The organism is Halosimplex halobium (assembly GCF_051414055.1).
Lineage (GTDB): Archaea > Halobacteriota > Halobacteria > Halobacteriales > Haloarculaceae > Halosimplex > Halosimplex halobium.
Map to the genome: position 1 here is coordinate 166,277 of NZ_JBLKNX010000004.1, position 197,432 is coordinate 363,708.

The 197,432-nt window shown below is 70.9% G+C and carries 185 protein-coding genes, 3 tRNA genes and 4 pseudogenes; 123 read left to right on the top strand and 69 right to left on the bottom strand.

Annotation, left to right across the window (positions count from 1 at the left end; all coding sequences use genetic code 11):
- Positions 1 to 22 precede the first annotated feature (22 nt).
- Together ACMGFG_RS05580 and ACMGFG_RS05585 are read right to left on the bottom strand one after the other, a co-directional pair.
- On the bottom strand, positions 23 to 1,579 hold the full coding sequence (locus ACMGFG_RS05580; protein WP_436929365.1) for a polysaccharide deacetylase family protein: 1,557 nt from the start codon (positions 1,577 to 1,579) through the stop codon (positions 23 to 25).
- A gap of 5 nt (positions 1,580 to 1,584) precedes the next feature.
- Entirely contained in the window at positions 1,585 to 1,932 is a 348-nt protein-coding gene (locus tag ACMGFG_RS05585) for a hypothetical protein (RefSeq protein WP_436929366.1), read from the bottom strand.
- 220 nt (positions 1,933 to 2,152) lie between these two features.
- On the opposite strand from ACMGFG_RS05585, the gene ACMGFG_RS05590 reads away from it, so the two are divergent.
- The 3 genes and pseudogenes from ACMGFG_RS05590 to ACMGFG_RS05600 all read left to right on the top strand — a co-directional run.
- The gene (locus tag ACMGFG_RS05590; protein WP_436929367.1) at positions 2,153 to 2,326 is read left to right on the top strand and encodes a protein translocase SEC61 complex subunit gamma; all 174 of its coding nucleotides are present in this window, start codon (positions 2,153 to 2,155) and stop codon (positions 2,324 to 2,326) included.
- Position 2,327: 1 nt separating this feature from the next.
- Positions 2,328 to 2,765 (top strand): transcription elongation factor Spt5, encoded by a 438-nt coding sequence (locus ACMGFG_RS05595; protein ID WP_436929368.1) that lies wholly within the window; start codon positions 2,328 to 2,330, stop codon positions 2,763 to 2,765.
- Between the two features lie 140 nt (positions 2,766 to 2,905).
- Positions 2,906 to 2,971, top strand: a pseudogene (locus ACMGFG_RS05600) (transcription elongation factor Spt5); the annotation flags it as partial.
- Positions 2,972 to 3,119: 148 nt separating this feature from the next.
- Here the strand turns inward: ACMGFG_RS05600 and ACMGFG_RS05605 are convergent.
- Positions 3,120 to 3,965, bottom strand: coding sequence for a phosphatase PAP2 family protein (locus tag ACMGFG_RS05605; RefSeq protein ID WP_436929369.1), 846 nt, complete (start codon positions 3,963 to 3,965; stop codon positions 3,120 to 3,122).
- Positions 3,965 to 5,833, bottom strand: coding sequence for an ABC transporter substrate-binding protein (locus tag ACMGFG_RS05610; protein ID WP_436929370.1), 1,869 nt, complete (start codon positions 5,831 to 5,833; stop codon positions 3,965 to 3,967). Before ACMGFG_RS05610 ends, ACMGFG_RS05605 begins: the two co-directional genes overlap by 1 nt.
- A gap of 226 nt (positions 5,834 to 6,059) precedes the next feature.
- On the opposite strand from ACMGFG_RS05610, the gene ACMGFG_RS05615 reads away from it, so the two are divergent.
- The 5 genes from ACMGFG_RS05615 to ACMGFG_RS05635 all read left to right on the top strand — a co-directional run bounded on the left by ACMGFG_RS05615 (position 6,060) and on the right by ACMGFG_RS05635 (position 11,542).
- The gene (locus ACMGFG_RS05615) at positions 6,060 to 7,445 is read left to right on the top strand and encodes an arylsulfotransferase (asst) (RefSeq protein WP_436929371.1); all 1,386 of its coding nucleotides are present in this window, start codon (positions 6,060 to 6,062) and stop codon (positions 7,443 to 7,445) included.
- Positions 7,442 to 9,034, top strand: a complete 1,593-nt coding sequence (locus ACMGFG_RS05620; protein ID WP_436929372.1) for a putative glycosyltransferase family protein — start codon at positions 7,442 to 7,444, stop codon at positions 9,032 to 9,034. The genes ACMGFG_RS05615 and ACMGFG_RS05620 overlap by 4 nt, the downstream gene beginning before the upstream one ends.
- Positions 9,035 to 9,120: 86 nt before the next feature.
- Complete coding sequence (locus ACMGFG_RS05625) at positions 9,121 to 10,086, top strand: ABC transporter ATP-binding protein (RefSeq protein WP_436929373.1); 966 nt, start codon at positions 9,121 to 9,123, stop codon at positions 10,084 to 10,086.
- A complete protein-coding gene (locus ACMGFG_RS05630) occupies positions 10,083 to 10,964 on the top strand; it encodes an ABC transporter permease subunit (RefSeq protein ID WP_436929374.1) in 882 nt (293 codons plus the stop codon). The genes ACMGFG_RS05625 and ACMGFG_RS05630 overlap by 4 nt, the downstream gene beginning before the upstream one ends.
- On the top strand, positions 10,961 to 11,542 hold the full coding sequence (locus ACMGFG_RS05635) for a hypothetical protein (protein ID WP_436929375.1): 582 nt from the start codon (positions 10,961 to 10,963) through the stop codon (positions 11,540 to 11,542). Before ACMGFG_RS05630 ends, ACMGFG_RS05635 begins: the two co-directional genes overlap by 4 nt.
- A gap of 75 nt (positions 11,543 to 11,617) precedes the next feature.
- Here the strand turns inward: ACMGFG_RS05635 and ACMGFG_RS05640 are convergent, their stop codons facing one another.
- The 5 genes from ACMGFG_RS05640 to ACMGFG_RS05660 form a co-directional block, all read right to left on the bottom strand.
- The gene (locus ACMGFG_RS05640) at positions 11,618 to 11,923 is read right to left on the bottom strand and encodes a DUF7565 family protein (RefSeq protein WP_436929376.1); all 306 of its coding nucleotides are present in this window, start codon (positions 11,921 to 11,923) and stop codon (positions 11,618 to 11,620) included.
- 484 nt (positions 11,924 to 12,407) lie between these two features.
- On the bottom strand, positions 12,408 to 12,887 hold the full coding sequence (locus tag ACMGFG_RS05645) for a metal-dependent hydrolase (RefSeq protein WP_436907030.1): 480 nt from the start codon (positions 12,885 to 12,887) through the stop codon (positions 12,408 to 12,410).
- Positions 12,888 to 13,030: 143 nt separating this feature from the next.
- Entirely contained in the window at positions 13,031 to 13,549 is a 519-nt protein-coding gene (locus tag ACMGFG_RS05650; RefSeq protein ID WP_436929377.1) for a CinA family protein, read from the bottom strand.
- A 68-nt stretch (positions 13,550 to 13,617) separates the two neighbouring features.
- Entirely contained in the window at positions 13,618 to 14,703 is a 1,086-nt protein-coding gene (locus tag ACMGFG_RS05655; RefSeq protein ID WP_436929378.1) for a winged helix-turn-helix domain-containing protein, read from the bottom strand.
- Positions 14,704 to 14,802: 99 nt separating this feature from the next.
- On the bottom strand, positions 14,803 to 15,174 hold the full coding sequence (locus ACMGFG_RS05660) for an Hsp20/alpha crystallin family protein (RefSeq protein WP_436929379.1): 372 nt from the start codon (positions 15,172 to 15,174) through the stop codon (positions 14,803 to 14,805).
- Between the two features lie 121 nt (positions 15,175 to 15,295).
- Between ACMGFG_RS05660 and ACMGFG_RS05665 the strand changes: the two genes are divergently transcribed.
- Together ACMGFG_RS05665 and ACMGFG_RS05670 are read left to right on the top strand one after the other, a co-directional pair.
- Positions 15,296 to 15,790 carry a P-loop nucleotide/nucleoside kinase family protein gene (locus ACMGFG_RS05665; protein WP_436929380.1) on the top strand — a complete coding sequence of 165 codons (495 nt, stop codon included), beginning with the start codon at positions 15,296 to 15,298 and terminating at the stop codon, positions 15,788 to 15,790.
- Positions 15,791 to 15,849: 59 nt separating this feature from the next.
- Positions 15,850 to 16,968 (top strand): pyridoxal phosphate-dependent aminotransferase, encoded by a 1,119-nt coding sequence (locus ACMGFG_RS05670; RefSeq protein WP_436929381.1) that lies wholly within the window; start codon positions 15,850 to 15,852, stop codon positions 16,966 to 16,968.
- Between the two features lie 94 nt (positions 16,969 to 17,062).
- Here ACMGFG_RS05670 and ACMGFG_RS05675 read toward each other — a convergent pair whose 3' ends face one another.
- Positions 17,063 to 19,501 (bottom strand): PAS domain S-box protein, encoded by a 2,439-nt coding sequence (locus ACMGFG_RS05675; RefSeq protein WP_436929382.1) that lies wholly within the window; start codon positions 19,499 to 19,501, stop codon positions 17,063 to 17,065.
- Positions 19,502 to 19,780: 279 nt separating this feature from the next.
- Between ACMGFG_RS05675 and ACMGFG_RS05680 the strand changes: the two genes are divergently transcribed.
- From ACMGFG_RS05680 to ACMGFG_RS05690, 3 genes are all read left to right on the top strand, one after another.
- On the top strand, positions 19,781 to 22,399 hold the full coding sequence (locus ACMGFG_RS05680; RefSeq protein ID WP_436929383.1) for an ATP-dependent DNA helicase: 2,619 nt from the start codon (positions 19,781 to 19,783) through the stop codon (positions 22,397 to 22,399).
- A gap of 194 nt (positions 22,400 to 22,593) precedes the next feature.
- Entirely contained in the window at positions 22,594 to 22,749 is a 156-nt protein-coding gene (locus ACMGFG_RS05685; RefSeq protein ID WP_425484368.1) for a DUF7563 family protein, read from the top strand.
- Between the two features lie 718 nt (positions 22,750 to 23,467).
- Positions 23,468 to 24,538 carry an ArsA family ATPase gene (locus tag ACMGFG_RS05690; RefSeq protein ID WP_436929384.1) on the top strand — a complete coding sequence of 357 codons (1,071 nt, stop codon included), beginning with the start codon at positions 23,468 to 23,470 and terminating at the stop codon, positions 24,536 to 24,538.
- Positions 24,539 to 24,548: 10 nt separating this feature from the next.
- On the opposite strand, the gene ACMGFG_RS05695 is transcribed toward ACMGFG_RS05690, so the two are convergent.
- The gene (locus ACMGFG_RS05695; RefSeq protein ID WP_436929385.1) at positions 24,549 to 25,373 is read right to left on the bottom strand and encodes an SDR family oxidoreductase; all 825 of its coding nucleotides are present in this window, start codon (positions 25,371 to 25,373) and stop codon (positions 24,549 to 24,551) included.
- Positions 25,374 to 25,936: 563 nt separating this feature from the next.
- Positions 25,937 to 26,584, bottom strand: a complete 648-nt coding sequence (locus tag ACMGFG_RS05700) for a RodZ family helix-turn-helix domain-containing protein (RefSeq protein WP_436929386.1) — start codon at positions 26,582 to 26,584, stop codon at positions 25,937 to 25,939.
- Between the two features lie 113 nt (positions 26,585 to 26,697).
- Between ACMGFG_RS05700 and ACMGFG_RS05705 the strand changes: the two genes are divergently transcribed.
- A tRNA-Arg gene (locus ACMGFG_RS05705) sits at positions 26,698 to 26,770 on the top strand.
- Between the two features lie 105 nt (positions 26,771 to 26,875).
- Here ACMGFG_RS05705 and ACMGFG_RS05710 read toward each other — a convergent pair.
- Complete coding sequence (locus ACMGFG_RS05710) at positions 26,876 to 27,595, bottom strand: hypothetical protein (protein WP_436929387.1); 720 nt, start codon at positions 27,593 to 27,595, stop codon at positions 26,876 to 26,878.
- A gap of 172 nt (positions 27,596 to 27,767) precedes the next feature.
- Here ACMGFG_RS05710 and ACMGFG_RS05715 point away from each other — a divergent pair, with 172 nt between their 5' ends.
- The 8 genes from ACMGFG_RS05715 (at position 27,768) to ACMGFG_RS05750 (ending at position 31,596) form a co-directional block, all read left to right on the top strand.
- Positions 27,768 to 28,115 (top strand): cupin domain-containing protein, encoded by a 348-nt coding sequence (locus ACMGFG_RS05715; RefSeq protein ID WP_135366375.1) that lies wholly within the window; start codon positions 27,768 to 27,770, stop codon positions 28,113 to 28,115.
- A 66-nt stretch (positions 28,116 to 28,181) separates the two neighbouring features.
- The gene (locus ACMGFG_RS05720; protein ID WP_436929388.1) at positions 28,182 to 28,556 is read left to right on the top strand and encodes a VOC family protein; all 375 of its coding nucleotides are present in this window, start codon (positions 28,182 to 28,184) and stop codon (positions 28,554 to 28,556) included.
- A gap of 46 nt (positions 28,557 to 28,602) precedes the next feature.
- Complete coding sequence (locus ACMGFG_RS05725) at positions 28,603 to 28,980, top strand: DUF6653 family protein (RefSeq protein WP_436929389.1); 378 nt, start codon at positions 28,603 to 28,605, stop codon at positions 28,978 to 28,980.
- Positions 28,981 to 29,146: 166 nt separating this feature from the next.
- Positions 29,147 to 29,674: a DUF6653 family protein gene (locus ACMGFG_RS05730; protein WP_436929390.1), complete on the top strand. Its 528-nt coding sequence runs from the start codon at positions 29,147 to 29,149 to the stop codon at positions 29,672 to 29,674.
- Positions 29,675 to 29,706: 32 nt separating this feature from the next.
- Complete coding sequence (locus ACMGFG_RS05735) at positions 29,707 to 30,327, top strand: DUF309 domain-containing protein (protein ID WP_436929391.1); 621 nt, start codon at positions 29,707 to 29,709, stop codon at positions 30,325 to 30,327.
- An 86-nt stretch (positions 30,328 to 30,413) separates the two neighbouring features.
- Positions 30,414 to 31,133, top strand: coding sequence for an HVO_2922 family protein (locus ACMGFG_RS05740; RefSeq protein WP_436929392.1), 720 nt, complete (start codon positions 30,414 to 30,416; stop codon positions 31,131 to 31,133).
- A gap of 71 nt (positions 31,134 to 31,204) precedes the next feature.
- The gene (locus tag ACMGFG_RS05745; RefSeq protein ID WP_436929393.1) at positions 31,205 to 31,408 is read left to right on the top strand and encodes a YgaP-like transmembrane domain; all 204 of its coding nucleotides are present in this window, start codon (positions 31,205 to 31,207) and stop codon (positions 31,406 to 31,408) included.
- A gap of 41 nt (positions 31,409 to 31,449) precedes the next feature.
- Positions 31,450 to 31,596, top strand: a complete 147-nt coding sequence (locus tag ACMGFG_RS05750) for a DUF7563 family protein (RefSeq protein WP_167837492.1) — start codon at positions 31,450 to 31,452, stop codon at positions 31,594 to 31,596.
- Positions 31,597 to 31,716: 120 nt separating this feature from the next.
- Here ACMGFG_RS05750 and ACMGFG_RS05755 read toward each other — a convergent pair whose 3' ends face one another.
- The 4 genes from ACMGFG_RS05755 to ACMGFG_RS05770 all read right to left on the bottom strand — a co-directional run bounded on the left by ACMGFG_RS05755 (position 31,717) and on the right by ACMGFG_RS05770 (position 35,519).
- Positions 31,717 to 32,646 carry a hypothetical protein gene (locus ACMGFG_RS05755; protein ID WP_436929394.1) on the bottom strand — a complete coding sequence of 310 codons (930 nt, stop codon included), beginning with the start codon at positions 32,644 to 32,646 and terminating at the stop codon, positions 31,717 to 31,719.
- A gap of 135 nt (positions 32,647 to 32,781) precedes the next feature.
- On the bottom strand, positions 32,782 to 33,561 hold the full coding sequence (gene azf / locus ACMGFG_RS05760) for an NAD-dependent glucose-6-phosphate dehydrogenase Azf (protein ID WP_436929395.1): 780 nt from the start codon (positions 33,559 to 33,561) through the stop codon (positions 32,782 to 32,784).
- A 126-nt stretch (positions 33,562 to 33,687) separates the two neighbouring features.
- The gene (locus ACMGFG_RS05765) at positions 33,688 to 33,861 is read right to left on the bottom strand and encodes a hypothetical protein (RefSeq protein ID WP_436929396.1); all 174 of its coding nucleotides are present in this window, start codon (positions 33,859 to 33,861) and stop codon (positions 33,688 to 33,690) included.
- Positions 33,861 to 35,519: an Hsp70 family protein gene (locus tag ACMGFG_RS05770; RefSeq protein WP_436929397.1), complete on the bottom strand. Its 1,659-nt coding sequence runs from the start codon at positions 35,517 to 35,519 to the stop codon at positions 33,861 to 33,863. The genes ACMGFG_RS05765 and ACMGFG_RS05770 overlap by 1 nt, the downstream gene beginning before the upstream one ends.
- Before the next feature lie 37 nt (positions 35,520 to 35,556).
- Between ACMGFG_RS05770 and ACMGFG_RS05775 the strand changes: the two genes are divergently transcribed.
- The 3 genes from ACMGFG_RS05775 to ACMGFG_RS05785 all read left to right on the top strand — a co-directional run bounded on the left by ACMGFG_RS05775 (position 35,557) and on the right by ACMGFG_RS05785 (position 37,793).
- Positions 35,557 to 35,910, top strand: coding sequence for a dihydroneopterin aldolase family protein (locus ACMGFG_RS05775; RefSeq protein WP_436929398.1), 354 nt, complete (start codon positions 35,557 to 35,559; stop codon positions 35,908 to 35,910).
- Between the two features lie 87 nt (positions 35,911 to 35,997).
- Entirely contained in the window at positions 35,998 to 37,182 is a 1,185-nt protein-coding gene (locus ACMGFG_RS05780; RefSeq protein WP_436929399.1) for a DUF7544 domain-containing protein, read from the top strand.
- A 143-nt stretch (positions 37,183 to 37,325) separates the two neighbouring features.
- Positions 37,326 to 37,793 (top strand): DUF5790 family protein, encoded by a 468-nt coding sequence (locus ACMGFG_RS05785; RefSeq protein WP_436929400.1) that lies wholly within the window; start codon positions 37,326 to 37,328, stop codon positions 37,791 to 37,793.
- 110 nt (positions 37,794 to 37,903) lie between these two features.
- On the opposite strand, the gene ACMGFG_RS05790 is transcribed toward ACMGFG_RS05785, so the two are convergent.
- Complete coding sequence (locus ACMGFG_RS05790) at positions 37,904 to 38,686, bottom strand: creatininase family protein (RefSeq protein WP_436929401.1); 783 nt, start codon at positions 38,684 to 38,686, stop codon at positions 37,904 to 37,906.
- Positions 38,687 to 39,672: 986 nt separating this feature from the next.
- On the opposite strand from ACMGFG_RS05790, the gene ACMGFG_RS05795 reads away from it, so the two are divergent.
- The 5 genes from ACMGFG_RS05795 to ACMGFG_RS05815 all read left to right on the top strand — a co-directional run bounded on the left by ACMGFG_RS05795 (position 39,673) and on the right by ACMGFG_RS05815 (position 46,013).
- Positions 39,673 to 41,673, top strand: a complete 2,001-nt coding sequence (locus tag ACMGFG_RS05795; protein ID WP_436929402.1) for a hypothetical protein — start codon at positions 39,673 to 39,675, stop codon at positions 41,671 to 41,673.
- A gap of 75 nt (positions 41,674 to 41,748) precedes the next feature.
- The gene (locus tag ACMGFG_RS05800; protein ID WP_436929403.1) at positions 41,749 to 42,840 is read left to right on the top strand and encodes an archaeosine biosynthesis radical SAM protein RaSEA; all 1,092 of its coding nucleotides are present in this window, start codon (positions 41,749 to 41,751) and stop codon (positions 42,838 to 42,840) included.
- A gap of 991 nt (positions 42,841 to 43,831) precedes the next feature.
- On the top strand, positions 43,832 to 44,050 hold the full coding sequence (locus ACMGFG_RS05805; RefSeq protein ID WP_436929404.1) for a DUF8007 family protein: 219 nt from the start codon (positions 43,832 to 43,834) through the stop codon (positions 44,048 to 44,050).
- Positions 44,050 to 44,751, top strand: coding sequence for a DUF5828 family protein (locus ACMGFG_RS05810; RefSeq protein WP_436929405.1), 702 nt, complete (start codon positions 44,050 to 44,052; stop codon positions 44,749 to 44,751). Before ACMGFG_RS05805 ends, ACMGFG_RS05810 begins: the two co-directional genes overlap by 1 nt.
- Before the next feature lie 89 nt (positions 44,752 to 44,840).
- Positions 44,841 to 46,013, top strand: coding sequence for an inorganic phosphate transporter (locus ACMGFG_RS05815; RefSeq protein WP_436929406.1), 1,173 nt, complete (start codon positions 44,841 to 44,843; stop codon positions 46,011 to 46,013).
- Between the two features lie 194 nt (positions 46,014 to 46,207).
- Here ACMGFG_RS05815 and ACMGFG_RS05820 read toward each other — a convergent pair whose 3' ends face one another.
- The 6 genes from ACMGFG_RS05820 to ACMGFG_RS05845 form a co-directional block, all read right to left on the bottom strand.
- The gene (locus ACMGFG_RS05820; RefSeq protein ID WP_436929407.1) at positions 46,208 to 46,594 is read right to left on the bottom strand and encodes a 30S ribosomal protein S6e; all 387 of its coding nucleotides are present in this window, start codon (positions 46,592 to 46,594) and stop codon (positions 46,208 to 46,210) included.
- A gap of 91 nt (positions 46,595 to 46,685) precedes the next feature.
- The gene (locus tag ACMGFG_RS05825; protein WP_436929408.1) at positions 46,686 to 47,195 is read right to left on the bottom strand and encodes a GNAT family N-acetyltransferase; all 510 of its coding nucleotides are present in this window, start codon (positions 47,193 to 47,195) and stop codon (positions 46,686 to 46,688) included.
- 59 nt (positions 47,196 to 47,254) lie between these two features.
- Positions 47,255 to 47,686, bottom strand: coding sequence for a dCTP deaminase/dUTPase family protein (locus tag ACMGFG_RS05830; protein WP_436929409.1), 432 nt, complete (start codon positions 47,684 to 47,686; stop codon positions 47,255 to 47,257).
- 108 nt (positions 47,687 to 47,794) lie between these two features.
- Positions 47,795 to 47,923 (bottom strand): hypothetical protein, encoded by a 129-nt coding sequence (locus ACMGFG_RS05835; protein ID WP_436929410.1) that lies wholly within the window; start codon positions 47,921 to 47,923, stop codon positions 47,795 to 47,797.
- A 359-nt stretch (positions 47,924 to 48,282) separates the two neighbouring features.
- Positions 48,283 to 50,079, bottom strand: a complete 1,797-nt coding sequence (arcS, locus tag ACMGFG_RS05840; RefSeq protein WP_436929411.1) for an archaeosine synthase subunit alpha — start codon at positions 50,077 to 50,079, stop codon at positions 48,283 to 48,285.
- A 72-nt stretch (positions 50,080 to 50,151) separates the two neighbouring features.
- Positions 50,152 to 50,469: a hypothetical protein gene (locus ACMGFG_RS05845; protein WP_436929412.1), complete on the bottom strand. Its 318-nt coding sequence runs from the start codon at positions 50,467 to 50,469 to the stop codon at positions 50,152 to 50,154.
- Positions 50,470 to 50,590: 121 nt separating this feature from the next.
- On the opposite strand from ACMGFG_RS05845, the gene tmk reads away from it, so the two are divergent.
- A complete protein-coding gene (gene tmk, locus ACMGFG_RS05850; protein ID WP_436929413.1) occupies positions 50,591 to 51,196 on the top strand; it encodes a dTMP kinase in 606 nt (201 codons plus the stop codon).
- Positions 51,197 to 51,217: 21 nt separating this feature from the next.
- On the opposite strand, the gene ACMGFG_RS05855 is transcribed toward tmk, so the two are convergent.
- Positions 51,218 to 51,571, bottom strand: a complete 354-nt coding sequence (locus ACMGFG_RS05855; protein WP_436929414.1) for a DUF7991 family protein — start codon at positions 51,569 to 51,571, stop codon at positions 51,218 to 51,220.
- 92 nt (positions 51,572 to 51,663) lie between these two features.
- Between ACMGFG_RS05855 and ACMGFG_RS05860 the strand changes: the two genes are divergently transcribed.
- On the top strand, positions 51,664 to 52,716 hold the full coding sequence (locus tag ACMGFG_RS05860) for a thiamine pyrophosphate-dependent enzyme (protein WP_436929415.1): 1,053 nt from the start codon (positions 51,664 to 51,666) through the stop codon (positions 52,714 to 52,716).
- 117 nt (positions 52,717 to 52,833) lie between these two features.
- On the opposite strand, the gene ACMGFG_RS05865 is transcribed toward ACMGFG_RS05860, so the two are convergent.
- Positions 52,834 to 53,064: an Lrp/AsnC family transcriptional regulator gene (locus tag ACMGFG_RS05865; protein ID WP_436911139.1), complete on the bottom strand. Its 231-nt coding sequence runs from the start codon at positions 53,062 to 53,064 to the stop codon at positions 52,834 to 52,836.
- 183 nt (positions 53,065 to 53,247) lie between these two features.
- Here ACMGFG_RS05865 and ACMGFG_RS05870 point away from each other — a divergent pair, with 183 nt between their 5' ends.
- Together ACMGFG_RS05870 and ACMGFG_RS05875 are read left to right on the top strand one after the other, a co-directional pair.
- Positions 53,248 to 53,928 (top strand): potassium channel family protein, encoded by a 681-nt coding sequence (locus tag ACMGFG_RS05870; protein ID WP_436929416.1) that lies wholly within the window; start codon positions 53,248 to 53,250, stop codon positions 53,926 to 53,928.
- Position 53,929: 1 nt separating this feature from the next.
- The gene (locus tag ACMGFG_RS05875; RefSeq protein WP_436929417.1) at positions 53,930 to 54,160 is read left to right on the top strand and encodes an Lrp/AsnC family transcriptional regulator; all 231 of its coding nucleotides are present in this window, start codon (positions 53,930 to 53,932) and stop codon (positions 54,158 to 54,160) included.
- Positions 54,161 to 54,201: 41 nt separating this feature from the next.
- Here the strand turns inward: ACMGFG_RS05875 and upp are convergent, their stop codons facing one another.
- From upp to ACMGFG_RS05900, 5 genes are all read right to left on the bottom strand, one after another.
- Positions 54,202 to 54,882 (bottom strand): uracil phosphoribosyltransferase, encoded by a 681-nt coding sequence (upp, locus tag ACMGFG_RS05880; RefSeq protein WP_436929418.1) that lies wholly within the window; start codon positions 54,880 to 54,882, stop codon positions 54,202 to 54,204.
- Positions 54,883 to 55,350: 468 nt separating this feature from the next.
- On the bottom strand, positions 55,351 to 56,826 hold the full coding sequence (tgtA, locus tag ACMGFG_RS05885; RefSeq protein WP_436929419.1) for a tRNA guanosine(15) transglycosylase TgtA: 1,476 nt from the start codon (positions 56,824 to 56,826) through the stop codon (positions 55,351 to 55,353).
- A 45-nt stretch (positions 56,827 to 56,871) separates the two neighbouring features.
- Complete coding sequence (locus ACMGFG_RS05890; RefSeq protein WP_436929420.1) at positions 56,872 to 57,306, bottom strand: type II toxin-antitoxin system VapC family toxin; 435 nt, start codon at positions 57,304 to 57,306, stop codon at positions 56,872 to 56,874.
- Positions 57,303 to 57,578 carry a hypothetical protein gene (locus tag ACMGFG_RS05895; protein WP_436929421.1) on the bottom strand — a complete coding sequence of 92 codons (276 nt, stop codon included), beginning with the start codon at positions 57,576 to 57,578 and terminating at the stop codon, positions 57,303 to 57,305. Before ACMGFG_RS05895 ends, ACMGFG_RS05890 begins: the two co-directional genes overlap by 4 nt.
- A 43-nt stretch (positions 57,579 to 57,621) precedes the next feature.
- Positions 57,622 to 58,170, bottom strand: a complete 549-nt coding sequence (locus tag ACMGFG_RS05900; protein ID WP_436929422.1) for an NUDIX hydrolase — start codon at positions 58,168 to 58,170, stop codon at positions 57,622 to 57,624.
- A 142-nt stretch (positions 58,171 to 58,312) separates the two neighbouring features.
- On the opposite strand from ACMGFG_RS05900, the gene ACMGFG_RS05905 reads away from it, so the two are divergent.
- Positions 58,313 to 58,777, top strand: coding sequence for an NUDIX domain-containing protein (locus tag ACMGFG_RS05905; protein WP_436929423.1), 465 nt, complete (start codon positions 58,313 to 58,315; stop codon positions 58,775 to 58,777).
- A 32-nt stretch (positions 58,778 to 58,809) separates the two neighbouring features.
- Here ACMGFG_RS05905 and ACMGFG_RS05910 read toward each other — a convergent pair whose 3' ends face one another.
- Complete coding sequence (locus ACMGFG_RS05910; protein ID WP_436929424.1) at positions 58,810 to 60,111, bottom strand: outer membrane protein assembly factor BamB family protein; 1,302 nt, start codon at positions 60,109 to 60,111, stop codon at positions 58,810 to 58,812.
- Positions 60,112 to 60,270: 159 nt separating this feature from the next.
- Between ACMGFG_RS05910 and ACMGFG_RS05915 the strand changes: the two genes are divergently transcribed.
- The 4 genes and pseudogenes from ACMGFG_RS05915 to ACMGFG_RS05930 form a co-directional block, all read left to right on the top strand.
- Complete coding sequence (locus tag ACMGFG_RS05915) at positions 60,271 to 60,465, top strand: DUF8107 family protein (RefSeq protein ID WP_436929425.1); 195 nt, start codon at positions 60,271 to 60,273, stop codon at positions 60,463 to 60,465.
- A gap of 100 nt (positions 60,466 to 60,565) precedes the next feature.
- Positions 60,566 to 61,264, top strand: coding sequence for a type 1 glutamine amidotransferase domain-containing protein (locus ACMGFG_RS05920; RefSeq protein ID WP_436929426.1), 699 nt, complete (start codon positions 60,566 to 60,568; stop codon positions 61,262 to 61,264).
- Between the two features lie 344 nt (positions 61,265 to 61,608).
- Positions 61,609 to 63,816: pseudogene (locus ACMGFG_RS05925) on the top strand (nucleotide sugar dehydrogenase); the annotation flags it as partial.
- 3 nt (positions 63,817 to 63,819) lie between these two features.
- Positions 63,820 to 64,320, top strand: a pseudogene (locus ACMGFG_RS05930) (UDP binding domain-containing protein); the annotation flags it as partial.
- Between the two features lie 34 nt (positions 64,321 to 64,354).
- On the opposite strand, the gene ACMGFG_RS05935 reads toward ACMGFG_RS05930, so the two are convergent.
- The 3 genes from ACMGFG_RS05935 to ACMGFG_RS05945 are packed head-to-tail and all read right to left on the bottom strand — an operon-like array spanning position 64,355 to position 67,898.
- Entirely contained in the window at positions 64,355 to 66,796 is a 2,442-nt protein-coding gene (locus tag ACMGFG_RS05935; RefSeq protein WP_436929427.1) for an STT3 domain-containing protein, read from the bottom strand.
- A 39-nt stretch (positions 66,797 to 66,835) separates the two neighbouring features.
- Positions 66,836 to 67,402 carry a metal-dependent hydrolase gene (locus ACMGFG_RS05940; RefSeq protein ID WP_436929428.1) on the bottom strand — a complete coding sequence of 189 codons (567 nt, stop codon included), beginning with the start codon at positions 67,400 to 67,402 and terminating at the stop codon, positions 66,836 to 66,838.
- On the bottom strand, positions 67,395 to 67,898 hold the full coding sequence (locus ACMGFG_RS05945) for an OB-like fold-containing membrane protein (protein WP_436929429.1): 504 nt from the start codon (positions 67,896 to 67,898) through the stop codon (positions 67,395 to 67,397). Before ACMGFG_RS05945 ends, ACMGFG_RS05940 begins: the two co-directional genes overlap by 8 nt.
- Positions 67,899 to 68,043: 145 nt before the next feature.
- Here ACMGFG_RS05945 and trmY point away from each other — a divergent pair, with 145 nt between their 5' ends.
- The 12 genes from trmY to ACMGFG_RS06005 all read left to right on the top strand — a co-directional run bounded on the left by trmY (position 68,044) and on the right by ACMGFG_RS06005 (position 78,511).
- Positions 68,044 to 68,640, top strand: a complete 597-nt coding sequence (trmY, locus tag ACMGFG_RS05950) for a tRNA (pseudouridine(54)-N(1))-methyltransferase TrmY (protein WP_436929430.1) — start codon at positions 68,044 to 68,046, stop codon at positions 68,638 to 68,640.
- Positions 68,641 to 68,740: 100 nt separating this feature from the next.
- Positions 68,741 to 68,813, top strand: a tRNA-Pro gene (locus ACMGFG_RS05955).
- 109 nt (positions 68,814 to 68,922) lie between these two features.
- Positions 68,923 to 69,228 carry a putative quinol monooxygenase gene (locus tag ACMGFG_RS05960; RefSeq protein WP_436929431.1) on the top strand — a complete coding sequence of 102 codons (306 nt, stop codon included), beginning with the start codon at positions 68,923 to 68,925 and terminating at the stop codon, positions 69,226 to 69,228.
- A 133-nt stretch (positions 69,229 to 69,361) separates the two neighbouring features.
- Positions 69,362 to 70,318, top strand: a complete 957-nt coding sequence (locus tag ACMGFG_RS05965; protein WP_436929432.1) for a complex I NDUFA9 subunit family protein — start codon at positions 69,362 to 69,364, stop codon at positions 70,316 to 70,318.
- A gap of 440 nt (positions 70,319 to 70,758) precedes the next feature.
- Positions 70,759 to 71,943 carry a tubulin/FtsZ family protein gene (locus ACMGFG_RS05970; RefSeq protein WP_436929433.1) on the top strand — a complete coding sequence of 395 codons (1,185 nt, stop codon included), beginning with the start codon at positions 70,759 to 70,761 and terminating at the stop codon, positions 71,941 to 71,943.
- Positions 71,912 to 72,691: a hypothetical protein gene (locus tag ACMGFG_RS05975; protein WP_436929434.1), complete on the top strand. Its 780-nt coding sequence runs from the start codon at positions 71,912 to 71,914 to the stop codon at positions 72,689 to 72,691. Before ACMGFG_RS05970 ends, ACMGFG_RS05975 begins: the two co-directional genes overlap by 32 nt.
- Positions 72,692 to 73,333: a 2-phospho-L-lactate guanylyltransferase gene (gene cofC / locus ACMGFG_RS05980; protein WP_436929435.1), complete on the top strand. Its 642-nt coding sequence runs from the start codon at positions 72,692 to 72,694 to the stop codon at positions 73,331 to 73,333.
- A gap of 322 nt (positions 73,334 to 73,655) precedes the next feature.
- Positions 73,656 to 74,804, top strand: coding sequence for a 7,8-didemethyl-8-hydroxy-5-deazariboflavin synthase subunit CofG (gene cofG, locus ACMGFG_RS05985; RefSeq protein ID WP_436929436.1), 1,149 nt, complete (start codon positions 73,656 to 73,658; stop codon positions 74,802 to 74,804).
- Between the two features lie 722 nt (positions 74,805 to 75,526).
- Positions 75,527 to 75,877 carry a winged helix-turn-helix domain-containing protein gene (locus tag ACMGFG_RS05990; protein WP_135366341.1) on the top strand — a complete coding sequence of 117 codons (351 nt, stop codon included), beginning with the start codon at positions 75,527 to 75,529 and terminating at the stop codon, positions 75,875 to 75,877.
- 118 nt (positions 75,878 to 75,995) lie between these two features.
- On the top strand, positions 75,996 to 76,295 hold the full coding sequence (locus tag ACMGFG_RS05995) for a DUF7521 family protein (protein ID WP_436929437.1): 300 nt from the start codon (positions 75,996 to 75,998) through the stop codon (positions 76,293 to 76,295).
- A gap of 106 nt (positions 76,296 to 76,401) precedes the next feature.
- A complete protein-coding gene (locus tag ACMGFG_RS06000; RefSeq protein WP_436929438.1) occupies positions 76,402 to 78,258 on the top strand; it encodes a UvrD-helicase domain-containing protein in 1,857 nt (618 codons plus the stop codon).
- A 79-nt stretch (positions 78,259 to 78,337) separates the two neighbouring features.
- Positions 78,338 to 78,511 carry a hypothetical protein gene (locus ACMGFG_RS06005; protein WP_436929439.1) on the top strand — a complete coding sequence of 58 codons (174 nt, stop codon included), beginning with the start codon at positions 78,338 to 78,340 and terminating at the stop codon, positions 78,509 to 78,511.
- A 54-nt stretch (positions 78,512 to 78,565) separates the two neighbouring features.
- On the opposite strand, the gene ACMGFG_RS06010 is transcribed toward ACMGFG_RS06005, so the two are convergent.
- Complete coding sequence (locus ACMGFG_RS06010) at positions 78,566 to 79,711, bottom strand: RNA ligase (RefSeq protein WP_436929537.1); 1,146 nt, start codon at positions 79,709 to 79,711, stop codon at positions 78,566 to 78,568.
- A 205-nt stretch (positions 79,712 to 79,916) separates the two neighbouring features.
- On the opposite strand from ACMGFG_RS06010, the gene ACMGFG_RS06015 reads away from it, so the two are divergent.
- On the top strand, positions 79,917 to 80,471 hold the full coding sequence (locus ACMGFG_RS06015; RefSeq protein ID WP_135366344.1) for a CBS domain-containing protein: 555 nt from the start codon (positions 79,917 to 79,919) through the stop codon (positions 80,469 to 80,471).
- Positions 80,472 to 80,609: 138 nt separating this feature from the next.
- On the opposite strand, the gene ACMGFG_RS06020 is transcribed toward ACMGFG_RS06015, so the two are convergent.
- Both ACMGFG_RS06020 and ACMGFG_RS06025 read right to left on the bottom strand, forming a co-directional pair.
- A complete protein-coding gene (locus ACMGFG_RS06020; protein ID WP_436929440.1) occupies positions 80,610 to 81,248 on the bottom strand; it encodes a DUF502 domain-containing protein in 639 nt (212 codons plus the stop codon).
- Positions 81,249 to 81,343: 95 nt separating this feature from the next.
- The gene (locus ACMGFG_RS06025) at positions 81,344 to 82,246 is read right to left on the bottom strand and encodes a proline dehydrogenase family protein (RefSeq protein WP_436929441.1); all 903 of its coding nucleotides are present in this window, start codon (positions 82,244 to 82,246) and stop codon (positions 81,344 to 81,346) included.
- A 158-nt stretch (positions 82,247 to 82,404) separates the two neighbouring features.
- On the opposite strand from ACMGFG_RS06025, the gene ACMGFG_RS06030 reads away from it, so the two are divergent.
- The 11 genes from ACMGFG_RS06030 (at position 82,405) to ACMGFG_RS06080 (ending at position 89,616) form a co-directional block, all read left to right on the top strand.
- Positions 82,405 to 82,950 carry a CDP-2,3-bis-(O-geranylgeranyl)-sn-glycerol synthase gene (locus tag ACMGFG_RS06030; RefSeq protein WP_436929442.1) on the top strand — a complete coding sequence of 182 codons (546 nt, stop codon included), beginning with the start codon at positions 82,405 to 82,407 and terminating at the stop codon, positions 82,948 to 82,950.
- 83 nt (positions 82,951 to 83,033) lie between these two features.
- Entirely contained in the window at positions 83,034 to 83,375 is a 342-nt protein-coding gene (locus ACMGFG_RS06035) for a hypothetical protein (RefSeq protein ID WP_436929443.1), read from the top strand.
- A gap of 48 nt (positions 83,376 to 83,423) precedes the next feature.
- Positions 83,424 to 84,152: a tetratricopeptide repeat protein gene (locus ACMGFG_RS06040; RefSeq protein WP_436929444.1), complete on the top strand. Its 729-nt coding sequence runs from the start codon at positions 83,424 to 83,426 to the stop codon at positions 84,150 to 84,152.
- On the top strand, positions 84,153 to 84,443 hold the full coding sequence (locus tag ACMGFG_RS06045; RefSeq protein ID WP_436929445.1) for a DUF424 domain-containing protein: 291 nt from the start codon (positions 84,153 to 84,155) through the stop codon (positions 84,441 to 84,443).
- Between the two features lie 67 nt (positions 84,444 to 84,510).
- Entirely contained in the window at positions 84,511 to 84,840 is a 330-nt protein-coding gene (locus ACMGFG_RS06050; protein WP_436929446.1) for a hypothetical protein, read from the top strand.
- Positions 84,841 to 84,931: 91 nt separating this feature from the next.
- Positions 84,932 to 86,173 (top strand): aminotransferase class V-fold PLP-dependent enzyme, encoded by a 1,242-nt coding sequence (locus ACMGFG_RS06055; protein ID WP_436929447.1) that lies wholly within the window; start codon positions 84,932 to 84,934, stop codon positions 86,171 to 86,173.
- A gap of 328 nt (positions 86,174 to 86,501) precedes the next feature.
- Positions 86,502 to 86,852 carry a helix-turn-helix domain-containing protein gene (locus tag ACMGFG_RS06060; RefSeq protein WP_436929448.1) on the top strand — a complete coding sequence of 117 codons (351 nt, stop codon included), beginning with the start codon at positions 86,502 to 86,504 and terminating at the stop codon, positions 86,850 to 86,852.
- Entirely contained in the window at positions 86,849 to 87,187 is a 339-nt protein-coding gene (locus ACMGFG_RS06065; RefSeq protein WP_436929449.1) for a hypothetical protein, read from the top strand. The genes ACMGFG_RS06060 and ACMGFG_RS06065 overlap by 4 nt, the downstream gene beginning before the upstream one ends.
- A 390-nt stretch (positions 87,188 to 87,577) precedes the next feature.
- Positions 87,578 to 88,654: a lysylphosphatidylglycerol synthase domain-containing protein gene (locus tag ACMGFG_RS06070; RefSeq protein ID WP_436929450.1), complete on the top strand. Its 1,077-nt coding sequence runs from the start codon at positions 87,578 to 87,580 to the stop codon at positions 88,652 to 88,654.
- A gap of 90 nt (positions 88,655 to 88,744) precedes the next feature.
- Positions 88,745 to 89,035, top strand: a complete 291-nt coding sequence (locus ACMGFG_RS06075) for a DUF211 domain-containing protein (protein ID WP_436929451.1) — start codon at positions 88,745 to 88,747, stop codon at positions 89,033 to 89,035.
- Between the two features lie 2 nt (positions 89,036 to 89,037).
- On the top strand, positions 89,038 to 89,616 hold the full coding sequence (locus ACMGFG_RS06080) for a VIT1/CCC1 transporter family protein (protein WP_436929452.1): 579 nt from the start codon (positions 89,038 to 89,040) through the stop codon (positions 89,614 to 89,616).
- Between the two features lie 21 nt (positions 89,617 to 89,637).
- Here ACMGFG_RS06080 and ACMGFG_RS06085 read toward each other — a convergent pair whose 3' ends face one another.
- Both ACMGFG_RS06085 and ACMGFG_RS06090 read right to left on the bottom strand, forming a co-directional pair.
- Entirely contained in the window at positions 89,638 to 90,093 is a 456-nt protein-coding gene (locus ACMGFG_RS06085; protein WP_436929453.1) for a pyridoxamine 5'-phosphate oxidase family protein, read from the bottom strand.
- A gap of 104 nt (positions 90,094 to 90,197) precedes the next feature.
- A complete protein-coding gene (locus tag ACMGFG_RS06090) occupies positions 90,198 to 92,945 on the bottom strand; it encodes a cation-translocating P-type ATPase (RefSeq protein WP_436929454.1) in 2,748 nt (915 codons plus the stop codon).
- Positions 92,946 to 93,080: 135 nt separating this feature from the next.
- On the opposite strand from ACMGFG_RS06090, the gene ACMGFG_RS06095 reads away from it, so the two are divergent.
- The 10 genes from ACMGFG_RS06095 (at position 93,081) to ACMGFG_RS06140 (ending at position 104,735) form a co-directional block, all read left to right on the top strand.
- Entirely contained in the window at positions 93,081 to 93,866 is a 786-nt protein-coding gene (locus ACMGFG_RS06095; RefSeq protein ID WP_436929455.1) for a glucose 1-dehydrogenase, read from the top strand.
- A 375-nt stretch (positions 93,867 to 94,241) separates the two neighbouring features.
- Positions 94,242 to 95,495: a hypothetical protein gene (locus ACMGFG_RS06100; RefSeq protein WP_436929456.1), complete on the top strand. Its 1,254-nt coding sequence runs from the start codon at positions 94,242 to 94,244 to the stop codon at positions 95,493 to 95,495.
- 357 nt (positions 95,496 to 95,852) lie between these two features.
- The gene (locus ACMGFG_RS06105; RefSeq protein WP_436929457.1) at positions 95,853 to 96,320 is read left to right on the top strand and encodes a hypothetical protein; all 468 of its coding nucleotides are present in this window, start codon (positions 95,853 to 95,855) and stop codon (positions 96,318 to 96,320) included.
- Between the two features lie 857 nt (positions 96,321 to 97,177).
- Positions 97,178 to 98,557, top strand: a complete 1,380-nt coding sequence (locus ACMGFG_RS06110; protein ID WP_436929538.1) for an MFS transporter — start codon at positions 97,178 to 97,180, stop codon at positions 98,555 to 98,557.
- A 62-nt stretch (positions 98,558 to 98,619) separates the two neighbouring features.
- Positions 98,620 to 99,036, top strand: coding sequence for a DUF2267 domain-containing protein (locus ACMGFG_RS06115; RefSeq protein ID WP_436929458.1), 417 nt, complete (start codon positions 98,620 to 98,622; stop codon positions 99,034 to 99,036).
- 144 nt (positions 99,037 to 99,180) lie between these two features.
- Complete coding sequence (locus tag ACMGFG_RS06120; RefSeq protein ID WP_436929459.1) at positions 99,181 to 99,477, top strand: DUF7562 family protein; 297 nt, start codon at positions 99,181 to 99,183, stop codon at positions 99,475 to 99,477.
- Between the two features lie 102 nt (positions 99,478 to 99,579).
- The gene (locus ACMGFG_RS06125) at positions 99,580 to 100,896 is read left to right on the top strand and encodes an RNB domain-containing ribonuclease (RefSeq protein WP_436929460.1); all 1,317 of its coding nucleotides are present in this window, start codon (positions 99,580 to 99,582) and stop codon (positions 100,894 to 100,896) included.
- A gap of 124 nt (positions 100,897 to 101,020) precedes the next feature.
- The gene (locus tag ACMGFG_RS06130; RefSeq protein ID WP_436929461.1) at positions 101,021 to 103,066 is read left to right on the top strand and encodes a serine hydrolase domain-containing protein; all 2,046 of its coding nucleotides are present in this window, start codon (positions 101,021 to 101,023) and stop codon (positions 103,064 to 103,066) included.
- A gap of 222 nt (positions 103,067 to 103,288) precedes the next feature.
- Positions 103,289 to 103,519 carry a DUF8015 family protein gene (locus tag ACMGFG_RS06135; RefSeq protein ID WP_436929462.1) on the top strand — a complete coding sequence of 77 codons (231 nt, stop codon included), beginning with the start codon at positions 103,289 to 103,291 and terminating at the stop codon, positions 103,517 to 103,519.
- A gap of 229 nt (positions 103,520 to 103,748) precedes the next feature.
- Complete coding sequence (locus ACMGFG_RS06140) at positions 103,749 to 104,735, top strand: phytoene/squalene synthase family protein (RefSeq protein ID WP_436929463.1); 987 nt, start codon at positions 103,749 to 103,751, stop codon at positions 104,733 to 104,735.
- Between the two features lie 115 nt (positions 104,736 to 104,850).
- Here ACMGFG_RS06140 and ACMGFG_RS06145 read toward each other — a convergent pair whose 3' ends face one another.
- Positions 104,851 to 105,441, bottom strand: a complete 591-nt coding sequence (locus tag ACMGFG_RS06145) for a 50S ribosomal protein L15e (RefSeq protein ID WP_135364605.1) — start codon at positions 105,439 to 105,441, stop codon at positions 104,851 to 104,853.
- A 225-nt stretch (positions 105,442 to 105,666) separates the two neighbouring features.
- Here ACMGFG_RS06145 and ACMGFG_RS06150 point away from each other — a divergent pair, with 225 nt between their 5' ends.
- The 11 genes from ACMGFG_RS06150 to ACMGFG_RS06200 all read left to right on the top strand — a co-directional run bounded on the left by ACMGFG_RS06150 (position 105,667) and on the right by ACMGFG_RS06200 (position 125,592).
- Positions 105,667 to 106,737 carry a TrmB family transcriptional regulator gene (locus ACMGFG_RS06150; RefSeq protein WP_436929464.1) on the top strand — a complete coding sequence of 357 codons (1,071 nt, stop codon included), beginning with the start codon at positions 105,667 to 105,669 and terminating at the stop codon, positions 106,735 to 106,737.
- Between the two features lie 435 nt (positions 106,738 to 107,172).
- Positions 107,173 to 109,122: a glycoside hydrolase family 5 protein gene (locus ACMGFG_RS06155; protein WP_436929465.1), complete on the top strand. Its 1,950-nt coding sequence runs from the start codon at positions 107,173 to 107,175 to the stop codon at positions 109,120 to 109,122.
- 34 nt (positions 109,123 to 109,156) lie between these two features.
- Complete coding sequence (locus ACMGFG_RS06160) at positions 109,157 to 111,178, top strand: glycoside hydrolase family 5 protein (protein WP_436929466.1); 2,022 nt, start codon at positions 109,157 to 109,159, stop codon at positions 111,176 to 111,178.
- Between the two features lie 81 nt (positions 111,179 to 111,259).
- Positions 111,260 to 111,739 (top strand): fibronectin type III domain-containing protein, encoded by a 480-nt coding sequence (locus ACMGFG_RS06165; protein WP_436929467.1) that lies wholly within the window; start codon positions 111,260 to 111,262, stop codon positions 111,737 to 111,739.
- 36 nt (positions 111,740 to 111,775) lie between these two features.
- On the top strand, positions 111,776 to 113,245 hold the full coding sequence (locus ACMGFG_RS06170) for a GH12 family glycosyl hydrolase domain-containing protein (RefSeq protein WP_436929468.1): 1,470 nt from the start codon (positions 111,776 to 111,778) through the stop codon (positions 113,243 to 113,245).
- 6 nt (positions 113,246 to 113,251) lie between these two features.
- A complete protein-coding gene (locus ACMGFG_RS06175) occupies positions 113,252 to 116,281 on the top strand; it encodes a fibronectin type III domain-containing protein (protein WP_436929469.1) in 3,030 nt (1,009 codons plus the stop codon).
- Positions 116,282 to 116,309: 28 nt separating this feature from the next.
- Positions 116,310 to 118,991, top strand: coding sequence for an endo-1,4-beta-xylanase (locus ACMGFG_RS06180; RefSeq protein WP_436929470.1), 2,682 nt, complete (start codon positions 116,310 to 116,312; stop codon positions 118,989 to 118,991).
- Between the two features lie 112 nt (positions 118,992 to 119,103).
- The gene (locus tag ACMGFG_RS06185; protein WP_436929471.1) at positions 119,104 to 120,720 is read left to right on the top strand and encodes a cellulase family glycosylhydrolase; all 1,617 of its coding nucleotides are present in this window, start codon (positions 119,104 to 119,106) and stop codon (positions 120,718 to 120,720) included.
- Positions 120,721 to 120,915: 195 nt separating this feature from the next.
- A complete protein-coding gene (locus ACMGFG_RS06190; RefSeq protein WP_436929472.1) occupies positions 120,916 to 122,778 on the top strand; it encodes a hypothetical protein in 1,863 nt (620 codons plus the stop codon).
- 130 nt (positions 122,779 to 122,908) lie between these two features.
- Positions 122,909 to 124,792 (top strand): glycoside hydrolase family 5 protein, encoded by a 1,884-nt coding sequence (locus tag ACMGFG_RS06195; protein WP_436929473.1) that lies wholly within the window; start codon positions 122,909 to 122,911, stop codon positions 124,790 to 124,792.
- Between the two features lie 236 nt (positions 124,793 to 125,028).
- Complete coding sequence (locus ACMGFG_RS06200) at positions 125,029 to 125,592, top strand: DoxX family protein (RefSeq protein WP_436929474.1); 564 nt, start codon at positions 125,029 to 125,031, stop codon at positions 125,590 to 125,592.
- 187 nt (positions 125,593 to 125,779) lie between these two features.
- Here the strand turns inward: ACMGFG_RS06200 and ACMGFG_RS06205 are convergent, their stop codons facing one another.
- Positions 125,780 to 126,688, bottom strand: a complete 909-nt coding sequence (locus ACMGFG_RS06205; RefSeq protein ID WP_436929475.1) for an RIO1 family regulatory kinase/ATPase domain-containing protein — start codon at positions 126,686 to 126,688, stop codon at positions 125,780 to 125,782.
- 296 nt (positions 126,689 to 126,984) lie between these two features.
- Here ACMGFG_RS06205 and ACMGFG_RS06210 point away from each other — a divergent pair, with 296 nt between their 5' ends.
- Positions 126,985 to 129,147, top strand: coding sequence for an ABC transporter substrate-binding protein (locus ACMGFG_RS06210; RefSeq protein ID WP_436929476.1), 2,163 nt, complete (start codon positions 126,985 to 126,987; stop codon positions 129,145 to 129,147).
- A 183-nt stretch (positions 129,148 to 129,330) separates the two neighbouring features.
- Entirely contained in the window at positions 129,331 to 130,380 is a 1,050-nt protein-coding gene (locus ACMGFG_RS06215) for a TrmB family transcriptional regulator (protein WP_436929477.1), read from the top strand.
- 33 nt (positions 130,381 to 130,413) lie between these two features.
- Here ACMGFG_RS06215 and ACMGFG_RS06220 read toward each other — a convergent pair whose 3' ends face one another.
- Positions 130,414 to 130,797, bottom strand: coding sequence for a winged helix-turn-helix transcriptional regulator (locus ACMGFG_RS06220; RefSeq protein WP_135364590.1), 384 nt, complete (start codon positions 130,795 to 130,797; stop codon positions 130,414 to 130,416).
- Between the two features lie 301 nt (positions 130,798 to 131,098).
- On the opposite strand from ACMGFG_RS06220, the gene ACMGFG_RS06225 reads away from it, so the two are divergent.
- Positions 131,099 to 131,518 (top strand): DoxX family membrane protein, encoded by a 420-nt coding sequence (locus ACMGFG_RS06225; RefSeq protein ID WP_436929478.1) that lies wholly within the window; start codon positions 131,099 to 131,101, stop codon positions 131,516 to 131,518.
- 90 nt (positions 131,519 to 131,608) lie between these two features.
- Here the strand turns inward: ACMGFG_RS06225 and ACMGFG_RS06230 are convergent, their stop codons facing one another.
- Complete coding sequence (locus ACMGFG_RS06230; protein WP_436929479.1) at positions 131,609 to 133,291, bottom strand: NADH-quinone oxidoreductase subunit D; 1,683 nt, start codon at positions 133,289 to 133,291, stop codon at positions 131,609 to 131,611.
- Positions 133,292 to 133,376: 85 nt separating this feature from the next.
- On the opposite strand from ACMGFG_RS06230, the gene ACMGFG_RS06235 reads away from it, so the two are divergent.
- Genes ACMGFG_RS06235 through ACMGFG_RS06245 form a run of 3 tightly spaced genes read left to right on the top strand, consistent with a single transcriptional unit; the run spans position 133,377 to position 135,265 of the window.
- On the top strand, positions 133,377 to 134,042 hold the full coding sequence (locus ACMGFG_RS06235) for a helix-turn-helix domain-containing protein (RefSeq protein WP_436929480.1): 666 nt from the start codon (positions 133,377 to 133,379) through the stop codon (positions 134,040 to 134,042).
- A 43-nt stretch (positions 134,043 to 134,085) separates the two neighbouring features.
- A complete protein-coding gene (locus tag ACMGFG_RS06240; RefSeq protein WP_436929481.1) occupies positions 134,086 to 134,415 on the top strand; it encodes a hypothetical protein in 330 nt (109 codons plus the stop codon).
- 40 nt (positions 134,416 to 134,455) lie between these two features.
- Complete coding sequence (locus tag ACMGFG_RS06245) at positions 134,456 to 135,265, top strand: lipoate--protein ligase family protein (protein ID WP_436929482.1); 810 nt, start codon at positions 134,456 to 134,458, stop codon at positions 135,263 to 135,265.
- 25 nt (positions 135,266 to 135,290) lie between these two features.
- Here the strand turns inward: ACMGFG_RS06245 and ACMGFG_RS06250 are convergent, their stop codons facing one another.
- A complete protein-coding gene (locus ACMGFG_RS06250) occupies positions 135,291 to 136,391 on the bottom strand; it encodes an aminopeptidase (RefSeq protein WP_436929483.1) in 1,101 nt (366 codons plus the stop codon).
- Positions 136,392 to 136,535: 144 nt separating this feature from the next.
- Between ACMGFG_RS06250 and cysK the strand changes: the two genes are divergently transcribed.
- Positions 136,536 to 137,498, top strand: a complete 963-nt coding sequence (gene cysK / locus ACMGFG_RS06255) for a cysteine synthase A (protein WP_436929484.1) — start codon at positions 136,536 to 136,538, stop codon at positions 137,496 to 137,498.
- A 447-nt stretch (positions 137,499 to 137,945) separates the two neighbouring features.
- Here the strand turns inward: cysK and ACMGFG_RS06260 are convergent, their stop codons facing one another.
- Together ACMGFG_RS06260 and ACMGFG_RS06265 are read right to left on the bottom strand one after the other, a co-directional pair.
- Positions 137,946 to 138,740 (bottom strand): class I SAM-dependent methyltransferase, encoded by a 795-nt coding sequence (locus ACMGFG_RS06260; RefSeq protein ID WP_436929485.1) that lies wholly within the window; start codon positions 138,738 to 138,740, stop codon positions 137,946 to 137,948.
- Positions 138,741 to 139,365: 625 nt separating this feature from the next.
- Complete coding sequence (locus tag ACMGFG_RS06265) at positions 139,366 to 140,643, bottom strand: DUF6498-containing protein (RefSeq protein ID WP_436929486.1); 1,278 nt, start codon at positions 140,641 to 140,643, stop codon at positions 139,366 to 139,368.
- Positions 140,644 to 140,842: 199 nt separating this feature from the next.
- Between ACMGFG_RS06265 and ACMGFG_RS06270 the strand changes: the two genes are divergently transcribed.
- Positions 140,843 to 141,073 carry a DUF433 domain-containing protein gene (locus ACMGFG_RS06270; RefSeq protein WP_436929487.1) on the top strand — a complete coding sequence of 77 codons (231 nt, stop codon included), beginning with the start codon at positions 140,843 to 140,845 and terminating at the stop codon, positions 141,071 to 141,073.
- A 74-nt stretch (positions 141,074 to 141,147) separates the two neighbouring features.
- A complete protein-coding gene (locus ACMGFG_RS06275; RefSeq protein WP_436929488.1) occupies positions 141,148 to 142,551 on the top strand; it encodes a hypothetical protein in 1,404 nt (467 codons plus the stop codon).
- A 37-nt stretch (positions 142,552 to 142,588) separates the two neighbouring features.
- Here the strand turns inward: ACMGFG_RS06275 and ACMGFG_RS06280 are convergent, their stop codons facing one another.
- The 4 genes from ACMGFG_RS06280 to ACMGFG_RS06295 all read right to left on the bottom strand — a co-directional run bounded on the left by ACMGFG_RS06280 (position 142,589) and on the right by ACMGFG_RS06295 (position 147,506).
- Positions 142,589 to 143,167 (bottom strand): hypothetical protein, encoded by a 579-nt coding sequence (locus tag ACMGFG_RS06280; protein WP_436929489.1) that lies wholly within the window; start codon positions 143,165 to 143,167, stop codon positions 142,589 to 142,591.
- Complete coding sequence (locus tag ACMGFG_RS06285) at positions 143,167 to 145,557, bottom strand: outer membrane protein assembly factor BamB family protein (RefSeq protein ID WP_436929490.1); 2,391 nt, start codon at positions 145,555 to 145,557, stop codon at positions 143,167 to 143,169. The genes ACMGFG_RS06280 and ACMGFG_RS06285 overlap by 1 nt, the downstream gene beginning before the upstream one ends.
- A gap of 108 nt (positions 145,558 to 145,665) precedes the next feature.
- Positions 145,666 to 146,502: a deoxyribonuclease IV gene (locus tag ACMGFG_RS06290; RefSeq protein WP_436929491.1), complete on the bottom strand. Its 837-nt coding sequence runs from the start codon at positions 146,500 to 146,502 to the stop codon at positions 145,666 to 145,668.
- Positions 146,503 to 146,852: 350 nt separating this feature from the next.
- Positions 146,853 to 147,506, bottom strand: coding sequence for a DUF7095 family protein (locus ACMGFG_RS06295; RefSeq protein WP_436929492.1), 654 nt, complete (start codon positions 147,504 to 147,506; stop codon positions 146,853 to 146,855).
- A gap of 122 nt (positions 147,507 to 147,628) precedes the next feature.
- On the opposite strand from ACMGFG_RS06295, the gene ACMGFG_RS06300 reads away from it, so the two are divergent.
- Together ACMGFG_RS06300 and ncsA are read left to right on the top strand one after the other, a co-directional pair.
- Entirely contained in the window at positions 147,629 to 149,287 is a 1,659-nt protein-coding gene (locus ACMGFG_RS06300) for a sensor histidine kinase (RefSeq protein ID WP_436929493.1), read from the top strand.
- Between the two features lie 89 nt (positions 149,288 to 149,376).
- Positions 149,377 to 150,396, top strand: coding sequence for a tRNA 2-thiolation protein NcsA (gene ncsA / locus ACMGFG_RS06305; protein WP_436929494.1), 1,020 nt, complete (start codon positions 149,377 to 149,379; stop codon positions 150,394 to 150,396).
- Positions 150,397 to 150,630: 234 nt separating this feature from the next.
- Here ncsA and ftsZ read toward each other — a convergent pair whose 3' ends face one another.
- The 3 genes from ftsZ to ACMGFG_RS06320 form a co-directional block, all read right to left on the bottom strand.
- Positions 150,631 to 151,890 carry a cell division protein FtsZ gene (ftsZ, locus tag ACMGFG_RS06310; protein WP_436929495.1) on the bottom strand — a complete coding sequence of 420 codons (1,260 nt, stop codon included), beginning with the start codon at positions 151,888 to 151,890 and terminating at the stop codon, positions 150,631 to 150,633.
- A 3-nt stretch (positions 151,891 to 151,893) separates the two neighbouring features.
- Entirely contained in the window at positions 151,894 to 152,082 is a 189-nt protein-coding gene (gene cdrS / locus ACMGFG_RS06315; protein ID WP_006881776.1) for a transcriptional regulator CdrS, read from the bottom strand.
- Positions 152,083 to 152,334: 252 nt separating this feature from the next.
- Positions 152,335 to 152,934 (bottom strand): double zinc ribbon domain-containing protein, encoded by a 600-nt coding sequence (locus ACMGFG_RS06320; protein ID WP_436929496.1) that lies wholly within the window; start codon positions 152,932 to 152,934, stop codon positions 152,335 to 152,337.
- Positions 152,935 to 153,100: 166 nt separating this feature from the next.
- Here ACMGFG_RS06320 and ACMGFG_RS06325 point away from each other — a divergent pair.
- The 3 genes from ACMGFG_RS06325 (at position 153,101) to ACMGFG_RS06335 (ending at position 153,923) form a co-directional block, all read left to right on the top strand.
- Positions 153,101 to 153,174: transfer RNA gene (locus ACMGFG_RS06325), tRNA-Tyr, on the top strand.
- Positions 153,175 to 153,488: 314 nt separating this feature from the next.
- The gene (locus tag ACMGFG_RS06330) at positions 153,489 to 153,632 is read left to right on the top strand and encodes a hypothetical protein (RefSeq protein WP_436929497.1); all 144 of its coding nucleotides are present in this window, start codon (positions 153,489 to 153,491) and stop codon (positions 153,630 to 153,632) included.
- A 9-nt stretch (positions 153,633 to 153,641) separates the two neighbouring features.
- Entirely contained in the window at positions 153,642 to 153,923 is a 282-nt protein-coding gene (locus ACMGFG_RS06335; RefSeq protein WP_436929539.1) for an SPW repeat domain-containing protein, read from the top strand.
- 185 nt (positions 153,924 to 154,108) lie between these two features.
- Here ACMGFG_RS06335 and ACMGFG_RS06340 read toward each other — a convergent pair whose 3' ends face one another.
- Positions 154,109 to 154,894 carry a formate/nitrite transporter family protein gene (locus ACMGFG_RS06340; RefSeq protein ID WP_436929498.1) on the bottom strand — a complete coding sequence of 262 codons (786 nt, stop codon included), beginning with the start codon at positions 154,892 to 154,894 and terminating at the stop codon, positions 154,109 to 154,111.
- Between the two features lie 160 nt (positions 154,895 to 155,054).
- On the opposite strand from ACMGFG_RS06340, the gene ACMGFG_RS06345 reads away from it, so the two are divergent.
- From ACMGFG_RS06345 to ACMGFG_RS06390, 10 genes are all read left to right on the top strand, one after another.
- Entirely contained in the window at positions 155,055 to 155,441 is a 387-nt protein-coding gene (locus tag ACMGFG_RS06345) for a hypothetical protein (RefSeq protein ID WP_436929499.1), read from the top strand.
- 241 nt (positions 155,442 to 155,682) lie between these two features.
- The gene (locus ACMGFG_RS06350; protein WP_167837378.1) at positions 155,683 to 155,856 is read left to right on the top strand and encodes a hydrogenase maturation nickel metallochaperone HypA; all 174 of its coding nucleotides are present in this window, start codon (positions 155,683 to 155,685) and stop codon (positions 155,854 to 155,856) included.
- A gap of 253 nt (positions 155,857 to 156,109) precedes the next feature.
- The gene (locus tag ACMGFG_RS06355; protein WP_436929500.1) at positions 156,110 to 156,739 is read left to right on the top strand and encodes an HAD family hydrolase; all 630 of its coding nucleotides are present in this window, start codon (positions 156,110 to 156,112) and stop codon (positions 156,737 to 156,739) included.
- A complete protein-coding gene (locus ACMGFG_RS06360) occupies positions 156,730 to 157,722 on the top strand; it encodes a CobD/CbiB family cobalamin biosynthesis protein (protein WP_436929501.1) in 993 nt (330 codons plus the stop codon). The genes ACMGFG_RS06355 and ACMGFG_RS06360 overlap by 10 nt, the downstream gene beginning before the upstream one ends.
- Entirely contained in the window at positions 157,713 to 158,549 is an 837-nt protein-coding gene (gene cobS / locus ACMGFG_RS06365; protein ID WP_436929502.1) for an adenosylcobinamide-GDP ribazoletransferase, read from the top strand. The genes ACMGFG_RS06360 and cobS overlap by 10 nt, the downstream gene beginning before the upstream one ends.
- Positions 158,549 to 159,091, top strand: a complete 543-nt coding sequence (locus ACMGFG_RS06370; protein WP_436929540.1) for an NTP transferase domain-containing protein — start codon at positions 158,549 to 158,551, stop codon at positions 159,089 to 159,091. Before cobS ends, ACMGFG_RS06370 begins: the two co-directional genes overlap by 1 nt.
- Before the next feature lie 81 nt (positions 159,092 to 159,172).
- Complete coding sequence (locus ACMGFG_RS06375; protein ID WP_436929503.1) at positions 159,173 to 159,625, top strand: DUF7992 family protein; 453 nt, start codon at positions 159,173 to 159,175, stop codon at positions 159,623 to 159,625.
- A gap of 118 nt (positions 159,626 to 159,743) precedes the next feature.
- The gene (locus tag ACMGFG_RS06380) at positions 159,744 to 160,793 is read left to right on the top strand and encodes an aminotransferase class I/II-fold pyridoxal phosphate-dependent enzyme (protein ID WP_436929504.1); all 1,050 of its coding nucleotides are present in this window, start codon (positions 159,744 to 159,746) and stop codon (positions 160,791 to 160,793) included.
- Positions 160,780 to 161,517, top strand: a complete 738-nt coding sequence (locus ACMGFG_RS06385) for an adenosylcobinamide amidohydrolase (protein WP_436929505.1) — start codon at positions 160,780 to 160,782, stop codon at positions 161,515 to 161,517. Before ACMGFG_RS06380 ends, ACMGFG_RS06385 begins: the two co-directional genes overlap by 14 nt.
- 63 nt (positions 161,518 to 161,580) lie before the next feature.
- Entirely contained in the window at positions 161,581 to 162,255 is a 675-nt protein-coding gene (locus ACMGFG_RS06390) for a cob(I)yrinic acid a,c-diamide adenosyltransferase (protein WP_436929506.1), read from the top strand.
- Between the two features lie 65 nt (positions 162,256 to 162,320).
- Here the strand turns inward: ACMGFG_RS06390 and ACMGFG_RS06395 are convergent, their stop codons facing one another.
- The 7 genes from ACMGFG_RS06395 to ACMGFG_RS06425 all read right to left on the bottom strand — a co-directional run bounded on the left by ACMGFG_RS06395 (position 162,321) and on the right by ACMGFG_RS06425 (position 173,738).
- Positions 162,321 to 164,042: a hypothetical protein gene (locus ACMGFG_RS06395; protein ID WP_436929507.1), complete on the bottom strand. Its 1,722-nt coding sequence runs from the start codon at positions 164,040 to 164,042 to the stop codon at positions 162,321 to 162,323.
- Complete coding sequence (locus ACMGFG_RS06400) at positions 164,039 to 164,875, bottom strand: ABC transporter ATP-binding protein (RefSeq protein WP_436929508.1); 837 nt, start codon at positions 164,873 to 164,875, stop codon at positions 164,039 to 164,041. Before ACMGFG_RS06400 ends, ACMGFG_RS06395 begins: the two co-directional genes overlap by 4 nt.
- 603 nt (positions 164,876 to 165,478) lie before the next feature.
- Positions 165,479 to 166,282 carry a class I SAM-dependent methyltransferase gene (locus ACMGFG_RS06405; protein WP_436929509.1) on the bottom strand — a complete coding sequence of 268 codons (804 nt, stop codon included), beginning with the start codon at positions 166,280 to 166,282 and terminating at the stop codon, positions 165,479 to 165,481.
- A gap of 77 nt (positions 166,283 to 166,359) precedes the next feature.
- Entirely contained in the window at positions 166,360 to 168,063 is a 1,704-nt protein-coding gene (locus ACMGFG_RS06410) for a hypothetical protein (RefSeq protein ID WP_436929510.1), read from the bottom strand.
- A gap of 296 nt (positions 168,064 to 168,359) precedes the next feature.
- A complete protein-coding gene (locus ACMGFG_RS06415) occupies positions 168,360 to 170,621 on the bottom strand; it encodes an FG-GAP repeat protein (RefSeq protein WP_436929511.1) in 2,262 nt (753 codons plus the stop codon).
- Positions 170,618 to 171,070: a hypothetical protein gene (locus tag ACMGFG_RS06420; RefSeq protein ID WP_436929512.1), complete on the bottom strand. Its 453-nt coding sequence runs from the start codon at positions 171,068 to 171,070 to the stop codon at positions 170,618 to 170,620. The genes ACMGFG_RS06415 and ACMGFG_RS06420 overlap by 4 nt, the downstream gene beginning before the upstream one ends.
- 268 nt (positions 171,071 to 171,338) lie before the next feature.
- A complete protein-coding gene (locus ACMGFG_RS06425; protein WP_436929513.1) occupies positions 171,339 to 173,738 on the bottom strand; it encodes a histidine kinase N-terminal 7TM domain-containing protein in 2,400 nt (799 codons plus the stop codon).
- A 263-nt stretch (positions 173,739 to 174,001) separates the two neighbouring features.
- Here ACMGFG_RS06425 and ACMGFG_RS06430 point away from each other — a divergent pair, with 263 nt between their 5' ends.
- The 4 genes from ACMGFG_RS06430 (at position 174,002) to ACMGFG_RS06445 (ending at position 179,752) form a co-directional block, all read left to right on the top strand.
- Complete coding sequence (locus tag ACMGFG_RS06430; protein ID WP_436929514.1) at positions 174,002 to 175,624, top strand: bacterio-opsin activator domain-containing protein; 1,623 nt, start codon at positions 174,002 to 174,004, stop codon at positions 175,622 to 175,624.
- 148 nt (positions 175,625 to 175,772) lie between these two features.
- Positions 175,773 to 177,365 (top strand): cobyric acid synthase, encoded by a 1,593-nt coding sequence (locus ACMGFG_RS06435; RefSeq protein ID WP_436929515.1) that lies wholly within the window; start codon positions 175,773 to 175,775, stop codon positions 177,363 to 177,365.
- 30 nt (positions 177,366 to 177,395) lie between these two features.
- Positions 177,396 to 178,283 (top strand): alpha/beta fold hydrolase, encoded by an 888-nt coding sequence (locus ACMGFG_RS06440; protein WP_436929516.1) that lies wholly within the window; start codon positions 177,396 to 177,398, stop codon positions 178,281 to 178,283.
- A 155-nt stretch (positions 178,284 to 178,438) separates the two neighbouring features.
- Entirely contained in the window at positions 178,439 to 179,752 is a 1,314-nt protein-coding gene (locus tag ACMGFG_RS06445) for an MFS transporter (protein WP_436929517.1), read from the top strand.
- A 51-nt stretch (positions 179,753 to 179,803) separates the two neighbouring features.
- Here the strand turns inward: ACMGFG_RS06445 and ACMGFG_RS06450 are convergent, their stop codons facing one another.
- Together ACMGFG_RS06450 and ACMGFG_RS06455 are read right to left on the bottom strand one after the other, a co-directional pair.
- Positions 179,804 to 181,465, bottom strand: coding sequence for a PKD domain-containing protein (locus ACMGFG_RS06450; RefSeq protein WP_436929518.1), 1,662 nt, complete (start codon positions 181,463 to 181,465; stop codon positions 179,804 to 179,806).
- A 107-nt stretch (positions 181,466 to 181,572) separates the two neighbouring features.
- A complete protein-coding gene (locus ACMGFG_RS06455) occupies positions 181,573 to 182,388 on the bottom strand; it encodes a TrmB family transcriptional regulator (RefSeq protein ID WP_436929519.1) in 816 nt (271 codons plus the stop codon).
- 366 nt (positions 182,389 to 182,754) lie between these two features.
- Here ACMGFG_RS06455 and ACMGFG_RS06460 point away from each other — a divergent pair, with 366 nt between their 5' ends.
- On the top strand, positions 182,755 to 183,549 hold the full coding sequence (locus ACMGFG_RS06460; protein ID WP_436929520.1) for a TrmB family transcriptional regulator: 795 nt from the start codon (positions 182,755 to 182,757) through the stop codon (positions 183,547 to 183,549).
- A gap of 247 nt (positions 183,550 to 183,796) precedes the next feature.
- A pseudogene (locus ACMGFG_RS06465) lies at positions 183,797 to 183,985 on the top strand (HalOD1 output domain-containing protein); the annotation flags it as partial.
- A 24-nt stretch (positions 183,986 to 184,009) separates the two neighbouring features.
- Here the strand turns inward: ACMGFG_RS06465 and ACMGFG_RS06470 are convergent.
- Positions 184,010 to 184,348 (bottom strand): ArsR/SmtB family transcription factor, encoded by a 339-nt coding sequence (locus tag ACMGFG_RS06470; RefSeq protein WP_436929521.1) that lies wholly within the window; start codon positions 184,346 to 184,348, stop codon positions 184,010 to 184,012.
- Between the two features lie 193 nt (positions 184,349 to 184,541).
- Between ACMGFG_RS06470 and ACMGFG_RS06475 the strand changes: the two genes are divergently transcribed.
- A complete protein-coding gene (locus tag ACMGFG_RS06475; RefSeq protein WP_436929522.1) occupies positions 184,542 to 185,312 on the top strand; it encodes a nucleotide-binding protein in 771 nt (256 codons plus the stop codon).
- The gene (locus ACMGFG_RS06480; RefSeq protein WP_436929523.1) at positions 185,309 to 185,902 is read left to right on the top strand and encodes a DUF8054 family protein; all 594 of its coding nucleotides are present in this window, start codon (positions 185,309 to 185,311) and stop codon (positions 185,900 to 185,902) included. Before ACMGFG_RS06475 ends, ACMGFG_RS06480 begins: the two co-directional genes overlap by 4 nt.
- A gap of 87 nt (positions 185,903 to 185,989) precedes the next feature.
- Here ACMGFG_RS06480 and ACMGFG_RS06485 read toward each other — a convergent pair whose 3' ends face one another.
- On the bottom strand, positions 185,990 to 187,381 hold the full coding sequence (locus ACMGFG_RS06485; protein ID WP_436929524.1) for a glycosyltransferase family 2 protein: 1,392 nt from the start codon (positions 187,379 to 187,381) through the stop codon (positions 185,990 to 185,992).
- 140 nt (positions 187,382 to 187,521) lie between these two features.
- Here ACMGFG_RS06485 and ACMGFG_RS06490 point away from each other — a divergent pair, with 140 nt between their 5' ends.
- Positions 187,522 to 187,899: a DUF7993 family protein gene (locus ACMGFG_RS06490; protein WP_436929525.1), complete on the top strand. Its 378-nt coding sequence runs from the start codon at positions 187,522 to 187,524 to the stop codon at positions 187,897 to 187,899.
- A gap of 46 nt (positions 187,900 to 187,945) precedes the next feature.
- Here ACMGFG_RS06490 and ACMGFG_RS06495 read toward each other — a convergent pair whose 3' ends face one another.
- Complete coding sequence (locus tag ACMGFG_RS06495; RefSeq protein ID WP_436929526.1) at positions 187,946 to 188,209, bottom strand: DUF8075 family protein; 264 nt, start codon at positions 188,207 to 188,209, stop codon at positions 187,946 to 187,948.
- A 130-nt stretch (positions 188,210 to 188,339) separates the two neighbouring features.
- Between ACMGFG_RS06495 and ACMGFG_RS06500 the strand changes: the two genes are divergently transcribed.
- Complete coding sequence (locus ACMGFG_RS06500; protein WP_436929527.1) at positions 188,340 to 188,942, top strand: sulfite oxidase-like oxidoreductase; 603 nt, start codon at positions 188,340 to 188,342, stop codon at positions 188,940 to 188,942.
- Between the two features lie 38 nt (positions 188,943 to 188,980).
- Here ACMGFG_RS06500 and ACMGFG_RS06505 read toward each other — a convergent pair whose 3' ends face one another.
- The gene (locus ACMGFG_RS06505) at positions 188,981 to 190,021 is read right to left on the bottom strand and encodes a DHH family phosphoesterase (RefSeq protein ID WP_436929528.1); all 1,041 of its coding nucleotides are present in this window, start codon (positions 190,019 to 190,021) and stop codon (positions 188,981 to 188,983) included.
- A gap of 153 nt (positions 190,022 to 190,174) precedes the next feature.
- A complete protein-coding gene (locus tag ACMGFG_RS06510) occupies positions 190,175 to 191,485 on the bottom strand; it encodes a hypothetical protein (RefSeq protein ID WP_436929529.1) in 1,311 nt (436 codons plus the stop codon).
- Between the two features lie 224 nt (positions 191,486 to 191,709).
- On the opposite strand from ACMGFG_RS06510, the gene ACMGFG_RS06515 reads away from it, so the two are divergent.
- From ACMGFG_RS06515 to ACMGFG_RS06535, 5 genes are all read left to right on the top strand, one after another.
- Positions 191,710 to 192,717: an FkbM family methyltransferase gene (locus ACMGFG_RS06515; protein ID WP_436929530.1), complete on the top strand. Its 1,008-nt coding sequence runs from the start codon at positions 191,710 to 191,712 to the stop codon at positions 192,715 to 192,717.
- A 245-nt stretch (positions 192,718 to 192,962) separates the two neighbouring features.
- Complete coding sequence (gene nadE / locus ACMGFG_RS06520; RefSeq protein WP_436929531.1) at positions 192,963 to 193,811, top strand: NAD(+) synthase; 849 nt, start codon at positions 192,963 to 192,965, stop codon at positions 193,809 to 193,811.
- Positions 193,812 to 193,966: 155 nt separating this feature from the next.
- Positions 193,967 to 195,019: a DUF4129 domain-containing protein gene (locus ACMGFG_RS06525; RefSeq protein WP_436929532.1), complete on the top strand. Its 1,053-nt coding sequence runs from the start codon at positions 193,967 to 193,969 to the stop codon at positions 195,017 to 195,019.
- Positions 195,016 to 195,612 carry a DUF7269 family protein gene (locus tag ACMGFG_RS06530; RefSeq protein WP_436929533.1) on the top strand — a complete coding sequence of 199 codons (597 nt, stop codon included), beginning with the start codon at positions 195,016 to 195,018 and terminating at the stop codon, positions 195,610 to 195,612. Before ACMGFG_RS06525 ends, ACMGFG_RS06530 begins: the two co-directional genes overlap by 4 nt.
- Complete coding sequence (locus tag ACMGFG_RS06535) at positions 195,605 to 197,266, top strand: DUF58 domain-containing protein (RefSeq protein ID WP_436929534.1); 1,662 nt, start codon at positions 195,605 to 195,607, stop codon at positions 197,264 to 197,266. The genes ACMGFG_RS06530 and ACMGFG_RS06535 overlap by 8 nt, the downstream gene beginning before the upstream one ends.
- Positions 197,267 to 197,432 lie beyond the last annotated feature (166 nt).

Genomic DNA, 197,432 nt, shown 5'->3' on the forward strand with positions numbered 1-197,432 from the left:
GGAGGGTACGACCCGGGCGCGCTCAGCAGGGATACACCCGGACGTTCTTGAGGTTCATCTCGTCGGCCGTCGTCCAGATGTCCAGTTCCCACTTGGTCTTGACATCGGCCCGGCCCGTGTCGGCGCGCGGGACGCCGACGGGGCAGTACACCGTCTCCCAGTTCGGACCGACGGAGAAGCTCGTCTCCGCGCGCGGGAAGTCGTCGAAGGAGTCGGCGCGGACGGTCACGTCCCTGACGCTGTCGGGGACGCGCGCGTCGAACTGGACCATCATCGTCGTGAACTGCGGGTTCAGCTGGATGTCGCGGGTCCGCAGCCCGCCGAAGACCTCGTCGCCGGTCGACGAGCCGATCGTCCAGAAGGGGTCGGCGCGGGCGTTGTCGACGACGGGTTCGTTCCCCATCGGGAGCCAGAAGCTGTCCGCGAAGTCGTCGAACTTCGGCGAGGACTCCTGGACGATGTCGCCCTCCGGGAGCGTCCACGGGATGAGCAGCCCGCCCGTCGAGGAGGCGACGTGCAACTCCCCCGCCTCCCGTTTCTCGACGAGGTAGTCGAATATCTCCTCGAGGCGCGGCCAGTCGTCGACCTTGTGGCTGTGGAAGAACAGCCGCAGGCGGCCCTTCGGCCGCTTTGTCAGCCGGTCGATCATCGCCTTGGCCTCGTCGGCGGTGTGCTGGTCGGGTCGCTCGATCAGGGCCGAACTCTGGCCGTGTTTGGCGGTCGTCGCGGTCGCGGCGTAGTCGGCGCCGTTGGTCGCCCAGCCGTGGCCCGAGGCGGCGAACAGCGACCGGACGGCGTAGAACTGCGGCTCGTCGAGTTCGCCCATGTTCAGCCCCCGGCCCTGCCTGGGCTGGAGGTGCGCCACCGGGAACCCCAGCGCTTCGAGGCCCCGTTTCTGCTCGCGGACGATCCGCAGCAGGTCGTCCAGCTCCTCGACGCCGTCGCTGTCGTTCCCGGGCTCGGTCAGCCGGCCGCCCTCGTCGACGGTCCCGCTGCCGGTGTAGAGGCCGACCTCGCAGCCGTGCAGCAGCATCTCCTTGAGCTGGTCGGTGCTGACGAGCCCCTCGGCGTCGTCTTTCTCGATGCGCGCCGGGGTCGCGCCCATCATCCAGGGGAGGCCCCGTTCCTGCATCCGCGGGTACAGCTCCTCGTACTCGGCGATGTGGCTCCCCTCGCTGTGTATCATCACGACCGGCGTCTCGCGGGTCGGGTACGTGGCGATGTGACGGGGCATCTCCATCGGCCTGCTCGGCGGCGCCGGGCTCGCGATGCGGCCGGCCGCCCGCTCGTCGAGCGTGCAGCCGTGGACGTACCCCTCGGTGGAGCGGACCTGGTTCGCGTTGATCCGGTCGGCCTCCCGCGTCGCGGGGGTCCAGGCGTCGCCGTCGCCGTCGTACACGGCGCCCGTGTCCGTCGCGACGAACGTGGCCGCCTCGTGGGGCGTGTACTTCGACAGGTTCGCCTCCTCGTCCCTGACGACCAGCCGCTCCTCGATCGTCGCCATGTCGGGGGAGTGCGTCCAGTCGGTCTCGCCCGGCTCGTACCGGTGGAGGTCGTGGTTGGGAGTGCGTTCGACCATCGTGATCACCCCGTCGGACTGCTGTAGGCCGCGGCGCCGTACCCCGACCGGCCGTTCGTTCGCTCGCTCCCCGCCGTGTCGATCGAACCGGTATCCGGGGTCGCGTCGGACCCGTCGGTATCCGGGGTCGCGTCGGACCCGTCGGTATCCGGGGTCGCGCCGGCCCCGTCCGTGTCCAGCCGTGTCCCAACTCCGGTCGGGCTCGTCGGCGTGCCGGCCGGGACGGCACCGTACCCGGTTCCGGCGGACTCCCGGTCGCGTCCGTTCGACCGCAGTTCGCCGATTCCCGTTCCGACGGGGACCCCGATCGCCAGCCCGATCACGTTGCGTCGCGACAGTTGCAAGGTAGTCACCTGCCGAAGCGATCCCGCGGGGTGGCAATTAGTTATCAATCGTATTCGACGGAGTAGGTGCCGTATAACCGCTACTTCGGGCTGCGCCTGGTTCGCCCCCGCGCTCAGCCGTCGACCGGGGCGCCCGACCCGTTCGTCCGCGATCAGCCCCTCGGGCGGGGATGGGATCCGATCGCCGAATATGGATAGATAGAAAAGTCCGCGGGAGCAACTGCCCGATATGAACGTTCCCTACGACCTGAGCTCCTACGTCCGCGTGCTGAAACTGGCCAGCACGCCGTCGTGGGAAGAGTTCTCGCAAGTCGCGAAGATCGCCGGGGCCGGCATCATCCTCGTCGGCATCCTCGGCTTCCTGATCTTCGTGATCATGAACTTCGTGCCGGGGGGGCCCTGAGATGGGTATCTTCGCCGTCAAGACCACGGCCAGCCAGGAGCGCACCGTCGCCGACATGATCATGAACCGCGAGGAGGACTCGATCCACGCCGCGCTCGCGCCGGACTCGCTCACCTCCTACGTCATGGTCGAGGCCGACGACTCCGCCGTCTTCGAGCGCATCTCCGACGAGATCCCCCACATGCGCGGCGTCGTTCCCGGCGAGTCGGGCCTCAGCGAGGTCGAGCACTTCCTCTCGCCCAAGCCCGACGTGGAGGGCATCGCTGAAGGGGACATCGTCGAGCTCATCGCCGGCCCGTTCAAGGGCGAGAAGGCCCAGGTCCAGCGCATCGACGAGGGCAAAGACCAGGTCACCGTCGAGCTGTACGAGGCAACCGTCCCGATCCCCGTCACCGTCCGCGGCGACCAGATCCGCGTGCTGGACTCGGAAGAGCGGTAACGTAGCGTGCGGCGGCGCAGCCGCCGGTTCTCCGCGACGAGCGAAGCGAGTCGCGTTTTTTGCCCCATCTTTTTCGAGGCGGGTACCCGCAGCGAGCGACGCGAGCGAGGATACCCGTCGATGAAAAAGGTGGAGGCCCGACGGTCCCGATCCCCGTCACCGTCCGCGGCGACCAGATCCGCGTGCTGGACTCGGAAGAGCGGTAACGTAGCGTGCGGCGGCGCAGCAGCCGGTTCTCCGCGACGAGCGAAGCGAGTCGCGTTTTTTGCTCCATCTTTTTCGAGGCGGGTACCCGCAGCGAGCGACGCAACGGTGAGCGACGGCGTCCGAGGATCCCCGTCGACCGGCGGGGCGTCACTCCCGGATCCACGCGGTGATCCGGTCGGTCAGGCGGGCGACGGTCCCCTCCTGCGAGTCGGCGGTGACCCGGAGGCCGACAGCGACGGCGACCGCGGCCAGCGCGGCGCCGGCGACCACGTCGGTGGCCCAGTGGATGCCGAGGTACATCGTCGAGACGGCGATGGACGCGGCGAGCGCGGCGGCGACGGGGTACCACCGTGGGTAGACCTCGCGGTAGCGGTAGGCGACGAGCGCGACCGTCACGGACAGCGAGGTGTGCAGCGACGGGAAGACGTTCGTGTTGCGGTTGACCCGGCCGGTCAGCAGTTGCGCCTGGGGCCAGTGGGCGTACAGCAGCGAGTCGACCGCCTCGGGCGTGACGTTCCGGGGCCCGTAGGAGATGAAGAGGACGTAACAGACGAGCCCGAGCGCGTAGTTGACGGCGTAGGCGACCAGCAGCGTCCGGACCGGGCGGTCGCTCCGGCAGGCGAGGTAGGCGACGACGGGGAAGGTCAGCAGGAAGGCGTAGCCGAAGACGTAGACGGCGCTGAAGTAGGTCGTCAGCGGCGGGGCGGCGAACGACTGGACCCAGGCGACGAACCCGCGCTCCAGCGCGTGGATCGCGCCGGTGATGTTGACGCCGATGAGCCAGGAGATCTCGACGCCCACGTCGCGGACGACGCCGTTGACGGCGAGGACGACGACCAGCAGCCCCAGCGTCGGCGCGACCGCGCGGAGGTTCGACCGGACCCGTTCGGTGGCGCCGGCCAGGCCGTCGCGGCCGACGACCGCGGCCAGGCCGAACAGGTGCAGGGCGACGACGCCGGCGGCGACCTGCGCGAGGACGGTTGCGAGCGCCATCAGTCGCGCTCCACGAGGGTCCCGTCGTCGTACTCGTAGCCGGCGTCGCGGAACGCGGCCCGCGCGGCGTCGGCGTCGACCGTGCCACTCGACCCGAAAAAGGGCGTCACCGGGTGTTCGTCCTCGAACCGGAGGTCCGCGGGGGCCAGGTCGGTCCCGGCCAGGAGGGTCGCCGCGGGCCAGCCGTAGCCGTCGAACACGTCGTCGACCAGCGCCCGCTGGTCGACCAGGTGGCCGAGCGTGTTCCGGAACCGGGGGTTCGTCAGCGGCGGCCGGCGGGCGTTGTAGCCGACGACGTACGGCGAGGGCGACCGGCCGACGACCAGGTCGACGCCCTCCGACCGGCCGATCCGGGGGATCGTCCCGGCGCCGACGGCGGTCCCGGTCACGTCCGCGTCGCCGCTCGCGACCATCGAGACGGCCGTCTCGTCGGTGCCGACGACGGTCACGTCCACCCGCTCGAACGGCGGGAGCCCGTCCACGTCGCCGGGGAGCTCGGCCGGCGGGTCCGACGCGAGGAAGTGGTCGTCGAACCGGTCGAGCACGAGGCGGTCGCCGGGGACGTTCCGCTCGAAGGCGAAGGGCCCGCTCCCGACGGGCGGGACGTTGTTGGTCACGAGCGCCTCCGAGGTCGCGCCGAAGTCGACGCCGCCGACCGAGGCCGGTCCCGCCCGGTCGCGCCAGACGTGCTCGGGCAACACCGGGACCGTGAGCGCCCGGGCCGCGACGGTCGCGGTGCAGTCGGTGAACCGGATCTCGACGGTCCGCGGGTCGAGCGCTTCGGCGTCGGCGACGAGGCTGCTCCGGCCGCGGAACCGGGGCGCGGCCACGGCCGCGTCGTCCTCGGTCGCGGTGTCGGTCCCCTCGGTCGTCCGTCCGAGCGTCACGTCCGACAGCAGGGCGTAGGTGAGCGCAACGTCGGCGGCCGTCAGCGGTTCGCCGTCGTGCCAGGTCAGCCCGTCGCGGAGCCGGACGCGCGCCCGCGGCCGCCCGCCGACGGTCTCGAACTCCCAGGTGTCGGCCAGCCAGGGCTCGACCCCGCCGGAGTCGGTCTCGTAGCCCAGCGGGTCGTACAGCAGCCCGGTGAGGACGCCGGTCCACCGGAACTCCGCCGCCAACGGGTTGAGGTTCTCGGTGGGCCGCCGGTCGGTGATCACGGTGCGCAGCGTCGCGGGGTCGTCGGAGGCGGTCGCGGTGGTGGTGGCGGTGGCGCCCTCGCTGACGGCCTCCCGGGACCCCTCGTCGAGCGAGAGGTAGCCCAGCGGCGACTCGAAGTCGATCCCGCCCCACCCCTCGAACCGCCCGTCGCGGACGGCCCGGACCTCGTCGGGGAACGCGACCAGCGAGAACGGCTGTGTGCGGGCGACGCTGCGCTGGACGGCCGCGAGCGCCTCGCTCCGGGCCTCGCCGGTCGCGGTGCGCTGCTCGACCAGCCGGTCGTCGACGTCGAGGTTCGCGTAGCCGAACGGGTTCTGCCAGCCCGGCTCGGAGCCAAAGCGCGAGTGCAACAGCGCGTAGAGGCCGTCGCCGTCCCGCAGGCGAGCGGGGATCCGCCCGACGAACGCGTCGAAGTTGTTCCGGATGAGCACCTGGCGGTACAGCTCTTCGGGGGCGACCGGCGTGACCGACACCTCGAGGCCGGCCGCCCGGAACCACCCGGCGACCGACTGGGCGACCCGCAGCGCGTAGGGGTCGGCGTCGGCCGGGAGCGTCTTGATCCCGACCGACACCGGCGTCACCGACTCCCAGCCGGTGGCAGCGCGCAGCCGGCGCATACAGCCGGCGGTCCCGAGGGTGGCCCCGGCCGCGAGCGAGCCCAGCAACCTGCGCCGTCGGTTCGAGGGCGGCGCGTCCGATCGATCCCCCATCTCTCCGCCAGTTCGGCACCGACGGCATTATCTGTTGGGAAAGACCGCCATCGGGCGAACGCGGGACCCACCGCCGTTCGGTGGCCGCAGTCACCGTCGTTCGGCGGTCGCGACCAGCTTCACGCCGACGAGCGCGGGCGGTGTCTATCGAACGCGGGCGGCGTCCACCGACCACGACGACCGGCGCAACGATCACCCTATGTACCGCGGACCCGATTCACCGACAGTGTCACGCCGAGTGAAGCTCCGTCTGCTGCTGGCCGCGGTCGTCGTCCTCGCGACGGGGACGGTCGCGGTCGGCTACGTCGCCGCCGAGCGGTCGAGCGACCGGGTCACCGGCGACCCGTCGGTCGAACAGGCGCTGCGCTCGGGCGACCGCGGGCCGGTCGTCGACCCCCGCGACGGCCGCACCGTGGTCGCGACCGACTCCAACGCCTTCGTCAGCGACGAGAGCGACGGCCCCCGCGCCCAGGCCGAACTCGTCGCCTTCGACACCGACGGGGGGATCTACTACCACGAGAACGACCACACCCGCTACTGGGACGTCGACCCCGTCGCCGGGACCGAGGCTACCGTCGAGTTCGTCTACGCCGACCACCTCGAACCCGACGAGTGCGACGGCTCGGTCTGCACGCGCAACGGCGTCGAGCGCGTCAACCTCACCACCGGCGAGTCGACCGAGGTGTTCAGCCGCGTCACGCCCGGCAAGCACTCGACACGGTGGCACGACGTCGACCGGATCGACGACCACCGCCTGCTCGTCGCCGACATCGACCGCGACCGCGCCTTCGTCGTCAACACGACCACCGAGCTGATCACCTGGGAATGGGACGCACAGGCCGCTTTCGACGTCGACAGCGGCGGCCCCTTCCCCGAGGACTGGACGCACCTCAACGACGTGGAGCACGTCGAGATAGCGGGCCGCGACGCCGCGATGGTCAGCCTCCGCAACCACGACCAGGTGGCCTTTATCGACTTCGAGCGGGGACTGCTGGAGGAGTGGACGCTCGGGAGCGACGGCGACCACGACACCCTCTACGAGCAGCACAACCCCGACTACATCCCGCCCGAGCGCGGCGGGCCCGCGCTGCTGGTCGCCGACTCCGAGAACGGCCGCGTCGTCGAGTACCAGCGCGAGGGCGGGACGTGGAACCGGTCGTGGACCTGGAGCGACGCGCGCATGCAGTGGCCCCGGGACGCCGACCGCCTGCCGAACGGCCACACGCTGATCACCGATTCGAACGGCGACCGGGTGTTCGAGATCGACCGGGCGGGCGAGGTGGTCTGGACCGCCACCATCGGGTTCCCCTACGAGGCCGAGCGGCTGGGCACCGGCGAGGAGAGCGCCGGCGGCGAGAGCGCGGCCGCGCTCGACCTGCCGAGCCGCGAGCCTGACCCCGCGAACCTGTCGCTATCGGGTCGTGCCATGGCGGCGCTGCCGCCGTCGGTCGCCAACGGGATCGCCTACGTCTTCCCGCGCTGGGTCGGCTCCGTCGAGGCCGTCGCCATCCTCGCGCTCGTCGTCGCCGTCCCGCTCTGGGCGCGCCTGGAGTACCGCTGGTCGGACGTGTCGGTCGGGGTCCGCAACCCCTTCCAGATCGACCGGAAATGACGGCGAGCGGTACCCGCGAGAGCGACCGGTCGCTCGCGCTCGCGGGGCGAATCGGGGACGCGGTCCCCCTCGACGGGCGAGACGCCCGATGGCTTGGCCTGGCCGTCCTCCCCGGCGTCGTCGCCGTCGCCGTCTACCTGGCGACGAACCCGTATCCGGCCTACGGCGGCGGGCTGTACGCGCAGATCGCCGCCGAGATCGCAGCGAACGGCTACGCGCCGCCGGCGACCGTTCCGGGCTACGCCCTCCCCGTCCCCTTCGCGTACCCGCCGCTGCAGTTCTACGTCTTCGCGCTCGCCCTCGACCTGGGGCTCGGTCCCCTGGCGGTCACCCGGCTGTTGCCCGCCGTCGCCGTCGTCGCGGGGCTGGTGCCGGCGTACCTGCTCGGGCGGGACTACACCGGCTCGCGGGCGGCCGGGACCGCGACCGCGGCGCTGATAGCGCTGAACCCGCAGGTGCTGGAGTGGCACGTCTCCGCGGGCGGCGTCGTCCGCGGGTTCGCCTTCCTGTACGCGCTGACCGCGGTCTACGCCGGCTATCACGTCTTCGCCGGCGGCGGTCGGCGGGCGCTGTTCGCGGGCGCCGTCGCGGTCGCGCTGACGGGCCTCACCCATCCCACCTACGCGCTGTTCGTCGTCGCGAGCTACCTCGTGTTCTGGGCCGGGCTCGATCGGTCGGTCCGGGGACTCGCGCGCGGACTGGCCGTCGGCCTGGGGGCGCTCGCGCTCGCGAGCCCCTGGCTCGCGTGGGTCGTGACGACCCACGGCCCCGGCGTCTTCACCGCCGCGGCCGGGACCCACGGTGGGATCGGCGGCGGGCTCGCCCAGCTCGTCGAGGGCCCCTCGGTCTACCGGCTCACGCCGTTCGCGGCGGCCGCGGCGGCGCTCGCCGCCCGCCGCGACGCCGTCGTCGCCGGCTGGACCGTCGCCGCGACGCTGCTTTTTTTCCAGCTCCGGTTCCCCTACGCGGTTGGCGCGCTGGCCCTCACGGTCGCCGGGCTCGGGGTCGCCGAGCGCGTCGCCGCCGGCGGCTGGCCCTCGGGGCTCTCCTCGCCCCGTCGACGGGCGGCGGCCGCGGCGGTTCTCGTCGTCCTCGCGACCACCGTCGGCGGCGCGTCCCTCGCCGCGGAGACGACCTCGACGGCCGACGGCACCACGCCCTCGTTCCTCGACGACGAGTCGGTCGCGGCCGCCGAGTGGGCGGCCGCCGAGACGCCCGCGGACGCCCGGTTCCTCGTGCTCGGCGACGCCGCCGAGTGGTTCCCCGCGCTGTCGGGGCGGTCGATCGCCGTCGGTCCGTGGGGCGTCGAGTGGGCCAGCGCCGGCGCGTACGACCGGCAACTGGCGGCGTTCGAGGACGCCTCGACGTGCAACAGCGCCGCCTGCGTCGAGTCGGCCGCCGCGACCGTCGACGCCGATCCGGACTACGTCCTTGTTCCGAAGGGCCGATACACCGTCCGCGGCACCGGAGTCGTCCAGTTCGGCACGCTCGAACGCTCGTTCGCGGTATCGGACGACTGGACGCGCGTCCACGAGACCGACGGCGTCGTCGTCTACCGGGCCGCCGGGCGCGGAGCCACCGACACGTAACCGTTCGGGCGGGACCGTCCCGTCGGCGCTCGCCCAACGAAAAGACACTTACACTGGCCCCGTGTTCCGGGGGACGAGTACGACAGATGCCCTCCATCCAGACGAACGGACTCACGAAGACCTTCGGCGAGGACGTGGTCGCCGTCGACTCCCTCGATCTCACCATCGAGGAGGGGGAGATCTTCGGGTTCCTCGGCCCCAACGGCGCGGGGAAGTCGACGACGATCAACATGCTGCTCGATTTCATCCGGCCGACCGCGGGGTCGGCGCAGGTGTTCGGCATGGACGCCCAGCACGAGTGTGCGGCCATCCGCGAGCGCATCGGCGTCCTCCCGGAAGGGTACGGCTTCGACGACTACCTCACCGGTCGCGAGTACATGGAGTGGGCCGTCGAGACCAAAGACGCCGGCGACGACCCCGAGCAGCTGCTCGACCTCGTCGGCATCCGCGACGACGCCGACCGCGTCGCCGCGGGCTACTCGAAGGGGATGCAACAGCGCCTCGCGTTCGGCATGGCGCTGGCCGACGACCCCGATCTCCTGATCCTCGACGAGCCCTCGACGGGGCTGGATCCGAACGGCATCCAGCACATGCGGTCGGTCATCCGCGACCGGGCGGAAGACGGGACGACCGTCTTCTTCTCCAGTCACATCCTCTCGGAGGTCGAGGCGGTCTGCGACCGCGTCGGCGTGATGAACGAGGGGGAGCTGGTCGCCGTCGACTCCATCGAGGGGCTGCGCGAGAGCGCGAGCGGCCAGGCGACCATCAAACTGGAGTGTGCGGAACCGCCGCGGGCCGACGGTGTCGCCGACATCCCGGGCGTCTCCGCGGTCGACGTGACCGAGCGGACGCTGGTCGCGGAGTGTTCGGACCCGAGCGCGAAGGTCGACGTGGTCAGGCTGGTCGACGACCGGGCCGAGGTCGTCGACATCCTCGCGGACAACACCTCGCTGGAGGAGCTGTTCAACCAGTTCACCGGCGGCGGCCGCGACGCCGATCGGTCCGTCGGCGAGGAAGGCGAGCTGGACGACTCCCGGGAGGCCTCGGCATGAGCACGGTCACCGTCGCGAAGAAGGACTTCAAGGCCGCGCGCCGGTCGAAACTGCTGTGGGCCGCGGCCATCGTCCTCGGACTGATCGCCGCGTTCGTCGGCTACGTCTCGGGCAACGCGCCCGGTCCGGACGCCGAGCAGGTGCGGGCGCTCTTTCGGGTGTTGACGCTCATCCTCGGGATCCTGTTGCCCATCGTCGCGCTGGTGGCGAGCTACCTCGCCATCGCGGGCGAGCGCGAGGGCGGCGGGATCAAGTTCCTGCTCTCCCTGCCGAACACGCGCCGGAGCGTCTTCGTCGGGAAGCTGCTGAGCCGGAACGGCATCGTCGCCGGCGGCGTCGGGTTCATGTACGTCGCGGCGATCAGCACGGCGCTGACCCGCCACGGCGCGTTCCCCGCCGGCGTGATCTTCGGCACGCTGCTGGTGACGCTGGCCTACGGCAGCGCCTTCGTCAGCGTCGCGCTGGCGATGTCCTCGGCGGCCGCGTCGCGGAGCCGCGCCATCGCGGGCGCGTTCGGGACGTACTTCGTGCTCGTCATCCTGTACGTCTTCCCGGTCGTGTCGGTCGGCGACATCGCCCGCTGGCTCCACACGACGCTGCTGGGCGCCGACCCCAACCCGGACCTCTACAACGCCGTCCAGTACACCAGCCCCTACCTGGCCTACCGGAAAGCGGTGAATCTCGTGCTCCCGGCGGACATGCGCCAGATCGTCTTCATGTCGAGCCTGCCGGACGACATCAGCTACGGCTCGGCCGACACCAACGAGGTGTTGCCGCTGTACCTGCAGGACGAGTTCTCGCTGGTCGTGCTCGCGTTCTGGCTGGTGGTACCGCTGCTGATCGGCTACCTGCTGTTCGAGCGGGCTGATCTGGAATGAACCGGCGCAACACTATCGGCACGGCGCTGGTCGTCCTGGCGGTCGTCCTGTTCACGGTCCCGGCCGTCTTCCCGGTGCAGGCGATGCTCGTCCACGACACCGGGTCGTACGCGACCGGCTCGCCCGAGGAGCTCCGCGACGAGGGCCACGAGATAATCGCCTACGAGAACCTCTCGGAGCGCGGCCAGGAGCTGTACCGGACGACCCTGGAGCACGACGGCGAGTACCGCGTCCCCGTCGGCGAGGGCGCGCCGGAGTTCAGCTACCTCAACCAGACCGAACGGCGACAGGCCTACGAGAACGACAACCTGACCGCGGTCCAGCCGGTCGTCATCGAGCGCCCCGAGGACGGCGGCGACCTCCCGCCGGCGGACGAGCCGGAGTTCGGCCCCCCGCCGGGCGAGGACGCCAGCGAGGAGGCCCAGCAGCGCGCGGAGACGGTCCAGCGCTACGACGCGATGCGGACCGAGACCAGCGAGCCGCCGCTGGGAGCGACCCCGCAGTTGCTCCGACTCGCCTCGGTCCTGCTCGCCGTCCTCTCGATGGGCGTCGGCGGCTACCTGCTCTCCTCGAAGTGAGGGCCGCTCTCGGTGCAGTTCTTTCGGTGGCGGATCCGTGACGCTACCGCTAGAGCGATAGCTGAAAAGACCCCCTCAGATAGCGCCGTTGCCGCCTTCGAGGCGGTCGATGACCTCGCGGATGTCGGCCGCCTCCTCGATGTTCTCCTTGACGTTCTCGCGGCGCCGGACCTCCTTGGCGGTGGCGTCGTAGGCGCGGACGTACTCGGCGCGGCTGTGCTCGTCGAAGGCGTGGCGGATCGCGAAGTAGCCGTCCGGGAGGACGGTCCCGCAGACCTTGCACTCGATGCGCTCGTGTGCCGTCGACTGGTGGACGATCAGGTCCTCGACCCGGTCGAACTGCTCGTCGTCGCCGTCGATCGCACACTCCCAGGAGGCCATATATCCGAGTCATGCCCCCCGCTCTGTAAAAACGTTCCCCCTCCCCCTTCGAGTGACGTCCCGATCCCGCTCGGTAGTTGTCCTGACCGCACTCGACGGCGAGTGCTGAAAGCCCTCGACGCGCTCGCTAGCTGGAGTCAGTACCGCACTCGACGGCGAGTGCTGAAAGCCCTCGACGCGCTCGCGGTCGCTGAGCGACATATCCGCGCTCTCCGCACCGCCCGCGCGGATAGGGGTCGCTCAGGCGACTGTCGGCGCGAGCGCGCCTCGCCCTTTCAGTCCGCCAGGGACAGTACCGCGACCGCACCGCCCCGCACCGCGACCGCAGACGGCCACGAACCTCCCCAGCCGATTCGCGACACGCGAGTCGCGAATCCCTCGCGCGATTCCGTCGCGGCACGGAGGCCGCGACAGCGCGCGCCGACCGCACCGCACAGCACTGCTCACTTCGGTCACACCGGGAGAACGGCGGCGCGAAACCGACTCAGAACGGGAGGGCGACGCCCTCGGGGAGGTAGGCGGGGAGGACGTGGACGAGGCCGGCGGCGACGACGAGTTCGAAGGCGGTGACGGCGAGCATCATGGCGTCGGCGTAGTCGCTGCTGACGGGGACGCCGATGGGGGCGCCGAACTCCTCGTCCCAGAGGGGGTAGAAGAGCGCGAGCCCGCGGGTCGTCCCGAGCGCGTCGAGGACGTAGTGGGTGAGCACGCCGAGCCACACCCAGTGGAGGTTGGCGAAGTAGATAGGGTAGGCGGCGACGATCCCCAGCACCGGGAGGTTGTGCAGCGTCTTGCGGTGTTTCCCGAAGTGGGTGTCCACGTCGGGGAACAGGGCCCCGAGCACCAGCGGGACGAACACCGCGGCGATGGTCCGGAACGTCGCCACGTCCCCGGCCGGTTCGAGGATGAATCCCAGCCCCACCGCGAGAAAGACCGCGTTCAACACGTGTCCGCGCTTGTCCATGGAGCGATGCGATGGACCCGCGGGTCACAAGTGTTGCCCTTCGGCGACCGGCGAGCCCCCATCGGTGAGTCCTCGTCGGCGAACCCGCAGCGGCGACCCCCGAGCGCGGAACCTCTGACCGGCGTCGCGACGCCGGGAACGGGTCAGTCGCGGGAACTGACCGCGGTCTCCAGGTCCCGGAGCGCGCGGCGGGCGAGCCGCTCGCGGACGGCTCCCCGGTCGCCGTCGAACGCGTAGCGGGAGACGCTGGCGGTCGAGTCGCCCGACTCCCAGGGGGCGGCGTGGGCGACGCCGACGAAGCCGGTGCCGACCGGTTTCTCCTCGGTGCCGCCGCCCGGGCCGGCGACGCCGGCCGTGGCGACCCCCCACGTGGCGTCGGCGGTGTCGCGGGCCGCCCGGGCGAGGTCGCGGGTGACCGGTTCGCTGACGGCGCCGTGTTCGTCGAGCGTCTCCCGGGGGACCGCCAGCACGGTCCGGAGCGCGTCGTAGTCGTAGGGGACGACGACGCGGTCGAGGTAGTCGCTCGCGCCGGGGACGCTCGTCAGCAGCGCCCCGACCAGTCCCCCGGTCGCGGTCTCGGCGACGGCGACGGTTTCGGCGCGCTCCCCCAGCAGGTCGCCGACCCGCTCCTCGACCGGCGGGTCGTCGGCGAACTCGCGCATATCGGTGCGACGGGCGGCCGCCGGAAAAACGCGGGGGACGGAACGATCGCGGACGCGGTCCCGGCCATTTACCGCCGCTCGGCGTCGACGACCCGCAGGTCGTCGTCGACCGTCAGCGCGAGTTCGTCGCCGTCGACGGCGAAGGTGAACCGCGCCTCGAAGGGGTCGGTCGACCGGACCGACTCGTCCAAGTCGTTGTACGCGGCCGACAGCGCGGGGAGCGTCTCGTCGGTCGGGGCCAGCGGGTTCAGGCCGTGGTCGAGGAGAAAGGCGAGGAGGGCGGGCGAGTCCGCCAGTCCCACGACGGCCGCGCCGCTCTCCTCGTAGATACAGTTCGAACAATCCAGGTCGACGGCGACGGCGTAGCGGCGGCCGCAGGCGTCACAGAGGCCGCCCTCGGCGCTGGCGTCGGCGCCGTCGGCCCGCCCGTCGCGGGCGTCGCCGTCGTGGGACTCGCAGACGCGACGGCGGCGGTCGAGCGCGGCTGAACAGCGGGGACAGACGCCCGCGGCGGCGGCGAACAGTTCGAGGTGACCCCAGGTCCAGGCCGCGCGGAACACCGCCTCGGGGTCGCGCCCGGCGACGCCGGCCGGCGGGAGCGGGTGGTAGCCGAGGTACCCCTCGGCCGCCGCGCGGTCCGCCCCGCAGTCGTCGCCCGGCCCGTCGCTACCGCGGGTATCGTTCTCGCGGTCGTCGGCATCCCCGTCGTCGCCAGTATCGCCGCCGTCCCTGCCGTCGGCCGGCGAACTCGTCCGGCTGTAGGTGCCCGGACACTCGGTGCAGAACACCTCGACGCGCTCCTCGCGGAAGCGGACGGCGACCGGCGCGCCGCAGAAGTGACAGGGGTGGTCGATCTCGGTCCGTTCGAGGACGGGCGCCGCGGTGACCGCCCCCGAGAGGACCGCCTCGACGACGCGTTCGCCGGCTCTGCGGAGCTCGTACCCGGCCGCGCGCTTGCTGACGAAGTGGCCGGTCAGCCGGTCGAGGTGGTAGTTGAACCGGCCGGAGTCGGCCATCCCGACGCGGTTGCGCAGCGCCGAGAACGACACCGGGTCGTCGGCGCCGCCCAGCGCGCTCAGGATGGCGACCCGGGTCTCGTTCCCGAGGACCTCGAAGGCCTCGTCCGGCGAGAGCGGCCGCGAGTCGTCGGACATACCCGCCGCTACCGGGCGGGGCACGAAAAAACTCGCGTCGCGCGAGCGACGGTACCGACGACGGTCGCGTGCGGAAGCCTGACAGTCTCTCGACCGTCGTCAGGTCTGGACCTCGATCTGCGTGCCGCGAGCGGTGGCGCCCTCGTAGATGGGCAGGCGCACTTCGAGGATGCCGTTGCGGTACTCGGCGGCGATCTCCTCGTCGTCGACATCCTTCGGGAAGCGGAACCGCCGGTGGTAGGTCCGGCGCGTGCCGCGCGTCTCGTCGTCGTGTTCGGCGGCGACGTTGAGCACGCCCTCGTGCCACGTCACGTCGATCTCCGCAGGGTCGAACCCCGGTAGCTCGACGCTCAGTACGAACTCCTCGTCTTCCTCGTAGAGCTCGTAGTCGTTACCGCCGGTCTCGAACAGCCTGTTCGGCAGGTCCATACCCTGGAACCACGAACTGACTGGTCGATCCGGGAGAGCCATGGCTTCTCACCTCGGCTCAGTAGATCGTTGTTCGCGGTTCTATAAAAACCTGTCGGAAGGGGAAACCGGGCGACGGCAGGACACCCACGTTCATGATGCGGGGGGTTCGAGATGGGGGCAGATGGCGCCGCGACTCGTCGTCCAGTGCGGGCTGCCGGGGGTCGGGAAGTCGACGGTGGCGAGGGAAGCCGCCGACCGACTCGATGCCGAACGGATCCGTAGCGACGCGGTCCGGGCGGAACTGTTCGACGACCCCACGTACGATCGCGCGGAGAAGGAGCGAGTGTACACGACGATGCTGGAGCGGGCGCGGGCGGCGCTCGACGCGGGGAAGCCGGCCGTCCTCGACGCGACCTACGAGCGGCGCTACCACCGCGACCAGGTCGCGACGCTGGCAGCGGCGATCGGTGCGGACCTGACGCTCGTCCGCGTGGTCTGCGACGAAGCGGTGGCTCGCCGGCGGATCCGCGAGCGCGAGGACGACCCCAGCGAGGCGGACGTGTCGGTCTACGAGAACGCCCGCGATCGGTTCGAGCCGCTCGAACGCGACCACGCCGTCGTCGACAACTCCGGCGACCTCGCCGCGACCCACCGGCGGGTCGCGGAACTGTTCTGAGGACTGCCAGGCGGGCAACGCCAGGGTTTACGTCGCGGGCGGCCAACCGCCGGTAATCGATGGACTACGAGACGCCGCAGTTCTTCCGGGTGATGCAGTACGCGGCCCGCGCCGACCGCGACGTGGTGGACATGGTGAGCGGCAACCCCGACTGGGAACCGCCCGAACCGCTCCGCGAGGGGCTGCGCGATTACGCCGACGGCGACGTGAGCGAGTTCCAGTACCCGCCGAGCGTCGGCCTCGCGGAGCTCCGGACGGAGATCGCCGAGCGCCGCGGCGTCGACCGCTCGCGCGTGCTCGTCACCAACGGCGCCGGCGAGGCCAACCACCTCGCCACGACCGGCGCGCTGGAGCGGGGCGAGGGGTCGGAACTGGTCATGACCGACCCGGTCTACCCCTACTACGCCGGGCGGGCGAACCTGCTGGACGCCGAGGCGACCTACGTCCCCGCCGACGAGACGGGCCAGCTCGACCCCGCGGACGTGCGGGCGGCCACGAGCGACGAGACGGCCGCCATCGTCGTCAACTCCCCCAACAACCCCACGGGCGCGGTCTACCCGCCGGAGACCGTCGAGGCACTGGTGGGGATCGCCGAGGACTACGACGCCGTGCTGGTCAGCGACGAGGTGTACGACCACTACGACTTCACCGGCGAGTTCGAGAGCGCCCTCGCGACCGGCTCCGACCACGTCGTCGCGACCAACTCCTTCTCGAAGACGCTGGCGATCACGGGCCTGCGGGTCGGCTACGCCGTCTTCCCGCCGGAGGACGGCCCGCTGGGCGATCTGGTCGACCGGGCGCGGACGCGGCACATGATCCAGAACGTGACCGGCAGCCGGCCGGCCCAGGCGGCGGTGTTGCGGGCGCTCCGGGAGACGCCGCCGGAGTACTACGAGCGCAACCGCCAGCGACTCCGCGAGCGCATCGACCGGTTCACCGAGGCGCTCGACCGGGCCGGCGCCGAGTACACCACGCCGGGCGGCTCGTTCTACGTGATGGCCCGCTTCGACGGCTTCCCGGGGACGATGGACAACGTCGAGCGGCTGATCGACGAGGCGGGCGTGGCGGGGATGCCAGGCGAGGCGTTCGGCGAGTCCCGCGCCGAGTGGGTCCGGTTCGCCCTCGTGACGCCGCGGGTCGACGAGGCGGCCGAGCGGCTGGCCGACTACCTGGGCTGAGCGGCTCCCCTCGGGCGAACGGGGGACTGGATCACGGTGGCAGGGACGGCCTCGCGGCGCCGGGCGACGGGGTCGGCGCCGGCCGACGGCGGACTCACTCGATCTCGTCGGGGTCCCCGGCGTCGAGGCGGACGGTGACGGTCGTCCCGTCCGGTCCGGTGTCGAAGTCGAGTTCGCCGCCGGAGCGCTCGACGACCCACGAGACCAGCCAGAGGCCGACGCCGGTGCCGTGTTTCAGCGGCGTCTCCTCGCGGTCGGCGAGCACGTCGAGTTCCGCCTGGGAGATACCGGGGCCGTCGTCGGTGATCCGGAGTTCGACGGTCCCGTCGCCGTCGTCGGTCGCCGTGATCCGCACCGATGGCGTCGCGTCGTCGTGGGTGACGGTGTCCTGCTGAGCCTGCGAACCATGGCCCGTGGAACTGTGTTCCGCGGCGTCTTCGGGGGCATCAGCGCTCGAAGGCTCGACGGTGCTTGCTCCGTCGGCGTCCTGCTGAGCCTGCGAAGCAGGACTCGTCGAACTGTGCTCGACGGCGTCGTCGGCCCCCGGCCGACGGCTCGTGGAACTGTGTTCCACGGCGTTCTCGACGAGGTTCTCGACGGCGTAGGGGAACGCGCGGTGGGCCCGCACCGGTACCTGTTCGGTGATGCGTACGTCGTACTCGGCGTCGCCGTGGGCGGCCGCGACGTTGGCGACACAGCGGTTGACCACCGAGCGGAGGTCGAGCGTGACCCGCCCCTCGTCGCTGTCGATGACCCGCTCGATGGCGCGGGCCTTCTCGGTCGTCTCGACGAGCCCCTCGCTGCGGTCGACGATGGTCTCGGCCATCCGCCGCTGCTCGCCGTCGGTGCGTTCGGCCAGCACCTCCGCCTGGCCGCGGACGACGGTCAGGCCGGTGCGCACGTCGTGTCTGAGCACGCGCGTCAGCACCTGCTTGAGCAGGTCGAGCTCGCTCTCGCGGCGCTCGCGGGCGGTCACCTCGTGGAGGATTCCCACGGAGCCGTCGGCGTCGTCGGCCGCGTCGAGCCCGGCGACGGTGGCCTCGAACTGCCGGACCTCGCCCGCCGCGGTCTCGAGGTCGAACTCGCAGGTCCCGCTCGCGCCGCTCGCGGTCGCGCGGTCGAGCGCGTCGCGGATGCGCTCGGCGGCCGCCCCGGGGAGCAGTTCGGAGAGGGGGGTGCCCTCGAGCGACTCGCGGTCGCCGTCGAACAGGGCCACGAGCGCGTCGTTGCAGATCTCGACGCGGCCGTCGGCGTCGAGGACGTACATCGGGTCGCCGGCGCTCTCGACGAGCCGGCGGTACTGTTCGAGCCGGCGCTCGCGGTCGCGGCGGTCGGTCACGTCGCGGGCGACGTTGACCAGCCCCTCGTAGCCGTCCTCGCCGTCGCGGACCGAGAAGTGGACGGCCAGGGTCCGCTCCTCGCCGTCGGCCGTCTCGAAGGTCATGTCGATGACGGCGCTGTCGCGGTCGTCCTGCCGGAGCTGCTGGAGCGTCCGCTGGCCCGATTCGAGCTCGCCCTCGGTCATGTAGGCCGCCGTGTGCTCGCCGACCATGTCGTCGTAGCCCAGCAGGTCGGCGAACGACTCGTTGTGGTACTCGACGCGGCCGTTGGCGTCGACGACCGAGATGCCGTCCTGGACGTGGCGGTCGAGCAGGTCCAGCAGCTCCAGCCGGGCGTTCGACCGCGCGGTCCAGGTCACGTCCTCGACGACGACCAGCCGGAGCGGCCCGACCGTCTCGGGGAACTCGTGTTCCGTGTAGCGAAAGCGGGCCTCCCCGTCGGCGGTCGGGACGACGAACTCGGTGGGCTCGGCGGGCACGTCGGGCCCGCGGATCGTCCGGATAGCGTCGGGGTCCTGCGAGAGCGCGGCCGTCAACTGTCGGTAGAAGTTCGGCGTCTCCGGGACCGCGGCGGTGACTTCGCGGTGTTCGAAGTACTCGTCCAGCGGCGTCGCCTCCCAGATGACCGTGCCGTCCTCGTAGACGAGAAAGGAGGTCGACGACCGGGCGTCCGGGTCGGTCCGGTCGAACGCGCGGGCGAACCGCGAGGCGGCGTCGGGCGTCCGCGCCGCCCGCAGCAGTTTCTCGACGACGAAGTCCAGCCCCTCCTCGGCGGTCCACTTCTCGACGAGCGTGTCGACCGCGTCGAACACCGCCGGGTCCACGTCGCCCGGGTCGACCCGCGTGTAGAGGGCGACCGCGGCGTCGGCCGCGTCGGCCGCCTCGACGAGGGCCGCCACGTCCGCCGGCGCGTCCGGTTCGACTACGAACACGTCCACGTCGCCGGCCTCGAACCGCCCGCGGACGCGGTCGGGGTCGCTCGTCCCCTCGTAGTCGACCCCGTCGGCGTCGCCCGTCTCCTCGTCCAGCCGCGAGAGCACCGTCTCGTCGGGGTCGAGGTGGGCGATCCGGACGACCGCGTCGTCGGCGTCGCCCGTATCTCCGTCACTTTGCCCAGGGTCGCCGTCGGCTGCGTCCCCGCCGTTCCCGCCGGTGGGATCGTCGTCGCGGTCCCCGCCGCCGGGCACCGTCATCGCTCCGCTCCCCGCGGGCCCCGTCGTCGAGATTCCCTGACAACCAGTGTCATCGACCGTCAGTGACGGACGTGCAGTCTCCACCAACTTAAGTCTCCCGCGGCGGCCGGCGACCGACCGCCGGACGGCGGACGGAAACGCCCGGAAGGACGGTCGGGCCGACCCGCGACCGGTCGCGTCGTCCGTGCGTTCCCCACCGCCCGGTGTGGCGTCGTGCGTTCCTCGCCGCCCGGCGTGGCATCCGTGCGTTCATAGGCGAGGACGACACAGGGATCCACGATGGCCGACGACCGGGCCGCGAGCGACGGCGAGGGGGACGCCGGGACGAGTGTCGACGCCGTGAGCGGGTCCGCCGCCGGGAGCGGCGACGAGTCGGACGCCGGCGACCGCGCCCCGGACAGTGCCGGTCCCGAGGAGTGGTCGACGGGCGACCCCGCCGAGGCCTGGCGCGACGTGTTCGGCTTCGACGAGCCCTACGAGAGCCAGACGGACGCGATCGAGACGGCGATCGAGGTGGGCCAGCGGGGCGGCTACTTCGCGATGGAGGGGCCCTGCGGCACCGGCAAGACGATGGCCGCGCTGACCGCCGGCGCGACGCTGGTCCGGACGACCCGCAAGTACGACCGCGTGCTGGTCGTCACGCCGGTCAAACAGCAGCGCAACCAGTTCGTCGCGGACCTGCGGACGATGAACGCCCGCCTCGCCGCCGACCCCGACCGGCCCGAGCCACTCGACGGCGTCGCCCTCGTCGGGAAACGCGACCTCTGTCCCTACGGCCGGGAGGGCGCGTTCCCCGACGACGCCTCGACCCACGACCGCTGCGAGGACCTCCGCGAGAACACGGCCGACCTCGTGGAGGCCGACCGCCGGTCGGGCGACGAACCGGCCGCCGACGCCGCCTTGGCGTCCGACCCCGACGACGTGTGGTGGGACCCGAGCCTCGCGAGCGATCTGGTCCGCGAGGCCCGGATGGACGCCGACACCTACCGCACGTTCGACAGCGCACTCGAAACGGCGGGCGCCGAGTCGCCGTACCCGCGGAGCCAGCCCAGCGCCCCCGAGTCGATGACCGCCGGCGACGACGACCCCCTCTACTGCCCCTTCGAGGCCGACTGGTTCGCCCGTAACAAGGGCTCGCCCGTCGACTTCTCGGTGGGTGAACATCGGGTGGTGACCGCCGACGACTACCTGCCCGCCAGCGTCGAGCGGGGGACCTGCCCCCACCGGGCGATGGGCGTCATGCTCGAACACGCCGACGTGATAATCGGCAACTACAACCACGTCTTCGACCCCGGGTCGCGGCCGCTCGTCGCCGCGGCGCTCGATTCGTCGACCTTCCTCGTCGTCGACGAGGCCCACCGGCTGGAGGAGCGGGTGCGTGACCTGCTCTCCGACCGGGTGGGCCGGTCGACGATCAAGCGGGCGCGCAACGACTGCAACCACCTCCTCTCGCGGGCGCGGGAGAGCGAGAACCGCAAACAGCAGGTCCGGGACCGCCTCGCGACCCACGACGTACCCCTCTCGGCGCTCGACCGGGCGCGGGAGTTCTACGACGACCTCCTGGGGTGGCTCGACGAGCGGGTCGAGCGCTACCTCGACGAGGAGGTCGAGCGGGACTGGCGCGTCGGCGACCCGACCGAGAGCGTCCCCGAGCGGGACGTGGAGGTGCCGCTGCGGGACCCCGAGGAGCCCGAACCGGACGAGCTGACCCGGTGGGCCGAGCGGCAGGGTTACGACGGCGACCTCTGGCGGACGCTCGCGACCGTCGGCGCCGCCGTCGAGGACGCCATCGACGGCCTCGGGCTGGCGCGCCAGCCGGTCTGTGCCGCCGTCGGCGCCGTGATGGGTCACTGGTGGGAGCGGGGCCACGACCGGTACCTCCGGGAGATCGAACTGGAGTACGCCCCGAAGACCGGTCAGGCCGCCGACGCCGTCGACCGCGAGTACCAGCGCGTCTACACGCCCGGGCTCGTCCTGTTCGACTGCATGCCCGCCGAGTCGCTGCGGGAGATCTTCGACGCGCTCGGCGGCGGGGTGCTGATGAGCGCCACCCTCTCGCCGCTGGACGTGTTCACGGAGGTCTCGGGGCTGGAGTCCCTGCGCGAGGGCGACCCGGACCCCGGTCCGACGCCCGAGGAGGGCGACCACGGCCGACCCGTCGAGGCGAAGAGCTACCCGCTGCGGTTCCCCGAGGAGAACCGCGCGAGCTGGACGGTCGACGCGGAGCCGTTCACCGCCCGAAATCGGGGAAACCCGGCGGAGATGGAGCCGCTGGGCGACGGGTGGAACCGCACCCGCGACGAGTACGCTCACGTCCTCCGGTCGGTCGCCCGCTCGCCGGGGAACGTCCTCGTCGCGATGCCCAACTACCGGGAGGCCGAGTGGGCCGGCGCCTACCTCGACGGCGCCGTCGACAAACCCGTCCTCGTCGACGAGAGTTCGAGCAACGAGGCCACCGAACAGTTGAAGGCCGATTTCTTCCGCGGCGGCGGGAAGGTGCTGGTCACGAGCACCCGCGGGACGCTCACCGAGGGCGTCGACTACGACGGCGAGAAGCTGGCGGCGGCGCTCGTTATCGGCGTCCCGCTCGTCAACGTCGGGTCGCCGCGCGTGCGAGCGGTTCAGCGGGCCTACGCCGACGAGTTCGGCGAGGACAACGCCTTCGCCTACGCGCTGACGGTCCCGGCGGTCCGGCGGGCCCGCCAGGCCATCGGCCGCGTCATCCGCGGGACCGACGAGGTCGGCGTCCGCGTGTTCGCCGACCGCCGGTACACGGCGGGCGCCCCCCGCTCGGTCCACGAGTATCTCTCGCCCGCCGAGCGCGAGGAGTTCGTCCGCATGACCGCTGAGTTCCTCGACGGCCAGCTCGACCGGTTCTGGCAGGGCCGGTCGCAGTGACCCGCGGTCATCGCCACCCCCCGATCCCGTCGGTCCGCCGTCGGACGGTCGCCGCGTTGTATCATTCGGATTACCGGTAGCGCGGTGGTACCCGTCGGAAGCGGTGCTCTGCCGAGTCGGGAGGGGAGTTAATCGGTCTATACCGCCGTCGACGGCCGGAAAGCATATGGCGGATGATTACAGTTACTCAAGGGATGCCAGAGTGTCAGAACTGTGGGTCGTTCGTGACAGAGGCGTACGTACGCGTATTCACGCCCGACGGTCACACCGGCCCCCGCGTCTGTCCGTTCTGCGAAGACAAACTCCGCGACGGTGCCGAGGTGCGCGAGGCTCGGTCGTCGCGGTCATAGGCATCGCGCCTGTCCACCGCTCGTGCCGGCCGTCCGGGGGGACGGTCGACCGATCGCCGTTCGTGGGGTGTGGTCGTCGCCCGACAGCCGCCGCGCTCGTCCGAGTTCCGAGTGTTCGAGTTCTCGGTACCAATATCGGCCCTCCGTGCTCGACGGTGAGCGCTGAACGCCCTCGGCACGCTCGCTAGAGTCGCTACCGCACCTGACTGCAAGCGCTGAACGCCCTCGGCACGCTCGCGGTCGCTGTCACCGGAAATCGAAGGTTTCCGAGATAACGAGAGGGCGAAGCTCTCTCGAACCAAGCGACATATCCGCGCTCTCGGCACCGCCCGCGCGGATAGGGGTCGCTCAGGCGACTGTCGGCGCGAGCGCGCCTCGCCCGTTCAGTCCGCCGGGAGAGCACGCTCTCCCGAGCCCGCGCCCACACGTTCCGCGGACACCAGGGACCGCGACCGCAACAGCACCCGACCGCAACAGCACCCGACCGCAGCAGCACCGCAGAGGGCCTCACACCTCCCCAGCCTCTTGCGCTCCGCGCGCCTGCGGCGTGCGGTGCTCATCCCTCGCGCGGCTACGGTCGCGCGATGAAACGCGCTCCAGCGCGCGCCGACCGCACCGCGACCGCTCACCGAGCGACGACCGTCGCAACCGCAGGGGGGCGTCCGAGCGCGAGCGGCGGTCCGACGGATACATCCGCCCGCCGGCTTCAGGTGGAGGTATGAGCGAGATCGACGTGGAGGCGGTCGAGGACATCGACGACGAGGCGGTCCCGTCCGGAGTGGACGCGCCGGAGTACGTCCTCTACGGGGGCAAGGGCGGCGTCGGGAAGACGACGATGGCGGCCGCGACGGCGCTGGCCAGCGCCCGCGACGGCACCGCGACGCTCGTCGTCTCGACCGACCCGGCCCACTCGCTGTCGGACACACTCGAAACCGAGATCCCCGCCGAGCCGGCCCAGATCCGGGAGGACGTGCCCCTCTACGCGGCGGAGATCGACCCCGAGGCCGCGCTGGAGGACGGCCCCTTCGCCGAGGGCGGCGGCGGGATGGGCGGCGCGGGCGGCGCGCTCGGCGGGCTGGGCGAGATGCTCGGCGGCGCGGGCGAGGAGATGGTCGACCCGCTGGGCGGGTCGATGCCGGGCGCCGACGAGGCCGCCGCCATCAGGCTGCTCATCCGCTACATGGACGACCCGCGGTTCGACCGCGTCGTCGTCGACACCGCACCGACGGGCCACACCCTGCGGCTGCTGGAACTCCCCGACGTGATGGACTCGATGCTCGGGAAGGTGCTCGCCATGCGCGAGCGGATGGGCGGGATGATGGAGAACCTCGGCGGGATGTTCGGCGGCGACGACGAGGACGTGGACCCCGAGGAGGGGCTGGACGACCTGCGTGTCCTCTCCGACCGCATCGAGCAGTTGCGCGACGTGTTGCAGGACCCCAGCCAGACGGACTTCCGCGTCGTGATGGTGCCCGAGGAGCTGTCGGTCCTCGAATCCGAGCGGCTGCTCGGCCGGCTCGACGAGTTCGACGTACCCGTCGGGACGGTCGTCGTCAACCGGGTGATGCAGGACCTGACGGACGTGGCCGACGTGGACGCCGACTGGTTCGTCTCGCCGGACCTCGACGACTGCGAGTTCTGCCAGCGCCGCTGGGACGTGCAACGCGACGCGCTCGCCCGCTCACAGGAAGTCTTCCGGGGCCACGACGTGCGCCGCGTCCCGCTGTTCGCCGAGGAGGTCCAGGGCGAGCGGACGCTCCGGGTCGTCGCCGCGTGCCTGGAGGAGTAGTCGGTCGCCGTCAGGACAGCACCCACCGAACCAGCCGGTAGCCGGCGTCGCGCCACCGGTCGGGGAGGTGTCGCGTCGCGATCGTCGCGGTCGCGAGCGTCCCGACGGGGTAGCGGGCGTCGGGGTCGGAGGCGCAGGCCGCGTCGGCGATCACCGCCGCCACCTCCGACGGGTGGACGCCGAAGTCGCCGCCGCTGGCGAGGACGTCCGTGTCCTCGAAGAGGGCGTACAGGTCGCCGTAGCCCGCCGAGCGGTCGAGGCGGTCGACCTCGTCGTCGGCGCGGTCGCCGAACTCCGTGGTGACGGGGCCGGGTTCGACCAGCACCACGTCGACCCCCTTGTCGTCGACCTCCTGGCGGAGCGCGTCGCTCATCGCCTCCAGGGCGAACTTCGACCCGCTGTAGGCGCCCGCGCCGGCGGTTGCGATCCGCCCCTGGACGCTGGAGACGTTGACGACCGTCCCCGTCCCGCGCTCGCGCATGTTCGGGAGCACGGCCCGCGTGAGTCGCTGGGGCCCGTAGACGTTCACGTCGAACTGGTCGTGCAGGGCGTCGACCGGCACGTCCTCCACCGGGCCGTACTGGGCGTAGCCCGCGTTGTTGACCAGGCAGTCGATGCGCCCCGTCTCCTCGAGGACCCGGTCGACGACCCGCTCGACGTCGGCGTCGCTCGTCACGTCGAGTTCGGCCGTCTCGCAGCCGGCCTCCCCGAGGTCGGCCACGTCGTCGGTGTCCCGGGCCGTCGCGTACACCGTCCACTCCCGCCGCAGGAAGTCGACGGCGGTCGCCCGTCCGATCCCCGACGAGCAACCGGTTATCAGCGCCGTCTTCGTCATGTGCCCGACGACGAACGCCCACCAGTTAAGTCTCGGCGCTCCGACGCGACGGGAACCGGTGCGGACGACACGGCGAGTGCAGTACGGACGACACGACCAGTGCGGTGCGGTCGGCGCGCGCTGGAGCGCGTTTCATCGCGCGACCGTAGCCGCGCGAGGGATGAGCACCGCACGCCGCAGGCGCGCGGAGCGCAAGAGGCTGGGGGGTGTGAGGCCCTCTGCGGTGCTGTTGCGGTCGGGTGCTGCTGCGGTCGGGTGCTGTTGCGGTCGGGTGCTGCTGCGGTCGGGTGCTGTTGCGGTCGGGTGCTGCTGCGGTCGGGTGCTGTTGCGGTCGGGTGCTGTTGCGGTCGCGGTCCCTGGTGTCCGCGGAACGTGTGGGCGCGGGCTCGGGAGAGCGTGCTCTCCCGGCGGATTGAACGGGCGAGGCGCGCTCGCGCTCGTGTAGTCGCCCGAGCGCGCCGAGGGTTTTCAGCGTTCCTCGTCGAGTGCGTTCGAGTCGACTGCTAGCGAGCACTGGGAGAGCCTGCAACACGTGCCGACGGCCACAGCCACACTCCGAGACCCTATCGCGTCGTCGAGGTGACGCGCGTGTCCTCGCCGTCGTGGACGTGGACCACGACAACTTTCCGAGGGAGCGCGCTGTCGAACGCGACCGTCGCCTCGTAGTCGGTCTCGGTGATGCACTGGGCGCACATCGTGTCCGTGCCCGCGTCGGACTCCGAAGCGACGACGACGGTGGCGGTGTCGCCGTCGAGACGCACGTCCGACAGGACGGCCGTATAACACGCGTCCGACCCCCAGATCGTCCCGGTCACCGTGACCGTCCCGTCGAAGTCGACCGAGGCATCGTCGGTCTGAGTGCCACAGCCGCTGTCGGTGACGGCGAGCGACGAGTCCGCCACGCCGCCGGGCGTCGCAGACGGCTCGCTGTCGGGCGTCCCGCTCGCCGTCTCGGCCGGCGAATCGCTCGGGGTGGCACTCGGGTCGTCGGCGCCGCCGGGGTCCGGTTCGGTCACGGTGTCGCCGGTCCGGTCGCTCGGCGTCGCCGTCGGCCGGTCGGTGTCCGTGGAACCGTCGGAGGGCGTGTCGGTCGGAGTATCGGCCGGTTCGTCGGTGTCGGTCGGCTGGCCCCCCGGCCCGTCGGACAGACAGCCGGTCAGGGCGAGCGTGCCCGCGGCGCCGAGGCCGCGGAGGAGGGCGCGTCGCTTCACGACCGGAGAGAGGCCCGTCCTGATAAAGGGCCTTGTCGACGGTCAAGCGACCCTTTGACACTGCCCGGACGGATCGTAACCCCTTTACAATCAACCGCGGTAGATAGGGGTGAGTCCGGGTAGGGTAGTGGACTATCCTCTTGGCTTGCGGAGCCAGGGACCGGAGTTCAAATCTCCGCTCGGACGTTTCCTTTCGGTCGTAACTCGCCCAGCGTCGCGTCCGTCCCGACGGAACGTTTCGGTCGCGACGGATCCTTTCGACGAGTCTCGACCGGGGAGAGCCGCGCCCTCTCAGACGAACTCGTCGACGAGGAAGCCGCCGACGGCGCCCAATCCGGCGTTGACCGCTAGCGTGACCAGTTCGCCGACCGTGACGAACGCGACGAGGGCGACGCCGCCGCCGAGCTGGCCGATCGCGTCGGCTCCCGCGAGGAACCCGCCCGAAACGGCCACGAGCAGCGGGAGCGACAGCGCCCACCCGAGGAACGCGGCCACGGCGCCGATACGCACGCCGCTGCCGGCCTCGTCGTGTAGGTACGCCGCGGCGCCGCCGCCCGCGACCGCCGCGCCGGGGACGAACGAGACCAGCGCCGTCACGGCGGCGCCGTAGACGGCACAGGCCCGGAAGGTCGCGGTCGTGCCGCCCCTGCGGGCGACCCGGCGGCGGGTGCGCCGGCGCGCGACGACGAACGCCGCGGCGGCGACGACCAGCGCGAGGCCGGTCACGGCGATGCCGGCGGCGAGCCAGTCGACGAACGGCACGCCGGCGGTGATCGCTTCCGCGGGCGTGATGCCGTTCACCTCCACCCCCTCGCTGGTGATGGCGTCGGCGATCATCGCTCGGTCGACGCGGACGTACATGCCGACGCCGAGGGCCGCCATGGCGAGCCCGATCACGCCGGCGACGAGGCCGAGCAGCCAGTCGGCGACCGCCGGCACGGGGTCGCGCCCCTCGGTCGGTCCGTCGTTCGAGCGTCTGTCCGTGTCGTGGACGGTATCTACGTCCGTCATACCTACCGATAGAGGCCCAAAGGGGGTATACCCCGCAGCCGCGCTTCACGGTCGGCAGTGGGGCGAATCGTTTAAGTGGTTCGAGCGGACCTCCGGTCCTCCGGCGGGGACCGACGCGGTCGGGCAGGCTGGTCGCCCCCAGAGATATGTCCCGAGCGTCCGACGGCCCGGTATGGAGCGAGTCAGCTTCGACGACGCCGAGACGTACGAGCCCGAGGAGGGGTGGCGCCGCGTCGCGCTGGCGGGCGACGACGACGTGAGCCTGGAGTGGTTCGAGAAGCCGCCCGGTCACAGCTCGCCGACCCACGACCACGAGAACGGGCAGGTCTGTCTCGTCCTCGACGGCGAACTCACCGTCCACACCGACGAGGCCAGCGAGCGCCTCGAACGGTACGATTCGGTGTGGCTTGACCCCTGGGAGTCCCACCGCGTGGCGAACGAGGGCGAGGAGACCGCCGTCGGCCTCGATATCTTCGTCCCCGGTCGGTCGTTCGACTTCTGGACCGACCGCGAGGAGTAGAAGTCGTCGCGCACGCCCCGGCCTGTCGCGGAGCGCTTAACTCGCGGCCCCCCGACGGATCGATCGATGACACTCCGACACACCGCCGTGCGCGTCGAGGACGTCGAGGCGAACGTCGACTTCTACGCGGACCTGCTGGGCTACGAGGTGCTGCGTGAGTTCGAGACCGACGACGGCACCCGGAACGTCTTCGTGGGCGACCCCGCCGACGCGGACACCGACGACCCCGCGGCCATCCAGTTCGTCGAGGCCGACGGGCCCGTCGAGACGGGCGACTTCGAGCACGTCGCGCTCACCGTCGACGACGTGGGCGCCGCGGTCGAATCCCTGGACGACGAGCGAGTCGACGACGGACCGATCACGATGGAGGAGTTCGACTCCCGCGTCGCGTTCGTCACCGGCCCGGAGGGCTGGGGGATCGAACTCGTCGAGGACCTGTAGCCGGCGCGGCCCCGCCCCTTTTCGGGCCCGCCCGCGAACTCTCGGTATGGACGAGTCGATTCGCGGGCGGGCCGAGCGGGCGTTCTGGGAGCGCCACGCCAATCCGGCGAGCGGGTGGTCGCGGACGCTGACGCTGCCGGCGCTGCTGTACGCGGTGTATCACCGCCGGTGGCGGCTGCTCGCCGTGACGGTCGCGTTCGCGCTCGTCAACCCGGTTCTCTTCCCGAGACCCGACGACGCCGACGCCTGGATGACGACGGTCGTCCTCGCGGAGCGGCGCTGGCGGGCGAGCGGCGACGACCTGGGCGCGCTCCAGTTGCTCAACGTCGGGAACGGACTGGCGACACTGTACGCCGTCTACGCCGCCTATCGCCGCGACGTGGGCGGTGCTACCGTCGCGGGGGCGCTGGCGATGACGCTGTAGTTCGCGTTCGTCGACGCGCTGGTCCGGCGCTACGAGGGCGAACTGGACACACTCGCCGCCGAGCGCGGCGACTCGGCCGACCCCGAGGGCGGCGACCGCGACTGACCGCCGCGCCGTCGACACGCCGGACCCCACGCTTATTGCGGTCTGCTACCAAGTCACCCGCGTGTCGACCACAGTGCCATCGGAACGGCTCGCAGAGTTCCTCTGGGAACGGCACGCCAACCCCTGGAGCGGGTGGACGCGCGTGTTCGCGTTCCCGGTGCTGGTGTACGCCATCCTGACGCGGCGCAGGCGCCTGCTGGTCGCTGCGGTCGCGGCCATCGCCGTCAACCCGGTCGTGCTCCCCCAGCCCGACGACGCCCAGGCCTGGACCAGCGACGTGATCCAGGCCGAGCGCTACTGGGTCGACCACGGCAAACACGGCGCCGTCCTCCGGTCGCTCGACGCCGCCACCCTGCCCGTGACCGTCGGCGCCCTGTACGCCGCCTACCGCCGCAAGCCGCGGTCGACCGCCGTCCTGACCGCCCTCTCGATGGCGCTGAAGTTCGCCTTCGTCAACGCCCTCGTCCGCCACTACGAGGCCGAAACCGGGGAGAATAGCCGGCGGGCCGCGATGGAGGGCGTCGACGCCAACGCCGACGGCGCGGACCGCGACGCGGCGGAGGACGCCCCCGACGACGCCGGCCCGTAGGTGTTTTCGCCCCGGCGACCCGATCGATTTCCATGGACGCGCAGCTGCGGGCGGGCGTCGCCGTCTACAACGCCGGCCACTACCACGCCGCTCACGACGCCTGGGAACAGCGGTGGCTCGCCCTCGACGAGGGCGACGACGAGCGGTTCCTCCACGGGCTCATCCAGTTCACCGCCGCCGTCTATCACGCCCGCGAGCGCAACTGGTCGGGGGCCGTCGGCCTCGCCGGGAGCGGCGGCGACTATCTCGCTGACCTCCCCGCGGACTACCGCGGCGTGAACGTCGACCGCGTCCGCGAGTACCTCGCCGCGCTCGCTCGGGACCCCGAACGCATCGAGCGGGCGCCCGCGCCTGCGCTCACCTACGAGAGCGAGGCGCTCGGGCTCGCCGACCTGGGCTTCGACGGGGCGGCCGTCGCGGCCGAGGTGCTCGCCGAGGACCTGGGCTACGACGAGGACGCCGTCGAACGAGCGGTCGAGTACGCCCGCGCGGACCTCGAAGCGGGCGAGGAGGGCAGCCGGTTCGTCACCTTCCTGCTGGACTTCGTCCGCGACCCCGACAGCCGGGCGATCGTCGCCCAGCGGCTCTCCGAGCACGTCGACCGTCGGGAGGGCCGCGAATCGGACGTGGACGGACTGTTCGACGAGCGGTGAGCGGCTGACCCCACCCTACCCCGAGCGACGCCGCCCGCGACCGACCGCGGTCAACTGTTTTCCGCGCGGCTACCCTACCCCGACCCATGTCTGACGACCGCGCGACCGCCGAGGAGTCCGTAGACGAACCGGACGACCCCGAGGAGGCGTTCGAGAGCGAGCGGACAGCAACGCGGGCCGAGGCGGCCGCAGTGCTCCGCGGCCTCGCGGACGGGGTCGACGCCGGCGCGGTGGCGCTCGGCGAGGGCGAGGACGCGCTCGCCGTGGCGGTCCCCGACAGCTTCGAGTTCGAGGTCGAGTACGAGCGCGAGGACGACGAGGTCGAGATCGAGGTCGAACTGGAGTGGGCGCCCGACGACGAGCCCGCGACATCCGAGGCCGTCGCGGGCGGCGACGCCGGCGACACCGACGAGTCGGAGTCCGACCCGGAGGACGGGACGGACGACGACCTGCCGGCAGTGGAGACGGCGACGGTCGCCGCGGCGGAGGTCGAAACCGGAGACGGAGACGAGGTCGATACCGGGGATGAAGACGAGGCGGACACCGGGGACGAGGACGAGGTGGACGAGCCCACGCCTGGCCGCGAGGCGGTCGAGTCGCCCGTCGCGGCCGCGGCGCCGGTGGTGAGCCAGGCGCGGTTCGAGCTGTTCCGCGACCGGGCCGACGAGTGGCGCTGGCGGCTCGTCCACCGCAACGGCAACGTCATCGCCTCCAGCGGCGAAGGCTATACCCGCAAGCACAACGCCGAGAAGGGCATGCGCAGCGTGATGCGCAACGCCCCCGACGCCGATGTCGTCGAGGACTGAGCGGCGCCGCTCTCCGGTCGGGACGAACTCCCGCCGGTGGCTTTGAGACGGTGGCGGTCTAACGGCCGCATATGGAATCCAACGTCGGCGGACGCGACCGCCTCGCCCGCGGGATCGTCGCGGTACTGCTGACCGTCGTCGCGGTGAAGGCGCTCGCGAGCGGCAGGCGCTCGCGTGGCCTCCTGCTGGGCGTCGCCGCGCTCGGGCTGGGGTTCAACGCGGTGACCTGTTTCTGCGGACTGAACCGGGCGCTGGGGATCGACACGACGGAGTGAGCGAAAACAAGCGTTATCAGTCTGTTCGCACTCGTACCGGTGTGCCCACTTGCCGGAACTGCGACGCCGTCGTGACGAAATCGTACGTTCGCGTGTTCGCACCGAACGGGATGGACCAGCCCCGCGTCTGCCCCAACTGCGAGGACAAGACCCGCGACAAGGGCGACGTGCGAACCAAACGGAACTGACCGCCGCTCCGCGGTCGCCGACCGCGGACCCGCGTCGGGAACTCTCCGGTCCGAGTAGTCGGCGGTCTCCCCCTTCGGACGGTCGTCCGTTGCGAACCGGTGAGACGCAGCGCCGGACCGTCAGGACCGCCGCGTGGCCGCGACTGCCGCGAGTGCGAGCGCGGTGACGGCCAGCCCGAGGCCGAAGCCGGCGCCGGACCCGCTGGCCGTCGTATCTATCAGGTCGCTTTTCTCCTGTACGTCGGGGTCGTTCGGCGCGTAGTCCTCCGAGTCGATCACGCCGTCGCCGTCGCTGTCCTGGATGTCGTCGCCGTCACCGGCCGTCGAAGCCTCGGTCGCCTCGCTCGACGAGCCGCCCGGTTCCGACGCCGACTCCGTCGCAGTCGCCGAGCGCGTCTGGACCGGGGTCGGCGTCGCAGTTGCCGTGGGCGTCGCCGTGGCCGTCGGCGTGGGCGTAGCGGTCGGCGTTGGCGTCGGGGTCGGCGTGGGCGTAGCGGTCGGCGTTGGCGTCGGGGTCGGCGTGGGCGTCGAACCGTCCGACGCGGGATACCACTGGTGCTCGTTGTTCTGGCTGATCGTGAAACTCCAGTCGTACTCACCGTAGAACCGGCCGTTCTCGAACATCTCGAGACAGACCGGCCCGTCCGATTCCGCGTAGAACTTGAACGACGCGTTCTCCGACGAGTCGGAGACGGTGAGGTAGTTCAGCCTGTCGTTGTACTCCTCGACGTTCTGCAGTTCGGTCACGGAGGTGTCCAGCGAGAGGTCGAACGTGAGCCGCCGTTCCTCGTCCCCGATGTTCTCGTGGAAGATAGTCACGGCGAAGTAATCGCCGCTGTCCGCCCGAAGCGGCAACGCGTCGGTGTCGTCGGGGGAGTTGATCGCGTCGCCGACCCCCGTGGCGTTCGCGTCGTACCGGTCTTCCAGTTCCTCGATGTTGTACGGCGTGTAGTCGCAGGTGTCCGGAATCTCGTCTTCGTCCGCCTGCACCGCGCCCGGTGCGCAGGCGACTAGCAGTACCAACACGACGACAAGCCCGAGTCGTTTCATCCGCTTCGACCATTCAAATCAGGGATCTAAAGCGTTCCGAAAGGGTCAGTTCTCTCTCGTACTCGCGGCGAAGCCGTGCGTTCGTCCGGTTCGAAGGGACGGAAGCGAACAAGCGTCGTCGAGGGCCGGAAGTCGCTACACTTCGCGCTCGTAGTCGGCGACGTGGTCGTCGCCGTCCCACTCGGCGGAGTTGTCCTGGGGGTCGTAGCCCAGCGCCTCCTTCGCGCGCTCCAGGGAGTAGTACTTGCGGTCGTTGTCGGAGATGCCGTAGACGATCTCGAAGTCGTAGTCGGCCTCCAGGGCGCAGCGGTGGATGCGGGCGCAGTCGGGGTAGGAGAGCCACATGGCCTGGCCGCGCTCGTAGTCGATCGGCGGGTGGCCCCGCGTCAGGTTGCCGATGCGGACGTTGCAGACCGAGATGCCGTGTTCGTCGTGATAGTAGCGGCCGAGGATCTCGCCGGCGGCCTTGGAGACGCCGTAGTGGTTGCCGGGGCGGGGGAACTCGGTGCCGTCGAGGCGGAACTCGTCGTCGCTGCGGTACATGTCGGGGGTGCGCTCGTCGGTCTCGTAGGCGCCGACGGCGTGGTTCGAGGAGGCGAAGACGAACTTTGCGACGCCCTCGGCGACCGCGGCCTCGTACATCTTCTCGGTGCCGTCGATGTTGTTCGCCAGCACCGAGTCCCACGGCGCGCTCGGCCGCGGGTCGCCGGCGAGGTGGATGACGGCCCCGACGCCGTCCATCGCCTCCGCGACGGTCTCCTCGTCGGTCACGTCGCCGACGAGGTACTCGTGGTCGGGCTCCTCGTCCGGCGGGCTGTGGAGGAGCAGCTTCCACTCGTACTCGTCGGCGAGCCCCTCCAGCACCGCCCGCCCGACGCGACCCCCTGCGCCTGTGAGTAAGACCGGCTCGTCCATTCAGATGTACCCTTGCGACCGGCCAGTAAGTAACGTACGGTTCCGTCTCTTTGCCGCTGGGTCTGCCCTGTCACCCACGGCGACCTGCGGAGGACCCGAACGGCAGAACAGGGGTGAACGGGCTCGCTAGCTCCTGTACGACACGCTCACCGTTCCGCTGTCGATCGCCATCGAGCACAGCGGCGACACTGGGTCCCCGGGCGAGGCAGCCGCGAACAGCCCGTCCGTCGCGCCGGCGTCCCGCGTCTGGGCGGGGACCGCGATGCGCTCGATAGCGTCCGCACCGTCCGCCGTCCTCATCAGCGGTCCCGCTCAGTTAGCCACGCCTCCAGTTCCTTCCGTTCCCCGTCCGAGAGCCCGATATCACCCTCGACAGTGACCTCGGTCGCTGTCTCGAGTGCGGTCTCTTCGGCGTCGACGGAGAGCAGTCCGCGCTCGTCGAGATGGAAGGATAGTTCTATGTCCGGGTCGCCGCTCGGCGCCGAAGGGAGACCCGTCACTCGGAACGAGCCGATCAGCTCGTTTTCGGTGACGGCGTCGCGGTTGCCCTGGTACACGTCGAAACGCATGGCCGCGGCGTCGTCGGAGCTGGTCGTGCCCACCACTGTCTCCGAAGCCGGGAACGTCACATCCTGTTCGAGAACCGGCTGGAACGCCTCCTCGCCGGATCTAACGCCGATCGCGGTCCCGTGGGACGGCAGCGCCACGACGTTGTCACACCGGCCACCGTAGACGCCGGCCTGAACTGCAATCCCGCGCGCGACGGCCGTCTCGGGGTCGATCCCGTCAGCCGATTCACTGCCCACGAACTCGGTGACGGTCGACCGGACCTGCGGGAGCCGTGCCGTCTGTCCGGTGAGCACGGCTTCGTCGACCGCCCGGGGCGTGACACCGGCATCACTACACACCTGCCGCAGCTGGTCGGTGAGCCGACCGGTGAGAGACGTGGTCACGCGTTCGAATTTCGCCCGCGTGAGTGTGAGCTGGCGGTTCGACCCGTCGGCCGGAACCGTCACCTCCGTCTGTTCGTGCATAGCGAGGTCACGCTTGGCGCGCTCCGCCCGTTCCCGTAGCCGAGACCGCGCCGATTCGGGGACTGTCTCGATACCGGTTCGGTCGATGGCCCAGTCCACGACCGCTTCGTCCCAGTCGTCCCCGCCGAAATGTAGCTCGCCGGTCGTGGCGAGGACTTCGTACGCACCGCCGTCGATATCGACGAGCGACGTACTGACCGTCCGGGCACCGACATCCATCGCCAGAACGGTTCCGTTCGCTTCGGTCCCGTGTCCGTACGCCATCACGGCCGCTGTCGTCTCGTCGAGAGGGTACATCCGGGAGAACCCCACGAGTTCCGCGACGTCGGCCAGCAGCTTCCGGCGCCGGACGCTCAGTCGGGTCGGTACCGCCACGACGAGGTGGGACATCTCGGTACCGAGTCGCTGTTCGGCGGTCGTCTTGACCCGTCGCAAGACCGTGGCTACCGGGCGTAGCGCCTCCGGCGTTTCGTCCGCCAGATCGGCTTCGACGAGCAGTCGCTTCGCCGAGCGAGCGCGTCGGTCCGACGGAACGGGGTCGGTGTCGGGCTGTCCCGGCTCCAGTTGCCCGTCGTCGGACCGCGCGACGACGGAACTCACGCCGCCGTTCCGGCTACCGGCGGCCACGAGCTCCGGTCGACCGTCGCCGTACACCGCCATTCCGCATCGGCGCGTGCCGAAATCGAGACCGAGAAACTTCCGGTCAGACATACTATCAGTATACGAAACGACAGTAAAAATCACACGGTGTGGCCAGTGTTGACCCGCCCAGCCGGAGTTCCGTCCGGCTCGCCACTCGACGTAGTCCCTATCCGTGAGCTCGCTACCAGGATGTCGAACGGCGCGCGTCGAACATCCGCATCCGCGCACCCCGTTTTTCGAGTCCGGAGAGTCAGTCCGTACGCGACGGGTCGTCGCCAGCACCCGACACCCATTACTCCCGGGCGGCCCAGCGGCCCGTATGGACGCCACCGAGGCCCAGACAGCCTGCTTCGAGGCGGGCATCAAGTTCGGGTCGCTGTACCACCAGTTCGCGGGGACGCCCGTCAGCCCGGCGAGCGCCGACAGCCTCGCCCGCGCGATGGAGGAGGCCATCGAGAACCAGCCGTACTGCGAGTCGGTCACCGTCGACGTGCTGGTCGACGAGCTGGAGACCGAGCTGGCCGACTCGGCGGCCGACTACACGGAGCTGACCGGCCGGTTCGTGGCGGTCGAGATGACGATCGACTACGAGGGCACCGAGGTCCGGACGCGGATGGACATGCAGGACGGCTACCCGCTCATGCGCGTCGTCGACGTGGCCCCAGAGCCCTGACCGTCGGCGACCCGGGAGCGTTCCGGGGGCACCGGGAGGGCGAACCGACCACGAGAGATATGTGACTGGACGGACAACCGGTCCGGTATGTCCCTCGCCGCCCTGAACGACATCGAGGACGCCATCAAGGCGACCAAGCGGTTCCTCACGCCAGTCGACCGCGTGCGATGGTTCCGGCTCGCCGTGGTGATGTTCTTCGTCGGCGGCGCCGGCGTCTCCTTCCCCGGCACGCCGACCACGAACTTCGGCGGCGACACCGACACCCCCGAACCGGGCCCCGGCGCGCCCGACATCGCGCCCGAGTTGACGCCCGAGCTGATCGCGCTGATCGTCGGGATCGCCGTCCTCGGGGTCGTCGCCTTCCTGCTGTACTCGGTCGTCGGCGCGACGATGGAGTTCGCCTTCGTCGCCGCGCTGCGCGACGAGGAGGTGCGGCTGCGCCGGTCGGTCCGGCGGTACTGGCGGCGCGGCCTCCGGCTGTTCGGCTTCCGGTTGACCGTCTGGGTCGCGGCGATCGCGACGGCCGCGGCGATACTGCTCGGGGTCGGCGCGTCGATGGGCGGGTGGCCGCCGACCGCCTGGAGCGACGGGACGATCCTGACCGTCGTGCTCCTCGCGATCCCGGTGCTGGGTGTCGGCGCCCTGGTGCTCGGGATACTGCTGGGGTTCACGACCGTCTTCGTCGTCCCGGTGATGCTCGCGGAGGACCGGGGCGTCCTCTCGGCGTGGCGGCGCTTCTGGGGGACGCTGACCGACGAGCCCCTGGAGTTTCTCGCCTATCTGTTCCTGTCCTTTCTGCTCGGGATCGGCGTTGCGATGGCCGTGGCCTTCCTGCTCGTGTTGCTGCTGATCGCGCTCGCCGTCCCGTTCCTGGTCGTCGGCGCGCCGCTCGGGTTCGCCCTCGCGATGGCTGGCGGCGGAACGGCCGCCGCGGCGGTGATCCTCGTGCTCGTGCTCCTGTACGGCCTGCTCGTGTTCGTCGGCGGGCTGCTGATCCAGGTGCCCTTCCAGACGTTCCTGCGCTACTACGCCCTGTTCGTCCTCGGCGACGTCGAGCCCCACTTCGACGTGATCCCCGACGCCCGCGCGGCCGTCCGGACCGACGGCGGCGACGACGGTGACGGGACGACCGGGACCGCAACGGCCGGTGACGACGGTCCCGGGGCGCCCGACGGACTCGACGACGACAGCGCGGACGCCGGCGCCGACGGGGGCGACGACGGCTGGAACGTCGACCGCGGGGACCGCGACGGGGACGACGACCGGTGGTGACGCCCGCCTGGCCGGGATCGACACCGGCGGACCGTAACTGATCGGCCGGTCCGGCGGTATCGCTCCGGTCGGCGCCGCTACGGTCGAGTTTCACTTTCGGTTCCAGGCGTGTTTTTAAACGGGACGGGGCCGAAGGGGGAGACATGAGTCAAGCGACCTTCGACGACGACGACCTGTTCGAGGACGCGGCCAGCGAGATGCGCGAGGACGTGGAAGCGAGTCTCGACGAAGCCCGGGCGGCGCTGCCGGAGGCCGACGCGATCTGGGAGGTCGACGCCGACAACACGCTGGGCGTGCTCAACGCGCTCCGGTCGGCGCTGGACGTGGAGGACGCCGAGGACCACCTCGTCGACGCCAAGAAGTGGTACACGATGGGCGAACGCGCCGACGCCTTCGAGGACGCCGACGACCTCGCCGAGGAGATCGAGGCCGTCGAGGACCTGATCGACGACGTGACCGCGGCCCACGAGGAGGTCAGCGACCTGGCGAGCACGGTCCCGCAACTCCGCAGCGCGCTCGAGGAGTTCGAGGCCGACGACGAGACCGAGGAGAGCGACGAGGAGGACGCCGACGCCGAAGCCGACGCGGACGCAGAGGAAGCCGAGGCCTGATACGGATTATTGCGAGACATTCCGGGATCGACCGCACGCAGTCGTGCGGTCGACCCGGTAAACGTTTGCAATAATCCGTATGAGCGACGAACCGGGCGAGGACAGCCCGGTCAGCGCCGGTCCGGCCGCGACACGTCACGCGTCGCGACCGCGTCCAGCAGCGTCGCCAGTCGTTCGGCCGCGCGCTCGCGCAGCCACTCGCCGAGCGGCTCGCTCCCGTCGCGGGGGTCGCCCACCGCTCCGTTCTCCGAGAACTCCGCGGAGTCGTAGGCGAGGTTCGTCCCGCTCACCCACTCGCCCCAGCCGTCGGCGGCGCCCGCCGCGGCGTCGTCGAGCTTGTCGTCGCGGACCAGTCCGGGGTTCACCGCGCGCACGAGCGCAGTCTCGACGGGGCCGCCGTGGCCCATCCGGACCGCGTCGAGGTCGACCGGTGGCGCGTCGGGGTCGCCGGTCCAGTCGCGGTCGAGGTCGACGGCGTCGAACCAGGTAAAGGGGACGGCGTAGGCGTCGTCGTGGCGGCTGACCCGCCCGCAGACTTCTCTGAGCGGCCCGACGTTGCCGCCGTGGCCGTTGACGACGACGACGCGGTCCCAGCCGTGGTGGGCGAGGCTCCCCACGGTTTCGCGGACGTAGTCGCGGAAGGTGTCCTCGCTCACCCAGAGCGTCCCCGCGAAGTGGCGGTGCTCCTCGGCGACGCCGACCGGGACCGTCGGTGCGACGACGACCTCGCCGTCGTAGGCCTCGACACCGGCCTCGGCGACGGCCTCGGCGGTCAGCGCGTCCGTGCCGAGCGGGGCGTGCGGGCCGTGCTGTTCGGTGCTGCCGACCGGCAGGACGGCCAGATCCGTCTCGACGGCGTCGGCCTCGGGCCAGGTCGATGCCGAGAGGTGCATACCGGCCGCTCGCGGCGGCGACGGTTAAGCGATACGGCCGCGTCGGAACCGTCGTGGCCAGCCATCCTTTTCCCAGCCGGTTCCTCGGCCGCTACGCTCCCTGCGGGGAACCCGGGTAGCAAAAACGTGGGCGAAAACACCGTCAGAGCTTGCTCTGGCGGAGAACCGGCGCTCTGTGCCGGATGCTACCTGCAGGTGACGGCTGTTGTAGTAAGCCGTTGCGGTGCGGTTGGCGCGCGCTGTCGCGTTTCATCGCGCGACGGTAGCCGCGCGAGGTCTTCGGGAGCCTGCGACCGAAGGCTCGTCGGAGCGTGCTCCGACGGCGGATTCGCGACTCGTGTGTCGCGAATCGGCTGGGGAGGCTCGTGGCCGTCTGCGGTGCTGTGCAGGGCGGGTGCGGTCGCGGTGCTGTCCTGGCGTCCGCGCGAACGTGTGAGCGCGGGGCCCGGGAGAGCGTGCTCTCCCGGTGGACTGAACGGGCGAGGCGCGCTCGCGCCGACAGTCGCCTGAGCGGGCACTATCCGCGCGGTGCGAGGCGCTCGCGCCTCGAAGCGAACGGCTGTGCCGTGAGCGGGCGGTGCGGAGAGCGCGGATATCCCGCCTCAGCGACCGCGAGCGCGTCGAGGGCGTTCGGCGCTCACCGTCGAATGCGGTCGAGTCGACAGCTAGCGAGCGCGGCGAGGGCTTTCATCGCTCACCGTCGAATGCGGTCGAGTCGACAGCTAGCGAGCGCGGCGAGGGCTTTCATCGCTCGCTGTCCCCTGCGGTCGCTCTCGAACAACTTCCTTCCACGACAAACCACCCAGAAACACCCACTCAACGAACAACACGAACAGAACGTCGTCGTTCGAGACAGCGACGCTTATCGCGTGCGATAATCGCCCCCGAATAGTTATTTCGGGGAGCGCGGAACGTGGTGGCAACGTGACGGGACCGAGCGACCGGTCGAGTGATGAACGCCGAGCGATCCGGGGGAGGGGGCGCCGATGAGCGGCGACTCGGCGCGGTACGGGTGGCTCCCTGCCTCGGTCCGGACCGAGCGTGCCGCCACGCTCGCGGCGACGCTGACGCGGGTCCTGTTCGGCGGCCGTCCGGGGCTGGCGCTGTTCTGCGGGGCGCTCGCGCTGTACCTGCTGACCTGGCGGGTCGGCGTCTTCTTCAACGACATCGGGCTGTACACGTGGATGCTCGAACGGCTGGCCGACGGGCGGCTGTCGCTGGGCGTCCCGGGCGAACTCGGGCGGAGCTACCCGGGGATGCACTACCGCGACGGGCGGGTGTGGGGCCGCGGGTACGGCCTCGTCGCCCTCGGCCTGCCGGTCTACTGGGCGGTCGAGGCCATCGACCCGCTGGTCGACCTGCGCTGGCTCGTCGTCGCCGCGTTCAGCGCGCTCGTGGCCGCGACGACCGCGCTCGTCGGCGACCTGGTCGGCCAGCGTCGGCGCGGGCTCGCGGCCGGTGTGGGACTGGGCGCGCTCGCGCTGGCCGGCAACGCGTGGTTCTACAAGCCGCTGCGAGTCGAGCCGTCGACGGTCGCCTTGCAGCTGGCGACGATACTCGCGGGCGCGGTGGTGGTCGTCGCCGTCTACCGGCTGGTGGCGCTCCGGCACGGCCGGACGGTCGGCGCGCTCGCGGGGGCGGCCGTCCTGCTGGGGACGCCCGTCGCCTTCTGGGCGAGCGCGCCCAAGCGACACACGCTGTCGGCGATGTTCGTCCTGCTGGCGGTGTACGCGTTCGCGGCGAGCCGCGAGGACGGCCGCACGCCCCTGGAGAGCGCGGCGCTCCGGGGCGGCGCCTTCGCCTGCGGCGGCCTGCTCGCGTGGGTCCACGCCCCCGAGGGGATCACGCTGCTGGCCGCGCTGGCCGTCGTCGACCTCCCGACGGCGCCCAGGAACGACCGCCGGACGCTGGCCGTCGTCGCCGGGCTGGCCGGCCTCGCGCTCGTCCCCTACCTCGCGACGAACGCCGTCGTCGCGGGCAACCCGCTGCTCCCGCCGCACTTCCTCGACTCCTACCACGGGGCGTCGCTGGCCGAACTCACCGACGGCGGGGCGGCGAGCGCTGGCGGTGACGGCGCCACCGCGTCGAGCGGCGGCGAGGGCGGGCCGAGCGGTGGAGCCGGCACGGCCGGATCGAGCGGTGGCGTCCTCGCGGCGGTCGCGGGTACTCTCGCCACGCTCGCCGGGACGGTCGTCGCGGGGGTCGAGGCCGTCCGGCCGCTGGCCCGGCGGGCGCTGGAGATGTACGTCGGCGGGGCCGTCGCGCTGGTCACCGAGCCCGAACGGGTCTTCCGGACGTTCGTCCGCTGGGGCGAGGCCGACAAGCCCGTCACGAACCTCTTCTTCGACGGGCGGACGAACCTCTCGGTGCTCGAATCGGCGCCGGTCCTCGCGGCGCTGGTCGCGCTCCCGCCGGCGCTGGGCCGCTGGGGCCGACAGATCCGCGACGACGGCCGCCGCCTCCGTGAGGCCGTTGACGCCGTGGACCTGCTCGTCGTCGTGTTCGCGGCGCTGTTCCTCTCGCTGTACATGGGCAACCTCCCGGTGCACGTCCAGGCGACCGTCCGGTACCTCCACCCCCTCTACCCGCTGGCGGTCTACGGCTGCGTCCGGGTCCCGCAGGTCCGGGCGCTGTTCGTCGACCGCACGCGGGCCGTCGCCCTGGGCTACGAGGCGGGGCTGGTGCTCGGGACGCCCGCGGCGTTCGGCGCGCTCCTGTTCGTCGACGCGTCGAAGGGCGGCGTCGTCCAGCCGTTCGGGCTGGCGTCGCTGGCCGCCGCCGCGGTCCTGGCGGCGGCGCTGGTGGCCGCCCGCTACGACGACCGGTTCGAGGGGGTCGCCGCGGGCGCGCTCGGCGTCGCGACCGCGATGGCGACCGTCTACCTCCTGCTCACGTCGTTCGTCCTCTTCCACTACGGCCCCTCGGCGCTGCCGGCGGTCGACGCCCTCAGCGGCGAGTTCCGCTGGCTCGCGCTGACGAACGGCTGACTGGCCGCGGGCGCGGGGCGCTCGGCGCCGCCCGGACCGCGGAGGTTTTACCGCCCGGCCGGATAGACGCCTCCAATGAGCCAGCCGAGCCCCGAGGTCTACGAGCAGGGCAAGGGGATGGACGCCCACAACAAGGTGATGCGCGAGGTGCGCTCGCGCAACGACGCCAGCTACGACCCGCGCGAGCCCACGCGGGTCTGGCTCGACGAGGACAACACCCCCGACGGCTTCGTCGATTCGCTCACCATCATCCTCAACACCGGCGGCTGTCGGTGGGCCCGCGCCGGCGGCTGCACCATGTGCGGCTACGTCGCCGAGTCCGTCGACGGCGGCAGCGTCGCCCACGAGGACCTCATGGCCCAGATCGACGAGTGTCTGGAACACGAGGAAGAACACGCCGACGACCTGCGCGGCGACCGCGCCGACCTGATCAAGATCTACACCTCCGGATCCTTCCTCGACGAGCGGGAGGTGTCCGCCGAGACCCGCCGGGCCATCGCCGACACGTTCGGCGACCGTGACCGCATCGTCGTCGAGTCGCTGCCCGACTTCGTCGACCGCGAGAAGGTCCGCGAGTTCACCGAGCAGGGCATGGACTGCGACGTGGCCATCGGTCTGGAGACCGCCACCGACCGCGTCCGCCGCGACTGCGTCAACAAGTACTTCGAGTTCTCGGACTTCGAAGACGCCTGCGCCGAGGCGAGCGCCGTCGACGGTGGCGGCGTCAAGGCCTACCTCCTGATGAAGCCGCCCTTCCTCTCGGAGGGCGAGGCCGTCGAAGACATGAAACGGTCCGTCCGGCGCTGTCTCGACGTCGAGGGCTGTCACACCGTCTCGATGAACCCCTGTAACGTCCAGCGCTACACGATGGTCGAGGACCTGTACCACGAGGGCGGCTACCGCCCGCCGTGGCTCTGGTCGGTCGCCGAGGTGCTGGAGGCGACCGCCGACGTAAATGGGATCGTCGTCTCCGACCCGGTCGGTCACGGCTCCGACCGCGGCCCGCACAACTGCGGCGACTGCGACGACCGCGTCCAGCGCGCGATCAAGGACTTCGACCAGCGCCAGGACCCCGCCGTCTTCGACCAGGTGTCCTGCGACTGCGAGCGCACCTGGGAGGCGGTCGTCGAGCGCGAGCGCAGCTACTCCCTCCCGCTCGCCCGGTAGCCACACGGTTTCGACACCTCCCGACTCGCCGCCGGCACCCGTTCGACCCGAAACGGTCCCCTCCGGTCGCCGCCGTGAGTCAGTCGTTGACACGGTTCGTGGCGGTACAGTCCGGCGGTTTCACTTCCACTCCGGTTGCCGTGGGTTTTTATGCGTCTACGATCAAGGGCATCGTAGGGGCCCTGGAGACCCCGACTGTCACACGCTCCAGCCCCTACGTTCCCCCATCCTATCCCTGCACTCCCCGTAGTCGCGACGCCGCGTCGTATCCGTGGCTTCGACGGCGAGTCCGGCGATCCCCCTCCCGCTCTGAATCCGGTCTATCGTACTCGACGGCGAGCGGTGGCACGCCCGCGGCGCGCTCGCAGTCGCTGTCTCCGAAAATCGAAGATTTTCGGGATCGGGCGAGAGCACAGCTCTCGCAGCCCTCGCGAATCTCCGATTCGCTCAGTGACGGGGGAGCGAAGCTCTCTCGAACCGAGCGGGATATCCGCGCTCTCGGTACCGCCCGCTCACAACAGAGCCGTCAGCTTCGAGGCGCACAGCGCCTCGCACCGCGCGGATACGTTGCCCGCTCAGGCGACTCTCGGCGCGAGCGCGCCTCGCCCGTTCAGTCCACTGGGAGAGCACGCTCTCCCGAGCCCGCGCTCACACGTTCGCGCCGACACCGGGGACCACAACCGCACGACACCGCAACCGCACAGCACCGGGAGGGCCACGAACCTCCCCAGCCGATCGCGACACGCGAGTCGCGAATCCACCGTCAGAGCACGCTCTGACGGCCCATCGGAATCGCAAGCGATTCCGAGACGACAGCACGCGCCGACCGCACCGTAACCCCTCACCGCAACAGCCCCTGGCTGTAGTGAGTATCCGGCGCGAAGCGCCGGTTCACCGGACGCGAGGGAGCGAAGCGACCGAGGAAACCCGGGTAGCAAAAAGATGGCTGGCAACCTTTAACCGCGGCGAGTGCGAAGAGTCGACCGAATCGATGGCTCCGAAAGACACCGAAGCGTGCGGTCGCTGCAGCATGACGAGCGTCGTCGACGCGGCGAACGAGGGCGACGGGGGCGACCGCGACCTCTTCGGCGACGCCCGCATCGAGATCCCCGAGGACGAGATGCGACGCGTCGCGAAACCGCAGATCCTGCTGGGACGCGCCAAGCGGACGATCGACGAGGTCGCGACGCGACTCACCTACGGGCGATAATGGAGGAGAGCGTCTCCGGCTTCAAGACCCGCGGCGGGTGGGTCGACGCGGTCGAACACGGCGAACGCATCGTCCGCGCGCTGAAGGACCTGCGGGAGGACGGCGAGGACGGCGTGTCGCTGGCCGCCCTCGACGAGTTCGACGAGTGGCGACCCAAGAGCCACGAACGGCTCGACGAGGACGTCAACGCCAAGACCGCCGACCAGGCCAGCGTCCAGGAGGGCGAGGGCGAGAAGGCCGGCAAGGACCCCGACGAGGACCTCCAGACCGCCGGCGAGAAGCTCACGGAGTCCTACGAGAACCTCGAGGACGAGGACACCGACGCGGCCGTCGACAAGTGGGGCGAGTCGCTGGACTACGTGGCGCGGGCGGCCGACTCCGCCGGCCGCAAGGCCGTCCGGAAGGTCGAGGACGCCGTCTACCGCAACGTGATGACCCAGATCGCGCCCTACTACTTCGACAACGAACTCATCAGCGCGAACCTCCAGCGGGTGTCGGGCGACGACCGCCCGGAGTACGTCTTCGAGATCAACGTCAACGACGACGACCTGAAGATCAAGGTGTCGAACAAGCTGGCCGACTACGAGTCGACGGTCGACCGCTGGCACGTCGACACCGAGAAGGCGACCGACGCCGCCGAGGCCGCGGAGGGCGTCGAGGCGCCCGATCCCGACGCCGAGGCCGACGCCGAGACGACCTGAGCGGCCGACTTTCTCCGGACCGACACGTCACCGCCCGAACCCGCCGCAGCCGGCAAGCTATTAAGGCAACGGCCGGTAGCCGTGGCCAGATGGCATCGCTGGGGATACTGCTGGTCGCGGCGGCGGCGAGTCTGTTCATGGCGTGGGCGATCGGCGCGGGTTCCTCGGGGTCGACCCCCTTCGCGCCCGCGGTCGGCGCCAACGCGATCTCGGTGATGCGGGCCGGCTTTATCGTCGGGATCCTCGGGCTCGCCGGCGCGGTCTTCCAGGGTGCCAATGTCACCGAGGCGGTCGGCCAGGAGCTCATCCGGGGGGTCACGCTCTCGCCCGTGGCCGCCGTGGTCGCGCTCACCACGGCGGCGATCCTCGTCGCCGTCGGCGTCTTCGCCGGCTATCCCATCGCCACCGCGTTCACGGTCACCGGCGCCGTCGTCGGCGTCGGCCTCGCGCTGGGCGGCGACCCGGCGTGGGCGAAGTACCGGCAGATCGCCGCGCTGTGGGTCGCGACGCCGTTCCTCGGCGGGGGGATCGCCTACGGGACCGCCCGCCTGCTGCGCAACGAGGGCATACCCGAACGGGTCGCCGTGCCCGCGCTCGCGGGCGTCGTCGGCGCCATCCTCGCCAACGTCCAGTTCGTCTTCCTCGGCCCCGCCGGCGAGCAGGACTCGGTCGTCACCGCGGTCGGGGGCGCCGTCGACGCGCCGCTGCTCGCCGTGCGGGCGGGCGTCTCCCTGGCGTTCGCGGCCGTCGCCGCGCTCGCGCTCTGGGTCGACATCCGCTCGAACGGCGAGCGCGGCCAGCGGCACTTCCTGCTCGTCCTCGGCGGCCTCGTCGCGTTCTCGGCCGGCGGCAGCCAGGTCGGCCTCGCGATCGGGCCGCTGGTCCCGCTGCTCGACCCGTTCGGGCTCCCCATCGTCGCCGTCCTCCTCGGTGGGGGGATCGGCCTCCTGGTCGGCTCGTGGACCGGCGCGCCGCGGATGATCAAGGCCCTCTCGCAGGACTACTCCTCGCTCGGCCCCCGCCGGTCGATCGCCGCGCTCATTCCCTCCTTCGCGATCGCCCAGACCGCCGTCTTCTTCGGCATCCCCGTCTCGTTCAACGAGATCATCGTCTCGGCCATCGTCGGCAGCGGCTACGCCGCCGGCAACAGCGCGGTCAGCAAGGAGAAGATGCTCAAGACCGTCGCCGCCTGGGTCGGCTCGCTGGTGCTGGCGCTCGGCGTCAGCTACGGCGCGTTCGCCGCCGTCGACGCCGTGCTGTGACGGGGTGTGGACGCCGACGCGGAACGCAGAGGGAAGCGCCGCCGCTCGTGGGGTGAGTCACCACGCACCACGCGCAGAGCCGAAAAGTCGCCGCGACGCCTCGACCGGAGGCCGGGGGCTTATACGGATTATTGCAAGCGTTTCCCGGGTCGACCGCACGCGTGCGGTCGATCCCGGACTGTTTTGCAATAGTATTACTCCTCGTCGCCGAGCAGGTCGGCGGGGTCCTCGCCGCCGCGGTCGGTGATCCGGGCGTTGATCTGGCGGGTCGCCTCGCCGACCTCGCGGCCGCGGACGGTGACGCGGCGGCGCTCGCCGTCGCGGTCCGGGTCGTAGCCCGTGCCGCCCTCGAGCATGATCTGCTTGAGTTCGGTGCCGCGCACGTCGCTGCGCATCGGCCGACCGGTCTCGTCGGAGCCGCCGGTGATCTCCAGGGTGAACCCGGAGAGGCCGACGGCGCCGCCGTCGACCTCCTCACCGATCTCGCGGCCGATGAATCGGTTCGCGTCCTGTCCGTCGATCTCGACCTGGTAGGTGTGGCCGTCCTCCGGGTCGGAGACGGCGACCGTGAAATCTGCCATACCCGGTCGAACTCGGCGCGCGTTCAAAAGCCCGTCGGAACGCCCCGTCCGTCGCCGTACCCGCCGAGCCAACCGTTCGCACGGGTCCGCGTCACCGCGACTCCTGTCCCGTCCTATCCCCGCCGTCCGTCGCCTCGCCGTCGTCCGCGTCGTCCCCTTCCCGCAGGTCCAGGGTGAACCCGGTCTTGGCCTCGCGGTCGAACCCGCACGACTCGTAGAACTCGTGTTTCCAGGCCCGGTCGGAGCCGGTCAGCAGCATTACCTTGTAACAGCCGCGCTCGCGCGCCCGGTCGACGGCCGCCTCGACGCACTGGCTGCCGAAGCCCTCGCCACGGTAGGCTTCGTGGGTGACGACGTTCTCGACCAGCGCGAACGGTCGCGCACCCCGCGTCAGGTTCCTCGTCACCGACAGCAGGCAGGTGGCGACGAGCCGACCCTCGTGTTCGACGACCACGACATCGAGCGTCTCGTCGGCGACCATTTCCGCCCAGAGGCCCGACACCTCGTCGGGCGCGAGTTCGGGGTCGTCGGGGTCGAGATGCCGGTAGAGTTCGAGCAGTTCGTCCAGTTCGTCGCGGCGGGCGGATCTGACCGTCGCCATGGGCGTTCGTGCGTGGCTGGGCCGGCACCGACAATGAATCGCGGTGGTCCGGGGCGGCCTCACGCCCGTTCGACGCTCACGACCGTCGAGACGCGGGCGTTCTCCTTCAGGCGGATGCCCGCGCCGCCGACCGACAGCGGCACGCGCCCGAGTTCCGACAGCTCCAGCGTCGGGTGGAAGGCGCCGCGGGCGGCCACGGCGTCGCGCGTCTGCACCCGCGCGACCGAGTCGTCGGGGACCGACAGCGACTCGTTGTACGCGACCAGATACTGGCCCGCGTCGAGGTGCCACCACTGGTAGTCGTCGCCCTCGTTCCGGAACTGGCGGTCGTGCGGTTCGAGGTCCGCGGCTTCGAGTTCGCCGCCCCCGAAGTCCACCCGGCCGGGCTCGGCGACCTCGTAGACCTCCGTGACCGTGAGATCGAGCCCCCGCCCCTCGGTCTGGGTCGGCTCGTGGACGATCCCGTCGACGAACGCCGTCAGGTCCGTCATATCCGTGTCTCCGACCGCGCCGGGCAAAAGCGTGGGGTCGGTCGGGAAGTGTTCCGTTTGAGTTGTTCGTTGAGTAGTGGTTCCTGATTGTTCCGGTGTGGAAGGGAGTTATTCGGGAGCGACCGCAGTCGACAGCAGGCGCTGAACGCCCTCGGCACGCTCGCTCGGAGTTGGATCGACCGCACTCGACAGCGAGTGCTGAAAGCCCTCGGCCCGCTCGCGGTCGCTGAGCGACATATCCGCGCTCTCCGCACCGCCCGCGCGGATAGGGGTCGCTCAGACGACTAAAGTGGACGCGAGCGCGCCTCGCCCTTTCAGTCCGCCAGGGACCGCACAGCACGGCACCGCAACCACCCCGCACAGCACCGCAGACAGCCACGAGCCTCCCCAGCCGATTCGCGACACGCGAGTCGCGAATCCGCCGTCGGAGCACGCTCCGACGAGCCTTCGGTCGCAGGCTCCCGAAGACCTCGCGCGGCTACCGTCGCGCGATGAAACGCGCTCCAGCGCGCGCCGACCGCACCGCAACCGCTCACCGCAACAGCTCCTGGCTGTACTGACCGTGTCCACCGAGCGGGGCGGTCCGACGACCTCACTCAGTCCAGTTCCTCGACGTGGCGGACGTGGGCGGCGATCCCGCGGGTCGAGCGGGCCATCTCGGGGCCGGACATCTCCGCGCGGCCGACGGCGAAGGCGCTGGGGCCCTCGAAGACGACTTCGTCGCCGACGCGGATCGACTCGTCGGCGTCGACGATGCCCGGCGCGAGGACGCTCCCGTGGGGGACGAAGTCGTCGATCTGGACGCGCTTGGTGGGCGCGTCGCTCTCGACCCACCGGCGGGCGCCCGCGAGCGTGAACGCCAGCGTCCCGTAGGGGCGGACGACCACGGCCAGTTGCTCGCCGTCGCCGTCGTGGGCCTGGAGGCCGGGGTGGCTCCCCCGGATCCGGAGGTCGTCGAAGAGGTCGTCGCCCGCGCCGGGACCGAACTGGTAGTCGGCGATCGCTCTGATGGTATTGTGCTGGCGCTCGCGCTTGCCGTACTTCAGTTCGCCTTCGAGCTCGCTGGCGAGGTTGCCCAGGGAGTCGGTCGTGGTCGGGTGGTCCTCGACGGTGTAGGTGAACTCGGTCCCCAGCGACGCCTCGACGCGCTCGCAGATGGGCCGGTAGTCCTCGGGCACGTGGGCGATGACCCGCGGATAGTCGGTGTTCTCCAGGTACCGCTCCAGCACGTTCGCGACGAACTCGACCTCGTTTTCGCTCCAGCGGCCGGTGACGACGGAGTCGTAGTGCTGGGCGGGGTAGGTGAGCTCCAGTTCCTGCGGGACGACGCCGATGGGCGAGGTCATCGACACCTTGTGGGCGCGCCACTGGACGGCGTCGTGGTACTGGCCGTGGCTCTGGGAGTCGCTGTACGGTTTGCGCGCCGAGCAGGGTACGAGCACGAGCGGGTTGCCGAAGCGGTTGCGATAGCGCGAGGTGACTCGCTCGGCGAACCGCTGGATCTCCACCCGGCGGATGGTGTCCTCCGTGGCGGCGGTGATCTCGGCCTGCCGCAGAATGGGGGTTCGCTCCTCCAGATAGCCGTACTGCCCGTCGAGGCGGCGGAAGACGGCGGTGAGCCACTGTTCGTGGCGGGCCTGGCCCTCGATGTAGTCGCGCAGGCGGCCGTCGCGGATCCGCCGGCGGACGGTCTTCAGGGCGGCGGCCAGGGCGTTGACGTTGTGGCGGGCGCAGTCGGCGCGGTCGAACTCCTCGCGGGGCTGCTGGCAGACGGGGCAGGCGCAGGGGAGTTCGTCGAGGTCTTCGAGGAACTGGTGGCCGTCGACGGTGAGATAGCGACCCTGGGTGCCGCGGACGACGGCGCGGTCGGCGTCGACGAGGTCGACGCCCGCGTAGACCAGCGTCGCGACGTTGGCGGGCGTGGCGACCCCCGGCAGGTACAGCGCGGCGTCGTAGGGGATCGCCTCGCGGACCCGGACCATCGCGTCGACGAACTGCTCGGCGTGGCCGGCGATCCCCGGCGCCCCCGAGAGGACGTAGGCGTCGGTCCCCAGGTCCTCGGCGGTGTCGGCCGAGATCACGGCGGCGCTCGGGAAGTCCACGTCGGTGACCTCGGGCCCGAACGCGTCCTGCACTTCGTCGGGTGTGCCGGCGGGGAACCCGCGGGCAGGCAGGACGGTGAGCCGCGCGTCGTCGCCCTCGGGGGCGTCGGGCTCGGTCGCCCACCCGCTGCCCTCGTCGGCGAGGACTGGGTGGGCGGCCCCCACCTCGGGGGCGTCGTCGTCGCGGTCGGCGTCGGTGACTACGGCGGGCGTCGTCACCGGCGAGTCGAGGCGCACCTCGGCGAGACGGGCCGCCCCGTCGCGCTCGTGGACCTCGAAGTGGTCGGTCATGGTTCTCCCGTCGGTGTGTGGTGGGATGAGACTGTCGTCTCGGGGCGGGACCGGGGACCCGCTACCGGTCGCTCACACCACGAGCGGGAGCGCGAGCAACACGATCGCGCCGATACAGGCGAGCGTCGCCAGCAGCAGCCGCTCGAAGCGGTCGCCGACCGGGACGACCTCGCGGTAGGCGGGGTCGAGCGTCCAGACCATCCGGTAGTACAGCCCCGCGGTCGACGCGGCGAACAGCCCCGTCGAGACGACTACCCCGTACCGGATCGGGAGCCCCAGCGCCCGGAAGTACAGCGGGCCGAACGAGTAGACGACCGCGAACGCGATGCCCGCCACCACCAGGAAGGGCACGGGGTCGACCGCCTCCCCTTCCTGGTTCCGGAGCTTCATGCGCGCGCTTGGGGCGCGACGGCCGTATGTCTTGTCCGCCGCCGTCCGCGCCGCCAGGGAGACGTGCCGGCGGTCGTCCCGTCACCGAGTCGTTTAGGTGGGGCCGTCGAGACACGCAGGTATGCTCGTGACGCTGGAGGGGCTCGACGGCAGCGGGAAGTCTTCGGCGGCCGCCCACCTCGCCGACAGCGGCGCCGTCCCAGCCGACGCGGTGTTCACCCGCGAGCCCACCGAGTCGTGGTACGGCGAGGCGGTCGCCCGCTCGATCGGCGACGAGGACGCCGACTCGCTGGCCGAGCTGTTCCTCTACACCGCCGACCACGCCGACCACCTCGACCGGACGATCCGCCCCGCCCTCGCGGACGACCGGCTCGTCGTCTCCGACCGCTACTCCGACTCCCGGTACGCCTACCAGGGCGCGACGCTCGCCGACCACCCCCACCTCGACGTCGACGACCCGCTCGCCTACGTCCGCGACGTGCACCGGCCGTTCACCCGCCGACCCGACGCGACGATCTATCTCGACGTCGACCCCGAGACGGGCGCCCGCCGGGCGGGGGCGACCAACAAGATGGAACAGGTCGCGTTCCTCGAGGCCGTCCGCGAGAACTACGAGCGGCTGATCGACGACGACCCCGGGCGGTTCGTCCGCGTCGACGCCACCCGCCCGCAGGAGGCGGTGTTGGCCGACATGGAGTCGGCGGTGGTCGAGTTGCTCGACGGGTGAGAGGGGCGTTTCAGCGGACTTTCAGCGATTCTCGTAGCGGTTTGGCCGGTCGCCCCGGTCCCAGCGGTCGGGGAGGTCGACCTCGTCGGGGGAGGGCATCCAGAAGTAGTCGAAGGTGATGCCCGCGACCGTCGGCAGGAGGACGATCACCGTCACGACCGCCCCGGCCGAGCCAAGGTCCGGCCCCAGCGGGAGGACGCCGCTGAAAAACAGCGTCGACATGACGAGCGCGAACGGGACGAGCAGGGCGGCGTAGAGGAACCCGCCCCAGCGGGTCGACAGCCGCACCCGGAAGAAGCGCGTCATCAGCGCGGCGACCGCGCTGTGGGCGACGAGGAGGAAGACCAGTTCGAGGGCGTCGACGGCACTGACCATACCGGCCGTAGGGGCCGCGCGCTCTTTGAGGTGTCGACTGCGCGCTCGCGAGTCGGCGCAATCCATTTTTCGGCCCCGCCCCACGGGACGGTATGCACCGCGTCGTCGGCGAGCGGTCGCTGGGCGAGTCGAGCGTCGAACCCGACCTGGCGCGTACGCTGCTCCGGGAGATGGTCTTCGCCCGGGTCTTCGACGAGCGGGCGGTCGCGCTCCAGCGCCGCGGCTGGATGAGCGGCTACCCGCCCTTCGAGGGCCAGGAGGCCTCCCAGGTCGGCGCGGCCCGCGCGCTCGCCGCCGACGACTGGCTCTTCCCGACGTATCGCTCGAACGCCATGCAGCTCGCCCGCGGCCGCTCGCCCGCCGACATCCTCCGCTTTCGCCGCGGGTTCTCCGAGTACGAACCCGTCGACGAGGACGACGCCATCGCTGGCAGGGAGCCGGTCACGTTCACGCAGGCGACGCCGATCGCGACCCAGCTCCCCCACGCCGTCGGGGCGGGGATGGCCGCGGCCCACCGGGGGGCCGACCGCGTCGCGTGCGCCTGTCTCGGCGACGGCGCCACCTCGGAGGGGGACTTCCACGAGGCGCTGAACTTCGCGGGCGTGTTCTCGGCGCCGGTCGTCTTCCTCTGCGAGAACAACGGCTGGGCGATCAGCCTGCCGACCGACCGCCAGACGGCCAGCGAGACCATCGCCGGGAAGGCCGACGCCTACGGTATCGAGGGCGTGCGAGTCGACGGGATGGACCCGCTCGCGGTCTACGAGGTCGTCGCCGAGGCCCGCGAATCGGCCCTGTCGGGCGACCCCGTGCTCGTCGAGAGCCTGACCTACCGCCGGGGGCCGCACACGACCGCCGACGACCCCGACCGCTACCGCGACGCGGCGACCGGGGACCTGCCCGAGTGGCGGACTGCGGACCCGCTGGAGCGGTACACCGACTACCTGCGGGAGGAAGGCGTCGTCGACGAGGGGTTCGTCGCGGCCGCGCGCGAAGCGGCCCGCGAGGAGCTGGACGAGGCCGTCGCCGCCGCCGAGGGGAGCGAACCCGACCCGGACGACGTGTTCGACCACGCCTATGCGGCGCCCCCGCCGCGGCTTCGCGACCAGCGGCGGTCCGTCGTCGAGCGGGACGAACGGCGGGAGTGAGCCGCCGTCGCGGGAGTGAGCCGGCACAGTGGGCCGAGCGGCGGTGGCGCCGCCGGGTCGGTCCGACCGCGGCTGCGGAGCCGGGGCGGCGTGAGGATCCGGTCGCGAGGAGAGCGGTCAGTCCAGACAGATGTAGGTCTTCGTGTCGGCGACGCCGTCGAGGTCGCGGAGTTTCGTCGCGACGCCGTGCATGAGGTCGTACACCTCCTCGCCGACCGCCTCGACGATGATGTCGTACTGGCCGGCGACGATGTGCGCCTCCTCGACCCCGTCGATCCCCCGGATCGAGTCGAGCAACTGTTCGGACTTCCCGGCCGCCGTCTTCACCATAATAAAGGCCCGCACCATCGTAGACAGAACTTCGCTCGGCCGCTCCAAAAACCTTCCCCCGTCCCGCCGAGGACCGGATTAATCGGGTAGCGTGGGATTGACACTCATGATCGGCGTCGGGGGTTCGACCGGGGGGTCGCGGCCGCCGAACGGGGGGCGATCGGAGGTAGCTTTATTCCGCCCCTGGTCGTACGCGTTACCATGCGATTCGTTATCGTGGGTGCCGGTCGTGTCGGGCTGCGAACGGCACGCGCACTCGAAGACAGCGGACACGAGGTGGTCCTCATCGAGCGCGACCCGGCGAAGGTCGACCGCGCGACGGCGGAGGGCTACGAGGTCATCGAGGGCGACGCCAGCGACGAGCAGGTGCTGCTCTCGGCGGATCTGGACGACGCCGACGCCGTCGGCGCGCTGACGGGCGACCTCTCGACGAACTTCGTCGCCTGCATGGTCGCGAAACACCACGGCTGTCGGACCGTCCTCCGCATCGACGAGGAGTACCGCGAGGACATCTACCGCAAGTACGCCTCCGACGTCGACGAGGTCATCTACCCCGAGCGGCTGGGCGCCATCGTCGCCAAGAACGCCCTGCTGGGGGGCAACATCCGCGCCGTCGCCGACATCGCTCAAAATCTCCAGCTGGTCGAACTCACCGTCACGCCCGAGTCGCCCATGCGGGGCTACACCCTGAGCGAACTGGAACTCCCCGCCGACACCGAGCTGCTCGCGTTCGGCAAGCAGGGCGACCCGCTGACGATCCCCGACGAGGACGTGTCGATGGAGGTCGGCGACACGCTCGCCATCCTCGCGGACTTCGGGAAGCTGGACGACGTGCGCCAGCTGGTCGTCGGCGAGGCCGTCGCCGCGACGGGGGGTGCCTGAGATGGTCCGCGCCTACGTCATGGTCAAGGCCCACTCGGGCGACGCCGAACGCCTCAAATCCGAGATCCTCGGCGTGGAGGGGGTCGAGGACGCCTACATCGTCGCCGGCGACGTGGACTTCATCGCCACCGTCAGCGTCGACGAGACCGCCGACGTGAAGGCCGTCGCCGCCACCCACATCCAGAATCTGGAAGGCATCGAGGACACCCAGACCTACGTCGCGATGGATTAGGGCTCTCGCGACCGACTTAGGGTATCGCCGCTCGCCCGTTTTCACTCCGTCGTCCGGAACGCCCGGTCGCCCGCGTCGCCCAGCCCGGGCACGATGTAGCCGTCCTCGTCGAGTTCGTCGTCGATCGCGACGGTGAGCAGTTCGGCCTCGGGGACGGCCTCGCCCACCTGCAGGAGCCCCTCGGGCGCGCTCACCGCCGAGAGGACGAACAGGTTCTCGGGCTCGGGCTGGCCCGCCAGCACCCGCTCCAGGACCGCGCACATCGTCGACCCGGTCGCCAGCATCGGGTCGGCGACGATGACGGTGTCCTCGGGTTCGATGTCCGGGAGCTTGACGTAGTCGACGGAGATGGGGAACTGTCCCTCCTCGTCCATCCCCGCCGTCTCGTCGCGGCTGGCGGAGATGACGCCCTGGCGGGCGCGCGGGAACGCCTTCAGCAGCCCCTCGACGAACGGCGTCGCCGCGCGGAGGACGTTGACGATCACCACGTCGTCCAGCCCCTTGACGCGCTGACCCATCGTCTCCGTGAGGGGAGTCTGGACCGGGACGTACTCGGTCTCCATCGCCCCGTCGATGATCTCGTAGCCGCAGACCCGGCCGAGCTTGACCAGCCCCTTCCGGAACGCCACCTGTTCGGTCTCCACGTCGCGCAGCCGCGTCAGCACGTCCGTGGCGAGCGCGTGGTCGATGAGTTTCGCGTCGCCGCGGTCTTCGATCGCCATACCCGCGAGTGTGTCCGGCCACACCAAATATCCACGGCTACAGGTGTCGGTGGTCCCTCGGCCGTGGGCGGATTCCCTCGACAGGCTCGCTGGCAGTATCGGTGGCTGCAGTCGACAGCAGGCGATGAATCGACAGCAGGCGGTGAAAACCCTCGGCGCGCTCGCTAGCTGGAGTCAGCATCGCAGGAGACCGCAGGCGGTGAAAGCCCTCGGCGCGCTCGCGGTCGCTGAGCGACATATCCGCGCTCTCCGCACCGCCCGCGCGGATAGGGGTCGCTCAGACGACTACACAAGCGCGAGCGCGCCTCGCCCTTTCAGTCCCCCAGGGACCGCACAGCACGGCACCGCAGACCGCACCGCAAAGCACCGCAGACAGCCACGAGCCTCCCCAGCCGATTCGCGACACCCGAGTCGCGAATCCGCCGTCGGAGCGCGCTCCAGCGCGCGCCACGGCGGAGAGCCGGGTATCTACCCGTCGTTCCCCAGGTTCCACAGTTCGACGTGGTCGGGAACGTCCGCGAGCGCGCTCGCGGGCCAGCCGTCGTGGCCGAGCGTGAACGCGGTGTCGGGGTGGGCGTCGACGAGCCGTCGGACCCCCGCGGCGGCGGCCTCGTAGGCAGGGGCGTCGAGCCGCTCGGGCGTCTCGGCGGTCAGGGGGTAGCCGTCGGCGAGTTCCCGCGGGAACGGGCCGAACGGTGGGAGCACGTTCCAGCACTCGTCGAAGCCGTCGGCGTCGTTGCCCTCGGTGAGCAGGACGGAGTCGCCGCGCGGTTCGAGCCTATCGAGCCGCCGGTGGTGGCGGACGACCTCGGGTCGGCGGGCGCTCTCGCCGGAGAGGTGGAAGAAGGTGTCCTTCGAGACGGGGTCGGTGCGTTCGAGTTGCCCGGCGTGGTCCAGCAGGGCGCGGTAACCGTCGAGCATCGCCGGGTGGCTGCGGGCACGGGCCTCGACGAGTTCCATGAGATCGCCCCGCCGGATGGCCTGCTTGATAGTCCGGAGCTCGCCGTAGGAGACGTGGAGGTTGTGCTCGGCGAGCAGCCGCTCGCGCTGGTCGTCGTCCATCTCCCGGAGTTCGGCCGGCGTGTAACTCGTACAGACCGGGCAGGAACAGGGGAAGTATTCGAGGTCTTCGAGGTGTTCGGTCGTGCGGACGGTCATGTAGCGGTCGTCGCGGGCGTAGATAGCGTAGGCCGCCGAGTCGAAGAGATCGCAGCCCAGCGCGACGGCGAGCGCGAACATCATGGGGTGGCCGGCGCCGAACAGGTGGACGGGCGCGCTCTCGGGGAGGCCCCGTTTCGCGGCGGCGACCACGTCCGCCAGGTCGGCGTAGCGGTACTCGTTCATCATCGGCACGACCGCGCCGACCGGGAACACGTCCAGCCCCGACTCGGCGGCGTGGGCACCTGCCTCCTCGCGGAGGTCGGGGTAGGTCGATCCCTGGACGGGCGCGTTGACGAGCATCTCGCCCGTCTCCACGTCGGCCGCCGTGGCGAGTCGCTCCTGGGTGGTCGCGAGTTCGTCCTCCGCCTGCTCGCGCGAGGCGTCGGGCGGCGTCGGGATGTCGACCGGCGTGCCGATGTCCGAGCCGATCCGGCGCTGGAAGTCGAGGATCTCCTCGGTCGTCACGTCGATGTCGCCGTACTCGGCCAGCTGGAACGATCCCGAATCCGTCACGATCGCACCGGAGAAGTCGAGCAGGTCGTGGAGGCCCTGCTGTTCGACGGGCTCGCGGAGGTCCTCGCTGCCGTAGAGGACGTAGGAGTTGGTGATGAGGATCTCCGCGCCGAACTCCGATTCGAGCTGTGCGGGCGTGACCGTCTGGAGGTGGGGATTGATCACGGGCAGCAGCGCGGGCGTCTCGACCGTGACGCCGGCGCGGGGGACCTCCAGTTCGCCCAGCCGCCCGGCGGCGTCGTAGCGGTCGACTTCGAAGACGTCGGTCATTGCCCGCGATATCCGGCCGGCGGGCCTAAGGGTTGTGTTCGGTCGCTATCCGAGGTCCGCGGGATCGATCCGGTCGACGATGCCGTCGAAGTCGTCGTCGAAGCTCAGTACGTAATCGAGGCCCCGCTCCTCGACTACGGCGACCGTCGTAGCGTCTGTAAAGCTGAGCTCCTGGTCGTCGTATCGCTCGAAGACATCGACAGATCGTTGGAAAAGCCCTGCGTCCACGTATTCGAACGAGAACACATCGGCGAATTGCCCGTCCCCGCGGATCCGTTGACCGATCGACCGTGCCGCGTTGAACCGACCGCTACGCTTCAACGTCAGCGTCACCGCCTCGTCGTAGATATAATCGCTTACGAACGGTTGCCCGTGTCTGTCGCGGTAGATCGCATTCATCGCGGCATCGGCGATGTCGTGCCGAGGTGCGCCCTCGTCGTGGTCCGCGTACAGAACACCGGTGTCGACGACGATACTCATCCGTAGAGGATGTCGTCGATGTCTTCTTCGCGAGTTTCAGTACCGGAGTCGAACGTCCCCTCGTTCATCCGCTCGATCTCCGCCTCCGAGAGCGGGACCTTCGTCTCGCGGAACGAGTCGACGAACTCCGATTTCGACTCGTAGGCGTCCTCCAGCAGGTTCGCCATTATCTCCTGCTGTGTGACTTTCTTCCCCGTTCGCAGTTTGATCTCGGCCTGTAGCTCCTCCAGGATCGACTTCGACTCCTCGTCCATCTTGACCGCTGTCGCCATATCTAGCAGTATCGTCTGAAACCTGGTTAACTTTTCTACCGGATTACTCCTCCTCGAACAGCGCGAAGTACAGCACTCCGAGCATCGACCGGCCGTCCCGGAGCTCGTCCTCGCGCGCGGCTTCCACGAGCGCGTCGAAGGTCGTGGCCTCGACGCGGATGTCCTCGTTGTAGTCCAGATCCCGCTCGCCGGTCGGCTCGCAGTCGCGGGCGACGAAGTAGTGGAAGACGGCGTCGGCAAAGCCGTTGGCCGGCTCGACGGTGGTGAGGTGTTCGACCTCGCCCGGCAGGTAGCCCGTCTCCTCTTCGAGTTCGCGGGCGACGCAGGATTCGGGGTCCGTGTCCTCAGACTCCATACTGCCGGCAGGGAGCGCGCGGTTCACGCGGCCGACCGCCTGGCGCCATTCCTCGATGACGACCACGTCGCCGTCGGGAGTGAAGGGGAGGACGACGACGCTCTCGCCCTCCGCGAGGTAGTCGAACTCCGCCTCCGCGCCCGACGGGAACCGGACGGTATCGGTGACGATGTCGAACCCCTCGCAGGAGTAGGAGGTGCGGCTGTCGAGCGTCTCCCAGGCGAGTTCGTCGGTCATGGTGGAGGGGACGGCGCGAGCGAGTTAGCGGTGTCGGCTGACCGCGGCGTGTGGCGCCGGCGGAGCGCGGACGGCCGACGGGTGACCGGCTCCGACGCCCGCGCCTCGAAACGCCGAAGGCCGGGCCGGTCGACGTGGGCCCATGGACGTACGCGACGAGTTCATCCCCGCCGAGGAGTTCGCCACCGTGTTGAACCGCGTGCCGCAGGTCTGTGTCGAGGTCGTGCTGGAGGGCGAGGACGGCGTCCTCCTCGCCCACCGGACGAACGAACCGGCGAGAGGCGAGTGGTTCTGGCCGGGCGGTCGCCTCTACAAGGGCGAACAGCTCGAAGACGCGGCCCGCCGCGTCGCCCGCGAGGAACTCGGCGTCGAGGTGGCTGTCGAGGGGCGAGTGGGCGTCTACGGTCACTTCTGGGACAGCTCCCGGGTCGAGGGCGTCGACTCGCGGCACACGGTCAACGTCGTCTTCCGCGTCTCGCGGGTCGACCCCGACGCCGCGATCGAACTCGACGACCAGCACGACGACTACCGGTTCGTGACCGGCGACGAGGACGGACTCCACGAGTACGTCCGGGAGTATCTGGTCGACATGGGACTGAGAGGGTAGCAGGGGGCGCGACGACCGGAGCGGCGTCCGGGTCAGCTCCCGCCGGCCGAGACGACCCGGTAGAGCCCGCCCGACGCCCCGGGGTCGGGCTCCCGGTCGTCGGCCTTCTTTGCGTCGAGGTACGACTTCGAAGCCCGTTCGGTGAAGTAGACGGCGTCGTCGGTGACCAGCGGCGCGCACGTGACGTTGCCGACGCCCTCGACGCGCCAGGCCTCGTCGCCGGTGTCCTTCTCGACGGCGTAGCAGTAGTCGTCGTAGGCGCCGGCGAGGACGTGCTCGCTGGTGACCGTCGGACAGCCGACGATCCGGCCGCCGGTGTCGAACGACCAGCGCTGGCTCCCGTCGTCGAACTGCAGCGCGTAGAGGTGCGAGTCGTGGCTGCCGACGTAGACGGTCCCCGTCCCGGCCTCGATGGCGGGCCCGGACATCACCAGCCCGTCGGTGTCGAACGACCACTCCTCGGTCCCGTCGGCCAGCGCCACCCGGTAGACGGAGCCGTCCCACGACCCGAAGACCGCGCTCCCGCCGGCGGTGGCGACCGGTCCCTTGATCGGCCGCCCCGTCGGAAACTTCCACAGGTACTCCAGGTCGGGGTAGCTCCAGGCGTAGAGGTAGCCGTCGTTCGAACCGATGACGAGGCGGCCGGCACGGCGGTCGACCGCGGCCGTCGAGTGGGGGTGGTCGGTGACCCGCTGGTCCTCCCAGGTCACGTCGCCGGTGACGGCGTCGACGGCGAACATCGCGCCGCTGGGCTCGTAATACTCGACGCCGATGTAGACGGTGCCGTCGTGGTACCCCGGGCTGGACCCGATGGCGTCGCCGAGTTTCGACCGCCAGTAGCGCTCGCCGGACTCCAGGTCGAACGCGTACAGCGCGCCGTCGTAGGCCCCGATGTAGACGGCGCCGTTGGCGACCGCGGGCGTCCCGTGGATCCCCCGCGAGGTCGGCTCGACCGACGACCGCCAGACCTCCTCGCCGTCGGGTGTCACCCGCCGGATCTCGCCGTTGTCGCCGGGGACGACGATGTCGCCGCCCGGCACTTCGACGGGGCTGGCCTTCGCCGCCGTGTGGTCGCCGGTGTTGACCGCCCGGACCGTCCAGTCGACTTCCGGGTCCGTGGGGACCGTCGCGTCGGGGTAGACGCCGCGGCGCTGGAGGCCGCCGCGGAACTGCGCCTCGGCGGCCTCGCTGAGCGGTTCTCCGTCGGTCTCGATCCGCCTGACGACCTCCGTCCCCCCGGGCGCCGCCACGCAGCCCGCGAGGGCGGTCGCGACGCTGCCGGCGGCCGCGCCGGCCGCCCCCAGAAACGCGCGCCGCGAGTGGGGTTCGTCCATGGCCCGGTAGTCGTCGCCGGGTCGTTTCACTGTTACGGGCCGGGAGCGGGTCGACGGCGGGCCGCCCCCGTCCGGTTGCGCTTCGACTGCACGCTCCTTCTCCGGTTTTCGCCCGCCCCTACCCCCACAGCTAAGGGTTCGGCGGCCGCGCACGCGGACATGGCGACCGACGAGCCCCCCTCGGGCGACATCCGCGTGTTGCTCGTCCTCGACCTCCTCCTCTCGCTCGTGTTCAGCGTCGGCGTCGTCTACGCGCTGGACCTGGTCGGGATCGGCGAGTACACCTGGCGGAACGTCGCCCTCGCGACACTCTTTCTCGCGGTCGCGACGTATTTCGCGGTCCTCCGGGAGTGAGCGCCCCGGAGCGGGTCGACGGCGATCGGCGATCCACGAAGTCGGCAAGCCGTTCGGCCGCCGGATCCGTTACCAGTCTCGCGCCCGTAGCACGCGTGCTATGACAGCCGCACTGTTCGTCGTCAGCGAGGAGGGCTACTGGGGAGAGGAGTGTATCGAGCCGCTCACGACACTGGAGTCGGCGGGCGTCGACGTGACGGTCGCCACGCCGTCGGGCGACCCGCCCGTCGTCGACGAGCGCTCGGTCGACCCCGACGAGGTCGGCGAGGAGACCGCCGAGCGCGTCCGCGAGGTCCACGAGAACCACGCGGAGCTGAACGACCCCGAGCCGGTCGCCCGCGCCGAGGCCGACGGGCACGACGCCGTCGTCTTCCCGGGCGGCCACGGTACCGAGTGGGACGTGAACCAGGACAGCGACGCGCGACGGCTCCTCCGCGACGCCGTCGCCGGCGACGACGGCACGGCGCTCGTGGTGTGTCACGCCGTCGGCATCCTCGCGTTCACCCGCACCGACGACGGGGAGTTCCTCGTCGACGGCCGCGACGTGACCGGGTTCCCCAACGAGTGGGAGGAAGGCATCGTCGACGACGACGACCGGATGCCCGACGGCCGGAAGCTCCCCTACTGGGTCGAGGACGAGGTGAAAACGGCCGGCGGGAACTGGGACGCCGAACTCGACGCAGACGAGTCCGTCACCGTCGACGGCGACCTCGTGACCGCCCGCGGCCCCGGATCCTCGGCGGCCGCCGCGCGCACCCTGCTCGACGAACTCGGCGTCGCAGCCGAAGCCAGCGATTGAGACTGAACTGAACGGCCGCCCGGCGCGCGCTGTCGTCTCGGAATCGCTTGCGATTCCGATGGGCCGTCAGAGCTTGCTCTGACGTTGGCGGCCTCCGTGCCGCGACGGAATCGCGCGAGGTCTGCGGGAGCTGTGCTCTCGCCCGATCCCGAAAAATCGAAGATCTTCGGCGACAGCGGCCGCGGGCGCGCCGATGGCGTTCAGCACTCACCGTCGAGTGCGGCCGCTTTCCATCTCGCGTAGATACGCAACTCGAAACCGCTACCCAACGAGCAACGCGACCGGTTCGTGCTCGCTCGTTCGATCCGAATCCTGAAGACCGGTGGTAGACAATCGATCGGTCAATGCACGTCAGCATCGTGGGCAGCGGCTACGTCGGGACGACCGTCGCCGCCTGTCTCGCCGACCTGGGGCACGAGGTGACGAACGTCGACATCGACGAGGACATCGTCGCCGCCATCAACGACGGGGAGTCGCCGATCCACGAGCCCGGCCTCGACGACCTCGTGGCCGAGCACGCGGGCGAAAACCTGCGGGCGACCACCGACTACGACGCGGTCCGCGAGACGGACGTGACCTTCCTCGCCCTGCCGACCCCCTCCGAGGACGACGGCGCCATCGACCTGGCCTACATGGAGGCCGGCGCCGCCTCGCTGGGCGAGGCGCTGGCCGAGAAAGCGGGCGACCACCTCGTCGTCGTCAAGAGCACCGTCGTCCCCGGCTCGACAGAGGAAGTCATCGCGCCCGCCATCGAGGAGACATCCGGGAAGACCGCCGGCGAGGGCTTCCACGTCGCGATGAACCCCGAGTTCCTCCGGATGGGCACCGCCGTCGCGGACTTCCTCGACCCCCAGAAGATCGTCTTCGGCGCCCGCGAGGCCGCCGCTTACGACACGCTCGGCGACGTGTTCGCGCCGCTGGTCGCGGAGAGCGACGCCGCCGTCGTCGAGACCGGCATCCGCGAGGCCGAGATGATCAAGTACGCCAACAACGGCTTCCTCGCGTCGAAGGTCTCGCTGATCAACGACATCGGGAATATCTGCAAGGAGTTCGACGTCGACGCCTACGAGGTGGCCGACGCGATCGCCTTAGACGACCGGATCGGCGGGAAATTCCTGCGGTCCGGTCTCGGGTGGGGCGGTTCGTGTCTCACCGGCGACCAACGAGTGATGGCGAAAGACGAGGAGGGGACAAAACTCCTGACGCTCGCGGAGTTTTTCGATCGGTACGTCGACGACGGCGGCGTGGCCGACGTGTCCGTTCTCAGCTGTGACGAGCACGGTACGTTCGAATTCAAGTCCGTCCAGGCCGCGACGCGGCGTCCGTACGACGACGACCTCTACACGGTTCGGACGAAGATGAACAAGGAAGTCACCGTCACGAGGGACCACCCGATGGTGACAATCGAGCGGGGGGGCCCGGTCGTCCGCGAGGCCGAGACACTTTCACCCGGGGACAAGATTCCGGTACAGACGAGTCTCCCGGAAGATCCGGTCGGGATGATCGACCTGCTCGAACTCGTCGCCTCGTCGGATCGATTCGACAATTCGAGCGTCTACCTGAAACCGTCGTTCGAACTGGAGACGATCGACGAGGAGTTCCGCGAGGTACTTGCGGAGTACAACAGGCAGTTCAGCTACTCGAAACTTCACGACCTCGTTCGGAGCAACTACCTCCCGCTGGACGTGTTCCTCGAATACGAGGACGAGTTACCGTTCGACCGCCGCGATCTCTCCCTGTACACTACGTGTGGCGGCGGGCAGACGTACGTACCCGCGATAATCGAGGCGGATGAGGAATTCTGGCGGTATATCGGCTACTATCTCAGCGAGGGGCACGTCAACGAAGACAACTCCGCACGGGGCTCAAACGTTCGAAAACGCGTGTTCCTGAGCTTCCACCCGAGCGACGAACCGGAGTACGTCTCGGAGGTCGAATCCTACTACGAACGGCTCGGGATCAGATACCGAACCGAGACACAGGAAACGGCGACCCAGATCGAGGTTTCCAGCCGCGTGTTCGCGTACCTCCTCGAATGGCTGGGGTGTGGCACCGGTTCGTACTCGGCGAGCGTGCCCGACCTCGCATTTCAAGAACCGCCCGAGCACAGGAAGGCGCTCCTGTCGGGGCTGTTCCGCGGCGACGGATACATCGAGTACACGAACCACTCCAACGCGGTGGTCTACGACTACGGGTCGGTGAGCGAGGAACTAATCCAGGGGATGCAGTTCCTCCTGCACAGTCTGGGAATCGTCCCCAGCTACAAGACGTCACAGTCGCGGAAATCCACGCAGCCCGCACACTTCCTCCGGGTGAGTTCCAAACGGCAGATCGCGCTCCTGCAGGAGATGTTTCTACCGGAGGAGCAGGCGAATATTCAGGAGCGACTCGACGCGTACGATAGGGATATCAAACCGACCGGGCACGCCGATGGTGGCACACACACGACGGTTAAGGTCAAAGAGATCTCGGTCGAAGCGTCTTCAGACGAAGTCTATTCACTGGAAGTCGAGGATAACCACACGTTCGTGACGACCGATGGGTTAGTGGTCCACAACTGCTTCCCAAAAGACACCAACGCCATCATCGCGGCCGCGCGGGAGGCGGGCTACGAGCCGCCCGTCCTCGAAGCCGCGGTCGAGGTGAACGACCTCCAGCCCGAGCGGCTACTCTCGCTGCTGGACGAGCGGGCGGACGTGGCCGGCGAGCGGGTCGCCGTCCTCGGTCTCTCGTTCAAACCCGGCACCGACGACGTTCGCAAGACCCGGGCGGTGCCGGTCATCGAGGGCCTCCAGGAGCGGGGCGCCGACGTGGTCGCATACGACCCGGTGGCGACCGAGAGCTTCGACGAGCACTACCCCGACATCGAGGTCGAGTACGCCGACAGCGCGACCGAGGCGCTGGACGGTGCCCGCGCCGCAGTCGCGGTCACCGACTGGGACGAGTTCGCCGCGCTCGATTCGGAGTTCGAGGCGATGGCCGAACCGCTGGTCCTCGACGGCCGCCACATCATCGAGCGCCGCGACGGCATCGAGTACGTCGGCCTGACGTGGTGAGCGGGCGGCCCCGCCCGCCGACGCTGTTCCGCCGCTAGTTCTCGACCGACACTCGCGACCCGTCGACGACGGCCGAGTCGGGCACCCGGACGGACCGGGACTCGTTGCCGGCCGTGAGGTCGTAGGTCCCCGGGTAGGGGACGACCAGCCGGTAGGTCCCGTCGGAGCGGACCGTCGCCTGCTGGCGGTACAGGAACGACGTGTTGGGGATCTCGACGGTCATCCGAGCTTCTACGGTCGCATTGACCGGCGCGGTTCCGGTGACGGTCGCACCGGGAACGAGCGTGAACACCTTCGTCGTCGTACTCGTGGAGGCGTAGACGGCGCGGTAGTGTGAGACGGCGTCGTACCCCTGTTCGGCCCACCGGCTCCCGTAGGTGACGTAGAGGTGTTTCTGGATCGTCCCGTCGCGGCGCGGCAGCGGTTCGACGACGACGAAGCCCGTGTCCTCGTAGAGCCGTTCGTACCAGCGGGCGCTGGCCGCCGAGTCGTCGTAGATGAACGACGTGTAGTTACCCTGGGCCCGCGAGTAGTTCTCCGCGACGCCGCTGGTGAAGTAGTTGTAGACGCGATTGACACTCCACCGGCTGAAGACGTAGCTGTCGGGATAGTCCAGTCCCTGCTCGTCGGCGTAGCCGCCCATCCAGGACGCCGCCCGGTAGGTCTCCTCCTCGACGACGCCGTTCTCCACGTCGGCGGGCAGGTAGACGACCCCGCCGCCGACGACGGCGAGGACGACCAGCGCCGGGACCGCGACGGACCGGGGTGTCAGCGCGGCGCGGTCGAACCCGTCCGGTGCCCCTCCGTCGGCGCCCGTCGCGGTCCGCCACTCCGTCCCGACCGGGCGGCGGACGGGCGCCGGGAGCGCGGCGAGGTCGCGCCGGGCGAGCAGCCAGACGAACGCGACGGCCGCGAACACGGCCAGTATCGGCGCGAAGTGCGCCGCGAACCGTATCTGTAGCGCGCTCAGGAACAGGAGCCACCACGCGTAGCCGCTCAGGGCGAGCCACTGGCGGTCGCCCAGGGCCGCGCGGCGCAGCGCCCACACCATCACCGGCAGCCCCAGCAGAACGACGACGCCGAAAAACTCCAGCCCGAAGGTGTTGCCGGGCGTGAACACCGGATCCTTCTCGGCGACGTTCGACCGCAGGAGCAGGAAGCCGACCCCGCCCAGTAACCGCCCGACAGTCTCCGGCAGGACGACCCAGAGGGTCACGAGTCCGACGACCGGACCCGCGAGTTCCGCGCCGACGAGCGCCCGCACGGACAGCGACCCGCGGTGGACGAACTCGCCAACGCCGACGAGCGCGAGGCCACCGGCCAGCAGTACACCGGGTACCACCGCGACGGCGACCGACTGCCAGCCGAGCGCGGCGTGCGCGCCCAGCGTCAGCGCTGCAGCGACCCCGATACCCGCGAGGACCGGTCCGTTCGCACGCAGCGGCGACCGTTCCTCGACCACGTCCAGCGGGACCGCGGCCGCGAGATACCCCGCGACGGGCACGAGCAGGAGCGGACTCCCCTCCCAGGCGAGGGTCTGCCCGGCGACAGCGACGCCGAGCAGGCCTGCGCCGCCCAGACCCGTCGACTCGAACGCCTCGTCGGCGTCGACGGTGACGACCCGCGCGAGCACCGTCAGGGTCACCGTCGCCCAGACGTAGTCGAAGGCGTGGTGGTCCGCGAACCCCAGCGAGGTCCGGAAGGCGAACGTCGGGACCAGCGCCAGGACGAGGGCCGCTACCAGCCCCACGCGCCGGTCGTCCATCACGCGGGCGCCGAGCAGGTACAGGATCGCGGCCGTCGCGACCGCCGCGACGACGGGATACCACGCCAGGACCGCGCCGGTCGCGACCTGTCCCCCGCCGGCGAGGCCGGCGACCAGCCAGATCACGGCCAGGAACAGCGGCTCCCCCGTCGGCAGGTCCACGAGCGCTCCGGGGTCGAGCGGCCCACCCGCTCCGCTCAGCAGTCGGTCCACCTGGTAGCGATAGAAGTACGGGTCGTTCGCCGTCAGCACCACGTCGCCCCCGCGGAACACGTCCCGGTAAATGTACGCCCGGGTCCACACGAACAGGGCGGCGACCGACAGAACGACGCCGACGGCGGTTCCGCGGGCCGACGCAACCGTGGAGATGTCGCGCTCGTCGATGTCGCGAGCCGACGGGAGGTCGGGCAGAGAGAGGCTCGCGACGACCGCCGCGGCCCCTCCCCCGTCGCTCGACTCGGTTTCGTCTGCGGCCGCCACGTCCGCTTCGAGCGCGGCACGAACCGTCTCGGGGTCGGCGAGTCGATACCCGCCGTCGGCGTCCTCGACGACCCCCTGCTCGACGAGGCGGCCGAACGTCCCGGTGTCGACCGGTACGTCGTCGAACGTCCACGAATCCGTCGCCTTGTCGGCGTCGAGGAGCGCGGCCAGCGCCGCCTCGAACTCCGGGTCCTCGGCGGCTCGCGCCGCGAGGTCGTCCCTGTCCGCCATCTTGGAAGGAACTGTGTCCACGGGGAAAAGACGTTCCGGTTAGCGCACGCGGTCGGCGCCGCCCCCGCCTCGATCGCTCCGGTCGCCGGTGTCGGTCCCGCTCTCGGCCTCGCTCGCGGCGTCGCCGCGGCGCCGGTCGACCGCGAACACGGCACCGGCGACGAGTAACGCCGCGGCGAGCACCCGCGGGTCCGAGGTGACGTAGAGACTCGGCGTCGGCGGCCGCCACCAGGTGACCGGGTAGAGCCACGGACCCGCGCGGCCGTCCGCGAATACCCGGAGGCCGTCCAGCACCAGCGACAGCGACCCACCGGCGACGAGGAATCCGAACGCCCGTCGCCGGTGGCGGGGTCCGAACGCCAGCGCGACGGCGCCCGCCACCAGCCCTACGCCGCCCAGCGTGCTCACTGCGCTCCAGGAGAACGGGACGCCGAGTACGGTCTCGACGGTCGCCGAGTCCAGCAGGAGGTCGACCTTCACGAGGTCGGGGACCGCGGCGCCGCACATCCCCACGGCGACCCACGGGGGCGCGATCCGGTCGGTCCGCCAGCCCGCGACGGTCAGGACGACGTAGACCGCGAGGACGTGGGTCAGCAGGTCAGCCATCCCGGCTCACCTCGCGCTCGTCCGCTCGCACCTCGAACGTCAGCGACTCCCGGTCGACTCGCCAGCGGCGGAAAAAGGCCGCGAGCGCGAGCAACGCGCCGACCGCCGAGACGGCGTACTTGTACCCCTTCGAGGCGCCGGCCGGGTTGACGACCGCCACGGCCGAGGCGTCGATGGCCCGATCCGCCTGGAGAGTGCCGTACACCTGGACGACCCCGCCGGGCCGGACGCGCTCGGCGAAGCCGGTCACGGTCATCTCGAAGGGTCCCTCCGCCGAGTCGACGCGGACCGTCGCCCGGTCGGCGCCGGCGTCGACCCGCCGGACCGTCCCGAACAGCAGCGTCCGCTCGCCGACGTGGGCGTCGTAGCCGGTGGCGAGTTCCTCGGGCTCCGGGTACGGGCTCTGGGTCGGCGCGACGGCGTCGTAGTGGACGCACACCCCCCCGAGGACGCCGAGGAGCGCGACCACGCCGACGAGCCGGACCAGCGGATGCACGCTCCCGTCTCGCGAGGCCGACGAGAAAACGTTTTCGCGCCGTTCGCCGACGCCGGGCGGCCCGTCGACACGCCGGGCCCACTTCGACGGAGGACTCCGAGCGCACTTCGACGGAGGTATACCCCGACCGCGCCTCGGCTCGCCCATGCGCCAGTTCGTCGTCCTCGGCCACGACGCGCCGACGACCCCCGACTTCTCGCTCGACGACATCGCCGGCGGCGCCGGCCGCCTCGACGTGCTCTGTCGCTGCGTCACCTCGGCCTTTTTCCTCTCGCACGACATCCGCGCGGCCGTCCGGGTCCACCTCGTGCTGGCCGACGAGTTCACCGTCACCTTCGACGGCCGCGAGTTGCGCCGGCTCAACCCCGACGAGCGCTCGACGGCCGCGCTCGTCCGCGGTGCACTGGAAGAGCGCGAGGAGGCCATCGGCCACCAGCCCGTCGAGACCTCGCCGGGTGTCTCGCTCACTCGTCGGGGGTTCGAGCCGACCCTCGACGCCGTCGCCAGGGACGGCACCGTCGTCCAGCTCCACGAGGACGGCGACTCCGTCGTCGCCGCCGACCCGCCGAGCGACCCCGTGTTCGTGCTCTCGGACCACCGCGATTTCACCGACCGGGAGGCCGACCTGCTGGCCGACGCCGCCGACCGCCGGGTGCGGCTGGGGCCCGAGCGGCTCCACGCCGACCACGCGATCACCGTCGCCCACAACTACCTCGACACCGACGGCTTCACCGAGTACTGACTCGCTCGTCGGTCGGTTCGAGACGGGCCGCCGTCCCGGGGTGAGCGCGCTTCGGAACTGTTAAAAACGGCCGGTGTCTCCGTACAAGTGCTACCAGCACGGGCCGGTGGGGTAGCTTGGTATCCTTCGGCCTTCGGGTGGCCGTAACCACGATTCAAATTCGTGCCGGCCCACTTTTCCACCGCACTACTCCCGGAGCGGCGGCTCTCCCGGGCGGCCCGCCCCCGAAACTGTCCGGTTCCGTCGTCTACTTCACGCCGGCACTCGGGGATCCGGCGTACAGTGATCGTACTCCACGCGTCGTTCCCGATCGACCCCGAGCACCGCGACGAAGCGCTCAAACTGGCCGACGACCTCGTCGAGCGGTCCAACGAGGAGGCCGGCATGATCGACTACCGGGCGACCGTCGACCTGCAGGACGAGAACGTGATCCGCTTCTTCGAGCAGTACGAGGACGAGGCCGCCTTCGAGGCCCACACCGGGACCGACCACTTCCAGGCGTTCGAGGAGCGCCTGCCGGACCTGCTGGCCGGCGAACCCGAGGTCCGCCGGTTCGAGGTCGAGTCGGCGACGGACCTGGAACTCTGAGGGGCGTCCCGCCGGACGGCGCCGCCCCGTCGTGGCCGCAGTCGCGGGATAGAGTCCCGAAGCGGCCGCCCCGACGCCGTACACGACCAGTTGGGCGGGAACGTTTAGGGGGCTGGCCCCGAATCGTTCTGACATGAACGTACTCGTCGTCGGCGGGAGCGGGTTCGTCGGGACGCACCTCAGCGAGGAACTGGTCGAGCGGGGCCACGACGTGACGGTCCTCTCGCGGAGCCCCGACGGCGAGGGGCTGCCGGCGGCCGCGAGCACGTACGCGGGCGACGTGACCGACTACGACAGCATCGAGGGCGCCTTCGAGGGCAAGGACGCGGTCGTCTACCTCGTGGCGCTGTCGCCGCTGTTCAAGCCCGACGGGGGCGACGAGATGCACGACCGCGTCCACCGCGGCGGGGCGGAGAACTGCCTGCGGGCCGCGGAGGAACACGGCGTCGAGCGGTTCGTCCACCAGAGCGCGCTCGGCGCCGACGCCGACGGGCCGACCCACTACCTGCGGGCGAAGGGCCGCGCCGAGGAACTCGTCCGCGACTCCGACCGCGAGTGGGTGATCTTCCGACCCTCTATCATCTTCGGCGAGGGCGGGGAGTTCGTCGAGTTCACCAAGAAACTGAAGTCGTGGTTCGCGCCGGGCCTGCCGGTGTACCCGCTGCCCGGCGGCGGGAAACAGACGCGGTTCCAGCCGGTCTGGGTCGACGAGTTCGTCCCGATGATGGCCGACGCCGTCGGACCGAGTCCGACGAGCAATCGGAACTCGGGGAGTTCCGATGACGCCGTCGAGGACGACGACCACGTCGGCGAGACCTACGAGATCGGCGGCCCGGACGTGCTGACGCTCCGGGAGGTGACCGAACTCGTCTACGACTCGGAGGGCAAGTCCGTCTCCATCGTCCCGCTGCCGATGGCGATGGCGAACGTCGGGCTCACCGTCCTCGGGAGCGTCGGGTTCCCGATGGGGAAAGACCAGGTCCGGTCGCTGCGGCTGGACAACACGACCGACCGCAACGACGTGGACGCCTTCGGCGTCTCCGAGTCCGACCTGACGACGTTCCGCTCGTATCTCGGCCTCGGCGGGTGACCCTGCGGGCGAGGTTCCCGGTCGATTCCGGTCGATCCCCGACCGGCGTTCGGCGACGCCCGGGCGGTCGCGCGCCGGTCACCGGCGGTCGCCGCACCCGGTCACCGTTCGATCGCCACCACACGGTCACCGTCGGCGTCAGCCACCACCGCGAGAGTATCGGCGGCCTACGTGGCGGTACGGGCGTCCTTCCCGGCGGCGGAACGGGTAGCTTTCCCGGCGGCCGTCCGGGGCCGTCCGTGGTGTGTTCGCACTTCAACCACTGGCTGTGCCTGGCTATCGTTCGACACCCGTTTCAGCGGAGAAGGAACGGCCTATCCGGGCACGGTCGTGCGGTTCCCCGGAAACCAGTTACTACTGTGACTTTTTCACGTTCGATACCCGGACAAAAAGCTTATATCCGCGATGGGACTGTTTCTTTCTCAACGGTAACGGCAGCTATGAAACTGGCGATGATCGGCTTCGGGCAGGCCGGCGGCAAGATCGTTGACAAGTTCCTCGAATACGACGAGGCGACGGGGAGCGGGATCGTCCGCTCCGCGGTCGCGGTCAACACAGCGAAAGCGGACCTGCTCGGGCTAGAACGGATCCCGGAGGAGAACAGAGTACTGATCGGTCAGGCGCGCGTGAAGGGTCACGGCGTCGGGGCCGACAACGAGCTCGGCGCGGAGATCGCCGAGGAAGACATCGACGAGATCCAGGGGGCCATCGACAACATCCCCGTCCACGAGATCGACGCGTTCATGATCGTGGCCGGGCTCGGTGGCGGGACCGGGTCGGGCGGTTCGCCGGTCCTGGCGAAGCACCTCAAGCGCATCTACACCGAGCCGGTGTACGGGCTTGGCGTGCTCCCCGGCGGCGACGAGGGGGGCATCTACACGCTCAACGCCGCCCGCTCGTTCCAGACGTTCGTCCGCGAGGTCGACAACCTGCTCGTGTTCGACAACGACGCCTGGCGCAAGTCCGGCGAGTCGATGGAGGGCGGCTACGAGCAGATCAACGACGAGATCGTCCGACGGTTCGGCGTCCTCTTCGGCGCCGGCGAGGTCGGCGCCGGCGACGAGGTCGCCGAGAGCGTCGTCGACTCCTCGGAGATCATCAACACGCTCTCCGGCGGGGGCGTCTCCACCGTGGGGTACGCCGCCGAGACCGTCGAGGAGCAGGATTCGGGCGGCCTGCTCTCGCGGTTCAAGGGCGACGACGAGGACCTCGACGACAGCGGCATGGACACCGCCAACACCACGAACCGCATCACGTCGCTGGTGCGGAAGGCGGCGCTGGGGCGGCTGACCCTGCCCTGCGAGATCGACGGCGCCGAGCGGGCGCTGCTCGTGATGAGCGGTCCGCCGGACCACCTCAACCGGAAGGGCATCGAGCGCGGGCGCAAGTGGCTCGAGGAGCAGACCGGCTCCATGGAGGTCCGCGGCGGCGACTACCCCGTTCAGGAGAACAACGTCGCCGCGTCGATCCTGCTGTCGGGCGTCCACAACGTCCCGCGGATCAAGGAGCTCCAGCAGGTCGCCATCGAGGCCCAGGACAACATCGACGACATCCGGCAGCAAAGCGAAGAGAACTTAGAGGAGTTGGTGGAAGATGACGAAGATGAGCTGGATCCGCTCTTCTAAGAGCGTCGCGCTGGTCGCATTGCTCGCCCTCTCGCTCGCGGCCGTCGGGACAGCCGGGGCTATCTCGGTCCAGCCCGGCGAGGTCCCCGAGGAGACGCGCGTCGGCGAGACGGTGTCGACGACGGTCACCGTCGAGGACCCGTTCGTCGACATGCCCGACGAGTGGACCCTCCAGGGCAGCACCGAACTGGAGAGCGTCAGCTGGACGGTGACGGTCCGCCAGCAGGGCGAACAGGTGAGCCAGGAGACCTACGGTGACCAGTCGTTCGATCACCCGCTCGAAGCGGCCAACAACGGCGACACCGTGGTCGTCGAACTCACCGGCGACACCCCCGCCGTCGAGAACTACACCTACGAACCGGCCGAGACCTACACGCTCTACGACCTCGAGTCGGTCCAGGGCAACTCGACGAGCGGCCTGAACACCACCGCCGTCCACCACTACACGAACGCCAGCAAGGACGCGCGCCAGTCCATCGACGAGGCCGCCGAGGCGATCAACGCCTCGGGGGCTGACAACGGCCAGGACGACCTGGACCAGGCGATCTCCGCCTACGAGAGCGGGAACTTCGGGAACGCCGAGTCCAACGCGCAGGACGCGCTCGAGGCGGCCGAGCAGGCCGAGCAGTCCGCCCAGCGCAACCGGATGATCCTGATGGCCGTCGGTGCGCTGGTGGTCCTGGGGATCATCGGCGGCGGCGTCTACTACTGGCGCTCCAACCAGGACGAACCGACGAAGCTGCAGTAGATGCGCGTCGTCGTCCCGTTCGCCCCCGAGCGGCCCAAGACCCGCCTCGCGCCGACCCTCGACGAGGCCGAGCGGGCCGCGTTCGCGCGGACGATGCTGGACGACGTCCTCTCCGTTCTTTCGACGCTCGACCGCGAGCGACGGGTCCCGGTCGACCCGCTCGTGCTCTCGACGGCGCCCGTCGACGCAGACGCGCCGGTCGCCGTCGACGACCGGCCGCTCACCGAGGCCGTCGACGACCGCCTGCCCGCGAGCGACGGCGACGACCCGGTCGCGGTCGTCATGGCCGACCTGGCGCTCGCCACGCCCGACGCGCTCGAACGGCTGTTCGAACCCGACGCGGACGTGGTGATCGCGCCCGGCCGCGGCGGCGGGACGAACGCCCTCCTCGCCCGGGACCCGGCGTTTCACGTCGACTACCACGGCGTGTCGGTCCGCGACCACCGCGCGATCGCCGCCGAGGCGGACCTGTCGCTCGCGCACGTCGACTCCTACCGGCTCGCGACGGACGTGGACGAGCCGGCCGACCTCGTCGAGGTGCTGCTCCACGGCGAGGGCGCGGCCGCGGCGTGGCTGCGCGAGGCGGGCTTTTCGGTCGTCGCGGCCGACGGCCGCGTGGATGTCGAACGGAGTTCGGACTGATCCCGAACGAAATTCGGACAACGGTTTTGCCCTGGTGTGCCGACGGTCCACACGCACGGGTCGACCCCGTGCGGACGGGCCGCGTCCCGCGTCGGCACCGCGGCCGCGTCGCCGGGTCCGCTCCCAGTCACCCCACCCGGGACGCGGTCGGCCGTTCCGCGGCCGGCGGTCCCGGGTCCGCCGCCGGCCGTCCATTGTTCGCTTCGGCGGACCCGACCCCCGCTGGCTCCGACCGTTCTCCCCCCGGCTACGCTCCGCTCGCCGCCCGTCCCCCGTCTCCGGGAGCGTCAACGCTTTGCCGGTCGAACGTGGACGGACGAGTGTGATCCCCGGCGCCGACGAGTACGACGTGGCCGTCGAGCCCGACCCCGACGAGGTCGAGCGCCTGCTGTCGGTCACGCCGGCGGACGTGACGGCCGCGGACGAGCTCACCTTCGCCCGCAACGTGTTCGTCCCGCTGACGACCGCCTGCCGGTACACCTGCACCTACTGCACCTACTACGACCCGCCCGGCCAGGCCGAACTCATGTCGCCCGAGGACGTGCGCGAGGTCGTCCGGCGCGGCGCCGACGCCGGCTGCACGGAGGCCCTGTTCACCTTCGGCGACGACCCCGACGACCGCTACACCGCCGTCCACGACCAGCTCGCCGAGTGGGGCCACGACTCCATCCACACCTACCTCCGGGAGGTCTGCGAGATCGCCATCGAGGAGGGGCTGTTACCCCACGCCAACCCCGGCGACCAGACGCGCGAGCAGATGGCGACCGTCGCCGACGTGAACGCCAGCATGGGCGTGATGCTCGAGACGACCGCCGACGTGCAGGCCCACGGCGGCCCCCGCGCCAAGAACCCGGGGCAGCGACTCAACACCATCCGCACCGCGGGCGAACTGGGCGTCCCGTTCACGACGGGCATCCTCGTCGGCATCGGCGAGGACTGGGCGGACCGCGCCGAGAGCCTGCTGGCCATCCGCGAGTTGCACGACCGCTACGACCACGTCCAGGAGGTGATCGTCCAGCCCGTCCGCGAGAACGAGCGCTGGCAGAACGGCTCGCCGGGCGTCGAGACGCTTCGCCGCGCGGTCGCGATGGCCCGCGCGGCGTTGCCCGAGGAAGTGTCCGTACAGGTGCCGCCCAACCTCGCGCCCGTCCGCGACGTAGTGGATTGCGGCGTCGACGACCTCGGCGGCGTCTCCCCGGTCACCGACGACCACGTCAATCCCGACTACAAGTGGCCCGCCCTCCGGGAACTCGAAGACATCGCCGACTACGCGGGCGTCCCCCTCTCCGAGCGCCTCCCCGTCTACGAACGATTCCTCCCCGCGCGGCTCCGGTCGCCGGGAGTCGAGCCGGCCGACCCCCCGGCCGAGGCCGACCGCTGGGTCTCCGCGCGGGTCGCCGACGCCATCGACGCAGACGACGACCCGGGACGGCGCTACCGGGCGGTGCTGTCGGACGGCGCGGCGGACTGACCGTCCCGCGTCCGCGGAACGTGTGAGCGCGGACGCGGGAGCGCGTGCTCTCACTTGATCCCGAAAATCGTCGATTTCCGGCGACAGCGACAGCGAGCGCGCCGAGCGTTTTCAGCGTTTGCTGTCGACTACGGTCGAGTCGGGTGCGGCCGCTGTCGTGCCCGTCTCCACCACACCGGCACGACCGGAACCAGCCGCTCGACTCGCGACACAGACCGGACGGTGCCGGTTGCGGGTCGTGCCGTCGACTCGGGGCGCTGACCGTTCGGTATGAAGGGGGAAAATGGGGGAAAGTAGGGGGGAAGTCCACCGGAAGGCGGGCAACGGAGGCCGGCAGGGGGAGAGCCGGCGGGTCCGAAGACCCGTTCGTTCCCTGGCTGCGTCGGGGGAGACGCGTTGGGGGGGTTAGCGCCGGGAACGACCTCCGGCAGCGCACTCGTGCCGGCGAGGACCGCATGCGGGCCCGGACGACCCGTGCCGGCCCCCGAGGGAGCACCGTGCGCCGGACGGCGCAGTCGGGCTCCCGCCGGGGGTCGGTCGAACCCACACCCCACCACTGGCACACACGGATGCGCACGGTGCGATGGGGCGTCCGGGCTCGCACTTGGTCCGCACTCCACCGTAGTGAGGGGATTCCTATAATGGGGCAGGCGCGTTTTCTGAGCCTGAAAGAGCCGCCCGCTCGAAAGGCCTTTGTAACACCTCAAGAGATCACACTGGTAGTGGACGACGAACGGGCAATCGAGGAGATCCTCGATACCATCGGCGACGAACACGCCCGACGCGTGCTGGCGGCGATCAGCCGCGAGCCCAGGTCGGCGAAGGACCTGAGCGAGGAGTGTGACCTGTCGCTACCGACGGTCTACCGCCGCATCGAGATGCTCAGCCAGTACGACCTCGTCAAGGACCAGACCCTGGTGGCCGACGACGGCAACCACTACAAGGTCTACGAGTCGAACTTCGAGTCGACGGTCATCTCCCTGGAGGACGACGAGTACAAGGTGCGCATCTACCGCGAGGAGAACCTCCCCGACCGGTTCAGCCAGCTCTGGGACGACCTCAACCCAGAGTGAGCGCGGCGACGCGACGGGGACACCACCCTGACGGGGCGCCACGTGAGCGGTCGCTCGACCGACCGCGCGCGGGACCGGCGAAATTATATGTCGGTGCGTCCTGCCGGACAGACGACGAATGGTAGAAGTCGTCGCGGTCATGCGGGGGGTCCTGGCGCTGATGCGGATGGCGGTGTTCGGGCTCTCGCTCGGGATCACGCTGATCAGTTTCCAGGCGTACCGACAGCGCCCGTCCCAGCGGCTGCAGTACGCCTTCATGGGGTTCGCCTTCATCAGCATGGGCGTCGCCAGCACCGTCATCGCACAGATCGGCGTCCGCGAGGCGACCGAGACGGTCCGGCTGTTCCTCCGGATGACCGAATCGATCCCCTTCATCATCGGGTTCACGATGCTGTACATCTCGCTGTACCGGGACTGAGGACCCGACCACGGCGGGGCGCCGCTCGGGCCGCTTCGAGGACGGGTCGGACGGTGACGACTCCAAGCCACGCCGTTTATGACCCACGGGCCCCACTAGTTGCCCAATGACTGAACCGTCCACCCAGGTGACGCGCCTGTTTGGTGGTCCCGGGAGCGGGAAGACGACGGCACTGCTCGACAGGGTCGAGACCCTGCTCGAAGAGAACGACGACCTGGAGTTCCGGGACGTGCTGGTGGTGTCGTACACCCGGGCGGCCGCCGCGGAGATCCGCGAACGCCTCGCGGAGCGACTCGGCGAGTCGCCGCGCGCCTTGAAGGGGAACGTCTGTACGATGCACGCCAAGGCCTACGAACTGCTGGACCTCTCGCGGGGGGACGTGGTCGGCGAGTCCGACAAGGAGGACTTCTGCGAGGAGTACGGCATCGAGTACGAGGACGAGTACGAGGGGTCCCGGCGGCGGACCGCCCGCTCGACGACCATCGGCAACAAGATCATCGCCACGAGCCAGTGGCTCCAGCGCACCCGTCGGGACGTGGCCGACTGGTACGACGTGCCCTTCAAGTGGGACGAGGAGGTCGTCCGCCTCCCGCCGGAGATCGACGACAACGCCCAGACCGGCAACAAGTACACCCCGACGTGGCCGAGCGACGACGACCGCATCAGCGTCCCCGAGACGATCCGCGCCTGGCGCCAGTACAAGGGCGAGAACGACGTTGTCGGCTTCGCCGACATGCTGGAGCGGGTCGCCCAGCGGTCGCTGCTGCCGAACGTCGATTACCTGGTCATCGACGAGTTCCAGGACATCACCACCCTGCAGTACGACGTGTACCAGGAGTGGCGTCCCCACATGGACACGGTGCTGATCGCCGGTGACGACGACCAGGTCGTCTACGCCTGGCAGGGCGCCGACCCCGACCTGCTGCTCGAGGAGGAGGTCACCGACGACAACATCCTCCCCAACTCCTACCGGCTCCCCTCCCGGATCCTGAACGTGGTCAACCGGGAGGTCAGCCACATCGACAAGCGCCAGGAGAAGGACCTCAACCCGCGCAAGGAGGGCGGTCGCGTCGAGGGCGTCCAGAACCCCTCGATGATCGACCTCGTCCGCAACGTCCGCACCACGATCGAGGAGGACGAGGACGGCACCGCGATGATCCTCTTCCGGGCGCGCTACCAGATGTTCCAGTTTATCGACGAGTTCATCGGCGAGGGGATCCCCTTTACCTGCCTGACCGACCAGCGGATGTGGACCGACCGGCTCACCCAGTACGTCCGCGCTATCGAGGCGCTCGACGAGGACGAGCCCGTCACCGGCCTGCAGGCCCGCCGGCTCGCGGACATGCTCGCCGACTCGGCGTTTGGGTCCGGCGAGCGCGACGACCTGTTCGACGAGCTCGACGCGATGGAGGAGGCCGCCGACGTGGAGGACCTCGAAGAGCTGTCGGTCGAACCCGACACCGTCCGCGACTACGCGCCGTTCGCCCCGGATCCGCGGGCCGCCGCGGACATGCTCCGGAAGGTCACCAGCTTCCAGGAGCGCTCCGTCGAGGCGTACTTCGCCGGCGAGTACGAGGGCATGGAGACCGACCGCGTGCGCCTGGGCACCATCCACAGCGCGAAGGGTCGCGAGGCCGACCACGTCTTCGTCGCCACCGACCTCACGGAGAAGGTCGTCGAACAGATGGCCGCGACCGTCGACCAGTCCGACCGGGAGGTCCCCGGCGACGAGGAGTTCACCAAGCGCACCTCGCCGGTGCCCACCCTCACGGACAACGAACGACGGGTCTTCTACGTCGGGATGTCCCGCGCCCGCGAGCGGCTCGTCATCATGGAAAACCTCGTCGACGGCGCTCCCACGCTGCCCATCGACGTGCTCCTGAACAACGAACCGACCGGCGACTCCGTCGAAGACGTGCTCGCCAACGCGCAGGAACTCGGCGACGCCGTCGCCGCCGACTGACCGAGTCGGTCCCGTTTCCACCCTCTGGACCCGCTACTTCGACCTCGGACTCCCGTCCCCGATAGCTTCTTTGCGGTGCGTGACCGATCCACACGACCGAACGACCGTGACCGAGGAGTGTGCGGTCTGCGGCGCGACGGTGCCGTTCGGGGCCAGCGTCCACGTGCTCGTCAACCCGCCGGACGAGGAGACCTTCGACCGGTACGTCTGTCGCTCGTGTTACGAGGCGGAACTGGAGCCGCTCGCGGAGTGAGCGGTCGCCGCGGCTCCCGGGCAGTCGACGGCAAACACGCCCGGGACGTACCCGTCACTCGTCGAGAGTGCCGCCCTCCAGGTAGTGAGCGGTCTTGTCGGCGGTGGCGCCCGCGCGCTTGACGAACTCGACGACCCGCTCGTCGCCCTCGCGGCGGTCATCGCGGACGTGGACGTCGAGGCCCTGGTCACGGAACTGCGCGAGCAGGGCGTCGAGCACGGCGGGGTCGCCGCGGACGCGGTGGTCCTCGCCGACGACCTCGCCGCGGTCGACCGCCTTCACCGTCTCGACCGCCGGGAGGAGGATCGACTCGCCGAGCTTCCGGGCGCGCTCGCGGGTCTCCGCTGGGTCCTCGTCGCGCTCGACCGCCTGGAACACCTCGCGGATCACCCGCGAGAAGACGAAATCACGGCCGTAGTCGAACGGGAGCGCGAAGGCGTGTTCCAGATCGGAGCGGTGGATCGCGGAGGTGGTGTACTTGAGCCGGTCCGCGCCGTCGGCCGACGCGAGGACCACCCCCTCGCGGCCCCGCTCGTCGAGTTCGTCGATGGCATCGGCGACGGCGTCGACGGCTCTGTCGGGCTCGTACGTGCCGAACGAGCGGACCTGCTCGAAGCCGTACCGCTCGCAGAGCGCCCGCCGCTCGTCGACGGGGATCGGGTCGCCGGTCTCCCGGTCGCGGAGGTCGAAGGCGCGGAACGCGACGGAGTCCACGCCGTCGTAGTCGTGGGCGGTGTAGGGGTTCTCCGGGCCGACGAGCTCGCCGCAGACCACGAGGTCGGGGTGGTCGGCGAAGAAGGCGTCGAGGTCGCACCCCTCGCGGACGACCTCGGTCGTGTACCGGCAGACGTGGCCGCTCCGGGTGAACGCGAGTGGACCGACGGGGTCGTCGCGGTCGCCAGCGCCCCACTCGTCGGCGCGCACGTCGGCGACCCGGACGTTGTAGCCGTTGAGTTTCTCCTCGACGGTGACGGGGCCGTCGAAGAACTCGGGGATCCCGGGGTCGAGCACGAGCACCCGCGGGATCGAGGGGAACCCGCGGACGACCGCGTCCCCGAGGACGGCCGTGCCGCGCTCGACGCCGTGACGGGCGTCGGGGAGGTAGCGGTACTCGCGGCCCCGGTAGGCCCCGCGCTCGAAGTGCTCGAACAGGTCCGCTTCGTCGGCGACGCCGAAGACCGCGCCCCAGTCTCGGCCCATGCCCTGTCGTTCGAGCGCCACGCGTTTAGACTCCGCGGCGGGCCCCACCCGGCGGGAACGGCCGACGGGTGCTCGACGCCGCAGCGAGCGGCGCGGGACCGTCCACCGCGGCCCGACCGAAACCGACTGGTCAGCGGCGTATCGCCCCGAACTCCGGGCGCACGTCGGCGGAGGTTTTTTATATTACCCATGGTTATCCGGTGACATGGATTTACCGACGCCGGCGGACCTGCGGGAGCGGCGGAACGAGCTGGGGTTGACCCAGAGCGACCTGGCCGACAGGGCGGACGTATCGCAGCCGCTGATCGCGCGCATCGAGGGCGGGGACGTGGACCCGCGGCTGTCGACGCTGCGGCGGATCGTCAACGCGCTGCAGGAGGCCGAGGGCGCCATCCTGCGCGCGGAGGACCTGATGAACTCGCCGATCGTGAGCGTCGAGCCGGACGACTCCGTCCACGAGACCCAGGAGCTGATGGACGAACACGGGTTCTCGCAGGCCCCGGTCATCCGCGACGGGACGCCGCTGGGGCTGATCAGTCACTCGGACATCCGCCAGCGCTCGGGCGACTCCGAGGCCGACAACGTCGGCGACTACCCCGTCGACGAACTCAAACGGGAGTCCATCGCGACCGTCGAGCCGGGCGCGACCATCGACGAGATCAACGACTACCTCAACCACAACGACGCCGTCCTCGTCGTCGAGGACGGCGAAACCATCGGGATCATCACCGAAGCCGACATCGCCGCCCACATCAGCTGAGACGACCGCTCCCGCCTGTCCGTCACTCCGTCGCTATCGCAGTCCCATCCGCCGTCGTAACCATGGCACTATCCGCCGTCGCTGCCGCGACGCCATCCACCGTCTCCGGGTCCGCGTCCACGTTCGCAGCCGCCGGTGTCACTCGCCGTCCGCGTCGTCCGCGGCGACGTCCACCGGGATCGACGTGTTCTCCGCTTCGCCGAACCCGGCGCTGAGAACCCGCGTCAGCGCCTCTTCGACGCGTTCGTCGGTCTCCTCGTAGGAGTCGGGCTCGACCTCGACGACGTAGCCGGTGGTGATGTTCGGCGCGGTCGGGAGAAAGAGCACGTCGCGGCCGTCCTCGGTCGTCTGTCCGGTCTTGAACGCGGTCATCCGCATGCCCTGCCAGGTCTCGATCTTCACGGGTTCCTGCAGTTCGTCCGCGCCGGAGACGACCGTCTCGACGGCCATCTTCGAGGCGTTGTAGACGACCCGGAGCCCGGGGAGCTGGTTCATCACGCGGTCGATCCCGTCCTCGATGAAGTCGCCAAAGGCGGTCCGCATCAGGTAGCCCAGCGAGAACACCACGAGGACGAAGATGACCAGCGTCAGCGCGACCCGTAGCGGGGCGCTGACGTTGTACACCTCGCCGAGCAGCTCGACGGTCTGGTCCTGGACGGGCAGCGGCACCGCCGCCAGCGCGGAGTAGATCCAGACGATGATGTAGGCGGTCACCAGCAACGGCACGAGGATCACGAGGCCGCTGGCGAAGTCGCGCTTCCACGATGCCGAACTCATCTGCAGGTATCTGGCCGCCGAACCGTAGTAAGCGTGTTCCTTCAGGACGCGAACAGGAACGGTTCCCGGCGAGGACCCGCCACGAGCGGACCCGGTCACCCGCCCACGACGGCCCGCAGCGCGAACGCGAGGTTCTCCTTCCGTTCGAGCACCCGCCGGTAGAAGTAGGAGAGCCACTTCGAGCCGTAGGGGGCGTACTGCCACACCTCCCGGTCGTCGGCCAGGTCGTACTGGGCGTCCTCGCGGACGCCCATCAGCATCTGCACCTCGTAGGGGGTCCCGTGCTCGTCGTGCAACCGCTCGGCCAGCGCGACCATCTCGGGGTCGTGGCTCCCCACGGCCACCCCGTCGTCGAACGCCTCGAACATGTATTCGAGGCAGTCCCGGTAGGCCTCGTTGACCCGCGACTTCTCCCGGTAGGCCACCGCCTCCGGCGGGTCGTAGGCGCCCTTGACCAGCCGGACCTTCCCCGGCAGGTCGGCCAGCCGTTCGAGGTCCTCGCGCGTACGTCTGAGGTTCGCCTGGACGCAGACGCCGACGCCCCCGTCGGTTTCGCGGGTCGCTTCGCTCCCCGCTCGCTCGTTCGGCGGTCCCTCCCGCCCGTCAGTCCCGCCGGTTTCGCGGGCGTGGTGTTCGAATGCGTCGAGCGTCGCGTCGGTGGTCGTGTGGTCCTCCATGTCCAGCCACACGAATACCCCGCGTTCGTCCGCCCGCTCGACGACCCGGGCGAGGTTCTCCCGGAACACGTCCTCGCCCACGTCGAGGCCGAGCTGGGAGGGTTTCACCGAGATGCGGGCCCGCAGGTCCGTCCCCGCGATGTCGTCGACCAGCTCGCAGTAGGCCGCGGCGTCCGCGTCGGCCGGTTCCCGTTCGTGGTAGTGTTCGCCGAGCAGGTTGAGGATCACCCCGACCCCGCGCTCGTTGGTCTCGCGGGCGTGTTCCAGCGCCGCCGGCGCCGTCTCGCCGGCGACGAAGCGACTGGCTATCGGCGGAAGCATACTGGTAAGTATTGCCGCCGGTGTGAAATGGGTACCGGCGTCGCGTCGGGCGTCGAGGGGAAAGAGCAGCAGATGCGGGCGAGGGCCACCCGGACGCGGGCGGGGAGCGCCGACGCGAACCACGGCGACTTAAGAAGCGCCGGGCTGTCGGCGTCGGTATGGACCTGGTCACGGTGGTCGCGACGGCGCTGTGGGCGATGTTGCCCGCGTACGTGCCGAACAACGCGGCGGTGCTGGCCGGCGGCGGCCGGCCCATCGACGGCGGTCGCACCTGGGGCGGCCGGCGCGTCCTCGGCGACGGCAAGACCTGGCGCGGGACCGCCGCCGGCACCGCCGCCGGCGTCGCGCTCGCGCTCGCGCTGAACGCCGGGTCGGGCGCCATCGCGGACCTGCTGGGCGTCCCCGCGGTCGAGTTCCCGCTGGCGGCCGCCGTCGGCCTGGCGCTGGGCGCGATGGTCGGCGACATCGGCGCCTCCTTTATCAAGCGCCGGAGCGGCCGCGAGCGCGGCGCTCCGTTCCCCGGCGTCGACCAGCTGGACTTCGTCGTCGGCGCGCTCGCGCTGGCGGCCGTCCTCGACTTCGGGTGGGTGACCGCGACGTTCACCCCGCCGGTGCTCGTGACGGTGCTGGTCGTCACCCCGCTGTTGCACGTCGTCACCAACGGCATCGCCTACCTCATCGGCGCCAAGGACGAACCCTGGTAGGCCCCTGCGACCGCAGGCACGCCGGGGCCGTTCACGCCGGTGGGACCGTCAGCTTTAGTCGCTCGCGGGTCGCGTCGGCGCGTATGGACGACGCGGCGAGCGCGGCGGACATCGCCGCCCTCCAGCGGACGATCCGCCGGTGTACGGCCCTCCTCGTGGTCGCAGTCGGCGTCCACCTCGCGGTCGTCACACCCGGGTCGAGCGACTGGGGCGCGCTGCTGGCGACCGCGGCCGGGTTCTACCTCTTCGCGAGCGTGATCGACCTGGAGGAGGGCTCGTCCGAAACCGGGGACGGCGAGGCCGACGACGGGCAGGACGGGGACAGAACCGAGGCCGACGCGGACGACGGGGACGAGGCCGATAGCGACGGACGCGACGACGGGCGCGGGGAGGGGTCCGCAGTTCGGTCGGACGCGGGCGGCTGACGGGTCGGTGACGTAGCCCTTAACCGCTCGGCTCGCGTACCCCGGGGTATGACTGACGAGAGGGACGACCACGAGTTCTCCTCCGGGCAGGGCTTCGACGACCCCTACGAGGGGTTCGACATCGACCCGCCCGAGCTACAGGTCGACACGGACAAGGTCGACCCCGTCGACTCGCGGGCGGTCGCGGACCTGCTCGACGACCGCAACCTCGCCGCCGACGAGGTCGACGCGGAGGAGCTGCTGGACGTGGGCCTGAGCTACCTCGGCATCAACCGCTACGAGCAGGCCACCGACGCGCTCGAGCGGACCGCCCGCTTCGCCGACGACGAGCGGGTCGAGCAGGAGGCCTGGACCAACAAGGGCGTCGCCCACGCCGAACTGGAGGAGTGGGACGCCGCCATCGGCGCCTACCGCGAGGCGCTGTCCATCGACGACGACTCCGAGCACGCCGCCACCGCCGAGACGAACCTCGCCTACGCGCTGTGGGAGTCGGGCCGCACCGAGCAGGCGCTGGAACACGCCGAGCGCGCCGTCGAGATCGACCCCCGCTTCGGCGAGGGCTGGTACAACCGCGGCTTCTTCCTGCTGGAGCGGGGCCTCGCCGAGGACGCCCGCAACGCCTTCGACAACGCCATCCGACTGGGCTTCCGCAACGCCGAGATCCTGGAGGAGAAGGCCCGCGCGCTGGAAGAACTCGGCGAGGACGAGCGCGCCGAGGAACTGGCCGACGAGGCCGACGAACTCCGCCAGGACGCCGAGGCGGAGATGCTGGAGTAGATGCTGCTCAACGAGCGCGACACCGACGAGGGGCTGCTCGTCTCGGTCTGCGACCCCGAGGACCTGGGCGAGACCTACGGGAACGGCGCCGTCTCGCTGACCGTCGAACCCGAGTTCTACGACGGCGAGGAGGCCTCCGAGGCGGAGGTCGTCGACAGCCTCCGGCGCTGTACGACCGCCAACCTCGTCGGCGAGGAGAGCGTCGCCCTCGCCGTCGAACACGGCTTCGTCGACGAGGAGAACGTCCTCGACCTCGACGGCACGCGCCACGCGCAACTTCTCTGGATGTGAGCGCGGCCCGGTCGGGGCACCCCGGCCGACCGGAACGTTTCTGTCATCGCGGCGAGTCGACGGCGGTATGAGCGACCGCGACGGCGGAAGCGGCGACTCCGCGGACCCCGACGGCGGGTCCGGTACGGTAGTTTCGGACGGTGGCTCGGCCGCCGACATCGACGAGGAGCGACTCTACGAGATCGTCCACGACGCCGTCGAGGACGCGATCCTCGGCGTCGTCGGCACGCTCCTGTTGCTCGGAGTCGGCGTCGTCCTCCTCTCCTCCGGGGTGACGGCCGTCCTCGGCGCGACCTCGCCCGCGATGTCCGGTCTCGGCGTCGTCGTCTTCCTGTTCGGCCTCGGTGCCGTCTTCGAGGGACTCAGGGGCGTTCTGCCGGTCGGACGGTGGGTCTGAAGCCGGCGGTCATCCGAGGTGTTCGCCGAGCGCGAACTGAGTTTTGGGGAAACCGAAGGAATGTTGCCCGTCCAGCACCTCGTAGCGAGTAATGGGACTGTCAGAACCGGAGTCGCTCGACGTCGAGCGCATCCGCGAGGACTTTCCGATCCTCGACCGGGAGTTCGCGGGGGAGCAGTTGGCGTATCTCGACAACGCGGCGACCAGCCAGACGCCCGACCAGGTCGTCGACGCTATCGCCCACTACTACCGCCACACCAACGCCAACGTCCACCGCGGGCTCCACCAGCTGAGCCAGGAGGCCTCCGTCGCCTACGAGGAGGCCCACGACCGCGTCGCCGACTTTATCGGCGCCGACGGCCGGAAGGAGGTCGTCTTCGGGAAGAACACCACCGAGGCGATGAACACCGTCGCCTACGCGTGGGGCCTCGCGGAACTCGGCCCGGGCGACGAGGTGGTCATGACGGAGATGGAGCACCACGCCGCCCTCGTCACCTGGCAGCAGATCGCCAAGAAGACCGGCGCGACGGTGAAGTACGCCCGCGTCGACGAGGAGGGGTACCTCGACATGGACCACCTCCGGGAACTGGTCACCGAGGACACGGAGATGGTCAGCGCCGTCCACGTCTCGAACACGCTCGGGACGATCAACCCCGTCTCGGAGATCGCGGACGTGGCTCACGACCACGACGCCCTCTGTTTCGTCGACGGCGCCCAGTCGGTCCCGCACATGCCGGTCGACGTGAAGGCGATGGACGCCGACTTTTTCGCCTTCTCGGGTCACAAGATGTGCGGTCCGACCGGGATCGGCGTCCTCTACGGCAAGGAGCACCTGCTTGAGGAGATGCAGCCGTACCTCTACGGCGGGATGATGATCGAGAAGGTCACCTTCGAGGACTCGACGTGGCACGAACTCCCCTGGAAGTTCGAGGCCGGGACGCCCGTCATCGCCCAGGGCATCGCGCTCGCGGAGGCCTGTGACTACCTCGACGACATCGGGATGGCGAACGTGCAACGGCACGGCGAGGCGCTGGCGGAGTATGCCTACGACCGCCTCTCGGAGTTCGAGGACATCGACATCCTGGGCCCGCCGGGCGACGACCGCGCGGCGCTGGTCTCGTTCAACCTCGACGGGGTCCACGCCCACGACGCCTCCGAGATCCTCAACGACTTCGCCGTCGCGGTGCGGGCGGGCGACCACTGCACCCAGCCGCTGCACGACAAGCTCGGCATCTCCTCGTCGACCCGCGCGAGTTTCTACATCTACAACACGGAGGAAGAGGTCGACAAGCTGGTCGAGGCGCTCGACGCCGCCCGAGAGCTGTTCGCGTAGCGGTCTGTGGTAGCATTCGGCGCCGCCGGCGCCGATTCTTCGCGGCGAGTGAACGGAGTGAGCGAGCCGCGCCTTTTTGCCCCATCTTTTTCGAGGAGTGGTGCCCGCAGCGAGCGTAGCGAGCGAGGACACCCGACGAAAAAAAGGTGGTCTCACAACACGGAGGCGGAGGTCGACAAGCTGGTCGAGGCGCTGGACGCGGCGCGGGAACTGTTCGCGTAGCGGTCTGTGGTAGCATTCGGCGCCCCCGGCGCCGGTTTCATCTACGCAGTTCGCGCCTCGCGAACCGCGAGGGACGCTTATAACATCGGACGGGAAAGGGGCAGGTGTGAGCGATGCGCCGCCGCCGGAGGAGACGCTCGCGCTGCTGGGCGACGAGTACGCCCGGGCGATCCTCATCGCCACACGGAACGAACCCATGACAGCCGACGCGCTCGCGGAGGCGCTCGACGCCGCGCCCTCCACCGTCTACGACCGCATCGACGACCTGACAGCCGCGGGGTTCCTCTCGGAGGCGACCCGCACCGACGACCGGGGCAACCACTACGCCGAGTACCGCGCCCGCCTCGAACGGCTGGGGGTCGAGTTGACCGGCGAGGGCTTCGAACTCGCGGTGAGCCACCGCGACCGCGACGAGACCGCCGCGCGGCTCCACGCCCTCTGGAGTGATCTCCGATGACGGCCGCCGGGACGCTCGCGATGGCCACCTCGCTGGTCCAGGGGCTGGTCGTCGTCGGGACGCTCGTCGTCGTCGGCAAGGCCGCCGTCGCCTACCGCCAGCACGACAGCCGCCCGATGGCCCTGCTGGCGGTCGGCCTCTTCCTCGTGCTGGTCGCGCCGCCGGCGTTCGAGACGGCCGTCGGTGCGCTGCTGAACGGCACGCCGCTGACTGGCCCCGTCGGCGGCGACCGGCCGCTGACGGCGGCGACGCTGTGGTGGGCGTTCCTCGCCGAGGAACTCATCCGGCTCGCCGGCGTCGCCGCCCTCCTGGGGTCGCTGTACGTCCGGGCGTGACTGAGGGCGTGTTCTGTTCATTAGGCATACCCACTTTTTCCAGCGGAGAGTTCCTCGCGCGCCAGGGGCGCGCTGCGGGAATCCTCCGCTGCAAAAACGTGGGGAAAAAGGCCGGACGACGCGCTCGCTCCGCTCGCTTGCGTCCGGTGAACCGCCTCGCTCCCGACGGTCGCTCGGCGGATGCTGGCGTGATACCTACACCACCTGTACAGAACGTCGGCGGTCGCAGCTCGCGTCACAGTTATGTCCGTGTGACCCCAAACGCGGGTACGATCTCGACGGGTACGCGGGACGGCGATTCGACATGTACGGGCACGATAACGGACAGGTTCTGGCACGGAGACGAGCGGGTAGCGGCGGGAACGACCGGCGTCGGCGGCGGGTGATACCGTGAGCTCGGCGACCAACCGGTCGCGGCTCCCGACCCGACGGCTGGGACGCAGAGCGCTCGCGCTGGTCGCGACGCTGGCGGCGGTCGCCGGGGCGGTCGCGCTCGTCGGCCCCGACGCGGTCGGGACGGCCCTCGCCGGGGCGGACGGGCGGACGGTCGCGCTCGTCGCGGCCGTCGCGGTCGGGGTGCTGGTCGCCAGGGGCCTCGCGCTGCGCGTCCTGCTGGGGATCCTCGGCCACGACGCGCCGGTGGGTCGGGTGCTCGGCGCGTACGTCGCGACGACGGTCGTCAGCACGGTCGCCCCGGGCGGCCAGGCCGGCGGCGCGCCGGTCAACGGCCTGCTCGTCGCGCGCACCTCCGACGCCGACTACGAGGACGGCGTCGCCGCGGTCGTCGCCGTCAGCGCGCTCACCAACGCCCTCGTCGGCGCGTTCGGCGTCGTCGGCGTCGGCTACCTGCTGGCGACCGCCGGCACCGGAAGCAGTGACGTGACCGCACTGGCGGCGGTCGGGGTCGGCTTCGTCGCGCTGGCCGGGACCGGCGCGGTCGCCCTCTGGCGGGTCCGCGACCGCGCGACCGACGCTCTCGTCCCAGTGGCCGCGCGACTCGCCGCCGCGCTCCGGGTCGTCCCACGGGTCTCGCCACCGAACCGGGCGGCCATCGCCGACCGGGCGGACCGCTTCGGGGCCGCACTCGCGCGGTTGCGCGGGGGCTCGCCCCGCCAGATCGCGACGCTGGTCGGGCTGCTGGCGGTCGCCCACGCGCTGACCGTCGTCGCGCTGTGGCTCTCCTTCCGCGCGGTCGGCGAGTCGGTGTCGGTCGGCGTCCTGCTGGCCGTGATCCCCGCCGCCGTCGCGGCGGCGGTCGTCCCGGCCCCGGGCGGCAGCGGCGTCGACGCCGCGCTGGTCGGCCTGCTCGCCGCCGGCACGAGCGCCGTCGCGCCGGTCGCCGGCGCGGCCGTCCTCGTCTACCGCGTCGCCACCTCCGGCCCCGCGCTGGTCGCCGGCGGCGCCGTCGTCGCCGCGATGGCGTCGCTCGGGTGGTTCCGCGAGCGCGATTCCGGCCCCGGCGACTGATGCCGGCACGTCGACACCTGCGCCGGTGGCGATCGTCCCGGGGACCAGTGGCGACTCGCCTTTTTGTGCGTCGCGGCCCGACGGCCCACCATGGCACCCGTCCGCCGACTCGTCGTCGACGTGTTGAAACCGCACGACCCGCCGCTGCTCGCCTTTACCGAGCACCTGAGCGAACTCGACTCCGTCGAGGGGGCGAGCACGTCGCTGGTCGAACTCGACCAGGAGGTCCAGAACGTCAAGGTCACGCTGGAGGGTGCGGACCTCGACTACGACGCCGTCGAGGCCGCCGTCCAGGAGCTGAGCGGGTCGATCCACTCCGTCGACGAGGTGGCCTGCGGCGACTACGTCGTCGAGGACCGCCCGACGCCCCAGGACGGCTGACCGTGTCCGCGCTCGACCGCGCCCGCCGCCTGCTGGGCAAGGAGGCCGTGCTCTCGATCGCCCGCCGCTATTTCGTCTCGAACGGGTTCGACGGGACGCTCACGGCCATCGGCGTCGTCGTCGGCGCTGTCCTCTCGGGCGTGCCCGACGGCGCGACCGTCATCAAGATCGGCGCCGGCGCGGCCGTCGGCCTGGGGACCTCGGCGGTCTGGAGCGTCTGGGAGATCGAGCGCGCCGAGACGCGTGCGGCGGTCCGCCGCGTCGAGCGGGCGATGCTCACCGACCTGGACGACACGCGCATCCAGCACGAACAGAGCAGCGCCCGCGTCGTCCACGCGGCCGCCAGCGGCCTCGGCCCGCTCATCGGCATCCTGATCACCCTCCTCCCGTTCGCCTTCGAGGGGACCGCCCTCTCGATGGTCGAGGCGGCGCTGGTCTCGGTCGCGCTCGGCGTCGGCGTCCTCGGCGCGTTCGGCGCCTACATGGGCTCGATCTCAGGCCAGCGGTGGTACGTCGCCGCCGCCCGGATGGGCCTGGCGGGGCTGGTCGTGGCCGTCATCAACGTCTTCCTGCCGGGGTAGCGGCGGGGTACCCGGGTTTCGTCAGTCGTTGACGAGCGACTCCCGTCGGCCGGTGAACTCGTCCGGGTCGAGCCGGAAGAAATCGAACGACACCATCCGCAGCGGCTCCTCGAACACGTCGACCAGCGGGATGTCGATCCGCTCCATCTCGGCGAGCGTCTCCGTCGCGATCCCGGCCTCATCGACGTTCTGTAGCCGCCCGCGGGCGATGGCGCTGCACCACCGTTCCTCCTCGCCTCCGGTACCGTAGGCGACGAACGTCACAGGTCTGCCGGCCAGCTCGCCGGGCTCGTCGGCGTGACCGACGGAGATCCGGAAGTAGAACACCCGGTCTTCGGCGTCGTAGCCGTAGGACACCGGAACGGCGTCCGGCGGTTCGTCCCCGGGCGTCGACAGCGAGAGGACCCCCGTCCCCCCGTTCCCCAGGAACCGGTCGACCGCTTCCGCCCCCATCTCGATCTCCTCGGCGTCGCTCATGTACCGCGGTACGCGCGTCGCGCTAATAAGCCCGCGGCCGCACCGCCGACCCGGACGGGGACCGGCGGTCTCGCCCGTTCGATACCGGCTCCGGTCGCGTTCGGTCAGTCCCCTGTCCCCGGGTGCGGATCCGCTCCCGTAGCCGCGTCCGTCCCTCGGAGCCGGCGGACGCCGACGGCCACGAGCAGGTACGCGGGGACGGTGACGGCGACGACGCCGGCGATGATCCCCCAGTCGCCGGGAGCGAGCGCGACGGTATCGAAGTACCGCCGCAGCGGGGTGTACAGCACGGCCAGCTGCAGGGCCAGCGAGCCCGCGACCGCCGCGAACAGCCAGCGGTTCGACAGCGTCGGCGTCTCGCGCAGCCAGCGGACGACGAACAGCTTCCCGAACTCCAGGACGACGAACGCCGTGAACACCATCGTCCGGACGTAGGCGTCGACCTCGCTCGCGCCGTCGAGCAGGAGGGCGATCAACCCCAGCATGACGACGGTCGTCACCGCTCCCGTCCCGCCGATGACGCCGAGCATGGGCCGGTCGACGATGCCCCGGTCTGGCTCGCGCGGCGGTCGCTCCATCACGTCGCCGCTCTCGGGGTCGGCCCCCAGCGCCAGCGCCGGCAGCCCGTCGGTCAGCAGGTTGATCCACAGCAGCTGGACCGCCGGGAGGACGAGATACCCCCACAGCGAGGCGAGGAAGACGATGGCCACCTCGGCGACGTTGGCGCTGAGGAGGTAGGCGACGAACTTCCAGATGTTGTCGAAGATGGCGCGGCCGCGCTCGACCGCCCGCGCGATGGTCGCGTAGTTGTCGTCGAGCAGCACCACGTCGCTGGCCTGCTTGGCCACGTCCGTCCCGCGGACGCCCATCGCGACGCCCACGTCGGCGTTTTTCAGCGCCGGCGCGTCGTTGACCCCGTCGCCCGTCATCGCCACCGTCCGGTCGTTGGTCTGCAGCGCGCGCAACACCCGCACCTTGTGCTCGGGGGCGGCCCGGGCGAACACGTCCACGTCACCGACGCGCTCGCGGAGTTCGTCGTCACTCAGCGCCTCGATCTCCCGGCCCTCGACCACGTCACCGTCCAGTCCGAGGTCCGCGCCGATGGCCGCCGCCGTCCGCACGTTGTCGCCGGTGATCATCTTCACGTCGATGCCCGCCCGGCGCGTCCGCTCGATGGCGTCGGCCACCTCCGCGCGCGGCGGGTCGATCATCCCGACGAGGCCGACGAACACCAGGTCGTCCAGGTCGTCGGCGCCGTCCGTGCCGCCGGCGCCGTCCGCGTCGAAGCCGCGCCCGCCTTCGGTGTAGGCGACCGCGAGCACCCGCAGCGCGTCGTCAGCGAACGCGCGGGTCCGCTCGCGGACCCGCTCGGCGCCCGCCTCGTCCAGCTTGACCGGCCCGTCGTCGGTCAGCACCCGCGAGCACTTCCCGGCGACGACCTCGGGCGCGCCCTTGACGTACGCGCGGTCGCCGTGGACCGTCCCCATCCACTTGCGCTCCGAGGAGAAGGGAATCTCGTCGGTCCGCGGCTGTGCTTCGCGAAGCGCGGCCACGTCGAACCCGCGGTCTTCGGCGGCCGCGACGAGTGCCCGTTCGGTCGGGTCGCCCTCCTCGGCCGTCGCATCGTTGCAGAGCGCGCCCGCCCGCAGGAGCAGGTCGACCCGGTCGGCGGCCGCCGCCCCGCTCTCGACCGTCGCCCCGCCGTTCGCCGCGGGTCGGTCCCCCTCCTCCCCGCGGCCGTCGCCTTCCGATCCGCCGTCCGTCCGGCCCGTCCCGACGGCGCCGTCGGCAGCCACCTCGTCGAAGTCGACGACGCTGTCGGCGACCCACAGCCGGCTGACGGTCATCCGGCCCTCGGTGAGCGTGCCGGTCTTGTCGGTACAGACCACGTCGACGGCGCCCAGCGCCTCGACGGCGGGCAGCCGCCGCACGAGCGCGTTCTCGTCGGCCATCCGCCGAACGCCCAGCGCGAGCGTCAGCGTCACGACCGCTGGCAACCCTTCCGGGACGGCGGCGACCGCGAGCGATACCGCCGTGAGCGCGGTCTGCAGCGGCTCGACCCCGCGGGTCCAGAGCAGGGGCACGACCAGCGCGGCCAGCCCGACGACGCCGAGGCCCAGCGTCCGCCCGAGGTCGTCGAGTTCGGCCTGCAGCGGCGTCTCAGTCTCCTCCGTGTCGGCGAGCTGGCGCGCGATGCTCCCGACCTCCGTCCCCTCGCCGGTCGCGGTCACGACGAAGGCGGCCTTCCCCCGCGTGACCGCCGTGCTCTTGTACACCATCGACGACCGCTCCGCGAGCGGCGCGTCCGGCTCGACCGGTTCGACCGACTTCGAGACGGGGAGGCTCTCGCCGGTCAGCGCCGCCTCGTCGACCTCCAGCCCCGTCGCGTCGACCACTCGCCCGTCCGCCGGCACCACGTCGCCGTCGGAGAGTTCGACCACGTCTCCCGGAACCAGTTCGGTCGCCTCGATCTCCACCGTCTCGCCGTCGCGGCGGACGACGGCGGTGGGCGCCGTCAGCTCGCGGAGCGATTCGAGGCTCCGCTCGGCGCGGTAGTCCTGTGCGAACCCGAAGACGCCGTTGGCGACGACGATGACCGCGATGAGCACCGCGTCGACGGCGTGGCCGGCCCACACCGAGAGAGCGGCCGCCGCGAGCAACACCCAGATGAGCCAGCTGTCGAACTGCGCGAGGAAGATGTCGACCGGCGAGCGGCCCGCGCCCCGGGCGATCTCGTTCGGCCCGTGCTCCGCACGGCGCTCGGCCGCTTCGGCCGACGACAGCCCCGATTCGTCGACCTCCGCGCCCGCGAGCACTTCGTCGGACCCCCGGCTGTGTGGGGTATCTGTCACTGACAGTGCCTTCTCGTCCCGAGCCTATCGGTGTTTGGTCGAGTCGGCGTTCGCGCGACCGTCAGTATCGCGGTCCTGATGGTCGTATCCCGTGAGTCCGGACGCTTAACTGTCCGCACAGCGGACGCCCGCCCGATGACCGACCGCGAGTTTCCGACGCCACAGAGCGAGTACTTCGATTTCGAGGGCCAGGTAGCGTTCGTCTCCGGGGCGGCGGGCGGCATCGGCCGCGCGACGGCGCTGGCGTTCGCCCAGCAGGGGGCCGCCGTCGCCGTCACCGACATCGACGGGGACGGCAACGAGGAGACGGCCGAGCGGATCGAAGCACTGGGGAGCGACGCCCTCGCCGTCACGTGCGACCTGCGCGAGGCCGAAGACGTGGAGGCGGCGATCGAGGCGACGGTTGAGGAGTTCGGCCGACTCGACTACGCCTGCAACAACGCCGGCGTCGAGCAGGATTCGGTGAAGGCGGCGGACCTGGCGGTCGAGGAGTGGGATCGCATCGTCGATACCGACCTGCGCGGCGTCTTCCTCTCGATGAAGTACCAGATCCCGCACGTCCTCGACGCGGGCGGAGCGATCGTCAACGTCTCCTCGGGCGCCGGGGTGAAGGGCTTCCCCGAAGTCGCCTACACCGCAGCGAAACACGGCATCGTCGGCCTCACGAGGTCGGCGGCGCTCGAATACGCCGACACGGACCTCCGCATCAACGCCGTCTGTCCCGGCATCGTCGACACGTCGATGATGGACCGGGTCACCGACAACAGGGAGGGCGGCCGCCAGGCGGTGGTCGACCAGGAGCCGATCGGACGGATGGGTGAACCCGAGGAGATCGCCAACGCCGTCGTCTGGCTGTGCTCGGACGCGGCCTCGTTCGTCCTCGGCCATCCCATGGTCGTCGACGGCGGTCAGACTGTCTGAACGGTTCCGGCCCCGAGGACGGTGAACTCGCGATCCGGGAGGCCCTCCGAGCGTCCGCTGCGCTCGGTCAGTCGCGACTGACTCGGTTTCGCGCGAGCGAACGGCGCGAAAACGACCGAGCCTGCCGATACCGGGCAGCGCTGCCCACGCGACGCCCGTCGTCTCCCAGTATCCCGGTCGTATTTTGTATCGCGGCATGTGGTTTACGGCAGTTATCGTCGAGCACGGATACCGGCCCCATCCGATCGCCGATCGTGGCGACGTCCGGCCGTGAGCGGGGTGACCCGAGCGTCGCGGATCGGCGACGGTCGGACTCGGAGCGAGCGGCCAGCCCCGACACCACTCTTTATGTGCGAGCTCGCCGGTCGGGGTACCATGGCGACGGCGGCCGACGACCTGACGGAACCGCGCGTGCTCGCCCGGGCCAAGCGGCGCCTGTTCCCCGAGGACGGTGCCCAGGCCTACGCGGTCGTCGACACGCAGTTCGCGCAGGAGCGGTGGGTCGACCGGACGACCGTCGACGAGGCGGTCCGCGAGGCGCTGGCGCCGTTCAACCACGTCCGCGTCGGCTCGGGGTACCCCGACCTCGTCGGCGTGCGACCGCTCGACGACGAGTTGCTCGCGGTCGACCGACTGGGCGGCGAGCCGCCGCTGATCGCCGTCGAGGCGAAGGGCTACGCGGGCGGCGGCGTCGACACCGAGCGCGGCATCGTCCAGGCCCGCGACCGCCTGGGCGAGGCCAACGTCGCCTTCCTCGCGGCGCCGGCCGCGGCGATCTCACAGACCGACCGCTCGCTCGCGCGGGAGTGCAACGTCGGCGTCCTCGCTGTCGAGACAGACGGCGACGTTCACGCGGTCGAACGACCGCGCGTCGTCGGCAACCGCACCGCCGACGCGGCGACGACCATTCGGTTCCAGGCCAGCGCGCAGGGCGTCGCCGACAAGAGCTTCGGGCTCAACCACCCGAAGAACTACCTCGCCTACCCCCTCGCCGTGGCCCACGACCGCGACACGGAGGCCGTGCTCGCCGAGCGGGTCGTCGGCGCGACCGACGCCGCCCGCGACGGTGCGGCGTTCCTGAACCTCGTCGCCGTCGAGCCCGACCGGACGGCGCTGACCGCGCTGGGTAAGGAGGTCGTCCGCTTCGCGCTCGCGGAGGCGGGCAGTGTCGACGCCGCGCTCGACGCCTTCGAGGGCTGGAAGGGCTCGCGCGGCCGCTTCTGCGAGGTCGCGCCGCGGTGGGGCCAGCTCGCCCGCCGCGTCGTCTACGCCTACCCGGCGACCGAACTGCTCGTCACCGAACTCCAGTCGCTGCACGACGACGGTGAGCGCGACCCCACGCTCCGGCAGTTCGTCGAGTATCTGCACGAACTCCATCCCACTTTCACCGTCGAACTGTTCCTCCGCGGCGACGAGGGCGTCCGTTCCCGCGCGCTGACCGGGGACGGCGACCTCCGCGGCGAGATGCTGACCGACGGCGACGCCTACCACTCGCCGACCGTCTTCCAGCTGAAGGCGATGCTGTACCACGCCGGGATCGTCACCGAGCGCGGCAGCGAACCCCACCGGCTCGACCCCTGCGAGGACCGCTGGGCGCTCCGCCACGACGTGGCGACGACGAGCGGGTGAGTGCGCGTCGCCCCCGGAACCTCTCGGCGCCGAGGCGTGATTCTACGGAGAGCTCTGCCTCAGCGTGCTAGCGACAGCGACGCCTCCCACTCACAACAACGCTTACTCTCATATCGCCAATCAATATAGTGTCTAATTGTCAAAATATTTTAGTGGTGGAATCGAAGACAATTTTATAGGACTTCCGACGTATGGGATGCCTATTATGTTTCTAGCTTCGATAATAGAGATAAGCGAGATTCTTGTTCAAGTCACATCTGGCTCTGGTGACTGAAATTGGAATATGTGTTTCTATTTAATGATTTGTGAATGTAGTGTCCAATAGATTTAACTGTATCTATCTTTTTTTTTTCTGGTGTGACTCGCAACGAGTCATCCACCGACGCGGATATGAACAGGAGAACAGTGTTACAAACGGTTGGTGCAACTGGTATTGGGATGATCGGTATTGGATCACTCGTAGGGGTAGCAGGCGCAAAAGATGAGGATGACGAGAAGACGACCTGCGCCCCTAACGTCGGCTGCGATTTCAGGATCGGAATCTCTGTTGATATGATAGAAACAGACTACGCTGGAGGGGATAGTCTCTGTGAAGACATAGGGGAGGCTTGTACAATTTATACGGCTGCCAGCCTCGCAGATCCAATACCAGGTGACGTGACCGTCGTTGTGGCATCCTGTGCTATTGGCGGAGGATCATGTTTGATATACGATGAATTTAAAGAAATACACGGTAACCAGAATGCCGATCTTATGCAAGCCCAAGAGTCCGGAGGTGAAATAGAGGAAGGTGACTACATCATGATCCCATCAGATTGGAATTAATGTATATTAATTGTTATGACAAACTGTGATCTGATCGTGCGTAACGAACAATGGTAGACTACAGTTTAGTCCTCTTTCTGGTGATTTTGGTATTTATATGTGGGATTGTGCTACTAGATGCTGAAATCCGGCGAGTGCGTCTTGGACTCAGTTTAATTTTACTGGGCCTCGTAATCGGTATCGGAATAGAGAGTGTCGGCAGTCTGCCTCCTGAGATCACCTTTCCCGCTAGTGTCGTAGCATTCGGTTTCATCCTCGCCGGGTTTCTACTCGTCACTGTCACCAAGATTCGAAGATATCCCGATCACCCAACGTAGCGGCTCCATTTTTCGGGGCCGGATCGGGATCCGGCAGCTGGCCCGGGTCGCTTACCAATTTCGGGGGCGATGCTCTACTGGCCGCGACGCGCGACAGCGTCTCTCTGCGGCACGACGGAGGCACCGCGAGCGACGCGACTAAATTATCAGTAAATATAGGTGAGGGGCCCCACCAGGCTTATAAAATAGGTCGTTCATGCTCGAAACGAGGCGTTCTATGACCCGCCGGATCGTCGGCCGTCCGGTGTTCGACCCGCGCTCGCCGCCCGCGGCGCGAGCGGCCCGATAGCTGCAGCACTCGGGTTCGCTTCGCTACGTTCCGTAGCCGCAGTCTCTCCGTCGAACACACACGCACATGCCGACATCCGCCGAGCCCACGGCCACCGCCCGTGGCTCGTCCACGCACGCTCCGTCTCGCCGACAGTCGCATCGCTCGCGGCCGCCGCGGCCGCTCGAACCGCCGCGTTCGCTCGCGGGAGGTGGTCCCCGATGAGCGCCGACGCGGTCGAACCGCCCGACTCCGCGGAGCCGCCCGAGGGGATGGACGCGACGGCGGCCGCCGACTCGCCGACCGGGACCGGTGAGGCCGAATCGGCCGCCGAGACGACTGCGGAGCGGCCGCTGTGGCGCAACCGCGACTTCCGTCGCTTCTTCGCGGGGCAGTTCGTCACCAACGCCGGCGACAGCCTCTACACGGTCGCGGTCCTGTGGCTCGTCTTCGAACTCAGCGGCTCGACCGTCCTCACGGGGATCGCCAACGCCGTCCTGTTGCTCCCGTGGCTCCTGCAGATTCTCGCCGGCCCGGTCGTCGACCGTCTTCCCCTTCGACCGGTCCTCGTCGGGTCGCAACTGCTCCAGGGCGTGGTCGTCCTCGCGCTGCCGCTCGCGGCGGCGACCGGGAATCTGAGCGTCGGCGTCATCTTCGCGGTCGTCCCCCTCCTGACGCTCGCGACGCTGCTGATGGCGCCGATGCAGGCGACGGTCGTCCCGCGGATCGTCCCCGACGAGCAGCTGTCGCAGGCCAACTCCGCGCTGGCTACCGTCACGCTCGGGCTGGACATGGTGTTCGACGCGCTCGGCGGCGCCTTTATCGCCGTCTTCGGCGCGACGGCGCTGTTCCTGTTCGACGCGGGGACGTTCGCACTCGCCGCGCTGCTGTTCGCCGGAGTCGCAGTCTCGCGGTCCGGCGGTGACACAGGCGCGGACTCCGGTGCCGACCAGTCCGACGGACGGGCGGAGTCCGATACGGACGAGGAGTCGATACTCGGCGCGTACGTCGCGGACCTGCGCGACGGGATCGACGCGTTGCGCGGGACCGTCTTCGTCGAACTGGTGGCGACGACCGCGGTCGCGAACCTCGCGACGGGCGTGACGCTCGCGGTCCTGCCGGCCTACGGCGACGCGCTCGGCGGCCCCGCCGTCTACGGGGCGCTGCTCGGGGCGCTCGGGGTCGGCCGGCTGGTCGGCTCGCTGGTCGCGCCGTACCTGGAGGGGGTCGCCTACGGCCGGTTGCTGCTCGTCGGCAACGCCGCGGGCGCCGCCTGCTGGCTCGGTGCGGTGGCCGCGCCGTCGCCCGCACTCACGGTCACCCTGTTCGGACTCGCGTGGGTGCCCGCGGGCGCCAGCGGCGTGCTCACGGCGACGCTGAACCAGACGGTTTTCCCGGCGGACCTGCTCGGCCGCGTCTCGACGACCAAGGGCACCGCCTCCGGCGCGACGCTCCCACTCGGATCGCTGGCCGGCGGGCTCGTCGCCGAACTGCTGGGGGCGGCGACGACGGTCGGGCTCGCGGCGTTCGGCTTCGGCTTCACGGCGCTGTATCTCGCCGCTCGCCCGCGACTCCGGCGGCTCCCGGCGGTCGCCGACGCCGACCCTGAAGCCTTCGGCGTCAGGGTCGAGTCGGAGTCGGACGGGACGTAGCGACCGCGGACCCCGCAGTTGCCGGTCCGTCGCTTTTGGGCCCGCCCGGTATAGCTGGTATCATGAACTTCGACGAGTTCACCGGAGCGGTCCAGCACCGCCTCGAACTGCCCGGGACGGGGGAGGCCGTCCGCGCGACCCGCGCGACGCTGACGACGCTCGGCGAGCGGATCCAGGAAGGCGAGGCCACCGACCTCGCCGGCCCGCTCCCGATGGAGGTCGACTTCTACCTCACCGGCGCGGTCGCCGAGCACGGCCAGCACTTCGACTGGGACGAGTTTCTCGACCGCGTCGCCGATCGGGAGGGGCAGACGGCGCCGGACGACCGCGCCGACGTGGCCCACCACGCACGGACAGTCGTCGCGGTCGTCGCCGAGGCGGTCCCCGAGGGACAGCTTGACCAGCTCCGCGACCAGCTACCCGCCGACGAGGGGTGGGCGGACCTGTTCGAACTGGTCGACGGCGCGGCGGCCGAGTAACCCGGTCGCAGTCCTGCGGTCGTCGCGAGTGCCTGTTCGCGGGTGACCGTCCGCGGGGCCGGGGCCACTGCGCGGTCACCCGACTTAACGCGGCCTCAGTGATCACCGCCAACTGCTAAGTGGGCGTCGCTCCAAGCGCGACTCATGTGGCGCTCCGGCCAACGGGGTCGCGACGAGGTGACCTGCATCGCCTGCGGCGACTCGGTCGCCCGGTCGTCGGCCCGGGAGTACGACAAGTTCGGCGACCGCTGGGACCGCGAGGGCAAGGAGTTCGAGTACCTCTGCAAGCCGTGCGACCGCGAGCGGTGTCACCAGCCCCGCGGGAACCTCGAGGGCCTGCTCGAAGACGTGGAGGCGGAAGCCGACGACCGCGACCGCGAGACCTTCCTCGCTACGTACCTCGAACTCGCCGAGCGGGCCGACTCCGTCGAGGAGCGGTGACGCGGTCGGCGGTCGGCTCCGCCGACGCAGCCTCGCTGGCTCCACCGTCCGCGACGGGGTCACCACAGAAAGCCTATCTGTACCCTGGTCATAGCCCGCTACATGACTACCGAGGACGCTCAGGCCCATGCCGGCACGGTCGAGGGCCAGGGCCCCGTCGAGATCGACGAGGAGATGGCCCGCCACCTGGCCAACAAGCGCGAGGAGCTGTTCGAGAAGTTCGAGATCCGCGACGAGTTCCCCTCGGAAGTGATCGAGGAGGCCGAGGCGCGCACGGAGGGCGTCCAGGAGGAGATCGCCGACGAGATCGACGAGCGCCGGGACCTGCGCGACATGACGACCTGGACGACCGACCCCATCGACGCCCAGGACTTCGACGACGCCATCTCCGTCGAGAAGCGCGACGACGAGTACGTCCTCTGGGTCCACATCGCCGACGTGACCCACTACGTCAACCCCGGCACCGCGATGTGGGAGGAGGCCGTCGAGCGGGGCAACACCGTCTATCTCCCCGACTACACTATCCACATGCTGCCGCCGATCCTCGCCGAGACGGTCTGTTCGCTGGTCCCCAACGAGGACCGGCTGGCCCACACCGTCGAGATGCACCTCGACCCCGATGACCTCTCCTACGAGGAGATCGACATCTACAAATCCGTCATCGAGTCCGACGCCCGCCTGACCTACTCCGAGTGCGAGGACATCCTCGACGAGCCCGACAGCGCCGACGACCTGCTGGAGGACACCGGCGTGGACCTGGCCGAGAAGACCGAACTCGTCTGGGAACTGGCCGACCGGATGCACGAGCAGCGCAAGGAGGACGGCTCGCTCGTCCTGAACCCGGCCCGCGACCGCGCCCACACCATCATCGAGGAGTGCATGCTCAAGGCCAACAAGGCCGTCACGCACGAACTCATGTGGGACCGCGGCGTCGAGGCGATGTACCGCGTCCACCCCCAGCCCTCCCCCGAGGAGTGGGACGAGGCGCTCCAGGAGATCCAGGACCTCGACGGCGTCTCGATCCCCGGGAGCGCCTGGGACGACCCGCGCAAGGCCGTCAACGCGACGCTCGAAGAGGCTCCGGGTCGCCAGCTCTCGAAGATCCAGCGGGCGGTGATGTTCGTCATGCCCCGGGCGAAGTACATGAGCGACCCCTTCGGCGGCCACCACGCGCTGAACTTCGAGATCTACGGCCACTTCACCTCGCCCATCCGCCGACTCTCTGACCTCATCAACCACTGGATCGTCCACACCAACGACGTGCCCGAGGACCTCCAGGCGCTGTGCAAGCACGCCTCCGACCAGCAGAAAGACGCCGAACAGTGCGAACGCGAGTACAAGCAGTTCCTCGAGGAGGTCGGCCTCGACCCCAGCGCCGTCAACAACCGCGGGGTCGAGGTCGTCGACGACGAGGAGTAGCGTCGCCAGTGGGTGCCGGCGTCGGCCCGCCGGCCCGGACCGCCCGGCCCCCGACCTCTCGGATCGCGGATAGAAATTTCCTGCGCCAAACCTATTTCTCCCGACCGGGTGAACGGTCGTCGCGATGACGGAGTCGCCCACCCGCCGGGGATTCCTCGCCGGGGCCGCGGCCGTCGCGACGGGATCTGCCGCGGTCGCGTCCGCCGAAGGCGCCCCGCTCGATGCCTCGCCCTCCGACGCCGATCCGACTGATCCGTCCCCGTCGGACGCCCAGCGTCGGGCCGCGCTGCAGGACGCCGGCGGGGACACCGACATCGAATCGCTGGTCGACGACCTCGTCGAGTCGAGCCTGGAGGGCCGGACGGCCACGGGCGCGACGGTCGCCGTCGTCGCCGACGGCGAGGTGGCGCTCGCGAAGGGCTACGGCGTCGCCGACCGGGGCGAGGAGCGGCCCGTCGACGCGACCACCCCGTTCCGCGTCGGCTCGGTGTCGAAACCCGTCGTCGCGACGGCGCTGATGGCCCGGATCCAGCGAGGCGAGATCGACCCCGACGAGCCTGTCTCGACGTATCTCGATCCGAGTCTCGACGACGCGGTCGGCTCGGTCACGCTGGCCGACCTCGTGACCCACCGCGCGGGGTACGAGATGTCCAACGAGGGGCTGTGGATCACGGATCCGGACGACCTGCGGCCGCTCCCCGGGGCGCTCCGGCGGTGGCGCCACGCCCGCGTCCGGCCGCCCGGCGAGGCGCCCGCGTACTCGAACTACGGGTACGCCGTCGCCGGCGGTGTCCTCGCGGCGGCCGCCGACGAGCCGTTCCACGAGGCCGTCGATACGGAGTTGCTCGACCCCGCGGGGATGGAGTCGAGTAGCTTCCGCCAGCCGCTCCCCGACTCGCTGGCCGACCGCCACGCGACGGGGTACGGGCCCGGCGCCGCCTACGCCGACGGGGAATTTCCCTACGTCGGCCTCGCGCCGGCGGGCGCGCTGTCGACGACCGCCGACGACATGGCCCGGTTCATGCAACTCCACCTCGACGAGGGTGTCGTCGACGGCGAGCAGGTACTGGCTCCGGAGACCGTCGCGGCCTGCCAGCGCCAGTGGGCGACCGCCCACGAGCGGCTGCCGGGGATGGCCTTCGGGTTCGTCGAGAGCGACTACGGCGGGACCCGGACGCTCCGGCACAACGGCGGGACGCCGACGTTCTACAGCGACCTCCTGCTGGCCCCCGAGCGCGGTCTCGGACTCTTCGTCGCGTACAACGGCGCCGACGGCGGTGCGGCCGCAGGGGAGGTGCTGGAGGGGTTCCGCTCGGAGCTGTTGCCCGACCCGGAGTCCGACTCGGACCCCGGCACCGGCTCGGACTCGGCCGAGGGAGCGTCGCGCTCCCCGGACGGCCAACCGACGCGGGCCGACGACCTCGGCGGCACCTACCGGTCGCTGCGGCGGTCGTGGACCTGGCACGACCGGGTCACGACGACGCTCCAGGCCGACACCGTCGAGGTGAGCGTCGCCGACGACGGCGCGCTGGTCACGACCGCCGGGAGCGCGACGAACCGGTGGGTCGAGGTCGAACCCCTCGTCTTCGAACGGGTCGACGGGCGCGAACGGCTGGCGTTCGACACCGGCGGTGGCGACGACATCGAGTACCTCCACCGCGGGGCGAATCCGACGACGGCGTACGGCCGCGTCGAGGGGACCGACCGACTCTCCCTGCACGCCGCGCTGACCGTCCTGTCGCTGCTCGGCCTGTTCTCGGCGGTGTTCGGGTGGCCGGCAGCCACCGCCGTCCGGTGGTTCCGGTCCGGGGACGACGCCGACGTGGCCGCCGACCCGCGGCGGTGGCGCGACCGGCCCGCGACGCTGGCGCGCGCGGTCGCCGCCGGGGCCGCCGTCGCGATACTCGCCTTCCCGGTCGCGGTGGTCGTCCACCTCGTCGTCGCGCTGTACGCCGTCCTGTCGGCGCCGCCGCCGACGTTCGCGGCGCTGTTCGCCCTGCCGATACTGGGGCTGGCGGGGACCGCGGCGGCCGTCGCGTTCGCCGTCCGCTCGTGGACCGACGGCTACTGGGGACCGCTCGCCCGGGTCCACTACGCGCTGGTCGCCGCGTCGCTCGCGGTCGCCTGCTGGCTGCTGTGGTACTGGAACCTGCTGGTCCCGCCGCTGTGAGAGCGCCCCGGATCGAAGGCCCGAATTCTCAGATCCTCTGAAAACTGCCTAGCGACGCGTACCGGATAGCAACAGCCGTCGCCGGGTCGTCGATAGCTACGAAAATAATACGGAAATATTTCACGGCGGTTCAGAGACTGTTCGAAATGTGTTCGGAGACATGATCTGGCATAACAGTTTAGTGGGATCCGTACGTACGTGTAACTGAGAGGTGACGAACCGATGGCCACCAGCGACAGGACTCGACGCACAGGGGAGCACCGCACAGCAGGCCGCCGGCTCTCCCGGTACGACCTCCTGCTACTGGTGATACCCGCGGCGTTCCTGCTGGCGCTCGTGGGGTCGACCGTGTCGCCGCTTCCCACCCGGGTGTTCGTGGCGGGGGCGTCCGTGGTCGGCGCGCTCGCCGTCGCGGACGGGCTGTTCGTCAACCCGCCCGACGGCGACCGCTGACCGCCGCGGGGGACCCGCGCTCGCACGGTGTTCGACCGGCCGCCGCGTGGCTGCCGCCGGGACGGCCACGGGCGGTTCGCCGGACGTGAAGCCGACCCCCAACCAGTTTGGGTGGTTGCTTATTTAATCTCTCTCGAACATATAGGTACTAACGGTCGGCCGGCGGTGTGGCCCCAGCGGTCCCCGCGGCGTCGCGGGCGCTCCACGACCGGCGACCACCCACCAAACAATGCCAGCGAGCGACCAAGTCGACACGAGCAAGGGGATCCACAGGCGGACGGGGCGGACGTTCTACGTCGCCACGAAGCTCCTGCCCGAGCGGGTGCGGGAGGCGACGTACGTCCTCTACGCCTTCTTCCGGATCGCCGACGAGGTAGTGGACCGGACGGACGACCCAGACCCCGAGGCCCAGCGGCGGCGGCTCGAAGCCATGCGGGCGGCCGCGCTGGGGGAGATCGACCCGGACGCGGGGACCGCGCTCGACGACGAGGAGCGAGCGGTCCTCGACGCGTTCCGGTCGCTCGCCGACCGCAAGGGGATCGACGACCGCGAGGTCGAGGTGTTCGTCGACGCGATGGTCCAGGACATCGAGACGGCCCGCTACCCCGCCTTCGAGGACCTGGAGGCGTACATGCGCGGGTCGTCGGTCGCCGTCGCGAACATGATGATGGACGCCATGGAAGTCTCGCCCGCGGACCGCGAGCAGGCTCAGCCCCACGCGGAGGCGCTGGCCGAGGCGTTCCAGCTGACGAACTTCCTGCGGGACGTGCGCGAGGACATCCGCGACTACGGCCGTGTCTACGTTCCTCAGGAGACGCTGGAGCGGTTCGGCGTCGACGAGGCCGACCTGGCCGAGGCGAACGTCACCGACGGGTTCGTCGCGGCGATGCGCCACGAACTCCAGCGGACCGAGCGGCTCTACCGCGAGGGGGTCGCGGGCATCCGCCTGCTCCCGGAGGACTGCCAGTTCGGCGTCCTGCTCGCCGCCGTCTTCTACGCGGAACACCACCGGCTCATCCGCGCCCGCGACTACGACGTGCTGACCGAGACGCCGGAACTCGGCCGGCTGCGGCGCGGGTACCTGCTCGTCCGGACCTGGGTCCACTGGCGGCGCCACCGCGACCCCGAGGCGACCTTCTACGCGGTCAGCGCCGTCTCACCCGGCGGCGAGGGCGACGGCGTCGAGACCGACGGTGTCACGGGCCACGTCGCGTAGGATCTCCCGTCGCTCGCTGTTTTTCCTGCCGTTCTCGGTGTCCCGCCTCCGCGGTGTCCGACAGCCGGCGCTGTCGGGTCAGCGACTCGAAAAAACGTCGCTGCGACCGCCGAGTCTACCGGCCGCGGTTCTCGTTGCTGGAGAGACTCGGCCGCGTGCGCTCGGTGCCCTTGCCGCGGTTGTTCAGGCCGCGGTTGCGGCGGCCGGCGCTGGTGAGCCCGCGCAGCGCGCGGTCGGTGTGCTGGTCCTCACAGATCCACGAGAGGTCGTCGTCGTTCTCGATCGCGGGGTGCTCGGGGTCGACGAGGATCACCTCGAACCACTTCTGGCTGCCGTCCTGCCCGACGGGGTAGGAGTTGAGCACGCGGAGGTTCGGGTAGACGCGGGTGGTGCGCTCCTCGGCGACGCGCTGGAGGTTCTTCCGGCGGGTGATCCGCGTGACGCCCTGGCGCTTCGACCGGCGACCGGCCGTGAAGCGCTGCTTGCGGGCGCCGCCCTTGCGGATCGACGCGCGGACGACCACGACGCCCTGCTTGGCCTTGTAGCCCAGCGAGCGCGCGCGGTCGAGGCGGGTCGGGCGCTCGATGCGCTCGAGCGCGCCTTCCTCGCGCCACTCCTGTTTGCGCTGCCACTGCAACTCCGCCAGCTTGCCGTCGTCCGGGTCCTTCCAGGCGTCCCGGATGTAGGTGTAGAAGCTCTTTGCCATGGGTGTTCACCGCCGGGCGTTGCGTGGTTCAACCGCCGTCGCCGGCGATCACATCCCGACCTGCACAGGCAGGCGCCCGCTGGTGCCCGACCGCCCAGCGAGTTACCCGCCAGTTCCCCGCTCGCGCCCTTAAGGGATCCGAACTCGCGGCGGCGCGGCTGTCACTGAGGCGACTGGTGTCATGCGAATATTATTGTACTGGTGTATTATATCCGGTTAAACACGATGGAACGGGACGAGATCCTGGGGGGACTGGAGGACGCGGGGTTGACCTCCTACCAGGCCGACGCGTACCTGACGCTGCTGGACATGGGTGTGTCGCCGGCCGTGGACGTGGCGCGGAACTGCTCGGTCCCGGTGCCGCGCATCTACGACGTGCTGACGGAACTGGAGCAGATGGGGTACGTGGAGACGCTCGACCGGGAGACGCTGCACGCCCGTGCGCGTGAGCCGGCCGAGTTCGTCCGGGACCTCCACGACAAGAGCGAGCGGCTCTCGTCGGTCGCCGAGGAGATCGAGGACCGCTGGGAGGCGTCGCCGCTGGGCGACAACAAGATGAACGTGACCAAGCGGGTCGACACGGTCGTCGACCACGCGGAGGGGCTGATCCGCGAGGCCGACTCGACGGTCGACCTGGCGGTGACCGACGAGCAGCTGGTCGCCTACGAGAGCGCCCTGACCGAGGCCTTCGAGGCGGACGTGGTGGTGCGCGCGTCGGTCGCGCCGTCGGGGGAGGTGGGGATCGCGGACCACCCGGTCAGCGACGTGGTGTCGGAGATCCGCGAGCGGCCCCTCCCCGGCCCCTTCTGCGCGCTCGTCGACCGGACGGAGGCGTGTCTCGCGCCGACGACGCGGATGCCCGACCCGTACGGCGTCGTCATCAACGACGATATCATCCCCTTCATCCTCCGGTGGTACTTCCAGACCTGCCTGTGGGCGAACTGGGAGACGGTCTCGCGGTCCCGCGAGGGCCCGCCGGTGTACGTCTGCCTGGAGGAGTTCATCCGGGACGTCTACCCGCTGTGGTGGGACGACGCTATCGTCTCGGTGACCGTCAGCGGCCGCGACCCCGACTCCGGCCGCGACCGGGAGGTCTCGGGCGTCCTCACCGACATCCGGTACTCCGCGACCTCCGCGCGGACCGGACAACGCCCCACGCTGACCGACCTCTCCGGGCGGGCCACGGTCGTCCTCTGGACCCCGGACGGCCGGTGTACGGTCGGCGGCTGGGGCGCGCTCGACGAGGACCTGGAGGTCAAACGCGTCACCGTCGACGGGATCGAGTGGCTCGCCTGACCGACCGACGCCGGGCCCGCCCGCCCACCGCGTGACTCGCCTACCCGACCGTCGCGGGGCCCGCCCTTGCTGAACCGGGACCCGACGCGAATAGTGTCAACCCGTAATATAGTAGTCGGGTGTAAAATATTTGTATTAACTGCTGTATAAACGATAGCCGGGTGGAAAGAACGTCCGGCACTCCCGGGTTTCGCGGCCGAACTCTCCGTCGGCCGATCTAACCATCCTCGTTACCTATCAGATTTTATACTATGACTTACCAGAAAAACTTCATAGTAGATGGAAATCTCTTAACGGCTATATTGTGGGCTCAGGAGGACTGAAAATCGTTATTTCGAATTCGAGTAATTCATTATATCTCGGGCTAGAAAAACGTTTTATACCGGTCGTTCGATGTACGGTTCACACACCACTCGGTGTGTATCGGAGGTCGAGATGACAAACGAACAGCAACCTCCTGACGGGGGACGAGAGGCATCGCATTCCAACGGATCGAGCGCGGACGAGGGGGGACCGTCCCGCCGCACGTTCCTGAAGGGGACGGCGGCGGCCGGTGCGGTCGCGCTCGGCGTCGGCGCGGGCGCCGTCGGGTCGGCGTCGGCCGGGATCCCGACGCCCCGGCTGCACCGCGACGGCAACCTGATCAAGGACCCCGACGGCAACGTCGTGACGCTGCGGGGGGTCAACATCGCCGACCCCAAGCGGATCAACGTCACCTCGCAGGCCCGCGGGAAGGACGCCGTGCAGGTGATCGACACCCTCACCGACGCGAGCAACGGCTGGTACCCGCGGATGATCCGCGTGCCGGTCCAGCCGGTCGACATCGGCGAGTACGAGCCCGGTTCCGGCCCGCCGGTCCCGGCGTTCGACGAGAGCCAGCTGGAGAGCTACCTGACGAACCACCTCGACGAGGTCGTCCAGCGCTGCGCCGAGCGGGGCGTCTACTGCATCATCGACTACCACCGCCACCGCGACGTGCGCTGGGCGGAGGGCCAGTCCGGCCCGGTCAACGCCGAACTCCAGGACGAGGTCGACATGTTCTGGGACGTCGTCGCGCCGCGGTACGCCGACGAGTCGCACGTCCTCTACGAGGTGTACAACGAACCGACCGAGCCCGGGATGTGGGAGGACCCGACGGACACCCAGTGGGTCGCCGACATCTGGCAGCTCTGGCTCGAGATGGCCCAGCCGTGGGTCGACACGATCCGCAGCCACGCGGACAACCTCATCCTGATGGGGTCGCCCTCCTGGACTCAGAGCCCCGAGGGCGCGCTCGTCGAGGAGTTCGACGGCGAGGACATCGCCTACACCTTCCACATCTACCCGGGGCACAACTCCAGCAGACAGCAGAACTGGGAGGACGCTTCGATCAACGGCGAGGGCGTCGAGGGGGTCTACGAACAGGCGCCGCTGTTCGTCACCGAGTTCGGCTGGGAGGAGAACGCCGGCCAGTACATCGGGGGGACCGACGAGTTCGGCGACGCCTTCCACGACTTCCTGGAGAAGAGCCCCGCCATCCACTGGACCGCGTGGTGCGCCGACCCGGTCTGGCGCCCGGTCATGTTCAGCCGGCCCTTCGCCGAGAACGCCAACGACTCCGTCGGCGACCCGTACAACGGCACGGTCCCGGAGGCCTGCTCGGACCTGCCCTGCGAGTGGACGCTCACCACCGGCAGCGGCGGCATGGGCGACGACATCAAGAGCTGGCTCGAACAGTACCGCAACGACGGCATCCCCGGCGAGGGGACGGTGCGGCCGCCGACCGACGAACCCAACACCCCGACCGACGAGCCGGATACGCCCACGGACGAACCGGACACGCCGACCGACGAACCGGACACGCCGACCGACGAACCGGACACGCCGACCGACGAACCGGACACGCCGACCGACGAACCGGACACGCCGACCGACGAACCGGACACCCCGACGGACACGCCGGCGGCCGACGCGCTGGTGGTCGACGACTACGACGGGGACCCGGGGTGGTCGAGCCACCGCAACGACCTGGGGCAGTGGTGTGGCGCCGGCTCCTTCGAGAACGGCGGCGGCGAAGTCGAGGACGGCGCGCTCGTGTTAGAGTACGACAACGGCGGCTGGTTCCAGGAGCAGATCAACCGCGACGTGAGCGACTACGACACGCTGGTCTTCGAGGTCAGCGGCGCGGACGGCGGCGAGGAGTCGGAGGTGCTGTTCGACATGGGCGGCGTCCGCACCATGCTCTCGAACGTCACCGCCGACGCCATCGGCACGAGCACGGGGGAAGTCCACGTCGACATGGAATCGGCGGGGATCGACCGCTCGTCGTCCAGCCTCTCGGTGCGGTTCAACTTCTGGCAAGGGGGAGCCAGCACGCTCGAACTCTCCGAGATCCGACTCGAATAGCCCGACAGACGAACCCACACCCCACCACACACCAATGAGCGACAACGGCACACACGACAGCGCACAGGCATCGAACGACGACGTATCGACCTCCGACTCGACGGGGAGCTTCTCGCGACGGAGCGTCCTGAAGGCGACGGGGGCGGCCGCGGTCACCGCCGGCTTCGCCGACGCCCTGATGGGCTCGGTCGCGGCGGTCGGGATCGACACGCCGCAGCTGCACCGCGACGGCAACAAGCTCAAAGACCCCAGCGGCAACGAGGTCATCCTCCGCGGGGTCAACATCGCCGACCCGGCGCGCCTGGCCCGCAGCTGGCGCGGCAAGGACTCCATGGAGGTGTTCAACAAGGCCACCAGCACGGACGAGGCCGACGAGGGCGGCTGGTACAGCCGGATCATCCGGCTCCCGACCCAGCCCCAGGACATCTCCAGCGCGACGAACGACCTCCAGATGGCCCACGGCGACGACTGGGGGCCACTCCTGCCCGGCCAGTTCGACGAGACGGACATGGAGGAGTACTTCACCACCTACGTCGACCCCATCGTCGACGCCGCCGAGGAGCAGGGGCTGTACGTGATGATCGACTATCACCGTCACTTCCCGATCTTCCACCAGCCCCAGCACGAGGAGGACCTGGGCGAGTACCAGTGTGGCAACGAGTCGTTCCCCAACGACATCGGCTTCTGCGGGGAGCGCGGCGTCCTCTGGAACTCCGAGGAGCAGGCCTCCGAGCTCGACGGCTACGCCGAGGAGTACGCCGCCGAACTCGACCAGGAACTGCACGACTACTGGAACTTCGTCGCGCCCCGCTACAGCGACCGCTCGCACGTCATCTACGACGTGTACAACGAGCCGACCGGTCCCTACGCCGGTGACTGGGGGACACCCACCCGGGTCCCGAACGCCGGCGAGGACGCCGGTCAGGACACCGACGTGATGGCCGAGGAGTCCAAGCGGTACTGGGACATGTGGGTCGACCGCGCCCAGCCGTGGATCGACACGGTCCGCGAGCACGCCGACAACCTCCTGACGATCGGCTCGCCCCGGTGGAGCCAGTACACCTACTGGGCGCCCCAAAACGAGTTCCAGGGCGAGGACATCTGTTACACGGGTCACGTCTACACCCACGACAGCCTCCGCCCGCTCTCGGACTACTACGGGACGCCAGCCGAGGAGGTCCCCGTCTTCTTCAGCGAGTTCGGCTGGGCAGAGGGCGGCGGCAAGGACAACTTCAGCTTCCTCGAAGGCACGGCCGACGAGTACGCCGACGACTTCGAGCAGTTCATCGACGAATACCCGGTCCACCCGATCTGCTGGAACTTCGACCACACCTGGGAGCCCGCCTTCTTCCAGCACGACTCCAGCCAGGACGGCACCTGGGAGATATGGGACTACCAGGCCCGCCCCGGCCAGTGGTGGCAGGACTACCTCGAGGAGCACCGCAACGACGACCTCCCGAACCCCGACGAGGAGGACACCGCGACGACCACGACCACCACGACGACTCAGCCGAGCACGCCGACTCCGACGGACGAACCCAGCACGCCGACGCCGACCGACGAGCCGAGCACGCCGACGCCGACGGACACCCCGACGCCGACGGACGCGCCGGAGGCGCCCAGCGAGGCGCTGGTGGTCGACAACTACGACGGGGACCCGGGGTGGTCGAGCCACCGCAACGACCTGGGGCAGTGGTGCGGCGCCGGCTCCTTCGAGAACGGCGGCGGCGAGGAGTCCGCCGGCGAGCTCGTCCTGGAGTACGACAACGGCGGCTGGTTCCAGGAGCAGATCAACCGCGACGTGAGCGACTACGACACGCTCGTGTTCACGATCCGCGGCGCCGATGGCGGCGAGGAGTCGGAGGTGCTGTTCGACATGGGCGGCGTCCGCACCATGCTCTCGAACGTCACCGACGACTCCATCGGCACCAGCGTGAGCGAGGTCCGCGTCGACATGGAGTCGGCGGGGATCGACCGCTCGTCGCCGTCGGTTCGGTTCAACTTCTGGCAGGGCGGCAGTAGCACGCTCAGGATCAGCGGCATCCACCTGGAGTAACCCGCCGCCGGCGGTCGTCGGCGGCCGGGTCGGTCCGGACGCCGGGGGGCGACCGCCGGGCGCTCGACACGCGGCCCAGCCATGACACGCAACGAGCACGCCGACGGGGACGAGGGGGGCCCGCGCGACCGCGGTACCGGGGGTACTGCGCCGGTCGCGCGGGCCGCACCCGCCGGGCTGTCCGTCGACGGGACCACCGCCGTCACGGCCGCACTCTCGTGGTCGTCGACGGCGCCGGCCCGGACCGACCACTACAACGTCTACGTCGACGGGGCCAAGCGGGCCGAGGCCGGCCGCGAGCGGACGCGCGTCGCGCTCGCCAACCTCGCGCCCGCGACGACCCACCGGGTCGGCGTCACCGCCGTCGACGGCGCGGGCGTCGAGTCCCGCCCCGCGACCGTGCGGCTGACGACCGACTCGCTCGACCCCGCGGCGGACGAGGCCGACGGCGTGCCGGCGACGCGCCGCCCGGACTCGCGCTCGCCGCGGTCGGGCGCTCCCGGCGGGAGGACCGACCAGGCCGACCACGCCGACGGAGCGACTGACGAGGAGCACAGCTGACGGACGACAGCGGGGCAGCGCGGCACACACGGACACATGACACGAGACGACGATACGACCGAATCGAGCGACGACAGCGCGGCGGACGCCGCGGACACGACCAGACGGAGCGTCCTCAAGGCCGGGGCCGCGCTCGGCGCCGGCGGCCTCGCCGTCGGCCTGGGCGACCGGGCCGCGGCGGCGAAAGTCGAGGAGGTCTGCAACTCCGACTACGGCACCATCGAGGTGGCCGACGGCTTCTCGCTGGTGGACAACCAGTGGGGCAACTCGGCGGCCGACCAGTGTATCTGGCTCAACGAGGACGGCAGCTACGGCTACGACTTCGACGCCTCGGGCACCGGCGGGGGGATCAACTACCCGCAGGTGCTCGTCGGCACCAAGCCGTGGGGCTCGGACACCGGCGTCGACGAGTTCCCGGTGCGCCGGCGGGACGTCGACGAACTCGTCATCGACGTCGAGGCCGACTACAGCCAGTCCGGCGGCGAGTGGGACTGGGCCGAGGAGTGGTGGTTGATGGAGCAGCCGGTCAGCGAGCAGACCCAGACCCACCAGTACGAGATCATGCTCCTGCTGGACTGGAACGACCAGCACGACCACGGCGCCGTCGAGGCCGAGGCCGTCTGGACCGACCAGTACGGCAACACGGTCGACCACTGGACGACCTACCCCGGCGGCGGCACCAGCGCCGAGTTCTACATCTTCCGGATCCAGGGCGGCCACGACGGCGGGAAGATCGACCTGCAACCGATCGTCGACTACATGACCGACGAACACGGCGTCAGCGAGGACCTCTGGCTCTCCGGGATCGAACTCGGCAACGAGTACTGGGCGGGCTGTGTCGGCCAGACCACCTACGAGACGTTCGACGTGACCGTCAACGGGACCACCTACGCCAGCGGCTCCGGCGAGTCCGCGGACAACGGCGGCAGCTCCCCGACGCCGACGCCGACCGACACGCCCACGGACACACCGACCGACACGCCCACGGACACACCGACCGACACGCCCACGGACACACCGACCGACACGCCGACCGACACCCCGGCGGACGACCCCGGGGACGGCGGCTCGGGGGACGCCCTCGTCGTCAACGACTACGACGGGGACCCGGCGTGGTCGAGCAACCGGAACGACCTCGGCGAGTGGTGCGGCGCCGGTTCCTTCGAGAACGGCTCCGGCGAGGTCGAGGACGGTGCTCTGGTCCTGGAGTACGACAACGGCGGCTGGTTCCAGAGCCAGATCAACCGGGACGTGAGCGACTACGACGACCTGGTCCTGGAAGTCAGCGGCGCCGACGGGGACGAGGCGTCGGAGGTGCTGTTCGACATGGGCGGCGTGCGGACCATGCTCGCCGGCGTGACCGACGACGCCGTCGGCACGACGACCGGGGAGGTCCGCGTGGACATGGCGTCGGCGGGGATCGACCGCTCGTCGCCGTCGCTGCGGCTGAACTTCTGGCAGGGCGGAGCCAGCACCCTGACGATCGAGGCGATCCGCCTGGAGTAGATCCCCATGAGCGACGACCACACCACGACCGACGAGCATCGACGCGACGGCGTCGGCGACTCCGCGGGGGGCGACTCGCGCGGCGACGACTGCGACGGCCGCGACGGCCGCGACGGCCGCGACGGCGCCGCGACGGCGACCCGGCGGACGGCGCTGAAGACCATCGGCGCGGCGGCGGCCGGCGGGACGCTGCTGTCCGGGCGCGCGAGCGCGGGCGTGCCGACGCCGCGGCTGCACACCGACGGCAAGTGGATCCGCGACCCCGAGGGCAACGAGGTGCAGCTGCGCGGGATGGCCACCGCCGACCCGGCGTTCTACCGGCGGTACCACCCCAAGTCCTTCGAGGCGGTGCTCCGGCGGGCGACCGACACCGAGCGGGGCTGGCACCCCAACGTCGTCCGGCTGCCGTTCACCCAGGACAACGTCGCCCACTTCGGCATCGACACCCTGATCGAGGAGTTCATCCGGCCCTCGGTGGAGATCCTGGCCTCCCGGGACGTGTACGCGCTGGTCGACTTCCACCTCATCCGGCCGTACACCCAGGCGGCGACCGAGACGTACAACGAGGAGAACGAGGACACGCTCGACCCCATCGACGACGTGATGACGAACTTCTGGAGCGCGGTCGCCCCGGAGTTCGCCGACGACGAGCACGTCCTCTTCGAGCTGTTCAACGAGCCGACCCAGCCGACGATGTACGGCGACGACGCCGGGGCGTGGCAGACCTGGCGCGACGCCGCCCAGCCGTGGGTCGACCTCGTGCGCGAGCACGCGCCCGAGACGCCGGTCGTCATCGGGTCGCCCCGGTGGACCTCGGTGACCCACATGGCGCCGGAGTACCCCTTCGAGGGTGACAACCTGATCTACGCGGGGCACATCTACCCGGACAACGGTGCTCCCTCGGAGTTCGACCAGTACTACGGCGAGCCCGCGAACGACGTCCCGGTCGTGATCACGGAGTTCGGCTGGGACCCCGAGGGGGGCAACATCGACCGGGGGACCAACTCGGGGTGGGGCCAGCCCTTCCGCGAGTGGGCGGAGGGCTACGCCAACATGGGCTGGATCTCCTGGTGTTTCGACGACTCCTGGGAACCCGCGTTCTTCGAGTCGCCCGGCGACGGGGCGGCCAGCGACTGGACGCTGAAAGACGGCGACGAACAGATGGGCGGGTTCATCAGGACCTGGCTCGACGAGGAGCGAGACGACAGCGTCCCGGCGAGCACGGTCGACGACGCGACGGCGCCGCCGGCGCTCGGCGACCTCGCGGTCTCGAACGCCACGGAGATCGGCTTCGACCTCTCGTGGGACGCCGTGACCGACGAGGGCGGGGCCGGCCTCTCCCACTACACCGTCTATCTCGACGGCGAACGGGTCCAGGAGGCGCTGCCCGGCGCCACTACGGCGACCGTCTCGGGACTGGAGCCGGCGACGACCTACGAGGTGGCCGTCACCGCGGAGGACGACGCCGGCAACGAGTCCGACCCGGCGACCGCGGTCGCCGAGACGATCGCGCGCGACGCTCAGCAGTCGCCGTACAACGGCCCGCACACCCTGCCCGGCCGCGTCCAGGCCGAGGACTTCGACGAGGGCGGCCAGGGGGTCAGCTACTACGACACCACGCCCGCGAACAGGGGCGGCGCCGACTACCGCGACACCGCCGTCGACATCGGCACGTCGGCCAACACCGGCTACAACGTCGGCTACATCGCGACCGGCGAGTGGCTGGAGTACACCGTCCAGGTCGAGTCGGCGGGGACCCGCACCACGCGTGTCAACGTCGCGGCCGGCAGCGGCGGGGGCGGGGCGCTGCGGGTCTCCGTCGACGGCGAGACGCTGGCGACCCAGGACGTGTGGCAGACCGGCGGCTGGTCGAACTGGCAGACGATCCGCGTCGGCGACCTCGACCTCCCCGAGGGCGAGCACGTCGTCCGGGTCACCGCCGAGTCGGGCGCCTGGAACTTCGACTGGATCGAGTTCGGCGAGTCCGAGGGGAGCGGCGACACGACCGCACCGCCGGCGCCCGCCGAGCTCTCGGTGACCGACACGACCGACACCGCCGTCTCGGTCGACTGGGACGCCGTCACCGACACCGGCGGCAGCGGGCTCGACCACTACACGGTCTCGGTCGACGGCAGCGAGGTCCAGACCGTCCCCGCGGGGACCACCTCGGCGACGGTCGACGGGCTGTCGGCGGAGACGAGCTACACGGTCGCGGTCACGGCGGTCGACGGTGCCGGCAACGAGTCGGCGGCGGCGAGCGTGTCCGCGACGACCGCGCCCGCGGGCGACACGACCGCCCCGCCCGCCCCGGCGAACCTCTCGGTGACCGGGACGACGGGCTCGTCGGTCTCCGTCTCCTGGGACGCGGTGACCGACGAGGGCGGGAGCGGTCTCGAGAGCTACGTCGTCTCCGTCGACGGCGAAGCGGCACGGACCGTCCCCGCAGGGACCACCTCGGCGACGGTCGACGGGCTGTCGGCCGACACCACCTACGAGGTCGCGGTCACGGCGGTCGACGGCGCCGGCAACGAGTCCGCGGCAACGACCGTCACGGCCACGACCGACGCGAGCGACGACGGCGGGAGCGACGAACCCGCCGACGCGCTGGTGGTCGACAACTACGACGGGGACCCGGGGTGGTCGAGCCACCGCAACGACCTGGGGCAGTGGTGTGGCGCCGGCTCCTTCGAGAACGGCGGCGGCGAGGAGACCGGCGGCGCCCTGGTCCTGGAGTACGACAACGGCGGCTGGTTCCAGGAGCAGATCAACCGCGACGTGAGCGACTACGACACGCTCGTGTTCACGATCCGCGGCGCCGATGGCGGCGAGGAATCGGAAGTCCTCTTCGACATGGGCGGCGTCCGCACCATGCTCTCGAACGTCACCGACGACGCCATCGGCACGAGCACGGGGGAAGTCCGTGTCGACCTGGCGTCGGCCGGGATCGACCGGACTTCGTCGTCGCTGTCGCTGCGCCTGAACTTCTGGCAGGGCGAAGCCAGCACCCTGACGATCGAGGAGATACGGCTCGAGTAGCGAACGACGCACGACGACATCTACATCTATGATAGACGACGACACGAACGACACCGAATCGACGACGGCGTCGGTAGACAGCGAGACGGTCGAGACGGACGCCGAGCGTCCGGACCCCTCCCACGACGCCGAGGCGCTGGCGTCGATGGACCGGCGGGACTACCTGAAGGCGTCGCTGGCGGCCGCCGCGATGGCGGGTCTCGGGGGCGCCGGGACGGGGACGGCGGCCGCGGAGACGGCCGACACGTCGAAGACCGTCGACGAGCGCATCCAGGAACACCGGACGGGCGACCTCGAGGTGGTCGTCGAGAACCCCGACGGCTCGACGGTCTCGGGCGCCGAGGTCTCGGTCTCCCAGCGGGAACACCAGTTCGGCTTCGGGACGGCCGTCAACGCCGACAGGCTGATCAACGGCTCCAGCGAGGGGGACAACTACCGCGAGTACGTCCCCGAGCTGTTCAACACGGCGGTCCTCGGCAACCACCACAAGTGGCGGTTCTGGGAGAACAACCGCCAGACCGCCGACGAGGCGACCGACTGGCTACTCGACCGGGGTCTGGACGTGCGTGGGCACGTCTGTCTCTGGGGTCGCGAGGACGTGGCGGCCATCCCCTCGGACATCCAGACGGCCATCGACAACAACGACGCCGAGACGATCCGCGAGCGCTCGATGAACCACATCGAGGAGATCATCACCCACTACGGCGACGACCTGACCGAGTGGGAGGTCGTCAACGAGGCGATGCACGCCTACCAGCTCCAGCTGGGGGTCTACGGCGACCGGATCGACACCGAGGAGCCCTGGACCGGCGAGGTCGTCCCGTGGACCTCCCAGCTGCTGGCCGACTGGTACGACAAGGCCGCGGAAGTCATCGAGGAGAACGGCTACGACCTGGGGGTCGCGGTCAACGACTTCAACCAGTTCCCCTACGCCTACACCGACAACCGCTACGAGTCCGAGATCGACCACATCAATGCCAACGGGGCGCAGCTGGACACCGTCGGGCTGCAGGCCCACGTCGCCGCCCGCCAGGGCGAGTTCAACACGAACAGCGACCCCGACGGCCGCATCGACGCAGACCAGGTGGTCGCCGAGATCAACAAGTGGGCCGACCACGGCGCGCGCGTGAAGATCACGGAGTTCGACACGTACAACGGCGACGACTGGGAGGACGACGAGGAACGCGCCGACGTGACCGAGAACTATCTGCGCGGTGCGTTCTCCCACCCTGGCGTCGACGCCTTCGTCATGTGGGGCTTCTGGGACGGCGACCACTGGAAGGACGAGGCCCCCCTCTTCTACCAGAACTGGTCGCAGAAACCCGCCTACGACGTGTGGACGGGGCTGGTCTACGACGAGTGGTGGACCGACGACAGCGGGACGACCGACGGGTCGGGGGCCTACGCGACGACCGCCTTCCTCGGCGACCACGAGGTCACGGTCAGCACCGACAGCGGGGAGACGACCGAGACGGTTTCGGTCTCGGACGCCTCGGGCACGACGACCGTCACCGTCACCGTCGAGGGCGACGGCGAGGGGAGCGACGACACCCAGCCGCCGTCGGTGCCGGAGAATCTCTCGGTGTCGGCGACGACCGACTCGACGGTCACCGTCACCTGGGACGGCGTCTCCGACAACGGCTCTTCGGGGCTGGACGGGTACGTCGTCTCCGTCGACGGGGGTCGGGACCAGACCGTGGGTGCCGGCATGACCACGGCGACCGTCGAGGGGCTGTCGGCGGAGACGAGCTACACGGTCGGCGTCTCGGCGGTCGACGCCGCCGGCAACGAGTCCGACGCCGCGACGGTCACGGCGACGACCGACGCCGCCGGCGACGGCGAGGACGGCGACGACGGCGAGGACGGGACCGACGAGCCGGCCGGCGACGCGCTGGTCGTCCACGAGTTCGACGGCGGCAACTACCCCGGGTCGAACGACCTGGGCAACTGGGCCGACGGCGGTAGCTTCGCCAACGGCGGCGGCAGCGGCGAAGTGTCGGACGGCGCGCTCCGACTGGAGTACGACAACGCCGGCTGGATGGGGTCGAACGTCGCGCAGTCGGTCGCCGACCGGCCGACGCTGCACCTCCGCGTCCGCGGCGACGCGGGCGGCGAGGAGGACGACTTCACCGTCCAGGTCGGCGGTGCGAGCGACCTGCTCGGCAACCTCACCGACGACACGATCGGCACGGAGTGGTCGACGGTGTCGGTCGACCTCGAGGCGGCCGGCGCGGACCTCGAGAACCCCCAGTCCGTCCGGCTGAACTTCTGGCAGGGCACCTCCGGCGCCGTCGAGATCGACCGCATCGCCTTCGGCGGCTCCGGCGGGGGCGGCGACGGCTCGGACGGCTCCGACGACTCCGGTGACGGGTCGGACGGCTCGGACGGTTCCGACGGGTCCGACGGGTCGGACGGCTCCGACGGCTCCGACGGCTCCGACGGCGGGACGAGCGGCGACCTCGTCGCGGAGATCGACCCGAGCGCGACCTCGGCGTCGGTCGGCGAGCGGGTCAGCTTCCGCGTGACCGACACCACCGACTCGGGCAACTGGATCGACTCGCTGTCGTGGAGCCTGGGCAACGGCGAGTCGGCCAGCGGCTGGTACGCCGAGGCGACCTACGACTCGGCGGGCACCTACACGGTCGAACTGACCGCGACGAACAACGAGGGCGCTTCGACCACCGACACGGTCGAAGTCACCGTCTCCTGACGACCACGACGGCGGGTCCGTCGGCGACACACCGCCGGCGGCCCCGCCGCGGCGTCCGTCCGCCCACACCCACGCGAGACACGACGGCCACACTCCACGCGAGACACGACCCATGGACTCCGACGACCCACCACGACAGGCACAGGACGGCGAACAGCGACGCGACCGTTCGGACGGACGCGGACCGGCCGGCGGTAGCGGCGACGCCTCGAACGACGGCCCGCGGCGTCGGACGGTGCTGCGCGGGCTCGGCGGCGGCGTCGCGCTCGGCGCGGTCGGCACGCTCGGCGCGACCGTCTCGACGGCCGCCGGCGCCGCCTTCGGCGACGGCGTCAACCTGCAGCCGTCGTACTTCTGCGGCGGCGACCAGGACCTGGGCTACGACCTCATGGCGGAGTACCCGGACATCGAGACGGTCCGGATCGAGATCGAGCCGTTCGACTTCGGCGAGGTCGCCACGACGGTCGCAGACGCCAAGCGCTGGATCGACGAGGCCGCGGCCCACGGGCTGGACGTGATCGCCACGTACCACCACTACCCCGACAACGGGTCGGCCAGCGCCGCGGCGCTGCAGGAGGCCGCGGAGTTCTGGGCGGAGCACTACGAGACGCTCTCGGCGGACACCTCGTTCACGGTGAACATGATGAACGAGTGGGGCAACCACCAGGTGACCGCCGGGGAGTACGCCGACGCGTACAACGAGGCGATCGACACCGTCCGCTCGGAGACGAGCTACTCGGGGCCGATCGTCTGCGACGCGCCCGGGTGGGGCCAGGGCACCTACCGCCTGGCCGACGCGGCCGAGCAGATCGACGACGACGACCTGATCCTCTCGGCGCACGTCTATCCCAGCGCGTGGAACGCGACGACCGGCGAGCACCTCGTCCCCGAGGACCTCGACGCGATGGACGGGACGAGCTACCCCTGCATGATCGGGGAGTTCGGCAACTACGCGAACTCGACGGGCGCCGACTGGTCGGCCATCGTCGACTACGCGAGCGAGCTGGGCTGGCCGGTCGTCGGCTGGGCCTGGAACGGCGACGGCTCGGCGGACCCGATGAACATGGCCTCGCCGTACTGGGGCGACGACTGCTCGGCCGACAGCTACACGGCGAGCGACTACTTCTCGGTCGTCTACGGCCGGCTCGGCGACGGCGGGACCGCGACGGACTCGCCGACCGACGAGCCGGGGAGGCCGACGGACGAGCCGGACACGCCGACGCCCACCGACGAGCCGGACACGCCGACGCCCACCGACGAGCCGGACACGCCGACGGACACGCCGGCCGCGGACGCCCTCGTGGTGAACGACTACGACGGGGACCCGGCGTGGTCGTCCCATCGCAACGACCTCGGGCAGTGGTGCGGGGCCGGGTCGTTCGAGAACGGCGGCGGCGAGGTCGAGGACGGAGCCCTGGTTCTGGAGTACGACAACGGCGGCTGGTATCAGGAGCAGATCAACCGCCCGGTCACCGACTACAGCGACCTCGTCCTGCGCGTCAGCGGCGCGGACGGCGGCGAGGAGTCGGAGGTGCTGTTCGACATGGGCGGCGTGCGCACCACGCTCGCCGACGTGACCGACGACTCGGTCGGGACGAGTGCGACGGACGTGCGCGTCGACATGGATGGCGCCGGGATCGACCGCTCGTCCTCGGCGCTGTCGGTGCGGCTGAACTTCTGGCAGGGCGGGGCCAGTACGCTGCGTATCGAGGGGGTGAGACTCGAATAGGAGCACTCACCGCTCCACGGCTGCCGTTCCCCCGGGGCTTCGCCCCGTCTCCACACCGTCTCCGGCCGGCGCCGCGCGGCGCCGGCCGACCGCTGTCGCTGCCGGGTCCGCCCGGCCCGGCACGGTTAGTGATTGGTAAAGATTATTTTTCTATTCGTTAAATTTAACAGCTATCGGACGCATGTGTATTCTGCAATGGTCGACAGACGAACCGTACTGAAGGGGGGTATCGCATTCGGAAGCCTGGGGCTGGCCTCGACGGTGCTGGCCCAGGAGTCCGCGCTGGTCGTCCACGACTTCGACGGGGGGAGCTATCCCGGCTCGAACGACCTGGGCAACTGGGCCGGCGCGGGGAGTTTCGCGAACGGCGACGGCAGTGGCGAGGTCGCCGACGGCGCGCTCCGGCTGGAGTACGACAACGCCGGCTGGTTCGCGAGCAACGTCCGCCAGTCGGTCGCCGACCGCGACCGGCTGACGATGCGCGTTCGGGGGGACGCCGGCGGCGAGGAGAGCGACTTCCTGGTCGACGTGGGGGGCGCCAGGGACCTGCTCGGCAACCTCACCGACGACACGATCGGCACGGAGTGGTCGACGGTGTCGGTCGACCTCTCGGCGGTCGGGGCCGACCCCGAGAGCCCGAAGGCCGTCCGGCTGAACTTCTGGCAGGGCGCCGCCGGCGCCGTCGAGATCGACCGCATCGCGTTCACGAGCGACGGCGAGGCGCCGCCGTCGACCGCGACGCCGACGCCGGCGGACCCGTCGACGCCGACACCGACCGACACGCCGACGCCGACCGACGCGCCCGACGACGACACACCCACCGACGAACCCGACGACGAGACGCCGACGGACGCGCCCGACGACGGGAGCACCTGGGACGTGCCGTTCCCCGACCGGCCGCCGGAACCTGACTCGCTGCCGCCCGCCTCGGAGATCACCGAGAGCACGACGGTCGCCGACCTCTACGAGCACTTCGACGACCCCTACTACGTCCCGCGGGACTTCACGGACTACCTGCCGGGCGAGACGGGGTCGAAGCTCCAGGAGTGGACCGACTCCGAGAAGGCCGAGGAGTTCGGCTACGACGTGAGCGCCGTCGAGAACAACGTCGGCGACGGGTCGCTGACGCTCGGCCAGCTGGGCACGCAGGCACTGCCGTACGTGAAACAGCTCGCCGAGAACGACTTCCCGGCCCACGCGACGGTGAAGCTGCTCCCGCGGCTGGCGCTGCTGCCCGACGAGGAGGAGGACCCGGGCGTCCACGACGAGCCCACGAACGTCTGGGACGAGACCGCGGGGCCGACGGCGGCGACCAACGACCCCGACCAGTTCGTCCAGGACCGCTGGCCGACGGACGCCCGGACCTACCAGCCGATGGAGGTGCGTATCCGTGACCGGGCCCACGACCAGCCCCAGTACGACGACAGCCGCGAGTGGGGGAGCGCCGGCAACCTGCCCGACTCCGTCTACAACAACCCGGAGAACCCGGTGCTCGACGCCGCGGCCGAGAAGGTCGACCCGGTGACCGGCGAGTCGCTCGGCGGCGACGGGTTCACTGCAACGGCGCCGATGGAGGCGGAGATCCGGATCCACGAGACCAGCGGGAGCTACATGAACCAGTACATCAAGCTGAAGAACACCAGCGAGGTGCCGTACTTCCAGGACGCGGCGGTCATCTGGTGGCTCGGCCCGTCGGGGAACGCCTCGAATCTCTCGGACGGCCACTGGAACAACCCACACCGACCGAGCGCGTCGCTGGGCCACCCCCAGCGCGACGTGATCGAGGTGAACCACCCCGACTACGAGGAGCTGTCCGTCTACGCGGTCCGGCTGGCCAACCACGACGAGCCGTACCACATGCGGACGATCTACCCCGGCCAGAGCGTCGCCATGGAGATCGGTACGCCCCGCGACGGGAGCGCGTGGTCGACCAGCAGCGAGCGCCAGGAGCTGGTCGAGACGATGCTCGACTCGCTGCACGTCGAGCTGGAGACGAACCTCAACCGCAACGACCCGATCATCGACGCCATCGACCTGAAGTACCGGGTGCCGAACTGACCGCGGTCGCTCACGAATCGGCCGCGACCGTTCCCGAACCGACCACGACCGTTTCCGAACCCCGCCCGCGACCGCGGCGTCGCGGCCCCTGACCGGGGCGCCCCGGTCGCCGATCCCACTCCATCCTCAGATGTCACACGACGACACCAGCGAACGGACCGACGCATCGACCGACGACCGGACCGACCCGTCGACGGGCGACCGGACTGCCTCGCCGGAAGCCGGCCCGAGCACCGACGGCGCGACCGGCGACTCCGCCGGCGGCTACGCCGACGGGATCGCCCGCCGGGTCGACGCCGTCTCCCGGCGGACGTTCCTGCGGACGGCCGCGGGGGCGGGCGCTGCGACGGCGCTCGGCGTCGGGATCACCGGTAGCGCCGCCGCCGACGGCATCCCCACGCCGTGGCTCCACCGCGACGGCAACCTGATCCGCGACCCCAGCGACAACAAGGTGGTCCTCCGGGGGGTGAACGTCCCCGACGCCAAGCGGATGAACGTCAAGGACTTTCGCCCCGACGCCGACGAGACCATCGAGCGGGCGACCAGCGCCGACGAGGGGTGGTACTCGCGGATCGTCCGCCTCCCGATCCAGCCGACCGACGTGGGGGGCCACGACCCCGGCGGTATCCCGCCGGTCCCCGGGTTCTCGCAGTCACAGCTCGAACGGTACGTCGAGAACCACCTCCGCCCGGCGGTCGACACCTGTGCGGAGCAGAACGTCTACTGCATCGTCGACTACCACCGCCACCGCGGGCGGGACGACGAGCACGCCTACACCAGCGAGGGCATCGACGAGGAGCTTCAGATGTTCTGGGAGACGGTGGCCCCGGAGTTCGCCGACGAGTCGCACGTCCTCTTCGAGGTGTACAACGAGCCGATCCACCCCTACCAGGGCCACTACGAGCCGAACGTCGACGTGGCGCCGAACGACGACGAGGCTATCGAGACGTGGAACACCTGGAGGGAGGCGGCCCAGCCGTGGGTCGACACCATCCGCGAGCACGCGCCGCGGAACCTGGTCCTGATCGGCTCGCCCCGCTGGAGCCAGTGGACCTACCAGGCGCCGAGAAACGAGTTCGACGGCGACAACCTCGCCTACACCGGCCACGTCTACGGCCACCAGAATCTCCGGCCGCTCTCGGAGTACTTCGGGACGCCCGCGGAGGAGGTGCCCGTGTTCATGACCGAGTTCGGCTGGGGCGAGCACGGCGCCGACTACGTCACCGGGACGGCCGACGACGAGGGCCGGGAGTTCCTCGATTTCTTCGCCGACTACGACGTCCACTGGCAGGTCTGGTGTTTCGACAGCAAGTGGCGACCGGCGATGCTCGACCACGACTGGTCGGTCAAGGAGTACGGCGAGTTCTGGCGGGACGAACTCGCGGCCCACCGCGACGAGGACGTGCCCGCCGGCGAGGTGGACACCGGAACCGACGACGACACCCCCACGGCGACACCCACCGATACCCCGACCGCGACGCCGCCGACGGCCACGCCCACGCCGACGCCCAGCGGCCCCACGTCGACGCCAACGCCGACCGACGAGCCGAACACGCCCACGGACACGACGGCCGCCGACGCGCTGGTGGTCAACGACTACGACGGCGACCCGGCGTGGTCGAGCAACCGGAACGACCTCGGGCAGTGGTGCGGGGCCGGATCGTTCGAGAACGGCGGCGGCGAGGTCGAGGATGGGGCCCTGGTTCTGGAGTACGACAGCGGCGGCTGGTACCAGGAGCAGATCAACCGCGACGTGAGCGACTACGACACGCTCGTTCTCTCGGTGGTCGGCGCGGACGGGGGCGAGGAGTCGGAGATCCGGTTCAGCATGGGCGGCGCTAGCGGGCTGCTCGCCGACGTGACCGACGACTCGATCGGCACTTCCCGTTCGGAAGTCGCCGTCGACATGGTGTCGGCGGGCGTCGACCGGTCGTCCTCGTCGCTGTCGGTGCGGCTGAACTTCTGGCAGGGCGGGGCCAGCACGCTTCGGATCGGCGGCGTCCGGCTGGAGTAGCGCCACCGCTCTCCCGGCTGCAGTCGTCCGCTCCGTTCGCCGGGGCTCCGTCGCCCTTCCGGTCGCCGGTGTCTCATCCTCGCTCGACTCGTCTCTCGTACGTCCGGCGCGACGGGTCGAGCGCCACGGTTTTCCGGGTAGCGTTTCTCACTCGCCGAGAACGCTTCTCGCAAGCGGAGAACAGCCTGTCGGGTATATCCACCCGGCCGGCGTCTGTCCAGATAGAGGTCAACACAATGGCAACGACCACCCCCGGCGTCAACGAGTTCGAGAGCAGAATCGGCGGCCTGACCGTCCACGGCAAGGCACACAGCCTGTCGGCGTGGTTCGTGCTTGCGCTGCGGCTCATGATGGGCTACGCGTTCCTGTACTCGGGGGCGACGAAGGTCCTGGAAGGCGGGTTCACCGCCCAGGGGTACCTGGTCCACGCGGCCGGGGCGAACGGCAACCCCCTCGAGGGCATGTTCGTCTGGATGGGGACGACGAACTGGTTCGTCGCGTTCGCGAACGTGGCCGTCCCGTGGGGCGAGGTCCTCATCGGGCTGGGTCTGCTCGTCGGTGCGCTGGTCCGCCTCGCGGCGTTTTTCGGCGCGCTCATGATGCTCATGTTCTACTTCGGGAACTGGAGCATCGAACACGGGCTCATCAACGGCGACTTCGCCTACATGCTCGTGTTCCTCGCCGTCGCCGCCTTCGGCGCCGGCCGGATCCTCGGCCTGGACACGCTCATCGAGCGCTACGAGGTCGGCGGCGAAACGCTGATCGAGCGCTACCCGCGCCTCGGATACATCCTCGGCTGAGGCCGGGGCCGGGACGACTATTTTTCGCGGCTCCGGTATCGTCGCCGAGAGCCGCTCTGTCTGTGGGTACCCGGAAACGGCGCCGCACCGATTTGGTATCGCGGTATGTAGTTTACGGGCACGAAACGGTAACGGAGTCTCGTCTCTTTCAGAAGGTCAGAAATCGACAAACGGGCCGCGGCGGTCCCTATCCGGCGAACTCGTCGACGGACTCGAAGGCGTCGTCCGCGAGCGCGGCGGCGAGGCCGGGGACGTCCACCTCGTCGACGTGACCCGGATACTTGCGGGCGAAGTAGCCGACGAGGTTCTCCACGTCGCGTTCGAGGAGTTCGCGCGCGTTGTCGTGGTCGGTGGGGACGGCCTGGGGCCAGTCGAAGACGACGACGCCCTGCTCGGTGACGAAGACGTTGTACTCGCTCATGTCGGCGTGGACGTACCCCTCGGCGTAGGCGGTCGCCATCTCCTCCAGGATCAGCTCCATGACCGGGATCACCTGGGCGTCGGTGAGCTTCGTCCGGGAGAGCTCGACGCCGTCGACCTTCTCCATGACGAGGGCGTGGCGATTGTGGTCGACCGGCTGGGGGACGGACACGTCGGGATACAGCGTCTCGAGGGCGTCGTACTCGCGCTCGGCGGCCTTGCGCGCGGTGTACTGCCAGGAGACGTGGTCGCGGTCGGCCGTGTAGTCGCGTTCTTTCATCACCTCGCGGAAGTTGGTGTACCCCTCGCGGTGGTACTTCAGCGCGAGCGGGCGATAGGAGCGCACCTCGTACACGTCGCTCTCCTTGCCGACGCCCAGCGGGGCGCCGACGCCGTCGAAGGTCTCCCGCTCGGCGAAGGTGTGCAGGGCGAGCGCGTCGTAGCCCTCGAAGGTGAGCTTGAACCCCTCGTACTGGATGGTCTTGCGCTCGACCAGCCCGCGGTCCTCGCAGCGGTCCAGCCGGTAGTCCACGTCCTCCGGGGAGAGGCGGGTGTACTCGGGGAGCTTCTCGCGGTTGACGTACTCCGAGAAGCGCATCCCCTGCTCGACCCCCGAGAGCAGATAGAAGTCCTCGGGTTCGAGGTCGGCTATCACGGATGCCACGTTCTGGACCATTACCCGCCCGTACTCCGTCGATAGGGAAAAGCCCGACGCGTCGGCCGTGCCCCGGTGATAAATGATATAGCGCGATATCGAATCGAGGGCCATCGTCGATGCGACGGCGAGGCGAGACGGTTCCACAGGGCTCGCGGGGGGTCGATCGTCCGTTCGCGATCGTCACAACCGAACCCCCGTGAGCGAAATTTCCGTTCTGCAGGACTGAACAGCCGGACACGACGGCTGAAAATATATCGAAAAAAGATTTCTTCCAGAAATTATTTCAAGGGGTGAGCCACAGTAGGGCACGCACCATGGTAGCCAATCACGAGGGTGGCGAGGCGGGCGGCGAGTCGAGCGGCGTCTCGCGTCGCCGGTACGCACAGGTGATCGCGGGGCTGGGCGCGGCCGGGCTGGCCGGCTGTCCGAGCGAGAGCGGTTCGACGGCGACGCCGGGGTCGAACGACGACACGGTCGAGCCGACTTCGACCGGAGATACGGAGACCGACGGGTCGACGGAGACGGCGGCGCCGACGGCGACGGACCGCGAGCCGGTCGTCGACACGATCGCCTACGCGCACGCGAACTCGCCGGACGTGTTCGACTGGAACCCCTGGACGCCCCAGGACAACACCGCGGGTGACCTGTGGATGTCCGACCTCCACGGGCTGCGGAACGTCCACACGACGAACCTGACGTACTCGGGGACGACGGTTCCGACCCCGCACAAGCCCGACCACGAGGAGATCGAGATCATGACGTGGATCGAGGGGTGGGAGGTCGACGCGCCCTTCGACTGGTACGACCACCACGACGACCGGTCGGCCTACTGGTCGGGCGACCCCCACGACGCGGTCGCCCGCGAGAAGCACAACCACGTCAACTTCTTCCAGGCCGGCAACAAGTTCACGGAGTCGGCCACGTTCAACCAGCGCGCCGAGGAGCAGTGGACGCTCCACCAGTGGACGGACAAGGGGTCGGTCCCCGAGCAGGAGCCGGACCCGACCGCGCGGAACATCCTGGAGACGTACGCGGGACCGGTCGACGGCGACCCGCCGTTGCACCCGTCGTTTACCGAGCCGTATCTGGAGCGCTATCGCGACGCGGGGTCGCGCGACCAGGTGACGTCGGTGACCGACGAGCTGAAAAGCGACCGCGTCTCCCTCGACCGCATCGCCCTCGAGGGCGGCACCGACGAGTACCTCGCCGGCACGGGTCCCTACCGGCTGGAGTCGATGGACGACGTGGGCTCCGAGCGGATGGTCCTCCACCTCGACCCAGAACACCCCAACGCCGGGAACACCAACGTCGAGAAGCTCGCCATCTACTGGGCGGAGGGGAGCCGCGCACAGACCCTGAAGACCGAGGGTGTGCTCGACGTGAACGTCGGCGACGTGTCGCCCGGCGCGGCGCTGAACCGCGAGGTGCTGCCCGACTACATGCAGGAGTTCACCCGGTGGCTGCGCGCCACGGGCGGGGACATGTGGAAGTTCAACTGGAACAACCCCCACCTCCGGAACCTCTGGGTGCGCCGGGCGCTGGTCGAGGCCGTCGACTGGAACGCAGTCTCGCAGAACGGCTGGGGCGAGGGCGGCGCCCAGCCGCTGGCCCACGACACGTTCCTGCTGGATGCCCAGTCGGAGGCGATCTTCTCCGAGGAGTTCCTCGACCAGCTACACACCTACTCGCGGGAGTCGAACACGGAGAACGCCGACCAGTACATGCGGCGGGCGGGCTACAGCAGGCAGGGCGGCCAGTGGGTCGACCCCTCGGGCAACCCCGCCGAGATCGATCTGTTCGCCACGTCGACGATCACAGAACACGTCCAGGCAGCCCAGACGATCCGGGCGAACCTGGCCAACTGGGGCTTCGGCGTGAACCTCTCGACGCAGGGGTGGTCGACGTGGTCGAACAACCTGGACCCCAACAGCGGGCTGAACTACGAGTCGTCGCTGTTCTGGCACGGCGACCCGTACGTCTTCCAGTACTACCACGACGTGGGCGCCTGGTGGGACGAGACGCTCGTCGCCGGCAGCCCGACCGCCCCGGATCCGTTCGAGGCCAAGCCCGAGGACACCGTCGACACCCAGGGCAAGCCGATCGTGCAGGACGTGCCCAACGAGCCGGGCGCCTTCGAGGCGCCCGACGAGGCCGGCAAGGCGCCCGAACTCGACGACGCGACGGAGGTCAACCTCGTCGAGACCGTCAACAGGATCCGCCAGCCGGGCAACAGCGAGGCGGAGCTCCAGGAGATCTACCGCACCTGCGCGAAGTACTACAACTTCTACGTCCCGCACTTCCCGTTCCACCAGTACATGCAGGGGTCGTTCGGCAACGTCCGGGACTTCGACTGGCCGGACTCCGCGGCCCGGGCGTTCGACTACGAGCGGTCGTTCGGCATCGAGGACGTGCTCGTGCTGGGCGGGATCGCCCAGGCCAGCTACGACACCGAGTTCGAACCGCCGGAGGAGGGGTAACGATGTAACGACGCCGTCGTCACCGGTCGACGTATCGTACGCCAGTCGCTCCCACACTCCTTGTCACGGTGGCCCCGGCGGCGGCGACCTCGCATGTCGCTCCCACTCCCGCGGGCGTCGCGGCCGCCGGACGACTCCCGCCGAACGTCACACCGATTAGTCGCGAGCGAGACATCGACACAAATGGACTCAGACGACGCGGCGCTGCGGGAGCAGTTGCGGGTGTTCGGGCTCTCGGACAACGAGATCGACACGTACTTCGCGCTGCTGGAGCTCGGGGAGGCGACGACCAGCGCGGTCGCCGACGAGGCGGGCGTCACCCAGCGGACGGTGTACAACATCGCCGAGCGACTCGAGGGGCGGGGGCTCGTGCGGGTCAACGACCACGTCTCGCCGACGACGGTCCGGGCGCTCCCGCCGCGGGAGGCCATGGCCGACATCTCCGGGCGCATCGACGCGATGACCCCCGCGCTGGAGGAACGGTTCACCGAGACCGAGCCCCGCACCTCGGAGATCGAGATGGCCAAGTCCCGGCGGAAGGCCCTGAAGAACCTCCGTGAGGACATCGAGAGCGCGGCGTCGGAGGTGCTGGTCTCGGTGCCGGCGGACGTGGTCCCGGAGGTCGAGTCGGAACTGCGCGCGGCCCGCGAGCGCGGGGCGCTCGTGCTCCTGCTGGTCGGCGAGGTCGACGACTTCGACGAGGCGGCCGACCGGTACGCGGACCTGGCGACGGCCGTCCGCTGCTGGGGCGGCGAGATGGCCTTCGCCTACGCCGCCGACGACGAGCGGGCGATGATCGGCAGCCCGGAGGTGTTCGACGGCGCCTACTTCGAGGAGGGGGTCGTCTGGGTCTCCGAGTGGGGGCTGACGGGCGCGGTCATCGCCACGTTCCTCGGCGCCTACTGGCCGTTCCCGCGGGAGGTCTCGGTCGCCGACCCGCCCGAACTCCCGGCGACCTTCGAGTGGTTCCGGGCCGCGACGTTCGCCGCGGCCAGCCACCGCGAGACCGGCGCCGAGTTGCGCGCCGAGGTCGAAACCGAGAGCGGCGACCGGGTCGCGGGCCGCGTCCGCGAGGTGCGCCAGGCGCTGGTCGACCCCGTCACCAGCGAGTTCACGCTGGAGAACAGCCTCGTCGTCGAGGCCGACGACGGGCCGGTCAGCGTCGGCGCACCCGGCGGCTTCCTCGAAGACTACCGCGGGACGAGCGTCGTACTCCGGCCGGTCGAGGAGTGAGAGCGCGGCAGAACGCGTATCGTCGTCGGACGGCTACTCGCCGGCGACGGCCTCGACGGCGGCCATCGCCTCTTTCCCGTCGGCGTCCTCGCCGAGCCACTCGTCGGCCCACGACTCGATGGCGTCGAACACCGGACAGAGCGACTCCCCCTTCGCGGTCAGCGAGTAGAACGTCGCGACCGGGGCGTCTTCCTCGAGTCGGCGGTCGACCAGGTCCAGTTCCTGCAGGTCGTCGAGCACTCGTGAAAGCGTGCGCGAGCTCGCGCCGGTCGACCGTTTCAGTTCGTTGAACCGCTTCTCGCCCTCCTGGAGGTCGTACAGCACCACCAGCCGCCACTGCGAGCCGATCTGTTCGAGCGAGTCGACTACCGGACAGGCCTCGGGGTTGGCCGCCTCCGCGTTCGCGTTGGTCGCCATGTACCTCGCCATACTGCACCCACCTACTTAGGTAGTTCGTTCACGAACCCGGTAACACCACGCTACCAGATTCCCTGCCGAAACTCGCCGGCCGTCGCGGCCACCAGCCGCTGTTCGCTGCCGGTTACGCCCGGGAGTCACGTCGAGCACAGCCGGTAACATCGGCGTCTCCCGGTGACACGAGTGTCAGATAACGTATATTTGTGTGGGGGTCGTACGTGGTTTCGATGTCAGAGACGCTCGGTCACGACGGTAGCACGGACGACGAACAGGCTGTGGTTCGAACGGAGGTGACGGCCTGATGGCCGTCGAGTCGGCCGCGGGCGAGGTGGTCTTCCTGCTCGCGCGGGTCCTGTTCGGCGGCGTCCTCGCGTTCATGGGCCTCAACCACTTCTCGGGTGTCGAGCAAATGAGCGGCTACGCGGAGATGAAGGGTATCCCGGCGCCGGCGTTCTCGGTGGTGGCGTCCGGCGTCGTGCTCGTCCTCGGCGGGCTCGGGATCGTCCTCGGCGTCGCTCCCGTACTGGCGGCCGGCGCGCTCGCGACCTTCCTGCTGGTCTCGGCGGTGACGATGCACGACTTCTGGGCGGTCCCCGACGACCAGACCCAGGACGAGATGACGGGCTTCCTGAAGAACGTCGCGCTGGCCGGCGGCGCGCTCGCGCTCCTCGCGCTGGGCGGCCAGGCGTGGCCCTACGCGGTCGGGGTCGGTCTCTTCTGAGGTGATTCGCGGGCGGCTCCGGTTCGGCGGTGACACGGGTCGGTTCGGGATCGGCGAGCGCTCGCCGACCTCTCCGTCACGGCGTCCCCGTCAGCGATCCACGTCGCCCATGATGGGGTCGAGGCTTCCGATGGTGGCGATGAGGTCGGCGACGAACTCGCCGCGGGCGGCCTCCTCCAGCGCGGAGAGATTCGAGAAGGAGGGGCCGCGGATTTTGAAGCGAGCGGGCTTGTCCGTGCCGTCGGCGCGGATGTAGATGCCGAGTTCCCCCTTGGCGGACTCGACGGCGCGGTAGATCTCGGTGTCGGGGTCGGGTCGCAGCGTCCGCGGGACGTTCGCCTGCACGGTGCGCTCGTCCTCGGGCCACCCCTCCAGCAGGTCGACGCACTGTTCGATGATCCGGGCGGACTCCTCTATCTCTCGCAGGCGCACGAGCACGCGCGCGTAGTTGTCCCCGCCGTCCTCGGTGACCACGTCCCAGTCGAGTTCGGGGTAGTAGCCGTACGGGTCGTCCCGGCGCAGGTCGTAGTCGACGCCCGACCCCCGGGCGACGGGGCCGGTACAGCCGTACTCCTTGACTGTCTCGGCCGATAGCTCCCCGGTCTCGACCGTGCGGATCTGGAAGACCTCGTTGCTGGTCAGGAGATCGTGGTACTCGGCGAGCCGCTCGGGCAGGTCGTCGAGAAACTCGCGGATCTCGGCGAAGAAGTCCGCGCGGGGGTCGGGCAGATCCCACGCCACCCCGCCCAGCCGGAAGTAGTTGAACATCAGGCGCTGGCCGGTCAGGTCCTCCAGGATGGACTGGACGCGCTCGCGCTCCTCGATCCCGTACATGAACACGGCGGTGAACTCGCCGATCACGTCCAGCGCGTAGGTGGCGACGGCGAGGAAATGCCCGAGCAGCCGCGAGAGTTCGGCGCTCATCGTCCGTATCACCTGGGCGTACTCGGGCACGTCGATGTCGGCCAGGTCCTCGGCGACGCGGGCGTAGGCCCACTCGTTGCAGAGGCCGGCGCCCGACCAGTCCCACCGGTCCGGGTAGGGCATGATCTGGTGGCGGTAGGTGCCCTGCTGGCACATCTGCTCCTCGCAGCGGTGGATGTAGCCGATGTCGGGAGTCACCTCGGCGACGTACTCGCCGTCGAGCGTGGCGCCGACGCGGAGCACGCCGTGGGTCGCCGGGTGGTGCGGGCCGAGGTTGACGTACATCGTGTCGCCGTCGCGGTGGTCGTCGGCCAGCGGGTTCTCGTGCTCGCGGAAGGTGACGATTTGCGGTTCCTCACCGCTGAAGTCCGGGTCCAGTGGGTGGCCCTGCCAGGTCTCCGGCAGGAGGATCCGCCGCAGGTCCGGGTGGTCGTCGTACTCGATCCCCACGAGGTCGTAGGCCTCCCGCTCGTGCCAGTCGGCGGTCGGGTACACCGGTGCCGCGCTCTCCTGTTCGGGGCGAGCGGCGGGCGTCGGGACGACGACGGACAGTTCCCGGGTGGGGTCGTCGTAGCTCCGGAGGTGGTATATCGACTCGTAGCGGTCGCCGTAGGCCTGGCCGGTGACGCAGGCGCAGTGGTCGAAGCCCGCCCGCTCGCGCAGCGCCGACAGCGCCGCCTGCACGCGGTCGGCCCGGACGACGAGCGCAGGGGCGTTCAGATGCTGTTCGGTGTCGGTGACGGCGTCGTCGGGGACGACCGACAGGGCCGCCTCCAGCGGCGAGTCGGCGTCCGCCGTTGCTGTGACGTTCTCGGCCCGTTCGTCCACCTGTCGCTGTCGCTGGTCCATACGCGCCGTTGGCGCGGTCGGATAATCGCCGTTGGCCCTCACGGGTGGGTGGGATTTAAGTCGGACCGGCGGCACCGATCGGGCGATGCGGTACCTGCGCGTCGCGGTCCACCAGGAACCGGCCGTGCGACACCCGATGCACCAGTTCGTCGTCGAGCGGGAGGGGTACAGCGTCTCGCGGCTGCTGCAGTACAACACGGCGCTGGACGAGGACCCGGCCTTCCTGTTTCACGTCGACGGCGACCCCGACCCCTACGAGCCGGCGCTGCGGGCGACCGAGAGTGTGTCGACCTACGAGATCTCCCGGTGTCCCGACGACACGTTCTACCTCTACGTCCGCGAGTCGATCCCGGAGCACAGCCGGGACTTCGTCGGCGCGCTCACCCAGCCGGGGCTGGTCGGAGTGATGCCCATCGAGTACCGCGCCGACGGGACCGTCCGGCTGACCGCGGTCGGCCCCGCCGAGAAGCTCCAGACCGCCGTCGAGGAGATGCCCGGGGGGATGGACGCCGAGGTGCTGGAGGTCGGCGAGTACGACGCCCGGCGGCTGGACGCCGGGGGCGACCTGACCGACCGGCAGTTCGAGGCCGTCGTCGCGGCGGTCGACTGCGGCTACTACGAGACCCCCCGCGAGGGCAGCGTCGAGGACGTGGGCGACCGCCTCGACTGCGCGCCCGGCACCGCCGCCGAACTGCTGCGCCGGGCCGAGCGCTCGGTCATGCGAAACGTCGTCTCGACGGGACCGTTCTGACGGCGGGGGAGAGTTTTTCCGCCGGGCGGTCGTCCGTTCGTCCATGCGACATCAGCCGCCCGGAGCGCGGGCTCCGGAGTCGCGACGGTGGTACCTCCGCGCGTACGGCAGAGCCGTCGGCGCCGTCCTCCTTGCGCTGTCGGTCCTGTTCGCGGTGTTCCTCGCAGTCGGCCCCGACCCGCTGTGGCCGAACCCGGACGGGTCGCCGTCGGCGATCGCGGCGCGCTACGGATTCGCGGTCGTCGGCCGCCCGTATCTCCCCCAGTTCGTCGACTTCCTCGCCTCGCGGCTGACGAGTCCGCTGGTCGCCGGGCCGCTCCTCGCCGCCGGTACCGTGACGCTCGCGCTGGTCGCCCGCGAGCGCCGGACCTGACGAACGCAACCCCTAACCTGGCGCTGTCCCAACTCCGCCCATGAGCCTGGCCGACCGGGAGTGGCGGCTGATCGCCGAGGAGTCCCGCCCGGGGCCGATGAACATGGCGCTGGACGAGACGGCCGCCGAGACTGCCGCCGAGGAGGGGGTCCGCACCCTCCGGGTCTACCGCTGGGAGCCCAGCACGCTCTCGCTGGGCTACCACCAGGACCCCGCGACGGTCGACTGGGAGTACTGCGAGCGCGAGGGGGTGGCGGTCACCCGCCGGCCGACCGGCGGCGGCGCCATCTACCACGACAGCCACGGCGACATCTCCTACTCCGTGGTCGCGCCGGCCGACGAACTCCCCGGCGACCTCATGGACTCCTACGAGTTGCTCTGCGAACCGCTGTTCGACGCCCTCGACGGGATGGGCGTCGACGCGCACTTCGCCGACGCGGAGCGGCAGGCGGTGTACGAGCCGGCGTGTTACCTCCGGGCGCTGCACCCTGCCCACGACGTGGTCGCCGGCGACGGCCGGAAGATCTCGGGCAACGCCCAGTACCGCCAGAAGGCGGCGGTCGTCCAGCACGGCTCGATCACCTTCGCGCGGACGACCGACCGTCACCTGAACTGTTTCGACGACCCGGACGCCACCGCCGCCGAGTTCGACGAGCGCGTGACGAGCGTCCGCGAGCAGTCGGGGATCGACAGGGACGAGGCCGTCGCGGAGCTGGAGGGGGCGCTCCGGTCGTGGGCCGATGCCCACGAAGGCACGTGGTTGGAGTCGGAACTGTCGCGGGCGCGGGAGCGAGCACGGGAGAAGTACGAGGACGCGGGGTGGACGAAGGACGGCGACGACCCGCTGTGAGGATAGCGGGCGCCGGGGCGCTCGCTCAGCCCTCGAAGCCGTCCTCGAATCGGAAGGTACCGTCCCGCTGGACGACCTCGCCGTCGACCTCGATGTACGAGTCCTCGCTCATGTCGACGATCATGTCCATGTGCATCGCCGAGTCGTTCCCTTCCAGGTCGCTGTCGTCGGGGACGTTCTCGTCGATGGTGCGACCGAGTGCCATGTGGACGGTGTCGCCCATCTTCTCGTCGAACAGCATGTTGTAGGTGAATCGGTCGATATCGCGGTTCATCCCGATGCCCAGTTCGCCCAGTCGCTTCGCGCCGGGGTCGGTGTCCAGCACCGCTGCGAGCACCTCCTCGTTTTTCGCCGCCTCGAACTCGACGACCTCTCCCTCCTCGAAGACGAGGCGCACGTCCTCGACCTCCCGGCCCTGGGCCATCAGGGGCATGTCGAACAGCACCTCGCCGTCGACGCTGTCGGGGACGGGCGCGGTGAACACCTCGCCGCCGGGGAGGTTCTTCTCGGCGTAGTCGTTGACGGGGTTCATCCCCGCGACGGACATGGTCACGTCGGTCGTGTCGCCGGAGACGATCCGGACCTCGTCGGCGCCCTCCAGGATCTCGACCATGTTGGCCTGGAACTCGCGCTGTTCGTCCCAGTCTTTGGTGACGGCGTCGTAGACGAAGTCCTCGTAGGCCTCGGTGCTCATCTCGGCGTCCTGGGCGTTTCCGGGCGCGGGGTACTGCGTGCCGACCCAGCGCTTGTCCATGTAGGCGTCCTGAATCGGCTTCATGAGCTTCGAGTAGGCCGCGTTCTTCTCGGGCGGCACGTCGCCGGTCTCGTTGGTGTTGCGCGCCGACCGGATCGCGATGGCGACGTCGATCTCCTCGACCAGCGCCTGCAGGGCAGCCGGCGGTTCGTCGTAGTCGTCGGGGTCCATCGCACGCATGAACGCCCGTCGCCCGCGACTGGAGCCGCCGAGCGTGACGCTCTGTGCGCCGCGCTCGCCGATGCGCTCCTCCAGCGCGACGACCAGGTCCTCGGCCTCCGGCGACGCCGTGATCAGCACCTCGTCGCCGGCTTCGATCCCGACCGAGTGGTCGACGATGACGTCCGCGTGGTCCTCGACTCGTGGGTCCATACCGGTCGGTCGCCCGGCAGCCAATTAACGGTTCCCCGACGGAGCGGTCCCGTCTCCTTCGAGGGGCCGACCCCGGGGGAGGGGGTCGTTACCCCCGATGTTGAGGGCGGCGACCCAACCGCGGCGAACGCCTACGGCGAGACGATGGAAATCGCAGACGACATCGCCGCGGAGATCGGCGACACACCGCTCGTGTGGCTGGACTCGTTCGCCGACAACCTCGCGGGCAAGGTCGAGTCGTTCAACCCTGCCAGCTCGGTGAAAGACCGCATCGGCGCCGCCATGCTCGACCGCGCCGAGCGGATGGGTCACCTCGACGACGCCGATCTCGTCGTCGAGGCGACCTCCGGCAACACCGGCATCGGGCTGGCGATGGCCTGCGCCGCCCGCGGCTACGACCTCGTGCTGACGATGCCCGAGTCGATGAGCGAGGAGCGGCGCGCGCTGCTGTCGGCCCTCGGAGCGGAGGTCGTGCTCACCCCCGCCGACGGCGGGATGGACGGCGCCATCGAGGCCGCCGACGCCATCGCCGACGAGCGCGACGGCGTCGTCGCCAGCCAGTTCGAGAACATCGCCAACCCCGAGGCCCACCGCTCGACGACCGGCCCGGAGGTCTGGGCGGACACGGACGGCGAGGTCGACGTCTTCGTCGCCGGCGTCGGCACCGGCGGCACGATCACCGGCGTCTCCGAATATTTTGAGGAAGAACGGGCCGCCGACGTGGATTCGGTCGCCGTCGAGCCGGCCGACTCGCCGGTCCTCTCGGGCGGCGAACCCGGGTCGCACTCCATCCAGGGGATCGGCGCGGGCTTCGTCCCCGAGATCCTGCGGACCGAACTCCTGGACGAGGTCCGCGCCGTCGAACACGAGCGGGCGGTCGAGACGACGCGCAAGCTCGCCCGCGAGGAGGGCATCCTGACGGGCGTCTCCGCCGGCGCCGCCCTGGCGGCGGCCGCCGAGGTTGCTCGCGAGCGCCCCGACGACCTGGTGGTCGTCGTCCTCCCCGATACCGGCGAACGGTACCTCTCGACCGATCTCTTCGAACCCGCGAACGTCAGCCACTGGGAAGCCGGCGAGTCCGGCGAGCCCGCACCCGCCGACGACTAGACCTTTCGGCTTTCCGTGTCGGCGTGCGCTGTCGCGTGTTTCATCGCGCGACCGAAGCCGCGCGAGGTCCTCGTGAACTCGTGAGCGAAGGCTCGTCGGAGCGTGCTCCGACGGTGGATGAGCAACGCAGGCGAGCGAAGCGAGCCGAGTAGCGCAGTCGGCTGGGGAGGTGTGTGGCTGGCCCCGGCGCTGTGCGGTCGTGGTCTCCTGGCGGACTGAACGGGCGAGGCCCGCTCGCGCCGACAGTCGCCTGAGCGACCCCTATCCGAGCGAAGCGAGGATATGTCGCTCAGCGACCGCGAGCGGGCCGAGGGCTTTCATCGCGTGCTGTTTCCTGCGGCTGGTCCGACTCAGAGCGAGCGGGCCGAGGGCGTTCAGCGTCCGTCGCCACCGGACGCGACTCGATCCGGCAGGAACTACAGGACGGCGAACTCACACGAACAGCGCTCAGACACGGCCGACGGTCACGAAGAAGGGGACCGTCTCGGTGCGGACGTACTCCTCGTCGCTCATCTGGTCGACCACGTCGCGGCCCATCGCGCGCCACGCCGAGTGCAGGTCGTCGTACTCCCCCTCGGTGGTCGCCCCCGAGAGGATCGTCTCGCGGTCGTCGGCCAGCCCCTCGCCGGTGACCTTCCGGCGGGCGGCCTCGACGGCCGCCTCGGAGTAGGGCGGCGCCACCACCCGCTCGTGGTCGTACCGCCGTGTCGAGACGATGCCGAGGCCGGCCTCCTCGAACACGTCGCGGGCGCCCGCGCCGAGGGTCACGTCGGTCTCGACGCCGTCGAGGAATCGCTCGCGGGCGCGGCGGGCCAGCGGCGGCTCGGCGTCGACCGTCGAGTCGACACTGACGGCGCCGTTGTCCGGCTCGACGGCGGCCACGAGACCCGAGGAGACACGGGCGAACTCCTCGACCGCGCCGACGGGGTCGGGCAGGTTGATGAGCAGCGCCTGGCAGACCACCAGGTCGACGGCGTCCGCGGTGAACGGCAGGCGCGTCGCGTCCGCGCGGACGACGGGCGCGAACTCGCCCGCGACCGAGAGCAGCCGCGGGTCCGCGTCGGCGCCGATCACTTCGGCGCCGCTCTCCTCGGCGAGGACGCGCGTGAGTTCGCCCGTCCCGCAGCCCACGTCGAGGATGCGTTCGCGGCTTCCGAGGTCCAGATCCGACAGGGCCTCGCGGGAGTCGGCCCACATCCCCTCGCGGGTCGTCTCCAGGTAGTCGGCGCTGAACTCTCGCACTGGGCGTTCGTTCGACGCCGCGGCCGCATAGGCGCGTCGGTCGATACTCGGCACCGGTCGCGAGTGAAGCGGTCGATCCGTCCTCCACACTGGGTATCGAAGTCGAACGCCCCCGTCCCGCTCGCTAACTGGAGACGCTACCGCACTCGACAGTGAGCGGTGAACGCCCTCGGCGCGCTCGCGGTCGCTGAGCGACATATCCTCGCGGCCTCCGGCCGCTTCGGATAGCGGTCGCTCAGGCGACTGTCGGCGCGAGCGGGCCTCGCCCGTTCAGTCCGCCGGGAGAACACGCTCTCCCGAGCCCGCGCTCACACGGTCGCGCGGACACCAGGAACAGCACGGCACCGCGACCGCCCCGCACAGCACCGCAGACGGCCACACACCTCCACAGCCGATTCGCTCCTGTCGTCGCTCATCCACCGTCGGAGCACGCTCCGACGAGCCTTCGCTCACGAGTTCACGAGGACCTCGCGCGGTTCCGTCGCGCGCCCGAGAGCGCGCCAACGTCAGAGCAAGCTCTGACGGCCCATCGGAATCGCAAGTGACTCCGAGACGACAGCGCGCGTCAACCGCACCGCAACCGCCTCCGCACCGGCCCTCGCCCGTATCGGCCTCGCCGGACGGCTCAGTCCGTGCCGGCCGTCGACTCGACATCGCGCTCGTAGAGCCAGCCGACCCCGAGCGCGTCCGCGAGCGCCCCGGGGTCGTCGACGTGGGCGGCGACCAGCGACCCGGGCGTGTCGTCGTGCTCGACCTCCTCGGGGTCGGGGACCGTGAACTGCAGCGGCGGCGCGTCGTCGCCGCGGTCGAACTCGATCGTGGCGGTGTCGAACCACCGGTCGACGGGGTCGTGCTCGACGGCGACGCGCTTCACGCCGTCGCGCTCGATCCGCTGCTGGGGCTCGCCGAACAGCGTGTCGTAGGCGACGAGGACGCCGTCGTACGAGCGGTACTCCAGGGTACCGTACCGGAGGTAGCGCGTCGTCGCCCGGACCGCCCCGAACGCGAGGACGACGGCGAGGGGGACCGCTACGAGCCAGGAGGGCGCGAAGACGGCGAGCAGCGCCGCGACGACGTAGCAGAGGACGACGGGGCTGGTCAGGGTGTAGAAGCCACCGCGGTAGAGCGCGTCGGTGACGGCGACCGACCGCGAGGGGCGGACGTGGGCGACCGGTTCGCCGTCGGGTTCGGGGATCGGCGCGGGCTCGATCTCGGTCTCCTTGCTCCCGTAGAGGCGGTAGAAGACCCCCCGTCTGTCCGGGTCGCGCTCGACCTGGATCGTCCGGAGGTCGTAGGCGAGCTTGCCGGCGACGACCAGCGCCAGCACCGCGCCGCTGTCGAGGCCGAACGGGCCGACGACGAACAGGAGCGTCCCGACGCCGAAGACGTACTTGAACGGCGCGAGCGCCACGGACCGCGCCGAGTGGTCGCGGTAGCCGCCAGCGCGGAAGTAGTCGGCCCAGGTCTCGACGCCGCGGGCGGCGAAGACGCCGACGCCGCCGACCAGCAACTGCCCGGTGGTCTCAGTGGTGATCGTCGGGTCCGAGAGCGCGAACACGAGGAACGCGACCCCGAGCTCGATCGGCGCGAGGAGGGCGACGAGCGCGACCAGCGTCGGGACGTTCCGGAGGTAGACCGGCGGGAGCGGTCCCGGGAGGTCGATCCCGCCGCGCTTGGCCTGCAGCGGACCCAGCAGTCGCTGGTCGTCCATCAGGTTGTTCGGGCGCTTGGCCGCGAACGGGACCTTCACAGCCGACCAGAACAGCACGGCCGCGAGTTCGAGGACGAACACGCCGAGGAGGACGGTGGCCGACCACCCGAGCGCGAGGACGCCCACGGGGGCCACCGCGTTCGAGGCGACCACCGCGAGCGGCCCCGGGCGGCCGACGGCGGGGACTCGCATAGCCGACCCTCGGGGCTCGCTCAGTTGAGGGTCACGGTTCCCGGGCAGGTCACTGTCCGCTCGCGGTGACCTGGCCGACTGTCGGACTGCCGGACCGGCTGGCGTAGCGGCAGATGCCCGTCGCTCGAACCGACGGGAACCCTCCTCCGGATCCATTCCGACCCGGTAGTTCAAGACGGATGACGAGAACAGATACACGATGGGAATCGTCAGGGACGACCGACACAGCGACGGTGTCCCGACCGTGGAAGGGACCGGGATTCGCGTCGAGGACATCGCGGAAGCGTACGAACACAGCGGATACGAGCCCGACGAGATCGCGCAGCTCTACCCGGACCTGACGCTCTCCGACGTACATCGGGCGCTCGCGTACTATTACGACCACATCGACGAGTTCCGGTCGGCCACCCCCGGGTCAACTTCGGCGTAACGCGACCACCGTATCGCGACGAGTGAGTCCAGCAGTCAAGCATATGTACAGCGGGCGAAAAGAGCGGACAACGAATGGGAGCGGACGAGCCGGAGTTCGACCGTGGGGTGTCGCTGTGGGAGCAGGCCCGCGAGTACCTGGAGTGGTACCCGACCGCCGACGTGGACGTGCTGGTCGTCGGCGGCGGCGTCCAGGGGCTCGTGCTGCTGGACGAACTCGTCGACCGCGGCTACGCCGCCGCGCTCGTCTCGAACACGCCGCTGGGCGGCGGCCAGACGTTCGACTGGCCGGGCGTGCTCGCGAAGGGGTACCTGAACCCCGACCGCGCCCGCCGCGAGGCCGTCGACGAGCGGTGGCTGCCGTTCGCCGAGGACGCCCGCGTCCCCGTCGAGGGCGGCGAGTGGTACGTCTGCTCGACGGACCACCCGTATCGGCACCTCGTCGACCAGTGGGACGAGGCCGGCTACGAGTACGACGAGCGCGAACTCGCGGATCTCCACGAGATCTACCGCGAGGGGACCGTCTTCGCGAAGGGCAGCGGCGAGCACGTCGCGGCCATCGACGAGTACGTGATCGACCGCGAGGCGCTCGTCGAGGCGCTCGCGGCGGACCACGAACAGCGCATCGTCGTCGGTGACATCACGGCCACGGAGTTCGCGACGGGAGGGTCGTCCGCCCCTGCGCTGGAACGACTCACCGTCGAGACCCACCAGAAGTTGACCCTGCGGGTCGACCCGGACTACGTCGTCGCCGCGACCGGCACGGGCACCCACCGGTTCGTCGACTCGCTGGTCGATCGCGAGTCGTTCCGCGACGCAGGGGGCGACGCCGACGCGGTCCGCGAGTCGCTCGACCCGGTGACCTACCGCAACCAGCTGGTGCTGGCGGTGCGCGGGCCGGCCGAGGACCTCCCGGCGGTCGGCGCCTACCTCCCGCACAAGGGGATGTCAGTCGTCCCGCGGCGGCACCGCCACCGCGGGGCGAACTACGTCACCTGGTACGTCACCAACGACTCCGCCGCCGAGGCGGTCGACCTCGACGAGACCACCGACGAGGCGATGGGCACGCTCGACCCCGAGAAGGTCGAGGTCGGCTACAACAAGCTGTTCGAACTCGTCCCCGCCGTCAAGGACCGCGCCGCCGACGGGGCCGACCTGGAGTTCTACGCCTACGCGACGCTCCAGCAGCGGATCGACGGCGAGGCCGTTCCCCGCGCGGAACCGCTCGACGGGGTCGCCAACGTCGGCGTCGCGCTGCCGTCCTGCGCCGCGGGCGTCTGGCGGGCGACCGACGACGCCGCCGCGTACGTCGCCGACGCCGTCGAGCCGAGCGGTCCGGTCGACGAAATTCCGACCGGCGGCGACCCGCCCTACGGGCAACTCGCTGACGACCGACCGGGCGCTCGCTGGCTGGACTGGAAAGCGCTCGGGGTGCGGTACCCCCGCGTGCAGAACCGGCCCGACGCCGTCGAGCGGTGACCTGTCGCGCCGCCGATCCAGGCCGACGGCCGGTCGACTACCCCTCGATGGTCCACTCGGCGACGACCGATTCCAGGGCCACCCCGTCGACGGCGCGCGCCCCGACCACCAGGTCCCGTTCGTCAAGCGTCCCGACGACGGCCACGCGGTCGCGGACCGTCCCACCGTGGAGGGCGACCGTCTCACCGGCCAGTGTCGTCTCCACCCACCGCTCGTCGGGTAGGCCGAGCCAGTTGTGTACCGTCACGGCCAGTTCCTCGGCGGACCGGGTCCCAGGGGTCACCCGCAGCCTGTCGCCGTCGGCGCCGTCGGTCGGCCGCGCGACGAATCGCGCGAGCCACCGGTCCTCGAAGGTCACGTCGACCGGCTCGTAGTCGAAGGGCTGGACCGACGGGAGCGGCGGCGTTCCGCCGAGGTCGGCGCTCGCACGTTCGACGGCCGCGGCGTAGCCGTTCGCGTCGCCGACCGTCGCGGTCGGCGCGTCGGTCGAGTCGGTCCGGCGCTCCGACCCGGCCGGTCGCTCGTCGCCGTCGCCGGAGAGCAACAGCGCCGACCCCGCTCCACCGACGCCGAGGACGGTAAGGACTTTCAGCACGTCACGTCGTTCGGCGTTCATCAGGCATCACCGCCATTCGCCCAGAACTCGGCGTTGATCGACCCGGTTACGTCGTCGCCGATCTCGGTCTGGGCGAGTCCGAACAACTCCTGGCTCTTTCGGGCAGTCGTCTTCGCGGTGTCGGCCCTGCGCGCGTACTCGTCGGCCTTGCGCTGAGCGCCGGACCACGGGTTCCACACCGCCCCGAGCCACCCGTCGGCGATCGCCTCCCAGTACAGCGACGCGGCCTCGAACGCGAGGGCGTTCATCTGATAGGCCGACTGGAGGTACGCGTCGTACACAAAGATGTCGCCGACGATGTGTTCGTCCCGGTCGAACCTCGCCTGCAGGTTTCGGAGCGTCTTGACGACCGGCAGTCGCGCGTTAGCGTAGGCGTTCTGGAGCGCGTGGACCGACGTCTTCTTCTGTACGTCGCTCTCGACGATCCCGCTGGCCGCGGTGACGGCGAGTCCGACGAAAAAGCTACGCGCTCCCTTGAGGGCTGTCGACGCCGATGCGGAGAACGCGCTCGCCCCGGCCGTCCCGAGCGCGCTCAGGTACTGCCCCCACGCGGACGCGAGCGTCAATCCGCTACTGATGCCACTGTGTAGCAGCGCCGCCGCGTCTGCCCACGTCCGGAGCGTCTCGTCGAGGCCGCTGTACGAGCGGATACCCCGGGCCCGCTGGTCGATCGACTCGGCGTTTTGCAGACACGCCGTCAGCTTCTGGAACGCCTCGCGGTAGGGTCGCGACACCGGATCCATCGACCAGCTAATCGCGTCGCTCATGATGCCCAGCGCCGGTCCGACGAGCGCGCTCGTGTACTGTCCGGAGATGAAGACGACGATCTCCGCAACGTCCCACCCCAGCTGGGTGACCCGGCCGAGTGTCTCGTAGCTCGCCGACGCGTCGCGAACCGTCCGCATCCGCTCGACCTCCCGGTCCCAGTCGATCGCCCACAGCCCCTCCGAGAAGGTGTCGAGCGCGACCACGTCCTTCGTCGTCGTCCGGTCGACCAGCCCGTAGTCGGTCGTCGTCACCGCCACCCGCTCCGGGTTGACCTCCGGGATCGACCGGATCAGGTAGTAGGTCCCGTAGCCGGTGTCGACGACCGTCTTCACGCCCTCCCGGAGCGCGTAGGGCACGTCTCCAGGCGTTGCGGTCACGCTCTCGGTCGGCGTAGGGGCCTCGGTCGGTGTCGGCGACGGCGTCGCCGTGGGTGTCGCGGTCGGCGTGGGTGTCGGACTCGGTGTCGGCGTCGGCGAGGGTGTGGGGCTGGGCGTCGGCGGCAGTTCGTCGCCGAGGGCCACGAGCCCGCGGTTCCCGCTGGCCACGTAGACGACGCCGCCGGCGACCGCGACGGGCGCGGTCGTCCCGCCTACCTCGCGACGCCAGCGGACCGACCCGTCCGAGCGCGCGAACGCTGTGACGACGTCGCCCGCGCCGCCGACGACCACCGCCGACTCGGTGACCGCCACCGCCGTCGCCTCCCCCTCGACCGACCCGGTCCACCGCTCGCTCCCGTCGGCCGGCGACCGGGCGGTGATCCCCTCCACGTCCTGGAGATAGACTGTGTCGTCGGTCACCGCCGGCGACATGTCGAGACTCCCGGACGACCGTTCGAGGCGCCAGCGCTCGCTCCCGTCGTCGGTCGACAGCGCGTAGTAGTAGCTCCCGTCGTCGACGCGCCCGACCGGCACGTACACCGTCCCGTCACCGACCGTCGGCTCCGTGAACATGTACTCGCTGTCCGTCTCGAAGCGCCAGCGCTCGCTCCCGTCAGCGGTCGCCAGCGCGTGGACGTTCCCGCTCTGCGTGCTCACGTAGAGCGCCCCGTCGCCCACCGGGGGCCGCGTCGCGACCCGCTCGTCGAGCGACGCCGTCCACTGCTGTTCCCCGTCGGACGCCGACAGCGCGTAGACGTCCCCGTAGTAGGTCACGACGTAGACGGTGCCGTCGGCGACGGTGACCTGCGGATTCACGCTCCGTCCGGGGTTGACCGCCCACCGTTCGGTCCCGTCCTCGACGGCGAGCGCGCGGACCTGCCCGTTGTTCGGCGCGACGTAGACGGTTCCGTCCGCGACTGCGGGCGCCGTGAATATCGGATCGTCCGGGTCGAACCGCCACCGCTCCGTCCCCTCCCGCAGCGAGACCGCGTACAGAACGTCGTCCCGCGGCACGACGAACGCCGACCCGCCGGCGACGACCGGTTCGGTCTCCAGCTCGGCGCCGACCCCGAAGGTCCAGAGTCGCCCCGGCTCCGTGTCCGGCACCACGGCGTCGGGGGTGTACGCGCTGTTGCGCGCGTCGTAGTGCGGTTGCGGCCACGACGACCCGCTCGTACCCACTTGGCCGGCGTCGTCGCCCGAAACCCCGGCCGCCGGTGGTTCACCGAAACCCTCTCCGTTCACACCGAGTCCTGCGTACAGGACACAATAAACGCTCGTGTGGCGGCACATACTCCGCCACCAACTTCCGCCCGCCGTCGCCGCGATTGCGCGGGACTCCGCTCTCGTCCGCTACTCCCCGTCCCGCAGCTCGTGGACGCGCTCGACGTTCCAGGCGTAGCTCTTGCCGTCCTCGGTCGGCGTCTCCAGCACGAGCGGCACGTCCAGCAGGTCCTCGTGGTTCAGGAACGCGCGCATGCCGTCCTCGCCGATCTCGCCCTCGCCGATGTGGGCGTGTTCGTCCTTGTTCGTCCCGCAGGCGTGTTTCGAGTCGTTGAGGTGGATACACTCCAGGTGCTCCAGCCCGACCACGTCGTCGAACTCGGCGACGGTCTCCGCGACCCCCTCTGGCGTCGAGAGGTCGTAGCCCGCCGCGAACATGTGAGCGGTGTCGAGACACACGTCCAGGTCCTGCTCGGAGCGGGCGAGCACGTCCGCGAGGTGTTCGAAGTCGCCGCCGAGTTTCGTGCCAGAGCCGGCGTCGGACTCGACGAGGACGGTGACGCCCTGGGGAATCTCCAGTTCGTCCAGCGCGCCCGCGGCGTTGTCGAGGCCGCCGTCGACGCCCGCGCCCGTGTGGGCGCCGAGGTGGACGTTGACGTACTCGATGCCGAGCTTGTCGGCGGCGTCGACCTCCTTCTGCATCGAGTCGACGGACTTCTCGCGGAGGTCGTCTTTCGGGGTACAGAGGTTGACGAGATAGGAGGAGTGGATCACCCACGGGCCGAGGTCGTGCTCGTCTGTCAGTTCGCGGAACTGTGCGGCTTCGTCGTCGCCGATCGACGGGTCCTGCCAGACCTGCGGCGAGTGCGAGAAGATCTGGCCGCAGTTGCCGCCGATCTCCAGCTGTTCGTCGACGGCGTTGGGGACGCCGCCCGCGATCGATGTGTGTGCGCCGACACGGGTCATGGCCGACCGCAGGGAGTCGACCGGGATAGTCGTATCGGACCGGCGCGGGCCGGCCGAGACCGCCCCGACAGCCGACCGTCGTCGAGCGCGCCGGCGGTCACACGCCGCCGGCAGTCACACACGCGCCCGCCGACGGCGTCGGACCCCGTAGGCGTACACGAGCGTCAGGAACAGCAGGGTGACCAGCGCCCAGGCGAGCACGCCGACGAGGATCGCCCACAGGAGCATACCCCAACGTAGCCCGTCGCGGCCGATTGTAATGCACCGCTTGACCGGCGTCAGGCAGTCATTGATTCGGGAGTGACTGCAGTTCGGCGGTCGTTACCGCGGGGCCGTCCGAACGGGGCCGGTCAGACGACGTCGCCGCGGACGGACGCGCCCTCCTGGCGCTCGCGGTAGGCGCGGAGGGCGTCGGCGGCCTCCTCGGCGACCTCGGGGTCGGCGCCGAGCATCTCCAGGGCGCCCGAGAGCGTCGGGAGGACGAACTCGCCCTCGCGCAGTTTCCGGAACGCCTCCTCGCTGCGCTGGCCGTCGACCCACAGGCAGGCCCCGCGGGGGTCGAGGATCTGCTCGTAGTCGTCGGTGGCGAGCGCGCCCTCCAGGCGCTGGGTGACGTTGTCGTCGAAGGAGGCGTTGCACACTTCGAGGTGGACGGGTTCGTCGTCGTCGACGAGGTGGGCGGCGAGACACTTCTCGGGGGCGGCGTAGCCGTTGGCGTTGGTGCGGACGTGCTCGGTGTGTTCGGCGGCCCAGTCGGCCCGGACCGTCTCGCCGATCCCGTCGACGCCGAGCGCGAGGTCGTCGGGGTCGACCTCGCTGTCGTCGCCGCCGACGAGGATGTCCTTGGTGAGATAGATGTCGAGGCGCTCGACGGGGTCGAGGCCGAGCGTCACGTCGCCGAAGACCCAGATCTCCCGGACGGGGACGGGCATGCGGTCGTCCTCGACGCGGGCGACGAGCTCCTCGACGCGGGCGACGGCCTCCTCGCGCGAGAGGTCGGTCATCGGGCCGGCGTAGCCGCCGGAGGGGGAAAACGGTTTCTCGATGGCCCCGCTCGCGGCGGTGGTATCACAGGTCGATCCCGGAGGCACGGAGTTTTATACGGGTAGTCGGAAATGGGTAGTCGATGCGCCTCCGGACGCGGTTCGTCCTGGCGCTGGCGCTGGTGGCGCTGGTGCTGTCGGCCACGTCGCTGGTCGGGTTCGTCCTCTACCGGGACGCGGTCGTCGGCCAGGAGCGGACCGACCTTGCCCACTCCGCCGAGTCCGTGGCGACACAGCTCGACGCCGTGCTCGCGGAGCGGGAGCGACAGGTCCAGCTGTGGGGGTCGGCGCCGTCGCTGGCCGAGCACGGGTCGCCACAGCAGGCGGCGCGGCTGCGGTCGTTCGTGGGGACCACGGAGTTCAGCGGCGCCTCCGTGATCGCGGCCAACGGGACGATGACGGGGCTGTACTCGGAGGGGCTCTCCGCGGACGCCCGCGAGCGGATCGTCGGGAGCGGGTTCGGCGACCGGACGTACTTCAGGCGGGCGATGGCCGGCGAGACCTACGTCAGCGACCCGGTCAGGGCCGAGACGGGGAACCTCATCGTGACGGTGAGCACGCCGCTACGCGAGGCGGGCGAGACCGTCGGGACGTTCAACGCCGCGTTCCACCTCGACCAGGGGGACCTGGCGTCTATCGTCCGGGCCAACTCCGGGCCGACCCAGGGGGTCCGGATCGCCGCGAACGGGACGACGCTGTACGCGGCCGGGCCGGTCACGGGAACGGACGCGGCCGCGGACGCGGACCTGATCGCGGTCACCGAGCCCGTCCGGGCGACCGGCTGGACGGTCTCGGCGACGACGACGCGGGCCGCCTTCGAGTCGCGGCTGTGGGCTGCCACGGCCGCCCAGGCCGCCGCGTTCGGGCTGGTGTTGCTGTCGGTGGCCGTCTTCGGGGTCTGGATCTACCGGGAGTTCGTCGGCAACATCGAGCGGCTCCGCGACGGGTTCGGAGCGCTGGTCGACGGCGACTACGGCTCGACCGTCTCGCTGACGGGCGCGACGGAGTGGACCGAGCTCGAAGGGGGGTTCAACGACCTGAGCGAGACGCTCGCCCAGCGGCGCACCGAGGTGATCGTCCTCAACCGCGTGCTGCGGCACAACCTCCGCAACGCGATGACTGTCGTCGTCGGTAACGCCGACCGCATCGCCGAGCGGACGGACGACGAGACGACCCGGACGGAGGCCGACCGGATCCGCCGCCGCGGCGAGTCGCTGCTGGAGTTGGCCGACCACGCGCGGGCCGTCGAGTCGTCGCTCGGCGCGCGCCCCGAGGAGACGACTGCCCGACCGGCCGCCGACATCGTCGCGGACGTGGCGGCGACGGTCCACGAGGAGTTCCCCCACGCGGACGTGCGGACGGCGGGCCCCGACGAGCGCGTCTCGGTCCCCAGCGGGGACCTGTTGCTCGTCGTGCTGGACGAACTCGCGCGCAACGCGGTCACGCACAACGACGCCCCGGAGCCGACCGTCGAGATCGACGCGGCCGTCGACGAGGGGACGGTGCGGTTTACCGTCGCCGACGACGGGCCGGGGATGCCCCCCGTCGAACAGCGCGTGCTCACCGAGAGCTTCGTCGAGACGCCGACCCAGCACGGCGCCGGCCTCGGCCTCTGGCTGGTCACCTGGCTGGTCCACTGGGCCGACGGCGAGATCGACGTCGCCGTCGACGACGGCACGACCGTCACCGTCACGGTCCCCCGCGATCCCGGCGACGGCGCGGACGGATCGAGCGACGGGTGAGAGAGCCGAGCGGGGGAGCGACCGGCGGCGGGCGTCCCGACGGGCGGGGAGCGAAACCCTGAGGGCCGTCGCCCCGGTAGGTCGGGGCGATGGACTGCGACAAGTGCGGGTCGGCGGCGGTGATGGGCGCCGCCTACTCGGGGCTGCACCTCTGCGAGGAGCACTTCTGCCGGACCGTCGAGACCCGCGTCCGCCGGCGCGTCCGCGAGGACAACCTGGTCCCGCGCTCCGCGACGCCGGAGGACCCCGAAACGTGGGTGATCGGCCTCTCCGGCGGGAAGGACTCGGTCGTCCTCACCGAGGTCCTCCACGACACCTTCCGCGAGGACCCCCGGATCGAACTCGTCGCCCTCTCGATCCACGAGGGCATCGAGGGCTACCGCGACGAGTCGATCGAGGCCTGCGAGGAACTCACCGCGGACCTCGACCTGCGCCACGAGGTGGTCTCCTACGCCGAGGAGTTCGGCGTCCGGATGGACGACGTGGTCGAGGACGACCCCGAGGGGATGGCCGCCTGCGCCTACTGCGGCGTCTTCCGCCGCGACGTGCTGGAGCGGTACGCCGAGAAGCTCGGCGCCGACAAACTGCTGACCGGCCACAACTTAGACGACGAGGCCCAGACCGCGCTGATGAACGTCTTCGAGGGCGACGTCCAGCAGATGGCGAACCACTACGACGCGTCGCTGGGGCCGTTCCCCGAGGAGGACCGCGACGGGAAGCCGGTCGACCCGCCCGCGGACCCGACCGAGCGGCCGCGGAACCCACAGGACCACCACGTCCCGCGGGCCAAGCCGCTGCGGGACGTGCCCGAGAAGGAGGTGGCGCTGTACGCCCACCTGCGGGACCTGCCCGCCCACATCACCGAGTGTCCCCACGCCGAGGAGGCCTACCGCGGCGAGGTCCAGCAACTGTTGCTCGACATGGAGGACAACCACCCCGGGACGCGCCACTCGGTCATGGCCGGCTACGAGCAGTTCGCGGCGCTGGCCGCGTCGGCGTTCGGCGGGAGCGAAGCCGCCGACTACGGGGAGTGCGACAACTGCGGCGCGCCGACCGGCCGGGACGTGTGTCGGAAGTGCGACCTGCTCGAGGCGCTGGAAGCGGCCTGACCGGATCGATACTCGCTCGCACTTCTCGGGCAGCGCCCGTCTGTCGCCGTCTTCACCGTCAGACACTGTGTGACGGGCGGTGCGCTCCGGCCGTCGGACAGCCGCGGCGAGTCGGACGCGCCGTCACACCGTCGGGGCGGTCGGCGTCGTCACTGGCCGGGCGAAAACAGAAAAGTGGGTCGAGCGGTCCCTGGAAACGGTGGAGGGGTCTCCAGTGGGGTCGACCCGGGAGCCCTAGTCCGGGCGGATGACGTCCAGCCCGTTGTTCTTCTCGAGGTTGTCGCGGCCGCCGTCGGTGTGGCCGTAGTCGGGCTCGCCGCCCGAGCTACCACCGGCACCGCCGCCGGCACCGCCGCCCATGCCGCCGGAGTCGCCGAACTCGGTGTCGACGTTCTGGCTGGCGTCGAAGGTCGATTCGTCCACGTCGTCCACGTCGTCCAGCGCCTGGCGGGACTTGTCGGCCTGCTTCTGGGTCGTCGGACCGAGGACCTGCGCGGACTTGACGCCGGTCATGATGGCCATGACCCGCACCTTGCCCTTGTACTCCTCCTCGATGCGCGCGCCCCAGATGACGTTGGCGCTCGCGTCGAGGCGCTCGGTGATGTTCTGCGCGATGCCCTCGGCCTCCTTCAGCGCGAGGTCCGGGCCGCCCGTGATGTGGACGAGGCCGCCGGTGGCCCCGCGGTAGTCCACGTCCAGCAGCGGGTGGTTCATCGCGTCTTTCACCACTTCCTCGGTCTTGTTCTTGTCCTGGGTCTCGCCGACGAGCATCACCGCGACGCCGCCCTGGTTCATGATGGCGGTCATGTCGGCGTAGTCCAGGTTGATGAGCGAGGGCTGGGTGATCGTCTCCGAGATGCCCTTGACCGTCTCCGCGATGATCTGGTCCATCACGGAGAAGGCCTTGCCGATGGGCAGGTTCGGGACGTAGTCGAGCAGGCGGTTGTTGTCCAGCACGATGATGGAGTCCGCCTCGCTGCGGAGGGTCTCCAGCCCCTGCTCGGCCTTGACCGTGCGGGCGCGCTCGACGTTGAACGGCGTCGACACCATGCCGACGACGATGGCGCCCTGGTCTTTGGCGATGTTCGAGACGACCGGCGCCGCGCCGGTGCCCGTCCCGCCGCCCATGCCGGCGGTGACGAACACCAGGTCCGCGTCGCCCAGCACCTCTTCGATGGTGCCCTGGGCCATCTCGGTGGCGCGCTTGCCCATCTCGGGGTCGCCGCCGGCGCCGAGCCCGTTGGTCAGCGACTTGCCGACGAGGATCTTCGTGTCGGCCTCGATCATCTGCAGGTGCTGCTTGTCGGTGTTGATGGCGACGGTGTCGGCACCGTCGACGCCGATGTTGTACAGGCGGTTGACGGTGTTGTTCCCGGCGCCGCCGCAACCGACGATGACGATCCGGGGGTCGCCGAAGCCGTCGCCCTCCTGCTCGTCCATCTGGTTCTGTTCCTGCTCGTCCCGTTCGAGGGCCTCCTTGACGATATCCTGCATCGTTCAGGCCCTCTGGAAGCTGCGGCGCTTCCGTTTCTCGGACGGGCGCTCCTTGCTCCCGTCCTGCTCGTTCAGTTTCTCGCGGACGGCCGCCCGGATGGCTTCGCTCCGGTTGGGGTACTCCCCCGTTTCGACCATTCGCTCGACCTCTTCGATCTGCTGCTTCGGAATCCGTAGTGTCACACGCTCCATGTTTGATGTTCCCCTTTGGGTAAGACGGCATCCGCGGACGCGGTCGCCCGTTCGTCTTACACGGTGACGTCGAACGCCCATCCGGCGTAATCGCACGATGGCGCGGGTCACACGTCCGCGCCGCGGCCCGTGTAAGACGACCGTCTTACGCAAGAATTACATCCGGGTGCAGGGTTATAAAGGTAACGGCGAGCGTCATACACTTTTCCGTTTACGCCGTTTAACGCTCTGAAAATGGCGTTTGCGGCGTATTCATGGCTGATCGAGTACGTCCGCTGCGGGGGTACGGCGGCCGCAGCTGGGGCAGAAGGCCCAGTCCGACCGGAGCTCGTCCCCGCAGTCGCAGAAGACACGGTGGGACGCCTTCTCCCCGCAGTTCGGACAGTAAACGTGCCCAGCGGAGACGGTTTCGCCGCATTTGGCGCACGAGCGCTCCGCGTCCTCGGGCGCGTTTTCGCCCGCGTCCGCGCCTGTCTTACGACCGGGATCAGCGCCGGACGTGTCGGGGGTGGGCGCCGGTGACGCGTCCGCTTCGGCACTGCTCGCACCGGCGTTTTCGCCGTCGAGAGCGATGTTTACGTTGATGTCCTGCGGCTGACTCGGCGTAAACGCGCCCTCCAGCCGGTCGGCGACGATGGCGTCGACGCGCTCGGCGATGAGGTCGTCGATGGACTCGCTCGTGTCCGACGCCTCCGCGGTCGACGCCGACGCCGTCGACCCGCTCGGCCGCGCGTCCGACGCGTCGCCGAGGTACTCCCGCAGGGCCTCCCGCATGATCTCGCTCTTCGAGGCGTCGAACTCCTCGAGTCGCTCGATGAGGTCGTCGTCCGCGCGGAAGGTTATCTTGCTCATCCGACTCGTCCGATCCGTCGGTACGCGGGTATTTCAATCTTCCCGGAGTGTCTGACGCGTGTCTGTCGCCCGGGGTGTCCGTCGGCGGGCGTGTGGCTGGGTCACTCACCCACCCCCGCGGCGAGTCAAAACGGTTAAGTCCGACACGGCGGCTACCTTCGTGTGCCCGCCCTTAGCTCAGACTGGTAGAGCAGTCGACTGTAGATCGACTTGCCCCCCGTTCAAATCGGGGAGGGCGGATACTTCTCCCGGCACCCCCCTCTCGAGCGCCGCGTCCCTCCCGCGCGACCGGTTCGACTCGCGAGCGGCGCCTGGCGGGCGGCCCCAGTAGCCCGCTCGACCGACCCGCGGGCGGACGGTGGCGGACCGACCGCGGGACGGGCGGACGCCTCCGTGGACCGTTTCGCACACAAGCTCTCCGCTTTTGCGGGTTCGGACCCGAGTCGGCAGAGACTCATGAGCGACCGAGACGACGCCACCGCGGCGTCAGACAGCGACGGCCCGGGCGTGTCCGACAGCGACGATGCGGGGAGCTACGGGGCGAGCCCGACGACGTGGGCCCGGAGCGCGACCGCGACCAGCGGGCGGCGGGCGTCGACACCGAGGAGCCGACGGTCGACACGAACCCCGCGGAACACGGGACGTGGGTGTCGCTGGCGACCGCGCTGCTGGGCGCGTACCTGGTCGCGTCGCCGTGACTGTTCGCGCTGGAGTTCGGCGACACGATGGGGTTCAACAGCGTGGTCGTCGGGGTCACCCTGGCGCTGCTGGGCGGGTACAACTACGCCCGCCGGGCGGGCGAGCGGCTGGGGAGCGTCGCGGCGGCGGGCTTCGTCGGCCTGCTCGGGCTGTGGCTGCTCGTCTCCCCGTGGCTGTTCGAACTCGACCCCGACGCCGCCGTCGCGTGGAACTACGTCGCGACCGGGGTCCTGGCGCTCTACAGCGGCTACGAGGCCCGCGACACGGACGTGGAGACGCCCACCGAGTGACGGGTCGGGGCCGTCGGCCCGGGTCGGACCGAGCGATCCGGGGGATTTTGGCTGACCAGTCCAGAGTTCCCTGGGGTTGGCGTCTGCCAGCCCACCGTGATGTCCCGGCCGCCGGCGCGCAGCCGACCCCCGACCCCTCCACAGGCGCGCCGGCGGACTCCGGGTATCAGGGGCCACACACGCTGTCACTCCCCGGCCGTGTCGGCGCCCATCGCCTGTGTGACGTGTGTGACGGTGACGAGGCCGAGGCCGCCGGCGACGTTCCCGGCGGTGACGACGCCGGTCAGCGCGGCGAGCCTGCCCCACCCGACCGACGCGCCCAGCAGCTGCCCGAGCACGACGTGGAGGACGGAGACGACGACGTGGTCGAACGGGCCGAGCGCGAGCATGAAGCCGACGGCGTAGGCGAGCCACAGCCGGCTCCCGTCGCTCCGGACCGAGACCACGAGGAACGAGAGCAGACTCACGAGCGCGCCGCCGGCGATGCCGCGGGTGAACCAGGCGCGGGGGGTTCGACCGGCGGTCTCCTCGGCGAAGCGCCGGAGCGCCTCGGCGCCGGCCGAAGGGATCGCCCCCTCGACGGCGAACACGAGCGCCAGCAGGCCGCCGCCGAGGAGGTTGAAGACGAACGTGAGCGCCCACAGGCGGAGCAGCGACGGCAGTGCCGAGACGCCGCGCTCGACCGCGGCCGCGGCCGGGTCGGAGAAGTTCTCGTTGAACAGCTCGGTCCGACCGGCGACGAGAAAGACGAGCCCGGGCGCGAAGGCGAGCGCGCCGGCGACCTTGGCGGCGTGGCCGACGACCGGCTCGACGAGCCCCTCGACGATACCCAGCGCGACGATGCCGAACAGGACGGTAAAGCCCGCGATGAAGCTCGTCGAGACGAGTTCGAGCGCCGACTGGTCGAGGCGACGCTCGCCCTCCGCGACGGCCCGGTCGAAGATCTCCCCGGGGTCCAGTTGCTCCGCCACGCGCCCGTTTGGAGCGTCGGGTGGATAAGCCGCCGGCCGGCCATCGAACGGGATCGAGACCCCGACTGGCGTCGGGCGCTCGCGGGCGGGAGCGCGCTGACGCCGGGTAGTCAACGCCCGTCGCCGCCGAGCGTAAAACCCTGGGACCCCAAGCCGGGGTATGGACGAGATCGAACTCGGCCAGGCGACGATCGTCTACGACGACCCCGAGGACGGGACGACCGAGCTGACGGTCGACAACGAGGAGGTCGTCTACGCGCGCGACCACTGGATGCTCCGGTCGGGGAGCGACGACGACGGCAACGACCTGATGAGACAGATCCCCAAAGAGCGGGTCCACTACGTCGAGCGCAACGTCGAACAGTTCGAGGAGGAGGCCTCGACAGTGCGCCACCGGGTGGAGTCGTTCGCCAGCGACGTGCGCGAGAAGCTCCCGGTCGGCGGCGACGGCCAGCGCCGCCACCGCGGGGGCCACGGGGACGACGACGGCCCCACCCGCGTCCCGGTGACCGAGGGGGACGACCGCGAGGGGTCCAACGGGGAGTGAACGGCGGCGCGGGCGAGTCGCCCCGCGGCGCGAGTGACCGTCCGCCCCGGGCCTGCCCGCCGGTGCGCGTCGGCGGTATCGGCCCGTCTCGGCCCGCGCTGGCGCGGTCGATCCGCTTTCGCACCCCGTCGACGGGATCGCGGTGTAGAGCGGATTTAGGCCGTGACGGGGGCGTTTTCGCCGGGTGTAAACTATCCTCGCTCTTTTTAGTGGGAGCGGTCCTGTGATCGGTGTGGTCACGATGGGCGTCTTGGAACGGGCCAAACGCGCTTCAGGGCTGTCGAAGTCCGAGGCGTCGCCGTACCTGTGTCTCGCGTGCGAGACGCAGTTCGACGTCCAGTATCACACCTGTCCGGTCTGTGGGAAGTACGACATCCGACGGGCCAAGTGGGTGAACGCGGGCGGCAGCCGCTGACGACGGCCGTCCGGACGCCTCGCCGACAGCTCAGGCCTGCCCGAAGCCGGGCGCGCGGCCCACGACCCATGTGACCCGGGGCCGAACCGGCCCGCACACTCAATATTTATCGCGACCCTCGCCGCAGAGCCGCCGCTCCGTCGGTCACGGACCGGGACGGCGGTCGGCACCCGGGGGCCAGCCGCAGTCACGCGGTCGCCGCGGGGCTGAACAGTCCGTATCGTTCAAGGTGCGGCGGTTCGACGAGGGGGTCGTGGCAGTCTCCCTCGACCTGTTCGGCACGCTCGTCGCCGTCTCCCGGCCGGCCGAGCCCGCCGCCGCGGTCGCTCGTGAACTCCGCGAGCGCGGCGTCGCGGTCCCCGACGACTGGGCGACGGTCTACCGCGAGCCGCAGGTCACCGTCGAGGCGGGTGCGGAGCTCCCGCTGTCGGACCACGTCCGACACGCCCTCGCGAGCCGCGGGGTCGACGCCGACGCGGAGACGGTCGCGGCGGCCATTCGCGCGGCGTTCGACGGGCCGGTCGAGACCCGCGATGGTGCCGAGACCGCCGTCGCGGCCGCCGCCGAGCGCGGGCCGGTCGGCGTGCTCTCGAACTGCAGCGTCGCGGGGCTGGTCGAGCGGACGCTGGCGCGGTCGACCCTCGACGCCGACCGGTTCGACGCGGTCGTCGCCAGCGTCGGCTGCGGGTACCGCAAGCCCGACCGCCGCGCGTTCGAGGCCATCGCCGACGCCCTGGACGTGGCGGTCGCGGATCTGGTCCACGTCGGCGACGACCCCGCGACCGACGGCGGCGCCGAGGACGCCGGCGCGCGGAGCGTCCTCCTGACCGACACCGAACTGACGGACCTCCCCGGGGAACTGGAGGCGATGGGATGTCGCTGAGCGCCGGCGCGGTCGGGCTGGCGTTCGCGCTCGACGCGGCCGTCGGCGAGCCGCCGACGCGCGCCCACCCCGTCGCCTGGTTCGGGCGGCTGGTCGGGCCGCTGGACCGGGCGTGGAGTCGTCCACGGGTCGTCGGTGTGCTCGCGACCGTCGCGCTCCCGCTGGTCGCGGCGCTGGCCGTCGGCGCCGTCGTCGCTGCGGCGGGCGCCTGGCGACCCCTCGCGGGCGCCGTCGCCGGCGGCGTCGCCCTGTTCCTGACGACGAGCCTCCGGCGGCTGCTCGCGGTCGCCAGCGAGGTGACGGCGCTGACCGAGACGGACCTGGAGGCGGCCCGCTCGGAACTGCGGGCGCTGGCCGGCCGGGACGCCGCGGCGCTGTCGCCCGGCGAGGTCCGGAGCGCGGTCGTCGAGAGCGTCGCCGAGAACCTCGCGGACGGACTGGTCGCGCCGCTGGGCGCGTTCGCCGCCCTGGCGGTCGCTGCCGACGCAGCGCTGTCGGCCGGGCCGCTATCGGGGCCGGTCCCGGCGAGCGTCGACCCCGCCGTCGCGGCGGTCGCGCTCGGCGCGGCGGGGGCGGCGTGGGTCAAGGCGGTGAACACGATGGACTCGATGCTCGGCTACCGGTCCAAGCCCGTCGGGTGGGCGCCCGCGCGGCTGGACGACGCCGTGATGTGGCTCCCCGCGCGGGCGAGCGCGGTCCTGATCGCCGCCGCGACGCTGGCGCCGGGCTCGCTCGTCGCCGCGCGACGCTGGCTCGACCGCGTCCCCTCGCCGAACTCGGGGTGGCCGATGGGGACCGTCGCCGCCGCGCTGGACGTGCGGCTCGTCAAGCCGGGCGCCTACGACATCAACGCCGACGCGGCGCTGCCGACGGCCGACGACGCCGAGCGGGCGCTCGCCCGGGTGGGACTGGCCGGCGGACTGGCGTACCTGGGTGCGGGCGCGGTGACGTACGTGGGTCCGGGGGTGGTCACGTGGGCCTGAGCGGGGGACTGACGGCGGTCCGCGGCGCGCTGGGCTTCCTCTCCCGGCTGCCCGTCGGCCGCGACGAGCGCGCCTGGGAGGCGTTCCGCCGGGCGCCGTGGACACTGCCGGTCGCGGGCTATCTGCTGGGCGCCGTCGTCGCCGTCCCGGTCGCCGCCGGCGTCGCCGCGCCCGTCCCGGGGGTGACGGTCGCGCTCGCGTACCTCCTCGCCGTCGTCGCGCTGACCGGGATCAACCACTTCGACGGCGTTGCGGACCTGGGCGACGCGGCCGTCGTCCACGGCGACGCCGAGCGCCGCCGGGAGGTGATGGGCGACACCGTCCTGGGCGTGGGCGGGACGCTCGCGCTCGCGGCGGTGGTCGCCGGGCTGGCGCTCGCAGGGACGGGGCTCGCGGCGCTGCCGGTTGCGGCGGCGGTCGGGCTGGTCGTCGCCGCCGAGGTCGCCGCGAAGGCCGCGATGGCGACGCTGGTCGCGCTCGGCTCGGCGGCCCACGACGGTTTCGGGGCGGCGGTCGCCGACGAGACGCCGCCCCGGGGGGTGGTCACTCCGCTCGTGCTCGCCGTACCCGCGGTCGCGCTGACGCTCCCGTCGCTCGCGGCCGTCGCGGCGCTCGCGAGCGCGCTGGCGGTCGCCCTCGCGCTCCTGTGGTGGGCGCGCGAGCGGCTGGGCGGCGTGACCGGCGACGTGGTCGGCGGGGCGAACGAACTCGCGCGGGTGGTCGCGCTCCACGCCGGGCTGGTCGCCCACCGCGCGGACCTCGCGACGCCCGCGGCGCTCGGGGAGTCGGTGGGTCTCGGGGAGGTGGTCGCGTGGACGCCCTGGTGATCTGCGGCGGGAAGGGCACCCGGCTCGACTACGACGGCGAGAAGCCCCTGTTTCCCGTCGACGGCGAGCCGATGGTCGACCGGGTGCTCGCCGCGCTGGCAGACAGCCGGGTCGACCGGGTGTACGCCGTCGTCTCGCCGCACGCGCCGGAGACCGCGGCCCACGTCGACTGCCCGACCGTCGAGACGCCCGGCGAGGGGTACGTCGCGGACCTGCAGCACGCCCTGGCCGACGAGCGGGTCACCGAGCCGGTGGTGACCGTCGCCGCGGACCTGCCGCTGCTGGACGCCGAGGCGGTCGACGGCGTCCTCGACGCCCACGAGGCGGGGTCGCTGACCGTCGCGACGCCGACCTTCCTCAAGAGCGCGCTCGGCGTCAGCGTCGACACGACGTTCGTCCACGACGGCGAGGAACTCGCGCCCGCGGGCGTCAACGTCGTCGGCGACGGCCCCGACCGGACGCTCGTCCGCGACGACGCCCGCCTGGCGGTCAACGTCAACCGCCGCGAGGACGCCGAGGTCGCCGAGCGACTCCTGCTCTGAGACGGCGCCGCGCTGGCCGTCTCCCGAACGGTCGGTCCGCCGGTGGGAAACCCTCAATGGGCTCACCGCCGAAGGTGGGGTATGTCATTCGACCCCGAGGTGCCCGACCCGCCGCGACTCGACGCTGCGGAGGACCCCGGCGACTACGACGCCGTCGAGGAACCGGAGACCAGAACCGGCGAGGAGGGCCGCCGCGAGGCGCTCGCGGAGTTCCTCGAAGAGGGCGCCTGGGAGGACGGCTTCCTCGAGTGGGCCGACCACACCTACATGGACGCCGACCAGTTCGAGGCCGCCCGCGCGCTGGGCCTGCTCGACGCCCTCGATTTCTACTGGAACGAGTCGGCCGGCGACGTGGGGTACCTCGCGCCCGAACTCGCCGCGGACCTCCCCGAGCCCTGGGACGAGCGGCTCGACCGCGCCGACCGCGCCGACATCGAGGAGGCGATCGACGAACTCGGCCGGACCGTCAGCGAGGTGCTCGAAAATCGCTACATCGACCGCAGTTCCGAGGCGTTCGGCTACACCTGGGAGTAGGCCGGCGGTAGAACCCGAATCGCCGCTCGCGGGCGTCCCGAGCGGCTGTGTGTGGGACATCCCGGATCGGCTGTGGCCGGAGCGGGAGCTTCTTGTCGCCGCTTCCCGACCCCTCGGTATGGACAACGAGGCGGTCGCGCGGCTCGCCGGGAGCGGAGTGGTCCACGGGAGCAGCGACGACCCCGACGCGCTCGATTTCAGCGCGAACGTCAACCCGGAGGTCCCCGACGGGGTCGCCGAGACCTACGCGGGCGCGCTCGACGACGCGCGCACCTACCCGCCGGAGGACTACCCCGACTACCGGCGGGCCGCGGCGCGGTACGCCGACTGCGAGGCCGACGACGTGGTTCCGACCGCGGGTGGGCTGGCGGCCATCCGGCTGGCCGTCGCGGTGACGGTCGACCCCGGCGACCGGGCGCTGGTCCCCGCGCCGACGTTCGGCGAGTACGCCCGCGAGGTCGAACTCCAGGGCGGCGAGCCCGTCGCGGTCGCCCACGACGCCGTCCTCGACCACGACCCCGGGGAGTTCGCGCTCGCGATCCTCTGCAATCCGAACAACCCGACCGGCGACGCCTACGAGCCGGGGGCGCTCGCGGACTTCGCGGAGCGCTGTCGCGCGGCGGAGACGCCGCTGCTCGTCGACGAGGCGTTCCTGGGGTTCACGGACCGCCCGTCGCTGGCCGGCGAGCCCGGGGTCGTCGTCGCGCGGTCGCTGACGAAACTGTTCGGGCTGCCGGGGCTGCGGGCGGGCTTCGCAGTCGCGACGGGCGACCTGGGCGACCGGCTCCGGACGGCGGCGATCACCTGGGGGCTCGGCTGGCCGGCCGCCGCCGTCGGCGTGGGCTGCATGGACAGTCCGGGGTTCGTCGCCGAGACGCGCGACCGCGTCGCGAGCGAGCGCGAGCGCCTGCGGGCGGCCTTCGACGCGGACCCGCGGTTCTCGGTGTACAAGCCCGAGTCTCCCCTGGAGGAGTCGACCGCCCCCTTCCTCCTCGTCGACTGCGGGAGCGAGGAGAGCGTCGAGGAGTTGCTCTCGCGGGCGCGGGCGGCCGGGATCGAACTCCGGGACGCCCGGTCGTTCGCGGGGCTGGACTCGCACGTCCGGGTCGCCGTCCGGACGGCCGCCGACCACGACCGCCTGCTGGGGGCGCTGGATGTTCGAGAGTGAGGTGTCCGCGGGCGTGCTACGGGTTCGGCGGGCGGACACCCGCTGGCTCTCGACGGGCTTCTCGGGCGGGTACCGCCGGGCCGACGCCGCGTACAACTGCACGGTCCCCGAGGGGTTCGACCGGACGGACCTTGCCGCCTACGTCGCCGAGCGGCGCGAGCGGGCGGGCTTTCCCGACGAGGGGCCGGCGATGCTGACCGGCGTCGAGGTCCGCCACGCCCGCCGCGCCCGGCTGGACGGCGTCGAGGTCGTGGCGACCGCGGGCGTCTCGAACCCGGCCCAGTTGCCGATGGGTGACGGGGCTGGGACGGAATCCGGGAGCGTCGGGGTGGGCTCCAGTGGCGGTGACGACCCGCCGCGGCCGGGGACGGTGAACCTCGTCGTCGGGACGATCCGGGCGCTCGACGACGGCGCGCTCGCGACGCTGCTGGCGACGGCCGTCGAGGCCAAGACCGCGACGCTGCTTGCCGAGACGGGCTTCACGGGGACGACCTCGGACGCGGTCGTCGTCGGTTCGGACCCGGCGGGCGAGCCCGCGGCGTTCGCCGGCAGCGCGACGCCCGTGGGGCGGGCCGCCCGGGTCTGCGTGCGCGACGCCGTCCGGGCGAGCCTCGCCGCGCGGTACGACGGGGAGGACGGGGCGACCCTCCCCGAGAGCGTGGGGTCGGCCGAGTACGGCGCGGTCTCCGACGGCGAGCCGACGGTCTCGCGGGTCGACCGATAGTCGGGCCGGGGACCCGCTCGCCGTGTCGAAGCGGCTACGACCCCGGGGGCCGTCGGGCCGGGTATGAGCGACGACGCGTCCGGAGGCGGAGCCGACCGTAGCGACCCGCTGGAGCCACGACCCATCGAGCCGGCGGCGCCCGAGGAGTTCGGGCTGACGCAGGTCTGGTGGGGCGACGGCAAGGGCAAGACGACCGCGGCGATGGGGATGGGGATGCGCGCGGCCGGCCACGGCTACCGCGTCCACATGCTCCAGTTCATGAAGGGCGGGACCAGCACGGTCGAGGACGTGCGCGGCGAGTACAACGCCATCCACGCCCTGCCGGGCTTCTCCTACGAGAACAGCGGCCACTACGGCTGGCACCGCTTCCACGACGGCACCGACGACGACGAGCACGCCGCCCGCGCGAAGGGCGGGTTCGAGCGCGCGAAAGACCTCGTGGCGGCCGCCGGCGAGGCCGACCTGTCCTCGCCGCTGGCGCTCGACGGGCCCGCCGACGACGGCGTCCACATGCTGATCCTCGACGAGATCTGCTACGCGGGCAACCGCGGTCTGGTCGACCCCGACGACGTGCGGGAGCTGGTGGCGTCGAAACCCGACGGCCTGGAACTCGTCCTGACCGGCGGCCACGAGCGCCCGGCGTTCGTGACCGACCTCGCGGACCTGGTGACGAACGTCGGCAAGGAGGCCCACCCCATCGAGTCCGGCCACAGCGCCCGCAAGGGCACCGAGTACTGAGCGCCGGCGCAGTCGGAGGTGGTGGCGACCGCCGACCGGTGCGTTCGGGGTCTCGCCCCCGCCGCTCACGCCAGTTCGTACCGGTCGAAAGTGCGGACGGCGTAGCGATAGGAGGCGGCGGGCAGCAACAGGAGGACGACGAGGGCCACCGTGCTGACATAATAGAGCGTGCTCGGCGCCAGCGACACGTCCGTCGAGAGCGCGAGCGAGACTAGCCCGCCGATCAGTATCGCGGCGAATTCGCGGGCGCCCTCCAGGCCGACGAGGACGGCGGCGACAGTGGTGACGACGACGTGAGCGCTGAAGAGGGCGAAGGCCCAGGGGCTGGGGACGACGGCCTCCATCGAGCGGGTGATGTTCGTCGCCTCGAAGCGGGGGAAGGCGGTCCCGATGCCGACCGAGAGGCCGGCGGCGACGACCATCGCCACGGGCGAGAGGGCGACGAGGATCGCCGTGTTCCGGACGCCGACCGGGCTCAGGACGGCGGCGACGGCGACCAGCGCGGTGCCGGCCGGGATCACGACGACGAGGCCGGCGAGGACGTGCGCGAGGACGAACGTCCGGCCGGTCACTGCCGAGAGCAGCGTCGTGGGGAGCACGGAGCCCTGGTCGCCCAGCGGGTTGAGCGTGAAGACGACGCCGCCGGCCCAGGCGACGAACACGAGCAGGCCGTACGGGAGGTAGGCGGGGATCTGGCCGGTCTGGACGATGTCGATGAAGATCCCCGTGGCGAAGAAGAGGGGGTAGGCGGCGTACAGCAGCTTCAGCGGGGCGCGGGCGGCCCGGCGCCAGGCCAGGACGACCAGCGCCGCCGTGGGTCGGTCGACGACGGTTTCGAGCCGGCGGGCGAGCCAGTCCTCCTCGGCGGTCGCCGGGGTGACCGCGTCCGCCGCCCCGGACGCGCCGGATTCGGTTAGTTCGGGCTCGTCCGGTTCCTCGCCGGCGAGGGCGGGGTCGGCGAACCAGTGGCGACCGGCGACCCAGGTGCCGGCGGCGACGGCGACGGCGGTGCACGCGACCGTGGCGGCGACGACCGCGCCCGCTCGCGTCGCGTCGAGGGCCACGTTCGGCAGGCCGACGAGCGCGAGGTCGGCGTACCAGCCCATCGGCGAGGCGGCCATCGGGTCGAACAGCGCGGCGATGGCCTGGTTGAACGACCCGCTGACGATGGCGACCATGTAGAGGACGAAGACGAGGACGATCAGCCCGTTCTTGTGCCGTGCGACGAACGGGAAGCGCGTGACGACGTGCCGGAGGGCGAGCCCGAACGCGTAGGCCGTCGCGACGACGGTCGTCCCCCCGAGCGCGACCGCCAGGGGGACGCCCACCGCGGGCCAGAGGGTGCCGGTGCCCAGCGCGAGGCCGGCGCCGGCGCCGGCGGCGGGCAGCAGGGTCCAGACGAGCAGGTAGACGTACTCGCTGGCGACGTGGCCGAGGTACGCCTCCGGCGTCGGGACGACGGTGAGGACCCCCTCGGCGTTGGTGAGCGTGCCGCGCTGGCCGACCGCGCGGACGCCGAAGATCGCGACCACGATCACCCACATGACGCCGACGAACCCGCGGACGGCGACCGCTGTCGCCGTCGGGATAAAGTCGAGCGACCCCGCGGCGAGCGCCTCGCCGAGCGCCCGGCCGCCGTAGACGCCGCCGGCGGTCAGCGCGAGGGTCAGCAGGGCGTACAGCCCCACGGAGACGACCGAGACGAGTCGCCTGTCCGGGTCGGTCCGCTTGCGGACCATCCGCCGCACGTCGATGCGGGTCAGCCGCAGGCTGTGGCCGACGTTCATCGCTGGGAGTCCGGCGCCGTCGCGTCCGGGTCGACCGCGTTCGCTTCGGCCGCGTTCGCTTCGGTCGCCGTCGCCTCCTCGGCGTGGTCGGTGGTCACTTCGAGGAACACGTCCTCCAGCGACCCGGCCTCGCCGCGCTCGGCGCGCTGCTTGAGCCGGTCGGGCGGCCCCTCCGCGACCAGGTCGCCGCGGTGGAGCACCCCCACCCGGTCGGCCAGTTCGTCCACGACCGGCAGGATGTGCGTCGAGAGGAAGACGGTCGTCTCGCCGCCCGAGAGTTCTGCGATGAGGTCCTTGACGGTGCGGGCGGCCCGCGGGTCCAGCCCGCTCGTCGGCTCGTCGAGGAACAGGACCGGCGGCTCGTGGATCACCGTCGCGATCAGCCCCACCTTCTTGCGCATCCCCGTCGAGAACCCCTCCAGCCGGCGGTCGGCCTCGCCGGCCAGCGAGAAGCGGTCGAGGTAGCGGTCGATGCGGTCGCGAGCCCGCTCGCGGGGCACGTCGTGGAGGGCGGCGACGTGGCGCAGCTGCTCGCGGGCGGTCAGCTCGTCGAACAGCGGCGGCTCCTCGGGGAGGTAGCCCACCACCGAGATCAGCTCCCGCCGGTCGGCCACGTCGACCCCCATCACGCGGGCCGACCCGCTGGTCGGCCGGGTGAGCGTCGTCAGCATCCGCATCGTCGTCGTCTTCCCCGAGCCGTTCGGCCCGAGGAAGCCGTACACCTCGCCGCGGTCGATCGAGAGATCGAGACCGTCGACCGCCAGCACGTCGCCGAACCACTTCGTCAGGTCCGTCGTCTCTATCGCGGGACCATCAGGGCGTTCAGGGCTCATGCCCGACCGTTCACGCGTCTAACCCTTATGTGATCGGTCGCATGGGTGACCAGGCTCCCCCTCCGACCCGCTCGTGGCCGTGACGTTCGTGACGGTGGTTTCGCCCTCTGAATCTTCCGGACTGGCGCGCGCTGTCGCGCGCGTTCATGCGCGCGACCGTAGCCGCGCGAGGGATGAGTCGCGAGGGACCGCAGGTCCCTCGGACCGTGCGAACGGGCGCGGAGCGCCCGTGAGCAGAGAGCGCAACGAAGTGAGCACCGCAATCGGCTGGGGAGGCTCGTGGCCGTCTGCGGTCGCGGTGCTGTGCGGGGCGGGTGCTGTGCTGTCCTGGCGGACTGAAAGGGCGAGGCGCGCTCGCGTTTATGTAGTCGTCTGAGCGACCCCTATCCGAAGCGGCCGGAGGCCGCGAGGATATGTCGCTCAGCGACCGCGAGCGCGCCGAGGGCTTTCACCGCCTGCTGTCTCCGGCGGTCGAGTGGAGTGCGGTCGAGTGGAGTGCGGTCGAGTGGAGTGCGGTCGAGTGGAGTGCGGTCGAGTGGAGTGCGGTCGAGTGGAGTGCGGTCGAGTCAACTCGGAGCGAACGGGCCCAACACGCTCACAACCCTACTCGGGGAGTTCGGCACGGAGACAGAGCGACCGGGGCGGTCGGTCGAGCAACTCCGGAACCTCGTCCACCAACTGGTCGTCCAGCCGCTCGGACAGGTCGGGCTCCCGGAGGTCCGCCAACACGAAACCGGCGTCGAACAGCGGGCCGGTGAGCGCGTCGAGCGGCCGTCGGTGGAAGGCCGTGGGCTCCGCACCCGCGCTGTCCCCGTCCAACCCTTCCGCGGACACTTCACCGCCCCAGTAGAGGTCGTAGCGTTCGGTGTCGGCGTAGGTGGGCGAGCGGCCGTCGGCGTCGACAGCCGGACGGGCGTCGAGACCGTCGATGGCGCGGGTGTCGGGATAGGACCCGTCGCGGACGACGAGATACTCGTGGAAGGGGTGGTGGGTCGACAGGACGACAGTGCCGCCGGGGCGGAGCAGACGGGCGAACTCGGCGGCGACCGATTCGAGGTCGGGGACGTGCGAGAGCACGTGCTGGCAGAGCACCAGGTCGACGCCGTCGTCGTCGAGACAGTCGAGGCCATCGGAGAGGTCGCCGCGGCGGAAGTCGGCGCGGTCGCCGTAACGCTCGCGGGCGCGGTCGACCATCGCCTCGCTCGCGTCGACGCCGAGCACGTCCGCGCCCCGGCCTGCGAGTCGGGCGGCGTGGTAGCCGTCGCCACAACCGGCGTCGAGGACGCGTAGCCCGTCGAGGTCGGGAAGCAGGTCGGTCAGCGTCGGCCAGAGCACCTGCCCGCGCCAGGGCACCTCGGCGTAGTCGCTCCAGTCGTCGGCCAGGTCGTCGTAGTGGTCGTCGGGCATGAGGGGGTGTCCGCACTCCGGTGGGTGGCGTCGTCACTTCAGTCGTTCGACCGTTCGGAGTGGGCGCGGAGTCGAGATCAGCCACGCCAGCGGCGGATCCCGACCGCGAGCGCGCCGAGCGCGGTCACCGTCAGAGCCCCACCGAGTAGCGGCCCCAGCCCCCCGCCGGTCTCGCCGGCGGTGGTGGCGGTCCCGTCCTCGCTCCCGTTCGGTGGTCGTGTCGCCTCCATCGCGGTCGCTCTCGCGGTCGGGGCCGTCGTCGGCTCCGGCGAGTCGGTCGCCATCGGCGTCGGCGTCTCGGTCGCAGTCGACGCGTGCCTCGTCGTGACCGTCGGCGAGGCGGTCGCCGTGGGCGTCGCTGTCGATGTCTCGGTCGGCGTCGCCGTCGCCGCTCGCGTCGGGGACGGCGTAGTCTCGGTCCCCGCCGGCGTGTCCGTGGACGTGGGCGTCCCCGTGACTGTCGGCGTCGGCGTTGGCGTGGCTGCCGACGTAGGCGTCGGCGTGGGTGTCGGCGTCGGCCCGGTGGTATCTCCGCCACCGTCTCCGCCGCCCCCGCCACCGCTGTCGTCATCCGGGGTGTCCGTCGGCGTGGGTGTCGGCGCGTCCGTCGGCGTTGGGGTCGACGTCGGCGTCGCAGTTGGCGTCGCCGTGGTCGTGGCCGTCGGCGTGGGTGTCGGTGTTGCAGTCGGAGTCGGCGTAGGCGTCAGGGTTGGCGTGGGCGTGACCGTCGGTGTCGCGGTTGGTGTGGCCGTCGGCGTCGCGGTTGGCGTAGGCGTGGCCGTCGGCGTCGCGGTTGGTGTGGCCGTCGGCGTCGCGGTTGGCGTAGGCGTGGCCGTCGGCGTCGGTGTCGGCGTGGGCGTCGCGGTTGGTGTGGCCGTCGGCGTCGGTGTCGGCGTGGGCGTCGCGGTTGGTGTGGCCGTCGGCGTCGCGGTTGGCGTAGGCGTGGCCGTCGGCGTCGCGGTTGGCGTAGGCGTGGCCGTCGGCGTCGGTGTCGGCGTGGGTGTAGCCGTCGGCGTTGCCGTTGGTGTGGCCGTCGGCGTCGCGGTTGGTGTCGGCGTGAGAGTTGCAGTCTGCGTGGCGGTAGGTGTCGGTGTCGCGGTGGAGGTGATCGTCGGTGTTGGTGAGGGCGTCGCGGTTTCCGTTCGGAGGTCGACCCGGTGCGTGCTCGCGTCCAGCGAGAGCGCGACGGCGCCGTCGGATCCGACCTGCCCTTCCCCGAGCGTGGTCTCGCTATCGACGTCCTCGGCGACGACGGTCGTGTCGGGGTCGAGTCCGGTCGACTCGACGGTCACCGCGACGGTGCCGCTCCCCTCGAAGGCAAGGTCCGCGTCGCCGTCGTCCGGGTCGAAGACGGGGTCGCGGTAGGCGAACTCGGACACGTCCGACTCGATGACGACGGGTGATGCGCCGTCGGGGTCGACGGTGACGTGGTTGTCCTCACCCCGTACGCTCCCGACGCAGGTGTGTCCGGACGCACCGCCCGCGTCGTCGACCCGGACCTGTGCGTTGCCCGCGGCCGAGACGGTGAGCCCGCCGAACGTCGCGGCGTTCCCAGCGGCACCGAAGGTGCCGTAGGTCACGTCCGGGTCGTTCTCGTAGACGGTCAACCCCGAGTCCGTGACGTAGGCCGCCCCGCCCGAGTTGCCGACACACGAGAGCGAGACGCCCTGGTTGCCGGCGGCCGCCCCGCCGAACCCGGCGAACGTCGCGCCGGTCACCGCCGCGAACACGAGGAGACCGACGCCGTAGAGCGCGCCGAGTTTCCGGGCGGAATCGGCCATTCAGGCCCACCCCCGGTCGCGGCCGGCGCGACCGAACCGCGGTCGGTCCGACCCGCCGGCACGCGTCGGTTCCCGCCCCGGTCCGGATCCCTCGGTCCGCGCCGCGCGGTCGCCGCCGGTCGGTATCGCACCCTCACCGCCGGCCGTCGGCCACCGCCCGTCGCCGCTCCGGCCCCGGCTCCGAGCCCGACCTCGGACCGTCTCCCGGTCCGGAGCCGGTCGGCTTCGAGTCGCCGGTCGCGGTCCGCGTCGGTCCCGTCCGGCCGCAGTGGTGGCTCCGTGTCCCGTCATCGGTCTCAGTTGGTCCGCGTAAAGAACACGCCATGGCCGACGTAGGCACTGTCACCGTGCGGGCGGCCGGCGAGGACCACCTCGCTCCCGCCAGCGACTGCCAGCGCATCAGTCGCCCGGCCGGTGGCGACCCCGTCGGTCGCCGGTATCGCCACCTCCGTCTCGGCGCTCGCTGCGGTCGGGTCGCTCGCGGACAGGTCGTAGACGGACAGCCGTTCGGCCGGGACGCGGACCGTCACGTCGACGGTCGAGAGCGCCCCGCCGTCGTCGGCAACCGTCCAATCGACCTCGAACGCCCGCTGGTCCGGCCCGGACACGGGTTCCCAGACGAACAGTTCGTCGACCCGGGGGTTCGCGGTGGCGTCGATGTCGCTCGTGACGCCGCTGGCGACGGCCACGTTACCGCTGCTGTCGCTGACGGTCACCTCGACCCGGTAGTCGTTACCGGCACCGTCCGCCCCCGCGTGGACCAGGCTGGTCGTGGTGCTGACCGGCGAGGACCCGACTCTCGCCGATATCGAATCCCGCCGTATCTCGCTCCCGTCGGAGGCCTGTTCGTAGAGTCGCAGGTCGACACTGTCGAGGTCGTCGTCCGCGTCCGAAACCGTCAACGAGACCTCGAACTCGACGTCCGCGCTCGACTCGTTGATCTCGGTGACCGACAGCGCGTCCACGTCGAGCGAAGCGTCGGTCGTCCGGGCGGTCCCGGCCAGCGTGACCGACCGGGTGTCTGTGGCGCCGTCGCCGTCCGTGGCGGTCAGTTCCGCAACGGGGTCGAGTGACGCGCCGACCGGGGCGACGATCTCGTCGCTGCCCGTCGCGGTCGACCCCGATACCGCCGCCCTTTCGTCGGCGATGGGTACCGTCGTCTCCGAGGACGGCGCGGCGACGGTCACGCGGTCGCCGGCCAGCGTGACCGCGGAACCGAACTCGTCGCCGTCCTCCCCGTCCGTGGGGGTCAGGACGGTCTCGGTCGGCGACGACCCCGACAGGTCGTAGACGTACACCTTCCCGGGGCCGGGCGACCCGTCGTAGGGGGCTAGTGGCGCGCCGACGACGACCGTCTCGCCGTCGTCGCTGACGGCCACGTCCGCACCGAAGCGGTCCCGGCCGCCGGCGGCGCCGTCGCTGGGCACCAGTCGCGCCGTCTCTGTCGGCGACCCCGAGAGGTCGAAGACGTACGCCTTGTCGCCGCTGGGAAGCTCGGCATTGCCCGGTGCCCCGACGACCGCCGTCGATCCGTCGGGCGTGACCGCGACGGCAGAGCCGAACTCGTCGTCTTCGGTCGCGTCGCTGGCGGTGAGTCGCTGTTCCGTCGCAAGCGGGTCGTCGGCCGTCAGGTCAAGCACGGATGCGGCGCCGACGTTGTCTGCACTCCCGGCCTTCGAGAGCGGGGCGCCGGCGACTGCCGTCGTTCCGTCGGCGTCGACGGCCACGTCCCTGCCCAGACCGTCTGCGCCGTCGATTCCGATACGTGTACTGGACGACCCGACGTCCGCGGCCGTCAGGTCGTACCGGTAGAGCAGTCCGACACCGGTGGGCCCTGCGTCAGCCGTCGCACTTCCAGCGAGGAGCCACCGCCCGTCGTCAGAGATGGCGACAGAGTATCCGAAGTCGTCGACTCTATAGCCCAGCTGCTCTACCGACTCCGTCAGCGTCGTGACCGTCCGTGCCCCGCCAGTGCGGTCGTAGACGAACACCTTCCCCCCGTTGTCCGAACTCGCGTTCCGGTCGCCGACGGCAGCGACCGACGCGTCCGGGGTCAGCGCCACGTCGGTACCGAAGCTCCTGCTACTGTTACCGCTCTCGACGAGCGTCTCGCCCCGGCGGTACGTGTATTCGAGGTCGACGGCGACGGTGACGGTCCCGTCCCCGTCGTCGGTCAGCGCGAGTCCGCTCCCCAGCGCGAGTTCGCTCGCGTTCGCGACCGTCGTCGCTCCGTCGTCCACGTCCGGCCGGGCGGGTGCGGCCGACAGCGCCTCCGAGTCGACGGTCAGGCCGTCACCGACGAGACTCGTTACCGCCTGCGGGCCGCTCCCGGCGTCCGTTATCGGCCCGTTCAGTTCGGCCGTGTACAGCGCTTCCAGGGGCCGATCGGCGGTGCCGACGTCCCCGGTGGGGTCGGCGGCTTGCCGCCCCGTCGCGCCGGTCGCCCGCGCCGCGGTGAAGCCGGCGGAAAGCCCCAGTAGCCCGAGCAGGCCGCCCGCCGCCGCCGACCGGCGCGCGTGCCGCGCGTCGTCCGCTTCGTCCGGTCGCTCCCCGGTCATCGCTCGACCCTCGCCGTTCCGTCGCCGTCGTCCGCGAGCGTCAGCCCGGCACCGAGGCTGATGCTCTCGACGTTCTCGACGGCCCGCTCGCCGTCGGTCACGTCGAGGCGCGCGTCGGTCGCCGCCAGCGTCCCGGCGTCGACCGACAGCGCCTCGCCGGCCAGGCTCGTCACCGCCCGCGGGCCGCCCCCGGCGTCGGTGACCGACCCGTTCAGTTCGCTCGTGTGCAACGCCTCTAGCGGCCGGTCGGCGGTGCCGACCTGGCCTGTGGGGTCGGCCGCCGCCGTCCCGGTGCCGACGGCGAGCGACCCCGCGGTCGCCAGCCCCGCCAGCACCGCCCGGCGGGACACTCCAGTCACCGCGTCCCCGGCGCCGGCGCCGGCGGTCCCGCCGTCGCTCGCGTCGTCGTTCGATACTCCGGTCGTATCGCGTGTCGTGTCGTCAGTCACGTGTCCACCCTCCGACCTGGGCCGCCCGGCCGGTCGCGACCGACCCCGCGGGCCGCCCCGCGTGACCCCACGGTCGGCGTTCGTCCGTTCCTGTCCGGTCGCTGTCCCCTCAATGGGATGCCACCATGCGCAGGTGCGCGGTCCGACCGGACGCTCGACGGGGACGCCGGTCGCTCCACGGGAGTCGACAGTCGAGTCGGTCGAGGGCCGGGTCCGACGGCGACCGATGTCCCGACCGTCGGGGGGACTTACGCCCAGACCCGTCGAGTCAGGACGACGTGTCGGTGCCCTCGACGGTCGCCTCGCGCACCTCGAAGCGGGCGCCGCCGGCCTCGCTCTCGGTGACCTTGACGGACCAGCCGTGCGCCTCGGCGATCCGCTCGACGATCGCCAGCCCCAGCCCCGTTCCGTCGCCGTCGCCCGTGTACCCCCGGTCGAACACCCGGTCGCGTTCGTCCGGGGGAACGCCGGGGCCGTCGTCCGCGACGTAGAATCCGCCGTCGACGGCGCCGACCCTGACCGACGGGGACGAACCCCCCGGCGCCGGGCTGCGCTCCGGCCCGGCGTCCGCCGAGTCGTGCTCCACAGCGTCCCGGCGAGTCCCCGCGCCGGGGCTCGTCGAACCGTGCTCCACAGCGTTCACGAGAAGGTTCTCCAGGAGCTGTCGGAGCCGCTCGGGGTCGGCCTCGACGCGCGCGGTCGACTCGACGGCCAGCGAGGCGTCGGCGGGGTCGACGGACCGCCAGGCCTGCCGCGCGACGGTCCCGAGGTCGACCGGCTCGGTCTCCCCGACCCGCTTGCCCTGCCGGGCCAGCTCCAGCAGGTCGTCGACCAGGTGCTGGACGCGCTCGGCCGTCTCGTGGATGTCCGCGGCGTGGTCGGGGTCGCCGGTCAGCTCGACGAGGTGGGCCTTGTTCCGGATGGTGCTCAGCGGCGTCGCGATGTCGTGGGAGACGACGCTCGTGAACTCGTCGAGGTACTCGTTGCGCCGCTGGAGTTCCCGCTCGCGCTCCACCCGTTCGGTCACGTCGACGGTCGACATGAACGCACGGGCGTAGTCGTCGCCGTGGGAGGGCGGGACCGTCACCTCCAGGATGACGTACTTCGACTCGCCGTCGAAAGTGGTGGCGTGACACTGTGACCGGTAGTGGGTCTCGCCGGCGACGACGGCCGCCCACAGCCCCCGGAGCGAGGCGATCGAGTCCTCGGTCATGATGCGCTCGACGTTCGCCCTGAGCGCCGCCTTCGACGGGGCGCCGTAGAACTCGACCGCGCGCTCGTTGACCGCCAGCGGCTCCATCCCGTCCAGGATCTCCCGGTGTGTCTCGGGGTTGGCCGCGAGGTGCGACGCCAGGTCGTCGACCCCCTCGGCGACCCGTTCGGCCCGCCGCTTGGCCGCCGAGAGGTCGAACTCCCAGATCATGACCTGGTTGTTCTCGAAGATGGTCCGGTAGCGCTCGCGGCTCCGTTCGAGGTCGCGCTTGCGGCGCTCGCGGTCGGTCACGTCGTAGAGCCTGAGGACGCGGCTCACGGGCCGCCCCGACGCGTTGGACAGGTCCGACAGCCTGGTCTCGACGTAGCGGGAGCGGTCGTCGTCACCGCGGTCCCGAACCGCGACCGTCCGGCCCTCCAGCCGTTCGGCGAGGGGGGCCGTCCCGCCGTCGGCCGCCGCCGGATCGCCTTCACGGCCGGCCCCCTGGCCCCGTCGCTCGCCGCGCCGGTCGGACCCGTCGCCGTCCGGTTCCGCCGGGCGGTCGGCGAACAGCGGCGCGTCGGCCGGCGGGTCGACCGCGAGGGGACTCTCCGCGAGGACCCGCCGAACGTCCCCGCTCAGGTCGCCATCCGAGCGGCCGAGCAGCGACACGGCCCGCTCGTTGTAGTCGTACACGCGCCCGTCGCGGCCGTACACGACGACGCCGCTGTCGAGCTCCTCGACCAGGCGGGCGCGGGCCAGCGGCACGTCGAACAGCCTGAACCGACCCACCGCGAACAGCCCCGCGACGCCCGACACCGCGAACCCGAGGATCGTCGGGTTGAGCCGGTGGAGGTCGAACACGAACAGGTGCAGGGCGTTCAGCACCCACGGCGGGACGACGACGGCGACCAGGAGGAGCTGGCCCGCGTGTGCGAGCGGGCGCTCGACGATCATCTCCAGCAGCAACAGCGACCCCGCGGCGACGAGCAGGTACGCGTACCCCGTGGTGACCAGCGAGGCGGTGTCCCACGCGGCCGCCAGCGGCGACAGGGCCCGGGGGACGACCGCGAGCCCCAGCGGGGCCAGCATCGACGCGGCGGCGTCCAGCACGTCCGGGTGACACAGCCCCAGCAGCGCGGTTGCGCCCGGCACGACCGACAGCACCGCGACCCGGCGAGCGGTCACCCACTCCCCGCGGCCGCTGTACGCGAGCCCGAAACACAGCCACGCGACCGCGACGGCGCCGACCGGGAACCAGGTGAGCCGGTTGAGCAACGAGAACACCGCGCCGCCACGGGACAGCGAGTACTGCACCAGCACCGAGAGCAGCGCCCACGCCGCGACGGCACCCATCGCGGCGGCGAACGACCGGGCCCCGTCGACGTGTCCGATCCGGGCGCTCCGCGCGGCGACCACGCCGGTCACGACGGCCGTGAGCAGGTACGCCACGACGATCGGGTCGACGAGCTGCATCGATCCCCTTCGCTGACACTGTCGACTGGTTGCTAACAACTGTTTCGGCTCCGCGCCGACTCGGCACCTCCGACTCGCGACCGTCGTGGAGTGAGACACCTGCATACGGTGGTACCAGGGTTAATATCGAGCGGCGTCCTGGGTGGTCGTGAGAGAGCAGTGAGCGAGACCGACACGACAGCGTCCGCGGACGCGCGCCGCCGGAGCGGCGACGGGCAGGCGCGCGGGCGACCGGCGCGTCCGGGGGCGGGGAGGCGAGACGGGTGAGCGAGTCGGGCGACGCCACCGGTAAACAGGCCGAACCGGCGGCGGACCTCGACGACGTGACGGTCCTGCTCGTCGACGACGACGAGACGTGGGCGGCCTCGACCGCGCAGGTACTGGAACACCAGCGGGAGTCGTTCGCGGTCGAGACGGCGACCAACCTCGACGCCGCGTCGCGGCGCTTCGCGGCGACGGACCCGGACTGCGTCGTGTCGGACTACCGGCTGGTCGACGCGACGGGGCTGGACCTGCTGTCGGTCGTCCGCGACCGCGACGACGAGCGTCCCTTCATCCTCATCACCGGGCGGGGCGACGAGTCGGTGGCCAGCGACGCGATCGGTCGCGCGGTCACCGACTACATCCCGAAGCGGTCGCTGGGCGGGCGCGACGACCTGCTCGCGCGCCGGATCGAGGCCGCCGTCGAGTCCTACCGGACCCGTCGCGCCCTCGAACGCGAGCGGGAGACGAAGACCGCGCTGCTGGACGTCATCACCGCCGCGACCGGCGGGACCGACCTGCCGGCGCAGGTCTGCTCGCAACTCGTCGAGGAGCGCGGGTACGCGTGTGCCTGGGTGGGCCACGCCGACGAGAGCGGCCGACCGCTCCCCGCGGGGGCGGCCGGGGCCGAGGCGTACGTCGATCGGGTCGTCGGGCCGGCCGGCGTCCCGCCGGCCGACGAACCGGCCTGTCGCGCGCTCGCCGGGGACGAACTCGTCGTCGCGACGGTCGACGCGGACGCCGACGCGGGCGAGCGGGGCGGCGAGAGCGAGGGCTGGCGACGGGCGGCGGCCGACTGCGGGTTCGAACGCGCCGTCGCGGTCCCGGTCGGCCACGAGGGGGTCCGCCACGGCGTCCTCGCGGTGTACGACGCCGACCCGACGGTGCCCGCCGACCGCGAGCGCGCCGCGGTCGCCGAGTACGCCGACGCCGTGGGATACGCCCTCGGCGCCGCGGACCGCAAGCGGTCGCTGATGGCCGACCGGCCGCAGTCGGTGACCGTCGAGGTCGCCGACTCCGCGCTCCCGCTGGTCGCGCTCTCGGCGGTGGCGGCCGACGCGCGCTGTGAGGTCCGGTCGGCGGTCCCTCGCGACGACGGGACGACCCTGTACGTCGCGACGGTCGAGGGTGCCGCGCCGTCCGCGGTGGCCGACCGGGCCGCGGCGGTCGACGCCATCGAGTCAGCGACCGTCGGGGACGACACACCGGTGGGCTGTGAGGTCGTCGTGCGCGGCCGAACGCCCGAGGGGGTGCTCGCTTCGCACGGCGGTCGGTTCGAGCGGACCGTCGTCGAGGACGGCACCGCAACGGTATCCGTTCGACTGCCCGACATCACCGCGGTCCGTACGGTCGACGAGGCCCTCTCGGCGGCGTTCACCGACGTGACCGTCTCGCGGGTGTGGACCGACCCGACGGACCGGGAGACGGTCACGTCGGTGGCGGACCTGACCGAGCGCCAGCGGACCGTCCTCCGGCACGCCTTCGACGTCGGGTACTACCGCCGGCCGCGGGAGACGAACGCGACGGAGCTTGCGGACCACCTCGACATCGCCCGCGCGACCCTGACACAGCACCTCCGGGCCGCCGAACGCAAGCTCGTCGGCGGGTTCTTCGGCGACGAGTAGTCGACCGCGGGACGCCGAAGCGACCGCACGCTCCGCGCCCGACCGGGCGCCCCCATGCGTCCCCGGGCCACTCACAGTCGGACCGTCGCGGCTGGTCGAACCCCGTCCCGTATTTACCGGCCGAGGCCGAACCGGGAAACACCACCAGATGGCGTCGACCATCCTCGTCGCGGGTACGGCCAGCCACGTCGGCAAGAGCACCGTCGCCGCGGGCCTCTGTCGGCTCCTCGCGGACCGGGGCGTCGCCGTGGCCCCGTTCAAGGCCCAGAACATGAGCAACAACGCCCGGGCGGTGCCGAAAGCCGAGGCCGTCACGGAAGCCGGGTCCGACACCGCGTTCGGCGAGATCGGCGTCTCGCAGTACGTCCAGGCCCGCGCGGCCCGCGTCGCGCCGACGACGGACCACAACCCCGTCCTGCTCAAACCCCGCGGGGACAGCGAATCACAGCTCGTCCTCGACGGGGAAGCGGTCGCCCACTACGAGGCCGGCGAGTACTACGACGACCACTGGGAACGCGCTCGCGAGACGGCCCGCCGCGCCCACGAGCGACTCGCGGCCGCCCACGACGTGGTCGTCGCCGAGGGGGCGGGCTCGATCGCCGAGCCGAACCTCCGCGAGCGGGACCTCGCGAACATCGAGACCGCGCGGTTCGCCGACGCCCGAATCGTCCTCGCCGTGGATATCGAGCGCGGGGGCGCGTTCGCCAGCCTCGTCGGCACGGTGGAACTCCTGCCGGCGGACGTGCGCGAGCGGGTCGCCGGCGCGGTCCTGACGAAGTTCCGCGGCGACGCGTCGCTGCTCGACCCCGCGATCGAGGAGGTCGAGGAGCGGACGGGCGTCCCGATCCTGGGCGTGATCCCCCACGACGACCCCGGTCTGCCCGCCGAGGACAGCGTCGACCTCCCCGCCGAAGACGAACGGGCGGTCCGGAGCCGCGACGACAGCGTGCCCGACGAGCGGGCGGTCACCGTTGCCGTCCCGCGGCTCCCCAGGATCTCGAACTTTACCGATCTGGAGCCGCTGGCCCGCGAACCCGGCGTCCGGGTGGTCTATCTCCCGCTGGACGCCGACCTCGCCGACCCCGAGGCGGTCGGCGCTGGCACCGGTCGCGGCGCCGACGCGGTGGTCCTGCCGGGCACGAAGAACACGGTCGACGACCTGCGGGCGCTCCGGGCGGCCGGCTTCCCCGAGCGACTCCGCGCGTTCGACGGCCCGGTGGTCGGCCTCTGTGGCGGCTACCAGCTGCTCGGCGAGCGCATCACGAACGCGGGCGTCGAGAGCACCGACGACCTCGATACCCTCGAAGGTATCGGGCTGCTGCCGGTCGAGACGCGCTTCTCGCCGGACAAGCGGGTCGAGCAGACTGCCCGGCGGATGGAGGGGGCGGGTCCGCTGGCAGGCGCCGCCGGACGGGTCTCGGGCTACGAGATCCACATGGGCGAAACCCGGGTCGTCGACGGCGGGGCCGCCGACATGGACCGACCGTTCCCCGACACCGGGGCCGGCGCGGCGACCGACCGCGCGTTCGGCACCTATCTCCACGGGCTGTTCGAGAACGCGACCGCCCGCGAGGCGTTCGTCGACAGCGCTTTTGCCCACGTAGGTATCGACCGGCCGGAGAGCCAGGCGGCGACCGATTCGCCGTACGACCGGGCGGCCGACCTGGTCGCGGGGCTCGGACGGGACGCGCTCGTCGAGGGACTCGGTCTGGACGCGCTCGACGGCGAAGCGGTCCGGTAGACTCACCGGGTCGGCGACCGTACGTCGGGTATGTCGCTTCCCTCCGTCGACGACGCCCGCGCGTGGATCGGCGCTCGCTCCCCGCGAGGGATCGCGATCCGGGTCGCCGCGGTGGTCGCCGTCCTCGCGCTCGCGGGCGGGCTGGCGTTCTACGCGTACTTCGGGGTCTTCGCGCACCACGCCCCGGCGGAGGTCCGCGAGTCGGTCCGCGCCGACGGGAACGTGACCGTGAGCGAGGAGTACGGCGGGTTCGTCGTCTCGGACGCCGGCCCCGACGTCGAGCGCCTCGGCGTGGTGTTCTACCCCGGCGGTCGGGTGGCGCCCGACGCGTACCTCCCGACGGCGGCGCGGATCGCCGAGCGCGCGAACGTCACCGTCGTCGTCCCGAAGCTGCGGGCGAACCTCGCGGTGTTCTCGGTCGGTCGGGCCGACGCGGTGCTCGCGGGCGAACGGAACGTCTCCCGATGGGTCGTCGGCGGGCACTCGCTGGGCGGGGCGATGGCGTGTCGGTACGCCGGGAACCACCCCGAGGCCGTCGACGGCCTGCTGCTCGTCGGCGCCTACTGCGACCGTCCGGTCCGCGGGATACCCGCGCTGGCGGTGGTCGGGACGCGCGATTCGGTGCTCGACCGTGGGCAGTTCGCCGACAGCCGCGACAATCTGCCCGCAGACGCGACCGTCGAGCGCATCCAGGGGATGAACCACTCCCAGGCGGGGTGGTACACCGGCCAGCGCGGCGACCGTCCGGCGCGGATCGGGACCGGGACGGCCCACCGCCGGCTCGCGGCGGCCGTCGCCGACTGGCTCTGCGACGAGTTCGACCGCTGCGCGGTCGACGCTTCGCCACCGACGCTCGACGGCCCGCTGTCGTCCGCGCGGGAACGCGCAGCGCCGGCGAGGGTGGACGGCGAACCCTGATCTGGCCGGTCCGCTCGACGCTCGGCGAGACGTGCCTGGACGTGTGGTCGAATATATTCGGTAAAGTGGCCAGAGCGTTTCGAAATAGTTCGATCGCGTGCAGCATTTGCGAGACGGATCGGAACAAAATTACGGGCGTACTATTTCGAGCCAGTATGAGCGTGCATCGGATACGCGGGAGCTCGCGCCGGGGGCTGGTGTCGGCGACGCTCGGCTTCTTCGTGGGCTTCGCCGGCGTGGTGCTGTACGGGCCGGTCGCGACGGAGTTCGAGTCGGCGATGGGGCTGTCCGGGCTGGCGCTCGGGCTGCTCGTCGGGGCGCCCCAGCTGACGGGGTCGCTGCTGCGGGTCCCCTTCGGCGCGTGGGTCGACGATGTCGGGCCGCGCAAGCCCTTCCTGGTCCTCCTGAGCCTGTCGATCGTCGGGATGGCGGGCCTGTCGGTCCTGCTGGTGACGGCCTACCCCGGCGGACTGACGATGGAGCTGTACCCGCTCGTGTTCCTCTGCGGTGCCCTGAGCGGCTGCGGGATCGCGACCTTCTCCGTGGGGACGACCCAGACTTCCTACTGGTACCCGAAGGACCGCCAGGGGACGGTACTGGCGGTGTACGCGGGGCTGGGCAACAGTTCGCCGGGGCTGTTCACGCTCCTGCTTCCCATCGCGCTGGCGGCGCTGGGGCTGACGACCGCCTACCTCGTCTGGTTCGCCTTCCTCGTCGCCGGGACGGTCGCCTACGCCGCGCTGGCGGTCGACCCGCCCTCCTTCCAGTTGCGAGAGCAGGGCCTCGATACCGACGAGGCGCGCCAGCGGGCCGAGGCGTACGGCCAGGAGCTGTTCCCGGCCGGCGACGCGTTCGCGTCGATCCGCGAGGCCGCAACGATCCCGCGGACGTGGGCGCTCGTGGCGCTGTTTTTCACCTCCTTCGGGGGCTTCCTGGCGCTGACGGTGTGGCTGCCGACCTACTGGACGGCGATCCACGGGATGGGCGTCCAGGGGGCCGGCGCGCTGACGGCCGTCGCGTTCACGCTGCCCGCGGCGGTCCTGCGGGTGCCGGGCGGGTATCTCAGCGACCGTATCGGCGGCGAGGTGACGGCCGTCGGGAGCTTCGTCGTCGTCGGCCTCGCGGCGCTCGGGCTCGTCGTCACGCGCACCTACGGGACCGCGCTGGGGGCGACGGTCTGCCTGGCGGTGGGGGTCGGTGTCGCCAACGCCGCCGTCTTCCAGCTCGTCCCGAAGTACGTCCCGGAGGCCGTCGGCGGCGCCTCGGGGCTGGTCGGCGGCCTCGGCGCGTTCGGTGGGTTCGTCGTCCCGCCGGTACTGGGGCTGTTCGTCGACAGCTTCGGCGAGTCGGGGTACGCGACCGGCTTCGTCGTCTTCGTCGCGCTCGCGCTGGCGTCGGTCGCGCTCGCCGAACGGCTCTACCGGACCCGCGCGAGCGTCGGGGTCGACGCCGCGGCGGCCGGGGAGTGAGCGTCGGTCGCGGCCTCGCTCACGGTCCGCGCGGACGCGAGTCGGGCGGCCTCACTCGACGGTGATCTCGACCTCGTGGGTCGTCGAGTGGCCCGTGTTGTCCGTGGCCGTGAGCGCGACGGTGTAGGTCCCCGCGGTCTCGTAGGCGTGGGAGACCCACCAGCCTTCGGCGGTCGTCCCGTCGCCGAACGCCCAGGCGAGCGCGTCGATCCAGCGGTCCTCGCCGGAGCAGTCGCGGGCCTCGAACTCGACGGTCTCGTCGACGGCCGCGTCGGTCGTGCTCGGGTCGGCCGTCGCGACCTTCTCGGTCAGCTCGGTGACGGTGATCGCCAGCCCGTGGGTCGTCGACTCGCCGGCGTCGTTCGTCGCGGTGAGCGTGACGTCGTACTGCCCGGGGTCGTCGAAGGTGTGGGAGGCCCACCAGCCCTCGGCGGTCGCGCCGTCGCCGAACGCCCAGGCGAGCGAGTCGATCCAGTGGTCCTCGCCGGACCGGTCGCGGGCCTCGAACTGGACGGTGTCGCCCTCGGTGGCCTCGGTCCGACTCGGGTCGTGGAGCGCGATCGGTTCCTCGGAGGTCTCGGCGAGCCACTGGCGGACGAACCCGCCGTGTTCCTCGGGCGCCGAGCGCAGCGTCCACTCGTCGGCGCCGCCCGCGCCGGGGGAGTCGAACATCGCCGGCGCCCAGGAGTCGTCGAAACACCAGGCGGCCCACCCCATGTTCTCGTAGCCCTCGACCCACTCGCGGAACGGCTGGCCCCAGTCGGTGTTGGTGCCGTAGTCGAGGCCGTCGCTGTAGGGGTCCCAGCCGAACTCGGTGACGAAGACGGGCACGTCCTCGGCGGGCGCGCCGTAGGTGTCGTCGAACTCGTCGGGCTGGCCGTTGTCCGGGTAGATGTGGGCGGCGTAAATCAGGTTCTCCCCCTCGAAGGGGTACTCCGGGGCGAAGTTCGTCCGGGAGGTCCAGCTCGGCGACCCGATGACGATGGGGGTCTCGGGGGCCGCCTCGCGGACCATGTCCACCCACGGCTGGGCCGTCTCGCGCCACAGGAGCCACTCCTCCTCGGGGCTCTCGACGTTCTCGCCGTTGTCGCTCCAGAAGATCGGGTAGGTCGGCTCGTTGAACAGCTCGTAGCAGACGTGCTCGTCGTCGGCGAAGGCGGGCGCGACGCCGCCCCAGAAGTTCCGGACGATCTCGTCGGGGCTGGTGTCGTAGTCGGCGTCCTCGGCCGCCGCCTCGGTGTAGGGGTGGATGATGTGGAAGTCGATCAGCGCGTAGGTGCCCCGCTCGCCCAGCAGGTCGACGACCGGCCGGAGCACCTCATCGACCAGCGCGTCGACGCCCAGCTGGTCGACGTCCCACTGGGTGACCGGCAGGCGGACGACGTTGGGATACCAGCCGCGGGCGGGGTCGCTCGCCCACCCGACGACCTCCGTCGGAGTCTTCGGGTGGATCCCGTCGACCTCGTAGAACCCCATCGACGCCGTCGCGAGGCCGCGCAGCCTGACGGGCTCGCCCTCCTCGTCTCGCACCCACTTCCCGTCGGTGTGCAGCCGCGGCGGCGTCCCCTCGTCGGCCGCCGCGGTCCCCGTCAGCCCGCCGAGGGCGACGCCGGCCACCCCCGCGCCCGTCGCCCGGAGGACGCCCCGCCGCGTCGCCTCACGTGTGTCCGTTCGTTCCTCGTCTGATCCGTTCCGATTGGCATCCGGTGTCATGCGAGCCGGTCATCGGTACGACACGACGTAATACCACAGCCGAGTGAAACGTCGCGGAGCCGATACCGCGGGTGTTTCACAGTGTGAGACGACGGGGGAGCGGTCGGTCAGTCGGTGCCGGGGTCGTCGACGGGCAACAGGCCGGTGGCCATCAGCCGTCGGACGATGGTGACGAGGCCGTTGTCGAACCCGCGGCCGAAGACGGCCTGCTCGTCGGCCTCCGCGTCGGACCCGTGGGTCGTGCTGACCAGGATGGTCGTGCGATCGACCAGCAGGATGCGCGTGATCTCGACGTCCTCGTCGAGGGCCGACCCGCGGAGCCACTCCAGCTCGGAGACGAACACCTCGGCGTCGGGGAGGGCCGCCTGGACCCGGTCCCGCAGCGCCTCGGTCACCGTCCCGACGACGATCGAGGCCTCCCGGTTCTCGGCGGACGCGAGCGAGTCGAACAGCGACTCGGTGGCCACCGCCTCCGAGCCGAGGATCAGGACGGCCTCCTCGTCGGCCTCCCCGAGGAGCTGTCTGGTCCGGTTGCCGATGGCCGCGCGCCCGGTGAGCGACCAGACCTCGTGGGTGCCGTCCTGCTCGTCGGTGCCGCTGGCCGGCTCGATACCGTCGAGCGCCTCCCGTAGCGAGTCGGTCTTGGCCTCGTACTCCGCCCGGAGCATCTCGGCGGCCTCCTCGATGCCGACCGCGCGGAACTGCTGGGGGTTGGCGTGCTGGATCTCGACCAGCCCCTTCGTCTCCAGCACGCGCACCGCGTCGTAGACGCGCGTGCGGGGCACCTCCGAGACCTCACTTATCTCCTTGGCCGTGGCCTGCGGGAGCCGCGTCAGCGCCACAAACGACTTTGCCTCGTACTCCTTGAGCCCGAGGCCCTGTAACAGTTCGATCGCCTGGTCCGTGTTCGAGATGTCATCCATAGGGTCCCAACCTAGCGCCCGGTCGCCCGGTCACTAGCCCGGTGTAACTCCTCCAGATGAAAACCACTTCCCCTTGTGTACTGCCCGCACCGCCCCCCCCGATCGGGAGAGTGCGACCGATATATAGGTCGATAGCGCCGCTATCCCCGAGTATCCCCGTGTCCGCCGTCGCTGGCGGCACGTCGCCCTCGCGACGGACGAGGCGGCGGCGACCCGTTGCCCGAATCTGTTCACTCAGATAATCACAATAGTATTTTACGGCTCTACCGCCAACCTATCGCTGGCCCGCGGCCACCAGTAGGGTCCCAACCACGCTGACGGCCGCGGGCCCTCTCCGACGAGCGGCCCCGCGGCGAGCGTGATCCAATGTCCCAGGACCCACCAGAGTCGGCCCGGTCGGTCGCCGTCGAACAGCTCACCGAACTCGGCCTGAGTACCTACGCCGCGCGGACGTTCGTGGCGCTGGTCGAACTGGGCGAGGGGACGGCACAGGACGTGAGCGACGTGGCCGACGTTCCGCGGACCCGGGTCTACGACGCCGCTACCGAGCTACGGGACCGGGGACTGGTCGACGTGCGCCAGTCGACGCCCAAGCGCTTCTGGCCGGTCTCGGCGGCGACGGGCGCCCGTCACTTCGAGCGGTACTACCGACACCGCGTCGAGCGGCTGACCGAGGCGCTGGACGCGGTCGAACCCGTCGACCGTGCCGACGAGCAGCGCGGCGTCTGGACCGTCACCGGTCGGGAGACGGTGGACGAACGAGTGCTCGAACTGCTCGACGAGGCGGAGGAGGAGGTCGTCTTCATGACCGTCGAGTCGCTGCTGACCGACGAGGTCGTCGACCGCCTGGCCGCCGCGAGCGACCGCGGCGTCTCGATCCGGGTGTCGGGACTCTCCGACTCCGTCGGGGCGGTCCTCGACGAGCGGGTGCCCGGGGTCGACCCGTTCGACTCGATCTGGGTCGGGTCGGACACGCCCGCCGGCCGCCTGCTGATGGTCGACCAGCGGCGCGCGCTCGTGAGCGTCCTCGTCGCGGGCGAGGGCGACCGGCCGCCCGAACCGCTCGACGAGACCGCCATCTGGGGGTCCGGCGAGACCAACAGCCTCGTCGTCGTGCTGCGTGCGATATTCACCTGGCAACTCGACGGCGACCGTGCATGACCGCCTGTGTCACCCGAATTCTCACAACAACTCTTTCCCGCTCGACACCGACGATGTTGTATGAAAGGCGTACTACGAACGATCCCAGCGGAGCCGGACCTGCGCGAGACACGGGGGTGGCCTGATGGGTGACGGTTCCGGCGTCGACAGCCCGACGGGAGGGTCGGCGGGCGAGCCGATACTCCTCCGTCACGACTGGACGGGGCGACGCGAACCGGCCACGGCCGTCGTCTAGGCCGTCGCGGTCGCGACGGACAGTGCCGTCTCCGAACTCGAACCGCTCGGAAACGCCGTCGACCCGGACGCGCTCGGCGGCCTGGTCGACAGGGAGCGCGACGGCTCGCCGGTCGAGGTGTCGTTCGAGTATGGGGGGACCGAGGTCGTCGTCCGGAGCGACGGGACGATCACGGTCTGTACGGTCGTCGACGACGCGTGAACGCGAGTCGCCGTCGCGAGTCGGTCAGTCGTCGGCGGCGGTCGGCTCCAGCTCCTCGCCGACGAACTCCAGCAGCGCCCCGACGCGCTCGCCGCCGGTGTAGCGGACGGTCCCCGACCGGGGGTCGAACGCCACGACCCCCGCGTCGGCCAGTTTCGGCAGGTGGACGTGCTGGTTACTGATGTGGAGCTGGTCCCGGTCGGTGGCCGCGCTGCGGTCCGCCGCCAGTGCGTCCGTCAACTCCTCGACCGATATCACTTCCTCGTCGGTATCCCGGAGGTAGCGAAGTATCTTGCGCCGCTTCGGGTCAGCGACGGCAGTAAGTAATTCCTCGGTCGTGGTGACCGCACTGTCGGTTTGCATTGGTTCCCTCTCCACATTCGCTGTGAAGTCCGCCGCGGACGAACATGGATCTAAATGTGGGTGCCGACCACGGAAGACGGTAGTGTTGACCCGAATCCTCACACCTCCGCGCCCGGCGCCGCCTCCCGGTCCGGGTTCGCGCACCTGTCGCCGGTCCGAACGTTTTTGGGAGAGGGGGAACCACCCCGGGATGATGGTCGAGGCGTTCGCGGTCGCCAGCGGGAAAGGGGGGACCGGCAAGACCACGAGCACGCTCGCGCTGGGGATGGCGCTGGCCGAGGAGCACGACGTGACGGTCGTCGACGCCGACATGGGGATGGCGAACCTGCTCTTCCACGCCGGCCTAGCCGACGTGGAGACGACGCTGCACGACGTGCTCGTCGAGGGGGGCGCGCCCGTCGAGGCGGCCGTCTACGAGCGCCACGGGATGGATGTCGTCCCCTGCGGGACGAACCTCGCGGACTTCGAGGCCGCCGACCCCGCCCGCCTGCGCGAGGTCGTCGCGACGCTGGCGGCCGACACCGACGTGCTCCTGCTGGACTCGGCGGCTACCCTCTCCTCCCGGGCAGCGGTCCTCCCGGTCGTGCTGGCCGACCGGGTCGTGGTCGTCCTCGAACCGACGATCCCGGCGCTGTCGGACGGCCTGAAGGTCCAGGAGTACGCGAGTTCGTACGGGACAGGGACGGCTGGGATCCTCTTTAACAAGGTGCGCGACGCGGACGCAATCGACCGCATCGCGCCGAAGGCCGAGCGGTACTTCGAGGGGCCGACGCTGGCGACGGTGCCGGCCAGCGAGCGGGTGCGGGCGGCCCGCCGGAACGGGCGACCCCTGCTGGCCCACGCCCCGGACAGCGAGCCCGCCCGCGCCTACCGCGAGGCGGCGGCGACGCTGTCGGTCCGTGACGGCGACTCGGGGGCGGTCGCCGACCGCTTCCGCAGCGCGGTCGTCCCCGAGTCGCCATGAAGCTGCCCGAGGGCCGCCTGCTGCGGTCGCGGGTCGTCGAGGACCCGCGGACCGTCCTCGTCGACGCCCTGGACCGCGAACTCACGGGCTACGCCGTCTTCGAGCCCCAGGACTCGCTCCTGCTCGACGAGCGCGGCCGGGGCGTGCTCACCTTCCGCGCGGGCGTCCCGGTCGTGGCCTACCACACCGGGACCGACCGCGCGGGCCCGCCGGCGCTGGCCGACCTGGCCGCCGAGGGACCGTACCGGCTCGAACTGTTCGCGCTCGCGCCCGCGGAGCTGGCCCCGGTCCACGACCGGACGAGCTTCCGCGTCCCGCCCGGCATGGCCGCCGAACGGCTCGCCGGCGACCCGGCGCTGGCCGACCGGACCCGCGACGCCGCGCCGCCCGCTCGCCTGTCTGACGGGCGGGGCGGCGACGCCGGCGAGGCGGCGACCGGTGACGACGCCGGTAGCGACGCCGGCGAGCGCCAGCAGGGCGCGGTCGAGGCGTTCCTCGACGACGCCGAGAAGATCGAGGCGATCCGCGAGCAGGCCCGCGAGGAGGCCGCCGAGCGGGCCGACGAGTGGGGGTTCGACGACGTGGCCTGAGCCGCCGGGTCGCCGATGTCGGCCGGCGACCCGCAGCCGCCGACGGGAGCGGTGACCGGTTGGGCCGTGGTCGGGCGCTCCGGGTGGTCAGACACCCTTGGCGACGCTGTACCACTCGCCGTCCCAGGTGAACAGGTAGGCGACGGCGGCGCGGATGCCGACGAGGCTGTACAGCGGGAGGACGAGCGGCGTCGCGAGCCACGCGAGGCCCACGTCGTCGACCCGGCCGCGGCGGGCGTCGCTGACTCGCAGGGCGAGGGCCGCGCCGGCCAGCGTCGCGACCGGCAGCGCGAGCCAGGTCGCCGCGCCGCTGACGACGAGGACGGCCGCCTTCGAGACAAGGGAGAGCATGAAGACGTTGCCCAGCACCGAGCCCGCACAGAGCAGCGGGGCGAGCAGCGTCCGGTAGTTGCGCGGCGAGCGACACTCGACGAGGAGGCCGTGGAGCGTCTGGGCGTAGCCGGTCATCCAGCGCTTGCGCTGGCCCCACCAGTCGGCGACGCCGTGGGCGCCCTCGATGGTCGAGGCCTGCGAGAGCAGCTCCTCGACGTCGAGGCCGGCCTCGTAGCAGTCGAAGGCGAAGGCGTAGTCCTCGGTGAGCATCGCGGGGTCGTAGCCGCCGACGGCCTCGAAGGCCGACCGGCGCATCACGACGGTCCGGCTGGCGGCCATCGTGAAGTCGGTCACCAGCGTCAGCAGCCGCTTGCTCAGGTCGCCCAGCACGACCGACTCGTAGTAGGCGACCGTCTCGACGAGGCCGTCGGGCTCGGGGACGGTCCGGCCCTGCACCACGTCGCAGTCGTCGAGGCGGGCGACGGCCGTCGAGACGAACCGCGGGTCGACCCGCTCGTCGGCGTCGAAGACGGCCAGGTACGCGGAGTCGGTCACCTCGGCGGCGTAGTTGATGGCGCCGGCCTTGCTCCCGGGGTAGCGGGTGTTGACGAGCACCTCGACGCGCTCCTCGCGGGCGGCGTACTCGCGGGCGCGCTCGATCGACGCGTCGTCGTCGGGTTCGGCGACGACGACCACCTGGAGGTCCTCGTAGCGGCCGGCGAGCAGGCTCTCGACGCTGCGGTCGAGGACGGCGGCGTCGCGGTGGACGGGAACGACGGCCGTGACGGTCGGGCCGGTCGCCGGGCGACGGTCGTCGCTCTCGACGGCGCGCTGGCCGAACAGCGCCAGCGCCGAGCAGCCGAACATGCCCGAGACGGACAGACACGCCATCACGGCCTGGAGGACGGCGATACTGCCCAGCCCGATCCCGAGGACGGTCGGGACCGCGACGACGACGGTCATGCCGCCCTGGAGGTAGCCGGCGACGACGACGGCGGCGACGAGGGCGACGTACGCCGCCGCGTCGACCGCCTCGCGGGCGGAACGCGGGCGGAGACTCCCGGCCACGGCGCCGACGCGGCCGAGCAGCCGGCGGAGGCGGCCGGGGCTGGGGCTAACGGTGGGGAGGGTGTTTCGGGGACGCATCGTAGTTCGACGGTCGCACGCCCCTCGCATAAAAATGTTCGTTCCGCTTCAGGTTCGGCAACTGTGCGGAACCCGCGGTCGGCGTCGCCGGTCCGCTCACGAGCGGGACCGTTTTCCGGTCGCCGGTCGGAGGCAGGGATATGCCCGACGCTCCGGACGGACGGGAACTCGCGGTGCGGTTCGCGGACGCGCTCGCGAGCGCGGAGGGGTCCGCGGGCGCGGACAGGCTGTCGGTCGTCGACGAGCGGGCCGAGCCGGAACCGACGGCAGACGGGACGGTCGCCTGCGCGGTGGCCGCCGGGTCGCGGCGACTCGCCGAGGTGCTCGTCCAGCCCGACCGGGCGCGTATCGAGTTCCGCGCGGCGCCCGACGAAGCGGCCGCGGCGGCGCGGGACGCGGGGCTGCGCGTTCGGCCGAAGGCGACGCGACCGCCGCGGACGCTCGTGTTCGTCGAATCCCCCGGGGAGGTCGAGCGGGCGCTCGACGTGGTCGAGGCGGTCGTCGCCGCCCTCGACTGACCGGCGGGGGCCGCCCCCGGCGTCTGCTCGGCGTTGCGCTCCCCCGTCAGTCGCGTTCGGAGCGGGCGGTAGCGGCGCGCTCCTCGGCGTGGTCGAGACACCGGATCTCGCCGGACTCGGTGTCGAAGGCGAACGGGTCGCCGGGGGCGATCCGCCGGCCGTCGACTGCGCAGCCGTCGTCGTGGCGGAGGAAGTACCGCCCCTCAGCGCGGCCGGTCTCCAGCCGGCCGGCCTGAACGGCGAACTTCACGAGCCCCTCGCCGATCTGGGTGCGCTCGGGCGTGTCGGCTTCGAGTCTGATGACGGGCATCGCTGGTCGCCGGAACCTACTGGCGCCGGGTCGATAAACCGTCGGCCGGCCGGCGCAGGCGCCGCGGGCGACGGGCGGGGACGGCACTCTCAGACCGGTCGCTTAGGGGCGGCCCGACCTAAGGGCGTCCATGGGCGTCAGAGACGTGACCGACATCCACGAGGAGTTCGACGGCGAGCGGCTCCCGCCGGGCCAGCGCGAGACCGACCGATTTCCGGTCCTCTCGCTGAGCGAGACCCCCGACTTCGACCCCGACGACTGGGAGTTCACCGTCCGCGGCGCCGTCGACGAGGAGCTGACCTACTCGTGGGACGAGTTCCGCGAGTTGCCGACCGAGACCCAACGGCAGGACTTCCACTGCGTGACTGGCTGGAGCCGCTTCGACAACGAGTTCCGCGGCGTCCCGTTCCCGGAGATCGCCGAGCGCGCCGGCGTCGACGACGACGCCGTCCACGTCATGTTCGGCGCGATGGACGGCTACTCGACGAACCTCCCGCTGGAAGAGTGCATGCGCCGCGAGGTGCTGTTCGTCCGCGAGTTCGACGGCGACCCGCTCCCCTCCGACCACGGCGGCCCCCTGCGGGTGGTCACCCCGCACAAGTACGCCTACAAGGGCGCCAAGTGGGTCGACGGGGTCACCCTCCTCACCGAGCCCGAGCGGGGCTACTGGGAGAAACGGGGCTACTCGAACACGGCGAACCCGTGGGCCGAGGACCGGTACACGACCGTCTGAGCGGCGGGCGGGGGGTCGACCGGCAGCGAGCCGCTCGCTCACCCCGACGACTCGTCGGACAGCCGGAGTTCTGCGACGAGGCGGTTGCTGACGACCTGTTCGACGATTTCGAGCAGGCTCTCGTCGTCGGCGGTGTAGTCGGCGAACACGCCGAGCGGGACCTCGCCGCCGGCCATGTCGCGGTGGCCGCCGGCGGTGCCCACGTCGCCGAAGGCGTCGTCGAGCGCGTCGCCGAGGTGGACGCGCGAGTCGACGGTCCGCCCGCTGAGGTGGATCGACCGGCCGACGATGCCGAAGACGATGGCGGTCTCGACGCCCTCCAGCGTCCGGAGGTAGTCGGCGGCCTGCGGGAGGGCGTCGCGCTCGGTCGTCCGGCCGACGTGGGAGATGAGCACCGCGCCGCGGGTCCGCCGGTTCTCGATGGCGGTGGCGATGGCGTCGAGCGTGGCGCCGGTGACCGACGGGCTGGCCAGCTGGCGGAGCAGGTCGGTGTCGGCCCGCTCGTGGAGGTAGCCGGCGGCCTCGTACTCGGCGCGGGTCGTCCCGCGGAGGAACTCCAGCGTCTCCCGGCGGATGGCGAACAGCAGGCCCGTCGCGAGGGGTTCGTCGGGCTCGGCGCCCAGCTCGCGGACGTACTCGGTGAAGATGGTGGCGGTGGCGCCGACCGCCTCGCGGTGGTCGACGAAGCGGGCGTCGATCTCTTCGGCGGGGTGGTGGTCGACGACGATGTCGACCGGCGTCTCCGGCGGGACCCGGTTGTTCCGGCCGGGCGTCGAGTGGTCGACGAACGCCAGCAGCGACCCCTCCGGGCGGTCCCGGACCCGCTCGGGGTCGAACCGCTTCAGGTCGATGCCGAGCAGGGTGACGAACGCGCGGTTCTGCTGGTGGGATATCTCCCCGCTGTAGCAGATGCGGCGCTCGTCGATGCCGGCCGCGGCCGCGATCCGGCCGAGCGCGAGCGCGCTTGCGAGACAGTCCGGGTCCGGGTTGTTGTGACAGACGACGGTGATCGCCTCGCCCTCCTCGAGGAGGGTGTGGAGCGCCCGGGCCGGCCGCGCGGAGGGCGATGACTGGGTCATCCGTCCGGATCGACGGCCGTAGGGGACCGACCGGAAAAACGCCCCGGCCGGCACACGCCACGCCGTCCGGTCGGCGGGTCGTCCCCTCGACGCGGTACCGCCGGAGCGACGACGCGGACGAACGGGGGTCTCTCGCCGCGCGGCGAGGGCGGGCTACGAGTCGCCGGCCGCGAGCCGCGAGAGGTTCCGGTAGACCGGATACAGCGACGCGTAGACGGGATACGGGAGGTGCCGCGCGACGGTCCGGGCCAGCCGCTCGCTGCGCCGCGGGCCCGCCTCGCTGGCGACGGCGGCCACGTCGACGCCCTCCAGCCACCGGAAGAACGCGGTCGCGCCGTCGACGGGGAACGTCCGGTCGAGGTCGACGTGGTCCTGGATGTCCTCCCAGTGGAAGCGAGTGTGCTCGTCCATCACGAACGCCCGCCGCTCGAAGGCCGCGCGGATCTCGTCGAACGTCCGCTCGTCGGCCTCGTAGCCGAACTCGTTGGGGTCGAGCCCCGCGAGGACGAGCCCGGCGATCGTCCGGTAGCACTTCTCGCAGTCGTTGCAGTTCCCGCCGGCGTCGTCGTGGATACACGTCCGCAGCGGGAACCGCTCGCCCGTCTCCGCGACGTACTCGGCGATGCGCTCGACCTTCTCCTGGCGGGTGAGCTCGAACCCGTCGTGGTTCCCGCGGGTGTGGCCCCAGCGGACGCGGTCGTCGATCTCCGGGTGCGAGCCCCACGGTTCGTCGAACGCCGCGGTGTGGCTGGCCGCGATGTGGACCGTCCCGAGGCCGAGCGCGTGGGCCAGCGGCGCGCACAGGCCGAGCAGTCCCAGGCCGTGGCCGACGGAGCTGTACCAGGCGCCGTCGACGTAGCGCTTGTAGTGGGCCTGCAGCATCGGGGTGTCCAGCACCGAGAGGGCGTTCGACCGGATGTACCGACAGTCCAGGCCCCGGCGGTCCGCGAACGGTTCGACGTGCTCGCGGAACCCGCGCCAGCGGTCGTCCTCGTCGGGGCCGACGACCCACCCCTGGACGCCGATCAGCGTCGGTTCCGCCTCGCGGTGGCGGACGTAGCTGGCGACGGAGTCGACCCCACCGGTGAACAGCAGGCCGCTGTCGTCGAACGCCTCGGCCGGCTGCTCGTCGGCGGCCCGGACGACCTCGTCCGGACGGACCGCTCCGGGGTCGACGAACTCGGGGTACATCCGCGCGAGCGCGTCGCCGACCTCGTCGAGCGCGTCCAGGAACGCCCGGTCGACCGCCGGCGCCGCCACGTCGGCCCCGTTGGCCCAGGCGACCGGCGCGACGTGGGCCAGCGCCGGGATGGCGGCGATCGCTGGCGGCACATCCGAGATGTCGGCGTCGTAGTCGACGCGGACGGTGTCGCCGGCGAAGAACCGCCGGAGCTCGCGCGACGGCGTGACCTCGCACTCGATCGTCGACCCCTCGACGGTCGGTTCCCCGACGACGACGGTCATCGACACCCCCGTCCGCCCGGTTCGCCGCGGACGCCACAGAGCCGTCCCACCGACTGATTCGCGTGCATGCTCGTCGTACCCTTGGACGATGTGACGGAATAGTAAATTCGGCGCTACCCGCCCGTCCCTATCCGGTACGGCCCGCTAGAGAGCGAACGTAGTCGTGCGGAGTGGCTGTAAGCGATATATACTCATACGGACTTGCGCGGTGGACACGACCACAGATGCAGCGGGTGGTCTCCAAGCTACGAACGGCGCTGTCGAACCCGCGTGCGGCGCTGCCGTACGTCAGGTCGCGCCTGCGGGTGGCCCGCGGCCTGGCCGCGCTCTCGCGGTATCGTCTGGCGTCACTCTACGTCACCGACCTGCTCGGGGGAACCGACCGGTTCCGGACCCACCTCCGGGACAACGACGAAGACCGCTACCTCGAACTCGACGTGCTGGACTTCCGGCTGCGGGTGGACGCCCTCGACGAGGGCCTGTCGCGGGAGCTGCTGCGCGACGGCGTCAGGGAGCCGCTGGCGACGGAGGCCTACCGCCGGGAGCTCGCTCGACTGGAGGACGACCGCGGGCCGCTGACGGTGGTCGACGTGGGCGCGAACATCGGCTACTTCGCCCTCCAGTACCCGGCGCTGAGCCGGCGCGACGGCGAGGTGATCGCGATCGAGCCGCTGCCGGACAACGTCGCGCTCCTGGAGGACAACGTCGCGCTCAACGGGTTCGAGGAGTCGGTGTCGTGTCACCAGTGCGCCGTCGGGTCGTCGTCGGGGCGGACGACGATGCACGTCTCCACGCACAGCAACTGGGGCACCGTCGGCGACACGATGGGGATGGACCACTTCGTCGACGAGGTCGAGGTGCCCGTCCGGCGCCTCGACGACCTGCTCCGCGACCAGGGGGTGGCCCTCGACGCCGTCGACGCGGTCCGGATGGACGTGCAGGGCTACGAGTACGAGGTGGTCCGCGGGATGTCGGAGCTGCTCGACCGCGGCGACCTCGCGGTGCTCTTCCTGGAGATCCACCCGTGGTATCTGCAGGAGACCGGCGAGTACGACGAGTTCGTCGAGACGCTCGACGCGGCCGGCTTCGAGCCCGTCTTCGTCGCCGACGGCCGCACCGGCGTCCTCCGCTCGGAGAAGGCGAGCCTCACCGAGCGGGAGCTCGACGTCGACAGCCTCGACGAGCTGCGGTCTGTCGACTTCACGACCGAGGTCGTCCTCCGGCGGGACTGAGCGGCGAAGCGGTCGCTCCCGGGGGACCAACCGCCGGTAGGGTCACGCTATCCTGTCAGGAAGCTATCCGTGACCCACACGGGGCGACTCCGCCGCGGGGATCGAGTATTAGGTGTATCAGGGCTACAGGGGTTCCATAATAGGTATGTAGGTAACCGCTAAGGACGGCCGGCCGCGCGGATCGAGTGTGACCGACCGACGCCACGCGAACGACGCGAACCGATCGACGCCGGCGGTGGTACGCCGTGAGTGACGCGGCCAGGCACCCGCGCGTGCTGGACCTGCCCCGCGACGAGACCGGGCTGGCGACGACCGCCGTCGCGCTCAGGCGGCTCCAGGAGCTGTTGCCGGAGTTTCTCGTCGACCTGGTGGCCGACGCCGACGCGGAGGGACTGGTCGTCCCGCTGGACGGCGGGGTCGCGACCGCGACGGCGGCGGCGCTGGCCGTCGACGCCGTCGGCGCCGAGGACGTGCTCGGGCTCGCGATGCCGGCGGGGCTGACCGACGAGGCGACCGCCCGGACCGCCGAGACGGTCGCGGAGATGCTGGGGATCGACCACCGGCGCCTGCAGCTGCAGCCCGTGCTCGCGGCCTTCCAGGAGACGGTCGGGGCGGCGGGCGGCCCCGCCGACGACCTGGTCGCGACGGACAACGCCGTCGAGCGGTTCCGGACGGCGACGGCCTACTACTTCGCCAACCGCAGGGAGGCGCTCGTCGTCGGCCCGGTCGACCGCACGGCCAGGCTGCTCGGGTCGGCGACCAAGTACGGTGAGACGGGCGTCGACTGTTTCCTGTTCGGCGACCTCTACCGGACGGAGGTCCGCGCGCTCGCCGGGGCGATGGACCTGCCGGTCGACGTGCTCGACGGCGACGACCGCGCGCCGCCGGGCGACGCGACCGACACGGAGCGACTCGATGTCGACGCCGAGACGGTCGACCGGGTGCTGCGCCTGCACGTCGACGAGGGGCGGGAACCACGGGCGGTGGCCGACCGCCTGGGGATCGACCGCTCGGTCGTGACCCGACTGAAGGAGTGGTGCGCGGCGACGCGACACAAGCGACACATGCCCCCGAAGCCGTCGACGAACCGTTGAGCGGGCCAGCGGACCGCCGCGACGCCAGTGGGTCGGGGGGCGCGCCGGTGGGTCGGCGAGGGGCACCTGTCGGTCGGGGATCGGCGCCGGTCACACGGGCAATTTCCGGTCCCCGCGCCCGGTACCCCTAAGGGTCAGAATCCACTAGAACGGGTGTGGATCCGTCACGCCTGCGTCCCCGGACGGTCGCCCTCGCGGTCCTGTGCGTCGCGGTGATCGCCTTCGCAGCGGCGACGCTGGACTCGACGACGAACCCGGACCCGTCGGCCGGCGCGGGCTACGCCGGCCAGCCCGACGAGCTGGGCGGCGACCGCACCCCCGCCGAGGAGTCGACCGGCGACAGCAGGAGCCAGCGGGACTCGGTGCTTGACCTCGACTTCGACTTCGAGCAGGGGACGCCGTTCCAGTTCTGCCAGCCGTGGCTGAAACAGCCGCTCGTCCAGCTGCTGTTGCTGTTCGGGATCTTCGGCGTGTTCTCCGTCGGGCGCTGGCTCGACGACGCCGCGACGGGGCTGGCCGCCGTCTTCGTGGTCGGTTACCCCGGCTTCTTCCTCTATCTGCTCTTCACGACCTGCCGGACGGACCCGGGGCTGCTCTCGCTGGCCGACGGCGGGCGGCCCGCACAGGAGGGCGGCGGGCTGTTCGGCGGCCAGAGCACGGTCGCGGCGCCGTCGTTCTCGACGACCGCGCTGCTGGTGCTCGTGGTCGCCACGCTGGTCGCCGTCGCCGCGCTGGTGCTGACCGGCAACCACGACCAGCGCGACGAGTACGAGTCCGGCGGCGAGGACGACGACGCCGAGCCGGAGCCGTCGGCGGACGTGCGGGCGGTCGGCGCGGCCGCGGGCCGGGCGGCCGACCGCATCGAGGAGACCGACGAGTTCGAGAACGAGGTCTACCGGGCGTGGGCGGCGATGACCGAGCACCTCGCGGTCGACCGGCCGGAGTCGAGCACGCCCGCGGAGTTCGCGACGGCCGCGACGGCCGCGGGGATGGACCCGGCGGACGTGGCCCGGCTCACCGACATCTTCGAGGAAGTGCGCTACGGCGGGGCCGAGCCGACCGACGAGCGCGAGCGGGCGGCCGTCGAGACGCTGCGGCGGATCGAGGCGACCTACGCCGACGCGGACGCCGGCGGTGACGCGGATGGCGGCGGTGACGCGGATGGCGGCGGTGACGTGGACGGCGACGGGAGGGCGGGCGGCGGATGAGCCGAAGCGTCACGGCGACGCTGGGGGTGATCCTGGGGGTCGTCGGGCTCGCCGCGCTCGCCGTCCCACAGATCACGACGCCGCTGCCGACCGGCGACCCGTTCGTCCTGGTCGTCGGACTGGTCCTCCTCCTGGGGGCGGTGGCGCAGGTCCAGCGCCGGCGCCACACGGAGCTCGACTACGCGGAGACGCCGGACGCGGAGCTCGCGGTCGAGCTGCCGACGCCGGGCGACGACCTGGACCGGCGGCTCGGCCGGCTGCGGCTGACGCGGTTCAACGAGTCCGAGCGCCGCCGCATCAGCGACGAGATCGGCGACGTGGCCGCGGAGACGATCCGCCGGCGCGAGCGCTGCTCGCCGGAGGAGGCACGGCGGGCGCTCGACGAGGGGACCTGGACCGACGACCCGTTCGCGGCCGCGTTCTTCACCGGTCGGGTGCCCGAGGCGCCGACGACCGACCGGCTGCGCGAACTGCTCGACCGCGAGTCGCCGTTCAAGCGCCGCGCCGCCCGGGCGGTCGACGCCATCGAGCGGCTGCTGGAGCCCGACGACCGGCGCGACGCCGACGAACGACCGGGGGACGACGATGAGTGAGGACGAGCCAGGGCGGTCGGACGACGAGCGACCGGGCGACGGGCGGCCGGACGACGGGCGGTCGGACGACGAGCGACCGGGTGACGGGCGGCCGGACACCGGCGGCTCGGAGGGCGAGCGACCGGGCGACGGGCGGCCGGACACCGGCGGCTCGGAGGGCGAGCGGTCGGCCCCGGAGCGGCCGGACGGCGGCCGTGCGGTGATGGACGAGGCCGACGAGCCGTCGGTCGACACTGGCGACGGGACCGAGTCGCAGTCGGCGGGAGCGAGCGGACGGGACGGAGCGGGGGCGGAGACGGAAACGGCGGCTGCGGCGACAGCCGAGGGAGCGGCGGGTGCGGACGCGGAGACGCCGGGTCCGTCGGCAGTGACGGTCCGTTCCTCGCGGGTACGGTCGACCAACCACTGGGTCGGGTTCGCGGCGCTGGTCTTCTGCTCGGCCGGGCTGGGCGCGCTCGTGCGCTCGCGACCGCTCATGCTCGCGGCCGTCGCCGGCGTCGGCTACCTCGCGTACGCGAACACGACGGAGGCGCCCGAGCCGGCGCTGGCAGTCGAGCGGCGCCTCTCCGAGGACGAGCCCGAGCCGGGCGACACCGTGGAGGTGACGGTGGTCGTCGAGAACGTCGGCGAGGCGGTCCTGCCGGACCTGCGGGTCGTCGAGCAGGTACCGGAGGCGCTGGCGGTCACCGACGGGCCGGCGCGGGCGGCGACCGCGCTCCGGCCGGGCTCGCGGATGACCTTCTCCTACGAGGTGCTCGCGCGCCGGGGCGCCTACCGCTTCGAGGGGCTGACCGTGCTCGCGCGCAACGCCAGCGGCAGCCGCGAGCGGGAGCTCGACGTCGAGACGGAACGGGCGGCGATCACCTGCCTGGCGCCGGTCGACGCGACGGACACGGTGCCGCTGCGGGGGCTCACCTCGCCGTACACGGGCCGGGTCCCGACGGACTCGTCGGGCGAGGGCACGGAGTTCGCGTCGCTGCGGGAGTACCAGCACGGGGACGCCCTCTCGCGGATCGACTGGAACACCTACGCCCGCGACCGGACGCTGACGACCATGGAGTTCCGCGAGGAGCGCATGGCGACGGTGGTCGTCGTCCTCGACCTGCGGCCGGAGGCGTACCTCCAGACCGGCGACGACGGGCCCCACGCGGTCGACCGCGGCATCGACGCCGCCCGCAGGGTGTTCAACTCGCTGCTGGACACGGGCGACCGCGTCGGGATCGCGGCGTTTTCGGCCGAGAGCGTCTGGCTGTCGCCCGGCGCGGGGCCCACCCACCGCGCTCGCGCCCGTGAGCTGCTGTCGACCCACCCGGCGCTGTCGCCGCTGCCGCCCGACGGGCGGGTGTACGTCCGGCTCCGGCTGCGCCGGCTGTCCCAGCGGCTCGACGACGACGCCCAGGTGGTGTTCGTCTCGCCGATGCCCGACGAGACGAGCGCGGTGATCGCCCGCTCGCTGCACGCCCGGGGCCACGCCGTCACCGTCCTCAGCCCGGACCCGACGGCGTCGGACACGCCGGGGCGGCGGCTGGCGGCCGTCGACCGGTCGAACCGGCTGAACGACCTGCGGGGCAGCGACGTGCGCGTCGTCGACTGGGGCGGCGACGAGCGGCTGGCCGAGGCGCTCGAACGCGCGCGCAGGCGGTGGTCCGGATGACCGCCGCGACGGCGCCGCGACCGCGGTCCCGACCCGGGAGGTGGTCGCCGTGAGCGGGACGGAGGTCACCCGCCGCCCGGGCCGGCACTCGCTGGTCGTCTCGGGCGTCGCGGGCGCGACGGCGGCGGCGATGGCGCTGGTCGCGAGCGCCGCGGGCGCGGCCGTT

Excerpts from the sequence above, each read along its gene's own strand:
- ACMGFG_RS05720 (WP_436929388.1), top strand. The coding sequence starts at position 28,182 with ATGACACTCCGACACACCGCCGTGCGCGTCGAGGACGTCGAGGCGAAC.
- ACMGFG_RS05635 (WP_436929375.1), top strand. The coding sequence starts at position 10,961 with ATGAACCGGCGCAACACTATCGGCACGGCGCTGGTCGTCCTGGCGGTC.
- ACMGFG_RS06485 (WP_436929524.1), bottom strand. The coding sequence starts at position 187,381 with ATGCGTCCCCGAAACACCCTCCCCACCGTTAGCCCCAGCCCCGGCCGC.
- ncsA (WP_436929494.1), top strand. The coding sequence starts at position 149,377 with ATGGACTGCGACAAGTGCGGGTCGGCGGCGGTGATGGGCGCCGCCTAC.
- ACMGFG_RS06275 (WP_436929488.1), top strand. The coding sequence starts at position 141,148 with ATGGGAGCGGACGAGCCGGAGTTCGACCGTGGGGTGTCGCTGTGGGAG.
- ACMGFG_RS05970 (WP_436929433.1), top strand. The coding sequence starts at position 70,759 with ATGAAACTGGCGATGATCGGCTTCGGGCAGGCCGGCGGCAAGATCGTT.
- ACMGFG_RS05835 (WP_436929410.1), bottom strand. The coding sequence starts at position 47,923 with ATGTCGCTCAGCGACCGCGAGCGGGCCGAGGGCTTTCAGCACTCGCTG.
- ACMGFG_RS06390 (WP_436929506.1), top strand. The coding sequence starts at position 161,581 with ATGAGCGACGACGCGTCCGGAGGCGGAGCCGACCGTAGCGACCCGCTG.
- ACMGFG_RS06415 (WP_436929511.1), bottom strand. The coding sequence starts at position 170,621 with ATGACCGGGGAGCGACCGGACGAAGCGGACGACGCGCGGCACGCGCGC.
- ACMGFG_RS05710 (WP_436929387.1), bottom strand. The coding sequence starts at position 27,595 with ATGACGGACGTAGATACCGTCCACGACACGGACAGACGCTCGAACGAC.
- ACMGFG_RS06475 (WP_436929522.1), top strand. The coding sequence starts at position 184,542 with ATGGTCGAGGCGTTCGCGGTCGCCAGCGGGAAAGGGGGGACCGGCAAG.
- ACMGFG_RS05625 (WP_436929373.1), top strand. The coding sequence starts at position 9,121 with ATGCCCTCCATCCAGACGAACGGACTCACGAAGACCTTCGGCGAGGAC.
- ACMGFG_RS06240 (WP_436929481.1), top strand. The coding sequence starts at position 134,086 with ATGCGACATCAGCCGCCCGGAGCGCGGGCTCCGGAGTCGCGACGGTGG.
- ACMGFG_RS05590 (WP_436929367.1), top strand. The coding sequence starts at position 2,153 with ATGAACGTTCCCTACGACCTGAGCTCCTACGTCCGCGTGCTGAAACTG.
- ACMGFG_RS06165 (WP_436929467.1), top strand. The coding sequence starts at position 111,260 with ATGACACGCAACGAGCACGCCGACGGGGACGAGGGGGGCCCGCGCGAC.
- ACMGFG_RS05660 (WP_436929379.1), bottom strand. The coding sequence starts at position 15,174 with ATGGCTCTCCCGGATCGACCAGTCAGTTCGTGGTTCCAGGGTATGGAC.
- ACMGFG_RS05695 (WP_436929385.1), bottom strand. The coding sequence starts at position 25,373 with ATGACGAAGACGGCGCTGATAACCGGTTGCTCGTCGGGGATCGGACGG.
- ACMGFG_RS05685 (WP_425484368.1), top strand. The coding sequence starts at position 22,594 with ATGCCAGAGTGTCAGAACTGTGGGTCGTTCGTGACAGAGGCGTACGTA.
- cysK (WP_436929484.1), top strand. The coding sequence starts at position 136,536 with ATGGAAATCGCAGACGACATCGCCGCGGAGATCGGCGACACACCGCTC.
- ACMGFG_RS06360 (WP_436929501.1), top strand. The coding sequence starts at position 156,730 with ATGTCGCTGAGCGCCGGCGCGGTCGGGCTGGCGTTCGCGCTCGACGCG.
- ACMGFG_RS06480 (WP_436929523.1), top strand. The coding sequence starts at position 185,309 with ATGAAGCTGCCCGAGGGCCGCCTGCTGCGGTCGCGGGTCGTCGAGGAC.
- ACMGFG_RS05735 (WP_436929391.1), top strand. The coding sequence starts at position 29,707 with ATGGACGCGCAGCTGCGGGCGGGCGTCGCCGTCTACAACGCCGGCCAC.
- ACMGFG_RS06295 (WP_436929492.1), bottom strand. The coding sequence starts at position 147,506 with ATGACCGACCTCTCGCGCGAGGAGGCCGTCGCCCGCGTCGAGGAGCTC.
- upp (WP_436929418.1), bottom strand. The coding sequence starts at position 54,882 with ATGGCGATCGAAGACCGCGGCGACGCGAAACTCATCGACCACGCGCTC.
- ACMGFG_RS05640 (WP_436929376.1), bottom strand. The coding sequence starts at position 11,923 with ATGGCCTCCTGGGAGTGTGCGATCGACGGCGACGACGAGCAGTTCGAC.
- ACMGFG_RS06425 (WP_436929513.1), bottom strand. The coding sequence starts at position 173,738 with ATGCAGCTCGTCGACCCGATCGTCGTGGCGTACCTGCTCACGGCCGTC.
- ACMGFG_RS06450 (WP_436929518.1), bottom strand. The coding sequence starts at position 181,465 with ATGACACCGGATGCCAATCGGAACGGATCAGACGAGGAACGAACGGAC.
- ACMGFG_RS06135 (WP_436929462.1), top strand. The coding sequence starts at position 103,289 with ATGGCCACCAGCGACAGGACTCGACGCACAGGGGAGCACCGCACAGCA.
- arcS (WP_436929411.1), bottom strand. The coding sequence starts at position 50,079 with ATGACCGACCACTTCGAGGTCCACGAGCGCGACGGGGCGGCCCGTCTC.
- ACMGFG_RS05915 (WP_436929425.1), top strand. The coding sequence starts at position 60,271 with ATGGCGACCGACGAGCCCCCCTCGGGCGACATCCGCGTGTTGCTCGTC.
- ACMGFG_RS06535 (WP_436929534.1), top strand. The coding sequence starts at position 195,605 with ATGAGTGAGGACGAGCCAGGGCGGTCGGACGACGAGCGACCGGGCGAC.
- ACMGFG_RS06270 (WP_436929487.1), top strand. The coding sequence starts at position 140,843 with ATGGGAATCGTCAGGGACGACCGACACAGCGACGGTGTCCCGACCGTG.
- ACMGFG_RS06130 (WP_436929461.1), top strand. The coding sequence starts at position 101,021 with ATGACGGAGTCGCCCACCCGCCGGGGATTCCTCGCCGGGGCCGCGGCC.
- ACMGFG_RS05905 (WP_436929423.1), top strand. The coding sequence starts at position 58,313 with ATGGACGTACGCGACGAGTTCATCCCCGCCGAGGAGTTCGCCACCGTG.
- ACMGFG_RS06400 (WP_436929508.1), bottom strand. The coding sequence starts at position 164,875 with ATGAGCCCTGAACGCCCTGATGGTCCCGCGATAGAGACGACGGACCTG.
- ACMGFG_RS06440 (WP_436929516.1), top strand. The coding sequence starts at position 177,396 with ATGTCGCTTCCCTCCGTCGACGACGCCCGCGCGTGGATCGGCGCTCGC.
- ACMGFG_RS06445 (WP_436929517.1), top strand. The coding sequence starts at position 178,439 with ATGAGCGTGCATCGGATACGCGGGAGCTCGCGCCGGGGGCTGGTGTCG.
- ACMGFG_RS06030 (WP_436929442.1), top strand. The coding sequence starts at position 82,405 with ATGGACCTGGTCACGGTGGTCGCGACGGCGCTGTGGGCGATGTTGCCC.
- ACMGFG_RS05650 (WP_436929377.1), bottom strand. The coding sequence starts at position 13,549 with ATGCGCGAGTTCGCCGACGACCCGCCGGTCGAGGAGCGGGTCGGCGAC.
- ACMGFG_RS05815 (WP_436929406.1), top strand. The coding sequence starts at position 44,841 with ATGGCATCGCTGGGGATACTGCTGGTCGCGGCGGCGGCGAGTCTGTTC.
- tgtA (WP_436929419.1), bottom strand. The coding sequence starts at position 56,826 with ATGACCGACGTCTTCGAAGTCGACCGCTACGACGCCGCCGGGCGGCTG.
- ACMGFG_RS05800 (WP_436929403.1), top strand. The coding sequence starts at position 41,749 with ATGAGCCAGCCGAGCCCCGAGGTCTACGAGCAGGGCAAGGGGATGGAC.
- ACMGFG_RS06010 (WP_436929537.1), bottom strand. The coding sequence starts at position 79,711 with ATGGGCCGAGACTGGGGCGCGGTCTTCGGCGTCGCCGACGAAGCGGAC.
- ACMGFG_RS06320 (WP_436929496.1), bottom strand. The coding sequence starts at position 152,934 with ATGAGCAAGATAACCTTCCGCGCGGACGACGACCTCATCGAGCGACTC.
- ACMGFG_RS05875 (WP_436929417.1), top strand. The coding sequence starts at position 53,930 with ATGGTCCGCGCCTACGTCATGGTCAAGGCCCACTCGGGCGACGCCGAA.
- ACMGFG_RS06385 (WP_436929505.1), top strand. The coding sequence starts at position 160,780 with ATGTTCGAGAGTGAGGTGTCCGCGGGCGTGCTACGGGTTCGGCGGGCG.
- ACMGFG_RS06215 (WP_436929477.1), top strand. The coding sequence starts at position 129,331 with ATGGACTCAGACGACGCGGCGCTGCGGGAGCAGTTGCGGGTGTTCGGG.
- ACMGFG_RS06055 (WP_436929447.1), top strand. The coding sequence starts at position 84,932 with ATGGGACTGTCAGAACCGGAGTCGCTCGACGTCGAGCGCATCCGCGAG.
- ACMGFG_RS06490 (WP_436929525.1), top strand. The coding sequence starts at position 187,522 with ATGCCCGACGCTCCGGACGGACGGGAACTCGCGGTGCGGTTCGCGGAC.
- ACMGFG_RS05995 (WP_436929437.1), top strand. The coding sequence starts at position 75,996 with ATGGTAGAAGTCGTCGCGGTCATGCGGGGGGTCCTGGCGCTGATGCGG.
- ACMGFG_RS05890 (WP_436929420.1), bottom strand. The coding sequence starts at position 57,306 with ATGAGTATCGTCGTCGACACCGGTGTTCTGTACGCGGACCACGACGAG.
- ACMGFG_RS06230 (WP_436929479.1), bottom strand. The coding sequence starts at position 133,291 with ATGGACCAGCGACAGCGACAGGTGGACGAACGGGCCGAGAACGTCACA.
- ACMGFG_RS05715 (WP_135366375.1), top strand. The coding sequence starts at position 27,768 with ATGGAGCGAGTCAGCTTCGACGACGCCGAGACGTACGAGCCCGAGGAG.
- ACMGFG_RS06505 (WP_436929528.1), bottom strand. The coding sequence starts at position 190,021 with ATGACCCAGTCATCGCCCTCCGCGCGGCCGGCCCGGGCGCTCCACACC.
- ACMGFG_RS06115 (WP_436929458.1), top strand. The coding sequence starts at position 98,620 with ATGAACTTCGACGAGTTCACCGGAGCGGTCCAGCACCGCCTCGAACTG.
- ACMGFG_RS06410 (WP_436929510.1), bottom strand. The coding sequence starts at position 168,063 with ATGGCCGATTCCGCCCGGAAACTCGGCGCGCTCTACGGCGTCGGTCTC.
- ACMGFG_RS05855 (WP_436929414.1), bottom strand. The coding sequence starts at position 51,571 with ATGGTCAGTGCCGTCGACGCCCTCGAACTGGTCTTCCTCCTCGTCGCC.
- ACMGFG_RS06025 (WP_436929441.1), bottom strand. The coding sequence starts at position 82,246 with ATGCTTCCGCCGATAGCCAGTCGCTTCGTCGCCGGCGAGACGGCGCCG.
- ACMGFG_RS05580 (WP_436929365.1), bottom strand. The coding sequence starts at position 1,579 with ATGGTCGAACGCACTCCCAACCACGACCTCCACCGGTACGAGCCGGGC.
- ACMGFG_RS05690 (WP_436929384.1), top strand. The coding sequence starts at position 23,468 with ATGAGCGAGATCGACGTGGAGGCGGTCGAGGACATCGACGACGAGGCG.
- ACMGFG_RS05680 (WP_436929383.1), top strand. The coding sequence starts at position 19,781 with ATGGCCGACGACCGGGCCGCGAGCGACGGCGAGGGGGACGCCGGGACG.
- ACMGFG_RS05940 (WP_436929428.1), bottom strand. The coding sequence starts at position 67,402 with ATGGCTGACCTGCTGACCCACGTCCTCGCGGTCTACGTCGTCCTGACC.
- ACMGFG_RS06245 (WP_436929482.1), top strand. The coding sequence starts at position 134,456 with ATGAGCCTGGCCGACCGGGAGTGGCGGCTGATCGCCGAGGAGTCCCGC.
- ACMGFG_RS05655 (WP_436929378.1), bottom strand. The coding sequence starts at position 14,703 with ATGTCCGACGACTCGCGGCCGCTCTCGCCGGACGAGGCCTTCGAGGTC.
- ACMGFG_RS05785 (WP_436929400.1), top strand. The coding sequence starts at position 37,326 with ATGAGTCAAGCGACCTTCGACGACGACGACCTGTTCGAGGACGCGGCC.
- ACMGFG_RS05810 (WP_436929405.1), top strand. The coding sequence starts at position 44,050 with ATGGAGGAGAGCGTCTCCGGCTTCAAGACCCGCGGCGGGTGGGTCGAC.
- ACMGFG_RS06170 (WP_436929468.1), top strand. The coding sequence starts at position 111,776 with ATGACACGAGACGACGATACGACCGAATCGAGCGACGACAGCGCGGCG.
- ACMGFG_RS05755 (WP_436929394.1), bottom strand. The coding sequence starts at position 32,646 with ATGAAACGACTCGGGCTTGTCGTCGTGTTGGTACTGCTAGTCGCCTGC.
- ACMGFG_RS05675 (WP_436929382.1), bottom strand. The coding sequence starts at position 19,501 with ATGACGGTGCCCGGCGGCGGGGACCGCGACGACGATCCCACCGGCGGG.
- ACMGFG_RS06145 (WP_135364605.1), bottom strand. The coding sequence starts at position 105,441 with ATGGCAAAGAGCTTCTACACCTACATCCGGGACGCCTGGAAGGACCCG.
- ACMGFG_RS06375 (WP_436929503.1), top strand. The coding sequence starts at position 159,173 with ATGTCATTCGACCCCGAGGTGCCCGACCCGCCGCGACTCGACGCTGCG.
- ACMGFG_RS06380 (WP_436929504.1), top strand. The coding sequence starts at position 159,744 with ATGGACAACGAGGCGGTCGCGCGGCTCGCCGGGAGCGGAGTGGTCCAC.
- ACMGFG_RS06235 (WP_436929480.1), top strand. The coding sequence starts at position 133,377 with ATGCGGTACCTGCGCGTCGCGGTCCACCAGGAACCGGCCGTGCGACAC.
- ACMGFG_RS05795 (WP_436929402.1), top strand. The coding sequence starts at position 39,673 with ATGAGCGGCGACTCGGCGCGGTACGGGTGGCTCCCTGCCTCGGTCCGG.
- ACMGFG_RS05745 (WP_436929393.1), top strand. The coding sequence starts at position 31,205 with ATGGAATCCAACGTCGGCGGACGCGACCGCCTCGCCCGCGGGATCGTC.
- ACMGFG_RS05645 (WP_436907030.1), bottom strand. The coding sequence starts at position 12,887 with ATGGACAAGCGCGGACACGTGTTGAACGCGGTCTTTCTCGCGGTGGGG.
- ACMGFG_RS05805 (WP_436929404.1), top strand. The coding sequence starts at position 43,832 with ATGGCTCCGAAAGACACCGAAGCGTGCGGTCGCTGCAGCATGACGAGC.
- ACMGFG_RS05670 (WP_436929381.1), top strand. The coding sequence starts at position 15,850 with ATGGACTACGAGACGCCGCAGTTCTTCCGGGTGATGCAGTACGCGGCC.
- ACMGFG_RS05920 (WP_436929426.1), top strand. The coding sequence starts at position 60,566 with ATGACAGCCGCACTGTTCGTCGTCAGCGAGGAGGGCTACTGGGGAGAG.
- ACMGFG_RS06205 (WP_436929475.1), bottom strand. The coding sequence starts at position 126,688 with ATGGTCCAGAACGTGGCATCCGTGATAGCCGACCTCGAACCCGAGGAC.
- tmk (WP_436929413.1), top strand. The coding sequence starts at position 50,591 with ATGCTCGTGACGCTGGAGGGGCTCGACGGCAGCGGGAAGTCTTCGGCG.
- ACMGFG_RS06065 (WP_436929449.1), top strand. The coding sequence starts at position 86,849 with ATGACGGCCGCCGGGACGCTCGCGATGGCCACCTCGCTGGTCCAGGGG.
- ACMGFG_RS06125 (WP_436929460.1), top strand. The coding sequence starts at position 99,580 with ATGACTACCGAGGACGCTCAGGCCCATGCCGGCACGGTCGAGGGCCAG.
- azf (WP_436929395.1), bottom strand. The coding sequence starts at position 33,561 with ATGGACGAGCCGGTCTTACTCACAGGCGCAGGGGGTCGCGTCGGGCGG.
- ACMGFG_RS06510 (WP_436929529.1), bottom strand. The coding sequence starts at position 191,485 with ATGACCGTCGTCGTCGGGGAACCGACCGTCGAGGGGTCGACGATCGAG.
- ACMGFG_RS06110 (WP_436929538.1), top strand. The coding sequence starts at position 97,178 with ATGGACGCGACGGCGGCCGCCGACTCGCCGACCGGGACCGGTGAGGCC.
- ACMGFG_RS06225 (WP_436929478.1), top strand. The coding sequence starts at position 131,099 with ATGGCCGTCGAGTCGGCCGCGGGCGAGGTGGTCTTCCTGCTCGCGCGG.
- ACMGFG_RS06345 (WP_436929499.1), top strand. The coding sequence starts at position 155,055 with ATGGACGAGATCGAACTCGGCCAGGCGACGATCGTCTACGACGACCCC.
- ACMGFG_RS06035 (WP_436929443.1), top strand. The coding sequence starts at position 83,034 with ATGGACGACGCGGCGAGCGCGGCGGACATCGCCGCCCTCCAGCGGACG.
- ACMGFG_RS06455 (WP_436929519.1), bottom strand. The coding sequence starts at position 182,388 with ATGGATGACATCTCGAACACGGACCAGGCGATCGAACTGTTACAGGGC.
- ACMGFG_RS05740 (WP_436929392.1), top strand. The coding sequence starts at position 30,414 with ATGTCTGACGACCGCGCGACCGCCGAGGAGTCCGTAGACGAACCGGAC.
- trmY (WP_436929430.1), top strand. The coding sequence starts at position 68,044 with ATGCGCCAGTTCGTCGTCCTCGGCCACGACGCGCCGACGACCCCCGAC.
- ACMGFG_RS05825 (WP_436929408.1), bottom strand. The coding sequence starts at position 47,195 with ATGGCGACGGTCAGATCCGCCCGCCGCGACGAACTGGACGAACTGCTC.
- ACMGFG_RS06470 (WP_436929521.1), bottom strand. The coding sequence starts at position 184,348 with ATGCAAACCGACAGTGCGGTCACCACGACCGAGGAATTACTTACTGCC.
- ACMGFG_RS06515 (WP_436929530.1), top strand. The coding sequence starts at position 191,710 with ATGCAGCGGGTGGTCTCCAAGCTACGAACGGCGCTGTCGAACCCGCGT.
- cdrS (WP_006881776.1), bottom strand. The coding sequence starts at position 152,082 with ATGGAGCGTGTGACACTACGGATTCCGAAGCAGCAGATCGAAGAGGTC.
- ACMGFG_RS05935 (WP_436929427.1), bottom strand. The coding sequence starts at position 66,796 with ATGGCGGACAGGGACGACCTCGCGGCGCGAGCCGCCGAGGACCCGGAG.
- ACMGFG_RS05610 (WP_436929370.1), bottom strand. The coding sequence starts at position 5,833 with ATGGGGGATCGATCGGACGCGCCGCCCTCGAACCGACGGCGCAGGTTG.
- ACMGFG_RS05765 (WP_436929396.1), bottom strand. The coding sequence starts at position 33,861 with ATGAGGACGGCGGACGGTGCGGACGCTATCGAGCGCATCGCGGTCCCC.
- ACMGFG_RS06195 (WP_436929473.1), top strand. The coding sequence starts at position 122,909 with ATGTCACACGACGACACCAGCGAACGGACCGACGCATCGACCGACGAC.
- ACMGFG_RS05725 (WP_436929389.1), top strand. The coding sequence starts at position 28,603 with ATGGACGAGTCGATTCGCGGGCGGGCCGAGCGGGCGTTCTGGGAGCGC.
- ACMGFG_RS05665 (WP_436929380.1), top strand. The coding sequence starts at position 15,296 with ATGGCGCCGCGACTCGTCGTCCAGTGCGGGCTGCCGGGGGTCGGGAAG.
- ACMGFG_RS06265 (WP_436929486.1), bottom strand. The coding sequence starts at position 140,643 with ATGCGAGTCCCCGCCGTCGGCCGCCCGGGGCCGCTCGCGGTGGTCGCC.
- ACMGFG_RS06175 (WP_436929469.1), top strand. The coding sequence starts at position 113,252 with ATGAGCGACGACCACACCACGACCGACGAGCATCGACGCGACGGCGTC.
- ACMGFG_RS06000 (WP_436929438.1), top strand. The coding sequence starts at position 76,402 with ATGACTGAACCGTCCACCCAGGTGACGCGCCTGTTTGGTGGTCCCGGG.
- ACMGFG_RS05775 (WP_436929398.1), top strand. The coding sequence starts at position 35,557 with ATGGACGCCACCGAGGCCCAGACAGCCTGCTTCGAGGCGGGCATCAAG.
- ACMGFG_RS06500 (WP_436929527.1), top strand. The coding sequence starts at position 188,340 with ATGGGCGTCAGAGACGTGACCGACATCCACGAGGAGTTCGACGGCGAG.
- ACMGFG_RS05605 (WP_436929369.1), bottom strand. The coding sequence starts at position 3,965 with ATGGCGCTCGCAACCGTCCTCGCGCAGGTCGCCGCCGGCGTCGTCGCC.
- ACMGFG_RS06120 (WP_436929459.1), top strand. The coding sequence starts at position 99,181 with ATGTGGCGCTCCGGCCAACGGGGTCGCGACGAGGTGACCTGCATCGCC.
- ACMGFG_RS06185 (WP_436929471.1), top strand. The coding sequence starts at position 119,104 with ATGGACTCCGACGACCCACCACGACAGGCACAGGACGGCGAACAGCGA.
- ACMGFG_RS06045 (WP_436929445.1), top strand. The coding sequence starts at position 84,153 with ATGCTGCTCAACGAGCGCGACACCGACGAGGGGCTGCTCGTCTCGGTC.
- ACMGFG_RS06100 (WP_436929456.1), top strand. The coding sequence starts at position 94,242 with ATGGCGACGGCGGCCGACGACCTGACGGAACCGCGCGTGCTCGCCCGG.
- ACMGFG_RS06495 (WP_436929526.1), bottom strand. The coding sequence starts at position 188,209 with ATGCCCGTCATCAGACTCGAAGCCGACACGCCCGAGCGCACCCAGATC.
- ACMGFG_RS05895 (WP_436929421.1), bottom strand. The coding sequence starts at position 57,578 with ATGGCGACAGCGGTCAAGATGGACGAGGAGTCGAAGTCGATCCTGGAG.
- ACMGFG_RS06350 (WP_167837378.1), top strand. The coding sequence starts at position 155,683 with ATGGGCGTCTTGGAACGGGCCAAACGCGCTTCAGGGCTGTCGAAGTCC.
- ACMGFG_RS05860 (WP_436929415.1), top strand. The coding sequence starts at position 51,664 with ATGCACCGCGTCGTCGGCGAGCGGTCGCTGGGCGAGTCGAGCGTCGAA.
- ACMGFG_RS06290 (WP_436929491.1), bottom strand. The coding sequence starts at position 146,502 with ATGACCCGTGTCGGCGCACACACATCGATCGCGGGCGGCGTCCCCAAC.
- ftsZ (WP_436929495.1), bottom strand. The coding sequence starts at position 151,890 with ATGCAGGATATCGTCAAGGAGGCCCTCGAACGGGACGAGCAGGAACAG.
- ACMGFG_RS06150 (WP_436929464.1), top strand. The coding sequence starts at position 105,667 with ATGGAACGGGACGAGATCCTGGGGGGACTGGAGGACGCGGGGTTGACC.
- ACMGFG_RS06160 (WP_436929466.1), top strand. The coding sequence starts at position 109,157 with ATGAGCGACAACGGCACACACGACAGCGCACAGGCATCGAACGACGAC.
- ACMGFG_RS05870 (WP_436929416.1), top strand. The coding sequence starts at position 53,248 with ATGCGATTCGTTATCGTGGGTGCCGGTCGTGTCGGGCTGCGAACGGCA.
- ACMGFG_RS06050 (WP_436929446.1), top strand. The coding sequence starts at position 84,511 with ATGAGCGACCGCGACGGCGGAAGCGGCGACTCCGCGGACCCCGACGGC.
- ACMGFG_RS06530 (WP_436929533.1), top strand. The coding sequence starts at position 195,016 with ATGAGCCGAAGCGTCACGGCGACGCTGGGGGTGATCCTGGGGGTCGTC.
- ACMGFG_RS05820 (WP_436929407.1), bottom strand. The coding sequence starts at position 46,594 with ATGGCAGATTTCACGGTCGCCGTCTCCGACCCGGAGGACGGCCACACC.
- ACMGFG_RS06460 (WP_436929520.1), top strand. The coding sequence starts at position 182,755 with ATGTCCCAGGACCCACCAGAGTCGGCCCGGTCGGTCGCCGTCGAACAG.
- ACMGFG_RS05900 (WP_436929422.1), bottom strand. The coding sequence starts at position 58,170 with ATGACCGACGAACTCGCCTGGGAGACGCTCGACAGCCGCACCTCCTAC.
- ACMGFG_RS06155 (WP_436929465.1), top strand. The coding sequence starts at position 107,173 with ATGACAAACGAACAGCAACCTCCTGACGGGGGACGAGAGGCATCGCAT.
- ACMGFG_RS05595 (WP_436929368.1), top strand. The coding sequence starts at position 2,328 with ATGGGTATCTTCGCCGTCAAGACCACGGCCAGCCAGGAGCGCACCGTC.
- ACMGFG_RS06210 (WP_436929476.1), top strand. The coding sequence starts at position 126,985 with ATGGTAGCCAATCACGAGGGTGGCGAGGCGGGCGGCGAGTCGAGCGGC.
- ACMGFG_RS06190 (WP_436929472.1), top strand. The coding sequence starts at position 120,916 with ATGGTCGACAGACGAACCGTACTGAAGGGGGGTATCGCATTCGGAAGC.
- ACMGFG_RS05965 (WP_436929432.1), top strand. The coding sequence starts at position 69,362 with ATGAACGTACTCGTCGTCGGCGGGAGCGGGTTCGTCGGGACGCACCTC.
- ACMGFG_RS05790 (WP_436929401.1), bottom strand. The coding sequence starts at position 38,686 with ATGCACCTCTCGGCATCGACCTGGCCCGAGGCCGACGCCGTCGAGACG.
- ACMGFG_RS06395 (WP_436929507.1), bottom strand. The coding sequence starts at position 164,042 with ATGAACGTCGGCCACAGCCTGCGGCTGACCCGCATCGACGTGCGGCGG.
- ACMGFG_RS05620 (WP_436929372.1), top strand. The coding sequence starts at position 7,442 with ATGACGGCGAGCGGTACCCGCGAGAGCGACCGGTCGCTCGCGCTCGCG.
- ACMGFG_RS05975 (WP_436929434.1), top strand. The coding sequence starts at position 71,912 with ATGACGAAGATGAGCTGGATCCGCTCTTCTAAGAGCGTCGCGCTGGTC.
- ACMGFG_RS06200 (WP_436929474.1), top strand. The coding sequence starts at position 125,029 with ATGGCAACGACCACCCCCGGCGTCAACGAGTTCGAGAGCAGAATCGGC.
- ACMGFG_RS06095 (WP_436929455.1), top strand. The coding sequence starts at position 93,081 with ATGACCGACCGCGAGTTTCCGACGCCACAGAGCGAGTACTTCGATTTC.
- ACMGFG_RS06405 (WP_436929509.1), bottom strand. The coding sequence starts at position 166,282 with ATGCCCGACGACCACTACGACGACCTGGCCGACGACTGGAGCGACTAC.
- ACMGFG_RS05910 (WP_436929424.1), bottom strand. The coding sequence starts at position 60,111 with ATGGACGAACCCCACTCGCGGCGCGCGTTTCTGGGGGCGGCCGGCGCG.
- ACMGFG_RS05630 (WP_436929374.1), top strand. The coding sequence starts at position 10,083 with ATGAGCACGGTCACCGTCGCGAAGAAGGACTTCAAGGCCGCGCGCCGG.
- ACMGFG_RS06085 (WP_436929453.1), bottom strand. The coding sequence starts at position 90,093 with ATGAGCGACGCCGAGGAGATCGAGATGGGGGCGGAAGCGGTCGACCGG.
- ACMGFG_RS06015 (WP_135366344.1), top strand. The coding sequence starts at position 79,917 with ATGGATTTACCGACGCCGGCGGACCTGCGGGAGCGGCGGAACGAGCTG.
- ACMGFG_RS06075 (WP_436929451.1), top strand. The coding sequence starts at position 88,745 with ATGGCACCCGTCCGCCGACTCGTCGTCGACGTGTTGAAACCGCACGAC.
- ACMGFG_RS06435 (WP_436929515.1), top strand. The coding sequence starts at position 175,773 with ATGGCGTCGACCATCCTCGTCGCGGGTACGGCCAGCCACGTCGGCAAG.
- ACMGFG_RS06040 (WP_436929444.1), top strand. The coding sequence starts at position 83,424 with ATGACTGACGAGAGGGACGACCACGAGTTCTCCTCCGGGCAGGGCTTC.
- ACMGFG_RS06020 (WP_436929440.1), bottom strand. The coding sequence starts at position 81,248 with ATGAGTTCGGCATCGTGGAAGCGCGACTTCGCCAGCGGCCTCGTGATC.
- ACMGFG_RS06220 (WP_135364590.1), bottom strand. The coding sequence starts at position 130,797 with ATGGCGACCAACGCGAACGCGGAGGCGGCCAACCCCGAGGCCTGTCCG.
- ACMGFG_RS05845 (WP_436929412.1), bottom strand. The coding sequence starts at position 50,469 with ATGAAGCTCCGGAACCAGGAAGGGGAGGCGGTCGACCCCGTGCCCTTC.
- ACMGFG_RS06300 (WP_436929493.1), top strand. The coding sequence starts at position 147,629 with ATGCGCCTCCGGACGCGGTTCGTCCTGGCGCTGGCGCTGGTGGCGCTG.
- ACMGFG_RS05830 (WP_436929409.1), bottom strand. The coding sequence starts at position 47,686 with ATGACGGACCTGACGGCGTTCGTCGACGGGATCGTCCACGAGCCGACC.
- ACMGFG_RS05780 (WP_436929399.1), top strand. The coding sequence starts at position 35,998 with ATGTCCCTCGCCGCCCTGAACGACATCGAGGACGCCATCAAGGCGACC.
- cofC (WP_436929435.1), top strand. The coding sequence starts at position 72,692 with ATGCGCGTCGTCGTCCCGTTCGCCCCCGAGCGGCCCAAGACCCGCCTC.
- ACMGFG_RS05865 (WP_436911139.1), bottom strand. The coding sequence starts at position 53,064 with ATGGTGCGGGCCTTTATTATGGTGAAGACGGCGGCCGGGAAGTCCGAA.
- ACMGFG_RS06250 (WP_436929483.1), bottom strand. The coding sequence starts at position 136,391 with ATGGACCCACGAGTCGAGGACCACGCGGACGTCATCGTCGACCACTCG.
- ACMGFG_RS06180 (WP_436929470.1), top strand. The coding sequence starts at position 116,310 with ATGATAGACGACGACACGAACGACACCGAATCGACGACGGCGTCGGTA.
- ACMGFG_RS06280 (WP_436929489.1), bottom strand. The coding sequence starts at position 143,167 with ATGAACGCCGAACGACGTGACGTGCTGAAAGTCCTTACCGTCCTCGGC.
- ACMGFG_RS06140 (WP_436929463.1), top strand. The coding sequence starts at position 103,749 with ATGCCAGCGAGCGACCAAGTCGACACGAGCAAGGGGATCCACAGGCGG.